The sequence below is a fragment of the Pseudomonadales bacterium genome, from assembly GCA_024234435.1.
Classification (GTDB): Bacteria; Pseudomonadota; Gammaproteobacteria; order Pseudomonadales; family Porticoccaceae; genus JACKOF01.
Genome location: JACKOF010000001.1, coordinates 1499159 through 1729844, shown reverse-complemented (window position 1 = coordinate 1729844; position 230686 = coordinate 1499159). Strand labels below are relative to the sequence as shown.

Annotated in this window: 211 protein-coding genes, 1 tRNA gene, 1 pseudogene and 1 riboswitch (1 of these 214 only partly in view); of the genes and pseudogenes, 133 read left to right on the top strand and 80 right to left on the bottom strand. The window is 48.8% G+C overall.

Going from position 1 to position 230686, the window contains the following annotated elements; genetic code table 11:
- The first annotated feature begins 26 nt into the window (after positions 1-26).
- From H7A02_08030 to speB, 5 genes are all read left to right on the top strand, one after another.
- Positions 27-1214: a saccharopine dehydrogenase family protein gene (locus H7A02_08030; protein ID MCP5172195.1), complete on the top strand. Its 1188-nt coding sequence runs from the start codon at positions 27-29 to the stop codon at positions 1212-1214.
- Positions 1215-1275: 61 nt separating this feature from the next.
- Complete coding sequence (locus H7A02_08025; protein ID MCP5172194.1) at positions 1276-1884, top strand: MarC family protein; 609 nt, start codon at positions 1276-1278, stop codon at positions 1882-1884.
- 75 nt (positions 1885-1959) lie between these two features.
- Complete coding sequence (locus tag H7A02_08020; GenBank protein MCP5172193.1) at positions 1960-2796, top strand: mechanosensitive ion channel; 837 nt, start codon at positions 1960-1962, stop codon at positions 2794-2796.
- A 224-nt stretch (positions 2797-3020) separates the two neighbouring features.
- Entirely contained in the window at positions 3021-4199 is a 1179-nt protein-coding gene (nspC, locus tag H7A02_08015; GenBank protein MCP5172192.1) for a carboxynorspermidine decarboxylase, read from the top strand.
- Between the two features lie 48 nt (positions 4200-4247).
- Positions 4248-5135, top strand: coding sequence for an agmatinase (gene speB, locus H7A02_08010; GenBank protein MCP5172191.1), 888 nt, complete (start codon positions 4248-4250; stop codon positions 5133-5135).
- Here the strand turns inward: speB and H7A02_08005 are convergent.
- The 4 genes from H7A02_08005 to H7A02_07990 all read right to left on the bottom strand — a co-directional run bounded on the left by H7A02_08005 (position 5126) and on the right by H7A02_07990 (position 12496).
- On the bottom strand, positions 5126-6310 hold the full coding sequence (locus H7A02_08005; GenBank protein ID MCP5172190.1) for a cation:proton antiporter: 1185 nt from the start codon (positions 6308-6310) through the stop codon (positions 5126-5128). The two genes, speB and H7A02_08005, sit on opposite strands and share 10 nt — an antisense overlap.
- 85 nt (positions 6311-6395) lie before the next feature.
- A complete protein-coding gene (locus H7A02_08000; protein MCP5172189.1) occupies positions 6396-9464 on the bottom strand; it encodes an efflux RND transporter permease subunit in 3069 nt (1022 codons plus the stop codon).
- Positions 9465-9496: 32 nt separating this feature from the next.
- Positions 9497-10606, bottom strand: coding sequence for an efflux RND transporter periplasmic adaptor subunit (locus tag H7A02_07995; protein MCP5172188.1), 1110 nt, complete (start codon positions 10604-10606; stop codon positions 9497-9499).
- A gap of 267 nt (positions 10607-10873) precedes the next feature.
- Positions 10874-12496, bottom strand: coding sequence for an acyl--CoA ligase (locus H7A02_07990; protein MCP5172187.1), 1623 nt, complete (start codon positions 12494-12496; stop codon positions 10874-10876).
- Between the two features lie 225 nt (positions 12497-12721).
- Between H7A02_07990 and H7A02_07985 the strand changes: the two genes are divergently transcribed.
- The 7 genes from H7A02_07985 to H7A02_07955 all read left to right on the top strand — a co-directional run bounded on the left by H7A02_07985 (position 12722) and on the right by H7A02_07955 (position 19717).
- Complete coding sequence (locus H7A02_07985; GenBank protein ID MCP5172186.1) at positions 12722-13366, top strand: TetR/AcrR family transcriptional regulator; 645 nt, start codon at positions 12722-12724, stop codon at positions 13364-13366.
- A gap of 37 nt (positions 13367-13403) precedes the next feature.
- The gene (locus H7A02_07980; protein ID MCP5172185.1) at positions 13404-14642 is read left to right on the top strand and encodes a cytochrome P450; all 1239 of its coding nucleotides are present in this window, start codon (positions 13404-13406) and stop codon (positions 14640-14642) included.
- A gap of 14 nt (positions 14643-14656) precedes the next feature.
- The gene (locus H7A02_07975) at positions 14657-15778 is read left to right on the top strand and encodes a hypothetical protein (protein ID MCP5172184.1); all 1122 of its coding nucleotides are present in this window, start codon (positions 14657-14659) and stop codon (positions 15776-15778) included.
- 20 nt (positions 15779-15798) lie between these two features.
- Positions 15799-16206 (top strand): hypothetical protein, encoded by a 408-nt coding sequence (locus H7A02_07970; protein ID MCP5172183.1) that lies wholly within the window; start codon positions 15799-15801, stop codon positions 16204-16206.
- A gap of 337 nt (positions 16207-16543) precedes the next feature.
- On the top strand, positions 16544-16870 hold the full coding sequence (locus H7A02_07965; GenBank protein ID MCP5172182.1) for a 2Fe-2S iron-sulfur cluster binding domain-containing protein: 327 nt from the start codon (positions 16544-16546) through the stop codon (positions 16868-16870).
- 85 nt (positions 16871-16955) lie between these two features.
- Positions 16956-18203 (top strand): cytochrome P450, encoded by a 1248-nt coding sequence (locus H7A02_07960; protein MCP5172181.1) that lies wholly within the window; start codon positions 16956-16958, stop codon positions 18201-18203.
- 251 nt (positions 18204-18454) lie between these two features.
- Positions 18455-19717, top strand: coding sequence for a cytochrome P450 (locus H7A02_07955; GenBank protein MCP5172180.1), 1263 nt, complete (start codon positions 18455-18457; stop codon positions 19715-19717).
- Positions 19718-19795: 78 nt separating this feature from the next.
- Here the strand turns inward: H7A02_07955 and H7A02_07950 are convergent, their stop codons facing one another.
- The 5 genes from H7A02_07950 to H7A02_07930 all read right to left on the bottom strand — a co-directional run bounded on the left by H7A02_07950 (position 19796) and on the right by H7A02_07930 (position 24505).
- A complete protein-coding gene (locus H7A02_07950; protein MCP5172179.1) occupies positions 19796-20599 on the bottom strand; it encodes a universal stress protein in 804 nt (267 codons plus the stop codon).
- Between the two features lie 71 nt (positions 20600-20670).
- Positions 20671-20934: a hypothetical protein gene (locus H7A02_07945; GenBank protein ID MCP5172178.1), complete on the bottom strand. Its 264-nt coding sequence runs from the start codon at positions 20932-20934 to the stop codon at positions 20671-20673.
- A 24-nt stretch (positions 20935-20958) separates the two neighbouring features.
- Positions 20959-21954 carry a DUF2889 domain-containing protein gene (locus H7A02_07940; protein ID MCP5172177.1) on the bottom strand — a complete coding sequence of 332 codons (996 nt, stop codon included), beginning with the start codon at positions 21952-21954 and terminating at the stop codon, positions 20959-20961.
- 148 nt (positions 21955-22102) lie between these two features.
- Positions 22103-23287, bottom strand: a complete 1185-nt coding sequence (locus tag H7A02_07935) for an acetyl-CoA C-acyltransferase (GenBank protein ID MCP5172176.1) — start codon at positions 23285-23287, stop codon at positions 22103-22105.
- Between the two features lie 48 nt (positions 23288-23335).
- Positions 23336-24505 carry an acyl-CoA/acyl-ACP dehydrogenase gene (locus tag H7A02_07930; GenBank protein MCP5172175.1) on the bottom strand — a complete coding sequence of 390 codons (1170 nt, stop codon included), beginning with the start codon at positions 24503-24505 and terminating at the stop codon, positions 23336-23338.
- Positions 24506-24842: 337 nt separating this feature from the next.
- Here H7A02_07930 and H7A02_07925 point away from each other — a divergent pair, with 337 nt between their 5' ends.
- The 4 genes from H7A02_07925 (at position 24843) to H7A02_07910 (ending at position 30709) form a co-directional block, all read left to right on the top strand.
- A complete protein-coding gene (locus H7A02_07925; GenBank protein ID MCP5172174.1) occupies positions 24843-25985 on the top strand; it encodes a CoA transferase in 1143 nt (380 codons plus the stop codon).
- A 19-nt stretch (positions 25986-26004) separates the two neighbouring features.
- Positions 26005-27972 (top strand): acetoacetate--CoA ligase, encoded by a 1968-nt coding sequence (locus tag H7A02_07920; protein ID MCP5172173.1) that lies wholly within the window; start codon positions 26005-26007, stop codon positions 27970-27972.
- Between the two features lie 3 nt (positions 27973-27975).
- Complete coding sequence (locus tag H7A02_07915) at positions 27976-29613, top strand: AMP-binding protein (GenBank protein ID MCP5172172.1); 1638 nt, start codon at positions 27976-27978, stop codon at positions 29611-29613.
- A gap of 358 nt (positions 29614-29971) precedes the next feature.
- Positions 29972-30709 carry a hypothetical protein gene (locus H7A02_07910; protein MCP5172171.1) on the top strand — a complete coding sequence of 246 codons (738 nt, stop codon included), beginning with the start codon at positions 29972-29974 and terminating at the stop codon, positions 30707-30709.
- Between the two features lie 83 nt (positions 30710-30792).
- Here the strand turns inward: H7A02_07910 and H7A02_07905 are convergent, their stop codons facing one another.
- The 3 genes from H7A02_07905 to H7A02_07895 all read right to left on the bottom strand — a co-directional run bounded on the left by H7A02_07905 (position 30793) and on the right by H7A02_07895 (position 33031).
- A complete protein-coding gene (locus H7A02_07905) occupies positions 30793-31413 on the bottom strand; it encodes a TetR/AcrR family transcriptional regulator (protein MCP5172170.1) in 621 nt (206 codons plus the stop codon).
- 56 nt (positions 31414-31469) lie between these two features.
- A complete protein-coding gene (locus tag H7A02_07900) occupies positions 31470-32723 on the bottom strand; it encodes an aromatic ring-hydroxylating dioxygenase subunit alpha (protein ID MCP5172169.1) in 1254 nt (417 codons plus the stop codon).
- 116 nt (positions 32724-32839) lie between these two features.
- Positions 32840-33031, bottom strand: coding sequence for a hypothetical protein (locus tag H7A02_07895; protein MCP5172168.1), 192 nt, complete (start codon positions 33029-33031; stop codon positions 32840-32842).
- 220 nt (positions 33032-33251) lie between these two features.
- On the opposite strand from H7A02_07895, the gene H7A02_07890 reads away from it, so the two are divergent.
- The 8 genes from H7A02_07890 to H7A02_07855 all read left to right on the top strand — a co-directional run bounded on the left by H7A02_07890 (position 33252) and on the right by H7A02_07855 (position 39994).
- Positions 33252-34787: an AMP-binding protein gene (locus H7A02_07890; GenBank protein ID MCP5172167.1), complete on the top strand. Its 1536-nt coding sequence runs from the start codon at positions 33252-33254 to the stop codon at positions 34785-34787.
- Positions 34788-34863: 76 nt separating this feature from the next.
- Entirely contained in the window at positions 34864-35733 is an 870-nt protein-coding gene (locus H7A02_07885) for a cyclase family protein (protein ID MCP5172166.1), read from the top strand.
- 100 nt (positions 35734-35833) lie between these two features.
- On the top strand, positions 35834-36589 hold the full coding sequence (locus tag H7A02_07880) for an enoyl-CoA hydratase/isomerase family protein (GenBank protein ID MCP5172165.1): 756 nt from the start codon (positions 35834-35836) through the stop codon (positions 36587-36589).
- Positions 36590-36626: 37 nt separating this feature from the next.
- Complete coding sequence (locus H7A02_07875; GenBank protein ID MCP5172164.1) at positions 36627-37793, top strand: thiolase family protein; 1167 nt, start codon at positions 36627-36629, stop codon at positions 37791-37793.
- Entirely contained in the window at positions 37793-38170 is a 378-nt protein-coding gene (locus tag H7A02_07870; GenBank protein ID MCP5172163.1) for an OB-fold domain-containing protein, read from the top strand. The genes H7A02_07875 and H7A02_07870 overlap by 1 nt, the downstream gene beginning before the upstream one ends.
- Before the next feature lie 75 nt (positions 38171-38245).
- On the top strand, positions 38246-38725 hold the full coding sequence (locus tag H7A02_07865; GenBank protein ID MCP5172162.1) for an NUDIX domain-containing protein: 480 nt from the start codon (positions 38246-38248) through the stop codon (positions 38723-38725).
- Positions 38726-38798: 73 nt separating this feature from the next.
- Positions 38799-39122 carry a 2Fe-2S iron-sulfur cluster binding domain-containing protein gene (locus H7A02_07860; protein MCP5172161.1) on the top strand — a complete coding sequence of 108 codons (324 nt, stop codon included), beginning with the start codon at positions 38799-38801 and terminating at the stop codon, positions 39120-39122.
- Between the two features lie 218 nt (positions 39123-39340).
- Positions 39341-39994, top strand: a complete 654-nt coding sequence (locus H7A02_07855) for a TetR/AcrR family transcriptional regulator (GenBank protein MCP5172160.1) — start codon at positions 39341-39343, stop codon at positions 39992-39994.
- A 27-nt stretch (positions 39995-40021) separates the two neighbouring features.
- On the opposite strand, the gene H7A02_07850 is transcribed toward H7A02_07855, so the two are convergent.
- On the bottom strand, positions 40022-41647 hold the full coding sequence (locus tag H7A02_07850; protein MCP5172159.1) for an OB-fold domain-containing protein: 1626 nt from the start codon (positions 41645-41647) through the stop codon (positions 40022-40024).
- Positions 41648-41649: 2 nt separating this feature from the next.
- A complete protein-coding gene (locus tag H7A02_07845) occupies positions 41650-42876 on the bottom strand; it encodes a cytochrome P450 (protein MCP5172158.1) in 1227 nt (408 codons plus the stop codon).
- A gap of 252 nt (positions 42877-43128) precedes the next feature.
- Between H7A02_07845 and H7A02_07840 the strand changes: the two genes are divergently transcribed.
- The 9 genes from H7A02_07840 (at position 43129) to H7A02_07800 (ending at position 52952) form a co-directional block, all read left to right on the top strand.
- Positions 43129-44646: an AMP-binding protein gene (locus tag H7A02_07840; GenBank protein ID MCP5172157.1), complete on the top strand. Its 1518-nt coding sequence runs from the start codon at positions 43129-43131 to the stop codon at positions 44644-44646.
- Positions 44647-44747: 101 nt separating this feature from the next.
- On the top strand, positions 44748-45812 hold the full coding sequence (locus H7A02_07835; protein MCP5172156.1) for an LLM class flavin-dependent oxidoreductase: 1065 nt from the start codon (positions 44748-44750) through the stop codon (positions 45810-45812).
- A gap of 115 nt (positions 45813-45927) precedes the next feature.
- Entirely contained in the window at positions 45928-47031 is a 1104-nt protein-coding gene (locus H7A02_07830; protein MCP5172155.1) for a hypothetical protein, read from the top strand.
- Positions 47028-48053 (top strand): phosphotransferase family protein, encoded by a 1026-nt coding sequence (locus tag H7A02_07825; protein MCP5172154.1) that lies wholly within the window; start codon positions 47028-47030, stop codon positions 48051-48053. Before H7A02_07830 ends, H7A02_07825 begins: the two co-directional genes overlap by 4 nt.
- Positions 48050-48517, top strand: coding sequence for a hypothetical protein (locus H7A02_07820; GenBank protein MCP5172153.1), 468 nt, complete (start codon positions 48050-48052; stop codon positions 48515-48517). Before H7A02_07825 ends, H7A02_07820 begins: the two co-directional genes overlap by 4 nt.
- Positions 48518-48597: 80 nt before the next feature.
- Positions 48598-50043: an aldehyde dehydrogenase family protein gene (locus H7A02_07815; protein ID MCP5172152.1), complete on the top strand. Its 1446-nt coding sequence runs from the start codon at positions 48598-48600 to the stop codon at positions 50041-50043.
- Between the two features lie 5 nt (positions 50044-50048).
- Entirely contained in the window at positions 50049-50945 is an 897-nt protein-coding gene (locus H7A02_07810) for an SMP-30/gluconolactonase/LRE family protein (protein MCP5172151.1), read from the top strand.
- Positions 50942-51439, top strand: a complete 498-nt coding sequence (locus tag H7A02_07805; GenBank protein ID MCP5172150.1) for a flavin reductase family protein — start codon at positions 50942-50944, stop codon at positions 51437-51439. Before H7A02_07810 ends, H7A02_07805 begins: the two co-directional genes overlap by 4 nt.
- 166 nt (positions 51440-51605) lie before the next feature.
- On the top strand, positions 51606-52952 hold the full coding sequence (locus H7A02_07800) for an MFS transporter (GenBank protein MCP5172149.1): 1347 nt from the start codon (positions 51606-51608) through the stop codon (positions 52950-52952).
- A 10-nt stretch (positions 52953-52962) separates the two neighbouring features.
- Here the strand turns inward: H7A02_07800 and H7A02_07795 are convergent, their stop codons facing one another.
- Both H7A02_07795 and H7A02_07790 read right to left on the bottom strand, forming a co-directional pair.
- Complete coding sequence (locus tag H7A02_07795) at positions 52963-53322, bottom strand: hypothetical protein (GenBank protein MCP5172148.1); 360 nt, start codon at positions 53320-53322, stop codon at positions 52963-52965.
- A gap of 425 nt (positions 53323-53747) precedes the next feature.
- Complete coding sequence (locus H7A02_07790) at positions 53748-54887, bottom strand: hypothetical protein (GenBank protein MCP5172147.1); 1140 nt, start codon at positions 54885-54887, stop codon at positions 53748-53750.
- 443 nt (positions 54888-55330) lie between these two features.
- On the opposite strand from H7A02_07790, the gene H7A02_07785 reads away from it, so the two are divergent.
- From H7A02_07785 to H7A02_07775, 3 genes and pseudogenes are all read left to right on the top strand, one after another.
- Positions 55331-57142 carry an NAD(P)/FAD-dependent oxidoreductase gene (locus tag H7A02_07785; protein MCP5172146.1) on the top strand — a complete coding sequence of 604 codons (1812 nt, stop codon included), beginning with the start codon at positions 55331-55333 and terminating at the stop codon, positions 57140-57142.
- A gap of 119 nt (positions 57143-57261) precedes the next feature.
- Positions 57262-59385: pseudogene (locus H7A02_07780) on the top strand (PQQ-dependent dehydrogenase, methanol/ethanol family).
- 102 nt (positions 59386-59487) lie between these two features.
- The gene (locus tag H7A02_07775; GenBank protein MCP5172145.1) at positions 59488-60954 is read left to right on the top strand and encodes an aldehyde dehydrogenase; all 1467 of its coding nucleotides are present in this window, start codon (positions 59488-59490) and stop codon (positions 60952-60954) included.
- 78 nt (positions 60955-61032) lie between these two features.
- Here the strand turns inward: H7A02_07775 and H7A02_07770 are convergent, their stop codons facing one another.
- On the bottom strand, positions 61033-61683 hold the full coding sequence (locus H7A02_07770) for a TetR/AcrR family transcriptional regulator (protein MCP5172144.1): 651 nt from the start codon (positions 61681-61683) through the stop codon (positions 61033-61035).
- A gap of 367 nt (positions 61684-62050) precedes the next feature.
- On the opposite strand from H7A02_07770, the gene H7A02_07765 reads away from it, so the two are divergent.
- The 17 genes from H7A02_07765 to H7A02_07685 all read left to right on the top strand — a co-directional run bounded on the left by H7A02_07765 (position 62051) and on the right by H7A02_07685 (position 79776).
- Positions 62051-62830, top strand: coding sequence for an enoyl-CoA hydratase/isomerase family protein (locus tag H7A02_07765; GenBank protein ID MCP5172143.1), 780 nt, complete (start codon positions 62051-62053; stop codon positions 62828-62830).
- Entirely contained in the window at positions 62827-63708 is an 882-nt protein-coding gene (locus tag H7A02_07760; GenBank protein ID MCP5172142.1) for a cyclase family protein, read from the top strand. Before H7A02_07765 ends, H7A02_07760 begins: the two co-directional genes overlap by 4 nt.
- A 12-nt stretch (positions 63709-63720) precedes the next feature.
- On the top strand, positions 63721-64668 hold the full coding sequence (locus tag H7A02_07755; GenBank protein ID MCP5172141.1) for a hypothetical protein: 948 nt from the start codon (positions 63721-63723) through the stop codon (positions 64666-64668).
- An 11-nt stretch (positions 64669-64679) separates the two neighbouring features.
- The gene (locus tag H7A02_07750) at positions 64680-65429 is read left to right on the top strand and encodes an enoyl-CoA hydratase/isomerase family protein (protein ID MCP5172140.1); all 750 of its coding nucleotides are present in this window, start codon (positions 64680-64682) and stop codon (positions 65427-65429) included.
- Between the two features lie 27 nt (positions 65430-65456).
- The gene (locus H7A02_07745) at positions 65457-66203 is read left to right on the top strand and encodes a glucose 1-dehydrogenase (GenBank protein ID MCP5172139.1); all 747 of its coding nucleotides are present in this window, start codon (positions 65457-65459) and stop codon (positions 66201-66203) included.
- Positions 66204-66258: 55 nt separating this feature from the next.
- Positions 66259-66852 carry a cytochrome c oxidase subunit 3 gene (locus H7A02_07740; GenBank protein ID MCP5172138.1) on the top strand — a complete coding sequence of 198 codons (594 nt, stop codon included), beginning with the start codon at positions 66259-66261 and terminating at the stop codon, positions 66850-66852.
- Between the two features lie 4 nt (positions 66853-66856).
- Complete coding sequence (locus H7A02_07735) at positions 66857-67123, top strand: cytochrome C oxidase subunit IV family protein (GenBank protein MCP5172137.1); 267 nt, start codon at positions 66857-66859, stop codon at positions 67121-67123.
- Between the two features lie 259 nt (positions 67124-67382).
- Complete coding sequence (locus tag H7A02_07730) at positions 67383-69797, top strand: TonB-dependent receptor (GenBank protein MCP5172136.1); 2415 nt, start codon at positions 67383-67385, stop codon at positions 69795-69797.
- A gap of 357 nt (positions 69798-70154) precedes the next feature.
- The gene (locus H7A02_07725; protein ID MCP5172135.1) at positions 70155-70892 is read left to right on the top strand and encodes a hypothetical protein; all 738 of its coding nucleotides are present in this window, start codon (positions 70155-70157) and stop codon (positions 70890-70892) included.
- A gap of 524 nt (positions 70893-71416) precedes the next feature.
- A complete protein-coding gene (locus H7A02_07720) occupies positions 71417-73084 on the top strand; it encodes an NAD(P)/FAD-dependent oxidoreductase (GenBank protein ID MCP5172134.1) in 1668 nt (555 codons plus the stop codon).
- Entirely contained in the window at positions 73084-73893 is an 810-nt protein-coding gene (locus H7A02_07715) for an enoyl-CoA hydratase/isomerase family protein (GenBank protein ID MCP5172133.1), read from the top strand. The genes H7A02_07720 and H7A02_07715 overlap by 1 nt, the downstream gene beginning before the upstream one ends.
- 61 nt (positions 73894-73954) lie before the next feature.
- Positions 73955-74722: an SDR family oxidoreductase gene (locus tag H7A02_07710; protein ID MCP5172132.1), complete on the top strand. Its 768-nt coding sequence runs from the start codon at positions 73955-73957 to the stop codon at positions 74720-74722.
- Positions 74723-75742 carry a phosphotransferase family protein gene (locus H7A02_07705; protein ID MCP5172131.1) on the top strand — a complete coding sequence of 340 codons (1020 nt, stop codon included), beginning with the start codon at positions 74723-74725 and terminating at the stop codon, positions 75740-75742.
- Complete coding sequence (locus tag H7A02_07700; protein ID MCP5172130.1) at positions 75729-76241, top strand: hypothetical protein; 513 nt, start codon at positions 75729-75731, stop codon at positions 76239-76241. The genes H7A02_07705 and H7A02_07700 overlap by 14 nt, the downstream gene beginning before the upstream one ends.
- 19 nt (positions 76242-76260) lie before the next feature.
- Positions 76261-77265 (top strand): oxidoreductase, encoded by a 1005-nt coding sequence (locus tag H7A02_07695; protein MCP5172129.1) that lies wholly within the window; start codon positions 76261-76263, stop codon positions 77263-77265.
- Between the two features lie 18 nt (positions 77266-77283).
- On the top strand, positions 77284-78888 hold the full coding sequence (locus tag H7A02_07690; GenBank protein MCP5172128.1) for a gluconolaconase: 1605 nt from the start codon (positions 77284-77286) through the stop codon (positions 78886-78888).
- Positions 78889-78999: 111 nt separating this feature from the next.
- On the top strand, positions 79000-79776 hold the full coding sequence (locus tag H7A02_07685; protein MCP5172127.1) for a glucose 1-dehydrogenase: 777 nt from the start codon (positions 79000-79002) through the stop codon (positions 79774-79776).
- Between the two features lie 21 nt (positions 79777-79797).
- On the opposite strand, the gene H7A02_07680 is transcribed toward H7A02_07685, so the two are convergent.
- The 3 genes from H7A02_07680 to H7A02_07670 are packed head-to-tail and all read right to left on the bottom strand — an operon-like array spanning position 79798 to position 82755.
- Positions 79798-80814: a phosphotransferase gene (locus tag H7A02_07680; GenBank protein MCP5172126.1), complete on the bottom strand. Its 1017-nt coding sequence runs from the start codon at positions 80812-80814 to the stop codon at positions 79798-79800.
- Positions 80815-80827: 13 nt separating this feature from the next.
- Positions 80828-82054: an acyl-CoA dehydrogenase family protein gene (locus tag H7A02_07675; GenBank protein ID MCP5172125.1), complete on the bottom strand. Its 1227-nt coding sequence runs from the start codon at positions 82052-82054 to the stop codon at positions 80828-80830.
- A gap of 29 nt (positions 82055-82083) precedes the next feature.
- Positions 82084-82755 carry a histidine phosphatase family protein gene (locus H7A02_07670; GenBank protein MCP5172124.1) on the bottom strand — a complete coding sequence of 224 codons (672 nt, stop codon included), beginning with the start codon at positions 82753-82755 and terminating at the stop codon, positions 82084-82086.
- Between the two features lie 120 nt (positions 82756-82875).
- Between H7A02_07670 and H7A02_07665 the strand changes: the two genes are divergently transcribed.
- Positions 82876-83778 carry a LysR family transcriptional regulator gene (locus H7A02_07665; protein ID MCP5172123.1) on the top strand — a complete coding sequence of 301 codons (903 nt, stop codon included), beginning with the start codon at positions 82876-82878 and terminating at the stop codon, positions 83776-83778.
- 152 nt (positions 83779-83930) lie between these two features.
- Here H7A02_07665 and H7A02_07660 read toward each other — a convergent pair whose 3' ends face one another.
- From H7A02_07660 to H7A02_07650, 3 genes are all read right to left on the bottom strand, one after another.
- Positions 83931-84335, bottom strand: a complete 405-nt coding sequence (locus tag H7A02_07660; GenBank protein MCP5172122.1) for a nuclear transport factor 2 family protein — start codon at positions 84333-84335, stop codon at positions 83931-83933.
- Between the two features lie 59 nt (positions 84336-84394).
- On the bottom strand, positions 84395-86587 hold the full coding sequence (locus H7A02_07655; protein ID MCP5172121.1) for a molybdopterin-dependent oxidoreductase: 2193 nt from the start codon (positions 86585-86587) through the stop codon (positions 84395-84397).
- 98 nt (positions 86588-86685) lie between these two features.
- Positions 86686-87801: a Gfo/Idh/MocA family oxidoreductase gene (locus tag H7A02_07650; GenBank protein ID MCP5172120.1), complete on the bottom strand. Its 1116-nt coding sequence runs from the start codon at positions 87799-87801 to the stop codon at positions 86686-86688.
- Between the two features lie 299 nt (positions 87802-88100).
- On the opposite strand from H7A02_07650, the gene H7A02_07645 reads away from it, so the two are divergent.
- From H7A02_07645 to H7A02_07615, 7 genes are all read left to right on the top strand, one after another.
- Positions 88101-89273 carry an acyl-CoA dehydrogenase family protein gene (locus H7A02_07645; protein MCP5172119.1) on the top strand — a complete coding sequence of 391 codons (1173 nt, stop codon included), beginning with the start codon at positions 88101-88103 and terminating at the stop codon, positions 89271-89273.
- On the top strand, positions 89270-90136 hold the full coding sequence (locus H7A02_07640) for an SDR family oxidoreductase (protein MCP5172118.1): 867 nt from the start codon (positions 89270-89272) through the stop codon (positions 90134-90136). Before H7A02_07645 ends, H7A02_07640 begins: the two co-directional genes overlap by 4 nt.
- 58 nt (positions 90137-90194) lie before the next feature.
- Positions 90195-90887, top strand: a complete 693-nt coding sequence (locus H7A02_07635; GenBank protein MCP5172117.1) for a TetR/AcrR family transcriptional regulator — start codon at positions 90195-90197, stop codon at positions 90885-90887.
- 172 nt (positions 90888-91059) lie between these two features.
- Entirely contained in the window at positions 91060-92532 is a 1473-nt protein-coding gene (locus tag H7A02_07630; protein MCP5172116.1) for an ATP-grasp domain-containing protein, read from the top strand.
- Between the two features lies 1 nt (position 92533).
- Positions 92534-93040, top strand: a complete 507-nt coding sequence (locus H7A02_07625) for a biotin/lipoyl-binding protein (GenBank protein ID MCP5172115.1) — start codon at positions 92534-92536, stop codon at positions 93038-93040.
- Positions 93037-94644, top strand: coding sequence for a methylcrotonoyl-CoA carboxylase (locus H7A02_07620; protein MCP5172114.1), 1608 nt, complete (start codon positions 93037-93039; stop codon positions 94642-94644). Before H7A02_07625 ends, H7A02_07620 begins: the two co-directional genes overlap by 4 nt.
- Positions 94645-94686: 42 nt before the next feature.
- Positions 94687-95490, top strand: coding sequence for an enoyl-CoA hydratase/isomerase family protein (locus H7A02_07615; protein ID MCP5172113.1), 804 nt, complete (start codon positions 94687-94689; stop codon positions 95488-95490).
- A 9-nt stretch (positions 95491-95499) separates the two neighbouring features.
- Here H7A02_07615 and H7A02_07610 read toward each other — a convergent pair whose 3' ends face one another.
- From H7A02_07610 to H7A02_07590, 5 genes are read right to left on the bottom strand one after another with little or no spacing between them, the layout of a single operon-like run.
- Positions 95500-95985: an MgtC/SapB family protein gene (locus tag H7A02_07610; GenBank protein ID MCP5172112.1), complete on the bottom strand. Its 486-nt coding sequence runs from the start codon at positions 95983-95985 to the stop codon at positions 95500-95502.
- A gap of 25 nt (positions 95986-96010) precedes the next feature.
- Positions 96011-97165, bottom strand: coding sequence for a flavohemoglobin expression-modulating QEGLA motif protein (locus H7A02_07605; GenBank protein ID MCP5172111.1), 1155 nt, complete (start codon positions 97163-97165; stop codon positions 96011-96013).
- Positions 97155-99401, bottom strand: coding sequence for a phosphoenolpyruvate--protein phosphotransferase (ptsP, locus tag H7A02_07600; protein MCP5172110.1), 2247 nt, complete (start codon positions 99399-99401; stop codon positions 97155-97157). The genes H7A02_07605 and ptsP overlap by 11 nt, the downstream gene beginning before the upstream one ends.
- An 11-nt stretch (positions 99402-99412) precedes the next feature.
- Positions 99413-99886, bottom strand: a complete 474-nt coding sequence (locus tag H7A02_07595) for a GNAT family N-acetyltransferase (protein ID MCP5172109.1) — start codon at positions 99884-99886, stop codon at positions 99413-99415.
- Between the two features lie 2 nt (positions 99887-99888).
- Entirely contained in the window at positions 99889-101331 is a 1443-nt protein-coding gene (locus H7A02_07590; protein ID MCP5172108.1) for a RimK family protein, read from the bottom strand.
- A 345-nt stretch (positions 101332-101676) separates the two neighbouring features.
- Here H7A02_07590 and H7A02_07585 point away from each other — a divergent pair, with 345 nt between their 5' ends.
- Positions 101677-102546: a peptidase gene (locus H7A02_07585; protein MCP5172107.1), complete on the top strand. Its 870-nt coding sequence runs from the start codon at positions 101677-101679 to the stop codon at positions 102544-102546.
- 22 nt (positions 102547-102568) lie between these two features.
- Here the strand turns inward: H7A02_07585 and H7A02_07580 are convergent, their stop codons facing one another.
- The 4 genes from H7A02_07580 to H7A02_07565 all read right to left on the bottom strand — a co-directional run bounded on the left by H7A02_07580 (position 102569) and on the right by H7A02_07565 (position 106084).
- Entirely contained in the window at positions 102569-102946 is a 378-nt protein-coding gene (locus H7A02_07580; GenBank protein MCP5172106.1) for a hypothetical protein, read from the bottom strand.
- The gene (locus H7A02_07575) at positions 102943-103368 is read right to left on the bottom strand and encodes a nuclear transport factor 2 family protein (GenBank protein ID MCP5172105.1); all 426 of its coding nucleotides are present in this window, start codon (positions 103366-103368) and stop codon (positions 102943-102945) included. The genes H7A02_07580 and H7A02_07575 overlap by 4 nt, the downstream gene beginning before the upstream one ends.
- A 68-nt stretch (positions 103369-103436) precedes the next feature.
- Positions 103437-104690 (bottom strand): cytochrome P450, encoded by a 1254-nt coding sequence (locus H7A02_07570; GenBank protein MCP5172104.1) that lies wholly within the window; start codon positions 104688-104690, stop codon positions 103437-103439.
- A complete protein-coding gene (locus tag H7A02_07565) occupies positions 104687-106084 on the bottom strand; it encodes an aldehyde dehydrogenase family protein (GenBank protein MCP5172103.1) in 1398 nt (465 codons plus the stop codon). Before H7A02_07565 ends, H7A02_07570 begins: the two co-directional genes overlap by 4 nt.
- Before the next feature lie 170 nt (positions 106085-106254).
- On the opposite strand from H7A02_07565, the gene H7A02_07560 reads away from it, so the two are divergent.
- On the top strand, positions 106255-106779 hold the full coding sequence (locus H7A02_07560; protein ID MCP5172102.1) for a winged helix DNA-binding protein: 525 nt from the start codon (positions 106255-106257) through the stop codon (positions 106777-106779).
- 58 nt (positions 106780-106837) lie between these two features.
- Here the strand turns inward: H7A02_07560 and fabF are convergent, their stop codons facing one another.
- A complete protein-coding gene (fabF, locus tag H7A02_07555) occupies positions 106838-108103 on the bottom strand; it encodes a beta-ketoacyl-ACP synthase II (protein MCP5172101.1) in 1266 nt (421 codons plus the stop codon).
- 108 nt (positions 108104-108211) lie between these two features.
- On the opposite strand from fabF, the gene H7A02_07550 reads away from it, so the two are divergent.
- Complete coding sequence (locus H7A02_07550) at positions 108212-108850, top strand: TetR/AcrR family transcriptional regulator (GenBank protein ID MCP5172100.1); 639 nt, start codon at positions 108212-108214, stop codon at positions 108848-108850.
- Between the two features lie 214 nt (positions 108851-109064).
- Here the strand turns inward: H7A02_07550 and H7A02_07545 are convergent, their stop codons facing one another.
- On the bottom strand, positions 109065-109700 hold the full coding sequence (locus H7A02_07545; GenBank protein ID MCP5172099.1) for a glutathione S-transferase family protein: 636 nt from the start codon (positions 109698-109700) through the stop codon (positions 109065-109067).
- Between the two features lie 218 nt (positions 109701-109918).
- Here H7A02_07545 and H7A02_07540 point away from each other — a divergent pair, with 218 nt between their 5' ends.
- The 7 genes from H7A02_07540 (at position 109919) to H7A02_07510 (ending at position 119749) form a co-directional block, all read left to right on the top strand.
- Positions 109919-110782, top strand: coding sequence for a helix-turn-helix transcriptional regulator (locus tag H7A02_07540; GenBank protein MCP5172098.1), 864 nt, complete (start codon positions 109919-109921; stop codon positions 110780-110782).
- A 373-nt stretch (positions 110783-111155) separates the two neighbouring features.
- Positions 111156-112034 (top strand): formyltetrahydrofolate deformylase, encoded by an 879-nt coding sequence (gene purU / locus H7A02_07535; protein MCP5172097.1) that lies wholly within the window; start codon positions 111156-111158, stop codon positions 112032-112034.
- A gap of 65 nt (positions 112035-112099) precedes the next feature.
- Positions 112100-112561, top strand: coding sequence for a hypothetical protein (locus tag H7A02_07530; GenBank protein ID MCP5172096.1), 462 nt, complete (start codon positions 112100-112102; stop codon positions 112559-112561).
- 173 nt (positions 112562-112734) lie between these two features.
- Positions 112735-114105 (top strand): TolC family protein, encoded by a 1371-nt coding sequence (locus H7A02_07525; protein ID MCP5172095.1) that lies wholly within the window; start codon positions 112735-112737, stop codon positions 114103-114105.
- A complete protein-coding gene (locus tag H7A02_07520; protein MCP5172094.1) occupies positions 114102-115394 on the top strand; it encodes an efflux RND transporter periplasmic adaptor subunit in 1293 nt (430 codons plus the stop codon). The genes H7A02_07525 and H7A02_07520 overlap by 4 nt, the downstream gene beginning before the upstream one ends.
- Positions 115394-118513 carry an efflux RND transporter permease subunit gene (locus H7A02_07515; protein MCP5172093.1) on the top strand — a complete coding sequence of 1040 codons (3120 nt, stop codon included), beginning with the start codon at positions 115394-115396 and terminating at the stop codon, positions 118511-118513. Before H7A02_07520 ends, H7A02_07515 begins: the two co-directional genes overlap by 1 nt.
- 138 nt (positions 118514-118651) lie before the next feature.
- On the top strand, positions 118652-119749 hold the full coding sequence (locus tag H7A02_07510; protein MCP5172092.1) for a TIGR03617 family F420-dependent LLM class oxidoreductase: 1098 nt from the start codon (positions 118652-118654) through the stop codon (positions 119747-119749).
- Between the two features lie 53 nt (positions 119750-119802).
- Here the strand turns inward: H7A02_07510 and H7A02_07505 are convergent, their stop codons facing one another.
- The gene (locus H7A02_07505) at positions 119803-120603 is read right to left on the bottom strand and encodes an enoyl-CoA hydratase/isomerase family protein (protein ID MCP5172091.1); all 801 of its coding nucleotides are present in this window, start codon (positions 120601-120603) and stop codon (positions 119803-119805) included.
- Between the two features lie 173 nt (positions 120604-120776).
- Here H7A02_07505 and H7A02_07500 point away from each other — a divergent pair, with 173 nt between their 5' ends.
- The 4 genes from H7A02_07500 to H7A02_07485 all read left to right on the top strand — a co-directional run bounded on the left by H7A02_07500 (position 120777) and on the right by H7A02_07485 (position 126264).
- Positions 120777-121325, top strand: coding sequence for a TetR/AcrR family transcriptional regulator (locus H7A02_07500; protein ID MCP5172090.1), 549 nt, complete (start codon positions 120777-120779; stop codon positions 121323-121325).
- Positions 121322-122386 (top strand): efflux RND transporter periplasmic adaptor subunit, encoded by a 1065-nt coding sequence (locus tag H7A02_07495; protein MCP5172089.1) that lies wholly within the window; start codon positions 121322-121324, stop codon positions 122384-122386. The genes H7A02_07500 and H7A02_07495 overlap by 4 nt, the downstream gene beginning before the upstream one ends.
- A gap of 11 nt (positions 122387-122397) precedes the next feature.
- Positions 122398-125478 (top strand): efflux RND transporter permease subunit, encoded by a 3081-nt coding sequence (locus tag H7A02_07490; GenBank protein MCP5172088.1) that lies wholly within the window; start codon positions 122398-122400, stop codon positions 125476-125478.
- 69 nt (positions 125479-125547) lie between these two features.
- The gene (locus H7A02_07485; protein ID MCP5172087.1) at positions 125548-126264 is read left to right on the top strand and encodes a sulfite exporter TauE/SafE family protein; all 717 of its coding nucleotides are present in this window, start codon (positions 125548-125550) and stop codon (positions 126262-126264) included.
- Here the strand turns inward: H7A02_07485 and H7A02_07480 are convergent.
- From H7A02_07480 to H7A02_07465, 4 genes are all read right to left on the bottom strand, one after another.
- Positions 126261-127034 (bottom strand): DUF2889 domain-containing protein, encoded by a 774-nt coding sequence (locus H7A02_07480; protein MCP5172086.1) that lies wholly within the window; start codon positions 127032-127034, stop codon positions 126261-126263. The genes H7A02_07485 and H7A02_07480 overlap by 4 nt on opposite strands.
- A gap of 241 nt (positions 127035-127275) precedes the next feature.
- Positions 127276-128049 carry a hypothetical protein gene (locus tag H7A02_07475; protein ID MCP5172085.1) on the bottom strand — a complete coding sequence of 258 codons (774 nt, stop codon included), beginning with the start codon at positions 128047-128049 and terminating at the stop codon, positions 127276-127278.
- Positions 128046-130472 carry an AAA family ATPase gene (locus H7A02_07470; GenBank protein MCP5172084.1) on the bottom strand — a complete coding sequence of 809 codons (2427 nt, stop codon included), beginning with the start codon at positions 130470-130472 and terminating at the stop codon, positions 128046-128048. Before H7A02_07470 ends, H7A02_07475 begins: the two co-directional genes overlap by 4 nt.
- 10 nt (positions 130473-130482) lie before the next feature.
- Positions 130483-130917: a host attachment protein gene (locus tag H7A02_07465; protein ID MCP5172083.1), complete on the bottom strand. Its 435-nt coding sequence runs from the start codon at positions 130915-130917 to the stop codon at positions 130483-130485.
- Positions 130918-131319: 402 nt separating this feature from the next.
- Between H7A02_07465 and hflB the strand changes: the two genes are divergently transcribed.
- From hflB to H7A02_07450, 3 genes are all read left to right on the top strand, one after another.
- Positions 131320-133191: an ATP-dependent zinc metalloprotease FtsH gene (hflB, locus tag H7A02_07460; protein MCP5172082.1), complete on the top strand. Its 1872-nt coding sequence runs from the start codon at positions 131320-131322 to the stop codon at positions 133189-133191.
- Positions 133192-133531: 340 nt separating this feature from the next.
- Positions 133532-133888, top strand: coding sequence for a VOC family protein (locus H7A02_07455; GenBank protein ID MCP5172081.1), 357 nt, complete (start codon positions 133532-133534; stop codon positions 133886-133888).
- Positions 133889-134031: 143 nt separating this feature from the next.
- Positions 134032-134637, top strand: coding sequence for a DUF4386 domain-containing protein (locus tag H7A02_07450; protein ID MCP5172080.1), 606 nt, complete (start codon positions 134032-134034; stop codon positions 134635-134637).
- Between the two features lie 375 nt (positions 134638-135012).
- Here the strand turns inward: H7A02_07450 and H7A02_07445 are convergent.
- Positions 135013-135099: transfer RNA gene (locus H7A02_07445), tRNA-Leu, on the bottom strand.
- A 106-nt stretch (positions 135100-135205) separates the two neighbouring features.
- On the opposite strand from H7A02_07445, the gene rnr reads away from it, so the two are divergent.
- The 15 genes from rnr (at position 135206) to H7A02_07370 (ending at position 149290) form a co-directional block, all read left to right on the top strand.
- Positions 135206-137722, top strand: a complete 2517-nt coding sequence (gene rnr / locus H7A02_07440; protein ID MCP5172079.1) for a ribonuclease R — start codon at positions 135206-135208, stop codon at positions 137720-137722.
- Positions 137723-137759: 37 nt separating this feature from the next.
- A complete protein-coding gene (rlmB, locus tag H7A02_07435) occupies positions 137760-138506 on the top strand; it encodes a 23S rRNA (guanosine(2251)-2'-O)-methyltransferase RlmB (GenBank protein MCP5172078.1) in 747 nt (248 codons plus the stop codon).
- Between the two features lie 57 nt (positions 138507-138563).
- The gene (locus tag H7A02_07430) at positions 138564-139175 is read left to right on the top strand and encodes a CDP-alcohol phosphatidyltransferase family protein (GenBank protein MCP5172077.1); all 612 of its coding nucleotides are present in this window, start codon (positions 138564-138566) and stop codon (positions 139173-139175) included.
- Between the two features lie 63 nt (positions 139176-139238).
- A complete protein-coding gene (locus H7A02_07425; GenBank protein MCP5172076.1) occupies positions 139239-139754 on the top strand; it encodes a prepilin-type N-terminal cleavage/methylation domain-containing protein in 516 nt (171 codons plus the stop codon).
- A gap of 207 nt (positions 139755-139961) precedes the next feature.
- Entirely contained in the window at positions 139962-140426 is a 465-nt protein-coding gene (gene rpsF / locus H7A02_07420; protein ID MCP5172075.1) for a 30S ribosomal protein S6, read from the top strand.
- Positions 140426-140653: a 30S ribosomal protein S18 gene (gene rpsR / locus H7A02_07415; GenBank protein ID MCP5172074.1), complete on the top strand. Its 228-nt coding sequence runs from the start codon at positions 140426-140428 to the stop codon at positions 140651-140653. Before rpsF ends, rpsR begins: the two co-directional genes overlap by 1 nt.
- A gap of 87 nt (positions 140654-140740) precedes the next feature.
- On the top strand, positions 140741-141604 hold the full coding sequence (locus H7A02_07410; GenBank protein MCP5172073.1) for a hypothetical protein: 864 nt from the start codon (positions 140741-140743) through the stop codon (positions 141602-141604).
- Between the two features lie 34 nt (positions 141605-141638).
- Complete coding sequence (gene rplI / locus H7A02_07405; protein MCP5172072.1) at positions 141639-142160, top strand: 50S ribosomal protein L9; 522 nt, start codon at positions 141639-141641, stop codon at positions 142158-142160.
- An 80-nt stretch (positions 142161-142240) separates the two neighbouring features.
- Positions 142241-143602, top strand: a complete 1362-nt coding sequence (dnaB, locus tag H7A02_07400) for a replicative DNA helicase (protein ID MCP5172071.1) — start codon at positions 142241-142243, stop codon at positions 143600-143602.
- Between the two features lie 40 nt (positions 143603-143642).
- Entirely contained in the window at positions 143643-144509 is an 867-nt protein-coding gene (locus H7A02_07395) for a pantoate--beta-alanine ligase (GenBank protein MCP5172070.1), read from the top strand.
- Between the two features lie 52 nt (positions 144510-144561).
- Positions 144562-144942, top strand: a complete 381-nt coding sequence (locus H7A02_07390; GenBank protein ID MCP5172069.1) for an aspartate 1-decarboxylase — start codon at positions 144562-144564, stop codon at positions 144940-144942.
- 173 nt (positions 144943-145115) lie between these two features.
- Complete coding sequence (locus tag H7A02_07385; protein MCP5172068.1) at positions 145116-146516, top strand: HAMP domain-containing histidine kinase; 1401 nt, start codon at positions 145116-145118, stop codon at positions 146514-146516.
- Entirely contained in the window at positions 146495-147082 is a 588-nt protein-coding gene (locus H7A02_07380; protein ID MCP5172067.1) for a hypothetical protein, read from the top strand. Before H7A02_07385 ends, H7A02_07380 begins: the two co-directional genes overlap by 22 nt.
- 1 nt (position 147083) lies before the next feature.
- A complete protein-coding gene (locus tag H7A02_07375) occupies positions 147084-148409 on the top strand; it encodes a sigma 54-interacting transcriptional regulator (protein ID MCP5172066.1) in 1326 nt (441 codons plus the stop codon).
- A 275-nt stretch (positions 148410-148684) separates the two neighbouring features.
- Positions 148685-149290, top strand: a complete 606-nt coding sequence (locus H7A02_07370; protein MCP5172065.1) for a hypothetical protein — start codon at positions 148685-148687, stop codon at positions 149288-149290.
- A gap of 113 nt (positions 149291-149403) precedes the next feature.
- On the opposite strand, the gene H7A02_07365 is transcribed toward H7A02_07370, so the two are convergent.
- Positions 149404-150129: a hypothetical protein gene (locus tag H7A02_07365; protein ID MCP5172064.1), complete on the bottom strand. Its 726-nt coding sequence runs from the start codon at positions 150127-150129 to the stop codon at positions 149404-149406.
- Positions 150130-150226: 97 nt separating this feature from the next.
- Positions 150227-150694, bottom strand: a complete 468-nt coding sequence (locus H7A02_07360; GenBank protein MCP5172063.1) for a hypothetical protein — start codon at positions 150692-150694, stop codon at positions 150227-150229.
- Between the two features lie 557 nt (positions 150695-151251).
- Between H7A02_07360 and acs the strand changes: the two genes are divergently transcribed.
- The 3 genes from acs (at position 151252) to H7A02_07345 (ending at position 157067) form a co-directional block, all read left to right on the top strand.
- Positions 151252-153189: an acetate--CoA ligase gene (gene acs / locus H7A02_07355; GenBank protein MCP5172062.1), complete on the top strand. Its 1938-nt coding sequence runs from the start codon at positions 151252-151254 to the stop codon at positions 153187-153189.
- Between the two features lie 192 nt (positions 153190-153381).
- Complete coding sequence (locus H7A02_07350; GenBank protein ID MCP5172061.1) at positions 153382-155967, top strand: TonB-dependent receptor; 2586 nt, start codon at positions 153382-153384, stop codon at positions 155965-155967.
- Positions 155968-156398: 431 nt separating this feature from the next.
- Positions 156399-157067 (top strand): DNA-3-methyladenine glycosylase I, encoded by a 669-nt coding sequence (locus H7A02_07345; protein ID MCP5172060.1) that lies wholly within the window; start codon positions 156399-156401, stop codon positions 157065-157067.
- 10 nt (positions 157068-157077) lie between these two features.
- Here H7A02_07345 and H7A02_07340 read toward each other — a convergent pair whose 3' ends face one another.
- The 6 genes from H7A02_07340 to H7A02_07315 all read right to left on the bottom strand — a co-directional run bounded on the left by H7A02_07340 (position 157078) and on the right by H7A02_07315 (position 167605).
- Positions 157078-157956: a transglutaminase family protein gene (locus tag H7A02_07340; GenBank protein MCP5172059.1), complete on the bottom strand. Its 879-nt coding sequence runs from the start codon at positions 157954-157956 to the stop codon at positions 157078-157080.
- Positions 157956-160517, bottom strand: a complete 2562-nt coding sequence (locus H7A02_07335) for a circularly permuted type 2 ATP-grasp protein (protein MCP5172058.1) — start codon at positions 160515-160517, stop codon at positions 157956-157958. Before H7A02_07335 ends, H7A02_07340 begins: the two co-directional genes overlap by 1 nt.
- A 106-nt stretch (positions 160518-160623) precedes the next feature.
- A complete protein-coding gene (locus H7A02_07330; protein ID MCP5172057.1) occupies positions 160624-164043 on the bottom strand; it encodes a transglutaminase family protein in 3420 nt (1139 codons plus the stop codon).
- Positions 164044-164080: 37 nt separating this feature from the next.
- Positions 164081-165025 (bottom strand): alpha-E domain-containing protein, encoded by a 945-nt coding sequence (locus tag H7A02_07325; protein MCP5172056.1) that lies wholly within the window; start codon positions 165023-165025, stop codon positions 164081-164083.
- Positions 165022-166470: a circularly permuted type 2 ATP-grasp protein gene (locus H7A02_07320; protein MCP5172055.1), complete on the bottom strand. Its 1449-nt coding sequence runs from the start codon at positions 166468-166470 to the stop codon at positions 165022-165024. Before H7A02_07320 ends, H7A02_07325 begins: the two co-directional genes overlap by 4 nt.
- A gap of 202 nt (positions 166471-166672) precedes the next feature.
- A complete protein-coding gene (locus tag H7A02_07315) occupies positions 166673-167605 on the bottom strand; it encodes a LysR family transcriptional regulator (protein ID MCP5172054.1) in 933 nt (310 codons plus the stop codon).
- 118 nt (positions 167606-167723) lie between these two features.
- Here H7A02_07315 and H7A02_07310 point away from each other — a divergent pair, with 118 nt between their 5' ends.
- Together H7A02_07310 and H7A02_07305 are read left to right on the top strand one after the other, a co-directional pair.
- Positions 167724-168155: a DoxX family protein gene (locus tag H7A02_07310; protein ID MCP5172053.1), complete on the top strand. Its 432-nt coding sequence runs from the start codon at positions 167724-167726 to the stop codon at positions 168153-168155.
- A gap of 61 nt (positions 168156-168216) precedes the next feature.
- Positions 168217-168825 (top strand): NAD(P)H-dependent oxidoreductase, encoded by a 609-nt coding sequence (locus H7A02_07305; GenBank protein ID MCP5172052.1) that lies wholly within the window; start codon positions 168217-168219, stop codon positions 168823-168825.
- A 51-nt stretch (positions 168826-168876) separates the two neighbouring features.
- Here the strand turns inward: H7A02_07305 and H7A02_07300 are convergent, their stop codons facing one another.
- From H7A02_07300 to ppa, 4 genes are all read right to left on the bottom strand, one after another.
- Complete coding sequence (locus tag H7A02_07300; protein ID MCP5172051.1) at positions 168877-169605, bottom strand: alpha/beta fold hydrolase; 729 nt, start codon at positions 169603-169605, stop codon at positions 168877-168879.
- A 177-nt stretch (positions 169606-169782) separates the two neighbouring features.
- Entirely contained in the window at positions 169783-170454 is a 672-nt protein-coding gene (locus tag H7A02_07295; GenBank protein MCP5172050.1) for a DUF1275 domain-containing protein, read from the bottom strand.
- Between the two features lie 79 nt (positions 170455-170533).
- Positions 170534-171298 (bottom strand): TerC family protein, encoded by a 765-nt coding sequence (locus tag H7A02_07290; GenBank protein MCP5172049.1) that lies wholly within the window; start codon positions 171296-171298, stop codon positions 170534-170536.
- 278 nt (positions 171299-171576) lie between these two features.
- Positions 171577-172101 (bottom strand): inorganic diphosphatase, encoded by a 525-nt coding sequence (gene ppa, locus H7A02_07285; GenBank protein MCP5172048.1) that lies wholly within the window; start codon positions 172099-172101, stop codon positions 171577-171579.
- Between the two features lie 258 nt (positions 172102-172359).
- Positions 172360-172486: riboswitch (TPP riboswitch) on the top strand.
- 53 nt (positions 172487-172539) lie between these two features.
- Here ppa and H7A02_07280 point away from each other — a divergent pair.
- The 5 genes from H7A02_07280 to H7A02_07260 are packed head-to-tail and all read left to right on the top strand — an operon-like array spanning position 172540 to position 176955.
- A complete protein-coding gene (locus H7A02_07280; protein MCP5172047.1) occupies positions 172540-174663 on the top strand; it encodes a TonB-dependent receptor in 2124 nt (707 codons plus the stop codon).
- 18 nt (positions 174664-174681) lie between these two features.
- The gene (locus tag H7A02_07275; protein ID MCP5172046.1) at positions 174682-174930 is read left to right on the top strand and encodes a hypothetical protein; all 249 of its coding nucleotides are present in this window, start codon (positions 174682-174684) and stop codon (positions 174928-174930) included.
- Positions 174931-174970: 40 nt separating this feature from the next.
- Positions 174971-175591, top strand: a complete 621-nt coding sequence (locus tag H7A02_07270; protein MCP5172045.1) for a nicotinamide mononucleotide transporter — start codon at positions 174971-174973, stop codon at positions 175589-175591.
- Positions 175582-176325, top strand: a complete 744-nt coding sequence (locus H7A02_07265) for a phosphotransferase family protein (GenBank protein ID MCP5172044.1) — start codon at positions 175582-175584, stop codon at positions 176323-176325. Before H7A02_07270 ends, H7A02_07265 begins: the two co-directional genes overlap by 10 nt.
- A 45-nt stretch (positions 176326-176370) precedes the next feature.
- A complete protein-coding gene (locus H7A02_07260; protein MCP5172043.1) occupies positions 176371-176955 on the top strand; it encodes a hypothetical protein in 585 nt (194 codons plus the stop codon).
- Positions 176956-176966: 11 nt separating this feature from the next.
- Here the strand turns inward: H7A02_07260 and tatC are convergent, their stop codons facing one another.
- The 10 genes from tatC to H7A02_07210 form a co-directional block, all read right to left on the bottom strand.
- On the bottom strand, positions 176967-177737 hold the full coding sequence (tatC, locus tag H7A02_07255) for a twin-arginine translocase subunit TatC (protein MCP5172042.1): 771 nt from the start codon (positions 177735-177737) through the stop codon (positions 176967-176969).
- Positions 177730-178122: a twin-arginine translocase subunit TatB gene (gene tatB, locus H7A02_07250; protein MCP5172041.1), complete on the bottom strand. Its 393-nt coding sequence runs from the start codon at positions 178120-178122 to the stop codon at positions 177730-177732. Before tatB ends, tatC begins: the two co-directional genes overlap by 8 nt.
- Positions 178123-178175: 53 nt before the next feature.
- Positions 178176-178442 (bottom strand): Sec-independent protein translocase subunit TatA, encoded by a 267-nt coding sequence (gene tatA, locus H7A02_07245; protein MCP5172040.1) that lies wholly within the window; start codon positions 178440-178442, stop codon positions 178176-178178.
- A gap of 24 nt (positions 178443-178466) precedes the next feature.
- Positions 178467-178796 (bottom strand): phosphoribosyl-ATP diphosphatase, encoded by a 330-nt coding sequence (locus tag H7A02_07240; protein MCP5172039.1) that lies wholly within the window; start codon positions 178794-178796, stop codon positions 178467-178469.
- Complete coding sequence (gene hisI, locus H7A02_07235; protein ID MCP5172038.1) at positions 178793-179188, bottom strand: phosphoribosyl-AMP cyclohydrolase; 396 nt, start codon at positions 179186-179188, stop codon at positions 178793-178795. The genes H7A02_07240 and hisI overlap by 4 nt, the downstream gene beginning before the upstream one ends.
- Before the next feature lie 64 nt (positions 179189-179252).
- Complete coding sequence (gene ubiB / locus H7A02_07230) at positions 179253-180869, bottom strand: ubiquinone biosynthesis regulatory protein kinase UbiB (protein MCP5172037.1); 1617 nt, start codon at positions 180867-180869, stop codon at positions 179253-179255.
- Between the two features lie 17 nt (positions 180870-180886).
- A complete protein-coding gene (locus tag H7A02_07225) occupies positions 180887-181513 on the bottom strand; it encodes an SCP2 sterol-binding domain-containing protein (GenBank protein ID MCP5172036.1) in 627 nt (208 codons plus the stop codon).
- The gene (gene ubiE, locus H7A02_07220; GenBank protein MCP5172035.1) at positions 181510-182259 is read right to left on the bottom strand and encodes a bifunctional demethylmenaquinone methyltransferase/2-methoxy-6-polyprenyl-1,4-benzoquinol methylase UbiE; all 750 of its coding nucleotides are present in this window, start codon (positions 182257-182259) and stop codon (positions 181510-181512) included. Before ubiE ends, H7A02_07225 begins: the two co-directional genes overlap by 4 nt.
- Positions 182260-182346: 87 nt before the next feature.
- Positions 182347-183474, bottom strand: a complete 1128-nt coding sequence (dinB, locus tag H7A02_07215) for a DNA polymerase IV (GenBank protein ID MCP5172034.1) — start codon at positions 183472-183474, stop codon at positions 182347-182349.
- An 80-nt stretch (positions 183475-183554) separates the two neighbouring features.
- The gene (locus H7A02_07210) at positions 183555-185264 is read right to left on the bottom strand and encodes a GNAT family N-acetyltransferase (GenBank protein ID MCP5172033.1); all 1710 of its coding nucleotides are present in this window, start codon (positions 185262-185264) and stop codon (positions 183555-183557) included.
- 213 nt (positions 185265-185477) lie between these two features.
- On the opposite strand from H7A02_07210, the gene H7A02_07205 reads away from it, so the two are divergent.
- The gene (locus H7A02_07205) at positions 185478-186338 is read left to right on the top strand and encodes a polyphosphate kinase (protein ID MCP5172032.1); all 861 of its coding nucleotides are present in this window, start codon (positions 185478-185480) and stop codon (positions 186336-186338) included.
- A gap of 16 nt (positions 186339-186354) precedes the next feature.
- The gene (locus tag H7A02_07200; protein ID MCP5172031.1) at positions 186355-186843 is read left to right on the top strand and encodes an NUDIX domain-containing protein; all 489 of its coding nucleotides are present in this window, start codon (positions 186355-186357) and stop codon (positions 186841-186843) included.
- Positions 186844-186972: 129 nt separating this feature from the next.
- Here the strand turns inward: H7A02_07200 and H7A02_07195 are convergent, their stop codons facing one another.
- The 3 genes from H7A02_07195 to H7A02_07185 all read right to left on the bottom strand — a co-directional run bounded on the left by H7A02_07195 (position 186973) and on the right by H7A02_07185 (position 189580).
- Positions 186973-188265, bottom strand: coding sequence for a cytochrome P450 (locus H7A02_07195; GenBank protein MCP5172030.1), 1293 nt, complete (start codon positions 188263-188265; stop codon positions 186973-186975).
- A gap of 227 nt (positions 188266-188492) precedes the next feature.
- Entirely contained in the window at positions 188493-188921 is a 429-nt protein-coding gene (locus H7A02_07190; protein ID MCP5172029.1) for a hypothetical protein, read from the bottom strand.
- Between the two features lie 14 nt (positions 188922-188935).
- Positions 188936-189580: a glutathione S-transferase family protein gene (locus H7A02_07185; GenBank protein ID MCP5172028.1), complete on the bottom strand. Its 645-nt coding sequence runs from the start codon at positions 189578-189580 to the stop codon at positions 188936-188938.
- A 136-nt stretch (positions 189581-189716) separates the two neighbouring features.
- Here H7A02_07185 and H7A02_07180 point away from each other — a divergent pair, with 136 nt between their 5' ends.
- Positions 189717-190124, top strand: coding sequence for a helix-turn-helix transcriptional regulator (locus H7A02_07180; GenBank protein MCP5172027.1), 408 nt, complete (start codon positions 189717-189719; stop codon positions 190122-190124).
- A 28-nt stretch (positions 190125-190152) separates the two neighbouring features.
- Here the strand turns inward: H7A02_07180 and arfB are convergent, their stop codons facing one another.
- From arfB to H7A02_07145, 7 genes are all read right to left on the bottom strand, one after another.
- Positions 190153-190569, bottom strand: coding sequence for an aminoacyl-tRNA hydrolase (gene arfB / locus H7A02_07175; protein ID MCP5172026.1), 417 nt, complete (start codon positions 190567-190569; stop codon positions 190153-190155).
- A 39-nt stretch (positions 190570-190608) separates the two neighbouring features.
- On the bottom strand, positions 190609-191019 hold the full coding sequence (locus H7A02_07170; protein MCP5172025.1) for a CBS domain-containing protein: 411 nt from the start codon (positions 191017-191019) through the stop codon (positions 190609-190611).
- Positions 191020-191070: 51 nt separating this feature from the next.
- A complete protein-coding gene (locus H7A02_07165; protein ID MCP5172024.1) occupies positions 191071-191457 on the bottom strand; it encodes a DUF971 domain-containing protein in 387 nt (128 codons plus the stop codon).
- A 51-nt stretch (positions 191458-191508) separates the two neighbouring features.
- Positions 191509-192837: an ATP-dependent protease ATPase subunit HslU gene (gene hslU / locus H7A02_07160; GenBank protein ID MCP5172023.1), complete on the bottom strand. Its 1329-nt coding sequence runs from the start codon at positions 192835-192837 to the stop codon at positions 191509-191511.
- A 107-nt stretch (positions 192838-192944) separates the two neighbouring features.
- Positions 192945-193490 (bottom strand): ATP-dependent protease subunit HslV, encoded by a 546-nt coding sequence (gene hslV / locus H7A02_07155; protein MCP5172022.1) that lies wholly within the window; start codon positions 193488-193490, stop codon positions 192945-192947.
- A gap of 83 nt (positions 193491-193573) precedes the next feature.
- Entirely contained in the window at positions 193574-194110 is a 537-nt protein-coding gene (locus H7A02_07150) for an SPOR domain-containing protein (GenBank protein ID MCP5172021.1), read from the bottom strand.
- Positions 194111-194188: 78 nt separating this feature from the next.
- Entirely contained in the window at positions 194189-196399 is a 2211-nt protein-coding gene (locus H7A02_07145; protein ID MCP5172020.1) for a primosomal protein N', read from the bottom strand.
- 143 nt (positions 196400-196542) lie between these two features.
- Here H7A02_07145 and rpmE point away from each other — a divergent pair, with 143 nt between their 5' ends.
- Positions 196543-196758, top strand: coding sequence for a 50S ribosomal protein L31 (gene rpmE / locus H7A02_07140; protein MCP5172019.1), 216 nt, complete (start codon positions 196543-196545; stop codon positions 196756-196758).
- 561 nt (positions 196759-197319) lie between these two features.
- On the opposite strand, the gene H7A02_07135 is transcribed toward rpmE, so the two are convergent.
- On the bottom strand, positions 197320-197535 hold the full coding sequence (locus H7A02_07135; GenBank protein ID MCP5172018.1) for a hypothetical protein: 216 nt from the start codon (positions 197533-197535) through the stop codon (positions 197320-197322).
- Between the two features lie 62 nt (positions 197536-197597).
- A complete protein-coding gene (gene bioA, locus H7A02_07130; protein MCP5172017.1) occupies positions 197598-198887 on the bottom strand; it encodes an adenosylmethionine--8-amino-7-oxononanoate transaminase in 1290 nt (429 codons plus the stop codon).
- 122 nt (positions 198888-199009) lie between these two features.
- Between bioA and H7A02_07125 the strand changes: the two genes are divergently transcribed.
- A complete protein-coding gene (locus H7A02_07125) occupies positions 199010-199819 on the top strand; it encodes a DUF547 domain-containing protein (GenBank protein MCP5172016.1) in 810 nt (269 codons plus the stop codon).
- A 176-nt stretch (positions 199820-199995) separates the two neighbouring features.
- Here H7A02_07125 and H7A02_07120 read toward each other — a convergent pair whose 3' ends face one another.
- Entirely contained in the window at positions 199996-200214 is a 219-nt protein-coding gene (locus H7A02_07120) for a hypothetical protein (GenBank protein MCP5172015.1), read from the bottom strand.
- A 313-nt stretch (positions 200215-200527) separates the two neighbouring features.
- Here H7A02_07120 and H7A02_07115 point away from each other — a divergent pair, with 313 nt between their 5' ends.
- The 3 genes from H7A02_07115 to ttcA all read left to right on the top strand — a co-directional run bounded on the left by H7A02_07115 (position 200528) and on the right by ttcA (position 204808).
- Positions 200528-202573 (top strand): TonB-dependent receptor, encoded by a 2046-nt coding sequence (locus H7A02_07115; GenBank protein MCP5172014.1) that lies wholly within the window; start codon positions 200528-200530, stop codon positions 202571-202573.
- A 247-nt stretch (positions 202574-202820) separates the two neighbouring features.
- Complete coding sequence (locus H7A02_07110; protein MCP5172013.1) at positions 202821-203825, top strand: LLM class flavin-dependent oxidoreductase; 1005 nt, start codon at positions 202821-202823, stop codon at positions 203823-203825.
- 110 nt (positions 203826-203935) lie between these two features.
- Entirely contained in the window at positions 203936-204808 is an 873-nt protein-coding gene (ttcA, locus tag H7A02_07105; GenBank protein MCP5172012.1) for a tRNA 2-thiocytidine(32) synthetase TtcA, read from the top strand.
- 26 nt (positions 204809-204834) lie between these two features.
- On the opposite strand, the gene H7A02_07100 is transcribed toward ttcA, so the two are convergent.
- Complete coding sequence (locus tag H7A02_07100; GenBank protein MCP5172011.1) at positions 204835-205323, bottom strand: hypothetical protein; 489 nt, start codon at positions 205321-205323, stop codon at positions 204835-204837.
- Positions 205324-205619: 296 nt separating this feature from the next.
- Between H7A02_07100 and H7A02_07095 the strand changes: the two genes are divergently transcribed.
- The gene (locus tag H7A02_07095) at positions 205620-205910 is read left to right on the top strand and encodes a DUF4124 domain-containing protein (GenBank protein ID MCP5172010.1); all 291 of its coding nucleotides are present in this window, start codon (positions 205620-205622) and stop codon (positions 205908-205910) included.
- A gap of 19 nt (positions 205911-205929) precedes the next feature.
- Here the strand turns inward: H7A02_07095 and H7A02_07090 are convergent, their stop codons facing one another.
- Positions 205930-206277 (bottom strand): DUF1232 domain-containing protein, encoded by a 348-nt coding sequence (locus tag H7A02_07090; protein ID MCP5172009.1) that lies wholly within the window; start codon positions 206275-206277, stop codon positions 205930-205932.
- 132 nt (positions 206278-206409) lie between these two features.
- On the bottom strand, positions 206410-208149 hold the full coding sequence (gene argS, locus H7A02_07085; GenBank protein ID MCP5172008.1) for an arginine--tRNA ligase: 1740 nt from the start codon (positions 208147-208149) through the stop codon (positions 206410-206412).
- A gap of 205 nt (positions 208150-208354) precedes the next feature.
- Between argS and H7A02_07080 the strand changes: the two genes are divergently transcribed.
- From H7A02_07080 to H7A02_07070, 3 genes are all read left to right on the top strand, one after another.
- Positions 208355-208669 carry a BolA/IbaG family iron-sulfur metabolism protein gene (locus tag H7A02_07080; GenBank protein ID MCP5172007.1) on the top strand — a complete coding sequence of 105 codons (315 nt, stop codon included), beginning with the start codon at positions 208355-208357 and terminating at the stop codon, positions 208667-208669.
- A gap of 258 nt (positions 208670-208927) precedes the next feature.
- Positions 208928-210205, top strand: coding sequence for a hypothetical protein (locus tag H7A02_07075; protein MCP5172006.1), 1278 nt, complete (start codon positions 208928-208930; stop codon positions 210203-210205).
- 97 nt (positions 210206-210302) lie between these two features.
- Positions 210303-210998 (top strand): outer membrane beta-barrel protein, encoded by a 696-nt coding sequence (locus H7A02_07070; GenBank protein ID MCP5172005.1) that lies wholly within the window; start codon positions 210303-210305, stop codon positions 210996-210998.
- A 69-nt stretch (positions 210999-211067) separates the two neighbouring features.
- Here the strand turns inward: H7A02_07070 and msrA are convergent, their stop codons facing one another.
- Together msrA and cobB are read right to left on the bottom strand one after the other, a co-directional pair.
- The gene (msrA, locus tag H7A02_07065; protein MCP5172004.1) at positions 211068-211664 is read right to left on the bottom strand and encodes a peptide-methionine (S)-S-oxide reductase MsrA; all 597 of its coding nucleotides are present in this window, start codon (positions 211662-211664) and stop codon (positions 211068-211070) included.
- Positions 211665-211749: 85 nt separating this feature from the next.
- Positions 211750-212463, bottom strand: coding sequence for an NAD-dependent protein deacylase (gene cobB / locus H7A02_07060; GenBank protein MCP5172003.1), 714 nt, complete (start codon positions 212461-212463; stop codon positions 211750-211752).
- A gap of 185 nt (positions 212464-212648) precedes the next feature.
- Here cobB and arsS point away from each other — a divergent pair, with 185 nt between their 5' ends.
- From arsS to H7A02_06970, 18 genes are all read left to right on the top strand, one after another.
- Positions 212649-213644, top strand: coding sequence for an arsenosugar biosynthesis radical SAM protein ArsS (gene arsS / locus H7A02_07055; protein MCP5172002.1), 996 nt, complete (start codon positions 212649-212651; stop codon positions 213642-213644).
- Between the two features lie 44 nt (positions 213645-213688).
- Entirely contained in the window at positions 213689-215116 is a 1428-nt protein-coding gene (locus H7A02_07050) for a TIGR04283 family arsenosugar biosynthesis glycosyltransferase (protein ID MCP5172001.1), read from the top strand.
- A gap of 129 nt (positions 215117-215245) precedes the next feature.
- Positions 215246-215449 carry a hypothetical protein gene (locus H7A02_07045; protein MCP5172000.1) on the top strand — a complete coding sequence of 68 codons (204 nt, stop codon included), beginning with the start codon at positions 215246-215248 and terminating at the stop codon, positions 215447-215449.
- Positions 215450-215619: 170 nt separating this feature from the next.
- Positions 215620-216258, top strand: a complete 639-nt coding sequence (gene ccmA / locus H7A02_07040; GenBank protein ID MCP5171999.1) for a cytochrome c biogenesis heme-transporting ATPase CcmA — start codon at positions 215620-215622, stop codon at positions 216256-216258.
- Entirely contained in the window at positions 216255-216923 is a 669-nt protein-coding gene (gene ccmB, locus H7A02_07035; GenBank protein ID MCP5171998.1) for a heme exporter protein CcmB, read from the top strand. The genes ccmA and ccmB overlap by 4 nt, the downstream gene beginning before the upstream one ends.
- Positions 216924-216940: 17 nt before the next feature.
- Entirely contained in the window at positions 216941-217717 is a 777-nt protein-coding gene (locus H7A02_07030; protein ID MCP5171997.1) for a heme ABC transporter permease, read from the top strand.
- A complete protein-coding gene (gene ccmD, locus H7A02_07025; GenBank protein MCP5171996.1) occupies positions 217714-217905 on the top strand; it encodes a heme exporter protein CcmD in 192 nt (63 codons plus the stop codon). Before H7A02_07030 ends, ccmD begins: the two co-directional genes overlap by 4 nt.
- 8 nt (positions 217906-217913) lie before the next feature.
- Positions 217914-218360, top strand: a complete 447-nt coding sequence (gene ccmE, locus H7A02_07020) for a cytochrome c maturation protein CcmE (GenBank protein MCP5171995.1) — start codon at positions 217914-217916, stop codon at positions 218358-218360.
- A complete protein-coding gene (locus H7A02_07015) occupies positions 218357-220339 on the top strand; it encodes a heme lyase CcmF/NrfE family subunit (GenBank protein ID MCP5171994.1) in 1983 nt (660 codons plus the stop codon). The genes ccmE and H7A02_07015 overlap by 4 nt, the downstream gene beginning before the upstream one ends.
- Positions 220340-220456: 117 nt before the next feature.
- On the top strand, positions 220457-221002 hold the full coding sequence (locus H7A02_07010) for a DsbE family thiol:disulfide interchange protein (GenBank protein ID MCP5171993.1): 546 nt from the start codon (positions 220457-220459) through the stop codon (positions 221000-221002).
- A gap of 13 nt (positions 221003-221015) precedes the next feature.
- Entirely contained in the window at positions 221016-221528 is a 513-nt protein-coding gene (locus H7A02_07005) for a cytochrome c-type biogenesis protein CcmH (GenBank protein ID MCP5171992.1), read from the top strand.
- The gene (ccmI, locus tag H7A02_07000; protein ID MCP5171991.1) at positions 221521-222768 is read left to right on the top strand and encodes a c-type cytochrome biogenesis protein CcmI; all 1248 of its coding nucleotides are present in this window, start codon (positions 221521-221523) and stop codon (positions 222766-222768) included. Before H7A02_07005 ends, ccmI begins: the two co-directional genes overlap by 8 nt.
- A 322-nt stretch (positions 222769-223090) precedes the next feature.
- Positions 223091-226606, top strand: a complete 3516-nt coding sequence (smc, locus tag H7A02_06995; GenBank protein ID MCP5171990.1) for a chromosome segregation protein SMC — start codon at positions 223091-223093, stop codon at positions 226604-226606.
- 160 nt (positions 226607-226766) lie between these two features.
- On the top strand, positions 226767-227597 hold the full coding sequence (gene zipA, locus H7A02_06990) for a cell division protein ZipA (protein MCP5171989.1): 831 nt from the start codon (positions 226767-226769) through the stop codon (positions 227595-227597).
- A gap of 3 nt (positions 227598-227600) precedes the next feature.
- Positions 227601-229676 (top strand): NAD-dependent DNA ligase LigA, encoded by a 2076-nt coding sequence (ligA, locus tag H7A02_06985; protein MCP5171988.1) that lies wholly within the window; start codon positions 227601-227603, stop codon positions 229674-229676.
- 50 nt (positions 229677-229726) lie between these two features.
- Positions 229727-230134, top strand: a complete 408-nt coding sequence (locus H7A02_06980) for a hypothetical protein (GenBank protein ID MCP5171987.1) — start codon at positions 229727-229729, stop codon at positions 230132-230134.
- Positions 230134-230349 (top strand): hypothetical protein, encoded by a 216-nt coding sequence (locus H7A02_06975; GenBank protein MCP5171986.1) that lies wholly within the window; start codon positions 230134-230136, stop codon positions 230347-230349. The genes H7A02_06980 and H7A02_06975 overlap by 1 nt, the downstream gene beginning before the upstream one ends.
- A gap of 16 nt (positions 230350-230365) precedes the next feature.
- Positions 230366-230686: the 5' end (the start) of an MFS transporter gene (locus H7A02_06970; protein ID MCP5171985.1), read on the top strand. Its footprint extends 885 nt past the window's final position; only the first 321 of its 1206 coding nucleotides appear in the window; the start codon lies at positions 230366-230368; the stop codon falls past the right edge of the window.

Sequence of the window (230686 nt, the reverse complement as noted above, 5' to 3'; positions counted from 1 at the left end):
TCGCTCGAGATTAAGGAGTAATTGTTGTGTCCAGAGTATTAATTATTGGTGCCGGTGGCGTCGGTCAGGTAGTTACGCATAAATGTGCACAGGTTGCCGAGGTGTTTTCCGATATCACCCTGGCCAGCCGCAATGAAGAAAAATGCAAAGCCATAGCTGCGCAAATTGGCGGACATATTAAAACCGCGCAGGTTGATGCCGATAATGTGCCGGAGCTGGTGACGCTGATTAACAGCATCAAACCGGAACTGGTGATTAACGTTGCTCTGCCGTATCAGGATCTCACCATTATGGACGCCTGCCTCGAGACAGGTGTTAACTATCTGGATACCGCGAATTACGAGCCTTTGGATACCGCCAAATTTGAATACAAGTGGCAGTGGGCTTATCAGGAAAAGTTTGAAAAAGCGGGCTTGATGGCGCTGCTCGGTTCCGGGTTTGATCCCGGTGCGACCAACATGTTCACTGCCTATGCCGCAAAACATTATTTTGACGAAATTCATACCCTGGATATTATCGATGTCAATGGTGGTGATCACGGTTATCCGTTTGCTACCAATTTCAATCCGGAAATTAACATTCGAGAAGTAACAGCTGAATGTCGTCACTGGGAAAATGGTGATTTTGTAACGACCCCGGCCATGTCACATCATCAGCCATTTACGTGCCCTGATGGTGTTGGTACGTACAACATTTACCGAATGTATCACGAAGAGCTGGAGTCTCTCACCAAACATTTTCCAACGCTTAGAAAAGCTCAGTTCTGGATGAGTTTTGGTGAAAGTTACCTCAAGCATCTGGAAGTGCTGGGCAACGTGGGTATGACCGGTATCGAGCCGGTTGAGTTTCAGGGGCAGCAGATTGTCCCGATTCAATTTTTGAAAGCACTGCTGCCGGACCCCGCCAGTTTAGGCCCGCGAACCAAGGGTAAAACTTGTATTGGCTGTGTGGTGACCGGACTCAAAAATGGTCAGGAAAAAACCATCTATATCTACCAGATCAAAGATCACCAGGACTGCTACCAAGAAGTCCAATCCCAGGCGATTTCCTACACCACCGGCGTGCCAGCCATGATCGGTGCCAAAATGATGCTGGAAGGTAAGTGGATGAAGCCGGGGGTGTGGAACATGGAACAGCTTGATCCGGACCCCTTTATGGATGACATGAATCGTTACGGCTTGCCCTGGCAAATAATAGAAGACTATCAACTTTAGCACCGCCAACGCATTGATGGCCGATAACGATGCTAACGCTTGAATATGAAACGAGCTGCATATGATTGATATTGTCGCAACCTTTATTATCTTCTTTGCCGTTATCGATCCGGTTGGAACTATCCCCGTATTTATTGCGGTGACAAACCAATACGACGACAAGGCCAGACGAAAAATTGCGCTGATAGCGACGCTGGTTTCTGCCGCAATTCTATTGTTCTTTGTGGTCGCGGGGGAGTTGATTCTGACCGCAATGTCGGTTCCGCTTGCGGCTTTTCAGATTGCCGGCGGCATTGTGTTATTCATTTTTGCGTTATCGATGATTTTTGGTGAGAGTAAACCTGAAGAAGAATTGCGTATTGTCGAAGATCATCATGACACGGCCATTTATCCTCTGGCTGTACCTTCAATTGCTGGCCCGGGTGCGATGCTGGCCGCAGTACTGATGACCGAGAGTGCCCACTTTAATCTCTGGCAGCAGGCCCAAACCGTAGGTGTCATGTTTTCCGTGCTGTTGGTGACTTATATTCTGATGATGGCCTCAGGGCATATCAATAAGTTGATTGGCAGCAGCGGGGCAAGCGTAGTCAGTCGGGTTATGGGACTTGTGCTGTCTTCGGTAGCCGCGGCCAATACACTTTCCGGTATCAGGCTGTATTTCAATTTGTAACGATAGCCTGCAAAAAAAGCCAGAGGATGACATGATCAAGACACTGTTGAAGCGCTGATGACGTGGAGATAAATAATGAATGAAGTTCTGAAAAAACTGAACAGTGAGGAGTTGATGAATACGTCAATGGATATATTCATGACTTACGGCATGAAGCTATTCACTGCGTTGATTGTTCTGGCGGTCGGTTGGTGGGTGATTGGCCGAATGATGGATATTATGGACAGGGGGCTGAATAAGGCGAATACAGAAGCAACACTGGCCCGTTTTCTTCACAGTATTGTGTCCATCTTTTTGAAAGCGATTTTACTGGTGATTTTTGCCTCAATGGTTGGCGTTGAAACCACTTCGCTTATTGCTTTGTTGGGCGCAGCAGGTCTGGCTGTTGGCCTGGCATTGCAAGGCAGCTTGTCGAATTTTGCTGGTGGTGTGCTGATTCTATTCTTTAAACCGTTTAAAGCGGGAGATGAAATTGAGGCTCAGGGCTATCGCGGGGTGGTGCAGGAAATACAGATATTTAACACAATTCTGCTGACTCGCGATAACGAGAAAATCATCATTCCAAATGGCACGCTATCAAATGGCTGTGTTAAAAATATCTTCTGTGAGCCTGTGCGAAGGGTGGATATGACTTTTGGTATCAGCTACGAAGACGATCTGCTCAAGGCGAAGGAGATAATTCGTGCAGAATTATCCAAGGATGAAAATATTCTGGATACCCCGAAGCCGGATATTTTTATCAGTGCTCATGCAGACAGTTCCATAAATATTCTGGTCAGACCGTGGTGCCAGTCAGCTAAATACTGGGAGGTGTACTTCGGTACTCACGAACGCCTCAAACTAGCCTTCGATAAGGCTGGCATTACAATCCCTTTCCCGCAGCGCGATGTGCATATCAGGCAGGCAAACTGAAACAGACAGTTTTCTGTCCTGAGGGAAAATCAACCGGATGCCTGTCATTGCCTTCGCTGTGACAGGTGTTAGCTGATAGCATTAATTAAAGTGCTGGTCATGCCCGCGTTAGATTGAACGTTCACTATAAAATGATACTTTTGTTTCCTTGCAGGGATGTCTGCAAGCATATTACTCTCCCATTTCGCAAAAAAATGATGATAATAAGCCCCCTTTAAATCAATATGGCTAAATCTTTGAAAGCAACCAGTTTTGAGCATTTTGATGCTGCCCGAGTGCCTTCCCCCTGTTTTGTCGTGGATGAAATGGCGGTTGAAAGTAACCTGAAAATATTGAACAGGGTTCAGCGCGAATCTGGCGCAAAAGTATTGATGGCACTAAAGGCATTTTCGATGTTTAGTCTGGCGCCGTTGATCCGTCGCTATTTGAGTGGTACTTGCGCCAGTGGTTTGCACGAAGCCCGGCTGGGAAAAGAGGAGTACGGCGGTGAAGTGCATGTGTTTTCCGCCGCATTTACCGAACCGGATCTCACGGGAGTATTACCATTTGCCGATCATGTGGTGTTTAACTCTTTTGGCCAATGGCATCGTTTTCAGTCGCTTGTAGAGCAGGCCCGGCAACAGCGACCGGGGATACAGTTTGGCTTGCGAATTAATCCGATGCACTCCGAGGGTGCTGTGCCCATTTATGACCCCTGCGCACCCTGTTCCCGGCTTGGGATACCGCGTTGCGAATTCGAAGGAGAAGATCTTTCAGGTATTAGCGGATTACATTTTCACACCCTTTGCGAGCAGGGTTTTGAACCATTGGATCGAACACTGGATGTGGTTGAACGGGATTTTGGCGATTATCTGCATCAGATGGAGTGGGTTAATTTTGGGGGTGGTCACCATATTACCCGTGAGGATTATGCGGTGGATGCCTTGATAGCGCGTATCAAGGCATTTCAGGCAAAATACCATGTGCAGGTTTATCTGGAGCCGGGTGAGGCCATTGCCATTCATACGGGTGTTTTGGTGGGTGAAGTGCTCGATATTACTCACAACCAGATGGCGCTGGCGATACTGGATTGTTCAGCCACCTGCCATATGCCTGATACGTTGGAAATGCCTTACCGGGCGGAAGTGTTTACTGCAGGAGAGGCGAACGAAAAGGCCCATACCTACCGTTTGGGTGGGCCGAGTTGCCTTGCTGGCGATGTAATGGGTGATTACAGCTTTGAGCAACCGCTACAGATAGGTCAGCGGTTGATGTTTGACGATATGGCCCACTACACCATGGTTAAAACCACCACATTTAATGGTATCAAACTGCCATCAATTGCCATCTGGAATTCGGAAACGGATCAACTGAGAATCGTGAAAGAATTTGGCTACGAAGACTTCAAAAATCGTCTATCCTGAGTTATATAGCCGATCTTGATAACTATAAAAGCTGAGTGAGAAAACAACATGCAGGAATTTGATCAACTGGCTGCGCCGGGTTTTCCGGTTTTCCTTGGTTCGGAATTTAAACAGCCGAAACCGCAAGACGCCTTTTTCCATATTCTTCCAGTGCCGTACGAAGAGTCAGTTTCCTATGGCGCGGGTACCGCACAGGGCCCGGCGGCTATTCTGGAGGCCTCCTGGCAGCTTGAGTCATGGGATGGCAAAAGTAACCCGGGCCGCAAAGGTATTTACACACACCCGCCAGTTCAGCCGGGTAATGGTGCAGAGCAAACTATTGAGAATATTGCCAGTGCTACCCGGTCAATTGTCGAGCAGGGCGGTTTTCCTATTGTTCTGGGCGGAGAACATACCGTCACCTACGGTGTTATTCAGGGGTTGCTGGCAGCGGGCATGGATGATATCGGTGTGGTTCAGATTGATGCTCATGCGGATCTCAGGGAGGCTTATGAGGGTAATCCTTATAGTCACGCTTCGGTCATGAAGCGGATTGTTGATCTTGATATTCCCCTGTTTCAGCTGGGTATTCGGGCATACTGCGAAGAAGAAAAAAATACCAGAAAAACTTACGGTGTTGAATATGTGGATGCGGAGGTTCTGGTGCCGCGAAATGTCCAGTCGGTCGACTTGCCCGATGACTTTCCGAATAATGTTTTTTTTACACTGGATATTGATGGTATGGATCCATCGATTTTTCCATCAACAGGCACGCCGGTACCCGGTGGCCTTGGTTGGTATCAGACACTGGGGTTATTTGAATCAGTTGCCAGGCAGCGTCAGATTATCGGTTTTGACTTGATGGAGTTTGCCCCTATTGAAGGCTTTCATTGTTATCAGTTTTCTGCGGCACTACTGGCTTACAAAATGATGGGTATTGTTGAGCGTCAAGGCTGATTGCTCTGTTTATGAGTACTGTTTTTGAAGGCCCATTTGGTGCAGATGGGCCCTAATAACTCGAAAATGACTGTTCCACCAATTGCCAGATTCATGATCAGATCCGCTTGCCGCTCAAAGAAATGGGACGCGATCAAGGCCATACCCATTGCAACACCGGCTTGCGGCAGCATGGCGATACCATAGTAGAAACCCTCGCGCAGGGGTAGTCCGACAGCTTGACCAACCACGGCTCCGCCCACCACTTTACCTATAGTACGGCACAACAGATAAACGGCTCCTGCTGAACCGATAGCTGACAGGGATGAGATCTCAAGAGATGCACCGGCAAAGATAAAGAACAGGGCGATAAACGGCCACTCTATACCTTCAATAGCATGGAAAGGCCGACGGTGATGACGTGCGATATTTCGAACCGTGATGCCCATAACCATGGATGCCAGTAGATAGGATGTTTCCAGCCAGATAGCCAGCCCGGAACAGAGCATAATCAGGCCAATAGCTTCAACCAGGGTGGGCTCACCGGGTTGTAGCCGACCTGTTAAAAAGGCCATGGGGATGCCCAATGCCAGACCGAGCATGCTTGCTGTGCCTATTTCGGTGAGGCCGTCAATGATGGGCGATGTTCCGTTACCATTGCCGTTGGCGGACACCGATATGGCCAGACACAGGCTGAAGATAACCAGCCCCCAGATATCATCAAGCGTTACAATGCTCAGTAGGTTCTCACTGAATCGATTACTGCTGCCTGATTCCCTGATCACGTCAACAGTGGCGGCAGGATCTGTTGCCGTTGCAATGGCTGCAATCACCAGAGCGATATGCCAGGGCAGAGCAATCAGTGTTAGGCCTAGAAAAACGGCCAGTAGTGTGGTCAGAGCCACACCTGATGACAGCGCCAGAATGAGTTTTTCCTGGCTTCTGAGAAAAAATTTGGTGAGTCGTCCGCCAAGTAGAAAACCGACCATTGACAGAGCCAGAGCAGAAAACATTTCCAGCCAGACTTGATGATTCCCCTGGAATAGATCAAACCCCGCAGGACCAATCACAAAGCCAAGCAACAACAGCGTGGTGACTCTGGGTAGCCGGGTTGCAGACCCCAACCAGTTAGCAAGAAGACTGAGTAACAGCAGAAGGCCGATTAGAATAAAAGTAATGGCGATCTCTTCGTGCATGACTTGCTCGCAGTTCGTGGGTCAGTTATCAAGAGCCATTTTGTCCGCAAACAAATTGTGAGTGCAAGGGTGTGCCATTATCGAATCAGCCATAGCTGATGCTTGATTCAACTTCGGCGTCATGTTCCGGGTCAACTTCACCCTGTCGGTGTGTTTTTGCCAGCAGCAAATACACGCAAGGCAGTACAAACAGGGTGAATACGGTGCCTATCACCATTCCAGCAACCAGAATAATACCGATGCTGTTGCGAGCTTCGGCACCGGCGCCGCTTACCAGGATCAGCGGGAAATGCCCCAGCGCAGTGGCCGCAGTTGTCATTAATACCGGGCGTAAACGAGTTTCTGCAGCGTTCTTGATCGCCTCAAGCTTGCTGAACCCTTCAGACTGTAAGTGATTGGCAAACTCTACAATGAGAATGGCATTTTTGGCTATCAGACCGACCAGCGTAATAAAGCCGATTTGCGAGTAAATGTTGATAGTAGTCCAGCCTAAAAACGGGAACAGCAAGGCGCCAGCCAGTGCCAGAGGAACCGAGCCGAGTAAAACAACTAACGGGTCACGAAAACTGTTGAACTGTATGGCTAGTACAAAATAAACAAATAACAGCGCAATAGCCAATACACCCACCAGGGTGCTGCCTTCCTGTCTGAGCTGACGGGATTCTCCGGCGTAATCAAGTGTGTAATCAGCGGGTAACAGTTCCGCCGCACTTTTTTCTAGCAATGTTAGCCCCTGCTCTTTTGTGGTGCCGGGCAGCATGCCGCCGTAAATACGAAAGGCTCGCTTTTGCTGGAATTTGCTCAGCACCCTTGGCGCAACCCGCTCCTCCAATTTGGCGATGGCTGAAAACGGGATTAACTCACCTTGGGGGGTACGTATTTGCAGGTCGAGAATGGCTTCAGGGGTCAGGCGGGATTGCCCCTTGATCATGGGAATAACCTGATAAGCTTTGCCTTCAAGGTCAAAACGGTTGATATAGTTACCGGAAAGTAAAACCCCGAGCTGACGACTGACCGAGGCCAGGTTCATGCCCTGTTCGGCGATACGCTCTCTATCCAGAATAAAGTGTGCTTCGGGTAAATCTACTCTCAGGTCGGTGTCTACAAACATGAACATGCCGCTGGCGTAGGCCGCGGCAATCATTTTCTCGGCATAAGTACGCATTTCTTCCGGTGAGGATTGAGACTGCACTACCAGTTCAACATCAAAGTTGCCTGCCGTCGGCAATGCGGGTGATAGAGTGGGGAAAACCCGCAAACCGGTTACCTGCGAGGCGAGGCCAAAAACCTGTGGTAACTTCTCCTGAACAGTCTGGTCCCGCTTTTCAAACTCTGTGAAGTTGAGGCCACCAAAGGCTGCGCCAGGGCGGATAATTTGCCACATGAAAATGGAATCCGGTGTCTGAAAAAGTGTGTCAATGACGTCGTGCATGTAGTCCGTGGTGTAGGCCAGCGAGGCGTTGGATGGGGCTTCAACAATAATACTGATATCGCCTTGGTCCTCAATAGGCGCCAACTCCTTTTGAGAGAATAAGTACAGTGGGGCAATTAACAGGGAAAGGAATACCCCGGCAAAGAGAATTTGTGTTTGCCAGCTGAAAATTCGCTCTAATAAACGACCATAAAAATCGTGAAGTTTGTCGAACTGTTTATTCACCCATAGCGTCGCCGGACTTTCGCGGCCACCCTCTGGATTAGCGTAGGCGCTCATAATAGGCGAGAGTGTGAGAGCAACCACGCCGGAGATAATCACGGCAATCGAAAGGGTAAAAGCAAACTCTTTAAATAGCACGCCGGTAAGACCGGACAAAAAACCAATTGGCGCGTAAACAGCGGCCAGTGTAATGGTCATGCCAATAATGGGGGTGAGTAATTGGCGGGAGCTGGATAGCGCTGCCTGCAATCGGGTTTTCCCCTCGCGCATATAGCGAGAGACGTTCTCGACCACCACGATAGCATCATCTACCACCAGCCCCACGGAGAGCACGATTGCCAGAATGGTTAGCAGGTTCAGCGAGAAACCCATGATCGTCATGGCCGCTGTAGCCCCCAGCAGAGAGATAGGGATAGTTATCAGTGGTACGATGGCGGTGCGGATTGAGCCCATTAAAGCCAGTACCACCAAGCCAACCAGCAATACAGTTTCGGCCAGCGTGGTAAAGATTTCGCGGATGGCATTCCTCATATAGAGTGTGCCATCAAAGCCGATACGAACCTCCAGACCGTCAGGCAGGGTAGGGTTAATCAGATCCAGCATTTTGTAGAGCTGATCACCGATTTCTATCTCATTGGCGCCGGGCAAAGGCCAAACTGAAATATAAACAGCATCCTTTTGGCTCAGTCGTCCGTTCACTTCGCCTTCTTCTTCGCCCAACTCAACGCTGGCGATATCTTTCAGCCGCACCAGAGTGTTGTCGTTTTCTACGACAATGAGGTTTTCAAAATCACTGACATTTTGCAATGTGGTGTTGGCCAGCATATTGATACGTTGCTGGTTGTTTTTGCTGTGGCCGAAAGTAGCGATAACATTGTTGGCACTCAGTGCGTTTCGGACATCTTCGGCGCTAATGTTGAACGAGTTCAGTTTAACCGGATCAATCCATACCCTCATTGCAGGGCTGCGTCGTCCTTCGATACCAATACGCTGGACTCCGTTGATCGATGACAGAACAGGGTTGACGTTGCGGATGAGGTAGTCCGTGACCGCCGCGCGGGAAAATCCCTCTGTGAGCACATCAAGATAAAATACAGCAAAAGGCCGGTCGGCACGTTGTACAGTGACGTATGGATCCTCTGCACCAGCAGGCAGTTCAAACCGTATTTCGTCGAGCCTGCTCGATAATTCAGCAAGTGCGTCAGTGCTATTTTGGTTGAGTTGCATCCAAACGGTAACGGTGCTGTGGCCCGCAGTAGTGTTGGAGTCGACATAGTCAACGCCGGGAACCGTGGATGCGACTCTTTCGATGGGGTCAGTGATAAAGCCCTGAACGACTGCGGCAGAGGCGCCGACATAGTTAGTGGTGATAATCAGTGAAGAGCTTTCCATCTGCGGGAATTGCAAGACCGGGAGCTCAAAGGCAGAGCGCAGTCCGGCGATCACCAGCACCAATGATACCACCACCGCGAGTACCGGGCGGGTGACGAAAACGTCCATGATGCTGGGACTGCCATAGGTCTTTGACACGGTTATTCTCCCTGGCCTGCGTTATCGCTTTTCGGCGACCGCTGTTTGACGTACACCAGTACATTTTCTCTTAACTTAAAGGCGCCGTGGGTGGCTATCAGTTCGCCACCGGACAAACCTGAAATCACGCTGATCATGTCGTCGTCTTTCTTGCCAATAGTCACGGACTGGCGTTTAGCGCGGAAGGTGTGCTCCTTTTCTGCGGGAACCAGAATGTAGACGAATGCGCCCATCTGATCGTTCCGGTAAGCGGTAAGTGGAACTTGTGGTAGACGTTTTGAGTATGTGCTGTTAACGCTGACATTGACAATGGTGTTAGCTGGCAATGCCAGTTCTGCCGATAGTTTTGCCCGGTATTTTTGATTGCGGGAGTTGGGTGAAAGAGCGGGATCCTTCGCGATGATCTGTCCTGAAATTTGTTTAGTTGTCAGTCCTGGCAGACTGATAGAAACGTTAGTACCTAGCTTGATGCCTGTATGTTCAACAGGCATTTGGAAATCAACCCAGATAAAGTCGTTGATGCCGATAAGTTGAGTGATCAGCGTATTGGCCTGAATCAGCTCGCCTGCCTCCAGCTGGTGAATGCCAGCTTCGGCATCAAAAGGGGCGCGCAATGTTTTTTTATCGATAACGGATTGCAATGCTTCAATCTCAGCGGTGGCAATATCATGTTTTGCTTTGGCTTGGTCGAGCTGCTCTTCGCTTACTGTTTTTTTGGCAATTAGTTTTTCGATTCTCTTAAGGTCGATCAGTGCCAGTTCTGCTCGGGCTTTGGCTGCTTTTAGCTGGGCTTGTTCTTCCCGGCTGTCTATTTCCAATAAAACCTGCCCGCGTTCCACTTTCTCGCCAGCCTCGAATTTAACAGACGAAATGCGGCCTGCCAGCTCATTACGCAACTCAATACTCTGTGGTGCTACAACTTCACCAATGGTGTTAATTTGTTCACGAACCTCAGTCACCTTCACTGTGGTAACTTCAACGGTTTCGGAGGGTTCGGGAAATGATTCACCAAACTCTATCGCTTTTTTGATTTGCAGGGTTTTGTAACCAGCCAAAGCAGCGAAAACCAGCAGGCAGGCAATAATAGTGATGATCCAGCGGCGCGAATTCATAACGGTGTTTTCCTAACGTTCCTTGAAAGGCCTGGTTGGGAGCCGAAGGCCAATTTGTCCCCGTTTTGCAATCACAACAGATTGAGAAATTTGAATCTAAGGCTATTGTGACGACAATTTAAAGCAGGGTAGACATTACATGAGGCGAAATAAGAAATAAATGCAATTGATAGAAATTATCGAAAAACTAGGCTTGTTAGCCTGGGATTGCCGAGACAGGAGCGTGATAGGGATGGCTGGATTTAGCGAACAGAAAGTTAACAGGTCTCAGGGAGCAGACAGGAAAAGCTTGCTGTGTTCACTTCTTAGCTTATCTTTTTGTACTTTGCCATAGGTTGCTCGTGGCAGTTCCTGCTGAATGAATACCTTGGATAGTCGCTGGTATTTTGCCAGCTGCTCATTAGCCCAGCTTTGAATTTCCTCCGGTGTTGCGTTTGTATCGTCTTTAGGAACAATGACCGCTATCGGTGTTTCACTCCATCGCGGATGGGGCACGCCGACAACCGCGATCTCTTTTACTGCCGGGTGGTTCATAAGGACATCTTCGATGTCGGTGGCGTAGATATTAATACCGCCGGATTTGATCATGTCTTTCTTGCGACCCGAAATATACAGAAAACCATCTTCGTCAACCCTACCTAAATCACCACTTTTTAAGTAAGTTCTTCCTGATGGCGAAGTCCACACGGTTTCTTCAGTTAGATCGGGGCGATTGTAATAACCTTTCATCATGCCGGGGCCATAGGCAACGATTTCGCCTGTTTCCCCAACCGGCAGCTCTTTGCCTTCGTCATCGATAATAAGGATCTCTTCGAGCAGCCCCGCCTTGCCAACGGTGGTTGTTTTTCCTCGCTCGTAGTCGCCGGGCAGTGCTATGGTGAAGAAACCTTCTGTCATGCCATATACTTCGTAATGCCCGGTGTTTGGAAAACGTTCTTTCAGTGCTTCGCGTGTAGCTTTTGTTAATGGCTGGCCTGCGCTTACCAGCACTTGCAGCGATGACGTTTGCTGCGAATTATTATATTCAAGAAGAGCGATGTATTGAGCGGGAACCATGAAGCTATGGGTGCCGGACTCCTGTTCAACGGCGTTATAAAATGCTTCGGGAGTAAATTTCTCCAAAAGTACGACCTTGCCTCCGTAGTAGAGGGTAGGGAACATGGTTATCCAGGTACCGGATGCGTAAATAGGCGTTGCACATATTGCCGAGGAATATCGGGTGATGCCCAGTCCGGGAGCGAATCCGTAGCAATAGTTGAGTCGGCCGAAATGAGAGTGTTCTATTCCCTTGGGGGTGCCGGTAGTTCCAGATGTGTAAATAATGGTCATGGAATCTTGAGGGTGGATTTTGATCTTGGGGTTTTCTGTACTACTTTTTGCGAAGTAGTCGTTGGCTGACCGCCACCCCGCCGGGGGCTTGTCATCAGCGCTGCTTGCTGAGCGTTTATCGGAAGAGTTGTCGTCAGAACGGTAGTAGTAAAAGTTGCCTGGTGCTATTTGGGGTAGCTCAGTCTTGATGCTGTCGATAGCGGCAACAGTTGTTTTGTCGGTAAAAATAATTTCGCCGTCGGCTGAATCGATAAGCCTGGCCAATGTTTTTGTATCCAGCATGACATTCAATGGAACAATGACACAACCCGCTTTTATTGCACCCCAAAAAGTGACAAAGGAATGAATTGAGTTGGGCATTAGCATGCATACTTTTGAACCTTTGACGAAGCCGTCATGAATCAACTGGTTCGCAACCTGATTCGTGCTTTTGTTCAGCTCCTGCCAGGACAACCTGGTGCTTCCGCAAACCACCGCTGTTTCATCACGGTACATAACGGCATTTTTGCCGATAATGTCTGAGCATAAATGATCATTCTCATAGACGGGGGTGATGGACATTGTGGCTCCTTTTTTATTATCGCTTTGTTTTGGAAGTTTATAGTTGTTTTATTGCGAGCAATTGCTCACTAATTTAATATCTATTGTGATGTGATTTCAACCCTGTTTTCCTTAAATGCTTGTAATTTAATGGTATGACAAGTATTGTTTTTGTTCTTATGATATTTTAAAGTGAAGTTTAAGTTGAAATAAAAGCGAGTTATTGCTCATTTTTTGGAGTTTTAAGTGGTTGATGCGAAAAACAAGATAGTGGATATTGCCGCCCGTAAACCTGCAGTTGGCAAGCGCCAGGAAAAGGCGATAAAGCGCCGGAAGGAGCTTTCCAGTGTGGTGATTCGCCTGGTAAAAGAAAGAGGCTTTGATTCTATATCAGTCAATGAGGTTGCCGAGGAGGCCTCTATCAGTGTTGGCGGTCTCTATCGATACATTCAGACCAAAAATGATTTGCTGGAGCTGGTTTGCGATGAAATTAATCTCGCTCTGCTAGAGCAGATGAAAGAGGCGGCTGATCAGGAAAAAGGAATTGCTAACAAGCTGAGAGCGGCTATTACATTCTACTGGAAAAAACACTGGCAAGCGTCCGCAGCCATTACGATTGCCTATCGCGAATACCAGTCTTTGTCTGAGGAAGCCAAAGAGCGTTACACCCTTCAGGAACGTCAGATTGCGGAATATCTGGCCGATCTGATTCGTGCCGGTGTGCTGGTTGAAGAATTCAGAGCGGTGGACGAAAAAATGCTCGCTCACGAAATCATATTGCTGTCGCATATGAGGGCGCTTAAAGGTTGGGCCATTAAGGACAGGTCGCCTGAATATGTGCTTGAAGAACATCTTGATCTGATTTTTTCGCGACTTAGGCCAATTATCTAAACAGAATTATTTAAACATTGTATCTGGGGTTCCTTTAATGACTATTATTACTGCTGATAGCGAGTTGTATTTCGATCCTGCTGACATGAACACCGTTCGCAACCCGCACCCGTTGTTTGCTCGTCTACGAAAAGAGGAGCCGGTGCATTGGAGTGAGCCAATGTCGGCCTGGGTGGTAACCAGTTACGACCTCTCTTCCGAAGTGCTGACGATGAATCATCTGTATTCGGCTGAACGCCTTACGCAGGTAAAGAAGCACTTGCCTTCTGCCGCGAAGAGTGCCGCTGAACAAATCCTCAGATGGTTGGGGCACTGGATGGTATTCCGCGACCCGCCCGATCACACCCGGTTGCGTCGGCATATGGCAACGGTGTTGAATCCGGAAGTGTTTGATACCTTTCACGACCGTGTTTCTGATATTGCCAATATGTTGCTGGATAAAATTCCGAAGGGTGAGTCAGTCAATTTTTTGCAAGAGTTCGCCATTATGTTGCCTGGCATGGTTGTTATGGACTTGCTGGGTGTTGATCGCAGCCGATTACTTGAAGTTAAGAAATGGTCCGATGACATGATGCTGTTTATCGGCAGCGCCCGCGGTGTGCCTGATAAGTATGAGCGTGCAAAAAGCGGTGCGATTGCCATGGGAACCCTGTTCCAAGGCATGATTGAGGAGCGCCGGAAAGCGCCCAATGGGGATGTTTTGTCACAATTAATTCACTCAGAGATCAATGGCCGGTCTATGACGGATGACGAGCTGGTAGGCAGCATGATGATGGTGCTTAACGGCGGGCACGAAACCACCGCCAACCTGATTGATAACACCATGATGGCGCTTGCCAATAACCCCGATCAATTCAAACTGTTGAAAGAGAATCCGGCGCTTATTGATACCGCGGTGGAAGAATTTCTGCGCTACGACAGTCCGATTCTTTCTATCGGTAGGGTGGTAAAAGAAAATGTAGAACTTGGTGATAAACAGCTTCAGGCTGGAGAGCGCGTGTTTTCCATGCTGCTGTCGGCTAACCGCGATGAAGAGATATTTACTAACCCGCATCAGCTTGATATCACTCGAGATCCTAATCCGCATATGGCCTTTGGCAAGGGGCCGCATTTCTGTATGGGGACACCGCTTGCGCGGATAGAAGGAAAGATTGTGTTGCAGGCCATTATGGCGCGTTATGAGTCGATAACGCTGGATGAGGACATGTCGACAGTGCCGTGGATTAACTCAATGGTAACGCGTGGGCCATCACGACTTCAGGTAACACTTCGGTGAGTGACGATAACCGTATTTACGGGGAAGATTGTTACGAAGAGCAGTTTCCCTTGTCGCCTGTTGATGACTTTCTGATACACCAGACGCCAGACCCTGTTCGAGTTGCCTACACTACTGATCCACGGTTTTTTGAAAGACACTGGAATGTTTTTCATGACCAATCGGGGGACTTGCTCGTGGCAACGGGTGGCAGTTTTTATCCGAACCTTAATACCGCTGAAGCTTACGCCATAGTGACGTATAAAGGGATTCAGCGTTCCGTACGATCATTTCGCCGACTAAATAACGACCGGACCGATATTAGTGTTGGGCCAATCAAACCAAAAATTATCGCCGGTTTAAGGCATTGGCAACATGTTCTTGAAGACAATGATTACGGTATCAGTTTTGAGCTGGACTGGTTTGATTCCTTCCGGCAGGTTTATCGGTCGTCGTATTCTTCTTTGAGTGGTGGCCCGTTGCCGGGCAGTCAAAGGCATGTTACTGCAGGCTTTGAAAGCTTTGGCGAAGTTGAGGGCTGGGTGAAGTTTGGTGATCGTAAGATTGAGCTTTCCCGGGTTGAAGCGAGAGGAACCCGTGATCGTCATTGGGGAATTGGCCGAGGTGTCGGTGGGCCAAAATACCAACCCGACGGCAAAACGCCGAAAGCGGGATGGATAGGCGGAAACTGGGTGCAGTTTGATGACTTCGCGATATGGGGGAATATTGTCTTATACCCTTACGGCGACAGCCGGAAGGGGCACGGCAAAGTGGTAAAAATTGATCGTCGCTTACGCTTTGAGGACGATACAAAAATCTTTGTAGAAGGCGAAATCGATTACACGCTGGATTCCGGCGAAATCAAAACGGTGCATTACGAAAGGCTGGGTAATCAAACAGCTTATATGACCTGTGGGTTGTACGGTGGCACGCCCGACAACACAATTTTTCAGGGGGATTATGTTGGCGACAATGTTGTGCAGGGTGACGAATACGATCTCAGTGTTGCCGAGATCAAAAAACGCCTGTCTGGTTTGAATGAACATCATTGTCGCGTAACCTGCGATGGTCGGCAAACCACGGGTATTCTCCAACCACTGGAGCCTGACGCCTACGAAGCCTGTGTGCAAAAGCAGAAAGGCTGGGCTTTGCTTTAGGTGTTGAGCGCAGGAAGATTATGGAACAAGAGCAGAAACTGAAAACCCTCGAATCAGTACTGGAAGCCGTCTCAGAAAGTGTGGGGGACATAACGCCTATCGTGCTAGATAATTTTTTTGCACAGTATCCCGATGCCCGTGAGCTGTTTAACGAAAAGCGGTTGGAGCAAATGATGGTCGATCAGGCTCTGTACTGTGCAATGGTTTGGTTCAAAAGGCCAATGGAGGTAAAAATCCTGCTGAGGGAAACCATCTGCCACCACCACGGCGTTTTTAAGGTGCCAGCGGCTTTTTTCTCGGGATTATTCAAATCACTTCTGGATGTCCTGATTGCGGAAACCGTCGTCGAAAACAACGCGGCTCGAGAGGTTCTGGCTGAACTTCAGAGCGGGTTGCTGCTCATGGTTCAGCAGGCGGAAGTGGGCTGAGCGGCAGAGAGCCAGATGGTTCCTGTCTGGCCGGTTGGTGTTTGCGTTGTATTCTTGTTTTCGACAGCATCTTTGGTTTTCGTTACCCAAATAAACCGTTTCGGTTAACAGGCCCTCGTGCGGATTGCTTCCTGGTTATTCTGTTTATTACCTGTTTGTGAGAATCGTAGCCACTGTTTCTGTTGTGAGAGAGCCTTTCCTCATAATTCAACATATGTGTTGTAATATTGAAATGGCAGTGCTATCGTTAATGGAAACAGGGTACGGCTTTCATTCAGAAATAGTCGGCCTTTATTCTCCAGATTTATGACAGAATGAGCAGAGGTTTCAGGTTTATATGATCAGAGTAACGTTCATATCGGCGGATGATCAGGAACAGATCGTCAACGTCAGGGGCGGGGTTTCCGTTCAGGAAGCGGCTATTCAGAATGATGTGATTGGTATTGATGCTGACTGTGGTGGGGGCTGCTCCTGCGCTACATGCCACGTTTTTGTTGAAGACGAATGGTGCGAGAAAGTCGGCCCGCCTGGCGATCTTGAGGCATCAATGCTTGAATTGGTTCCTGGTTCCAGTAAAAACTCCAGACTGTCCTGCCAGATCAAACTGAATGATTCTCTGGATGGTCTTGTTGTACGCACGCCGGAAACTCAGGAAGGCTGCTAGTTCTTATACAACACTATGATTTAAAAGAAAATATTTTCGCAGAGAGTGCTTTGATTTGCTGCGAAAATTGCGAGAGGTATATGCTATGACTGCCCATCAACCGTTAAATCCAATGGCCGAGAAACCGGCTCATGTGCCAGAAGAACTGGTGCTGGATTTCGATATTTATCATCCCCCGGGGCTTGAAAACGGTTTCCACGAAGCATGGAAAACATTGCATGCAGAAGGGGTGCCGGACATTGTCTGGACTCCCTACAACGGGGGCCACTGGCTTACGGCGCGCACGGAAGCGATGACTGACGTACTTGAGCAGTACGAAACGTTCTCATCAAAAATCATTATTGTCCCCAAGGAAATGGGTAAGGATTACCATATTCTTCCCACGCACCTGAGTCCTCCGGAACATCGTCCTTATCGATTGTTGTTAAATACGGGGCTGTCTCCGAAAAAGATCAATGCTCTAAAGGATGACATGGAGCGAGTGGTTAGCGAGTTAATAGAAGCCGTACGTGAAAAGGGTGAGTGCTGTTATACCACAGAAATTGCCGAGTCGTTCCCGACGACTATTATTATGATGATTCTCGGGTTGCCCATTGAAGATGGCCCGTATCTTAAAAAGTACGCCGATCATATTATGCGGCCAGACGGCACAGTGAGCATTGCAGAAGCCGACCAGACCATTCTGGACTACCTGAAACCGGTCATTGAAGATCGCCGCAAAAATCCGCGTGACGATATGATCAGCGGGCTGGTCAATGGCACCATAGACGGGAAACCTCTACCCGACCATGATGCGTTTCAGTTGTGTGTAGAAATCATTATTGCCGGTCTCGATACGGTCGTGAATTTTCTGAATTTCATTATGCTGTTTTTGGCGGAGCACCCTGAAGAGCGGAAGCGTTTAGTAGAGGATCCATCGCTGATACCGGCTGCGGCAGATGAATTTGTAAGGCGTTACGGGTTGGTCGTAGTAGGGCGTCATATTGAACATGATGTGAATTTTCATGGTGTTGAGATGAAGGAAGGGGAGATGATTATCAACGCCACTTTCCTGCCAGCGCTGGATGACCGGGTAAACCCAGATCCTATGAAAGTAGACTTTGACCGTGAGAGTGTTGCCCATACTACGTTTGGGGCTGGCCCACATCGTTGCGCAGGGGCGCCTCTTGCTCGTGTGGAAGTGATCATGGCTCTCAAAGCCTGGTTGTCACGCATCCCTGATTTTGAAGTAAAGCCAGGGTCCGAGGTTACTTTTAAAGCAGGAACAGTCGGAAGCCTTGAAAACCTTCACCTTGTTTGGGATCCGGAAAAAACCACCTCAATTCCGGTATAAGGGTCACAGTTAAAAACACCAGCTTGGGCGGCTACAAGTGCTCTTGCTGGTGTTTTTTTGTCTAAAAAATACTCTTTTTATTACCTGTTTAAAAGCTCGCTAAATTTCTCTTCTTTGTGCTCGAAAATTAACCGTGCAACTTGATTCATATCAATGGTTATTGCCTCATTTTGTGTGAATATTAAATTCAACACACGTGTTGAATTTAATATTGTTTGGCCATATAAATACAGAATGAGAGGTAAGAAAAAATGACCGCGACGGCTGCCATGAGAGAATCTTTAAACCCGATTGCAGAAAAGCCCGCTTATATCCCGGATGAGATGGTTGTCGACTTTGATATTTACAACCCGCCGAATCTCCAGCAGGGTTTCCATGATGCCTGGAAGCAATTGCACGCAGAAGGCGTACCGGACGTTGTATGGACGCCCTACAACGGTGGTCACTGGCTGACCTGCCGTTTCAAGCCTGTTGAAGAAGTATTGAGCAACTATGAAACGTTTTCCTCACGATGTATTCTGGTGCCGAAAGAACGAGGCGAGGAGTACCATATTCTTCCCACACACCTGAGCCCACCTGAGCATAGACCTTATCGTGCGCTGCTAAATGCAGGCCTGTCTCCCAAGCGTATCAGTCAGATGCGATCTGAAATTGAAACGACAGTAGCGAAATTGATTGAAGGCGTTCGGGAACAAGGAGAGTGTTGTTTTACCTCGGATATTGCGGCGCCTTTTCCAACGCGTATTATTATGCTTATTCTTGGGTTACCACCTGAAGACGGCCCTTACTTGAAGCAATATGCTGATCAGGTGATGCGTCCGGATGGAACAATGGCAGTAAAGGATGCTGAGGCCAAAATACTCGAATACCTGACACCTGCTATTGCTTCGCGCAGGCTTAATCCGCGCGATGACATGATCAGTCACATGGTGAATGCCGAAATTGACGGCCAGCCATTACCTGATGATCATGCCTACCAGTTGTGTGTGGAAGTTATTATCGCGGGTCTCGATACCATCGTGAATTTCATGAACTTTGCCATGCTGTATCTGGCAGAAAACCCGGAACAACGCAGACGCTTGATTGAGAATCCAGATCTGATTCCAGCAGCTGCAGACGAATTTGTGCGTCGTTATGGTCTGGTTGTTGTAGGGCGTTATGTTGAAAAAGATGTCAGCTTTTATGGCGCAGAAATGAAGGCAGGTGACATGGTGATTAATGCCACTTTCCTGCCAGCGCTGGATGATCGCGTTAACCCCGACCCGATGAATGTGGATTTTGACCGCAAGAATGTTGAGCATGTTACCTTTGGTGCGGGGCCGCATCGTTGTGCAGGCGCGCCATTGGCAAGGGTGGAAATCATTGCGGCTCTGACCGCGTGGCTGTCGCGAATTCCGGATTTCGACGTAAAACCTGGTGCTGTTCCGAATTTCAAGGCTGGCACAGTGGGAAGTATGGAAGATCTGTATCTGGTCTGGGATCCGGCTACAACACGGTCGATCCCGGTTGAGTAGCGGGAGCCTCATTGATGAATATTGGCCCGATACTTTGGTATCGGGCCTTTTTATATGGGTGTCAGGGCTTTTCTGATGTCAGACGACAATGATGGTATCGTTGTCGACTCCTTGAATCATTCTGGCCAGTTTCCTTCCTCTAAGCGTGGCTTTCAGTCCTCGCCGCCGGGTGGCTCCCATAATAAGCATGTCGGGGTTCAGCATTTTGCTGACCTCGATCACGACCTCATCTGGTTCACCTGCGCGAATATGCAGGTGGTCGTTTTCAATACCAGTGAGTTTTAATATGTTGCCTCGATCGGGGTAATGGGACGAATCCTTGTAGGCATTTGCCAGGTGGAGTTCTGCTCCAAAATTTTTCGCACTGGTTACGCCCGCTTCGAGGATACGTTCATTAAGCTCACTGAGCTTGTCATCCTGCAGGTCCATGGTAATCAAAATTTTGCCGCTGGAGGGCTTGTTGGATGTTTTGATGATATCCACCAGTACTGAAGAGTTTCGGATCAAATACCAGAATTCGTCTGTCAGCTTGCGGTTGCTCTCTGCTGGCGGGTGTGAAATCAGAACGGACGTAGCGTCGATACTTTCGCTGGCCTGGAGAATACTGTCAGCCCAGTCTTTGCTCCAGCTGATAATAACGGATGGTTTTGCGCCTATATCCAGAAGGGGGCTGATAACGTCCTGTATGTATTTGTCATCGCGAAAAATGTTGGCATTGCTGGCCGATGAGTCAGTATTACTATGGTCAACAATGAAAAGCAGGGTTACTTCCGTTTGGGCCTTTGAAAACCCAAGCTTGATGAGCTCAACAACTCTGTCCCGAGCTGGGTGGTTATCTGACTCGGGGTCGATAACAATGAGCAGTTTATCGTCTAGTGCCATGAGACTTCCCTCTTCTATATGGTTAACGGTATTCCCGAAGTATCGGGTTATCCTGTTTGTTGTTGTTTATTTTAGTCTTCGCCAAGTGCTTCCTGTTTGCTGACCACTGGTCGATCTTCAAGTGAGCCTTTCATCAGAGTGCCATCACCGCCCTCCCCATAGTGGCGGAGTACTATATGGTCTTGTTCTACGCTGACAATTTCACCAACAAATGGCATGTCACCAAAAGCTTCCGGCACCCGATAGCTGATTAGGTCTCCCGGCTTGAATGTGCTGGGGTCCATATTAAAAGCAAAAGGGCAATCTTCTCCCGGATTTTCTCCCATTCCTCTCATAATGATTTCCTCTTTAAGGTTGTATTAATTATGTGTTGTTAGGTTGGCAACCAAAGCCGGTGCATCTGCCAGTGACCGAAGTGCATCGTTTAAATGGGTGCAACCGTTGGTTTTATACAATGTCTGAGATACCTGATCTCTGATGTCAGGCGCTGCAGATCCGAGCAAACGGTGTATGTTTTTAACGGCACCCGGACACTCCGGAAATGGCAGAATATGGGGTGTTGCGATAACACTTTTTAATACCATGCTCTGTTTGTCAAAAATAGCCCGAACCGAGTATTCATGTACAGCTTTGCGAGGACCTTCTTCTGTTGTCGCGCTGTCCTGAAACCCGCTTTCAATATGAATGTCATCTTCGATCCATAAATCGAGCCAACGGGCTCTGCGCATTGATACGCCGGTTACGTCGGGTAAGTCATGCCAGCCTTCCGGATCATCTTCGCGAACAAAAGGCGGAACGAACGCCGCCATGTTGGCCTGATAACGGCCATCTGTGCGCAAGGCGCTGGAATCCGGGTGAAAGCCAATACAGGCGCTTTCCATTTTTGCCATCATCGCGCGCCGTTTGGCTCTGGGGCCAGGTAACAGGCTTTCTTTGCGGGAGGCCCAGGCCCAATCAGAGATGATGACAACACCGGTGATGTCGTGCATTAAAGAATAAAAGGGTGCTCCCTTCTGTTGATCCTGAGGAATAACAGAAGCAAGTTGTTGCCGTAGCTCTTTGAGCGCGCGTATGCCGACCAGCGTTTGTAATGACGGGCGGTCAGGTGTACTGCGAATTTGTGTAATACATCTGTCTGAATCGGCTGTTACAAACAGTTCGTCGTGCCCTATTGTGTGCAGGGCGTGGCCTTTTTCAGGGGTGATGCAATCTCTGGTGATTCCGTGTAGCTGTATACGGCCTTCTCTTTCTTCCGGCCAGGTCGCATCAATCGTACTGGTTCTTCTTGCGGAGCCAGGCCGTCTTATCGGCACTTCTCCTCTGGGGTTGGGTAACTTGGCGTTCTGGTTATTCACATTAACGCCTATGCCGCGAACATTGTTGATGAAAAGGGTGCGGTTCTTTCATTGGCAAAGTAGCTCGTATCAAGTTGGTGAATGTCATGTTGATACTATATCGTAAATATCAGCTCAAATTATGGGCGTTGTGCAGGGGGCGAAATTGCTAAATAACTTCGAAAAGGCCAGCGGCTCCCATTCCTCCACCAACACACATACTGACGACCACATATTTAACTCCGCGACGTTTTCCTTCAATGAGTGCATGGCCCACCATTCGAGCACCTGTCATGCCATAAGGGTGTCCAATAGAAATGCTGCCGCCATTTACGTTATAGATTTCAGGGTCAATGCCCAGGTAATCTCGGCAGTAAAGGGCCTGGCATGCGAACGCTTCATTAAGTTCCCAAAGGCCAATATCATCAATGGTCAGGCCGTGGGTTTTCAATAATTTAGGGATAGCATAAATAGGACCTATACCCATTTCTTCCGGTGGGTTTCCACATACCATCATGCCTCGGTATATACCAAGAGGTTCAACATTGCGTTGCTGAGCCAGAGTTGAGTCCATGATCACACAGGCAGAGGCGCCGTCGGAAAGTTGGCTGGCATTTCCGGCAGTAACAGCACCGCCCTCAATCACCGGGTTCAGCGCAGACAGGCTTTCCAACGTGGTTGAAGGCCTATTGCCTTCATCTTTTGTCAGGGTGATTTCTTGCTTTGTGGTTTCTCCGGTGGCCCTGTCTGTTATTAATTGTGTGGTTGTGATGGGCACAATTTCGCTATCAAAAAGCCCTGTGCTTTGTGCTGCGGCTGTTCTTTGTTGGGAACTCAGCGCGTAGAGGTCCTGAGATTCTCTATCGACGTTATACTTTTTGATGACGTACTCAGCTGTTTGCAGCATGGGCATGTAAGCGTGAAGAGTGTTTCTGATGACATTGTCATCGTGGCACTGGTTGGCCCATTCAAAATAGCGGTTCTGGATTTCAGAGATGTTTTCCTGACCACCGGCAACCACAACATCCATGCCATCGCAGATAATCTGTTTTGCGGCAGTAGCGATGGCCATCAGCCCGGATGAGCATTGGCGGTCAATTGTCTGACCGGAAACGGTTGTTGGCAATCCTGCGGCCAGTGCACTGAGTCGACCGATATTGGAGCTGGCACTGCCCGCGCAAAGCGTGGTGCCAATGACAGTGTCTTCGATTTCATCTACGCTTATACCGGCTCGGTTTACCGCGTGCTTTATGGCATGGGCCATCAATGTAGGCGATTGAGTATTATTAAAAGCGCCACGAAACGCCTTGCCGATAGGCGTTCTCGCGGTAGACACAATGACGGCTTCTCTCATACTAACTCCAGTGTAGTGTTATGATCTGTCGATTAACCCGTCAGGGGATCAGTAGGACTTGGGTAAGCCCAGAACCTTTTCGCCGATATAGTTCATGATTTGTTCTTCCGATACAGGTGTTATACGAATCATGCGTACCTCCCGGTACCAGCGCTCAACCTGATACTCGACGGCCATGCCCATGCCGCCGTGGGTCTGGAAAGCCCGGTCACAGGCAAAGTTTGCGGCTCGCGCTGCCAGGAATTTCGCCGTATTAGCCTGCTCACCACAGGGTTTTCCCTGATCGTACATACGCGCAGCAACGCGATACATGGTGTGTGCAGCAGACAACTGCATATGGGCATCTGCGAGAGGGTGTTGGATGCCTTGGTTCTGACCGATAGGGCGGCCGAACACTACGCGCTCGTTGGCGTAGCGTACACCCCGTTCAAGAGCTGCGCGGCCAATACCGACGCCTTCCGCAGCCACAAAAACACGCTCGGGATTCAGTCCATCGAGTAACTGATAGAAACCTTTACCCACTTCACCGACCAGGTTTTCTTCCGGGATAAAGGTGTTTTCGAATACAACTTCACAGCTGCCGACGCAGTTTCTGCCCATCTTGGGAATCAGGGATATGTCCGTTGTTTCCGGATCAAAATCCACTACAAACAGAGAGAGTCCATCAATCGGCCGCTTGGTTTCACCAATCGCTGAAGTGCGAGCCAAAACCAGAGCGGATTTTGAAATATGGGCTTTGGTTAACCAGACTTTTCGACCGTTTAACAACCAGCCACCATCGGTCTTTGTGGCTTTAGTAGTGATACTACCCGTGTCACTGCCTGCGTCCGGCTCGGTTACACTAAAAGACACATGCAGATCGCCCGAGGCAATGCGGGGCAGGTATTTTTGCTTCAGTACTTCAGAGCCGTGACACAAAACCGGGTGAAAGCCAAACATGGAAAGGTGAACTGCAGAGCACCCGTTAATTCCAGCGCCACTGGCTGCAATGGTTTCAAGCACCAGTGCGGTATCTTCAATTGAACATTCGCTACCGCCGTAGGCTTCCGGTGTTGCCATTCCGACAATACCCATCTCAGCCATGGCATCGAAAAACTCAAAGGGGAACTCTTTGTTTTGATCGTGTTTTGTCCAGTATTGATCATCAAATTTTTCGCAGGCCTTCTTTACATTGTCAATGAGTGCCGCCTGAGTATCGGTAAGATCGAGATCGAACATCTTTGTCTCCGTTGAAAAGTGTTATGACGGGCAAGTCAAACAGTTGTGTTTAGTATTAGTGTCGTTGCCAAACCCTTTGTTTAAGAATGAAGGGCTGAAGATGGTTGACTGTATTTTACAGATCTTTGCTATTAATACAACACAGGTGTTGACACTTAATGACCAAATTGATAGTTTTCAAATGTCTGTTGGCGGCGTAGCTGCCCGGGTTTAAAAGGCCGTTGTGACGAGCTCTTCTACTGTGTAATGATGGGCTGGAAATAAGGTGTGTTCAATATTTGAAAGTCTGACAACTTTCTGAAAAGTCGTATAAAAATATTTAATCAGGGTATGCAGAATGACAGACGTTAACAGCGGGCCTCTCGCTGGAATTAAAGTAGTGCATTTAGCTGCTTGGGGGCCGGGACCGTATGCCACCATGCTGTTAGCTGATCTTGGGTGTGAAGTTATTGTGGTAGATCGGCGTTCGCCAATGATTACTACAGTTCCTGCCAGTCAGGACCCTAGAAGGCGCGGGCAAAAAAGTATTGCGCTTGATCTTAAAAACTCTGAAGACTTAACAACGTTTAATCAGCTAATTAATCAGTCGGATATCTTTATAGAAGGTATGCGACCTGGTGCCGCTGAACGGCTGGGAATCGGCCCTGAAGATCTCAACGCTATAAATCCCGGTTTGATATACGCTCGCATGACCGGCTGGGGGCAAACCGGGCCGCTGGCAAATACCGCTGGTCATGATATTAACTACATTGCGTTGAGCGGTGTGTTGGAAACCATGGGGGAACCCGGCAAACCACCACCGCTGCCGCTCAACTTGCTTGGGGATTATGGTGGCGGTGGGCTCTTCATTATGGTTGGTATCTTGTCTGCTTTGTTTGAGCGCTCGACATCCGGTTTAGGACAAGTTGTGGACGGCGCGATTGTCGATGGTGTTGCTTCGTTGTCTGCCGCTACGCTGGGTATGTGGGGTGTTGGTCGTTGGGGGGAGCGCGGTACAAACACGTTTGACGGCAGCTGCCCCTGGTACCGCGTTTATGAAACTGCTGACGGAAAATACGTTGCGGTAGGTGCTATTGAAGAAGCGTTTTATCAACAGCTACTCCAGGGGTTGGGTATGGACCCTGCCCAGTGGCAGAGAAACGATGCAGACATTGGCCCTCGCTTAAAGGCAGAGTTGGAGCGCATTTTTAGTACCCGAACACGGGACGAATGGCAGCAGATGTTTGAGCATACAGATGCTTGTGTGACTCCGGTGCTGTCATTTGAAGAAGCGTTACAGCATCCGCATCATCAAGAGCGGGGGACTTATATTTCGTTGCGCGATATTCACCAGCCTGCGCCGGGACCAAGGCTGTCCAGAACGGTTCTAGCGGCTCCATCGGCCCCACCCGAAGTGGGAGAGAACAGCCAACAAATTATGCAGCAGCTCGAGCTTTTTTGCTCGGGGGCATCTGCTAGGAAAAATTCTGATGGGGAATGAAATGAGTGGCGATTCTGTTATGCCTCGCGGCAAGTTGCTTCGGCCAGTACCCGATGACGCTTTTGATACCTCAACTATTGGTGAATACTGCTGCTGGCTTAAGCAACATCATCAGTTGGACTTTAAAGATTATGGGAGCCTTTGGCGTTGGTCCGTAGACAATCTCGAAGCGTTTTGGCAATCAATCATTGATTTTTTTGACCTCGATGTTGGCTCCCCTGAACAAATCCTTGATGAGCAAAAGATGCCGGGTGCGAACTGGTTGCCCGGTGCTTCGCTTTCTTACCCCGAGCATGTACTCCGGCATTCAGGTAGTCAGCCAGCACTGGTGGGGATCTCCCAGAGCCGGGGTCGTGTATCAATAAGTCGGGATGAATTGCGTGAACAGGTGGCGCGTTGTGCTGCTGGGTTAAAAAAACAGGGCGTGAAACGTGGGGATCGAGTGGCGGCTTATTTGCCCAATATTCCTGAAGCAACCATTGCGTTTCTGGCAACTGCTTCAATCGGTGCCATTTGGGTAAGTTGTGCTCCGGAATTTGGTGCCAAAGCGGTAATAGACAGATTTTGTCAGGTTGAGCCGACATTACTGATTGCAGTAGCGGGCTACCAGTATGGCGATAAGCCGATGGATAGAAGAGAACATTTATCTGAAATCCGCAAGGCGGTGCCCTCTATCAAGCAAGTGATCGATGTCCCTTATGCAGCGGGTATGCAGATTGATCAATCTATGGATTGGTCTGAGCTGCTGGCTGAACTTCAGCCACTGAGTTTCGAGAAAGTATCTGCTGATTACCCGCTATATGTGCTTTTCAGCTCCGGCACTACCGGGTTGCCCAAGGCAATTGTTCACGGGCATGGCGGAATTTTACTTGAGCATTGTAAAGCGATTGCTCTGCACAACGATGTACGCGATGGAGACAGTTTTTTCTGGTTTTCTACTACCGGCTGGATGGTCTGGAATTACGGAGTCAGCGCGTTGGTTTTGGGTGCCAGTATGGTCTGTTTTGATGGCAATCCTATGTGGCCGGATGCTTCCAATTTGTGGGCGATGGCCGCCGATGAAAAAGTCGATTTTTTTGGTAACTCCGCCACTTTTTATATGGCTTGTCGGGACAAAGGGTTGGAACCATGCAAGCAGTTTGATTTAAGTGCGATCAGAACCATTACGTCAACGGGGTCAACATTGCCGGCAGAAGGCTTTGATTGGATATACAGCCAGTTTGATGAACGTGTGATTCTAAGCTCGGCGGCGGGAGGCACAGACATTTGCTCTGCTTTTGTTGCCGCTTCGCCAATTGTGCCGGTACGTGCAGGCGAGATTTCTGCACCCTTGCTGGGCTGTGATATTGCAGCGCTGGATGACTCGGGTGAAGAGGTGTTAGGGCAGCCCGGTGAGTTGGTGATAAAAACACCAATGCCCTCAATGCCGGTTGCTTTCTGGGGTGACGACGGTAGCCGTCTGAACGATGCTTATTTTGACCAGAACCCCGGTTTATGGACTCATGGCGACTGGATTATCGTATTTGATGATGGTGCTTCGGTGATTACGGGAAGGTCCGATTCGACCCTGAATAGGGGAGGTGTGCGCCTTGGCACCGCAGATTTTTATTCCGTCGTAGAAGAAATTCCGGGTGTCGAAGACAGTCTGGTTGTTCATTTGGAAGACGCCTCTGGAGGTATGGGGCGGCTAACCCTATTTGCTGTTGCAGAGTCTTCTGAAAATCAGGAGCGACTTGGGACTGAAATTAATCAGCGCTTGAAGAATGACCTGTCTCCCCGGCATGTGCCAGATGAGATTGTCTGGTTGTCCGCCATTCCCAGAACATTAACGGGTAAAAAAATAGAAGCGCCCATCAAAAAACTGCTTAAAGGCGTACCTATGGAGAAAGTGGCTAACGTGGAGAGCTTGGTAAATGGCCATGCGTTGCAGGAAATTCTTCAGTGGCATTCATCTGCCAGTGTACTCAATAGCGATAAAAAGGTTTAAAAAATGAATATGTCTGCCGTTGCAAAAAACTATTTTGATGCGCTGGAAATAGAAGAGTTTGTGTTCAGTCATTTTCTCGAAAAGCGCGCCAGCGAGTCGCCAGAAGCTGTGTTTTTTACCTTTGAAGATCAAACCCACACACTTGGTGATTTTAATAAGGCAGTGAATAGCATGGCTCGTTGTCTGATGGAGCAGGGCGTGACACATGGGTCAGTTGTTGCTGTTGTTATGGCAACATCGCCGGAGTACCTTTGTTTGTGGTTTGCCCTCGCCAAAATAGGTGCAGTGGAAGTGCCAATCAATAGCGCATACCTGGGTGACATTCTTCTGCATCAGTTGAAGACCAGTGGCGCAGAGTTTTGTGTAGTTGATGACATTTTCTATGAAAACGTTAACGGTGTGATAAAGGATTCGGCGGTCAAAACCTGTTTTGTGAGGGGAGCGGAAAGCCGCGAGTTATCCGCGCCGTATATGCCGTTTCAACAGCTTCAGCAAATGCAGGATGACAGTAACCTCGATATCACCATCTCTTACGTTGATAGCTGCGGCATTATTTTTACCTCTGGCACAACGGGTCCCTCAAAAGGTGTGTTGTTGTCTTACCGCTACCTCACAGCCTATGGCGTGATGTATGCCGACATCAACAAGTTTCAAGATGACGAGGTGTTGATGAATTTCTTGCCGTTTTTTCATCTTAGCGGCAAATTTATAACCATTGCTACATTGGTGAGTGGCGGCCGGATGAGACTGATGCCAAAGTTGAGTATCAGTGGATTCATGGAGGAGGTTCGTATTCACGGCATTACCCACTTTTTGGGGGTGGGTGGTATTTGCAATATGCTGCTGACGTTGCCGGAATCTCCAGAGGATGCAGCCAGCACAATTCGCACTATTTACGCGGTGCCGGATCCGGATGGCCCCCACCACATTATTGAAAAACGCTTTAACTGCCGCATGACCACGGTCTTCGGCTCGACAGAGGTCGGACTGCCTTTGTTTCGCTCACTTGATACCGGCTACCGCGCTGAATCCTGTGGCAAGCAGAGCCCTTATTATGAAGTCAAAATTGTTGATGAGTTCGACAATGAGGTGCCTCATGGGGAAACCGGTGAAATTGTTGTGCGACCCAAACTGCCTTATCTGACAGCCTCCGGCTATGTAGGTATGCCGGAGAAAACCGTGGAATCCTGGCGCAACCTCTGGCTGCATTCCGGGGATTCAGGGCGTCGTGATGAAGACGGTTGGTTCTATTTTGAAGACCGTGTCAGTGACTCTTTGCGCAGACGGGGAGAGAACATCTCGTCCTACGAGGTAGAGTTGCTGGTAGGTAAACACCCGGCTGTTTCCGAGGTCGCGGCTGTTGCCTTTCCCTCTGAAATCGGTGAAGACGAAGTGAGGGTGTTTGTGATTTTACTGCCGGAGCAGCAGATTACGGCGGAAGAGCTGTTTGAGCACTGTGGCAAAAACATGCCTTATTTTATGGTGCCAAAGTATATCGATATTGTGGAAGAATTCCCTCGCACACCTACCGCAAAAATCGAAAAATACAAGTTGCGGGACATGCCTAAAACCGACGCCACCTGGGATTACGCAGAGCAGGGCTGGAGCCTGAGTCGCTCGGGCATTGCCAGAGTCGATTAAACGCCCATGCCAGAGCTTTGGTTCTGGCGTTTGCTCAATTTCGCCTGATAGTTTTTTAGTAAATCCTTACCGTTCAGTGAGGTGCTGTTTTTTAGCTGCGCGGCTCATGGTGTCTGGTTGATTTTTCTATCAGCCCTCCTTTTCATCATTAAAATGCCACTCTTTAATACGTCTTGAGGCTGATTTCACTATCGATTTATGACGGAAATTTTCAGAATCCGAGTGTAACCCGAGGGCTTTTTTGTTATATCGTGATATATCTTGTTTTTTGCAAGATAATTGCTATAAGGCTGTAAAACGTACCTGCGGTTAAACAGCATGGCTCGTCAGCAGGTACCAATTTTCCAAAGAGGGGTTGATGATGAATGATACAACGAGAAGAAATATAGAACTGGGTTTGGCCTACTGTGGGCCGGCTTTCATTTTGGGGTACATTATTTTCTGGGCCATCATGGGGCATAACATTCCACCGCCCAACATGATGGGAATGACAGCTGAACAGTTGGTTTCGGAGTACTACGGCAAGTATCCGGAAATCAGGGTAGGCATGATAGTCTCGGCCGTTGTAGGTTTGATTTACCTTCCCTGGAGTTGCCTGTTGGCTTCCATGCTCAAAGACAAGCAGGGCAACTATACTGCGCTCAGCTTTATGGAGCTGACCGGCGGTACCCTTACGGCTTTTGTGTTGGCTCTTTGTCCGGCTATCTGGGCGGCTTGCGCATTTATGGTTGGTGAGGTTGATGCCGGCGTTATTAAAATGGTGCATATGTTCACCTGGTTTATTTACGACTGTACCTACATGATCACGACCATTCAGCTAACAGGATTGGGCCTCTATGTGATATTCAACCGTGACCAGCAAATTTTCCCAGCCTGGACAGGGTGGAGCGCTATTGGTACGGGTTTAGTGTTTGTGCCACTCTCGCTGTTACCTTTTGTCAGCGAAGGCCCCTTCAAGCTGCCGGGCCTGTGGAACTTCTTTGTTGTATATACCACCTGGCTGTTTGCTTTCTTCGGTGTCTTCAGCTTTTACATTCTGAAGCATTTGCACGGTACAAATACCAGAGATGCCCGCGGTACCCCCGCATTGGTTTGAGCCCAGGTTACCTGGACCCGTTGACAGCAACGGAAATAAAAAAAACCCGGTTTTGGCCGGGTTTTTTTATACCGGGGTAAAGCTCAGGGTTTGATGATATAAGCAAGAAACATATTGGACAGTTCTTGCAAAAACTCTTCTTCAGACAGCTGTGGATTTTCATCTGAAAGGTATTGCTTGATGCTCGCGGCGAAGACCTGATTGAGTAACGCGTGAGCAGTATTGAGGTTTTTTCCGGCAAAATTGTCTTCATAAATCTGGAGATAGATCAGGCTTGCCCGGTAAATCAGTTTTTCAACAGAATACAACTCCGCTGCGAGGCGTAGCTCCGGCGCGCTTTCTACCAGTGTAATAACAATATTTTTGTGCCTTTTATAGCTGCCGAACACTTTCCGTATGACTTTGGGCATGCTCTCTTCAATGGATTCCCTGCCAAATTCTATAAAGTAGGTTTTTGAATCGTTGGCAATCATTGCCGACACACTTTCCAGTAAAGCCAGCGCGATAGAAATTTTGTTGGGGAAATAGTCATAAATAGAGCCGATGCCAACGCCGGCTCGTTTGGCAATTTGCTCAACTGTTGCGGAGTCAAAGCCCTGTTTTAGAAACAACTCTTCCGCAGCTTGGAGAATGCTCTCAACAGTGTTGATAGACCGGCTTTGCTTGGGGCGGCGACGGGTGTTGTCTGGATTTTTTGTAGGCATTGAACTGTTCCCAAACGGTCTGTGTATTCTGTGAGTGCAGTTGATTATATCGTGATCTAACTAACAAGTGGAAGCTCCACATCCTCTATCCGGAGTTCGGGAGGAATGTTTTCTTTGCCAATGGTTTCATCCAGATGTTGGTGAAAGTTGCAGATAAACTGCTCTCCATAACCGAGCTTGACGGAGGGAAGGGCGTTGTTCTTTGCGGCTTTTTGTATTCCGGTAAGCGCATCAAAGTCTTCCTGTAATACTGCGTTAAATGCCTCTACAGTTTCCTGATCTACTCGTGTATCGATTGGTGCTGCCGGATCAATTTTTATGTAGTAGAGGCGTACGGTGCTTTTATCTCTGGCCTGTGGCGACATAACCATAATGGTGCTGATATTCTCGGCCACAGGAATAGTGATATTGGGGAAAATATTGTAGCTGCGTTGCCCTTTCCGGGTCACAGGGTTTAGTTGTACGGTGCTGGAGTGGCTGTCGGCCGATTGTATCGGCGCTCGATCGAGCACATTGCTTTGGGCATCGCCATTTTCTCCCGCACGGTTTTTTACCACCATGGCGTTGTGGCCATTTTTCAGCATTTGGCGTGCCGTGAACACACGGTTAAGGGCCTGATTGACCGAGTTTTTGTGAACAAACTGGATGTGGTAGGTTTCTGAAAAGGCGTCGTGAATAAACTTCCAGTTGCAATCCACTTCAAAATCAAAGGCTTTATAAAGCCGGGTTTTATCCCAGGGTATATCACTAATCATGTCTGCGATGCCACCCAGAAAATCTGTCAGAGGCTGAACGTTGTCATCCAGGCAAATGAAAATCAGGTTGCCCAGTGTTTCACAGCGAAGACTTTTTAGTGAGCGGTTGCATTTTTTCAGATTGGGAAAGTCAGCTTCATCGGGCACAAATTTCAAGGTGCCGTCCAGTGCGTAGTTCCAGGCATGATAAGGACACAGAAAAGAGCTTTTTTTGCCAGTAGCATCATGAAGTAATCTGGCTCCGCGGTGCTGGCAAGTATTGTAAAAAGCCTGAATAACTCCCTGGTTGTTACGGGCAAAAAAAATCGGTATATCAAGAATATCGACAGTTCTGTAGCTGCCAGTTTCTGGCACCTCATTGCCGTGGCCTACCAGCAGCCAGGTTTTTTGCCAGAGTGTGTTTTTTTCCAGTTCAAAAAAAGTGTTGCTGAAATAGCGTTCAGTTGGAATCTCGGGAAGCTCGGGGAAATTACGGGGATAGGTTTTTTCTTTTCTTCTCTGCTCTTCTGCTTTCCATAATGCATTAATGCGCTCAAGACTTTCTAGCACGGCCATAACAGTACCTCCACAGTAGGTGTTTTGATTAAGGCAATGCTAGGTAGTGTGATTGTCGGTTTGTACTCGGATGAAGCTCGGATTTCTGGAAAGTAATGCGATGTTCTTGTGAACGGTTATGTTTGGTCGGAAGGGTATTTCTCAGTGAGGTACCTGCCATATTTTTCCCAAAGTGCGGGTTCTTCCAGAATTTCCAGACGTTCTCTGAGGTCATCCAGATAACGCAGAAAAGAATATTCGCACTGGCGTTCACGAGCCTCAAAAAGGCGCTTGATACTTTGTTCGCAGACGTGATCCTTGATGTCCATAAGTGCTTTCAGCTCCAGAGATCATGATTCGGACGTAGCATGATGGTGTGGCTGATTTTTGTCAACATATGTGTTGTATTTTTGAGGGTGTAAACGTAATATAACGTTTCGGCCTGCGCTCGTTTTCATATGAGGGCGGCTTGCTCTGCAGATTATTGAGCGGCCAGGCTATAAAAATTACAGTTAATTCGATACGAAAATAAAGGGGTTAGAAAGCTCGATGATCAATGTGCGTGACGCAATGCGCCAGGCGGCAAACTGGCATAAGAACAGATTGGCAATTGTAAGTGGTGAAAGAGAGCTGACTTTCGCGGAAGCCTGGGACAGGGGGCTTCGCCTGGCAAATGCATTTCTTGATAAGGGATTAAAACCCCAAGATAAAATCGCTGTGCTGGAGTTAAATTGCCTTGAATCCTCGGATTTCGTGTTGGCTTGTGCTATTGGCAATTTCGTTCGAGTGCCTTTGTATAAGAAAAGTGCACCGGAAGCCCATGCTCATATGATAAGAAATACCGGCTGTAAAGCTTTGGTAGTTGATAAAGAGCACCTTTATGAGCTGGAGGGCATTCAGCAAGCTGTGCCCGCACTTGAGCACTTGATCATGCGGGATGAAAATTACGATAGCTGGCTGGCAACTCACGACAATACAGACCCAAACCCCGATATTAGTCTTGAGGATTTATTTATCATTCGTCACTCGGGTGGCACTACGGGAATTCCCAAAGGTATCGCTTTTAGTCACAGTGCCTGGATGAATATGAATCGCGATTGGACTTACCGTTGCCCTCCGATTGAAACAGGCGATTGTGCTATTCATGTTGCGCCTATTTCTCATGGCTCGGGCTTTCTGTTTGTACCCCTGTGGATACTGGGCGGCTACAACATTTTAGAGCCCGGTTTTGAAGCAGAGCGTTGTTGGAGCCTGTTGTCCGAGCATGGTGGCTACATGTTTGCCGTGCCTACCATAATCAGTGATTTATGCGCGCTGGGAGAAACCAAAGGCCGTAGTTTTGAAAAACTGAAAGCTATAGTAATCGGTGGTTCCCCCATGCTGCCGCAAACTGCACTAAAAGCCCATGAGACGTTTGGCGACACATTAAATCAGATGTATGGCGCATCTGAGGCCACTCCCGTAGTTTGGATGACATCCAAAGAGTGGTTTGGGCAGGTTGAAGGCTCTGACCCACTCATTGCAGCAGGGCGAGTGATGCCTTTTGCTCGTATCCGTATTATTGATGAAGAAGATAATGAGGTGACGCCCGGAGAGGTGGGCGAGCTGGTGCTGCAAGTCGATGGAATGATTAACGAATATTGGAATGCTCCGGAATTAACCGCAACTAAATTTGTTGATGGCTGGATGCGTACAGGGGACGTTGGCTGCATAGATGAAAACGGTTATCTTTATTTGTCTGATCGCAAAGATGATTTAATTATTTCTGGCGGTTTTAATATTTGGCCCGCTGAGCTCGAGCTGGTTATTGGTGATTTGCCCGAAGTGCGCGAAGTGGCCGTAGTCCGAGCGCCCCATGCGCGCTTTGGTGAAACGCCGGTGGCAGTTGTTGTGCTGAATCCGGGACAAACGCTCAGTGCAGAGGTGGTTATGCAAACTTGCCATGATCGTTTGGGTAAATTAAAGCGGCCTACGCAAGTGGTATTTAGAGACGAGCCATTACCTCGCACGCCTGTCGGCAAAATTCGTCGGAACGAAATACGCAATGAATTTTGGGAAGGGCAATCCTCTTTGGGCGGTAGCTAGAGAGCATTGCTGGCAAGTCGGGGTGCGTTTAAGCTCTGGTTTGTAAACAACTAAAAAAAACAGATGTGAGAAAATTTTGGATGCTGCAAAAAAAGATTTGCCGGAAACAACTTCCGGTGCACTCAGGTACATAGACAAGGCTGCTATTCAGAGGGCGATGAGTGCGGTATCGACATGCCAGGCCATTTCCATCGGCTTGCCCATTGTCCACGGCAAAGGGCCTGTCGCCCCTATGCGTCAGCCGCCTCAACATTACATGCGTCGCGATGGAGGTGATTATTCTTCCGGTCATCATATTGAGAAAGAGGGCTTCGGCCATTCTGATGATGTGATTATTCTCGGTACCCACGGCACTACTCATGTCGATGCACTTTGCCACGTGTTTTGTGATGGCAAAATGTTTGGTGATTTACCTGCGACGGATGTGGGCAGTACCGGTGCCAACAAGCTCGGTGCAGAGACGATTCCCCCTATCGTTACTCGAGCAGTGGTTATTGATGCTGTGCCTGCGGACAAACCCTGGCTCGACCCGAGCGAGCCGATTTTCGCCAGTCAACTACAAGCTCTTATTGATGATGCAGGGATTACCCCTGAACCCGGTGACGCGCTGATTGTGCGGACTGGATCAGTTGAGGCCTATCGTGCCGGTCACGACACTGGCTGGTCTTGGCCCGGTCTTGCGAAGGACTGTGTTGAGTGGGTGAGGCAACACAAGTTTTCGATTATTGGTGCCGACAATGTAGCTGTTGAAGTTGGCCCGTCTGGTATTCCGGGAGAAGCGCTGCCGCTACATGTTAATCTGATGAAGGGCGACGGTGTTTTGTTTCTGGAGTTGCTCGATCTCGAGCAAGTGAAAGGGCGGGTTTGCCTGGCGATGTTGACTCTTAACCCGTTACGTATTGTCGGTGGCACGGCCAGCCCTGTTGCACCGATGTTAATGTTTTAAATATCGGTTGCGCCAGTAAATCGATGAGATATCCCGCTGCTTCTTTAATCCTGATTGGCAACGGTGAACTTCACGACAACCTTTCCAATAGTGTGATCCGATGACAGAGCTTATTAAAGTAAAAGCGGAGGGAGCCATTGTTCGCCTCACGTTGAATAACCCTGAACAGCGAAACCCCATGAGCAATGACATGATTGAGGCGTTTATCCACTGCTTTCAATCTCCAGCGGTGCAAGATGCCGGTGTCGTTATTATCGCTGCTGAAGGTAAGGATTATTGTGCTGGCGGTAATATCAATGACTTTCGCGATATCATTGATGCCAGTGCTGCAGAGCAGTGGGAAGCCTGCGAGCGCTTTCGCTATATGTTCGAGCTGATGCATCAGCTAAAACCGGTGACTGTGGCGGCTGTACAAGGCCGAGCTCTGGGCGGTGGTTGTGGTTTGGTGGCAGGTTGTGACTTTGCGATTGCGACAGAGAACGCGCAGTTTGGAACGCCAGAGATTAAACTGGGTGCATTCCCAATGGTGATTGTGCCGCCGTTGATTCAGGCAATGGGCGAACGGCGTACGATGTATATGGCGACGACTGGCGCCCCTATTTCGGCACAAACAGCGCTGGAGTACGGTTTGGTGCAGAAAGTGGTTGCGGATGATGTACTTGAAGTTGAAGTGAATGCCTTCTGCGAAATGGTCGGCAACTTTAGCCCTACCGGTTTTCGGGTAGGCAAGTCTACCGTCCGGGCCTGTGCGGAAGCCTCCTATAGCAGTGGGCTGGAAATTGGTATGGGTATGCGTTCTATTGTATTTTCATCCGAAGCATTTAAAAGCGGAATCAGAAAATTTCTCGATAAATAACCGGGTTTTCTGAAGCTTAATTCAAAGGGCAGCCATAATGACAACAGCCGTTGTTTCCGGAATTGGGGAATTCCACCCGGTTCGAAAGTCGGGAAAAAAAGCAGAAGCATTAATTGTTCACGCCATTTCCGAGGCGTTGAATGATGCTGGTTTGGCTCCTGACCAAATTGGTGCTGTTGTCACCGAGAGCAGTCTGACGCCGCAAATGGCACCTTTTGACCGTATTGCTCCCATGGCTGGACTTGATAACGTGCAACTCACGTTACAGACATCACCGGTCGGGGCGGGCATCATGGCTTCTGTTGGTATGGCATTTGACCTCGTTGCTTCGGGGAAAGTGGACCATGCCTTGATTTACTTTGGTGTTGATTGGGGTACCACTCCCAATGGCCCAACGGGATACCATGCCGGAATGGAGGCCAAAAAAGTTGTTGAAGCGCCAGCGGGTTTTGCTGGCCCGGCTTTGTATTACGCGGTTGCAGCTAAACGCTACCAACACCTGCATGGACTAACGGATGATCAGGTTCAAGATATGTTGTGGGCTGTAGTGGAAGCTACCCGCTTTAACGCCAGCCATCATCCGCTTGCACAGCGGCAGGATGCACTGACAAAAGATCAATATCTGGCAAAACCCATGCTCGCAGAGCCGCTGCGCTCGGTGGATTGCTCATTATTAAGCGATGGTGCCGTAGCGCTGGTGGTTTCAAAGGCTGACGCATTTAACGGGAAGCAGAGTCCTGTTGAGCTGGCAAGTTGGGCCTATGACTACGAGCCCATTCCGGATATGGATTTTTATACGCAGAGCCCCTGGTTGCCCGCTTTACCTGCTACCAGGCGCTCATCTCAAAAGGCGCTCAAAGCGGCTGGGCTGGCAATTGAGGATATGGATCTTTTCGGTATTTACGATTGTTTTTCCTTTGCAGTGATTATGCAGCTCGAAGCACTGGGTTTGTGTAAGGCTGGTGAGGGCGCCCAACTGTGTCAGTTAGGCGCGCTGAGATTTAACGGCCAGTTGCCGGTAAATACCCATGGTGGACTGATGGGGCATGGTTACCTTTTGGGGGCCGGGCATATCACTGAGATTATTCATCAACTCAGGCATCAGGCCGGAGCAAGGCAAGTGCAGGGTGCACAAACAGCATTTGTTGGTGCCGGACCCGGCAGACAATTCACATCACTGATTTTCAAGCGTCAGGAGGGGTAATGCTAGAGCCACTGGATGCCGTCTGGCAAAAAAATCTTGAAGAGGGCATTCTGCGTCTTCCTCGCTGTGAAAACTGTAAGGCCTGGAATTGGTATCCGACGCCTGTCTGCAAGTGTTGCCGACACGATCAATTTATCTGGGAGCCTGTCTCCCTGAACGGGACACTGTTTGCTGCTTCTGAAATGCACCGAAATTTTACCGGGCTGGAGATCGGTGCTGTTCCTTATATCGTCGGTTTGGTCGAGGTGAGCGAGGCGCAAGGCGTGCGGTTGCCTTGCCGCTTTAGGGGCGAGAAGGCAAATTTGCCCGCAATCGGCGAATCAGTGACGATCACCTGCGAGTATGGGTTACAAGGAGTATATTTAGGGTTTCTTTAGTTTGTTTATATCTTGATATAATAATATATCTTGGTATAATTTAGGTGAGTGCAATACTGACCTTTTGAGATGGCTATGAATCAAGCATATGAAACGTCCACTTTCGCTAACTTTGAGCTGGCTACACAAGCGTATGATCATGAGATTGTCGCTTCAGTGTTAACAAACAACGGAGAAGTAGCCTTGTTTAAGCGGAGCCAGATGGTCACCGGGGATTGCGGTTTATGGCATTGCATAACCGGGTTTCTTGATCGGCATAATTGCCCGTCTACGCATGTCCGGGTTGAGATTGAAGAAGAAGCGAATATCGCGCCAGCAAACCTCAAGTTGATCAACTCCTGTCGGTTTTATTTGAATGACAGCCGTAACAAGACATGGTGTATCCATGCATTTCATTTTGAAACCACCACCAAGGAAATTGCGGTCAATTGGGAAAATGACGCAGCCCGCTGGTGCTCCCCAGGCGATATTACCCGGCTGAATACCGTTAGCTGGTTATCTTCCGTTATGTCGGCATTGAAGGTTGAGAAACACATGGGTGTTGCTGTGGCTTAAAGGCTTGCTACAGATTTTAATTCTATTGAAATGTAGCCACAGAAAAAATCAATAACAGGAATGGATAGAACGAATGGTAAAGCTGGTTTTTGTTCAGTCAGACGGCCAACAAACTGAGGTTGAGGCCCGTGTTGGCATGAGTGTGATGGAAGTCGCCGTTGAAAACTTTGTGCCAGGTATTTTGGCCGAGTGCGGTGGACAGGCTGTTTGCGGAACATGCCATGCTTATGTTGATGAAACAAGAATTCACGAATTTACTGATAAACCTTCCGAAACAGAAATGGAATTACTCGAAGGCGCGCTGAAACCCAGAGAAAATAGTCGTCTCACTTGTCAGCTTAAAGTGAGCGAATCAATGGATGGTATGTCCTTCCTGGTGCCTGAAAAACAATATTAGCAGGCACTGACAGCCTTATTCTCCCCGCTATTAAGCTTGCCCGGCTTAATGTCGCCTTTTTGTTTTACATGAATTTAATCTTCGTACTGGTTTATACTTCTGCCAGGCTGTGAAAGTTTTGCACAGCTCTGTTTCTGTATCACCGAAGCTTCCTGCGGACGCAATGGCTGCAACAGTGACAGTGTTTTTTTATTCATGTTTTGGCAAGAGGATCAACTGTGCAGTTACGGCAAAAGCAAATGCTGGAGCGAAAAATCCGAATTCTGGATGCCGCTGAAAACCTGATCAGAGAAACAGGAGAAACAGAGTTCTCCGTTAGACATCTGGCGGCGGCTGCTGAAGTCAGTCCGGCTACTCCGTTTAATTTGTTTGGTTCCAAAGAGGGATTGTTATACGAATTGTTGTTGCGCTCTTTGGATACAGTGACCAGAGAAGGGCTTGTTTTCAAGTCAGATGATACCGCGATGCACGCGCTTGAAGCTGTTGAAAACGCGGTTGACTTTTTTCTTGAGGACCCGGTTTTTTTAAGGCCGCTGTACCGGGTTTTGATGGGGGCGAATCACCCTGAACACCGTACAACATTTATGGACGGTACCTACTCATACTGGCAGCGTGCAGCCGATACTGTGATTGACTCTTCGTCGCTAAAGGATGACCGAACAAGAAATGCGGTCACCATTTCGCTGATGTCTCATTTTATTGGCCTGTTGGAAATGTGGGTGCAGGGTGATCTGGATGACAAATCCTTTATGAATTCATCCAAGCTGGGTGTCATGTTGATACTCTTTCCTTTTGTTTCGGCCAAAAACCAGAAACGGTTGATGGTGATATTCAATGAGTTGAAAGAAGACGGCGTACGTCTGACCCAGTAACGGTAGGCCGGTTTTCGATACGGTAATTTATGGTTCAGTTTTCAGCAGCATGGCACTCGCTGGAATGCCACCGCCGGTTGATACTGCCGCAATTTTTGCGTCATTCACTTGCCGGACGCCAGCTTCTCCTCTTAATTGTGTGATAGCTTCGTAAATGTGGCCGTAGCCATTGCTACGGCCAGCATTCAGGTGGCCGCCGTGGGTGTTTATCGGTAACTGTCCGTTTATCAGAATACGGCTTCCATCGCCGATAAAATCGGTAGCCCCTCCAGGATCACAAAACCCCAGTGCTTCCAGCCAGCAAATCGTATTGAACGTGAAACCATCGTACAGTTCAGCTAGGTCAATATCTTTTGGTGACAAGTCAGTGCGGCTCCATAAATGTTGACTGGCGCTGAGCACGTTGGGTTGGTATACGACAGTGCCCTGATCCCAGGATTGAGTTTCAGCAAAAGCAGTGCCGCAGGCTTCTATGTACACCGGTTTTTTCGGTAGATCCCTGGCCCGTTCAGCTTTTGATATCACAAATGCGATAGCACCATCGCAGGGTGTGTCGCAGTCCAGCAGCTTGAATGGCGTGGAAATTTTTCTTGAACCCAAATAATTCTCCATATTCAAGGGATTTCGGTATAGGGCTTCCGGGTTCAATTCGGCGTTTTGTCTTTGTGCAATAGCCAGTGTGCCGAGCAATGTTTCGGAAGCTCCGTACTGATGCAGATAGCGGTTGGCGTACATTCCAATCCAGTTGGCGGGAGAAACACAACCGTAGGGTAGGGACCATCGCGGCTCACCCACCACGCTTTCTAACAGGTCGTTAGGCAAGGGCCGGTTACTGGCTGAAAAACTGGTAAAGCACAACACATGGTTACAAAGACCGGAAGCGATGGCTAGCATCGCTGAAGGGATTGTCCCTGCCTGCCCGGGAAGTTCCTGAGCGCCGGTATGCCAATTGGTCTGCAAGTTCAGCGCATAGGCTATTTCTCGTACACCACCACTCGAGAGACCGGGCATTCCCGAGGTGCCGGGGTATGCGCACAGGCCGTCAATGTCTGCTCTGTTCAGCCCGCTGTCAGCGATCGCATTGATACAGGCTTCGGCTGTCAGCATTAAAGGGCTTTGTGGCAGCTTTCTGGCGATTGATGATTTGCCCGCGCCAGTGAAGGCTGAGGCGTTTTCATACTTTTCTGAAGTGGATGAGAAGCGAATGATTGCTGGTGCTCGGGTTTCAGATTTTTTTACAGGATTGTTCCGTGGTTTAAATACCGGCAGCCAGACATCTTTGCAACAGCGCCAGTCTGACTGTAAAGCCATACCGATGAGTAATTGCTCGTGTGAAACATCGACCAGATTGGTGGTGAGTTGAATGTCTGGAGCCTCAACGGGTGCAACAATTGCGATGATGTAGGGTGTTTCCAGCCCTTTAATCCACGGCTGGTGGTTGATCGTGTAGGTGATGAGCCTTGCCTGCCCGGAAGCTGTTTTGGGGGAGGGTGGTGTGGTGCAATCTGGACAGATTTCCCGAGCCGGGTGTAACCAGTGCTGGCACCCGGAGCACCAACCGAGAGTGAATTCACCGGTTTTTCCGGATTGCCAGTAGTAGTCGCCAGCCTCTTGCAGGTTTGGCAGAGGCCGGCAGTCAGAGCTGTTTTTCACCGTTAAATATACTCAACCCAGAGTGTTTTCAAGCCTCTGGTGAGTAAGACCGGAATCCAGTCTCCCTGTTCATTGACGAGTTTGAAGGGGGGCAGTGATCTGACGATCATGGGAATAGCAATAGAGGCTTCGAGACGAGCCAGGTGAGTGCCCATGCAAAAATGGCTGCCTTGTCCGAAAGCCATATGTCGGTGGGGCATCTCTCTGTCGAGAATAAAATCTTCCGGGTTTGCAAAGAAATTCGGATCCCTGTTGGCCGCGGCCAGAATTAGAAAGACCCGCTGACCGGCCTTGAAGGAATGCCCCTCAAATTCGATATCTTCAGCAATCAGGCGAGTGAGTGCCTTGCCTGGGCCGTCATAGCGCAGACATTCTTCAATAGCGGCCTGGTCGTCGACGAGCCCATTTTTAAGACGCTCAAGCTGGTCCGGATGCAGCAGCAGGTTTCTGATCGAATTGGCAATGAGATTGGCGGTGGTTTCGTGCCCGCCGAACAGTACCAGTGTGCAGGTAGCCAGCAGCTCCGATGTGCTCAGTCGATCACCTTCATCGCGCGCTTGTATGAGTGCCGTAATGAGATTGTCTTCCGGTGTGGTTTCGTAGCGGTTAATCAGCGTTTTGAAATAGCCGAGAAGTTCATCCATACCTTTGGCGGCGACTTCGTAGCGAGAGGGGTCTTCCAGTCCGCCGGAAACCAGCGGAGCAACCTTATAGGTCCAGGATTCGAATTTGGAGCGGTCCTCCGGGGGGACTCCCAGTAACTCGGCAATAATGATGGAAGGCAACGGAGCGGCGATATATTCCATCAAATCAAATTTGCCGGTTTTCGGTGTCTTTTCAATCAGATCGCGGGTCAATGTTTCCACCCGGTTTCTGAGAGAGTCCACTGATTTTATAGTAAATGCCTTGCTGAGTAGCCCGCGTAGTCGCATATGTTTGGGCTCATCATTAAAAACCATCCAATCGGCCAGCACATCAAACACCTGGCGTTTCAGCGGGTCTACGTCTGAGCCTGACAGTTTGGCGCGTATATAGGGTGAGATACGATCAGACGAAAACGCCGGATTTCGTAATGCCGCAGTGATCATTGGGTAGCTGGTAATCACCCAGGACTTGTGGCGTTCATCCCAGAAAACAGGTTGTTGATCCCGAAGTTTTCCAAAATACCCTGCTGGGTTGTCCAGTGCTTCTTTACCAACAATTTCTATGGCGGTGATGTTCTCACTCATTGATGTCTTTCCTGTGGGGCTCGGTTTTTTATGTTGAGCGCAATGAATTGAATTGTTCAGGTTTACAAGGCATTAGGGTATATCATAGTATATAGTTATATCAAGATATATTGAAAATAAGAAAAAGATGATCGCCTGCTTGCCGCAATAGATCGTGGGTGTTGCGGGCGTTGCTTTTTAATCTTCGGCGGCTTTTGGGCTGCCTGTTTTAGAGTAGAGATAAGGGGTGTGAGTGTGAATGTTAAAGAATTGATGGAGCAATCCGCGAAATACAATCAGTTGCGTGAAGCTGTTTCGTTCAGAGGCAATGCCTTGTCATACGGAGAAGCCTGGGTTCGCGGCATTCGCTTGGCAAATGGTTTGCTCTCGTTGGGGGTCGAGCCTGGAGACCGAGTTGGTGTTCTGGAAAGCAATTGTCTTGAGGCTGCAGATTTTTATCAGGCCGGAGCCATTGGCAACTTTGTGCGTGTGCCTTTGTATGCGCGAAATAGCCCGGATATTCACCTGCATATGCTTGAGAATACTCAATGCAAAGCCTTGCTGGTGAGCCCTGAATACTGCCATGAAATAGAAGGTATCGAGGCTTCTCTCCCTGATTTGAAAATTATCGTCCGAGACGATTCATACCACACCTGGCTTTCTGATCAAAGTGATGAGGATCCGGGCGTGGAAATTTCGTCTGATGACTATTTCATCATTCGTCATACCGGGGGCACCACCGGCAAACCCAAGGCGGTCGCCTACACCCACAGAGGCTGGATTGACGCCTGCCGCGACTGGTTCTATATCTTTCCGCAGTTGCTGCCCGGTGATGGCTGCCTGCATGTGGGGCCTATTTCACATGCGTCTGGGTACCAGTATTTACCGACCTGGCTGGGGGGTGGCTGTAACGTCATGGTAGACCATTTTGATGTGGATGAGACTCTCGAAATGATCTCGTCTGGAAAGGTTAGTTATGTGCAACTGGTTTCTACAATGGTGCGATCCATTGTGCAGCACCCAAAGGCCAAGAGCACCAATTTTTCAGGACTTAAATGTGTGCTGGTGGGTGCTGGCCCCAGTCAGGATGCAACGATTCTGGCGGCCAGAGAGTTGATGGGCGATGTGCTTTATCAGGGTTACGGTCAAACCGAGGTATTGCCGGTGGCATTTATGGGGCCGGAGCAATGGTTTGCCGATATAGAAGGCTCTGAGCCACTTCGTGCCTGCGGAACCCGGTTGCCCTATGCATTGATCGACATCTGGGGCGACGATAACAAGCCACTGCCTATCGGCGAAGTAGGTGAAATTGTGGCCAAGACCGATGGCCAAATGTTCGGGTTCTGGAATAACCCGGAGGCTACCGGCGAGCGTATTGTTAATGGCTGGGTAAAGACCGGTGATATTGGGCGGATTGACAAGAACGGCTATGTTTATCTGCTTGACCGCAGTGACGACATGATCATTTCCGGGGGGTACAACATTTGGCCGTCCGAGATTGAAAATGTGGTGGCGAGCCACCCAAAGGTTAAAGAGGTGGTGGCGTTTGGCATTCCCGATGAAAAATGGGGTGAAACCCCTTGCGTTGTCTGTGTAGTTGAACAGATGGAAGCGGTGGATGCCAGTGAAGTCAGGCACATGGTCGAAAAGGCTTTGGGCAGTTATAAAAAGCCTTCTCAGGTTCACTTTCAGTGTGAGCCGCTCCCCAAAACTCCGGCGGGAAAGCTTAAGCGTAAAGATGTACGTGAGCCCTACTGGGCAGGCGCGGGTCGGCGTATTTTCGGAAGTTAATTACATTATACCTTGATATAACATAATATCTTGATATACCATTGTGGCCGAGTTAATGATCAACAATTAAACATAAATACTAAGTACTTAAGGTGGGTGTCATGCAAGCTGGTTATATGATGTTTTTCTCCAATCTCCATGAAAATGTCTCGGATGATGAAATGGTCCGCAATGATCTTCGCCTCGCGTTGCGGGCAGAGGAGCTGGGCTACGATGTGGTGTTCTGTCCCGAACATCACTTTGAAGATTACTCAATGTCGGTCGATAACTTCGATATCCTGACGTATGTCGCGGCCAAAACCGAGAAGATAAAAGTCGGGTTGGCTGCCTGTATTTTGCCCTGGCATATACAGCCGGTGAGAATTGCCGAGCGTATATCGCTTATGGATTCCATGTTTCCGGGCCGTTTTCTGGTGGGTTTTGGCAGAGGTCTGGCGCGCAAGGAATTTGAGACTTTTGGTGTGCCTATGGATGAAAGTCGCGATCGTTTTGACGAAGCAGCCGCGATGATTGTGGACGCCATGGAAACCGGTGTCATGAAAAGCGGCGGCAAGCATTTTCCTATGCCTGATGCCGAGATTCGCCCTCGTCCCAGTCAGCCCCTAAAGGATCGTCTTTATTCGGTTGCCATGTCGCCTGATTCGGCCAAACAAATTGCCTTGCATGACACTCGCATGATGAGCTTCATTCAGTTTTCCATGGAAAAGCACCTGCCGAATATCGAAATTTATCGCGAAGAGTTTCGTAAAAATCACAATAAAGAACCCTACGATCCGTTGATGGTTGATTTTTGTTATTGCGACGAAAGTTCTGACAAAGCGGCAGAAATGGCCACAAAATATCTTTCGGCCAACTACGTCTCGCTGCTGGATCACTATGAGTTTATGGAGGACTACCATAAAGAGACAGCGGGTTATGGGGCATACAAAGACTCGGCAGCTTTTCTTAACTCAATCGGCAAGCAGGCAGCAGTGGAAGATTATGTGAAACATCAAGCCTGGGGAACACCCCAGGAGCTGCTCGACAAGCTTTGGGCGCGCCGCGATATTATTGGTAACTATGAATGGAATTCCATTACCAGCTACGGCGGTATGCCGTTTGCCGATGCCGAGAAAAGCATGGAACTGATAGGCAAAAAAGTACTGCCCGAGATCAAGAGCTGGTAAACGATCTGTTTTTCAAAATCACTTGGCAGGCGCACCTCAGCAAACAGTTTAAATGTGCTGTCGCTGCGCCTGTCATATTGCCTGTAACGATTTGTCCTGATAGGAATTCCTGAAAATGCTGAGCCCCGCAGATGATTATTTAATTCACCAGACCAGCGAACCGGTGCGTTACGCTGGAACCAGTGACCGACGTTTTTTTGACCGCTATTTTTTTACCGGACATACCTGCAGTGACCATATGTTTTTCATGATTGGTATGGGTTCTTATCCCAATCTCGGGGTCATTGATGCGTTTGGTTCGGTTGCTATTGATGGTGTGCAACACACAACCCGCGCTTCCAGAGAGCTTGGGGTAGATCGAATGGATACTGCCCATGTGGGACCTTTCAGTGTAGAAGTGATAGAAGGTCTGAAACAGTTACGCTTGCAGTGTCAGAGTCCGGATCAAATGGTTAATTTTGATCTCATGTGGCATGCCGCAGTACCAGCGTTTGACGAACCGCCAATTTTGCAACGGTCAATGGGGCGGGTGATGGAACAGGCGACCCGGTTGATTCAAACCGGTTTCTGGGAAGGGGAGATTCGCTGTGGTGATCAACGGGTTGAGCTGAACCGTGAGACTGCCTGGGGTGCCCGTGATCGCTCCTGGGGGGTGCGCTCCATCGGTCTGGAGCGGGAGCCTAAAGGCATATTGCAGGCCAAGGGTGCAAACAAAAACAGAACCACATTGTGGATCTGGTCTCCCATGCAGTTCAGCGATTGCACGGTTCACTTCAGTCTTTCTGAGTTTCCTGATGGCACACGGGAAGTTAACACCGTACGCAAAATTAAGCCCTTTGGCAGCCAGGAAGAAATATTGGGGGGCGCCGAACACAATCTCGTTTTTGACCCTGAAACCCGTGAAATGCTGGCGGGTTCATCGGTCAGCTATCTGGATTCCAATGGTGAGCGCCGCACGGTACAGCTTGAACCGCTCACCCGGGCTTACCTGCGTGCAGGCACAGGATATGGAGGGCCTGACTCCTGGCGCCATGGCAAATACATGGGGGAAAGCTGGGCTGACTCCCTGCAGTACGATATCACCGATAAAGAGGTTACCCGCCTTATAGGGCCGACCCATGTCGCCTGCCGCATGGTTCGGGATGACGGCGAAGTGGGCTACGGCACTTTTGAAACACAGGTTTATGGTGCGTACCCTCGATACGGTTTTCATGAATGAGCCCGTTGCTTGACCAGGCAGCGACTTTGCGCAGCGGGTTGGAGATATTCCTCTCGGGAGAGCGAGGTTGCCCGGTTACTGTCAGCGGGCTTAAGCGACTGACCGGCGGTACATCTCACGAAACCTGGGCGTTTGATCTTCATGAAAATAACCAATCAGACGTGATGCCGCTTGTATTGAGGCGGGACTTCAGTGCAGATGTGCTCGACCTGGAATTGGGCACAGAGTTCTCTTTGTTGCAGGCGCTTTACGATGACGGTATTCCTGTTCCCAGGCCCCTCTACTGCGTGCAGACTGAGTCGCCAATTGAGACGCCTTTTATGATCAGTGAGCGTCTTGATGGAAAGGATATTCGCAAGGAAATGGCGGCTAATCCGGAGCGAGCGGTTTCTCTGGGCGAGCGGTTGACTGACATTCAGGCATCAGTTCATGCCATTGACTGGAAGTTGTTAATAGCGAAAACAAACCTGAAGTTGCCCGAAAACCCTGCCGCCTATCAGGTGGATTTATGGACAAAAACATTAACCGATAACCTCATTGAGCCGGAGCCGATGTTGTCTTACGCGGCGAGCTGGCTGGAATGCCATTTGCCTCATGACGTGCCTCTGGCAATGATTCATGGTGATTTCAAGGCCAATAACCTGCTGTTTGACAGTAACGGCCGGATTGCCGTGATTGACTGGGAGCTCGCACATGTTGGCGATCCTTATGAAGATCTTGCATTTACGCTGCTGTGGACAACCCGGTTCGATATCGTTGGTGGCATGTTAAGTCGTGAGGCGTATCTGCACTGTTATGAAAAGACGACGGGGCAGAAGGTTGACCCGGAGCGGCTGTTTTATTGGCAGGTGTTTGCCTGGGTGAAGTTGGCAGCCATTTTTCTTAAGGGGTTTTGTGAAGATGAGGCCAACCAGTCTGCGAGACCCGCGAGAATTATGCTGGTGCGAGCTATTCCCTGGATTAGTGTACAACTCGGCAAGTTGTTTGCGGAGCATCATGAAGGGCAAGGGGTGAAGATATGAGTTTGAACCCTCTGGCTACTATAGAAAAAGTGGAGCAGTTTCTGCGCGAAGAGGTCAGCGGGGCGGTTTCTCCGGAGCTGCGTAGTGAAGTCAAAGCTGCTGCCAAATTACTTAACGAGAGCATTCGCGAGCTTGACGGATTATCGGCTGTCTTGCGCGGTGAGTGTGAGGCCATGGCAAGTCTATGTGGACAGGCCAGATTCTTGTCGTCTGATCAATGGGCTGCCGATATGAACATTCCCGCTGGGGCGTCGGCGCAGTGGGGTGATCTGAGCTTAAAAGAGCAGCTCGATATTCACCAGCAGTGGCTGGCGCACTTTTCCCGTCTGATTGGGCTGCTGGATATTGCTTCGCGTGAAGGCAGTGGTGAAAGTGAAGACGCGACGTCCTTGTTGCATCAGTGTCTTGCGTTGCAGACCCGGTTCTCGGAAAAAAAGATTCCACTGCAGTCCGTTTTTATTTGAGCCAGTTCTTTTGGCGAAGTCGCAATAGACGATCAACAAACTTTAAAGAGAGCTTTTGGAGATAACTTTTGGAGAGAGCAATGAGAGAAGATATCAGGGCGGGGGTGAGTAACCTGAAGATGCTGATCAATGGCCAGGGCGTGACATCGGCACAAAACCTGGAAGTGATTAATCCGTGTAATGAAGAGATTGTCGCGCAGGTACCTGATGCTACGGTGACTGATCTTGATCAGGCTATCACTGCTGCAAAGTCGGCATTGGTGGGCTGGTCTGATGATGAGGCGTTGAGAAAAAGCGTATTGCTCAGTATCGCCAGCGTTATTCATGAGAATCAGGAAGCTCTTGCCCGGGCTTTAAGCCTGGAGACAGGCCTGCCCCTGGCCAATACCAAAGATGAGGTGGGCATGGCCGCCTATTTTTTCAAGTACCGCTCCAAAACTGTGGTACCTGTCGACATCATTCATGACGATGAGCGCCAGCGGGTTCAGGTTGTGCGCAAGCCTGTTGGGGTTGTGGGTGCCATTATCCCCTGGAATGCCCCGATGATGATTGCCAGTGAGAAAATTTCGACGGCCTTTGCTGCGGGTAATACCGTGGTACTTAAAACATCTCCGTTGGCGCCGTTGGCGCTTCTGTTGCTCGGCCAACTGCTTGCTGACAAAGTGCCAGCAGGGGTGCTGAATATTCTTTCCGGTGGTGATGTTATTGGTAAACAAATGGTGGCGGACCCTCGAATTGGCATGATTTCTTTTACCGGCAGCACTGAGGCGGGTAAGGCAATCATGGCCAGTGGTGGGGCAACCCTCAAGCGTTTGTCGCTGGAGCTGGGGGGGAATGATCCGGCAATTGTGTTGCCAGATGCTAATCCTAAAAAAGTTGCCTCAAAACTGTTTTGGGGCGCCTTCTACCGTTCAGGACAGATTTGTGCAGCAATCAAACGTGTGTACGCGCATGAGTCGATGTATGACGAACTGGTTGCTGCAATGGCGCAATTGGCAGCAAAAACAACTCCGGCAGATGCCTTTGATGAGGGGGCGCTGATAGGTCCACTTGCAAACCGGGAGCAGTTTGAGAAGGTGAAAGCTCTTTTGGAAAGAGCTGAGGCCGAGGGCGGGCGAGTGGCTGCGGGCGGCAAGGCCCTGGATCAATCGGGCTATTACCTGCAGCCGACAATTGTCAGCCATGTGGATGCCAGTAACCCTCTGGTTCGAGAGGAACAGTTCGGGCCGTTGCTGCCGATTATTCAATACACCAATATTGACGATGCCATAGCCCAGGCAAACGACACGGATTATGGTTTGGGGGCTTCAGTCTGGAGCGATGATCTTGAACAGGCAGAGGCGGTTGCTGCTTGTCTGCAAGCGGGTTCAGTGTGGGTTAACCGTCATGGCATTGTGATGCCGGATATCCCGTTTGGTGGCTTCAAGCACAGTGGTTTGGGCCGGGCGAATGGCGATGTCGGCCTCGATGCTTATTCCGAGTTGCAAACGGTCAGTATCGCCAAACCGAAACCTGCCGAGGCTTGAGACCAATGAAAAAACTGCTCGAAGGTGGGCACTTCTACGAAGGTCCGCGCTGGCATAACGGATACTGGTACGTCTCTGACCTTTATGCCCATGAGGTATTAAAAATTTCTGTTACCGGTGACGCACAAGTGGTAGCTACTGTTCCGGGCCAGCCATCAGGGCTGGGCTGGTTGCCAGATGGCGACCTGCTGGTTGTGTCTATGAAAGACCGAAAAATCATGAAGGTAAATCCGCAGGGAGTGTTGACGGAGCACGCGGATATTTACCAGCATACCGGGTTTTATGCCAATGACATGGTGGTGAGTGGGCCGGGTTATGCTTATGTGGGAAACCTCGGTTTTAATCTGTTTGAAGGGGATGCTCCCTGCACTGCGGCAATAGTGAAGGTGAGCCCTGAAGGGGGTGTCAGCATCGCGGCAACAGATTTGCTGTTCCCAAATGGTATGGTGATTACGCCAGACGGCAAAACACTGATTGTCGCCGAGACTCTGGGGGCGCGGCTGTCGGCTTTCACCATTGGCGATAACGGCGAGTTATCCGATCATCGTATCTGGGCAGAGGTTGGCAAAGCGCCACCTATGACCTCGGCGGAAACCCTTGCCGATACAGATTTTGCGCCGGATGGCTGCACTCTGGATGCCGAAGGTTGTGTCTGGCTGGCAGATGCTTTTCATGGTCGTGTTGCCAGGGTAAAGGAGGGCATAGGGATTGTTGAAGAAATCAAAGCACCTGAAGGAATGGGGCTCTATTCCTGTGCGCTTGGTGGAGAGAACGGCAATGAGTTGCTGATTTGTACAGCCCCGGATTTTGATGACGTGAAGCGAAGCGCACGAAAAGAAGCGGTGTTGTACACCGTAAAGGTTGATGTGCCCGCGGCAGATTTTCAGAGGGCAGAGCAATGAGCATCGACAAGATTCAGCTTAGAAATGCCTTTGGTTGTTTTGGCACCGGGGTTTGCGTAGTCACGACCTCTGAAGAGGAACTTTGGGGCAGACCTCTGGGGATGACGATTAATTCGTTTTCATCGGTGTCACTTGATCCGCCGCTGCTGCTTTGGTCAATTCAAAATGATTCTGAAGTTTTTGAAATATTTTCCCAAAATAATCATTTCGTTATCAATGTGCTTTCAGCATCCCAGCAATTACATTCCAGTCAGTATGCAAAAAAAGGCGATCACGAATTGTTTCCCGAGCATTATCACTACAGTTCGCTGGGTTGCCCGATCGTGCAAGATGCTCTGGTGTCATTTGAATGTGAACAGGAATCCCTGACCAGAGCGGGTGATCATCATATTATTCTGGGCAGAATTATTCGTGTTCATTCTTCGCCTGAAGAACCGCCGTTGTTGTTTTATAAAGGGCAGTATCACTCGTTGGCTGGTATGGATAACGCCTGAAAGACAGCCCCTAGCATCGGGTTTCTGTTTGCACAGCGTTAGGGAATGTCGTAGTGTGCCCGAACATGTTTCGTCGTACAGGAAACGTGTATAACAAAGAATGCTGGCCTTGAGCCAAAGCTGAAAAAATCCGCAATATATAAAAATAATTGATGCCGGGGGTGGTATGGCTGATAACCGGAGTGCTGCCGAGCTTATCCGTGACCGTATTAATTCAAAGGGGTTTTCCGCGCGGCAAATACTGATTGTTGCGGTCTGCTTTCTGCTTAATGTAGCAGATGGGTTCGATGTGGTATCCATCTCTATGGCGGCATCACACATCGCCAGCACCTGGCAAATAGAGGCCAAAGTACTGGGTGTGGTTTTATCCGCTGAACTGGCGGGCATGATGATTGGCTCAATCCTTTTGGCTACCCTCAGTGATCGCTACGGCAGGCGCACGATTCTGGTGGGCTCCGTGAGTGCTATCGCCTTGGCCATGCTTTTAACAGCCCATGTCAGCAACATTCCTCAATTGCTTATTTTACGCTTCATTACCGGCTTGGGTATTGGCGGTGTACTATCTTCTGCCGCAGCAACGGCTTCGGAATTCTCACCTGAAAAATACCGTCATACCGCTGTTATTGTGGTGACCAGCGGTTTTGCTTTTGGTGCCCTCATTGTGGGACCAGTGGCCGCGTACTTTTTGAGTACGGGTGATTGGCCGGCACTGTTTACCACAGGTGGTGTTCTTGGTGTGATATTGCTTCTGCTGGTATTGCTGTTCGTGCCGGAGTCCCTGGAGTTTATTGCCAACCAACGCAAGCCGGGAGACAGTTCGCACACGCTAGCGCGAATTAATAAAACCTTGAGCTATATAAAGCTGGCTGAGTTCACATCGTTGCCTGAAGCTGGTGCTGAAAAAACGGTTGCCTCAGGGAGTATTCGCGCTTTATTGAGCCCTGAATTGCGCTCGCTTACTCTTCGCCTATGGCTGACGTTTTTTTTGGGTTCGTGGATTATTTTTTTGTTAATGAAGTGGACGCCCAAACTGTTCGTCAATCTGGGGTTTGAGCTGAACACGGGTATTTATGCCTTAACGATTTTTACGGTCGGTGGTTTGTTTGGCAACGTTTTTATGGCCATTTTGTCCACACGCGTGCGGCTGACAGCCTTGATATCAACCATGTGTTTTACCTGTGGTGGTTTGCTGATTGTTTATTCGGGATGGCAATCTTCCAGTATCCCGGTTTTATATGCGCTACTTTTTTTGATCAACTTTTGCGCCACAGGTGCAATGACCAGTATGTATGCCGTGGCGATTAACAGTTACCCCACACACCTGAGAGCGACGGGGCTTGGCTGGGGAATTGGTTTGGGGCGCTCGGGTGCCATTGCATCACCCGTTGTCGCCGGGTTTTTGGTGGATGGCGGCTGGACCATGTGGGGAATTTACCTGATGTTGGCGGCCCCCGCTGTATTGCTTGCAGCTTTTATCGTCAGAAGTTTGCAAAGCCGGGAGCTGGCCAGTTAAACGGGGGATGTTAATTGGCCCTGCTGATTCCTGATCGGGATAGCTTCCAACCGTGTTCCTGATAATCCCAGGTACTTTCAAGTATGGGCCTGTTGCGGAGTTTGTATTTCTCTATTTTTGCGGTCGGAGTGCGGGGGAACTCCTCAACAAGATCGATATACCTGGGAACCATAAAGTAGGGCATCGTCTCACCGCAATGTGTAAACACCTGTTCTGCAGAGAGTGTGTATCCCTCTTTGGCAATCACAAATACTCGAACTTCGTCTTCGCCGATGTTGGAAGGATAGGCAACAGCGGCAACCTCAGAAACAGCTTGGTGTTTGCCGACCATTGTTTCAACTTCAAACGAAGAAATATTCTCTCCTCTCATCAATATGGCAACGACAGAGCCTTATGATAATCCTTCTTCAAGCAACCGCCGAGCCATGCTATTGACGCTGGCGTTGAACTGGCTAAATGAATAATAGGTATGGTTGTAGCTGATAAATATTTCTTTCGATAGAGTCGACGGCTCTTTTTTCCAGCAATGCATTGACTGTGCAGTCTTGCGGCGACAGTTGGCCTAAGTAATTTGTTTTTTCTGCGGCCACCTTATGTCTCATTTGTGAGTGGCTGCCCACATTATGAACGTTCGTATGCCCATAATGCAGGAGCCATATTCAGGCCAGGCCTGTTTTAGAACTGATAGATAAATTCAATGCCATACGTGCGAGGAGGTGCGAGGATGATATTTTTGACGCCAAAAAGCGAGTTTACAAAGTTGGCGTAAACTTCATTTTTCAGGTGGTCTATATTTTATGGGCTTTGTTTAAATAGCTTTTTGAGAGCTACGGCTTTTTCCTCTAAAGATTTGTTGCGAAGATCTGCTATACCATTTTCACAAACGATATAGCTAATATGGCTGCCAGGTATGGTTGGTCTGTCAATTTTATCTACCAGAGAATTTTCCCGGTCTCCCCTCAGGGCGACAATGGCGTGTCCTCCAGGACTAAGTGCTGCTCCCTGTGCGAAGTTGGGAGAGCCACCCTTGCCGGAAATTTGACGTTCGCCGATAGATTCAGCATTTACATTGCCCTCCAGGTCAACAGACAGGGCGATATTCAGCGAATGGAAATTGGCGATCTTTGCCAGCCACTTAGGATTGTGGATTTCACGAGAAGACATTAAGCGAAGGTTTGCAGTTGTTTTTGCCCATTCGATAATATCGGCATCGCCGACAAGGGCCGTACCAAGAATATTTTCAGAGGGTGAAAGGCAGCCGAAATTATGTAGTTTTCGAATAGTTTCACCAACAGCACCGGATATAATTCGCAAATTGCGCCTGGTTTTCAATTGATCACTAAGGGCTTCAATAATACCGCCGACTCCAATTTGTATTGGAGTGTTGTCGTCAATTAGCGTGGCAATATGTTCTGCGCATGCGTAGTCTAGTTCAGTGGGAGGTCGAGACAAGGGGGCAAACGTGGCGGGTTTGTGTTGAATGACTTTAAGCGGTTTGTCTGCGGGAATAGTGGCCGCGCCGGGAAGAGAAGGGAGCTCTTCCCACTCCTCGACAATGATGAGTGGGGCATTATCAATAGCGCTTTGCAATGGGCCATTGGCTGTGCCGAGTGATCTTTCGCCTTTCGCATTTGGTGGCGTAGCTACTACCAGTAATGCGTCCGCTTGTAGCCTGCCACTATCAAGTACCCTGCTTATTCGGAAAGCAGACAGGTTGCAGTTTTGGGGAGGGGTTGTCAGCCCTTTCATTCCCCTGCCGGGGAAGTTAGCAACTACGCTGACCCCCGGTGTATTAAGCTGGTTCAGGCCTTCTGAAGAGCGTCTAACGCCAAAGAAAAACTCTACAGAATCAGGCGAAAACATCTGCCGAGCGAAATCAAAGCCCACGGTAGGTTCTGCCGAGCCTTCTCCAACGAGTATTCTTTTTGTTGCCATATTGGTTACTTATATCCCCGTTATGAGCGTTTGTTAATAGGGTTTATATCTTATTTTAATTATTCAACACTATTGTTGAATTTTATAACGCTTTGATCGTCATGGCAATGATTTGCTTTGGGTTACGTAGCTTTGCAGCTAATAAGAGGGAGTTGCCCAAGCTATAACACAGGTGTCTACAATACCTGACTATCAATACATTTTGATTTTAGTAGCCTAAATAGCGGTTTGTTGCACATAAAGTTATCTCTAGTTAATCAAAATCAATAAAATACAACACTTATGTTGACGATATTTAGTTTAGGTGGTAATTTTGCTCGTCAAGAATACTACGGTAATCAATGAAGGCTCTCGTAAGTCATTTTCTATCGAAGAATATTGAAACGGGTTTGCCAGCAATAAGCGCGCATTCGAAATGCAAGCAGAAAGACGGGAGAATAATTATGTCAGCTCAACCGCAAGCAAAGGCCATTAATGACGGGGCAGTATCTACAGAGGATACAAATGTTGATGAAATTTTTGCCACTTGGTTAAAGCAGTTTGGAGCTGCTTTGGAAGGTGGTGATGTCGATTCGTTGATCGCTCTTTCAGATGCGAATTGTCATTGGAAAGATCTGCTTTCATTTACATGGAGTTATCCGGTCTTTGTTGGACACGATGAAATTCGGTCATGTTTGAATGAACAGCTTCCCAAGGTTGGTGCTGGTGATGTCCGTTTGGCCGCAGGAAGGGCGGCTCCCCGATTACATAAGCGTGGCGGTAGGCAAGTAATCGAAGGTTATTTTGATTTTGATACCCGGTTAGGCAAAGGCTCTGGGTTTGTGCGGTTGTTATTTAACCCTGAAGACGCTCGTAACCCTAAAGCCTGGTCAATACTCACGTCTCTACAAGAATTGAAGGGATTTGAAGAGCGTATCAATGACCGCCGTCCCATAGGTGATGAGTTTTCTCAATATAAGATCACCGAAAACTGGAAAGAAGTACGAGAAGCGAAGAAGAGTTTTGCAGATCGCGACCCGGAAGTGTTGATTGTTGGTGGCGGGCATTGCGGTCTTATTTTGGCTTCACGGCTTGGGTTGATGGGCGTAGATACTCTTGTTGTAGAAAAGGAGGATAACGTTGGTGATACCTGGCGCAAGCGTTACCACTCGCTGACATTACACAATGAATCAGTGGCTAATCACTTTCCATTTATTCCCTTCCCTCCATCCTTTCCTATCTGGTTGTCTAAAGATCAGTTAGCCGACTGGCTGGAAAGTTACGCAACTTCTATGGAGTGTAATGTCTGGAATAGCACTAAAGTGGTGGGTGCCTCCTTTGATGAATCGAGCAAGAAGTGGACGGTTACACTTGAGAAGCCTGGTGGCACTTTGCGGGAGATTAATTGTAAACACGTTGTGTTCTCTACTGGTGTTAGCGGATCAATTCCCAAAATTCCACATATGGAGGGTATTGAAAACTTCAAAGGTGAAGTAATTCACTCGGCCGAGTTTACAACCGGTGCTAAATACAAAGGCAAGAAGGTGTTGGTAGTAGGAACGGGTAATAGTGGCCATGATGTCGCTCAGGACCTGGTGGTTAATGGTACTGGTGAAGTGCATATGTTGCAGCGTAGCCCCACTTGTGTGGTAAGCCTGGAGCCTACAGCGACAGCCGTGTATCGAATTTTTCATGAAGGGCTGAATGTAGAGGATATCGACCTGATGGCGGCATCTGTTCCTTACGATGTGCTTGTGGATACCTATCAGCACATGTGCAAGCGCGCCGCTGAAAACGACAAAGAAATGCTGGCAGGGCTAAATGCAGCGGGTATGGAAACCTGGTACGGGTCTGACAATACGGGCTTTCACATGATGTATCTTCGCGGAGAAGGGGGGTATTACATTGACGTTGGTTGCTCTCAGATGATCATTGATGGACGAATTAAGATGGTACACACCAATAACAGTGAGCACTTTGTTGAAAATGGACTGTTGATGAAGGATGGTTCCGTTAATGAGTATGACGCGGTCATTATGTGTACCGGATTTAAGAATATGCAGGAAAACGTGCGCGCTATCATGGGTGATGGCGTGGCTGATAAAGTTGGCTCTGTCTGGGGCTTCGACGATCAGTTTATGATGAAGAATATGTATCGGCATACGGCTCAGGAAAACTTCTGGATTATGGGTGGGGCACTGATTGATGCCCGTGTATTCTCTCGTTATCTGGCAATTTTGTTAACCGCCGAATTACGGGATATTAAGTTGCAGTAGAAGTGCTTGCAGGTAGCACTAGAACGATAATCTAAGCGTACGAACTACTCTGACAATCTTATGGTTGTCAGAGTGGTTTTTTTGCTTATAACAATAATCAATTTTATCGGGGTGATTGAATGAAACAGTTAACCGCTGTTGGGCGACTATCGGTTCTATCGTCGGCCTTTGTAATTGTTATGACGCTTTTGGCGTGCTCTCCATCAGAAGAATCGGGCAATGGTAGTGTTGAGCATGTAGAGGCTGCCGATTCGTCGGTCGACTGGCCCGGGATAGGGTTTAACTCTGATGAGCAGCGGTATGTAGAAATCGATCAGGTCAATGCTGAAAATATTGATCGACTTGGGTTGGTTTCCACGTTTGACCTTTCTAATTACCCCTATGTTGTTTCGGCTCCGGTAGCGGCTAACGGCATTATTTATCTCTCTGCCGGGCTTTCCGTTATTCATGCTGTTGAGGCTGAAACAGGAGAGCTGTTGTGGAAGTATGACCCTGAAGTCGCCAAAGTGGGTGGGTCTAAAATGCGGCTTGGCTGGGGCTCTCGTGGTATTACTTATGCTGAAGGCAAGATTTTCTGGGGGACTGTTGATGGCAGATTGCTGGCATTAGATGCCAAGACTGGAAAGTTGATCTGGAGTCAAATGACAGTTGAGCCGGATGATCACCGTTCGATTACCGGGCCACCACGTTACTTCAACGGAAAAGTGATTATTGGTCATGGTGGCGCCGATTACGGTCCGGTGCGGGGTTATGTGACTACCTATGATGCAAAAACCGGTGAGCAATTATGGCGTTTTCACACGGTTCCGGGCAACCCTGCGGAAGGTTTTGAAAACGATGCCATGAAAATGGCAGCAGAAACATGGACTGGCGAGTGGTGGAAGCACGGTGGCGGGGGCACAGTGTGGAATGCCATGACCTACGATAAAGAGTTAAACCGAATTTACCTGGGTACTGGTAACGGGGCTCCTTGGAACTGGAGAATTCGCAGCCCGGAAGGTGGCGATAATCTGTTTCTGTGTTCTATTGTTGCATTGGATGCCGATACTGGTGAATACGTCTGGCACTATCAAATTAACCCAGCAGAGATGTGGGACTATAATGCTGCCAATGAAATGGTGTTAGCAGATATAGAAATTAAGGGTGAACTGCGTAAAGTTGTTATGCAGGCTCCAAAGAACGGTTTTTTCTACGTTATTGACCGAGTGTCGGGCGAGTTAATTTCCGCAGAGCCCATCGCCAAGGTTAACTGGGCCGAGAAAATTGACCTGGTAACGGGGCGTCCTGTTGAGGTTCCAGAAGCGCGTTATGTTGATAAAGGGTTCTTCATCTGGCCTGGCGGTTTTGGTGCGCATTCTTGGCTACCCATGTCTTACAGTCCTAAGACTAAGTTGGTTTATATCCCGGTTGTTGAGCTGCCCGGTTATTACGATGATCAGGGAATTAATCGTAAGTCCTGGAAATCTACTCCTTATATTGAAATGAATACCGGAGTGAGCTCTGCCTTTGATTTGGAACCTACGGATGAATTTGGTGAAAGCCGATTAACGGCCTGGAACCCTGCTACTCAGAAGGCTGCCTGGGTAGTGAAAACTCCGTATGTAGTCAATGGTGGTGTTATTTCTACGTCCAGTAATCTGGTTTTTCAGAATCAGGTTGATGGTAAGTTCGTAGCGCGTGATGCGCTTACGGGTGAGCAGCTTTGGTCTTTCGACCTTGGTGCCCCGAGTGTCGCGCCGCCAATTACTTTTATGGCTAATGGTCGACAGTATTTCGCAGTTACTACAGGTTTGACGGGCCCCCCTGCCAATGCAAATGCGGGGCATATTCGGGTTCACCCACGACAGCAACCAAAGCGCTTAATGGTGTTCGCGCTGGACGGTGATACCACGCTTCCTCAAGGGGGTAGGCTGGAGCCTGAGGCGCCATTACCTGCTGAAGACTTTGTCGTTGACGAAACCAAAGTCGAGCGGGGCGTGAAAGTTTTCAATGGCACTTGCTTTCTCTGTCATGGCCCTGGGGCTGTTTCCGGCGGTAATGCTCCGGACCTCAGGTCGTCTGCGATTGTCTTGTCAAAAGAAGCTCTCACCAGTGTATTACGGGACGGGTTGTTGCGTGATCAGGGCATGCCTAATTTCAAAGAACTGACAGATGAAGATATTGTCGCGTTGCAACATTACATCCGCTCTAAAGCGGAAAGAGCATTGGCTGCCGAGTAGCGTGTCGTGTGAGTGATCGATTAACGACAAATTTGGGCAGAATCCAGCGTTTAAAGCGATGCAAAATCAACAAGGGGTATTAAGGTGAAGTTTGAGACAGGAATTGAAGGTGTTGAACACCTGAAAATGATAGATCTGAAAGACAAACTGTTTATTGGCGGCAAATGGGTGCCTTCGCATGGTGATGAGTGGATTGTCGGTATAAACCCCGCAACAGGGGAAGAGGTTGGTAGAGTTCCTGCGGCGGTGGAAGCCGATATGGATGATGCTGTTGCCGCTGCTCGCGAAGCTTTTGATAGAGGTCCTTGGCCTGGAATGAGTGTCGAGGCTCGCGCAGAAATTATTCTTAAAGCGATGGAAAATCTGCGAGAAATATCTGATGACATGGCTTTTACTCTGACCTGTGAAATGGGTTCCACTATTGGTCAATCACTTGCTGTGCAGGTGCCCAGGGCAGTAGACATCTGGGAATATTACGCGAAACATGCGTCTTCTTATCGGTGGTCAGAACGTCGGGATACCTACGATGCCCTGAATACAGATTTTGAAATTCTGGTGGAGCGCGAGCCGGTTGGTGTTGTGGTTGCAGTTGTTCCCTGGAATGGCCCTCAAATTGTCACTGCACTCAAACTGGCGCCAGCATTAATGGCGGGTTGTACCTCTGTGCTGAAACCTTCGGAGGATGCTGCTCTGTCTTTTTGTGGCTTGGCCGATGCTTTTATCGCTGCAGGTTTGCCCGCAGGTGTTCTCAATATTGTGCCTGCGGACAGGGGGGTGAGTGAATACCTGATCAAACATCCGGGCATCGACAAGGCCTCGTTAACAGGCAGTACTCTGGCGGGTAGAAGAGTTGGTCAGATATGTGCAGACAGTATGACTCGGTACACATTGGAGTTGGGTGGTAAGTCAGCGGCAATCCTTCTCGATGATGTGGATCTTGATTCGGCTCTGGCGGTGCTGGCTCCCACCATGGCTTTTTTAAACGGTCAGGCGTGTAGTGCGCCGACTCGTATTCTACTGCCTGAAAGCCGCTACGAAGAACTAAGTGAGGGAATCATTGCTGCGTTTGATGCCATGCCGTTGGGTGATCCAATGGATTTGGAAACTTTTGTCGGACCGTTGGCAGGAAAGCGCCACCAGGACAGGGTGTTGTCATACCTTAAGCTCGGCGTGGAAGAGGGGGCAACGGTTGCCCTTGGTGGTGGAGTTCCGGAAGGTTTTGATAAAGGCTTTTACGTCGAAAAAACAATATTCACGAACGTGAGAAACTCCATGCGAATTGCACGGGAAGAGATATTCGGCCCAGTGTTTTGTCTGATCGCTTACAAAGACGAAGAAGAAGCGTTAGCCATCGCAAATGATTCCGAGTACGGCCTTGCTGGCAGTGTGTGGACTTCAAATCCCAGGCGTGGTCTGGCTGTAGCTCAGAAAATTCGTGCCGGTTCGCTGGGCGTGAACATCCATACGCTGGATATGGCGGCACCCTTTGGTGGTATGAAAATGTCTGGTGTCGGAAGAGAGTGTGGAGATGAAGGGCTTGATGCTTATGTCGAAATTAAATCGATAATTGTGCCAAAAGGAGCGCTGGATTAACCAGCGCTTCGGCGTGTAAAACATCGATATTTTTTAGATCTGCTCGCAGTGATTACTGATCATTGTTTGGCTAATAGTTTATTTACTATTCAGACCGTGGGTAATCATTTTTGCCATTCCGGCACCAATTTCTTTGGCGGTCATAATACCGTTCGGTAAGAACCAGTTGGATGATGAATTTACCATTCCAATAATGCTGTGAGCAATAAGGGCCGGAGGGAGCGTCGATTGAATTTCGCCGTCCTCAATTCCCTTGGAAATCATCCGTTTTACAATCTCAAAGTATTCCTTTGAAAGTTGTTTGTTGGTAGCGAGCCACTTCTCATTTTTTGGATCGTTTATTTGGCTGATTTTTTTCAAGTCTTCCTGAACAAGAATGTAGAAAAACGGGTATTTTTCTTCAAAGGACGTCATTAGCAATTCAATCAATTTTGCAATTTTCTCGAGTGAAGAAATATCTTCACTTTCTACAGCTTTAGCGTCTTTGATGTTATCTGTCACGGCGGTAGAGAAGATGTTTTCAAACAAATCCTGTTTTGATCCCACGTAGTAATAGAGGCTGGCTCTATCCATGTTGGCTTCTTCTGCAATATCGCTGAGTTTGGTGGCCAGAAAACCCTTGCGGTAAAACACATTGCCAGCGGCTTTCAAGATTAGGGCTTTTCTGTCAGTGTAAAGCGTGTTAGCTGATGCTGCGCGTGCGTCGCGTCGTGATTTTAGCTTGCTCATTTATTGGCGATCCTTTTTTTGCATTTAAACATTCAGCTTTTTATGGTTCAGATAAACAGAAATGTATGGCGGTTTTGCCATATTTTGCGATGAGGCATTTTAGAGGTTTTGCCTTCCTGTGTCATATTCTGCTCGTTGTCGAGGAAAAAAGCCTGTTCGTCTCAAAGAATTTAACTTTTTAAGTCTGTAATAGTTAGACCATATAGGTACCTTGCATAAAAAACAACACGCATGTTGATAAAAATCAAGGAAAAGTTATACTGGTTGAAAATGGAAATATTGGCGATCAGTCTGATAATAAAGTTTTTCAGTGGGGTCTAACCTTGTTAATGTCCGAGTATATGTAATCGAAGTCTTGAGGAAGTTTATGAGTGTTGTTGAATACGAAGTTACCAGAGGCGCGGCAAGGATAACAATCAATCGCCCTGAGCAGCGGAATGCATTATCAGATGAAGTTTTTGATGAATTGATAAGCAGCATGAACAAGGCCAAGCAGGATGCGAGAGTTCGTGTTGTTGTTCTGGCTGGTGCTGGTGACAAAGCCTTTTGTGCGGGGGGGGATCTGAAGTGGATGAATGCCGATGCCAATGCTTATGAGGCCCATTACGGCAAAGCCAAACTGGCGATGTTATTCCGAACCATGTGGGAGCTGGGTAAGCCAACTATTGCCAGAGTTCAGGGTTATTGTTTAGCGGGCGGTATGGGGCTTGCGTTAGCATGCGATTTTGTTGTTGCCAGTGACAATGCTCAGTTTGGTATTCCGGAAGTGAAAGTCGGGCTGTGGCCTTACATGATCACCATTCCCTTGTTGCATTCGCTATCGCCGAAAACTGCATTGAGACTGATGCTGACGGGTCGCAGGATTTCAGCCGAAGAGGGCCATAAACTCGGCTTTGTGTCGGATCTGGTTGCCCCGGAAATGCTGGACCCAACAATTGACGAGCTTGTTGATGAATTAAAAGCTGCTGCCCCGCAGTCGGTTGCTTTTGGGCGATCTGCGTTTTACACCGTGCTCAACGCAGATATGGAACCAAAACTGAAAATGCTGGAAGCGGCTTTATCTGTTAACTCTTCTTTTCCTGATGCGAAGGAAGGTATGTCGGCATTTGCCGAGAAACGTAAACCTAAATGGGAATCAGAAGAATGAAGCAGGAGCAGTTAGGTGTTAATTGGGGGAAATGGGGTGAAGATGACGAACGAGGTGCGGCGAATCGGGTTACCCCTTTGGCTACAAAACGAGGCATCGCAGCATCCATTAGCGGTGAAGTTTTGTCGTTGGCTGTGCCTCTCAGCTCCTCTGGACCCGCTTTTGGTATGCGCTCGAAACCACAGCATTACATGACACGTGATGGCGGTGACTATGCTGCGGGCCACAAAGAAAAGGGATTTGGTTTTGCCGATGATGTGATCATGTTACCTACCCATGGTACGACACACATGGATGCGCTGTCTCATATATGGGCGGGCGGCAGAATGTGGAATGGCTACTCCTCCAACACCGTTACTAGCAAGGGTGCCAAAAAGTGCGGTATCGACAAAATGGGGCCTATTGTTACTCGGGGGCTATTTCTTGATTTTGCTGGCCCTGATGGTGTTAGCCAGTCGGATGATCACTCTATCAGTCTTGATGAATTAAAAGCAGAGTTTGCTCGTAGAGAGCTTCACGCGGAAGAAGGCGATGCCTTGCTGATTCGAACAGGCTGGCTTAAGCGCTGGCGTGAAGGGGAGGCTACCGTGCAGAAGTGGGCAGGTTTGAACCCCGAGTGTGCACAGTGGATAGATGAGCAAGGTTTTGCACTTATTGGTGCGGATAACATAGCGGTGGAATTCGGTCCTTCGCCTTTGAAATGCAATGCGGCCCCTATGCATGTAGAGCTCATGCGCAACCGAGGGGTGGTGTTTATGGAATTGCTCGATTTCGAGCAGTTAGCGACAACAGGCCGCTCGGAATTTATGTTTGTGGTTTCTCCTCTGCCGATTGTCGGTGGTGTTGGAAGCCCCATTAACCCGGTTGTCGTTCTGTAGTTGGGCTGTGTTATGAATCCCTCGAGGAAAATTAAATTCTGCGAGCTGCTGCTAAGAGATGGTATTCAGGGCTGGCCAACCGTGCTGTCAACCGCTGACAAGCTCGCCCTGGCAAATGCCATTGACCAGTCAGGCGCTGCTGAAATAGATCTCACCTCTTTTGTGCCGTCGCATATCGTTCCACAGTTTGCCGATGCCGAAGACCTGTTGGCCGGTTTTCAGGGCACTGCCGAAATCCGGGTGTTGACTGTGAATATTAAGGGTGCCGAGCGGGTCGTTGAAGCACATAACAACATCAGAAAAATAACAACTTGCGGCATGCCCCTGTCCGCCAGTGAAAAACATAATATTGCGAATTTACGTTGTGATCATGCGACACACAAAGAGCGGTTGAAAGCCATTGTAGAGGTGTTAGGTTCTGCTGGAATCAATCCCATGGTCTGCGTTGCAACAGCGTGGGGTTGTCCTCTTGACGGCGAAATTGCGCCGGACACAGTGCTCTCTCACGTTGCCTGGTTAAAAAGTGTCGGTGTTAATTCGATTATGTTGGGGGACACTACCGGCATGGCTGATCCGGCGAGAGTTTCGACGTTGTTTGGCCTTTTAATCAAGGAATGGCCGGACACTAATTTTATTGCCCACTTTCACGATAACCGGGGGTGTGGAATTGCCAATACTCTCGCGGCCATAGATGCCGGAGTAACAGCTGTTGATGGTTGCCTGGGAGGACTTGGGGGTGAGCCAACTTCGGTAGAGCAAGGCGACGTTGGGGCCAGTGGCAACGTTGTGAGCGAAGACTTAGTGAGTGTGCTTAACCGAATGGGTTTCGATACCGGTGTGAATTTGGAGCGTTTTTTGGACGTTGGCGAGCTAACAGAAAAGGTGATTGGTCGACACTTGTTTAGCAAAATACAACGGGCGGGATTGATTTCATCCGCTGCTAGTGCTGATGTTAATTAGTGGAATGAATTATGGGTGAAGTACATTTTAGTGTTGAAGATCATATTGCACTTATCGTTCTCGATAATCAGAAAAAACGCAATGCAGTAGACCCCCCAATGCGTGAAGGGCTTGAGAAAGCCTACGAGAAAATCATCAAAGATGATGATATCAGGGTGGCTGTTATTACTGGTGCGGGCGACAAGGCGTTCTCTTCCGGTGGCGATATTGATGCTTATGCCGATAAAGGTGTATTCGGCCCAGGTGCCGAACCCTTGCCGCCGATCCCCCGTCCGTGGCCAATCTGGAAGCCGTTTATTGCAGCCATTAATGGTTATGCGGTAGGTGGTGGATTTGCGCTTGCGTTGGCTTGCGATCTTCGAGTGGTGGGCAGAAGCTCAACGATTGGCTTGTCAGGTTTGCGGCGTGGTGCCGTACAAGGCGCCCAGCAGTCGCAACGCCTGACGCGATTGATCGGCATGAGCAAAGCTTTGGAGTTGCTGTTACTGTCTAAATATGTCGGTGGCGAAGAAGCTGCCGAAATCGGTCTGGCACAAGCGGTTGTGGATGATGACCAGGTGTTGGCTCATGCCATGGGTTGGGCTACAACCATTGCCAGCTATAGTCCCTGGGCTGTGCAAAAAACCAAAGAGCTGGCTTACCAGGGATTTAATATGCCGCTGGATGAAGCATTCGCCTGGGAATCTGAGGTCACTTTAGAAGGGTATCAGCGGGATGATGCTCTGGAAGGTTTTACCGGTTTTTTAAAGAACAAAAAATAACTTAATACTTAAATTGAGGAGACTGAAATGGGGCGTTTGTCTGGAAAGGTAGCAATTGTTACTGGAGCTTCGCAAGGCATGGGCGCTGCTCATGTGAAAATGATGGTTGAGGAAGGTGCGAAAGTCATCATGACCGATATTAATGATAAGGACGGTCAAGCGCTGGCTGACGAGCTTGGTGAAAACGCATTGTTTATTAAACACAATGTGGCATCTGCCCAAGATTGGGCAAAGGTGGTTGAGCAGGGTGAGGCGAAGTTCGGAACGATAAACGTGCTGGTAAGTAATGCCGGATTACTTGGCCCGGTTGCGGATATCCAAGGGACCTCCGAAGATGAGTTTCAGAAAGTCTGTGATGTCAACCAGCTGGGGGTTTTTCTGGGTATGCAGGCAGTGCTTCCATCCATGGAAAAGGCCGGTGGTGGTTCTATTATTAATGTTTCTTCTATTGCTGGTATCGCTGCTGTTTATGGTGCGCCTAACATTGCTTATGTGGCCAGCAAATTTGCTGTTCGTGGAATGACCAAGCAAGTGGCGATTGAGTATGGCCCCAAGAATATTCGGGTTAATTCTGTGCATCCCGGCTTTATCAAAACACCGATGATGGCGGCGGCAACCAATGACACCGGGGGCAAGGCTACTTCCATGATTCCCCTGTCGAGGCTTGCTGAACCATCTGAAGTTTCTAGCTTGGTTGTATTCCTAGCTTCTGACGAGTCCTCCTTTATTACCGGAACGGAACAGATTATTGATGGCGGCATGCTAGCCCATTGATGCTGTGATGAAGTTTAGTGGCCGCGGTTTATCCGTGAGTTGTTAGGGAATACTTATGCAACAAAACTCCACACCTGGCGCGGAGCAATATTCAGACCGACCATTAGTCTCTTTTGCTAATAAGGGGGTCTGGATATTTGTTGGTATTGATCTGGCAATATTCAGTTTGTTTTTTCTTGTGTTTCTGACAGAAAAAGTCGCGGCCCCCGACCTTTTTGGCCAGTCTCAACAGTCGCTGAATGCGACGATTGGGTTTGTAAACACCATTATTCTGATAACCAGTTCCTGGTTATTAGTTCAGAGCTTGAGGGCAATGGGGTCCTGTGCTGCGAAGGCTCGTTTGTTACTTGCGGGTTCGATGTTATTTGGATTGCTGTTTGTTGCATTTAAGTTATATGAGTACTACGAAAAGTTTTCTGCCGGTATTAGCCTCGTTGAGAACACGTTTTTTACGTTCTATTTCCTTTTAACCTTTATTCATTTCTGTCATGTGATTGGTGGGCTAATTGCATTGCTAATGGTTTTTAACTGGTTAAAAAGCGGGGCTGATAAACGAACGATTAGCACAGCTGAAAGCATTGGTATTTACTGGCACATGGTTGATTTGTTGTGGATTTACCTATTTCTTGTTTTGTATTTGTTGAGGTGAGGCTATGACTCTTCACAAGCTGATTGATAATGCGATACTGGTTTGGGCGCTGCTGGTCGTTGTTACACTGTTGACTTGGGTGTTAGTGGAGGAAAACCTCACCGACGTTGCTATCTATATCGTCATTATTTTGTCCTCTGCAAAAGTATATTTGATCGGTGTTTCCTATATGGAAATATTCCGGGCAAACCATATTTTTAGAAACTTCTATCATATCTGGATATTGTTAGTTCTCTTGATGATTGGGGCTTTTAAGTATGTCTATTTTTGAGTGCTGATTCGCCAGCCTTTGTTTATATCCCTCTCCTTCGTGCTATCTGCATAAAACATTCATGTAGAATAAGTTAGCAGCCTATTGTTTATTATGTTTTTATTTTTTTAAAAGCTATATATAACAGATAGTTATAGTGTATTTTTTTGTTTTCAATTATACAACACTTATGTTGACACAAAATATTAACGATGCTATTGTTTTTTCAGCATGACGTTCGCTTGTGCACGTGAATAATAATTAGAGGGGTAAGTTATAAATGGATACTAAGAAAACACACCAATCATTATTGAAAAGTGGTTTGTTGTTGTCTTCCCTGTCAGTCGCTATTTCGGGGATTGTCGGTGCTCAGTTGGCACACGCTGAAGAGGGTGAAGCCGGAGCAAAGCGGTCTATTGATGAGGTGGTTGTCACTGCCCGTCGCAAGGAAGAAAGTTTGCAGGATGTTCCTATTGCGGTGTCAGCTTTTGGAGCAGAGCAAATCAAGCAACGGGGTATAGATACAGAAGCTGATTTACAAGTGAGCACACCGGGTCTGCAGGTTAGAGTCACTAACTCGTCTAATCAGCTGAATTATTCTCTTCGTGGGCAGACGGTTGACTCATTTTCCAATTCACAGCCCGCAGTACTGGCTTACGTCAATGAAGTTCAAACGACCGGCGTTTCGGCCAGTTCATTCTTCGATATGGAGTCGATTCAGGTGCTGAAAGGCCCTCAGGGAACCCTGTTTGGTCGTAACGCTACTGGTGGAGCGGTGCTTTATCAGGCGAAAAGGCCTGAAAATGAGTTTGGCGGTTATGTCACTGCAGGTATTGGCAGTTTTGATGCGAGGGAGTTTGAAGGTGCGGTTAATATTCCGTTGACGGATGAGCTGGCGATGAGGGTGTCGGGGCTGCGTCGAACCCGTGATGGCTGGCAGGACAACCTCTACAACGGCGATGAGCTGGCAGAGGACGATACCGAAAACGTGCGTCTGAGTTTGTCTTTTAATGGCGATCGGTTGCAAAACCATTTTATGGGTTATTACGCAGAACATCGTGGGAAAACCGAAGGCTTGAAAGTGCGTAATGCCTATGAGTGTTTATCCATTGTGGGCGGAGTTTGTGCACAAGGTGAGCCGAACCCCAATAATCCCAGTATTGACGTAGGTGATTTGCTGTTTGCTTCTTTTTTATACCCTGAAGGTGTTCTGTTGGCACCCGGGGCGCTTGATGATAACCCCAGATTACTGGAGCTTGGTCAGCAAATGGGCTTTACCGGCTTCGGCAGTTATGTTGACGCGGCAAATGCCCAGCTTGACTATGACGAAGTGATTAATAATGAATCCAATGACAGCGTTATTAATCAAAAATTGTTTACCAATACAACGGTGTTTGAAATCAGTGATTCAATGACGTTGAAAAATATTATTGGTTATAACGTTAACGAGTCTTTTCAGTCTACGGATGTGGACGGTTCTCCTTTCATGTTGCTGAAAATGGGTAACGAAACAGATACCGGTGCTTTTGGTAATGGCTACCAGTATAACTATGATCAGTTTTCCGATGAGCTTCAGATATCTGGAGATTTGTTTGGTGGTGACCTGAGCTACATTGCTGGTGTGTATTACTACAAAGAGAAGTTTGAAAACAATATTCCTTTGAAATTTATTGCTGATTACACCACTGACCCTTTTGGTCCGGAGTTTACCTATCATGCTGAAGTGGAAGACGAATCCAAGTCGGTGTTTGCGCAGGCAACTTACGCACTGACTGAGGCGTTGAATCTGACTGTTGGTGGTCGTCACACGTGGGAAGAAGTGACTATTCAGCATAAGTCTGATAGTGCCTATTTTGGTTTGGTACCGCCAAGCTCGACGATTAAGGTTGATCGCCCCAGCTGGCTGATCTCATTGGATTATCGTATCAATGAAGAAAACATGGTTTACCTGGCGCATCGCGGTAGCTGGCGCACCGGTGGTTTTAACCTGACCAGTATCAATGTAACACCCAATGGTATCGTTCCAGATTCATTCAAACCTGAAAAAGCCCAGGATATTGAGGCAGGATGGAAGTTTTCGGGTGACCTCGCTGGTATTCCGGCACGTATTAACGTTGCAGCTTACAAGCAGGTGATTGAAGATGTGCAACGTACTGTGTACCTGCAGATCACTTCCCTGACCGGTAATGTGGAAGAAGCTGAAGTGAAAGGGGTTGAGATTGATGCTCAGTTTGACCTCACGGACTGGTTGGAAGTGGGTGGTGCTTTTGCCTACACTGATGCGGAATTTACCAAGCCCCTGGGTGATGTGGTGGGTTACAACTTCGAGTTTGGACCATATGCAGATGCTCCTGAGTACCAGTGGTCTGTCTACTTCATGACACAGACTCATCTGGATGGACTTGGTGACTTGACCTTCCGTGGTGATTACTACAGTAATGATGATACGTACTTTAGTAACTTGAATGATTCCATTGGCCCAGGCACTGAGTTGGATAGCTATGAGCTGCTTAATTTCCGTGCTTCATTGGCAGATATAGCGGGAACCGGTTTTACAGCTGTTGCTTTCCTGCGTAATGCCACGGATGAAGAGTATGAGCGTGGCGGTTTGCCATTAGCTGGTGTGACAGCAACCAACGCTACCATTATTGGTGAGCCTCGCACTTGGGGATTACAGGTTACTTATAATTTCTAAAATAGTTAAATTACTGATCAATGAATGAAGTCCTGGTAACGGAAGTGGTGTAATTTTAAGTACTTAATATTTCGCCACTTTTGGTTACCGTAAGTTGAATTGATTATATGCCCTCTGCGATTTGGAGGGCTTTTTCCTACTAGCTGGTGCTGTTTTAGCCCGGCTTTTGGAGCATAAGGGAGTTGCAACGGTTTGCGTTACCTTAATGGTGGCAGCTCCTGCTCATTTTTTTAAGCTGGTATGGTAGGGTGCCATGTTCAGTGTAGGGCACCATTTTTATGAGTTTTGCGCGTAACTCCGTGCAGAAAGTTCAAAATTTGAACAAATTTTTTTTAAAATAAATAAGAGGTATGGATTATGAATCCGTTAACTAAAAATACGTTGACTATCGGCTTTGCATGGTGCGGGCCGGTTTTTGTTATTACCTATTTGATTTTCTGGATTGGCTTTGGTCACAACGCGCCGCCACCGAATTTTGTTGATATGACCGGTGCTGAATTGATCGCAGAGTATTACGGCAAGTTCAATGACCATATCAAGATTGGTATGGCGGGCAGCACTGTTGTTGGGCTTCTTTATGTTGCCTGGTCGATGGTACTTGCCGATATTATGGTGCAGAACGGGGGCAGCTCTGTTTTTAGCAACCTCGAGCTTGCCGGCGGTATTTTAACTGGCTGGTTGTTGGCATTCTGCCCGGCAATTTGGCTGTCTTGTGCGACATTTGTTGGTGTTGTTGATCCTAACGTTATCAAAATGGTGCATTCTTTCACGTGGTATATCTACGATATGACTTACTGGATCACGGGTATGCAGCTGTTGGGCATTGGTTTTTATACAATATTTAATCACGAGCAAAAAGTCTTCCCAACATGGGCAGGTTGGGCAGCCGTAGCAGTTGGTGTGATATTCCTGCCATTAACATTGATTGCTTTTGTGCCAACAGGGCCTTTTGCGGTTGGTGGTAGCTGGAATTTCTTTATTGTTTTTGGCACTTGGGGTTTTGCATTTTTCTCGGTATACAGTTATTGCGTGCTGAAAGAATTGTACCGTCAGCGTTCAGAGTTGCGAGCACAGTACGTTACTCAGCCCGCTTGATTTCGTTCTTTTTTGCAATAAAAGGGCAAGCTGTTGTTTAACGGTTTGCCCTTTTTCTTATCCCCCCAACTCTCATCTGAGAGCTATTATTTATTTTCTTCTGGTACCGGTTCTATCGGTGTTCTTTCACGTTTATTTGGGCTGAAACAGGTTTTTGGCCAAACAAATTTCTTGGTATGCCTTTCCTTATTTTGGTTGTAAACGTCGATTTCTTTATTAATTATTTTTTATAAAAGAGAGTAATAGCTCGCTTAATTAGGTGTTTTTTTTCATTTCAGGACTAAATTTACACTTTTTTATAAATTGATATTTTAAATTACTATAAAAAACATTGGCTTACTTGGTTTTTGGTTTTTTTGCAGAAGTTGACATGCAACATAAATGTTGTTAATTTTATTTGCGAGCAACTACTCGCAAATAAAATTAGAGGTTAATGGGCGCGTTGACCAGCCAGAGTGCTAGCTACTGGTGCCTGTTGACTGCAAAGCTAAGAAGCTTGTCTTACCAAATAGAGGGGAATAACTATGTCTGCGCTTTCCAGCCAGTCAGGGGTTGATAGTTCTAAAACCGTTCAGCATTTTGACTCCATTATTATTGGTGCGGGGTTTGCCGGTATTAGAGCTGCTTACGAAATGCGTAAGCTCGGTTTAACGGCTTCCGTCTTTGAACAGGGCAGTGATGTTGGCGGCACCTGGTATTGGAATCGTTATCCTGGTGCACGCACGGATACTGAATCCTGGGGTTATTGTTTTTTCTTCTCTAAAGAGCTCAATGACGACTGGGATTGGCCGGAACGTATGCCGGGCTGGCAACAGGTTCAGGAGTATATGAGTTACGTGGTGGACCGTTTGGACTTGCGCAAAGACATCCAGTTCAATACTCGTGTGAAATCTGCGCATTACAACGAAGATAATAATCTTTGGACGGTTGTGACAGAGCAGGGAGAAGTTTACACCTGTACATACTTTATCAGTGCGATGGGATGGTTCGAGGTTCCGTGCAAACCGGATTTTAAAGGAATCGACAGTTTTGAAGGCGAATGGTATTTGCCTAGTCGCTGGCCAAAAGAGCATGTGGATTTTACCGGGAAGCGTGTTGGTATCATTGGCAGTGGTTCGACTGCTGTACAAATTTTAACAGCAGTTGCTAACACGGCTGAGCATGTAAGTATTTTTCAGCGTACACCAAATTATGTAATGCCTGGTCGTAATTATCCGGTGGATAGTTACGAGAACGAGTTCAAGAAAAATAATTTCGAAGCCATTATCGAGCAAACCCGAAAGCAGGTTTTTGCATTTCCCATGGATGATGCGACGGTAGCTTTCGATGATGTTGATGCCGAAGGTCAGGAGCGTATTTTTGAGGCGGGGTGGGAAGCGGGTGGATTTCGATTTATTTTTCAGACATTTTCAGATATCACCACGAATGAGCGTGCAAACTCCGCGGCCTGTGAATTTGTGAGAAAAAAAATTCGCAGTATTGTTAAAAACCCTGAAACGGCCGAGCTTCTGTGTCCTTATTATCCTATCGCATTGAAGCGGCCCCCGGTCTGTAATTTCTACTATGAGTGTTTTAACCGGCCAAATGTTGAGCTGGTTGATGTCAGTACAACACCTATTGAAGAAATTTTGCCGAATGGGGTTCGCGTCGGTGATTGTGAACATGATTTCGATATTCTGATTTTTGCTATGGGTTACGACGCCGTTACTGGTCCGCTTATGAATCTTGACGTGCGTGGGCGCGGTGGACAGACGGTCGCCGAGAGCTGGTTGCATGGTCCTCGTACCCATCTTGGTATGGCGATAGATGGTTTTCCTAACATGTTTATTCTTACCGGGCCACAGACGCCGTTTTCAAATGTCCCGCCTGTGACCGAAGCGGCCATGACCTGGATAGGTAAAGCGATTACATACATGAAGGAGCAGGGCTTTGATTCTATTGAAGCAAAGCCTGACGCTGTTGCTGCCTGGGGCAAGCTCATGCAGGATTTGGTGGATACAACATTAATGCGAGATGCCGCATCACTTGGTTCCTGGTTTATGGGGGCAAATATTCCGGGCAAACCCCATTCGGTGTTGTTCTATTTTGGTGGAGCTGAAGGCTATTTTAACGAGATAGACAAAGAAGCCGACGAATCCTTCCCTAATTTTTCTTTTTCATCTGCCAACCAAAAAATGGCTAGAGGTGCCTGATGACAGACGTGATTTATCCAGATTACACCAGCCTGAAACTGGACTGGCCGATTGAGCGTGTGCTCCGAATTACTATCAGCAGAGGAGCGATGAATTCAATGGATTATGAGTTGCATCATGATCTCGGTGGGATCTGGCGGTTGATTGATGCTGACCCCAATGTGAATGCCGTTATTGTTACCGGTGAGGGAAGAGCTTTCTCCGCCGGTGGTGAATTTGACATGGTTGATCGCATTATCAGTGATCATCAATTCCGTATGCAGATGTGGAAGGATGGCCGACAGCTGGTCGAGAACATGTTGAGCTGTGGTAAGCCGGTTGTTTCTGCGATTAATGGCGCAGCGGCGGGCGGTGGGCTGGCGGTTGCATTACTGGCAGATATTTCCATTGCCAGTAAAACCGCAAAACTGGTTGATGGGCATACTTCGTTAGGCGTGGCAGCGGACGACCATGCTGTCGCCATATGGCCTTTACTGGTGGGTATGGCCAAGTCGAAATATTACTTGATGCTTAACGAGCCGCTAACCGGTCAAGAGGCTGAGCGAATAGGTTTGGTCAGTATGGCGGTTGAACCCGAAGAGGTGATGGAAAAAGCATTATCGGTTGCCGGGCGACTGTCAAAAGGTGCTCCGGATGCCATTCGTTTTACAAAGCATGCACTGAATAATTGGATTCGCTCGGCGTGGCCCTCATTTGAGGCCTCCCTCGCTTTTGGCATTCTCGGTTTTACCGGCCCTGAAGCCAGAGAAGGGCTGGATGCTCTGAAAGAGAAAAGAAAATCAAACTTTGATCCGGAGTCTCATGTTTAGAGCATCCGGTTCAGGCTGTGTCAGCTAAAAGTCTTATGTTTAATTGAATCGAGTATCAAAAATGACAAGCAATAAAAGAACTTACATTGTAACCGGCGCTGCTGGTGGTATCGGTGGAGCTACTGCCGAAAGGTTATTAAAAACCGGCGCCAATGTGCTGGGAACCGATATTAGCCAGCGCCGCCTCGATAATTTAGTTGATCGAACCAGAGAGCTTCCTGGCAATCTGGCCATAATACGTGCTGATATTACCGGCGAAGCGGCAGCCAAGGGGGTTGTTGAAATGGCCCTGGATACTTTTGGTGATCTTCATGGAATTGCTAATATTGCCGGTGGAATGGTCAATATTCACGGTGCTTCAATGGATATTCCTCTGTCCGCCGCCGACCTGGATTATTTCCATCAGACATTCGCTTTGAATGTTGATACCGCTTTACTGATGTCCAAACATGCGGAGCCTTATTTTGAGAAGCAAGGCTACGGAAAAATAGTTAATACCGCGTCAATGGCCGCGTTTGCCAATCATCATGAGTTGGGTGATCTGGCTTATAACCCGGCCAAGGCCGCTGTTGTTGCATTGACTCAAACGTTGAGCTTGTTACTGGGCCCGAAGGGTATTCGTGTCAACTGTATTGCTCCCGGGTTGGTCAAGAGCGACAAAGTGAAAGAAACCTTCGGTCAGGGCTTTGAAGATCGACATATTGCGATCACAGCTCTAGGGCATCTCGCGACAAAACAGGATTTAGCCGAGGGGTTTGCTTTTTTTCTGGAGCCTCAATCGGATGCTATTTCCGGCGAGGTACTGCGGGTTTCTGCCGGGTTTAGATAAGTGGATATGAAAGCAATTGAGCCGGAATTTGTAAACCGAGTTGAACTGGTTATCAAGGCTGCTAATCCGGCGTATGAAAATCTGGTGGTAACGAATTTGCAGCGCGCCTTTGGTGGCAATTCGCGTCTGGCTTGGTCGTTGGATATTGCCTTTGAGCATGGTGGCCAGCTTACGCAAATACCCTGTATTTTATTGAGTCAGGTTCCGGGTCGGCATGTAGATTCTGATACCTGTGCTGAGTTTTCTGTTTTGCAAGCGTTGACCGGGCGGGGGATAAGTACGCCCGGCGCCATCGCATTGGACGCAGATGGTTTTATCAATGGAGCACCTGCAATTGTCATGGAGCGGGCAGAAGGGGAAGCCGATGCGGTCAAGTTTTTAAGGGATATAGATGGCTCGTCTCAGGCGTTAACAACTCAACTGGCAGAAAAAACAGCAGACCTGCATAATTTTGATTGGCGATCGGCAGGTTTGGTCGCAGAAGAGAATAGTGTTTTAGGGCAGATCTTGCAGTGGGAAAACACGTTCAGGGAAAACCGCCAGGAGCCTCACCCGGCCATCGTTTTTCTTTTTTCATGGTTAAAGGGAAACCTGCCGGAACCTGCCCGGTTGAGCCTGGTACATGGAGACCTGAGGCCTGGAAACTTTCTTTATCAAGGAGACCAAATTACCGCTATTCTCGATTGGGAAATGGCGCACATTGGTGATCCGGCAGAAGATATCGCCTGGATATACAGGGAGTTATGGAGCCCTTCCCGGTTCCTGTTATTGGGAGACTTTCTCAGTATTTACAGCGCTCGACACGGATTTGACCCCGGGCAGAAAAACGTCATTTTTTATCGAATTTTCAGTGAAATTAAATTTGCTGTTATCTCATTGACGGCGTCCAACTCTGTAGCACAGGGGAAGTCGTCCAATATGCGTCATGCCGATCGTGCGGCAAAAGTTCCTCAATGTCTTGAACTCTGTTTTGAGTTTATTGACTGTTTTAGCAAGGCGGCAAATCATGCTGTTACCTAACCCAGGACTATTAATAAAAAGCCTTCGTTCGAGCTTGAAGAGCGAAGTTTTACCAGCGCTTGAGAAAGGGGCCGCTTTTCGGCAGCTGAAAGCCTCGCTGCATTTACTTGAAAGGCTTGAAAGAAGCTGGGATCTGTTTCCTCAGCATGTTCAGCAAGATAACACTGATCTGGAAAAAACATTGATTGATGTGTTGGAGAAGCTGGTTGCCTCAACGGATAAGACAAGCTTTGACGATTTATTACAGCAGCTGAAAGCCATACCTGAGGTGAACAAAGTTGTTAAAGGTATTAATGACCCTGTACTTAATCTTGCTGCACAGAGAAATTTTGCTTTGCAAAATCTTCTTGAAGAGGTTCAAGGGGAGCTGGACAAGTTTGAATCAGACAAAAAATTAAAAAACGCCTGTGAGCGATCTCTGAATGAGCTATATCGCCGGATGGTTGCGCGGGATGCTATCTATGTCGGTGATAAACCGCTGATTACTGAGAAAGATTAAAGACGTTCGGAGTATTGCCATGACCTTAAATCAAGCCGATAAAGCGGTTGAACAACAGCAGTTGTCTCAAGGGCGTATCTACGGGATTCCTGTGAGGGTTGCCGAAATAAATGAAGAGTCTGAGGGGGTGATCTCAATCACAATGTGCTCCGAAGATGGTAATGACTTGCCATCGTGGCAAGCAGGTGCACATATTGATTTGGTTATTGACGACCAGTTGGAGTTGGTAAGACAGTATTCACTTTGTGGGAACCCTGCAGACAAAAAGTCGCTAAAAATAGCTGTGCTCAGGGAGCCTCAAAGTCGAGGTGGTTCCGAAGCATTGCACACCAAACTTAATGTCGGTGACAAACTGACAGTTAAGGGGCCGCGCAATCATTTCCCTCTTAACGACGCAGATAATTATCTCATGATCGCCGGAGGCATAGGTATTACGCCAATGTTGCCCATGCTGAGAGAATTAGAAAAAACCGGTAAGAACTGGACAATGATGTACGGTGGTCGTACCCGGTCTTCAATGGCATTCCTTAGCGAGCTCTCGCAGTACGGGGATAAGGTAAAAGTCTGTCCGGAAGATGAAGTTGGCTTGCTTGATTTGAATAATTATATCGGTTCTCCGAAAGAGGACACTGTTGTATACGTTTGCGGCCCTGAAAAGCTGATCAGTGCAGTGGAAAAGCAATGTGAGGATTGGCCGGAAGGGGCGCTGAATCTTGAGCGTTTTAAACCGGTTGAAATTGCCCCTGTGGGTGGCGATGTCGCTTTTGAGGTGGTTCTTCAGCAATCGGGTGTCAGTATTCAGGTAGAAAAAGATGAATCTATTGCTGACGCGGTAGAGAGAGCAGGATTTTATATTCCCAGGTCTTGTGATGAGGGTACTTGTGGCACCTGCATGACCAGAATTATTGAGGGAGTGCCAGAACACAGGGACTCTTTTTTAAGAGGCAAAATGCGGGAAGAGAACAAATACATCATGGTTTGTTGTTCTCGTGCCAGCTCCCCAAAACTAGTGTTGGATGCATAAGAATAAGAGGATGACGCAGTGTCATTAGGCAGATTCGGCGAGTTACTCAATGGCCCTCATATAGCAGAAGGGTGGCAGTTAAAAACACTGGTGCAGCCGTCACGACTGGTGGGCGCTAACGGTATGCGTTTCGGCCCTGATGGACGGCTGTATGTGGCCCAGGCATTTGGTGGCCAGATTTCTGCGTACAACCTGGACACGAGCGAGACTCAAATTGTATCGGGTGCAGATGGCCAGATTATTGCGCCGGATGATTTAGCTTTCGACTCCAAGGGTAACCTGTTTGCTACAGAAGTGATGAGTGCGCGGGTAAGCGCGAGGCGAGCTAACGGCGATGTTCAGGTCATTGCCGACAATGTACCGGTAGCTAACGGTATCGTGGTACACAATGATCGTATTTTTATGAGTGAGTTTAATCCGGAAGGGCGGATTCTCGAGCTGTTTGCCGATGGCTCTGCACCACGGATTATTGCCAACAATCTAATGATGCCGAATGCGCTTTCTATGGGACCAGACAACCACCTTTATTTTCCTCTGGTGCCTTTGGGAGAAGTGTGGCGAGTGCATGTTGATGGGGGGCAGCCGGAACGGGTTGCCGGTGAATTTAATATTCCCACTGCCGTTAAGTTCTCGCCCGATGGCAATCTGGTTATTGTTGAATCGGGTACTGGTGATGTTACGTCTCTGGATGTTTTTGGCGGTGGGCGCTCGCGATTGGGCCGCACCGCTTTTGGTATTGATAATCTTGTTTTCTCGGCGGATGGCCGGCTATTTGTTTCTCACTTTACCGATGGTGGGGTGGTTGAGATCACCACCGAAGGTAGCGAGAAGCAGTTAATTCCCGGCGGTATGCTTGGGCCTTTTGGTCTTGGCATGAATGCGGATGGAAAACTGGTAATCGCGGATGGTATGAGTATTGCCACTGTGTCATCCGCGGGCCTGGTGAGGCGGCCTGCAATGTTACTCGAGCATGGATTTCCCGGTTATGTTCGTGGTATCGCAGTCGAGGGTAGTGGCTCCTATATTTGTAGTAATAGCGCGGGTGTGATTGCTCGTTACCAGCCGGGAGCTGAAGCTGAAATTATTGCCTCTGAACTAGATGAGCTTATGGGCGTCAGTATTTTACCTAACGGTAATATTGTGGTGGCCGAAGCCGGAGCGGGCTCCGTGTTGGAAATTGACGGAGATAATACCATCAGTCATCTGGTGCAAAGCCTTCAGAGGCCAACAGGAGTGCATGCTTGTGACGATGGCTCAATCCTTATCACTGATGCCGCCGATGGTAGGGTTATCAGGCTCAAGGATGGTGTGACAGACGTATTGCTGGAGGGGCTTAGTGAGCCGCATGGCATTACGGAGATCAAGGGTAATATCTTCGTCGTAGATCGTGGCAGTCATCGCCTTATCAGGTTTGACTCCCACGGGGGTGACATAGAGATTGTTGCCCATCAACTGCCGGTTGGTATTAGTGGTGAGATGAGGGTGAATACCTTGCCGGGTATTAAAGACCTGATGCCTGGACCTCTATTGCCGTTCTCTGATTTGGTTGCGATGGACAATGGCGCTATTTGCCTCGGCGGAGATGAAGATGGCAGTATTCTGATGATCCAGCATTCCCTTTAGGTGTTGTTCTCCTGTAAATACATTCTACTTTCAACACGTTTGTTGTCACAATTTGGAGCAAATACGATTAAAATACCTTCATGCCGTTAATGATCATTGAAGGAGAAAGTCGTGCCCCGGAATTATTTTAACCTTGAAGGTAAAGTTGCGCTGATAACCGGTGCCTCCAGTGGTTTGGGTGTTCACTTTGCCAATGTGCTTGCGGCTGAGGGCGCTACCGTTATTCTTGCCGCCCGTCGAGCAGAAAAGCTGGCCGAGGAGGTATCTTCGATTAAAAGTGGGGGCGGTAAAGCCTGTTCTGTTGAGATGGATGTTGCAAAACCGGATTCCGTGCGCTCGGCATTTGAATGGATTAGCCATGAATTCGGGGCTATCGATATTCTGATCAATAACGCAGGTGTTGCCAGCGAACCAAAGAAGTTCCTTGATACCGATGAGGAAGATTGGAAGTGGGTTATGGATACCAACCTTGACGGTGCCTGGCGTGTGGCCAAGGCGGCTGCTGAAAATATGATTGCGGCGGGTAGGGAAGGTGCAATTGTGAATATTGGCTCTATTTATGGTTTGAAAACCGGCGCCTTAAAAGTGGCTTACAACGTATCCAAGGCCGGAGTGGTGCAACTGACCAAATCGATGGCCGTGGAGTTATGCAGAAAGAAAATACGGGTTAACGCACTGTGTCCGGGTTGGTTTAAAACCGACATGAATAATGAATATTTTGAAACTGAAAATGGCAAACGCTATGTTCAGGGCATTCCCGCAAGGCGGCTGGGCGAGTTGGATGATCTCACGGTGCCGCTACTGATGTTGGCAAGCGACTCGGCTGCGGCCTATGTGACGGGCAGCTGTATTACGGTTGATGGAGGTATTGCCGAGTCACCAATCTAGGCGTTGAAAACTGTTTTGCGGTTAAATTAATCCAACGCCGATACGCGCCAGCGGCGCTACCAGTTCTCCCATTTTATGGGCTTTGTCACTCGAAGCGTTGCCATCAATAGCTCGTTTTTTCACGCCTTGTAAAATAGCGGCAAAACGGAAGGCGCTGAAAGCAACGTAGAAGTTCCAGTGTGGGATATTGTCCAGCCCCATTCGCTGACAATAACCTGCCACGTACTCCTCTTCAGAAGGAATACCGGTAGCGCTGCGATCTATTCCCCCCAGCCCCTGAATTTCTGCATCGTTATTCATGCGCCACTGCATGCACTGATAAGCGAGGTCAGCAAAGGGGTGGCCAAGTGTTGATAACTCCCAGTCTACAAGCGCTAGTACCCGATTTTCGGTTTTTGAGAACATCATATTGTCGAGACGGAAGTCGCCGTGAACCAGGCTGACACGGCCATCATCTGCCGGGGTATTCGCGGGCAGCCAGTCTATCAGGCGGTTCATATCATCAATTTTATGGGTTTCACTGGCTTGATATTGTTTGATCCAGCGGCTGATCTGACGCTCGTAATAGTTGCCGGGCCTGCCGTAGTCACTCAGCCCCGCAGAATTGATATCAACACTATGCAGGGCGGCTAAAACCCGATTCATTTCGTTGTATATTTCGGTTCGGTCTGTGTTATTCAAACCCGGAAGCGCCGGGTCCCATAAAACACGGCCATCGATGTATTCCATCACATAAAACATGCTGCCGATAATGGTGTCGTCATCGCATAGCAGGTAGGTTTTGGCAACGGGCACATCGGTAGCCTGAAGTGCGCTCATCACTTTAAACTCGCGATCCACCGCATGGGCAGATTTCAGCAGCTCACCGGGCGGCTTTCGCCTGAGTACGTATCGGCCGCTGGCGGCTTCGATCAGGAAGGTTGGATTAGACTGCCCTCCAGAGAACTTGGTGGCAGTCAGCGGGCCTGCAAATCCTGACAGGTTTTCTGACAGGTATTCGGCGAGTCTGTGTTCGTCAAAGCTGGCGGATAATGTCATGGCTGTTTCCGGATTATTGATTGGCAGAATAACGGTCGATAATTTGTTTGCCCAGGGCCATTTGGTGGACCTGATCAGGGCCATCAGCCTGACGGCACCAACGTGCGTAGTTGTAGCCTTCCGCCATCATGTAGTCCTCGGTCAGTCCCCCTGCGCCGTGCATCTGCATGCAGCGGTCTATGATGGTTTGTACCAATAGCGGAACAGTGGTTTTGGTTGCTGCAATCATATCCACGGAAGCGGGCACGCCTTCGCTATCAATTTTGGCGCTGGTTTTCAGCACCAGCAGACGGGCCATTTCAATTTCTGAAAAACAGCGGGAAATTTCCTCTCGAACAGATTGGTGCTTGCTTAACAGCTTGCCGAACGTTGTGCGGGAACTGGCACGCTGGCAGGCCAGTTCCAGAGACCTCTGAGCAGTACCGATAAGGCGCATGCAATGGTGCATGCGGCCTGGCCCCAATCTACCCTGGGCGATTTCAAAGCCGCGTCCTTCACCTAATAATACGTTTTCCAGCGGCACGCGGACATTGTTGAAAATAATTTCAGCGTGGCCGATAGGCGCGTCGTCATAACCCAGAGTGGTCAGTGGGCGTACCAGCGTAATTCCCGGTGTATCCTTCGGTACCAGAACCTGGGTTTGTTGCAGATGGCGGCTGGGGTTTTCCGGGTCGGATTTGCCCATCACAATAAAGATTTTTGTGCGCTCGTACATGGCGCCGGTAATAAACCACTTGCGGCCATTGAGTACCCACTCGTTACCTTCTTTTTTAATTTCGAGCTGCACATTGGTGGCGTCGCTACATGCCACCTGGGGTTCGGTCATGGCGTAGGAAGAGCGGATTTCACCTGCCAGTAGTGGTTTCAACCACTTGTCCTGTTGCTCTTTTGTTGCATAGTTCATGAACACTTCCATGTTGCCGGTATCGGGTGCGTTGCAGTTGAACACTTCTGGTGACCAGATGACACGCCCCATCATCTCTGCCAGTGGTGCGTAGTCAAAAAAAGACAGACCGCCGTGATCGCAGTATTCTGCATGGTCTTCCGGTACAAACAGGTTCCACAGGCCAGCCGCCTTGGCTTTATTCTTTAACTCATCCATAAGGGGCAGCGGTGCGAAACGATTTTCGGCATTGTGCAATTGTTCTGCATAGGCCTTTTCGTTGGGGTAAATATTCTCATCCATAAATGCTTGAAGACGGCTTTGCAGTTGCTTCGATTTTTCGCTGAACTGATACATGGGGTTCTCCTTGGTCTGAGAAATGTGAGCTAAGAAAAGGTAATGTGTGATTGACGGCCACTCGCTAACAGATGGCTAATGTCGTTAAAGCTGTCCAGAGTAAATGATTCTCTGTTATATAAAATATTGCTGATACTACAGTTCTTGATTTGTAGGCTAATATCACGTGTACGGTCTGCGCCAAGCTCAAGTACGTTAGCGAGCATGACGGCAATTGGGCCTCCGGAACTGACCACCAGTGTTTTTTTCGCCGGTGTGTCATAAGCGAAGTTAAAGCCTGCGATGACTCTTTCACAAAAGCTTTCCCAGCTGTCCTGGCCATCTGTTGCTATCAAACCTTTCATCCAATAGGTTAGTGCCAATTTCATATTGTGGAAATAATCTCGCCGCGCATGATCAGTTTCAATCCACAGTTCGGGGTGCTGGTCCCGCAACGGATTTAGCAGGCCATCAAAACGGTATTCATTTAATCCGGCATGAAGCTCAAAGTTGGCTTCTGCTTTCAGGCCTGCCATGACACCTTCAGCGGTTTCACGGTGTCGTACCATAGTGCCCAGTACAACACGGTCGAATTGTTTGTTTATTTCACGTAGGTGCTTTCCCAGCCACAAACTCTGTTGGCGACCAATATCACTTAATTGATCGTAATTTTTGGAACCAAATGACGCCTGGCCATGACGCAGTAACGTGATTTCTGCCATAAGAACAGCGACGTAGTTGTGTATGAGTGTGGATGATTATAGAGTTGTATTTAAAATCATTCTAATTAATTATTGTGATAGGTTATCATTTATTTAATCAATGTTTAAGGCCGGTGAAAAATGCGACTTGAAAAGGTAGACCTCAATCTTTTTGTGGTACTTGATGCGATTTATCGGGAGGGCAGTGTGACAAAGGTGGCCGGGCTGCTGAACCTTACACAACCCGCGGTAAGCAACGCATTAAACCGATTGCGGCAGGTGTTTGATGATCAGTTATTTGTTCGGACGCCAGCAGGCATGGTGCCAACACCCGTCGCAGACAGTGTGATTGCGGATGTGCGTAAAGCTCTGCAGCTGTTGGGCGATAGTGTTGGGGCATCAGCCCGCTTTGACCCTGAAGCCTCTGCCAAAAACTTTCGTTTGGGTATGAATGATATGGCCGAAGCGCTGGTCTTGCCGTCGTTGCAAAAAAGGTTAAAGGAAATAGCACCGGGGGTATCAATAACCAGTTATTACACCGATAGAAAACTGGCGATTGAAGAGCTTAAATCTGGCAGTCTGGATTTATTGCTGGATGCTCCTCTGGTCAACGCCAGAGAGTTTGGTACCCAGTTAGTAGGGCAGTTAGCGTATGTTGTTGTCATGAGCCGCTCGCATCCACTGGCCGGGAAAAAACTAACTGTGCAAGATTACTTGTCAGTTGATCATCTACATGTATCCAGCCGGAGGCGAGGAAGAGGGCAAGTGGATATAGCGCTTCAGACGTTGGGTGAAAAGCGAAGAGTAGCTATGCGTGTACAAAACTACTTGGTGGCAGAAAGGGTTACTCAGCAAACAGAGTTATTGTGGACGGTGCCGAAGGCTTTGGCTGTGACTACAAATTTGTCCATCTCAGAGGTTCCCTTTGATGTGGAGCCTCTTACCTGGAATTTGTTTTGGCACAAAAGTGCAGATGATGATCCCGCTACCCAATGGTTGCGGGATCAACTTTCTGGTATTGCGAAACAGGTGTTAGCGGTTTAGGGAGCCTTTGATTTATTCCAACCGGTAGTCATTGCGAGCCAAGCGACGCAATCCAATTAGCAGAAAGATAGGATATTTTTAGATTGCCACGTCATTTCGTTCCTCGCAATGACTCATTAATCAGCGGTTCCTTAACTTCAGAATTGGATGCTTTAGGAGCAGAGCACGTCCGATGCATGGGCGGTATCAAGGAACTCTTTCACCGCACAGATCTTGCCATTGCGAACAATATGCAGGAAGTGATAGAAGTTGTTATACACTTTGCCGTTGGTCATTTTGGCATAGGATTCAGCTTCCATCGCTACTCGTTCCCCTTCGGCGGTCCAGCCTGAAGGGGTCATGGTAAGGCCGTCAACCGTATTGCCGGAAACGCCATTTAATAGTTGTTCAAATTCTGCCTTGTTCATAGTTCCTGCGAGAGGGAACTGTTCTTTGTCGCCAAGTATCCACCAGCTGAATTCGTTGTCGTCCAGTAGTGATAAAGCTGTTTCGTATTCTCCTGTGGAAAATGCCTGCCAAAACCTGGCAACTACTTGTTTGTTTTCTTCAATGCCCATGAAATGTGCTCCTTGTTTTTTTATAAAGGGGTTGATGTCAATTGAACGTCTGCGTGCGGCTAAACAGCAATGGCTTCAACAACCGGGGTAATGCTGATTGCCGTGCCATTTAGCTTGGGGACACCTGAGAGTGGGTCTGTCTCGTTACTCTCGTTCGAGATCAACACGTTTCTATTGGTGCCTCCCTGGTTATCAATTTTTCCGGGGTTTTTCGGGTCGAAGGTGTGGCCGCCCCAGCCGTGGCCCATGACGGCGACACCCTGACGAACGGAGTCAGTGATGCGTACGGTAGCGTTGATACGGCCAACTGAAGAAGCAACCAGAACCTGTCCATTATTATCACAACCCAGTTTTTTTGCGTCATCGGGGTTTATTTCAATAATATCGCCATCCGGGTTTTTCATTTTCTGCGCCGAGCCGTGAGTCAGCCAGGAGTTCATCATGTGCTTTCGACGTTTATTAATCAGCAATAATGGGAACTGTCCGATATTGTCGCGCTGTTCGGGCATGGCAATAATTTCTTCCAGTCGCGCTCTGAAAGGCTTCGGAACCAGATTGACTTTGCCATCTTCAGTCGGCAGGTTGTCAAGAAAGTAGTTGAAGTCCGGCTGTTCGTCGAGCAGTAAACCATGTGGTGCGCTTTCTACGGCTTTGTAGGTGGTAACGCCGCCTTTTTTCAAGAGCTCTGTCATCAGTGTTTTTGGGCTGAAACCGTTGTAGGGGTTGCCAGTCAACTTACCCCAGGCATTCATCGCCTTTACCAGTAAATTGAGATGCTTTTTACCCATCAGCAATGGTTTGTTCATTTTCAATGTTAAGTCACGAAAGAACTGCCACTCGTAAGGAACCGTCGCAGGTTTTTCCACCGCTTTGCGCATTACCTGTGCATTGGGTTGAGCATTCAGGTCCCGGACCAGAATAGCCATATCGTCAGTTTCGAGAAAGTGCGTAGCAGGAATTAACCAATCGGCATGACGATGGCTGTCGCGCTGAAAGCTGTCTACGCAAATAAGCAAGTCGAGTTTTTCCAGAGCCTTATCCAGCTCTTCACCCTGAGGGCCGGAGATCACTGGATTACCGCCAACGATAACGAAGGCCTTTATCTGGCCGTCCCCGGGAGTATTAATTTCATCCGGAATTTCGGTTACTGAGAAAAAACCGGCTACGGATGGTGTTTTGCGTACCCGGCTGGTCAGGTGTTGGGTGGGAAACAGTTCACCACCATTTTTAAGCAAATTCATGGCTCCGCGGGTGTGAAACATTCCTCCTTTGCGGCGCATATTGCCGGTAATCAGGGTGAGAGCCTGGGCGAGCCATATTGTGATTGAGCCGGTACTGCTTTGTCCCGCCCCGGTATTTGCCATACAGGTGGCAGAGCTGGCGTGGGCAAACTCGTCAGCTAGCCTGGTGATAGTTTCCACGGGGATGTCGCAGCGGCGACTGAGAGACTGAAGGTCTGCAGAAGTGGCCAGCTGCCGCAGCTCATCAAAGCCATTGCAATCTTTCTCTGCTTCTTTACTGTGCCAGTTGTTGTTGAAGATCACATGCATCATACCGAGCACTAGCGCCCAGTCGGTATCAGGCAGAGGGGCAATGTGTTCCGAGGCTTTTTTGGCAGACTCAGTTTCTCTCGGATCAACAATAATCAGTTTGCCGCCTGCTTCTTTGGTTTTCAGCGCTCGCTTCCAGCCTTGATTAACAGCATAGAGCCAGCCAAATTCACTGATTGCAGGGTTGGCGCCTATCATCATCAGGTATTGGCAGTTATCGACATCCGTTTGCAGCATAGCCCAGGGATGGTTATACATGTGCTCCGATACAATATGCAGTGCATTTTGGTCCAGTGAACCGACAAAGTAGCGACTTTTGGTTTGTATGGCATCAAGAAAGAGGTTAAGAAAGGCGTAAGTACTGGTGTTGGATGTGGTCGGGTTGCCGACATATGATCCCACTGCATCGGGGCCGTATTGATCGATAATGTCGTTTAACTGTGCAGATAACTCGGTCAGCATTTGCTGATAGCTGACCTCAACATATTTGTCACCAACCCGTTTCATCGGGGCTTTGATTCGTAAAGGGTGATCAACTAAATGATGACACTCAGCCGCTTTGATACAGAAATCACGCCAGAAAAAATTATCTTTATCCGGTTCGACTTTGGTAATTTTGTTTTCTTTTGATGTTACTTTCAGGCCACATGATGCGACACACAGCATGCAGTGGGTGTAGGTGGTTTGGGTAGCTTCAGTCATTGTCTGGTTACTCCGCCGTTATGTCACTGTTGGTTCAGCTTTATGGTTCAGCAAGGCTGTAACGGCTGGCCATGCTGTGAAATTAGTGTTCACAGGCTCTAGTACGTGGTTTTGTAGCTTTGTCTTGTGCCTGTTTTTGCCGATAGCTCAATAGCTTCGAGCAGACGGTGTCTGACCACAGCATCGTCAAAACCGGGCAGCGTTTGTTGACCGCTGTTGAGATCTTCCATCAGATGCCGGTATGCGCGAGCGACGCTTGCGGGAGGCCCGTCGGGCAGGTCTGTATCGGCAATATTGTTGTATTTCTCAGGTACAGGCATCGATTGCAGTTCGGTTTCTGAACCCTGGGCACCTTTTAGGCTGAGGGGTAGCATTTGAATATGGCCGCCGTCGGCGCTGATCACAAGATCACCTTTGGTGCCGGTGATTTCCCAGAGGAAATGTGTGCCGCGAGAATAACCACCGCGGAAGTGAACAGAGGCAACTGCGCCGTTTTCCAGTACGCCGTTGATGGCAATCTGATCGGCAACATCGCAATCCAGTTGTTCTCCTGTTTCCACCAGAGTGACTTTGGGGCGCCGGGTGGCAGTTGTTGCTGACAATTCGTTAAACTCGCCCAGACACCAGCAGAACGCATCTATGGTGTGGCCAAAAGGAATGGTTAACATCGATGCGCCATTTTTATGGTCCAGCAGGTACGTATAGCATTGCTGAACGTCCGCTCCCCAATTAATGGCATCGGCAACGATGGTAGATGAGAGGACTTCGCCAATATAACCATCGGCAATCAAGTCTTTTACATAGCGGATGACGGGGGCTGACCGGGCTTGCAGGCCGACTGCGGCAAACACCCCTTTGTCTTGGGCCATGCGCGCCAGCGCTTCTGCTTCTTCGAGACCATTGCCGAGAGGCCACTCACAATATACTGCTTTGCCCGCGTTGATGGCGGCGGTTGCCAGTTCCAGGTGGTGGGGTACCTTTACTGTGACTGCGACAAGGTCAACTTCCGGACACGAGACCAATGATTCATGGTTATCAAAAGCCAGAGCAACACCAAATTGTTTGCTGGCCAGCTCGGCAGACTCTTTGCGGCTGGTAGAAAGGGCTATGAATTCAAGTTCTTTCAGAGCGGTTAATGCCGGGATATGTGCGTCCGATGCCCAGCCTCGATCCGGGCTGGCACCGATAATGCCAACACCAAGTTTTTTATCCATGAAAGGGTTTTTCCTCGTTTCTTATTTTATTCGTTGTGCTTTTTCACCTGATTCTAAATCGCTATCAGAGGGTTACTATGGCTTGATGAGCAGCACTCATTAAATCATCGTCTTTGTAGCGAGTCTATAGTGATAGATTTGTTAATACTGCCATTTTTAACTTTTACGGCAGCTATAAAAATATTTAGCTAAGCTTTATTTAATCGTTGTTTGTTGCAACGAACACCCCAAAGGAACTCTAATAAGCGGCTTTGCATAATCGCTGTTTTTATTTTTTCTAATCAAAAGAGGAGGGTGTGATGCCGGTAGACACCACATTAATTAATGACGAGCAGCAAGCCTTATTGGATCATGCTGACAAGTTTGCCCGGGAACAGTTATACCCTCTGGCTGCAAAAATGGATCGGGAAGAGTACTGGCCTCAAGGTGTTATGAAAACCCTGGGCGATTTGGGTTTTATGGGCATGACCATTCCGGAGGAATACGGCGGAGTTGGTTGTTCGTTGTTAGAAGCAGGTTTGGTTCTGCAGGCGTTTTCTCGCTGGAACCACGCATTTGCCTTGAGCTGGGTTGCCCATGACAACCTGTGTGCGAACAATATTTATAACAATGGTTCGGAGTTTGTGCGTCGCAAATATTTACCCAGGCTTTGCAGTGGTGAGCATACGGGTTGTCTGGGGCTTACCGAACCCGGTGCTGGCTCGGATGCTTTGGGATCGATGCGAACTCATGCGGTTGCCGATGGCGATGAGTTTGTTATCAATGGCAGCAAACTCTATATCACGAATGGCCCCGTGGCCGATATCTGCCTGCTGTATGCTAAAACGGAACTGAACAAAGGCTCAAAAGGTATTACTGCATTTGTTGTGGAAACAAATTCACCAGGATTCAATGTGGCCCAGAAATTGGAGAAAATGGGGTTTCGTGGCAGCCAAACGGCGGAGTTGGTGTTTGAAGATTTACGTGTTCCAAAAGAAAATATTATTGGCGAGCTTCATCAGGGGCACAAAGTGGTAATGAGCGGGCTTGATTTTGAGCGCGCTCTGATAGCACCGATTAGCTTGGGGATAGCCGAGCGGGCGCTGCAACTGAGTGTGGCGTATGCGAAAGATCGTGAACAATTTGGTCAGTCAATTAGCAGCTTCCAGATGGTTCAGTCCCACCTCGCGGATATGTATGTGTGGGTTGAGAGCATGCGAGCACTGTGCACTGATGTGCTGGTTGAAGTCAGTGGTGTTAGCGAAGCCGAGGCTGGCAGGGGGCGTATTCATGCGCGGACAGCAGCTTCGGTCATGTATTGTGCCAATACCTGTGCCCAGGTTTTGAATAGTGCTGTTCAGGTTCACGGTGGCAGTGGTTATATCTGGGAGACGGAAATTAATCGACTGTTTCGTTCTATTAAACTGCTGGAAATTGGAGCGGGCACAACGGAAGTCAGAAAAATGATAATAGCCGGGGAGTTGTTGCGTTGATCAACGAAAACAAAGCTGAGACTGAATTTGGAATCAGTGACGACGCACTAAAGTCTTTACAAAATATCTACCGATCAGACCTATTCAAGGGTAAAACAGTATTGATCTCGGGCGGTAGCAGTGGTATCGGTAAGGCCATGGCCTGGTTGTTTGCCCGGCTGGGCGCCAGCGTCGCAATCGCCGCGAGAGATCAGGAAAAACTGGCAGAGGTTCAAGCAAAGATGCGCGAGCAGGGCTTGAATGTTCATGCTTATGGGCTGAATATCAAAGAAGCTGATGATGTTCGCCGCATGCAGTCCGAGGTCATTCACCAGCTTGGTGGTTTCGATGTGCTGATTAACAGCGCGGGCGGACAGTTTCCGTTGCCGGCAATGGATATATCCGACAATGGTTGGCGGGCAGTGATTGATACTAACCTGAATGGCACCTGGTACATGATGCAGGCAGCTGCGAGATATTGGCGGGATCAGAAGATGCCAGGCAATATTATTAACATTGCTACAGTCATTGATCGTGGCATGGTCAATATGGCACATACTTGTGCTGCCAGGGCAGGGGTTATTTATTTGGCAAAAACGGTTGCTGTTGAGTGGTCTGAATACAACATTCGGGTCAATAATATTGCCCCGGGTGTTATTGCTTCTGAGGGGATGAGGGTTTACTCGGATGAAGCTCGGGCGAAATTCCCCAATTCTAATCCAATGAAGCGATTTGGCTCTGCTTGGGAGGTCGCGCAAGCAGCGGTGTATCTGGCGAGTGAGGCTTCGGCCTTTACAACCGGCGACACTCTTACCGTGGATGGTGGTGGACGACTTTGGGGTGAGCTGTGGACCCACAGCAAACCGGATTACTTCAACGTTTAAAGGATATGATCGGCGTCAGCCTGCATTAAGCTGATTCAGTATCAGGACGAATATAAAGATGGTAGTAAAAGCGGCAAGTAAAGCGAAGCGTCCTTCGAAAGAACAACGCAGTCAGGACATATTGCATTCCGCTCGGGAAGTCTTTGAGACTCGCGGTTACGAGAAGGCTACTGTGGCTGAGATAGCGGCTAAATGCGGTGTGGTTGAGGGTACTGTATTTTCACATTTTGGCAGTAAGCGCCAGTTGGTGTTGAAAGTGATGGAAGCTTTTTATGAGCAAATCACACATCAGATTGAAACCGGTATTCGTGATATCGAAGGTGCGCGAAATAAACTGTTCTATGTGATTTGGAGTCACTTGAATGTGGTTTCCGAGAATTCGGCGATTTGTTCGGTAATGTTACGTGAGTCGCGAGGTGTCGAACATACTTTCATGAATGAGCTGAACACCTTCAACCGCCGTTATAGCCGTATCGTGGGTGATATCGTCGAAGAGGGCATTAAGGACGGTATTATCTACAGTGATATCTCGATTGTTCTGGTGCGAAACACCGTGTTTGGTTCGATCGAGCATTACATGTGGAGCATGCTGCATTCCAATGATGAGATGAATGTCGATGCCATAGCCGAACAGCTGACAGATCTTGTGTTCTATGGGATCAGCTCAGAATCAAAAACAAAAGTAGCGAAACAGGCAAAGGATGATGCCGAAGTACGCCAGCTGATTGCTCGTCTAAATAAGCTACTCTAGAAACACGCGGCTCCGTATTTTTTATGACGGGATAATTTTGAGTCTAACTTTGTTTGAAATCTAGTTTGGTTTATTTTTCACATATAATTTGAGTCTGACTCAAAATTTAAATACTATACCGCTTGTTGCTTGATTGGTCGTCCGAGAAGACGGTTAGTTGGAGGGGTAAATAATGAGCCAGTTGTTTAAGAAAGTTCTTGTCGCCAACCGTGGCGAAATTGCACTCCGGGTGTTGCACAGTTTACGTTCTTTGGGAGTCGCCTCTGTGGCAATTTATCATCATAGTGATCGTCACTCACCCGTGGTGACGGGTGCTGACGAGGCGGTGGAAATTGTCGGTGATACACCAAGTGCTGCACATTTGGATATCGAGCAGATTATCCGTATTTGTCAGAAGTTGGGGGTCGATGCAGTGCACCCCTGCTACGGTTTTTTATCTGAAAACACGCCGTTCGCCAAGTCTTTGGCTGAAGCAGGGATAACCTTTATTGGCCCTTCAGCCTCGGTAATTGAATTGATGGGAGACAAAATTGCCTCGCGCAATTTTGTTGAGTCGCTAGGGTTTCCGGTACCGCCATCCGTCAGCCTCGATATCGATGACCCCGAGTTTATGGTTGCCCTGAAAGGCATGGAATTTCCTGTGGTAGTAAAAGCTTCTGCGGGTGGTGGTGGCAAGGGAATGAGCATTGTTAATTCCCCGGAAGAATTTCAGGATGCAGCCAGGGTGGCAGCATCGGAAGCTGCCAAATATTTTGGTGATGGTCGAATTTATGTTGAACGGTATTTCGCCAGTGCCCGGCATATAGAAGTTCAGGTTTTGGGTGACGGCGCTCATGTGATTCACTGCGGTGAAAGGGAGTGCTCTATTCAGCGCCGCTTCCAAAAGGTGATTGAAGAAGCGCCATCTGCGGCACTTAGTGCCGAAAAGCGCCGGGAAATTTGCGACGTGGCGGTGAGTATTACAAAAGCTGCGAAATACAGCAGTGCGGGTACGGTTGAGTTTCTGTATACCGATTCCGGCGAGTTTTTCTTTCTGGAGATGAATACACGTATTCAGGTAGAGCACCCGGTTACTGAAATGGTGTACGGGTTGGATCTGGTGGCACAGCAAATTCTTATTGCTGCTGGAGAGCCGTTAACCCTCACTCAGGAGTCAATCATAGCCAATGGGCATTCAATTGAATGCCGGATTTGTGCTGAAGATGCTTTCAATAATTTTATGCCTGAAACGGGTAAAGTTTTGTTGATAGAAGCGCCGGTTGGTGAGGGTATCCGATTCGACAGCGGTATTTACGCCGGGCAACGCGTAACCACAGCTTTTGATCCTATGCTGGCTAAACTTGTGGTGCAGGCTGAAGACCGCGAATCTGCGCGATTGAAAATGATACAGGCTCTTGGCAATCTCGTGATTCTCGGGGTGAAAACCAACATTGATTATTTAATTGAAGTGTTGCAGTACCCATCATTCATTTCGGGTGATTTTGATACCAGTTTTGTACACAAGCACCCCCTTAGTGCTCCGGGAGTGAGTGATCAAGAGCGAGATGCCATTCTGGCGCTAGCGTTGCTTACTGATCGCGAATCACGCCTTATCGCAGAAGCGACGCCCGAACTTTATCGTTCCATTGGCGAGTGGAGAAATTGATATGAAACCGGTGTATCGATTCAATTCAGAACAATACTCTGTGCACCCCGTGCGTTGTCTCAATGGTCTTACCCTCAACATCGATGGGCGCCAGGTACATGCTCATGTGGACTGGCAGGATAACAGTCAATGCTTGCTGACAATTGCCGGTAACAGCTATCAGGCCTATGCAGTGCAGGATGACCAGCAGCTTTATATTCATTTGGCGAATCGCACTTGGGTTCTGGATATTGTGGCCGACGAAAGTGATCTCGTTGCCGCGGGTGCTGCCGGCAGTCGCGAAGACGCGCCAATGCCCGGTGTGGTGATCGAATTACGGGTGTGCGAAGGGGACACTGTTGCCAACGGCGACACACTACTGCTGATTGAAAGTATGAAGTTGCAGATAGAAATAAAAGCGCAGGCGGCTGGAGTTGTTACCCAGTTGCCGTTTACCGCTGGTGCCAGTTTTAACAAAGGTGACCTGCTGGCAGCAATTGATGTTGCCTCGGAGGAATCAGATCAATGAAACGTATTCAGTCAAGGCTCAACATCCAATCGTCGGAATTTAAACAGTATCAGGCACACAATCAACGAATCGTTGGTCAATTCCATGAGAAGCAAAGGCAGGCCCGTTACGAACGGCCGCAACGCGATATTGACCGTTTGACAAAGCAAAACAAAATGATGCCGCGCGAACGATTTGAGTTGCTGCTCGATCCCGGCACGCCATTTCTGGAGTTTTCTTCGCTGGCTGCCAATATGGCCTACGACGGGGGTGCTCCTTCGGCTAGTTGTATCAGTGGCATTGGGGTAGTGGGTGGTCGTGAAGTTATGATTCTGGCCAGTGACAGCTCGGTAAAGGGTGGCGCCTGGTACCCGTTAACCGTGAAAAAAATGGTGCGGGCGCTGGATATCGCTATTGAAAACCGTTTGCCGGTGATTCACATGTGCGACAGTGCCGGGGGCTTTTTGCCGCTGCAGTCAGAGTTGTTTGCCGACAAATACATGGCTGGTCGGATTTTCCGCAACCAGACCCAGCTTTCAAAACTTGGCTGCAAGCAATTATCGCTGGTATTTGGCCACTGTACCGCCGGTGGTGCTTATATCCCGGCGTTGTCGGATTACAGTGTGATTGTCGAAGGTACTGGAGCGGTTTTTCTTGGTGGCCCGGCGTTAGTCAAAGCGGCGACAGGCGAAGAGGTTACTGTGGATGAACTGGGTGGTGCACGGATGCATACTTCCGTTTCCGGTACTTGCGATTACTACGCTCGCACCGAACAGGATGCCATCCGTATTGGTCGTGAAATCGTGATGCAGTGGGAACAAAAACCAAAATTTCAGCTGCAACGTGAACAACCGGAAGATCCCTATTACGACCCGACAGAGCTCTACGGCATTATTCCTGATGATATAAAAAAGCAATTTGATATGCGCGAAGTCATCGCCCGAATCGTGGATGGTAGTCGTTTCTCGGAATATCAGCCGAATTATGGTGAAACGATTATCTGTGGTTTTGCCAATATTCAGGGCTATAAGGTCGGTATTCTGGGTAATAACGGCGTCCTGTTCAGTGACAGCTCACTGAAAGCCGCTCATTTTATGGAGCTTTGTAACCAGAACCACACCCCTCTGGTTTTTTTACAAAATATCACCGGGTTTATGGTCGGTAAGGAGTATGAACGTACCGGAATCACTAAAGACGGCGCTAAAATGCTGATGGTTCAGGCTTGTTCGGAAGTGCCCAAATTTACGGTGATGACTAATGGATCATTCGGCGCGGGGAACTACGGCATGTGTGGTCGGGCATTCGATTCTCGCACGCTGTTCAGCTGGCCCAACAGCGAGATTTCGGTGATGGGTGCAGAGCAGGCTGCTGGCGTTTTACTCACCGTTAAGCTCGCCCAGTTGAAGAAGCAGGGAATTGAACCCGACCAGAAGCAATTGGAAGACATTCAGGCTGAAGTAATGAGTAATTTCGAAAGCCAAACGAACGCCTATTTTGCCACTTCCGAAATTTGGGATGATGGTATTATCGACCCGTTGGCAACCCGCAATGCACTGGCTATTTCTATTGAAGCTTCGCTCAATGTGCCTTTTGGCGATCCCAATTACGGTGTATTACGGCTTTAGGCATTCCCTATATTTCAACGATACCAACTTGAAGAACTGACTATGAAAACAATAGAACTGAGTGACCCGCGTGTAAAAGTGCAACTGAAAGAGGGTGTTGGCACAGTGTTGTTTGATGACCCTAAAAATTTTAACGCGCTTGATGCCGGTAGTTGTGGTGCTTTTGCACAGGCGGTCGGTTGGCTCGACTCGCAGCCGGAACTGCGAGTGGTGTTATTGCGCGCCAGTGGTAAAGCCTTTTCAGTGGGCGGCAGTATTGCCATGTTTTCCGATGCCGGTGATCAGGTAGACGAGCTGCTTCGGGAAATGACCAAGCAATTTCATGATGCAGTGGCCTGCCTGATGCGTATGGACGCTCCGGTGATTGCCGTCGTCAATGGGGTTTGCGGTGGTGGCGGTGCGAGTTTGACTTGCATTGCTGATATGACAATTGCCGCAGAGTCCGCAAAAATCACCTTTGCCTACACGCTATCCGCTATCTCACCTGATGGCGGCTCCACATTTGCTCTGCCTCGCATTGTCGGTATTCGCAAAGCTTATGAGTTGATGGTGATGAACCCCACATTGAGCGCCGAAGAAGCCAAAGAGCTGGGCATTGTCACCCGCGTAGTGCCTGATCAGGATCTCGATTCCGAGGCAGAGAAACTTGCTCAGTATTTGGCAGCAGGGCCAACCCGCGCATTTGGTGCAGTAAAGCAGTTACTACTGAAGACCCTCGACCAGAGTCCGGAAGTTCAAATGGGCGATGAAGGCGAATCAATTGCTACATTAGCAGTTGGCAAGGATGGCCAGGAAGGTATTCAGGCCTTCTTACAAAAACGCAAACCTCATTACGAGGGGCGTTAGTTTGCGGGGTTAGTTTTTTCTGCGGGTGAGTGATGATCTCACAGATTTGTGAACTCCGCGCCCCATAATTTTGATGCGGTCTTCCATAAAGTCGACACCGTAGAGAATCATCACTACCAGCAGGGCGAGTTTTATGGCGGGAATGATATGTTCCGAAGCGATCATGACGCCCAGTGCGGCCAGCACCCAAATAGTGGCTGCCGAGGTGACGCCAACCACTGCACCGTCCTTAGCCAGCATAACGCCTGCACCTAAAAAGCCGATGCCGGTAATAACCTGGCCAACCACCCTGGAGGGGTCAATCACATCTCCTTTCAGGAGGAAAGCGGTCGACAGAAAAAGGTAAGTGCCGAGTGTGATTAGCGACGATGTTCGAATGCCTACCGGTTTACCTCTTAGTTGCCGTTCAAGACCAACAATAGAGCCGCAAAAAATGGCGGCACCTATTGCATGCCAGTCATAGGGAGCGATGTCTAAAAGCTGGCCTGGTGCCATATCCGGTTACCTTGTTATTTGAAAGTTATTTGATTGCATGGACGATAAAGCTGTCAATAATATGATTGGTCGCTGGTTGCATAAATGACGGCGTTATTTTTTCCGGAGCGAGTAAAAAGCCTTTATCTATCAGTCGCGAGATATAGGGCAGGTGGGTCAAGGATGTTTTGCCCGCGAGTAGGTGTGTAAAGTCAGGCACGGTCTCGAATGCGTTTAACATGAGATGGAATCCCCGCAAATAGAGGTAGTCTTTGGTCAGGCCTCCACCACGATAAATTCTGGCAGTAATCGTAAAAGCTGTGTCATCGTCGAGCAGGAAGTCTTCTTTTAACAGCATGAATGTTTTGCGAAAACTCTTCTCCTTAATCATTGATTGAACAGCCAGTACTCTCAGGGCGAGAATTTTCAGACGTTTAACCGTCATGTAACCGGCCCGGTATTCACTGAGAATCGCCAGTCCTTCCTGTGTCATGGTGTTTATGGGGCTGCCCAGAGACAGGATATGTAACGGCTGGCTGCGCGCATTGAGTGTTGTCGCCAGATGTACCCCCAGCTCATGGTGTGCCAGTGCCATGGTGTCCTGTCGGCTGATTCTGGCGGTACTGTTGATTTTTACGGTCGTGCCAGAAACCAGTGCCTTGGCCATCATGTTGTCATCTATTTTTATTTGATACTGGTAACCTTCGCGGTCGGCGAAGTCGGTCAGTATCGATTTGATCTCGCCAGTTTTCAGCAGCACTTCCGTGTCTGGTTTCTGGTGTCCCTCATATTGTTCCGGCAAGTGCAGAATGAAGTTCGCATTGCGTATATCTTTCTCTGAAGGTTCACCGTAATAGCGCAGGGAGTCATAGAGAAATTCATCGTTACCGATGGATTTATATTGATCTATTTTGTCGACATAGGAATTGATGACGTCCATATAAAGTTGACGTAAATCGGCGTCTTCAATTTTTTCCAGAGGTAGCTCAAACAGGCTTCGTTTCAGCGTAAAGGCATCGATACCATGACTGCGATAAACAAAAGTGGGCTCTCTGGAGTAGTGGTGTTCCAGGAACTGTTGTTTTTGCTCACGGTAGTTGAGAGGGTTAACGGCATTCAGAATGTCGACCGGGCTCACCAGCTCATGTAGCCTGTTGTCTATATCAACAACGGTTGCTGGTATGTGTTGCTCAGGCTTCATAATCAATGCCCGCTTTTTTTATCAGGGCTTCGGAAAGCTTTCGTATTTTTGCAGCATCATCTGCGGTCAGCGAATCTGCCAGAAAACTTTCCGCTTCCGCAATACTGATCGAACGCACCAGCCATTTGATGAGCGGTAGCTTTGAGGCGCTCATACTCAGCTGACGCACGCCCATTCCCAGTAACAGCAAAACGGCAACCGGATCCGAAGCCATTTCTCCGCAAAGGCTGACAGGTAATTGATATTGTTTGGCTGTACGGACAATACGCAATAACTCGTGAATCACCGCCGGGTGCAAGGGGTCGTAAAGTTTACCCACCAATGGACTGTTCCTGTCGAGGGCCAACAGGTATTGGCTCAGGTCATTGCTGCCAATGGAAATAAAGTCCAGTTTCTTTTGCCAGAAAGGTAATAAAGAGATGCTGCTGGGTACCTCTATCATAACCCCCAATTTCGGACGACAAATGGTTTCGCCTTCTTTCAGCAGCTGATCGAGAGCTTCATCAAGCAACTCAATACAGCGGTCGAGTTCACCAGTAGAGCCCACCATAGGCAATAATAAGTGAACGTCTTCCCGGCCAGCAGCGGCTTTCATGATTGCCCGGAACTGGGTCATCAGCAGTTGCAGGTTATCAAGGGTAAAGCGAATGCCACGCCACCCGAGTGCCGGGTTTTCCTCTTCTACTGTAGGCAGGTAGGGCAATGGTTTATCGGCACCAATATCCAGGGTTCGGATATAAACCGGCTTTCCGGCGTAAGTGTCGATGACTTCCCGGTATACCTCATATTGTTCGGTTTCGGACGGCAGGTTTTGCCGGATCATAAAGGGAATTTCGGTGCGGTACAGCCCGATACCTTCGGCTCCACTGCGAAGACCTGGTTGCAGATCTGCCTGCAGGCCGGAATTGGCAAGCAGTGTGACCCGCACGCCGTCAGTTGTGATAGCCGGAAGGTCGTGACCGACGCGCAGGCGACGCTCAAAAACCTTGCGATTCCTGATAATTTCTTCATATTCATCGCTGACCGCAGCTTCCGGTGATGCAATCACTTCGCCACTGTCACCGTCCACTATCAGCGTTTCGCCATCCCGAACGGCAAGCTCGCCAACACCCATGACGGCGGGAATGCCCAGGGCGTTGGCGAATACTGCAATATGAGATAGCGCGGCGCCCGCCAGGCAGACAATGCCAGCCAGCTGTTTGGATGGTAGGCCAACAATTTCAGAAATGCTGAGTTGGCGGCCTACCAGAATAATCGGAGAGTGGCTGTCATTTGCCAGTGTATCAGTTGCGCTGCCGGCTTCCCTTAGCCAGGCCATATAAAGTTTTTCACCTAACTGTTCAATATCTTCATGCCTGGCTCGAAGATAGGGGTCATCCATTGACTGAAATTGTTCGGAAAAATAGTCGACGGCCTGTTTTAATGCCCAGGTCAGGGATTTTCCAGCCCTGATTTCACCGGTTACCCGGTCGTCAAAATAGGGGTCTTCCAGCAGCATCTGATAGGCGTCGATTACCGCCGCCAAGCTTTCTCCCAGTGCCTGTTCAACAACTTTGCGCTCACGTTTCAGTTCATCGGTTACCAGCGCTTTAAGCGATGACCATTGGGCCAGAGCGGTGGGAATATCTTTACAGGGAGACTCTGAAACAGAGGCCAGCTCATCCAGACGGCGGACGCTGGCAATGCCGATGGCGATGCCAGGTGCGCCACTAATCCCCTGTCGGTGTTTGCTTTGTGCAGGTTCAGGCGAAAACTGAATTGGCAGGGACGTCACGAGAGACGCCAGGTGTGTTCCCAGCGTTGACAGAAAGGCTTCCTGTTCCATCGCCAGTGTTTCTGCGTGTTGGCTCTGCACTACTAATACGCCAATAACACTGCCTTTGTGTACAAGCGGAACACCGCAGAAACTGTGGTATCGCTCTTCATTTGATCCTGGAACATAGTAGTAATCGGGGTGCTCCTCAGGATTCGAGAGATTGATACTGTGCCGTGATTGCACCACACGACCCACCAGGCCATGATTGGCTGGAATCACAATAGGGTGTCCTCTGGTGAGACCATGACTGGCAATGAGCACCATATCCCCATCTGGTGTTTGTCGATAAAGGCTACAAACGTCTGTAGCGATCACATCGCTGATAGCATCCACAATCAGCTGTACCTGCTCTTCAGTGCTGCCAGCGTGAGCGGCACGCTGAATGATGCGGGTCAATTCTATTAATGTGGGGGATGTCATAGGGCCGTCGCTTATACGTCGAAGGTGGCTGTTTGCCTGAGTATACATTCCATTCGCAAGGCATTCTCGCCATCTTCATAATAAGCTGGCAGCGTGGAAATCATACTAAATCCCATTGAGCGATAGAAAGTCTGTGCACCGTGATCGCTGCAGCGGACTTCGAGCCTGCAGCGGGAATAGTTGAGTGATATCAGTTCGCTCAGTAGCGTTCCCATTAACTGGTGAGCGATACCCTGGCGGCGATATTCCGGCAATACGGCAAGAGAGTAGAGTCGGGCCGGCCTTGGCTGTTCGGGAATCAGACATTGGCCGTATCCGGCAACCTGGTCGGCAGCGACAGCTACCCAGGTGATGGCTTTGGCCTTTGTCAGTAAATAGGTCATTTGCCGGGCATTGATTCTGTCGGTTATAAAGCACTTCTCTTCAACGTGGAGAAGCGCACTTTTATCCCGGATCTTTGCCTTGCGTACGATAATGGGGTTCAAACCTATCGACCCCGAAGTTCCAGGCGCCGCAGAAATTCTGACATCACTTGCATGTACAATTCTTCACCGAGATAGGCATCCTCGACTTTATGGTCGATACTGGGGTTGTCATTGACCTCCAGTACATAGGCGCGATTGTCGCTAACCTTTATATCCACACCATACAGACCGCTGCCGATAATCTTGCAGGCCTTTAGCGCCGCATCCAACACCGTTTTGGGTACCTCGAAAGTTGGCAGGGTATCGTAATTTCCGGAAGAAAATCGTTTTGAGCCGTGGTTGTAGATCTGCCAGTGATTGCGTGCCATATAATATCTGCACGCATATATGGCTCGGCCATTGAGTACGCCAACGCGCCAGTCATGGTCGGTATACAGATATTCCTGTGCCAGTACCAGTGCCGAATCCTGAAATAGCTCGGCCAGCTTTTCCTTAAGCATCTGGCGTTGTTCTATTTTGTACACCCCTTTGGAAAATGATCCCTCCGGCATTTTCAGTACCAGTGGATAGCCAAATTGTTGTTCTATTTCGTCAAGGGATGTTTCAGAGAGGGAATTGATCACCCGCGTACTGAGGCTGGGTACTTTCTGGTAATTGAAGGCGTCGTGCAGATACACTTTGTTGCAGCAGCGCAAAATTGAATCGGGGTCATCGAGCACCACCAAGCCGTTCTCTTCCGCTTTGCGAGCCAGACGATAAGTGTAGTGGTCAATAGCCGTTGTTTCCCGGATAAACAGGGCATCGTATTGTTCGATACTGAGCAGGTCATCAACAGAGACAGGTTGAGCGTTAATGCCCAGCTTGGCTGCCGCTTTGACAAAACGGGTGATTGCTCCCTTGTTGCTGGGAGGAACGGTTTCATTATGATTAACCAGAATGGCCATATCCCAACGGTAGCGTTTACCTGTGTCATGCTTGCGCCAGGTTGATTTTGTATAGTCCTCCAAAGCCTCCAATAAAAGGTTATGCTCATCGCTGCTCAATTCGTTGAACGAGCAACGCTGAAGGTTTAAATGCCGCTGATCTTCTACCCGGTGCACTTTCAGTTTAAGCAAGGGGGTGGGATGGCGCTGAAAAATCCGTGTTGCCAGTTTTTGCCAATGAGGGGCAGCTACTTTTCCCAAGCAGATCAGTACACTTTCAGTGTCGTCTTTTGGTACCAGATGAGAAAGGCGGGAATCTATGGACCAGAGGTTGTCATCACCGCGCAGCTTGTTGATAGTCTTTACGCTCGGCAGCACGCTGTGCCCGCGTGCCTCGGCCAGCAGGGAGCAGTAGTAACCCTTACTGAGATAGCGCGTGGTATCGCACAAGTTGATAATCCGTGTTTTGGGCTCATTTAGCTTTGGGTAGTCGCGAAGGTATTCTTCGAAACTGATAGCCCCTGGTAGGCTTTCTAGCAGAGTGGGCAGGTTGTCATCAACCACCACAAGTGTTTTAAACACGCAGTATGTTCTCCTGCAGGCGTTGGCCTGGATAGTTTTGTTGCCGCGATAATATGTAAAAAAATCGATACATTGGCGTCAGTTTATAGCAGGTTGAAGCTATACTTGATGCATCATTGCGGGCGATGAGGCACCAATTTAACCAAAGATGTTATTTATACCTGTTTTGAGTTGCTGGCAAGTATATTCCGTGCACTATAACAAATAATCTGTTATTTCCTGCAGGGGCAGTTTTTGATAGCCAGATAAATGGTTGCATTGAGGCATACTTTTTTGAAAAACTTTCCCCGCGACCTTTAATTAGAGTAGAGTCGAATCAAAAGCTATGAGTGAAGAGACACTATAATGACTTATTGTCTTTCAATGGTGGTCAATGATGGCCTGGTCTTCTGTTCTGATTCTCGCACCAATGCCGGTTCAGACATGCTGTCTTCATACAGCAAAATGCATGTGTTCCGGCCAGACAATAATCGGGTTTTCTGTATATTGAGTGCAGGCAATCTTGCCACCACTCAGGCTGTGATCAGTCAGCTTGAGCAAGATTTAGAAGATCCCGGTAAAACCAGCTTGTTAACCTGTAACAAAATGTTTGAGGCTGCCCGTTATGTTTCTGCGGTTAATCGCAATGAGCAGGTATTAGCGGAGAAAGCGGCGAGTGGCAGCGGGGTTGATATGTCGGCATCTCTGATTCTTGGTGGTCAAATTCGTGGTGGCGGGCACGCCATTTATCTGATCTATCCGGCGGGTAATTTTATTGCTGCTTCCGAGGAAACGCCTTATCTGCAGATTGGCGAAAGCAAATACGGGAAGCCTATTCTGGATCGTATTATTTCCGCAGATACTTCACTTGAAGATGCTGCCCGTTGCGCCATTGTTTCGATGGATTCAACCATTAAATCGAATGCGACGGTGGGGCCGCCCATTGAAGTATTGGTGTATGAAAAGGATAGTTTTGATACTGACCATTACATAAAAATGGAAGTGGAAGATGAATACCTGAGAGAAATTAAACGCTCCTGGGATGAAACACTAAAAGCGGGATTTTCATCTCTGCCGCGCTTTGAATGGGAGACTCGGGCTGTTATGCCCATTCAAGGTTCACTGCCGCAATCATCCGAGCAAGGTACAAATCAGCCCTTTTCTGAAACTCATCATTCACCCGATGATATATTGCCGTCAGGTTCTTTGCCATCAGATGACTCGCAACAAACCTGATGTTCGGCTTACTTGGTAAGGGTTATCGAGACCTTATCAAGCAGGCAATCAATATCAGCGCAGCGCTAAAATCGGCGGCCGCAAGCACTAAAAAAGCAACAGACACACTTTTGTAAAACAGCATAAATAACCATATTGAAGACGCAATTTTTACCAGTGCGCTGATGCTGACGACGTCCCGACTATCGGCAATACGCAAGCGCAAGGCAGCAAAACCAAGGCCGAGTACTCCGGCCACGCCCATAAAAGTGTTTAAACTGGCGCGTGTAGCGCCAACGTAAAAGCTGCTGTCACCAAAGCTCAGTAAGATATCCATAACAGCTTCGTTCAGCCACGGCGTTGCCAGTACCAAAAACAGCCCGATGTCGGAAAAGTAAATGCTTCTGTGGTTAGGCATCATTGGGGTGCAAAAGCCTTCTGTGCAACGGAAGTATTCATAAAGTCTCTGAAGCGAAACCAACGGCCGTCTTTACAAGTGATGACATGTACAAAGGGTGATTTGATTTCGTTGCCGTTGATTTTTGTAGTCAGGCGCAGCTTGCCAACCACAATGACTTTGTCGTTTTCACATATAAAGTCTTCGGCATCAAATACATGAATATCGACAGATGAAAGCACAGTAGAAAAGAAGCCGCGACACTCATCCTTGCCATGATATTCGCCAGCATAAGGTATTTCGGAAGGGCCGTAGAATTCGATCGTGGCGTCATCGTGAAGCAGCTCTACAATTCCGTCGATATCGTGGGCACCAAAACGGACAAATATCTCCTGTGTGAGTGCCAGGTTGTTTTCTTCTAACACTTTCATTTCATTATTGTTCATAACGTATCCTTATTCTCAAGAGTTGTTTCGGCTCTATTCCCCTAACCAGATTGGGCAATAGTTGCTGTTCAATGCATTAATCGTAAAGGCAGTGTGTCAAACCCGTAGGCCAGTAAGCCTCCGGACTGTCGGCGCGAATCCTTAATGTCGCCAATGATCGCTGAACATTGATCCAGAATGACATTCAGCATAATTTCAGCTTCTACTCGTGCCAGAGGTGCTCCCATGCAGTGGTGAATACCTTTGCCAAAGGTCAGGTGCTTGGAAATATTTTTGCGACTCGGAGTAAAGCATTCCGGATTTTCAAAAACACTTGGGTCGTGGTTTCCTGCAGCCATAAAAAAGGCCACCCAATCGCCAGCTTTTAGTTTTTGGCCGTCAAGGTCACAGTCTTGGGTGACGATACGAAACAATCGCTGTGGGGGACCGTCCCGGCGCAGGCACTCCTCCATAAAAGGCCTGATCAGGGAGCGATCATTTTTTAGTTTCGAAAACCATTGCCTGTCTTCAAGTAAAACACCCAATAAATTACCCAGAAAATAGGTGGTTGTTTCTGCTCCGGCCACAACCAGTGTGATGCAGAACAGTATCACTTCATCATTAGTTAGCCCTTTACCCTCATATTCGGCATTGATGAAGGCGGTCATCAGGTCATCTGTTACCGGTTTGCCCGCAAGAATGTCGGCCGTACGCTGCTCCACCTTGTTAACAAAGTAGTCAAAAACCTCCCGGTTACAGGTTTGACGCTCTTCAGGGGTAAAACTTGAAGACACCATAAAGGCATTTGCCCAGCGCACCAGTTTGTGGTGATCTTCGCGGGGTAAACCCATCAGGTAGGTCATGACCAGGGGAGGAATGACACCGGCGACATCGACCATAAAATCAATGTCTCGGCCTTTTGATTGTTCAACGATATCGATAACATCGGCTCGCAACCGGTCGACAATATCATCGTGGATACGCTTTGGTGTGAATGCGACCCGTGCGAGATTGCGCAGTTCGGCATGTCTTGGGTTATCGTGGTTTACCAGCATCAGGCTCGGGGCGCTGGAATTCGCTTGCATTGGATCTTGAGATGAAAATAACTCGGGGTGCTGTAATACATAATCTACATCGTCATACCGGGTAACTACCCATGAAGGGAAGGGTGTATCCACGCCTGGTACGTTGCCTGGCGGGTAATCCAGCAAGCCTTTCACCGGGGGGAGAGAGCGCAATACTTTATACAGAGGGTAAGGGTTGCTGATATTCTCCGGTAGCAGCATATCGTTAACCAATGACTTGATGTCTTGCGTGCTATATGTGGATGTTGAACTGTTCATAGTTTTCTCATTATGTTGTTAACGACTTTGAACCAGCTTGGGTAGGGCGGTGTTACCAGCCCTGAAACATCGATAAACCCGCTTTTGAAAATGGCGCGGTTATGTGAGAATTCTTTAAAGCCGTCAATACCGCGATATTTGCCCATGCCACTGCTGCCGACTCCTCCGAAAGGCAGGTCATCATTGGCATATTGGAAAATTATGTCGTTTTTCACGAGCGAGCCTGATCGGGTTTGTGTTGATAGTTGCTCGAACTCGTCTTTGTTGTTGCCAAAGTAATAAATAACGAGTGGATTTGGCTGTTTACGAATATACGTGATTTGGTCTTCAAAGCAGTTGACAGTTTTTACTGTGAGGACCGGGCCGAATATTTCCTGCTGGTTGATAAGGCTACCTTCCGGCGGATCGATAACGACGAACAGCTGGTAGGGGCTATTCTTAAGGCCCATGTGAATAATACGCGCACCCAGTTCTTCTGCCTGGTTGACCATATTCTGTAATCGCTGCCGATGGTGCTCATTGATTATTGCCACAGAATCCCTGGTATTTGAGCCAGTATTAGCATCGGCTTTGTGTACTGCATTCATGAGAAGCAAGAGAAATTCTTCCAGTTTGTCACTTCCAATCATTAGGTAATCCGGGGCTATACAAATCTGTCCGGCATTGAAATATTTGCCAAAGGCAACACGTTTAGCAACCACATTAAGATTAGCTGAATCACTCACAACAACGGGCGATTTGCCACCTAACTCCAGTGTTAATGGCACCAGGTTGTCTGCAGCAGCGCGCATGATTTCACGTGCGATAGCTGCTCCTCCCGTATAGATCAAGTGATCAAAAGGGAGTCTGATAAATGTTTGCGCCAATTCAACTCCGCCGCAAACCACAGCGACTTCGGTGGGTTGAAAATACTGCGCTATTAATTCAGCGATTAAAGAGGAGGTTGCGGGTGTGATCTCTGAGGGTTTGATCAGAGCGCGATTGCCTGCCGCCAAAACAGACACTAATGGCGACAACGTGAGATTAATCGGAAAATTCCAGGGGCTGATAATGCCGACGACACCTTTCGGAATTGCCTGAGTAAAGCTTCTGGCGCCGGACATACGTAAGCTCAAATCGGTGTTGCGTCGCTCCGGTTGCATCCAGAACTTCAGGTTTTTGATGGCGTGATTTGCCGACTTTACCGTTGTGGTAATTTCGGCAAAACTGCTTTGATGCGCAGAGCGATAACCGTAGTCGTCAGACAGTGCTTCACAAAGAGCAGGTTCATTTTCCAGCAACAGTGATCTGACCCGCTGTAGCGCATTCAGACGACGCGGCAGCTCGGGGTAAGGTTCGTCTGCGTAGCCTAGACGCAATTCAGTGAAACTCTGCTCAAGTCCGGTGTCATTCAAAGTTCGGTTACCCGTATGTACATGATTGTCGTTATCTTGAGAATATATTCCAATAGAAATAGTGTCAAATGGAAACTATTTGAGGTTGGGTATAATATGTGAGGTATATTATGAGAAACCCGACGTATCGCTTCTGTATTGGAAAGTAAATCAATAGGTTGAGGACTGTTTTGAAAAAGAATTTAAGCAAAGGCTGGAACAACTTTACCGAAATACCGGCAACACGGGACTCGGCCCCACAGATGTTTCTGGATTATTTCTACCCCATCCACTTTTCGATCGGAATGAAAATTGAAAAGGGATTGATGGAATGTGGCCGTCTTGATCGCCACCAGACCGTGGTGATGTGGATTCTGCGCTCGGAAGCGCTGCGTACCGGTGAAACGGTGTTCAGCCGCAAAGATCTGGTTCGGTTAATGACAAACTGGTACGACATCACCAGCAGTACCGTTTCCAAAGCTCTTCGGGCATTGGCACGAGAGCCGCTGAACTACATTACGATTGTTGAAGACCCGAATTCGGGCCGTGAAAAATTGATAGAAATGACTCCTCAGGGCAAACAGCACTGCGAGCAAATGGTAGTCAGTGCCTGCAAGGTCATTGCGCGAATTACCGAGCACTTTTCTGATGATGAAAACAAAATGGGTATTTACATGTTCAAGCGCATGGACGAAGAATTTTCCAGCAGTCCATAGTTTTACCTTCGGTAATGCTCGCATGCCAGTGAAACCCGTTGCCCGGTGGGGCAGCGGGCTAGATCTTGCTAACAATCAGGGCCGCGTTCACGCCACCGAAACCAAATGCATTACACAGCGCATGATTCACGGTATGGGAACGGGTAACGTTCGGTACAAAATCCAGATCCCGCATGGCTTCGTCGGTATTGTCCAGATTCAGCGTCGGCGGCAACTGGTTGTGAATCACTGTCAATGCCGTAAAAATGGCTTCGACGCCGCCAGCTGCACCCAGCAGGTGGCCGATAGCTGATTTGGTTGAGGATACGGGTATGCCTGCCAGACTCTTGCCAAAAACACGGCGTAGTGATGCTACTTCGGCAAGATCGCCTACCGGCGTGGACGTGGCGTGAGCGTTAACATATTGAATGTCGTTCCCCTCGAGACTTGCCATGTTTAATGCGGTTTTCACTGCTGTGGCTGCACCTGAGCCGTCTTCCCGGCCCGAGGTAATATGGTAGGCATCGGAGCTGGTGCCGTATCCACTGAGTATCGCAATGGGAATTGCGCCTCGGGCCTGAGCGTGTTCCAGTGTCTCAATTACCATCAGTCCGGCACCTTCACCCATCACAAATCCGGAGCGTGCCTGATCAAATGGACGTGAGGCTGCTGCAGGCTCTTCGTTCTCAGTTGAGAGTGCTTTCAAGGCATTAAAGCTGGCGAGTGACAGTTGGTTGATACAGGCTTCCGTACCCCCAACCAACGCAATGTTTGCCTCGCCGCTTCGAATGAGCCGCATGCCGTCTCCTATGGCCTGCAAACTGGCGGCACAGGCAGTTACAGGGCAGCCAAGAGGACCTTGAAATCCGTATTTTATGGAGAGATTCCCGGCAGCCATATTTGCGAGGAAAGCCGGAGCGGTAAAAGGTGACAGACGTTTGTAACCGCGGGTATCGAGGGTTTGCTGCGCTTGCGATATGGTTGGCAGGCCACCAATGCCAGTTGCAATTATGGTTGCTGTGGCCTGTTTGTCAGCGTCTGTTTCAGGAAACCAGTTCGCCTGTTTTAGGGCTTCGTCTGCTGCTGCCATGGCATAGAGGGTAAAAAGATCAAGTTTTTTGCGCTCTTTTCTTTCTACGATAAGGTCAGCGTCGAATCCGGCGGAATGATCAGCAGTAATATCGGGTACCTGACCTGCTATCTTGACAGGGAATTCCCCGGTATCGAAACGGTCAATTTTGCCAATGCCCGACTGTCCGGCTATCAGGCGCTGCCAGACCTGCTTGACGCCGCAGCCCAGAGGGCTGATGATTCCCATGCCGGTGATGACAATTGGTGAGTTCATAGTATTGTTACAACCTGTCGGATACTGCAGATAATGATCAATCACCGTAGCAGCAGGCAATATATGATCAAGATAATATTCTGGCCGAAGCTGTGAGGAGGATGAACCATGCCCTATACAAAGGAGCATAAAGCACAAAGCAAACACAAGATTCTTGATGCTGCGATCGAGCTTTTTTCCCGTTATGGGTTTGATAAGGTCTCTATTGGCCAGGTGATGGAGGCCGCGCAGATGACGCATGGTGCTTTTTATTCCCATTTTGAGTCCAAAGAGGCGTTGTATCGGGAGTCTTTCTTGGAAACGCTCAAGAACAGTCGCGCAGCCCGCCTGGTGAAGGGTCCTTTGTCGATTGCCCATCTCACATCTCTGGTAACTAACTACTGGAATCTCCGGCAGCTGGCCGAGAAGAGCAAGCCAGGCCCTGAAGTGGTCTTATTTAACGAAATCGGCAATGACAATAGTAATGTCAAAAGCTTATTTGAAGCGTCCTATCACAACCTGAAAAAAATGATTGAGACCCGCATCGCGGCGCTGAACAAGTTGAAACGATTACCTCTTGAAGAGAGTCGGGAGGAAATTGCGGATAAAGCCAGGGTTATACTGGCATCCTTGGTTGGGGCAGTGGTTGTCGCAAAGAGTATTTCGCAGGAAGATGAACGACGCAAAATTCTGCAAGCTACCCAGAAGCAGATACTGGCGCTAATTGGTGCCAAGGAAGATACCCTGAGAACCAATACTGCATTATAAAATTGGGAGGCACCCTTCTTCACAGAATCGGCATTTACATGTCTATCCGCGTGGATGAGGGGTTTTCCAGGATCTTGCAGCCTTAACTCGTAATCAAACTCTTTCAGAGTAAAGAGTAATAAGGAGTTTGTTTCAGGCGTGCGGCAGCTAATATCGGGTATTCACCAAAATCTGCCGTCGGCCCTCAGTTGAACAGACGATTTGCCCTCAAGAATTATGCCGAGGGTTTGCTTGCCTGCGGCCCGGCAATTGCCATTGCGCGAATATAGGCAGGGCGCTGGGTTATCCTTTCAACGTATGCCTGCACATTTGGCAGGCCATCCAGTGATCGTCCTCCGAACATTGGCAAAGTTGTCAGGTTAAACAGAGCCATAATATCTGCACAGCTAAATTCATCTCCCGCCAGATATTTTGATGTTGCCAGATGATCATTCAGGTAGGTGTAGTAGCTATTTTCACGGCGGCTAATAGCTGTCTGGATCTGCCCGCCTTGATTTCCCGCACTTTGCTCCACTGCCAGTTTGACAAAAAAGCTGGAAAGGGCATTGTTGTTGAATTGCATCCAATAAAGGTAGTCAGGGAAATTGGGCTGGTCCGAGGCGACGCTGAGTTTGCCTTCACCGTAGCGTTGACTGATATATTCGACAATTGCTGCGGATTCGCATAGGACCAGGTCGCCATCCCGAATGACCGGAGCGGTAGCGGCGGGGTGAAGTGCCAGGTATTCGGCCGGGGCCAAACCATTTTCGCCTCGGTCATACCACTCAAGTTGATAGGGAAGAGCCAGTTCTTCCATAAGCCAGACGATACGATCAGACTGTGACACACCTAAATGGTAAATTGTAATCATGATTTATCTCCTTGAAAGCCCATTGTAATTAGCGGGTTGTTTGCTCAATATTGTCAATTAACATATCAAATTATGCTATTGGGTCGCTTGCCTGTTTGATAATATCGAATAATAACGAGGTTAATTCTGATATTGGGTTTTTATAATACGTTATTGGGGTAATGCTCATGCTGTTTTTTATTTGCTGCCCGTATTCATAGTCTGTTGATGGAGGGAAGATGATCGCGACTTTTTCCACGATGCTGGAGCACGATTGTGCCACCCATGTTCACGATTTTCATGAGCTGGTACTGGGTGAAACTGGCGGAGCCTTTTTATGCGTTGATGACGAGGCTGCAGTAAAACAACGTTACCCTATTAATAATCGGCAGTCCCTATTGGTCAGTGCAGGACTTTCTCACCGGTACGTTGCTGCGGGTGATCATCGGAAAGCGAAAATACATTTTATTTGTTTTGATGACAGCCTTATCGACCAATATGTTCACGCTTCCATAAAGCCTTTAGTGAAACGAATGTTGGGCAAAGGAACAACAGCCGCCGTTCTGGGTAGTGCGAATGTCAACGCGAATATGGTAATAGCGCTACGATTAATAGCCGTTTTAGAGGAGCGGAGGGGCTATTATCAGGATGTTGCGGGGAGTCTGCTCAACCTGCTCTTGGTGAATCATGTCAATGCGCATGATCATCCACCAAACACTGAATTAACCCGGAAAAATCAGCAGATAGAGCTGGTGATGACGTGGGTTCAGAATAATTTGGCGAGTGATATTAATGTCGATAATGCCGCGGCACAGGCAGCGATGTCCAGAACGGTGTTTACCAAAAGTTTCAGGCAACATACCAATAAGAGTTTTGCGGAATATGTGTCGCAGATTCGAATTGAAACCGCTGCAGACTTATTGTTGCAAGGGAATATGGCGGTAACTGATGTCCCTTACCAGTGCGGCTTTCGAAACCTCGGGCATTTCTACAAGCAATTCAAACAACAATACGGTATGACGCCAGGGAAATTCCAGCGAATGTCCGCAGATATGGGGCTTCTTTCCGGAATGTCCGGTGATACCGGGAATCATGCCTTGTGAGCGGAGGTTCGTTAGTTAGGCTGTATTATTTATCAGGTCAGTTAATAGGAGAAGCTTTAGATAAAGGAACCACTGGTTAAACGGTCCTTTAATACATGTGGCGCTTTCAATAGATAAAGGCAATAGATAAAGGTTGATCGAATTTTCGGGCAACTGCGACGCGTATGTAATAGTGATGTGTGGCGTCAAGCGTGTCTGGGTGGTTTTTCGTTGTTCTATCTATCATTAACGTATCTGCATTTTAATTGGCTTTTGTAGGAATATAATGCGTCCGAACATAAATTAGCCTTAAGACTTCCGAGGCGATAAAGTACGCGCTTTAGAATTGAATCGCTATCGTCACCGGGTTTGCTTCTGAGCCAGAGATTTTTATATGACCAATAATGTAAACGAAGAACAAACTTATATCTTGAACGTCAGCTGTAAAGCCGGTACCGGTATCCTGGCCGCAATTTCTACGTTTCTGGCCGAGCGGGATTGCTATATCTGTGCTGTTGAGCAGTTTGATGACGACGAAACCTACAAGTTCTTTATGCGGGCTGTGTTTCGGCTTCAATCGGGCTCGCCTGCGATTGCGGTGATTCGAGACGAGTTTCAATCAATCGCCGAAAAATTTGGTATGAACTGGCAGGTTTACGATCCGAAGGAGCCGGTTAAAACCATTATCATGGTATCCAAATTTGATCACTGTCTTGATGACTTGCTTTACCGTTATGGTACGGGTGAGCTAAACCTCGATATCGTTGCTGTGGTGTCTAATCACCAGTCTCTTCGAGCGATGGTCGAGCGTGAAGGAATACGTTTTATACATCTGCCTGTTACCAGAGAAAACAAGTCTGATCAGGAAACCCGGCTGCTGGAAATTTATGAAGAGACGGGTGCTGAACTGGTTATTCTTGCCCGGTACATGCAGATATTGTCTGATAACCTAACCGGGCAGTTGACGGGTAAGTGCATCAATATTCATCACTCATTTTTGCCTGGCTTCAAGGGGGCCAAACCCTACCACCAGGCGTTTGACCGTGGGGTGAAATTGATCGGCGCTACAGCGCACTATGTGACCTCTGATCTGGATGAAGGACCCATTATTGAGCAAGCGGTTACCCGGGTAGATCATAATTACCGGCCTGAACAACTGGCCAGAGTCGGGCGCGACAATGAGTGTAAAGCGCTGGCCTCTGCCGTTAAATATCATATTGAAAGGCGGGTGTTTCTGGACGAGAACAAGACGGTTGTTTTTCTGGGAAGCTAACCTTAATAAGGCTTTGTTTACGATATCCAGTAATTTTCTACTGCCTCATTCACTGAGGTTTATGGTTGCACTTACAGAAAAGTAAGGTATCTTTACTCGAAAGCCTGTTAATTTTTAATGCCGCGATGCTAAAGCTGAAAGAGAAACTCAAATTCATAGTCATTATGTGCGCAATGCTGACATTTGTTGTTCAGCCCCTTGCCGCTGTGAGTATGTCCTGTTCGACAACGCATATTCAATCAGGTGACAATGAAGCTGGCAGTATGGCAGCTATGATGCATGCCAGCGGTATGAATCATGAGATTAACGCCGCGCCAGATACTATCGCGGAACGCAGTGTTACTTCGAAGTCGTGCTGTTCTCATGGTGTCTGCGCGATGGCCAATTGCCTGTATTCGCCTGTTGCTTTTGCCAGTATTAGCCCTAAGTTTCAACCTCTTTTCCACAGTGTTGTGCGTGTATTCTACAGCGATACCTATCAGACGCTGGCTTTTCCACCTCTCTTTCGACCCCCTATTTCCCGTTAACACGGGATTGGTGCGCCTGAAATTCAGGGCTTCCATTGTTTCAGAGAGGTTGGTTCACACCTCCCGAAGTAAAGTCCTTGATTAAAAGCCCTTTCCCAACGGTTCAATAACGGGAGTTGCTAACTCCTTTTGATTTGTCTCTTGGATAAATAAAAATATTCCTGGGAGTTTACATGAAGATATTTTTTCGTTGCTTGCTGGCAGTTGCCATAACCGTATCTGCTGCGGATGCACTCTCATCGACTATACCGGCATCCACTGCACAGGCACCGTCTATACCGGGTCAGAAGCAGCTCTCTCTGGATCAGGCGGTAGAAATTGCCCGTAGTAATGATCCTTGGATAGCAGGCAGTCGCTTTCGTCAACAGGCTACTGAGGCAGAAAGTATTGCTGCTGCACAATTACCCGATCCGGTACTGTCTTTTGGAGCTGCCAATTTACCCGTGGATAACTTCGACTTTAATCAGGAGCCGATGACCCAGTTTAAAGTGGGTGTCAGTCAGGTTTTTCCTCGTGGTGATTCACGGGAACTAAAAAAACAACAATTAGATGAGCTGGGGGATCAACACCCTTACATGAGGCAAAACCGTCGGGCAATGGTGGCTGTAACGGTGTCAAAGCACTGGCTGGACATATACCGCTATCAGGAGTCTATTCGGCTGATTGAGCGCGACAGGGCGCTGTTCGAACATCTGGTCGACGTTGCCGAATCCAGCTATACCAGTGCAGCAGGAAAAACCCGGCAGCAGGATTTTGTGCGAGCGCAACTTGAGTTAACCCGGCTGGAAGACCGGTTGGCAACATTGCGGCAACAAGAAGAAATGGCCCAGGCGAAATTAAGTGAGTGGTTATCCCCCGCCGTTAATGGCGGATTTGATATTGAGCATTCATTACCTGAGCTTGAATTGCTGGATCCCGATGCAGCTAAGACGAAAGTTGGCGGTGTGGATGATGGTTATCTGGTGGCCTTGCTATTGGCCCACCCCAGCATTAAAAGTCTTGACCAGAAAATTGTTGCCACCACTACCGGCGTGCAACTGGCAGAGCAAAAATATAAGCCACAGTGGAACATTAATGCCAGTTATGGTTACAGGGATGATGATCCCATGGGGCAGGAGCGAAGTGACTTTTTCTCTCTGGGGGTGAGTTTTGATTTACCCTTGTTTACTGCCGATCGCCAAGATAAGGAAGTTCAGGCAGCGATAGCAATGCAAGGTGCTATTAGAACAGAGAAGGCACTTGCGTTGCGATTAATGCGGGCACGTTTCCAATCTTCACAGCGGCGGCTGCATTATCTGGAGCAGCGCAGGCGCTTGTATCAGGAGCGGCTGTTGTTGGAAACCCATGATCAGGCCGAAGCTTCCCTGGCAGCTTATACCAGTGATGATGGAGACTTTGCAGAAGTTGTACGCGCCCGAATTGCCGAGTTGAATGCCAATATCGATTTTTTGAATATCAATGTTGATCGCCTTCAAACCATTGCCGAGCTAAATTATTTCTTTATCCCGGCCAGCCAACATAACGTGGTGGGAGTTTACCCATGAACAAATCCATTCCGGCGACAATTCTGGCTCTCGTTATCACAGCGACAGTTGCTCATTACGTAACAAAATCAACCCTAACGGTAAGCGAAGTTAATGGAAGTGGCGCGGACGTTCAGCGTGCTGAAGACAAACAACCACTTTACTGGGTAGCGCCGATGGATTCCGGTTTTCGTCGTGATGCACCGGGCAAGTCTCCGATGGGAATGGATCTGGTTCCGGTATACGAGCAAGACGATGAAGGCAGCCCCTCCGGTTACGGCACAGTTTCCATTTCTCCGGATGTTGTTAACAATCTTGGTGTGCGTACGACATTGGCGTTATTGCGTCCATTGCAAACTGAAATTACCACTGTTGGCTACGTGAAATACGATGAAGATCAACTGGTTCATATTCATCCTCGTGTTGAGGGGTGGATAGAGAAGCTCCACGTAAAAGCAGCAGGAGACCCGATCAAAAAAGGCGAGCCCTTGTATTCGCTCTACTCGCCGCAGCTTGTCAATGCCCAGGAAGAACTGGTTCTGGCATTCAACCGAAATAATGAGAGACTGCTCAAGGCTGCTGAAGACCGCCTGAAGGCGTTGCAAGTTGACGATACCGTGATCGGGCAACTCAAGCGTGACCGCAAAGTTCATCAGACGGTGACATTTTATGCGCCTCAAAGCGGTGTAGTAGACAACTTGAATGTAAGGGAGGGCTTCTTTGTCAAGCCGGGCACTACGCTGATGTCAGTCGGTACATTGAAAGATGTCTGGGTTGAGGCTGAAGTTTTTGAACGCCAGGCTGCACTGGTTGCCGTTGATCTGCCGGTAACGATGAATCTGGATTATTTGCCGGGGAAAACCTGGCAGGGAACCGTTGATTATGTTTATCCCACGCTGGACCCCAAAACACGTACAGCCCGGGTCAGGCTGCGCTTCAGCAACCCGGAGAGCCTGTTAAAACCCAACATGTTCGCTCAGGTAACCATACACGCTGAAGTCGGCAGGCGCGGCTTGACGGTACCCAATGAGGCTGTGATCCGAACAGGTAAGCAGGACCGGGTTGTACTGGCTCTGGGAGAAGGGCGCTACCGGTCTGTGGATGTCGCGCTCGGACATTTGGGAAATTCCTACACAGAAATTACCCAAGGCATCGAAGAGGGGTCGCGTGTTGTGGTCTCTGCACAGTTTTTACTGGACTCGGAATCCAGCAAAAACGCTGATTTCAAGCGAATGAATCACAGTGAGGAATCACCGGAGTCCGGCGCTGTGATGTCGGAACATCATCAGCATACAGCGGAGATGCAATGATGATTGAAGCTATTATTCGCTGGTCGGTAGGCAACCGTTTCTTTGTGTTACTGGCTACAGCCATTCTGGTGGGGGCCGGTTTGTTTGCGGTAAAAAATACGCCGATAGATGCCATTCCGGATCTATCCGATGTGCAGGTGATTATCAAAACCAGCTACCCCGGGCAGGCGCCACAAGTGGTTGAGGATCAGGTGACCTACCCGCTGACTACGGCGATGTTATCGGTGCCGGGGGCAGTCACGGTAAGGGGGTATTCATTTTTTGGTGACTCCTATGTCTATGTGATTTTTAATGAAAACACAGACCTGTATTGGGCGCGCTCCAGAGTGCTGGAATATCTGAGTCAGGTTGCGCCCTCGCTGCCGGACAATGCCCGCCCGCAACTAGGTCCAGATGCAACCGGTGTAGGTTGGATTTATTTATATGCTTTAGTGGACCGTACGGGCCAGCATGATATCAGCCAGTTGCGGTCGTTACAGGACTGGTTTTTAAAGTACGAGCTGCAAACAGTGCCTGGAGTATCCGAAGTGGCGGCTGTAGGCGGCATGGTTAAACAGTATCAGGTCACCGTTAATCCGGAAAAGCTACGGGCCTTTGGCATACCGCTTTCCCATATACAAACAGCCATTAAACGGGCCAATCAGGAGGTGGGTGCATCAGTGGTGGAAATGGCGGAAGCAGAATACATGGTGAGGGCTTCTGGCTATATCCGGAATGGAAAGGACCTTGCCAATGTACCGCTCGGTGTTAGCAGAAACGGTACTCCCTTGCGGCTAAAGGATGTGGCTGATATCAACCTGGGCCCACAGATGCGACGAGGTATCGCTGAACTGAATGGTGAAGGTGAAACCGTGGGTGGTGTGGTAGTCATGCGCTTTGGCGAAAACGCGCAAAAAACCATAGAGGGCGTTAAAGCCAAATTGCTGGAACTGAAACAGGGTTTGCCAGAGGGTGTTGAAGTCGTTACCGTTTATGATCGCTCTGGCTTGATTGAGCGGGCAGTAGATAACCTCTGGCACAAGCTGTTTGAAGAGCTGGTCATGGTTGGCCTGGTCTGCCTGGTTTTTCTGTTGCACCTGCGTTCATCACTGGTGGCGATTATCAGTTTGCCAGTGGGCATTCTGGTGGCATTTTTGGTGATGCATCAGCAGGGTTTAAACGCCAATATCATGTCGCTGGGTGGCATTGCCATCGCTATTGGGGCAATGATTGACGGAGCCATTGTCCTGATTGAAAACCTGCACAGCCATATGTCGAAGCAACAGGTGACGGCTCAAAACCGCTGGCAGATAGTAGCGGAATCTGCCGTTGAAGTGGGGCCTGCGCTGTTTTTCAGTTTGCTGATTATTACGGTCAGCTTTTTACCGGTATTTGCTCTGGAGGCCCAGGAGGGGCGTATGTTCTCGCCATTGGCATTTACCAAAACCTATGCCATGGGCGCGTCCGCAGCACTGGCCATTACATTGGTGCCTGTGCTGATGGGCTACTTTGTGCGAGGGCGATTAAAACCGGCAGATGCGAACCCGGTTAACAAGGCCCTGATTGCCGGTTATATGCCGGTGCTAAAAACAGTTTTAACCTACCCGAAAAGAACACTGGCGGTCGCATTACTGATAGCGGCTACTTCCTGGTGGCCGTTGCATCATATCGGCAGCGAGTTTATTCCGCCGCTCGATGAAGGTGGTTTGATGTATATGCCGACCACTTATCCCGGCATCTCCATTGGCAAGGCACGTGAGCTCTTGCAGCAAACTGACAAGTTGATCCGCACCGTACCGGAAGTCAAAACGGTGTTCGGCAAAATTGGCCGGGCTGAAACCGCAACCGACCCCGCACCGCTAACCATGATTGAAACGTTCATTCAGTTTAAAGATCGCAGTGAGTGGCGACCGGGGGTAACAACCGATTCGTTGAAGAAAGAGCTGGATACACTGGTGAAACTGCCCGGTGTGACCAATGCCTGGGTGATGCCAATTAAAACGCGCATAGACATGTTGGCGACAGGTATTAAAACACCGGTAGGTATCAAGGTCTCCGGCGCAGACCTGAATGTGATACAGAGTATCGGTCAGCAGCTGGAATCAATTTTGTCGAAAGTGCCTGGAACCGCCTCGGTCTATTCTGAACGAGTAGCAGGAGGGCGATATATCAAAGTGGATATCGACAGGGAAAAAGCCTCGCGTTTTGGGCTGAATATTGGTGATGTGCAGCAGGTTATTGCCTCAGCAATTGGTGGTATGAATGTCACCCAAACCGTGGAGGGGCGAGAGCGCTATCCGGTTAATATTCGCTATCCGCAGTCGTATCGCAACTCGCCGGAGCAACTGGCACTGCTGCCTGTTGTAACAGACAACGGCCAACGCATAGCGCTGGGTGATGTTGCCCGGGTCTTTGTTGAAGATGGTCCGCCCGGAATCAAAAGCGAGAATTCACGACTCAATGGTTGGACTTTTGTCGATATTGAAGGTGTGGACGTGGGTCGTTATGTTGACCGGGCAATGGAGGAAGTAAGCGAACAGCTGGTATTGCCTGCGGGTTATTCCATCAGTTGGTCAGGGCAGTATGAATATATGCAAAGAGCCAAGGCCAGACTTGCTTATGTTGTGCCTTTAACCCTCGCCACCATTGTGATCCTCTTGTATTTTAACTTCAGGCGATTTTCTCCGGTGATGATGTTGATGTGCACCGTACCTTTTTCGCTGGTAGGCAGTTTCTGGCTGATGTATTGGTTGGAATTCAATTTTTCTATTGCGGTCGGGGTTGGCATGATTGCACTGGCAGGTGTTGCTGTAGAAACCGGGGTGATTATGTTGGTGTACCTGAATCATGCCTGGCAAAAAGCAACAGAAGAAGCCGGTTCTGGTGGTTCGGAGATAACGGGTGAAACGTTGTTTGAAGCAGTCTTGTCAGGTGCCGGAAGGCGTGTGCGTCCGGTACTGATGACAGCGAGCGCAACCATTATCGGATTGGTGCCCATCATGATTGGTTCCGGTACCGGTTCGGAAGTGATGAGTCGTCTGGCTGCGCCGATGGTGGGAGGTATGGTGACGGCCGTGCTGTTAACCCTGTTGGTATTGCCGGTAGTCTTTTTTCTGTGGAAGAAGTCGGGCTGGGATTGATGCCGGGTGGTCAAAAAAATGAGGGCGAGAATACGCGGTTGCCGCGCTATTTGATTTTAAAGGCCTGCCATAGCCTGCATTTTTGCCTTTAAAGATAAGGCAGCTTATCCTTGAGAAGATTAATTGCGGGAGATGATCATGAAAGTATCGGCACGCTTGGAGGTTGGGCTTTTCGATGTGGCTCAACGAGGTGAAATTCTAGAAACTATTCACGATCATCCTCTACCCGGAAGTTCCCCTCTTCATAATCCCAGTGTTGCGAATGTTGGTTCAATCGCCGCCCAGCTGGAAGCCGCGGGTTTTGATGGCGCGTATACGGTGGAAACGGCACATGATGTGTTTTTTCCACTGGTAATGGCGTCGCAAACCAGCAACCTGGAGTTGTCTACCAGCGCGGCAATTGCGTTTCCGCGCAGCCCAATGCATGTTGCACATCAGGCCTATGACTTGATGACTCTGAGTAAAGGCAAATTTTCTCTTGGACTTGGTTCTCAGGTAAAGCAGGTTAACGAACGCTACTACAGCGTACCCTGGGGGCAGCCTGTCGGGAGAATGCGTGATTATGTGCTGGCACTCAAAGCTATTTGGCGTTGTTGGCAGGAGGGCGGCCCGTTGCGACATGAGGGGCCGTTTTTTCAAATCAGCTTTATGAACCCGCTCTTTAATCCGGGGCCAAACCCTTATGGCGTGCCCCCGGTATTAGTTGGCGCTCTTGGCCCTAAGATGACACAGATGGCTGCTGAAGTTGCTGATGGCATTCTTATACACCCTTTGAGTACCGAGCGTTTCGTACGGGAGAAAATGGTCCCTGCCATTGACAGAGGGTTGGAAATCAGTGGTCGGGCGCGAGATGAGTTTGAATTTGTCCCGATGATTCTTATTGCTGCCGGTCGCAATGAAGCAGAGCAGGCGGTAGCGGATGCCGGTGTGGCGGCCATTATTGCTTTTTATGCATCAACACCGGCGTATCAGCCAATTATGGAGCTTGAGGGGCTGGAGTGGTTGCAAGCCGAACTGAATATTCTCGCTAAACAGGGGCGCTGGAAAGATATGGCGGGTTTGATTGATGTGGATATTCTCAATCGTTTTGCTGTGCGAGGTAAGCCTTCGGAAATTGGCAATATGGTTGATCATCGTTTCGGGGATCTGGCGCACCGGGTTAACAGCTATCTGCCCTATGCAGCCAGTATGGATTTACTGGAAGAGATAGCCACTTCATTTCACGGTGTGAGCTAAATGATTGCGAGGTGTTTACTCTTCTTGAGCTTTTTAATTGTTGGTTGGGGTAATCAGCTTCCCTTAAAGCTTGGTTTACGTTTTTCTGTAAAGGCTGTTATTGCTTCCATAAAATCATCAGATGAAGCACAGCGCTTCAAGGCATCTGCTTCTATGGCATATTGCTGGTAGAGGTTGTTGTCTCCAGACTGTAATAACAGGGATTTGATTTCCCGAATAGCCAGCGGTGCAGCATTAGCCAGTTTCTTTGTCACCTCTTCTGTTTTTTGCTCTAAATTTTTGTCCTCAACACACCAGTTAACCAGCCCGATACCCGCAGCTTCTTCACCGCTTAATGTTTCGGCTAACAAAGTTAACTGCATGGCTTTGGTGAGGCCTACTTTGCGGGGCAGATAATAGGATTCACCGTGATCCACCGGGTGCGCCAGATTCGCTTGGGGCAATAAAAATCTCGTGGTTGTTGATGCAATGCAGAGATCTGACGAGAGCATCATCTGGGCTCCAGCACCAATGGCGTGGCCGCGAACACAGGTAATGATGGGTTGTGGTAATTCGTGCAAACCCTGGAAGATGGGCCACGCAACGTTTTTGACCTTGCCCTGCATAATTTCGCCTCGTTCGACCGGGTCTTCAGGCAGCCCGTTCGATAGCTCTTTAAGGTCTGCTCCTACACAAAAATCGTTGCCGATGGCCGCCAGTATAACTACTCGCACAGATGTATCGTCTTTCAGTGCCTTGATGATTTTGGCCAGCTCTGCACACATGGGTTCTGTTAGTGCATTTTTCACTTCGGGACGATTCAGCGTGATAGTGGCGATGTGGTTTTGAACTTCAAGCAGTATTTTCTGTGACATGATTTTTCCGTGGATAAATTGTCTGGAACAAGGATCGGTTAGCCCGCCGGTGATTAAGGCTATAGTAGCGATAATTCAGGGGTATGGGGTAATAACTCAATAATACAGCCGGGTTGATAACCCGTTGTTATTTTGATTTACTGTACCGTCTGGACGGTTTAGTAGAGTTTTTCATGTCTTCAATTAAAACAACACAAATCAAAATTCTTGATGCGGCGGCGGCTATCGTCGAGTTATCTGGCGCTAGCCATCTAACCATCGATGCGGTAGCAAAAAAATCGGGGCTTTCAAAAGGCGGAGTTCTTTATCATTACCCTTCGAAGCAAGCTTTGCTTGAAGGCATGCTTAACCGCTTGGTTACAGCTCGTGAAAGTAGAAGCGCATTGACTGTTTCGGGAAGAAATAACGAGAACGGTATAAATCTTGAGTCGTTTGTCGCTTTTGAATTTGAGCAAAAACCCAGTGAAAAAGCGCAGGCGCAGGCCATTCTCGCGGCAGCTTCGGAAAATCCCAGCTTGCTGGAACCTGCACGTAATTATCTTCGTTCGCTGATAGACCGCGTTGCTTCGTCCGGAGTTAAAAGTGATCTTGCAAAAGTGGTTTTTCTGGCCACAGAAGGTTTGCAACTACTTGAACTGGTGGACCTGATTCGCCTTGAACCCGCCGAGCGACAAAGAATACAGTCCTGTTTGACGCAGTTGGCTCAGGAGATTCAATCGTGAGAATTACCCTATTGGCGTCTTTGGTTGGTCTGTTGTTGCTATCCGGTTGTGAGCGAGAAGCTTCGCAAGTGGAAGATCAGGCTATTCGGCCTGCCAAACTTTACCGTGTAAACCCCGTACAGAATGACGCACATCACAGCTTTGTCGGTCGTGTGACGGCCCCGCAGACTATTGATATTGCGTTTGAAGTGAAAGGCAAACTCAAGGAGTTGCCTGTACTGGAAAGCCAGGTTGTGAGCGAAGGCGAGCTCTTGGCCGAGTTAGATCCAACAGACTATCGTCTTGCGGTGGAGCGTTCCGAAGTAGAACTTCGTCTTGCCCGTCAGAATCTGGAGCGGAAAAAGTCACTGCGTGATAAAGGCATGATCGCAGAATCCATTCTGGATGAGGCAAGGGGCGAATATGACCTTGTGCAGCTACAGCTTCAACAAGCGCGCGAAGACTTGCTTGAAACCCGCATTGTGGCGCCATTTGATGCCATGGTTACTCGCCGTTTTGTCGACAACCAAACGGCGGTCAAAGAGAACACCAATATCCTCAGAATAATTAACATCAGTGAGATTTTTGTGGTTGCCAATATACCCGAAAGCATGGTCGCCACAGTGACCGGTGACCGAATAAGTGCGATGTGGGCAGAGTTCAGTTTTATCGATGGTAAGAAATTCCCACTGACTTATCGGGAACATGCGGCGGAAGCTGACCCGGTGGCCCAAACTTACTCGGTCAGCTTTGCGATGGACAGGCCGGATGTAGGGAACATTCTTCCCGGCATGACGGCTGAATTGCATCTTCAAATTAATATGAGTGACAACGCTGACCTTTTTAAGGTGCCTGTCAATGCGCTGCTCAGTGATGCCGAAGGCAGCTTTTTTGTGTGGGTTGTGGATACCGACAGCTATGCCATCAACAAGCGGAAGGTCTCCGTTGGCCTGCCAGATGAGGATAAGGTGATCGTGACTTCCGGCTTACAAGACGGTGAATTGATAGTTGCCGCCGGAGCCTTGAACCTTCAGGCTGGCATGAAAGTCAGGCCGCTGAACAACCCTGAAACTTCATTGTAAGAGATTGTGTTATGACGCTATTGACGCAATTTTCTATCGATCGACCTTTGTATACCTGGCTGATTATGCTCGCTTGTATTTTAGGCGGAGTGATAGGCGTGAACACTATTGGCCAACTTGAAGACCCTCCCTATCCTGTAAAGCAGGCCTATATATTCACCAGTTACCCGGGAGCCTCGGCAGAGGAAGTCGAGCAGGAAGTTACTGAAGTTGTCGAGTCATCACTTCAGGAGCTGCCTTACGTGCGGTTTATTACCTCGAAATCTGTTGCGGGTCTTTCCGAAGTAATGATTGAACTGCATCAATCTGTTTCTAAAGCGGATACGCCTCAGATATGGGACGAGATGCGCAGGCGGGTTGCCGAAGCGGGAAGCCGGCTCCCCGTAGGTACCAGTGAGCCTCATGTTGAGGATGATTTTGCTGATGTCTACGGAATTATGTATGCCGTAACGACGCCGCCTGGCTATACACCTGATGAAATAAGTGACGTTGCCAGAACAATTGAAACGCGCCTGAAACTGGTGCCGCATGTTGCCAAGGTACGTACCGACGGTGTGCCACAAGAAGCTATTTTTATTGAAATTGATAAACCCAGAATGCGGCGGCTTGGTTTGCCTCTTGAAGCACTTTTGCAAGGTATTGGTGCGGAAAACCAAATTCATCCTGCTGGCTTTATGGAAATTGGTGAGCGTCGTTTGCGTATTGCGCCACCAATGGCGTTTGATAGCGTTGAGGCTGTGGCGCAAATGCGCATTGGTCGCCCGGGTTCTGTTGAAATTGTTCCCCTCTCGGACTTTGCCACAGTCACGCGAGGTGAAGTTGAGCAGCCCCCCTTGATTATTCGCCATCAAGGGCAACGCGCCTTTACAGTGGGTGTGTCCGTTGTCGAAACTGAAAATGTGGTTGAGGTTGGTCGCGAAGTTGATGCGCGTATGAATCAGCTGAAAGCGCTCCTGCCGATTGGCGTGGAAGTGGTGCCCATTTATCGCCAACACGCAGTGGTAGCAAAGTCGGTCGATGAGTTTATGGTTAACCTGATTGCATCAGTGTTTACTGTAATCGCCACGCTCTGCCTGTTTATGGGGTGGCGTGCCGGTGCGGTCGTTGGTGCAGTTTTACTGTTAACGGTGTTGGGTACGCTTGGCATTATGGCGTACGGCAATATCGCTTTGCAGCGAATATCGCTTGGAGCACTGATGATTGCAATGGGCATGTTGGTGGATAACGCCATCGTGGTCGCGGAGGGAATGATTACGGATGTGCAGCGAGGTAAATCAAGTCGCGATGCTGCCATCAGAGCGGTAGAGCGCACCCGGTTTCCATTACTGGGGGCAACGGTTATTGGTATTGCCGCATTCGCGCCGATTGGTTTGTCGAGTGATTCTACCGGGCAGTTTCTCGGTTCGTTATTTCAGGTAGTTGGCATCTCGTTGTTGTTGAGCTGGTTTTTGGCTATTACGGTGGCGCCAATGTTAGGGGCTTATTTTTTAAGGGTCTCAACCGTACCCGTTAGCGAACAGGAGCTTTACGCCAGTGGCGGGTATCGGTTTTATCAGAAATTGCTAGGCACTAGCTTGCGTCATCGCTGGTGGGTAACTTTGTTGATGGTTGTTATCACCCTGGTCAGCCTGTGGGGTTTCGGGTTTGTGAAACAGGGGTTTTTCCCGAGCAACAGTACGCCGCTGTTTTACGTTGACATGTTTTTACCTCAAGGTACCGATATTAAAACCACGGAGTCGGAAGTTGAACACATTGAAGACCTGATCCGTGAAGAAGCGGGTGTTAGCGCGATCACTTCTTTTGTCGGGGGTGGTCCCCCGCGTTTTGTCATGATCATGATTCCCGAGCGTCCGGATCCGGCGTATGCGCACTTTGTTGTCAGAGTGAATGATATCAGCACCATAAACGAGGTTATGGAAAGGGTGGGGGTGCGGATCAGAGAGGCGCAACTTGATACGGGCTTTATGCTGCGTCGCAGCGAGTTTTCACCCAGTGGTTCGTCAAAAATAGAGGCGCGTTTTTCGGGGCCGGATGCCAATGAGTTAAGGCGTCTTGCTGAAGACGCGCTGGCTATTTACCTTAAGTATGACCTGATAGACCGAAAAACAGATTGGCGAAGTCGGGAGCTGGCGTTACAGCCGGAGTTCGATGAGGCCCGCGCTCGTCAGGCAGGAGTATCTCGTAATGATCTTGCGCAGGCATTAACTTACATTAGTAATGGTCTTCAGATCGGTTTGTTCCGGGATGAAAACAAATTATTGCCTATGATTGTTCGAGCACCGAAAAGTGAGCGGGGGGATCTCGGGAAGGTGGTTGATCGCGAGATATGGAGCAGCTCTCAGCAGGCCTACGTTCCTGCCAGGCAAATTATTTCCGAGCTTCACCTGACGGCTCAGGACAGCATGATTCATCGTCGTAATCGGATTCGAACTATCATTGCGCAGGGAAATCCGCCGAAGGGATACTCCGCGAATCAGACCTTTGATCTGGTGCAGAAAGAAATCGAAAATTTGCCCTTACCTGCAGGTTATAGCCTGGAGTGGGGTGGGGAGTACGAGGCTAATCAGATAGCCAGGGAATCTTTGGGGGACAAAATTCCGTTGGCTTTTGGTGTCATGATGCTGATTACGCTGCTCATGTTTGGCAAAGTTAAACAGACGCTGGTGATTTGGGTTGTTGTCCCCATGGTTGTTTCCGGTGTTGTGGTCAGTTTACTCGCCACCAATCTGTCGTTTACGTTTCCTTCTTTATTGGGTTTGTTGAGTTTGGCAGGTATGCTGCTAAAAAACTGTATTGTCCTCATTGATGAAATTGACAAGCGGTTGGAGCAGGGGCCGCAGAGTCTTGATACCATACTGGCAGCCAGTGTTAGTAGAATGCGCCCGGTGCTGTTGGCAGCCGTTACGACTATCGCGGGTATGGCTCCGCTACTGAGGGATGACTTCTTCCGTGAAATGGCCGTTTGCATCATGGGGGGATTGGCTTTTGCATCGTTGCTTACGCTGATAGCGGTACCTGTTTTTTATGCCGTAGCCATGCGTAAGCAGCTTGTCTCAGGCAGTGGCAAGGTTCCCCAAGAAACATTGACCTGAAAATCGCTGGCAATTTATCAAAGCAGCAAAAGCCCATTGAAGCAATGAACGCCTAAAAGGAGCACGTTGTTGGAAGACATTATTCTGGTTAACCTGATAATGGTCGTGGGCGCTTGCGTGCAAAGTGTTATCGGTTATGGTCTGGGGCTGATTTGTGCACCGCTGGTGTTTCTTATTAACCCAGAGTATGTGCCCATTCCGATGATTATGAATTCGTTTATTCTATGTGTTCTTCAGGTGATCAAAGCCCACAAAACCTTGCGGATTAATGAAGTTGGCTGGGCTGTGGTGGGGAATATGTCAGGTATATTGTTAGCCGTAATTGTCATGTTGTTTATTTCATCAACCGACTTTTCCTTGATCTTCGGCCTGTTGATTCTCACTGCGGTGCTGATCAGTTTTAACGGTTATCACCCGGTCATCAATCGTTCGAGCAGTTTGATTGCCGGTTTTGCCTCTGGTGTGATGGGGGTTTTTACTTCCGTTGGGGGGCCGCCAATCGCGCTTTTGTATCAGTCTGCAAGCAATGAAAAGATATTGGCAAATTTGCCAGCATTTTTTTTAATAACAACCACATTTGCTTTGGTTGCATTATATGTTGCTGGCCATTTTCAACGTCATCATGTTGATTTGTTTCTGCACTGTTTACCGGGTGTAGCACTCGGTTTTTTTGTCTCGCCATTAGTAAGAAAGTGGCTTGCAGAAAGGTCATTGAGGCCGTTTATTCTCGCCGTTGCCGGTATATCGGGTTTATATTCGGTGATCAAAGGGCTGATCAGCTATTAAAAACTCGGCTTAATGGTAATCGGCTGAAACGCTACTCCGTCGGAGAAATTACGTTCATTGACACCGATATATCGACCACTTTTAACACGTTCAGGCTGGTAGGCAAAGCACGAGCCGAGAAGTGATTTATGTTCGTTCAGCGTATCGCCATGCCCGGACTTTACTTCGTATCTGCGGCCGCGAGCGATAAATATGGTTCTCGATAAAATTATGGCGGCTTCAAGTTCATCGCTATTTTTATAATAGCGACTTGCCCAACCGATAAACCCCTGAATAAGCGGCTTGCCGTTCAGTTCATCGGATGAAACCATTTGTTGATTAAGTATTTGCCATTGATGCACTAACGAGCCATTACAGGATATCGACACGTCAACTATGCCATCCATATCGGGTACCACAGCCTCATAAATACGCTCGTCTGAGCGATGGCTGTGCCGAATGGCTAATGCGGCTAAATCAAACAGATGCGTACATTGGCGTTTTGCACGTTGGTTTGCATATAAATCTTTAAATTCGGTGTTAATAGAGGTTCCTTCCAGCTCTTGAATAAACTTCTCGGCTCCGGGGCACAGGTTGGTCGGAAAACGTATGATTTCTCCTTTAAGGCTGGTTATCTTTTCGCCGTCGTGATGAAGAATACAGGCCATCTCGTGATAAATGTCGGCAAACTGGGCTGTGACCATGCCAGGCTCGCTTTTTAAGCTGACTTTACGACGAGATATACGGGTGCCAAAAGTCGGGTTTATAGGTAGAGGTAACAGGTTATTCATCAGTCAGTTTCAGTTTGCTGTAGAACCATCGAGGTAGTGTTCAGATTGATTTTCTGTCCCGAGTGTTTCCAGTCCAGATAGAAAGTTAAGGGCGCTACTATACAACGGTTTTGTCTAAGTCATTAGTAGATATTGAAACCCTGTGATAAAGGGTAACTAAGAAGCGGTGGACTATATCGACTACATAAAGCGTGCAGAAGCGGGTTGTGATGTTTTTTGAAATCTCTGAAATGCTTTTGGATCAGGAAACGGTGATAACAGGGCAGAGTGTATTGTTCAGAATTGCGCGAAGGCTATCAGTGGGCTCATGGCGAGATACGATGGCGTAATCAAATGTATTTCCGGCTCCTGCCAGGAACGCTGCCAATTGATTTTTTTCCAGTTCTATAACCGAAAACCTCACCAGTTTTTGCCGGGCATCCTGCAATAGAGAGGCCGTGGGTACTTTCGGCGATTTCTGTTCACTTACCAGCATAACCTCCACTTCTTCTCCTTCAAATTTGCGCAACAGCGTCTGAAGCGTGTTGTTTAAATGAAGCGAATCATTGTCGATAATCAGTACTTTAAAAATACGTCGATATCGCCTTGATATTGACTGGCGGAAAACAGTTTTTCCCACAATCGTGCAGATTGCATCCTGCCCATAGTCTGCGCCGATTTTATCAACAGACCCGCAGATGTAATGGTAACTCCAGTGAACCTGGGATGCCTGGGCCGTTTGTGCCAGGTACTCTTTGAACTGGTTTGCCATAGCGCGCATGGATCGTTGTATCACCGCCACATTAAGGGGGCGATCACCGGAGGTTGAGGTTATTTCGCGTGAGAAGGGCAGTTCTGCAACGCGCAACAAATTTTCATTTTCAATAAATAATCCGCGCAACCCGGTCTGCAGGGAGGCGGCAATTTCAACGGCTAATTGTATGGTTGCCGGCGAATAGTTTTCTGTGTCAACTACAATCAGCACCGGTGCTTTGTCATGCTCTGAGTTAGCCGGTTCCGGATTAGCTGGTTTCATGGATTCACCTTTTCACCGCTATCTGCGGCATCATCTTTCATTTGGTGCGCATAATGTGCTTTTAATTGTTGCAGTGCTTCAATTCGATTCTGAATTTTGCGATTAAAACTACCCTCCGAAAACTGACCTCCTGATTCAAACTCACCGCGGGGATAGCCTGACAATATTTCCATCACATCATCAACATGCTTTGCGGTATAAATACTAAAACGTTTTTCGGCTACGGCTTTGCGAACATCTGCGCGCAGCATGAGATTAACCTGGTTGGCTGCGGGAATAATAACACCCTGTTCGCCACTTAGTCCGCGGGTTTGGCAAACATCGAAAAAGCCTTCTATCTTTTCATTTACGCCACCAATAGGCTGTATCTCGCCCAGCTGGTTCATCGAGCCGGTTACAGCGTAGCGCTGTTGCAAGGGAATCTCGCCCAGCGCGGATAGAAGTACACACAGCTCTGCTGCAGTGGCGCTGTCGCCATCTACCATCCCATAAGATTGCTCAAATACCAGTGTTGCCGACAACGGGAATGGCTGATTAATCGCATAGCGATTGGCGAGGTAGGAGGAGAGAATCATGACGCCTTTTGAATGGATGTGGCCCCCAAGTTTTACCTCCCTTTCTATATCAATAACGTTACCCTGACCGAGTCGTGCGGTTGCTGTAATACGCGAGGGTTGGCCAAAAGCGTAGTCGCCAACCTGTAAAACAGAGAGCCCGTTTACCTGGGCGACTTTTTCGCCTTCCGTGTCAATCAGTTTAAAACCACGCGTAATTTGCTCCTGCATTTGCTCGCGGTATTTATCCTGACGGTAACGGCGTTTCTCGATGGCACCCTCTATATCTTGAACACGAATTATCTGGCTGTTTTCTTTGCCTGCCCAGTAGTCTGCTTCATGTAATAGCTCGCTAATATTTTCAATGGACAGTGACAGTTTTTGACTGTCGCCAGACTCTCTGGAAGCATTTTCTATCACGCGTTCTACAGCACCCTTGTTCAAGGGCCTGGTACCATTATTGCCCTGAACAGCGGCAACCAGGCGGGCATAACCTTCAGTGTTGACGGTATCTCGTGCGGTATCCTGTGAAAAGTCGGCGGCGACTTTAAATAGTTCGCCAAATTCAGGATCGTATGCCTTCAGTAAGTAGTAGAGGTAGGGTTCGCCAGTCAGAATCACTTTTACGTTAAAAGGAATTGATTCAGGTTCCAGAGATAGTGTGCTGGCCAGGCTTAACATTTCTTCGAGCGATTCAATTTTGACCTCGCGGGACTTAAGTGCCCGCTTCAGTCCTTCCCAGGCAAAGGCATGTGTTAATACTTTTTGGGCATCCAGCACCAGATACCCGCCATTGGCGCGAAGCAGGGAGCCAGACTTGATCAGCGTGAAATCAGTTAGTAATGCACCCATCTGGGAAATATATTCCACACGCCCAATCAGGTTTTGGTAAGTTGGATTGTCCTCAAATAAAATTGGTTGCCCTTTCGTTTCTCTATTATCAACGATGACATTAACCGTATATTCATGGAATGCGGCAATGCGACTGCCAAGGTTTGTTTCTTTGAAAGAACCATTACCGGAGAGGAAGTCTTCAGCATTTTCAATGGCGTTTTTCTTGACTGCGGCGAGATAGCTTATGACTTCGGGTAGATCACGATAGGTATTCTCAATCCAGGCAATAAGCTGTTCAACATTGTGATGGGTGACCTCCTGATTCAAGGCTTTCACTCGTTGGTAATGTTCTCTTTCCAGCAAAGGTATATTGCGAATAATACTCTGTAGCTCCAGCTGGCTATCCGCGATCAGTTTTTCTATTCGCTTTTTTTCATCTTCAGATAATTTTTCAAACTCTTCAGCCCCTGCCAGTTTGCCGTTAATCATCGGGCCAATGGTGTAACCCGCCGGTGTGCGCAACACGGCCACACCTCGTTCGTTCGCATCGCTACTGAGTTTTTTGAAAGCCTGCTCCTGACGCTCCTGAAACTCATCATCAATTTCCTGTCTGCGCGTTCGATAATCTTCACTTTGAAAAACGGAAGGCAGAGACGTCAATAAATCCTCTACCAGTGATTCCATATCCTTACGCAGTTTATGGCCAATTCCTGCGGGTACCTGGAGCACTTTTGGCTTTTGTGGCATTTCAAAATTATTGACGTAACACCAGTCCGACAGGGGCCTTTCTGCTACCACTCGCTGCGACAATACATGTTCTACCGACTTTCGTTTGCCTAGTCCTGTGGCTCCGAGCACAAACAGATTAAATCCGGTCTGCTCAATATCCACACCGAACTCAATCGCTTCCAGAGCGCGTTTTTGTCCCAGAGGGATATCCAGTGGTGTCAGGTCTGCAGTCGTTTCAAAGTCCAGAAGGGAGAGGTCGCAAGCATGGTAAAGTGATTCTGGCTGAAGTGGGCTAATAGTCTTCATTGTATTGAGGTCACAGTTTTTGGGGTAAATGGGATCGAATATCTTCAATGTTGTGACGCACCAGATTTTTTGAGATTTCTCCGGCGACCCGCTCTAACGCAGTCTTGCTTATAATCGAACGCAAGGTGCCGAGAAATTTAGGCGGTGCAATGATGTAGAGTCTGTGAAAATCCCCTTTTTGGGCTTTACTATCGATTTCAGCGCACAATTCACGGGCAAAGTCTTTGGCCTCTTGAATGTTGGCGGTTTTCTCATGGCCCATGGTATGCCTTCCATGCCCCCCGAAATCTTTTCTCTGGCTCGTTCTGTCAGTAACGAGTGCCTGTGCTGGTAAACGGCTTTCATTGTGAACAAAATCCTCCAGCTCGATTAAAGGGGCGGTTACACTTGCTGCTGACAGTATTCGCGCCCGGCTTGAATCTGCCACAATCACCCAAATAGCCATTGCTGCTCCTTAAGACACCGGATATCAAAACCACCCGTATAACATATGCCAGTAACGATCTTCTTTTACTAATGTAGATCAAATTTTCTATGAAAACCTCTTCAATTGGCTCCGGTTGCTATTGCTTGTTACCTTCACTTATTGAGGTATAGCGATGTGGCTCTTTTGAGTCGGTTTGGCATTGCCTGGATGCCTGTATATTGATGTCTGTCAATCTCGATAACATTATTTCCTGTAACTTAATAGAACAGGTCCGTTGTTGCAGGCTACGATTGGTGACAGAATAAATTTCATGCTGGGGTCGGGCAAACCCCTTTGAAGTCAAGGCTTGTGATGGTCGTGGATGCATGACTTGTTTTGGTATTACTGCTCAGTGCAGTACCTTAAATTAAAGGAATACTAATGAAGCTAACGCCTTTGGACAGAAGCACGCATATCAATTTTTGGTATGCGGTATCCGTCATTTTTCTGGTACTGCTGGCGCAACTTTGGTTGGCAGAATCCCGCCGTGTTGAAACAGTTCCTTACAGCGAATTCCAGTTGTTATTACAGGGCGGTGAGCTTGCGGAAATCAGTGTTTCTGCAACGCACATTCGTGGCAAGCTTAAACAGCCCGCCAGCGACGGTCACGAGTATATTAATACGGTTCGCATTGAGCCTGAGTTTGCCAAGGATCTTGCCAATCACAATGTGAAGTTTTCAGGTGTCATCAAGAGTAACTGGGTAGCAGAAGTACTTTCCTGGATATTGCCTGCCATAGTTTTTGTTGGCATCTGGCTCTATTTTATCCGCAAGTTGGGTGAGCGGCAGGGAATGGGCGGCATGATGTCGGTTGGCAAAAGTAAGGCCAAAATCTACGTTGAGAAAGACACTCAAGTCACTTTCGACGATGTTGCCGGTGTTGATGAAGCAAAAGTTGAACTCCAGGAAATTGTGGCCTTCCTTAAGAACCCCGCAAGCTATGGGCGACTCGGTGCACACATTCCCAAAGGGGTGCTGCTGGTTGGCCCACCTGGTACCGGTAAAACATTGTTGGCCCGGGCTGTAGCTGGCGAGGCTGGTGTTCCTTTCTTCTCAATCAGCGGTTCCGAATTTGTCGAAATGTTTGTTGGTGTAGGTGCTGCGCGAGTTCGCGACTTGTTCGAGCAGGCTCAACAGAGTGCGCCTTGCATCATTTTTATTGACGAATTGGACGCGTTGGGCCGCGCGCGAGGTGCCGGCCCCATGACGGGTGGACACGATGAAAAAGAGCAGACGCTCAACCAACTGCTAAGTGAGCTTGACGGTTTCGACCCCCGGCAGGGAATTGTATTGTTGTCAGCAACGAACCGACCGGAAATTCTGGACCCTGCACTATTGCGCGCCGGCCGTTTTGATCGTCAGGTTTTGGTAGATCGGCCGGATAAACTCGGTCGAATTGATATCCTTAAAGTGCATATCAAAAAGATCAAACTTGATCCACAAGCCTCGCTGGATGAAGTTGCTGCGCTTACCCCAGGGTTCAGCGGTGCTGATTTGGCAAATCTGGTTAATGAAGCGGCAATTTTGGCGACACGGCGCAACGGTGATCTGGTTACGCTTGATGACTTTACCCGTGCGATAGAACGTATTGTCGCCGGGCTGGAAAAGAAAAACCGCTTGCTTAACCCTCATGAGAGGGAAGTCGTCGCGTTTCATGAGACGGGGCATGCCTTAGTCAGGCTCGCCCTGCCCGGTGTCGAGACAGTGCACAAGATATCGATTATCCCCAGAGGTATCGGCGCGCTTGGCTATAATATTCAGCGGCCAACGGAAGATCGCTATTTGATGACCGAGGGTGAGTTACTGAACAAAATGGCAGTGTTGATGGGTGGGAGAGCAGCGGAACTACTGGTGTTTGGAAAGCTATCTACGGGTGCCGTTGACGACCTTGGCCAGGCAACAAATATTGCGCGAACAATGGTCACACGGTATGGCATGGATAAAGGGCTTGGACAGGTAACATACGATACCGAGCGCCAGATGTTTATGCCCCAAACAGAAGGGTACCTGCCTGCCATAAGAAACTACAGCGAAAAGACAGCCGGGCAGATAGATGAAGCCGTACGCGAGCTGATTAAAAAGTCTTTTAATAAGGCTACGCGTGTTCTTGAAAAGAACCGTCACTTGCTGGACGAAACCGCCGCCGCATTGCTGCTTAAAGAAGTGCTGACCTCTGAAGAGTTTCCTGCCGTTGATCCGTTTGAAGAGGAGGATGAGGGCAATCTGGTAGCACCGGATACAGAGGCTAAGTGATACGGGTAGGCGGCAAAGAGTATCCCTGAACCCTATGGCATCCCACCTATGCGGAGAACGAATAGCTCTTTGCGAGATAAAAAACGCGATAGAAATAAAAGAATTAGTAGCATAATGGCGCAGGCGGTGAGCCTTGCTAATTAGTAGAGTCATTATCTGTATTGAATAGAGTTGAGCCGCTTTACCGGCCAACGTTCCTCCTGAGTGATGCTGCCAGTTTTATTACAGGCAGTGTGCATTCAATCGATGGCGGATATACTGCACAATAAATCGGTGGATTTTAACAGGCAGTCACTTGAAGCAGTCTATGGTGCCCTGCCTTAGAGCCTTAAGGAAAGAAATGAAAATACACCGAGTCATTGCAAATATCCAATCGCCGGACGTGTCTAGGGCCGACTCATTTTACCGCGACATTCTTGGCCTTGAATTGGCGATGGATCATGGCTGGATTCGAACCTACACATCGGATCAACGTATGACGGTGCAGATCAGTGTCGCTTCTGAAGGCGGTTCAGGAACAACCGTGCCGGATTTATCCATTGAGGTGGATGATCTGGATGTAGCCCTGTTACGAGTTAAAAAGGCAGGTATCGCTATTGAGTACGGGCCACAGTCCGAGCCTTGGGGTGTTAGACGATTTTATGTTCGCGACCCGTTTGGAAAACTGATTAATATACTGCAGCATGAAGAGCGTTGAGTTGATTAGACAACCCAATATTGCTCTGACAATGGATGGCTGTTCGATTTAAACCGCAGAACCGAGAAGGCCTGGCTTGAATGGGCAGGCTGTTGGGCAACCAGCCGTTTTCACCGTAAGCCAACGAAATGGAATGTCGTTAAATGAAACAAATATCTGATCATCCACCCAAGCAACTACTCAAGAACCAGCCTCGTGTTATCGGTGGATTGATTCTCTCGGCTTTTATTTGTTATGGCGGTGGCAGTGCTCTGATATCCGGTGGTGAATCATTATTAGGGATAACTTTACTGCTGTTAAATTCGGTTGTTGTTATAACAATAGGCGTTTTATTCAGTGGCCTAATGGTGAATAGTGCTCCGGTTTCTGCCCATGTCTATCTGGCGACCCGAATTACCGAAGGGGTGTTACTTGGCAGTGGTGGGCTTATGTGGGTGTTTGGCAGCCATTTCGTTACAGACTCTGAAGCCTGGAACACAACGCTGTATCAGTTGGGCATGATTATTTTGGGCATCGGCAGTATTAGCCTGTGCAAGTGGCTTCTTGATAACCGTGCAGTACCCGCACTACTGGCCCGACTGGGGCTAATCGGTTATCCCTTGCTAGCCATAGGGATGGTTATGGGGTTGATAGGCAGTGAAGACTGGGCTGCTATCTTGCTGCTACCCGGCGCAATGTTTGAAGTGATATTGGGTCTTTGGTTGATCATTAAAGGGTTGTTAATTCCTTCGCGAACCACAGTGGCGTAGTCCGGTAGGATGGCGTTCATAAAGTGAAAACAGGGAACGTTTTCTCATGCAGACTAATTTGACCGAATCAGTCTGCACACTGATCAATCAACGACTGAGTTATATGGAAGATGTGGCCTTATGCCGAAAGATAAGGCATGTCTGTGGCGAGAAGCCATTTTGCTTGATCCTGGCGACAACAGGTTAATAGGGGCAACAGGCTAGGTTTGTACTATGAGGGGGGGAAGGGGGAGTATCAAAAATACCCACCTTGGCGTCTGGAAGAGTAAATACAGCCCTAAGTGCTGATTAAGCAAAAAATAAATAGTCCGGTAAGGACGCAGTGACGGAACATTCTTCAGAATAGCTAGAAAAATGAGAAGGTTAAGAAAGTTGTGGTGCCCAGGAGAGGACTTGAACCTCCACCCCCTTGCGAGGACCAGCACCTGAAGCTGGCGTGTCTACCAATTTCACCACCTGGGCATAGGTGAGGCAAAAATATGTCTGTTTCGTTGAGGGTGCGCACTTTACTGTTACAATCTCTTTATGTCAATTACAGCAATGATAAATTGCTCTCTTGTTTTATAGGATTCCTTTGAAGAAAAAACACCTGAATAAAGACCCCAATGCAGAGCGTGAAGCTTCCCGCTATGAAAACCCGATCCCCAGTCGCGAATACCTCATTCAGCTGATTGATGGCAGTGTCGGACCGTTAACACATAAAGAGTTATATCGTGAGCTTGGCTTGCAGGATGACGAGGCCATAGAAGCCCTGCGTCGCCGTTTGGTGGCAATGGAGCGCGATGGTCAGCTGGTTCGCAACCGCCGTAATGCATACGGAACCCTGAGCAGGATGAATTTGATTAAGGGGCGGGTCATTGGCCATCCTCAGGGTTTTGGTTTTGTGGTTCCGGCTGAAGGTGGTGAAGATTTATATTTATCCAGTCGTCAGATGCGCCGGGTGATGGATGGTGATGAGGTACTGGTTCGGGTTGCCGGAGTTGATTCCCGTGGCCGGGTGGAAGGCTCCATTGTTGAAGTGGTTGAACGCCGCACAAAAACATTGGTTGGCCGCTATTTTATTGAGAGCAATGTGCATTTTGTGCGTCCGGAAAACCCTCGGATTGTACAGGATATTGTGATTCCTGCAGAGGGTACTGGTGGCGCTCGTAGCGGTCAGATCGTGGTGGTTGAGATTATTGTTCAGCCGGACCGCAATGCCATGCCTGCCGGGAGAATTGTAGACGTTCTGGGCGAACATCTGGATCCGGGGATGGAAATCGATATCGCTATCCATAACCACAATATTCCCAATGAATGGCCGGAACAGGTTGAATTCGAAGCTGCCCAGATAGCCGATGAAGTGCTGGACAAGGACAAGGCTCACCGAATTGATGTTACCCACTTGCCGTTTGTCACGATAGATGGGGAAGATTCTCGCGACTTTGACGATGCTGTTTATTGCGAGCCCCGCGGTAGAAATGGAGGCTGGAAACTGTTTGTCGCGATTGCTGATGTTTCCCACTATGTTCAGGTTGACAGTGCTCTGGATAAAGAGGCCTGGCAACGGGGGAACTCAGTGTATTTCCCTCAGCATGTGGTGCCGATGTTGCCGGAGAAGCTGTCCAATGGCTTGTGCTCGTTGAACCCGCATATTGACCGTCTGTGCATGGTGTGCGAGATGGATCTGGATAAACAGGGCAAAGTGGTGCGGTTTCAGTTCTATGAGGGTGTTATGCACTCTCATGCGCGGCTAACGTACACCCAGGTAGCGGCAATGCTGGCCCAGCGAAGTGACAGAAACAGTGGTGTCCGCAAGCAGTTTCACGCAGTTGTGAAACATATTGATCATCTTCACGACGTCTTTCAGTTGCTGTTGGCGCGCCGTGAAAGCCGTGGTGCGATTGATTTTGAGACGATTGAAACGCGCATATTGTTTGATGCCAACCGAAAAATTGATCAGATCATTCCGGTACAGCGCACGGATGCCCATCGTTTAATTGAAGAGTGTATGCTGTGCGCCAATGTCTGTGCCGCCGAATTTCTGGAACGCAGTAAGTTGCCGGGGCTTTATCGTGTGCATGAGCCTCCGGTTGATACCAGATTGGCCAGCCTGAGGGAATACCTCGGTGAATTGGGTCTGGGGCTGCCAGGTGGTGATGAGCCTACGCCAAAGGATTTTCAGAAGTTACTGGCCCATGTTGCAGACCGGCCGGATGCGACGGTTATTCAAACAGTGCTGCTCAGGTCGATGATGCGGGCAGAGTATCAGCCTGATAATAATGGGCACTTCGGACTGAATTATCCGGCCTATACGCACTTCACATCGCCTATTCGCCGCTACCCTGATTTACTGGTGCATCGCGCTATTCGGCGGGTGATACGCAGTAAAATGCGTACCCGGCTGGTGAAACGGGCCGATGGCGCCACACTGCTGAACCCGGAGCAGATTTACCCTTACTCTCTGGAGTGGATGGCCGCAGCTGGAGAACAGTGTTCAATGGCAGAGCGGCGTGCCGACGAGGCAACCCGCGAGGTCGAGAGTTGGCTCAAATGTGAGTATCTGCAATCGCGAGTAGGGGAGGAGTTCGACGGTGTGGTTGCTGCTGTGACAGGCTTTGGTCTGTTTGTTCAGCTGACGGATATCTTCATTGAAGGGCTGGTGCATATCACCGGGTTGCCGAAAGATTATTACTACCATGAACCGGATCATCATCGATTGGTGGGTGAGCGGACCCGTAAAGTATTCGGGCTTGGTGACCGGTTGCGGGTCAGGGTCAGCAGGGTGGATCTGGACGAGCGAAAAATTGATCTGGATATGGCTGATCAGGAGAGGCGTGCTCGTAAAGAAGATACGGGCAAACGTGTAAAAGTTTCCGCCAAGGCTCGGCAAATGGCGGAAGAGCACGAGAAGAAGCAGCGATCGAGAAAAAAGGCTAAACCCGGGCGAGAGCAGGTTACTACAGCGGACAAGTCTAAAAAAACTGATAAAAAAAGTGTCAACAGCGTTGGCAATAGGGCTGTTAAGAAAAAGTCTGGCAAGTCAAAATCTGGTGCACGGCGAAGTAAGGTCTCTTCTTCTGCCAGCAGACGAACAAAGCGCTAATTGTTGTCATAACCACAGAAACTCGAGACGTATCCGTATGAAGCAATCTCTGCAATGGGTGTTTGGTGTGCATGCTGTGCAGGCAATGCTGAAAACCAGCGCCGGAAAAATCCAGGAGCTACGGCTCCAGAAAGGACGCGATGACCAGCGTTTTAAAAAGATTCAGTCAATGGCTGAACAACAAGGCGTACCCACAAGCTGGGTGCTGAGATCTGACTTGGATACACTTGCTGATGGTCAGCATCAGGGTGTAGCCGCTCTTTGTGAGGGAGCTGATGTTCAGGACGAAAACTTTCTCAGCGACTTGCTCGTCTCACTCGATCATCCGCCCCTTATCCTGGTATTGGATGGTGTTACAGACCCTCACAATTTGGGAGCCTGTCTGCGTTCCTGTGACGCGGCCGGTGTCGATGTGGTTGTGGCGCCGAAAGACCGTTCCGTAGGTATTACACCGGTAGTGAAAAAAGTGGCCTGTGGTGCCGCTGAATCGGTGCCTTTGGTGGTGGTGACCAACCTTGCCCGGACGCTCAAATTTTTACAACAGCAGGGTGTCTGGGTAGTGGGTACTGCCGGAGAGGCGCAGCAGCTGATTTATGAAGCTGACCTTTCAGGACCTTTAGCGCTGGTGATGGGCGCTGAAGAAAAGGGATTGCGCCGATTGACCCGTGAAAATTGTGATCTTCTGGTCAAGTTGCCCATGGCCGGTGCGGTGAGCAGCCTGAATGTGTCAGTTGCCAGCGGTGTCTGTCTGTTTGAAGCGGTCAGGCAGAGAGCTCGCGTTTGATCTGCATCGGTTTTAAGTGACTGACAGCATTAGGCGGTTAAGGGTAAAATTTTCTGCATGAAAGTGACTAAAAAAAATAATGAGGCTGCCAAGGAGAATCTGGTATTAAACCTGCCGAACCTGATCAGCGCCTTGCGCCTGGGTATGGTGCCATTGCTGGCTTCCCTTGCGCTTGAGCACAAAGCCGAGTTGTTTTTAACGATACTTGCCCTATCCTTGTTCACAGATGCTCTGGATGGTTTTCTGGCCCGGCGCCTTGACCAGGTAACCAAGCTCGGAACGCAGATGGACAGTTGGGCGGATATGGCAACCTATGCCGTCATGCTGCTGGGGCTGTATGTGATATGGCCGGATATTTACCAGAGTGAATCAACTTACCTTGTTATTGCGTTCAGCTCCTGGCTGGTTCCCCTGTTGGTTTGTTTTGCCCGGTTTCAAAAATTCCCCAGTTACCATACCTGGGCTGCGAAACTGGCGGCTGTTTCACTGGTGCCAGGGTATTTTGTGGCCACACTCTGGGGCGAAGTGCTGCTTTTCCGGATAGTGCTGCTTTTTTATTTATGGGTGGCGCTGGAGCAGGTCATGATCACCAGTATTTTGCCACGCTGGCAAGGGGATATTGATGGCCTCTGGCATGCTCTGTCCATTGCGCGCAGTAATGGAAGCTGAAGGGTGTATCAAAGGGGCAACCGGGAAAGGGGAAATCATGTGATGGTGATACGATCATCAGCCATGCAGCAACGTGGCTTTACGTTAATTGAGCTAATGGCTGTTGTGCTGCTGGTGGCGATTCTGGTTGCTGTTGCGTTACCCACGTATCAGAACCTGAGTCGTGCAGCGCTGGAAGCATCCCTATCCGGCGTGGCCGGGACCTTATCTTCGGCGTCGAGCCTGGTGAAAGCGCGCGCTATTATCGATGGAGTTGATGATGGTGCCGTTAACTATAATGGCCAGCGTGTGGATGTGCGGTCGCAGTACCCCAGGGGGCACTGGAATCGCACCTTTCGCTATATTATTGATGCCTCTATGCAGAACAGAAACACGGGGTTTAATCAGGTTTGCAGTGATTACAAGCTTTGTGGTGTTGGTAACCGGCCAACAATACCGGGAGTGGCTGGCACCAGCGGGGGCAGGGGAGTGATTGTGTGGCCGGAAGGCTACCGGATTAGCCAGGGCTGCTTTGCCTATTTTTATAATCCAGAAAATGGTAATGCTCCCATGATTGGTACGGTAGTGACCGGATGTTAAAAACCGCTGCTGGCTGTTGGTTGCGCCTGACTCTTCGGTTCGTAAGGGGCCGGTTTTGTTACTTTATTTGCTGTATTGCTGCTTGAAATAGCCGGTACATAGCCGTAGAATGCGCGGCCTTGGTTTGCATGGGGTAAATCCATCGACCAGGGGACTCCTTGCCACACCGCATTGGGTGGGTGGCTATTTAACCCGTAAGGAGACGATATGCGTCATTACGAAATTGTATTTATGGTTCACCCGGACCAGAGTGAGCAGGTTCCGGGCATGGTTGAGCGTTACACCGCCGCTATTGAAGCTGGTGAAGGTAAGGTAAACCGTCTTGAAGATTGGGGACGCCGCCAGCTGGCCTATCCAATTAACAAAATCCACAAGGCACACTACGTGCTGATGAATGTTGAGTGCGGCCAGGACGTGCTCGACGAATTGAATTCCACATTCCGTTATAACGATGCTGTGATTCGCAGCATGGTTCTGCAGCGCGACGAGGCGATCACTGAAGAATCTCTGATCATGAAAGCGGAAAAGTCCGACCGGGGCGAACGCCGTCCTGAAAGATCCGCAGCGCCAGCGGCAGAGCAAACCAAAGCCGCCGCTGAAGAAACTTCAGAGGAAGATGAAGCCGAGGTTCAGGACGAACAGGAAGAAACTGCGAAAGAGGAGACTAACTGATGGCTCGTTTTAATCGTCGACGCAAATTTTGCCGTTTCACCGCTGATGGTGTAACCGAGATTGATTACAAGGATCTGGACACGCTGAAGCAGTATGTTTCCGAGACCGGAAAAATTGTACCAAGCCGTATTACCGGTACCAAAGCCAAATACCAGCGCCAGCTTTCAACGGCTATCAAACGTGCTCGTTACCTGGCTCTGCTACCTTATACGGATAGCCACAAGTAACAGGCTGCACCAGACAAACGGGTATTGTTCGCCTGTTAGATTGGTCAGAAACCGAAGACCACAGTTAAAGGACGGTTGATTGGGCGTATGCGTGCCATAGCAGAGTTTATTATGCGCGGACGCATGCAGGCAGCATTAGTCGCTTTCTGCGGCAATCTGGTGCCATTAATCAGCCCCGCAGCAGTTGCTCTGGTCGGTCTGAGAAAAGGCTGGAAGGATAGCCTGCTGATCGCTCTCTGGGCACTACTGCCATCGCTGATAATGTTTTATGTCAGTGATCTTAACCCCTTGGTTGTGATGGCATCCATTACCGGGGTGGTGATGGTGGTGGTGGCAGCAGAAGTGCTGAAAGCAAGTATTTCCTGGCGCCATACGTTGATGGTGGTCAGTGCGGGCAGCGGAACGTTGGCTATTCTGCTGAGTGTGTTGTTTGGTGCCGAGCTGACAAGTCTTCAGCAATCCCTGGCAAAAGTGTTTGCAGAAATGCAAAGTGGTCAGGGGGCTCAGAAGAGTGTCGGTTTTGTGCCGGGTGAAACATTTATCGTCGGGCTGATTGGCTATATCGTGGCGCTGAATGTGGTACTGGGTCTGATTCTGGCCCGCTGGTGGCAAGCGCTGTTGTATAACCCGGGTGGTTTTCGAACAGAGTTCCATCAGTTGCGACTAGGCAGTAAGGAAGCGCTGATATTGCTGGCAGTGGTGGTGTTCTGCCAGTTTGGTTCGGCCGAGTATTTTAGCTGGGCAGAACTGTTTGGTTTGCCGCTGCTGCTGAGTGGCATTGCGCTGGTGCACTATACCGTTGCCACCCGCAAAATGGGTGGGCATTGGCTGGTTATTTTTTATGTGGGGCTGGTTACTATTGCCCCGTTGAGCTTAGGGCTGGTCGTGATAGGTTTTGTCGACAGCTTTATGAATTTTCGCCCTCGCCTGGCTGGTAATTCCAGTCGCTAGGGACAAACAAGTTAGATAACAGAGGATATCCGAGATGGAAATTATTCTGCTGGAAAAAGTGGGTAAACTGGGCAACATTGGCGATAAAGTGAATGTGAAGTCTGGCTATGGTCGCAACTACCTGATTCCTCAGGGCAAGGCAGTATTTGCCACCGCAGCAAACGTAGTGGAATTTGAAGCTCGCCGTGCCGAGCTGGAAGCTGCTGCTGCTGAACAGAAGGGGCAAGCAGAGGCTCGCGCTGCAAAACTGGCCGGGTTAGCTGCGCTGACGATCGAAGCCAATGCCGGTGCAGAAGGCAAACTGTTTGGATCGGTCGGTGTGCGCGATATTGCCGATGCGATTACTGCGGCTGGTGTTGAAGTTGAAAAGAGTGAAGTGAAGCTGCCGGAAGGTCCGATTCATGATCTTGGTGAGTATGAAGTCGATATTCAGCTTCACTCTGAAGTCACCCAGGCTGTGAAAATTCTGGTCGTTTCGGACGTGAATGCCGAAGCGCCTATTGAGGTTGTTGACACACAAGACGCGTCGGCTGAATCGGAAGAGCAGGCCGAATAGCACTCGGTCAGTCGCTAAATGATGCACCAAAGGTAGAATTTGATTTCTATTTTTGGTGCCCGTTACCGGCGGTAAAATAAATGCTTGACGAAAGAAGCAGCGAAAGCCATCAACTGCCTCATTCTCTGGAGGCGGAGCAGGCCGTACTTGGCGGCTTGATGCTGACGAATGATTCTTTTGACACGGTCGCTTCGGTTATTAGCGAAGACGATTTCTTTGGGCTGGATCATCAGCTTATCTTTAAAACAATGCGGCGCCTGTCTTCTGAGGACAAGCCGCTTGACGTTATTACCCTTTCCGAAACACTGCAAAGTGCCAACGAGTTAACCCGGGTTGGTGGTGCACACTATCTGGTAGAGCTGGCTGATAATACGCCAAGTTCTGCCAACATCTCCGCTTATGCCCAGATTGTTCTGGAACGTTCCATTGTTCGCCAGTTAATCACTGCTGCCAGCGATATTGCCCGGAACGGTTATAACCCGCTGGGCAAGGATAGCGGGGATTTACTGGCAGAAGCAGAAAGGAAGCTCATTGATATTATGGAGAACCGCCCCAAGCATGGCGGTTTTAAAGATGTCAATGCACTGCTCAAAGAAGCGGTTGATCGCATTGATCAGCTGTTTAACAGCGATGAGGATATCACTGGCCTGAGCACGGGGTTTTCCGATCTTGATGAAATGACTTCCGGCTGGCAGCAGTCTGACCTGGTCATTGTGGCCGGTCGTCCCTCTATGGGTAAAACCTCCTTTGCCATGAACATGGTTGAACATGCGGTACTGAAGCAGGAAAAGCCGGTTTTGGTGTTTAGTCTGGAGATGCCTGCCAGTCAGCTGATCATCCGCATGATGTCGTCGCTGGGGAAAATTGACCAGACCCGTATGCGCAGTGGCAACTTAACTGAGGATGACTGGCCGAGGTTGTCGAACGCTGCCCAGCGTTTGAAAGACCGGCCACTGTTCATTGATGATACGTCCGGGTTAACGCCCATGGAAATGCGCAACAGAATTCGCCAGCTTTATCGTGAGCACGGTACTCCGGGGCTGATTATGGTGGATTACCTGCAGTTGATGAGCGGCAGCACCCCGTCGGATGGTCGCACCCAAGAAATTTCCCAGATATCGAGAGAGCTGAAAACCATTGCCCGGGAATACAGCTGCCCGGTTATTGCTTTGTCACAGTTAAGCCGGAATGTAGAACAGCGCCCCAACAAACGCCCGGTCAATTCTGACTTGAGGGAATCCGGTGCCATCGAGCAGGATGCTGATGTGATTGTGTTTATCTACAGGGATGAAGTCTACAACGAAGACAGTCAGGACAAGGGTATTGCCGAGATTATTATTGGCAAGCAGAGAAACGGCCCTATCGGTACTTGCCGTTTGACGTTCCTCGGTAAATACACACGTTTTGAAAACCTGGCCAGAGATTACTTCTCCGAAGAATGATTCGGGAAGTCATGTCATCCACCAACAGCAGAATATCCTTATGAAAATATTTCACGGCATAGACGGATTTCGTGAAGAGCTTAACCGGGAGCGTCGTGCGGGAAAGCGGGTTGGTTTTGTTCCGACCATGGGTAATCTGCACGATGCCCATATTGAGCTGATCAAACTCGCGCGACAAACCAATGATGTTGTGGTTTGCTCAATTTTTGTTAATGGCTTGCAATTTGGTCTTAATGAAGACTGGGATAAGTATCCGCGAACGTTTGAAGCCGATTGCGCCAGATTGCGAGAAGCAGGCTGTGATTACCTCTTTCATCCGGACGATAACGAGATGTATCCCAATGGTCTGGATACACAAACCCGGGTGATTTCTCCAGCCATGACTGATGTTCTCTGTGGTGCCACTCGACCGGGCCATTTTGAGGGTGTCACAACTGTTGTGACCAAACTCTTTAATATCGTGCAGCCCGATGAAGCGGTTTTTGGCACCAAGGATTATCAGCAGCTGGCTGTGGTTCGACGCATGGTTGAAGATCTCTGTATCCCCGTTGTCATTACCTCTGCGCCTATTCACCGTGATCCCGACGGGCTTGCGATGAGTTCTCGCAACGGCTATCTTAGTGCCGCCGAACGGCCCCGGGCCAATCAGCTGTACAAAAGCCTCTGTTGGGTCATCGAGCAGATAGAAGCGGGCAATAGAGATTATCCAGTGCTCGAGGCGGAAGCAAAATCCCAGATTGAAAAAGCCGGATTTAAAACCGATTATTTTTCCATATGCAGCAGTAAAACCTTGCAGCTGGCTGCTGTGGATGATTTAGAGATTACTGTGTTGGGGGCCATGTATACCAGTGGTGCCCGACTGATTGATAACCTGTCGTTAACACTAAGTGCTCCCGTGAGCCATTGATAGACGATGCAAACAGTTACCGATAGAGGCGATAGAAAAGAGGATATTAGCAATGCTGAGTAATATGCTGAAAGGCAAGCTGCATATGGCGGCTGTCACCCACGCAGAACTCTGGTATGACGGCTCTTGTGCCATCGACGGAAAATTGATCGACCTGGCCGGGTTGCGCGAATTCGAACAAATTGATATTTACAATGTCGATAATGGCGAACGCTTTACCACCTATGTCATCAGGGGCGAAGAGGGATCCGGGATTATTTCTGTCAACGGTGCAGCAGCCCGCAAATGCCAGGTGGGTGACCGAATTATTATTGCTGCCTACGGCCAGTACTCGGAAGAGGAGCTGGCGAACCATAATCCAAAACTGGTTTATCTGAACGCAGATAACAGTGTTGAGCGCACGGCTAATACCATTCCTGTTCAAGCGGCATAGACTCTTTTCAAACGTATCAGAGCCTGTATGTTACGCTGTGATGCTTGTTTCCCGCTCTGCATTCATCAAATGTCAGGGCGGGAAAGCAGGCTATCAACCTGATTTAATTGCTGGGTCGCGCTGATATGAGTTAAATCAGGCTGCCTTTGTTTTCGTTCGGCTTGGGTCTCTTCATGTCCTTTTGGCAACCGAAATCTGTTCTCCAGTTGTTGTTGCTCGGTTTTCTGATCGTGGTGGCGCCTCTGGGGTTGGCTATCATGCACACGGTGCAGACACTGGGAGACTTGTCTGAAAAGAACCGTGCCGTTACAGCAAAAGTGATCAGCCTTAACAGGCAGGGGCAGGGTTTGCAGCGGGACTTGCTGGATCTTGAGCGTCGGGGCAGGCAGTACCAGGCGTTGAAAAATGATGAATTGCTGGATCTGTTTCAACGCGAACGTGAGATGATTCTTGTCAAACTGAATGAGCTGGAGTTGCTGGTAGAGAAATCGCCTTCTGTTCTTGCACAACTTCGTCAGCAACTTGTTTCTCTGGAACCTGGTCGGCAAAATCCTGATGTCCTGATCGAACAATTTTCGCAAGTTGCTGATGCGCGCTTCGCCGCAAGTGAGTGGTTAAAGGATGAGGTGGACTTCCGGATTACGGCGCATGCTCAGGAGTCGGATCGCATCAAAGATTCGCTGCTGCTAATGGTGTTGCTAATGGTGTTGGCAACATTATCGTTGATGTTGTTTTTTGGTTACTGGATTAATCGGCCAATTCAGAATATCGTCGAGAAAATAGAACGGTTGGGGCACGGTGATTTGGGTAAGGCCATTACCGTATCCGGTCCGCAGGAAATAAGAGATGTTGGTTTGCAGCTGGAATGGTTGCGCAGTCGGCTGGATAAAATTGACCAGCAGAAATTGCAGTTTCTGCGGCATATGTCTCACGAGTTAAAGACGCCTCTGGCCAATTTGCGGGAGGGGTCCGATTTGCTGGCTGAGGAAGTTCTGGGCGGCTTAACCCGGCAGCAGCAAGAAGTGGTGACTATCGTGCAGAGGAATTCAATTGAATTGCAGCGATTGATAGAAAACTTGTTGGACTATACGCATTTATCGGATCAGGTGCTGAACCCTGAGCCGGTGATCATAACCGAACTGGCCTCCGCTCTGCTGCAGAACTATCGTATGAGTATCGAAAGTAAAGGTCTGCGGATGACGACCCAGCTTGATGATTCAGAAATTATGGTCGACAAACAGAAACTGAAAGTAGCGCTGGATAATCTCATTTCAAATGCGGTTAACTACACCCCTGAGAATGGTGAAATAGAGATTACGGGTGGTATTGACAGGGGGCTGCTGGATTTGTCGGTTGCCAATTCAGGTTCTGCTATTCCCGAACAGGAGAGAGAGCACCTGTTTAAACCATTTTACCAGGGGAGTTCTGTCAGAAGGGGGCCAATCAAGGGGTCGGGAATTGGCTTAAGTGTTGCTCAAGAAAGTATTGAAGCCCAAGGCGGCAGTCTGCAATTAGTGGATCATGCCTCTCTGGCCGTTTGTTTCAGGTTGATATGTCCATTACAAGAGCAGTAAAAACCGTTGTCTTGCTCCTGTCGTTTCCGGTTCTGTCTGGTTGCGACCTGTTGCCAATGAACAATCTGCCAGATAGCCGTCAGCCACTGAGATTAACCTCCGTGCTGAGTTTTAACGAGTGGCTGACAATGAGCCGACAGGCGGCAGTGCTCGATGAACATCAGGCAGCGCAGCAGCTAGCGAGTCTGGATAAGCCGGGAACGCAATCGGCAACCTTTCGGTACGGCCTGCTAAATCAGCAGCTGAATCGCATCGATGGCTGGATTCTGGCCAGAGATGCGTTTCGAAAACTTGCTGATGACGATACTCTGGAATCCGGCTTTCGCGAGCTGGCACGTATCTATCAGATACACAATCAGTCGCAGATTAACTGGCATGAACGGCACCGCAACTTGCAGAAAGAAATCGTTTCAACAGTACTTGAGCGCGAAGCACTGCAACTGAAAATAGATGCGTTGACCAAACTTGAAACCGCAATTAGTGAACGCAAACAGCAGCCCGCAACAGGTGACGCTGGGCAAGGCTCGTCTTCTGATACGGGTCCGGGAGACGGCGCCATTGAGTGAAATCAAAAGACATATTCTTCTGGTCGATGATGATCCAGGACTGTTGCGTTTACTGTCTATTCGTCTGGAGGCTGAAGGCTTTGCGGTGCTTGCTGCGGAATCTGGTGAAGAGGCATTACCTGCATTGCGCAATCATGCTGTCGACCTGGTGATTACTGATTTGCGCATGGGTGGAATGGATGGAATGGAATTGTTTGAGCAGATTCGCCACTATTTCCCCGGGTTGCCGGTGATCATACTCTCTGCCCAGGGCACCATTCCCGAAGCGGTATCAGCAGCCCAGCGGGGTGTTTTCGAATTTCTCACCAAACCGGTCGACAAAGTACGATTACTGAATACTGTGCGGTCGGCACTGCAACACAGCGGCGGCACTGTACAGCGTGATGAATCCTGGCGTGCCCACATTATAAGTCGCAGTGAAGCAATGGAGCAGCTGCTGACTCAGGTTCGGCAAATTAGTGGTATTGATGTCAATGTACTGATTACCGGTGCCAGTGGCACTGGAAAGGAACTTCTCGCAAAAGCAATTCATTGGGCTGGTGAAAACCGCAGTGGTGAATTTGTACCAATCAACTGTGGTGCTCTGCCGGAGCAGTTGCTCGAATCGGAACTGTTTGGTCATGTAAAAGGTGCATTCACAGGTGCCATAAAAGATCACCCCGGCCTGTTTGTTGCCGCAGAAAACGGCACATTATTCCTCGACGAAGTTGCTGAAATGCCTGTTTCACTGCAAGTAAAACTGTTACGGGCGTTACAGGAACGTCAAATTCGGCCAGTGGGCAGCACCCGGCATATACCGGTTAATGCGCGCATTATTGCAGCGACCAATCGATCCCTTGAACAGGCCATGGTGGATGGCGACTTCAGGGAAGATCTGTTTTACCGGCTAAATGTGGTTAATTTACATTTGCCTGATCTTGCCGAGCGCGTGGAAGATATCCCGCCGTTGGCGCATCACTTTTTGCAGAAAGCGGATGTGGGGCTCGGTAGAGTTAACAGCTTTTCACCCGCAGCAATGGAGTTGCTGATTACGGCACCTTGGCCAGGTAATGTAAGACAGCTTGAAAACGTTGTTCAGAAAACGGTTGCGTTATCCACCTCGCAGGTGATTTCTGCTGACCAGGTTCAGCGAGCACTGGATGTAGAAAAAACCTATTTACCCACACTGAGTCAGGCCAAACAACAGTTTGAGCATGACTATCTGTTAAAACTGTTGCGAATTGCCAACGGCTCGGTGACAGAAGCATCGCGGCTGGCCCAGCGCAACAGAACTGATTTTTACAAACTTCTGAAGCGGCACAAGATCCAGCCGGGCCAGTTTAAATAGCCTTGGATTATTTGTGTGTCTCCAAATGGAGACACGATAACTATCTGATTTTTATAAAAATACAGAATATCTTGCATTGTTGTGTCGCAAAATGACGACAAAAACAGGCCGCTACCGACTGATTACGGCAAGACTTTCGCGGACTTCTCTCTAACTCTTTGATCTGTCAGTTAATAGTTTAATTGGCATAATTCTTGAGTGTTCCTGGCAATACAGCGCTACGCCTGTTAGCGCGATAAACAATCAGCCAGATACTGCGAGATACCGAAAGATATATGTCTATTAAATTCGAAATTACGCGCGCCCCTGAACTGTTGGAACAATATTTTCAGTTGCGGGAAAACTGTTATCGCAAAGAATTGAATCTGCCGGATTTTGATGGTTCCGAAGAGCCTTCAGACAAGGTAGGCCATATTTTAATCGCCAGCCGCAAAGGTCGATGCCTCGGTGGTGCTCGTATCGTAGCGGCAAATCAGGCCGATATCGATCTTGTCTCTTGTACCAGTTCCATAGGAAAAGTCAGCTTTAGGGCAGGGAAGCCTTGTTTATGGGAGAGACTTTCAGTTGCGCCTGATGCACGTTGTGATGATTTACTGCAGTTTTTTTGTGGTCACCTTGTTAATACCAGCTGGGAGTTGGGTTATGACTGCGCATTGATGGTCAGCTCTTCAAAAAATGCCCGATACTACCGCCGGTTTCATTCTCGCTGGGGTGTACCGTTTGAAACCCTAAGCGGCACATCTTTTCAACCGAAAGGAACCTTTGCAGAATTGGAGCATGTTGTGTCTGCTGCGAGGTTACAACCCTTGGCATTGTCTGAGCAGGTTGTTACCCAGGCACCGCCGCTGGCTGTTAACTATCAAAACCGGCTGGCTGCTTGAGAACCTCTCCGGGTGATATTTCGGTTAATTCCTGCTGAGTTACGGGGGATCATAAGAGAGTTTGTTGTCGTGCTGAAGGTCGTCAAAAATGATAGCGACGCTGTTTTGACTTGTTAGTACTCATTGGCACGCGCCTGAATTTGCGAATAAATTTCTATCTTTGATGCAGCAATTGTTGGTGATAGAGGAATTAAATACGTTGATTTTTTTGCGGCGTCTTTGATTGAGTTGCCTATGATCCAGCATTCCGACTGATCGATAATTACTAAGCGATCATGAATCTCCTTAGATTTTCGAAGCTCAATTGATGTACCAAACTGTGCCGCATGTTTTTCCGCATAGCTCTTTAAATCATCTGTATATCGCTCAGAGAGGATGTTTATTGATACACCTTGAGAGCATGTTGATAAATAAGCATCGAAAGCTTCACCAGTAAAATATGGGTCAACGATGGTAATAGTTTGCTGGGCATTAGCAATGATAGCTTTTAGATCTGAAAAAAAGCTATAAACATCACCTGGTTGATAGACACTACCAATCTCGCTTTTCCCGTCGAGCTCTAAATCTAGCCTAAGTTCTTCAATAACATCGCCAATTTGGCTAACAATATTATTTAAAGCAAAATCCCTGTGCTGAGACAAGATGCTCATGTTAGTACGATGAGTTACGGTGTGTGTTGCGCCTAGGGCGTTGAAAATCGCTCCTAGTTTAGAGAGCCACTCTCTTTGGGGTGTCATGGCTTGAACTGGTCCATTGCCAAAATCTGGGACATTTTCATAAGCATCAACCAGCTTAAGCAAGATTATATGTTTTTGTGTTGAATCGGTGGTTAATCTCATTGCGATCTCTTTCTTTGCCTCGATGTCTTTGGAGTACTAACGCCCAAAGCACCGGGCAGCTTTAGCTGTCCGGTGCCTTTGCTGGTTATATGCCGTGCTACCTAATTTTTTGAGTCCAATCATTGCGCACCATTAATTCCATGTGGTCAAAGTATACAGGAGCATCTGAGTAGCTACTTGTTGAAGTGATTTTGATGATGGCGGCAGTATCATTGGAATCACAGGCTTCACAGCGGACAAATTTTTTAATGGAAAATGTTGTACCTGCTGGTAGTGTTTCATTTAATAGGAAATCACTGCCTTCAATGCGGTTCTCCATGACGGAATAAATTAACTGCTTGCCATTAAAAGCGCCTTTGTCTTGTTCGATTTTTATGATGGAGGAGTCTTTTGTGGTTTTGAATATTTGGCCAATGTAGGCTGAGTAAGCCGATTCATGACTTACATCTTGGAACTCAAAATCCACTTCATTTTTGAGCCAAAAATAGAACCCTATTGAGGCTATTACATATAACCCCACAAGTGCGGCAACGATTTTTCCAATTATGATTAAAATCTTCTTCATAACTCACCTAGGCATATAACAGTCTGTTAATAAGGCCTTTGGCCTCTTAATAATTATTAGCGGGCGGCCACCGTAAGCTATTAGAGTGGCCGTGCTGATAACATTTAACGCTTCGATAAATAAAACTCTTAATGTGGTTCCCGGTTTCTTTCTGGTGTTATCCCGGTCATCTATGAGGGGGTTACCGTTACTGTTGGCGTAAAACAATGGCAAGTGGTGGCTTGGTGCCATAGTTTTAAAAAAGAGTTTTAATGATAAGAGGTTCACCTTTCCTTGGCTCCAATAATGCATCTGTACTGGTGCGATAGCACGATCAACGCTGATGTGGCTTTTAACTTTATTGGATTAAACGCCAGATCTTTTTTGATGGCAAGGTTTAGCCTGCTGAGTTGTGTTAGGTAGCACGAGTATATCTGTGATGTATTAGTGCCTGCGGGTCTTTGAATTGGGTTATCATTTTGCTGTTATACCAAAGTGAAATAGATGCTACGCTTGTGCGTATTCCATTCATGTTTGAATAATATAGAAAACAAAAACGAGTGTTGTGAGGGTTTCTAATGTCTGAGTTTCAGGTCCATCCTGTACCCGTTGATTTTGCACGTGATGCGATTATTGATAAGCCGACTTACGAAGAAATGTATCGTCGTTCGATTGAAAATACCGATAGTTTCTGGTCTGAGCAGGCGCAGCAGTTTTTGAGCTGGGAGCGGCCCTGGAATAACGTGTGTGAGTTTGATTTTCGCAAGGGCGAGGCGCGCTGGTTTGAAGGCGGCAAGCTGAATGTCACGGTTAATTGTATTGACCGTCATTTGCCCGGCAGGGCTGATCAAACCGCTATTATTTGGGAGGGCGATGAACCTTCTGATCAGCAGCACATTACGTATCGTGAATTGAGCCAGCAGGTGAACAAGCTGGCAAATGTGCTACGGCATAGAGGCGTGCAAAAAGGTGATCGCGTGTGCATTTATATGCCGATGATTCCTGAAGCCGCTTATGCGATGTTGGCTTGTGCTCGCATTGGTGCAGTACATTCTGTCGTGTTTGGCGGGTTCTCGCCAGAGGCGCTTAAAGACCGGATTCTGGACTCGGATTGTCGCACGGTAATTACCGCTGATGAGGGTGTGCGCGGCGGTAAAGCTATTCCGTTAAAAACTAATACCGATACGGCGTTGCAAAGTTGCCCGAGTGTAACGACTTGCCTGGTTGTTAAACGCACCGGCGGCGACATTCATTGGCATGCAGGTCGTGATATTTGGTATCACCAGGCGGTGGCCGACATTTCAGATGTATGTGAGCCTGAATTGATGGATTCAGAAGACCCGTTGTTTATTCTTTACACCTCCGGGTCAACCGGAAAACCGAAAGGTGTGATGCACACAACGGCGGGTTATTTACTGCAATGCGCGATGAGCCATAAATACACGTTCGATTACAAAGAGGGCGAAGTTTTCTGGTGCACCGCAGATGTGGGCTGGGTGACAGGCCACAGTTATATTATTTATGGTCCGCTGTGTAATGGAGCCATCACGTTGATGTTTGAAGGTGTGCCGACGTACCCGGATGCCTCTCGATTTTGGCAAGTAATAGACAAACATAAGGTTAATATTTTTTACACGGCACCTACGGCTATTCGGGCGTTGATGGGGGCAGGCGATGAGCTGGTCAGGGATACTAGTCGTAGTTCGTTGCGTGTGCTTGGCTCGGTGGGTGAACCCATTAACCCTGAGGCCTGGGAATGGTATTACCGTGTTGTCGGTAACAGCCGTTGCCCTATTGTTGATACCTGGTGGCAAACTGAAACGGGCGGTCATATGCTGACGCCGCTGCCGGGCGCAACTGATCTGAAACCGGGCTCGGCAACCTTGCCATTTTTTGGTGTTCAGCCTGCATTGCTGGATGAAAACGGGCAAGAAATCGAAGGGGCGGGGCAGGGTAGTCTGGTCATTAAAGCTTCCTGGCCGGGTCAGATCAGAACGGTTTATGGTGATCACCAGCGTTTGATTGACACTTATTTCTCGACCTACCCCGGCTACTATTTTACCGGTGATGGTGCTCGGCGGGATGAAGACGGTTACTACTGGATTACCGGTCGTATGGACGATGTATTGAATATTTCTGGTCACCGGATGGGTACGGCGGAAATTGAAAGTGCTTTGGTGCTGCATCCACAAGTGGCTGAAGCTGCTGTTGTGGGTTACCCCCATGACATAAAAGGGCAAGGTATTTATGCCTATGTAACACTCATGAATGGTGTTGAGCCTTCAGAGCAATTGCGTCAGGAGTTGGTGTCTCTTTGTGTCAAAGAGATTGGCGCAATTGCCAAGCCCGATTTGATTCAGTGGGCACCCGGATTGCCAAAAACCCGTTCGGGAAAAATTATGCGCCGCATTTTGCGAAAAGTGGCTGAAAACGAGCTGGATACCCTCGGCGATACTTCTACACTGGCTGACCCTTCGGTAGTTAATCAGATTATTGATAATAGAATGAATCTATAAAAGCTATGTAAGTATTTGTTTTCGTTTTAAGAAAGCCGGTTTATCCGGCTTTTTTTATGGCTTGTTGTTATTGGTTCTTGCCACAACCTTATTTGTTTAAAACACCTCGTCTGGACAGCTTGATACTTTGGGTCTACTTTTGATTTAAGGGGTAAAAAACAATAAAAAATAACATATTCAGGGGGAAATCTCATGAATAGTATTAAAGGCGGTTTTGTATCTTTTAGAAAAATATCACTAGTAACGGCTGTCACGCTGGTTATGACTCCCGGGGTCACACATGCTCAAATAGAAGAGATTATTGTGACGGCTCAAAAGCGGGAGCAGTATATTCAGGATGTGCCGATTTCAATTACCGCGTTAAGTAGTGAGCAACTAACTGAGCGCGCAATCACAGATGTTTTTGATCTTCAGCAAAGTGCACCGGGTTTGACCGTGCAGCAGAACCAGAACACAACCACTTCAAATTTTGCTATTCGCGGTGTGGGCACCAGCGGCTCGAACTTTGGCTTGGAGTCATCGGTGGGGCTTTATGTTGACGGCGTTTATCGTGCGCGCCAGAGCTCAATGGTTAACGAAATGGTTGATATGGAGAGGGTTGAGGTGTTGCGTGGCCCTCAGGGGACGTTGTTTGGCCGCAATAGCCCTTCCGGCGCAGTGCTGATGCATACCAAAGCGCCTGAGCAAGAGTTCGGCGGTTATATCAAAGCCGACATGGGTAATTTTGATTTGCGCAGTTTTAATGGTGCTGTTGGTGGAGCCCTGATTGAAAATACATTGGCCTACCGAGTTACCGGTTTTACTACAGATAGGGACGGTTATGTCGATGATGTAAATCTTGGTAATAATGAAATTAATGACCGCAACCGTTACGGTATAAGAGCGCAGTTATTTTATACCCCAACCGATGATTTTACCGCTCGCCTCATTGTTGATCGCTCGGAAATTGATGAAGTTTGCTGTGCGGCAGTTACCGTGAAAAACAACTATCTGGTATTTCCCCGAAGTGATTTTACCGGTCAATTTGCAACCATGCCTTCTGCTGGTACAGACAGTATTTTGTCGATACCTGACTCGGTACTGATTCCCGGATTACCTGTTCCGGTATTTGGCTTTGGCGGCACAATCATTGACGAACGTGCAGTGCATGATGATGTCGTGGCGTTTAATCAGCTACCCAGTTCGGAGAACACCGATCATGGGGTCTCTTTGCAAATGGATTGGGATCTTGACGAAGGCACATTGACATCCATTACTGCGTGGCGAGGGTTTGATTCCGATGATTTGGTCGATGCAGATTTTAGTGACATTGCTATCGCCAATCGGGATGAACACGCGGAACAGGAGTCTTTTTCACAAGAGCTACGCTTTTCCAGAAGTTTTGAAGGCGGTAACTTTTTGGTGGGCGCCTATTACTTTCAGCAGAAGCTGGACTCAGAAAGTAACACCGTGATGGGGGCAGATTTTAATAACTTTGTAGCGTTGAGTGTGTTTTCACAGGCTTCAGGACTGGGGGATCAAGCTACGGCAGCGGCAGATGCTGGAGATTTTGCCACTGCTGCGGCGCTGGCAGCGCAGGCAACCTATGCCGCTGAAACGGCCAGTGCGATGGTTGTTGGCCTCGAGAATGTAGCGTTGACAGCAGGTAATCCGTTGATACCCCTGCAAATGGCTGGTTTTACCGGAATTGGGTTGCCGGCCGGAGGTAATGGCAGAAATGTGATGGAACAGGACCACAAAGCCTGGGCTATATTCGGTCAAGTGGATTATCGCTTTGTGGAAAACTGGGAAGTGACCGTTGGTGCCCGGTATACCAAAGAGAATAAAAAAATTGATGGAACCTTCACCGAGCCGGGTGCTTCATGGGGGCTGCTGTTAGGGTTGAGTGATCTAACAGTGTTTAATCCCCGCCCTGACTTGGACGATGAACTCGACGACGAGCAAATTACAGCAAACCTCAAACTTTCCTGGTTTCCGTCTGAAGACACTATGTTTTACGCTTCCTATGCAACCGGCTATAAATCTGGCGGCACCAATACCGATCGTATTAACCCAACATTTGATCCTATCTTTGATGCCGAGAACTCTGAAACCTATGAGTTGGGTATGAAAAAGGATTTTCCCGATCAAAATGTTCGTGCAAATCTGACGTTTCACCACACAACAACCAAAGATTTTCAAACCAACGCTTTTCAGGGGGCGGGCTTTAACCTCTCTAATGCCGGTAAAGTGATTACCAAGGGTGCAGAGCTAGAACTCTGGTGGAACCCTACGGATAGCCTGGAGATATCTGGTGCATATATTTATAACGAAGGGGAGTTCGAAGGTTTCGATAGAGCCAACTGTTGGATTTCTTATTCCTGGTTAACGGGTGAGCCTGACCCTGGTCGTGCAAGCCCGCTCGATGAGTTCTGTGACCGCTCGGGTGATCCGCTCGACAGCAATGCAGAAAACACGTTCATTATTGCTGCTACGCAGAGCTTTGATATTACCGACACCATCAACGGTTATGTTCATGCCAATTACAATTGGCGGGACGAGCAGTTTAAGGACGATAATATTGATCCCCTAAAAGAAGAAGACGGTTACGATCTGCTCAATATGCAAGTAGGCATTCGGTTTGTTGATATGGGTATCGAGGTGACAACCTGGGCCCGTAACTTGTTGGATCAGGATTATCTGGCAACCTATTTCGATACGCCGCTGCAATCGGGTAAATTGAATGCTTACCCTACCGAGCCAAGAACCTACGGATTAAGTATCACCAAAAATTTCTGATTTGTTCTTTGTTTTCGGGTCTCACTAGCCCCGCGGTTAACATAAGGTTAACCGCGGGGTTTTTACTTGAGCTTAAGTTGGAATCTGGTTATAAACGCCAACGAGCAGGCAAAAAAAAGGGCGCTAAAAGCGCCCGAAATTATCTAGAGGAGGGGAATCAATCACTTGATCTGGTAAGTATGACCAGAGTGAAATCAGTTTGTTCCCTCAAATGTGAAAAAATGTTAACTAATTCTTAATTTGTTTTCATGGAGTGGTTGGGTGAGGCAAAAAAAAGGCGCTTAAAGCGCCTGAAATTATCTAGAGGAGGGGAATCAATTACTTGATCTGGTATGTATGACTAGAGTGGAATCAGTTTGTTCCTCAAATTCATAAAAAAATGTTAACTAATCCTCAATTAGTTTTGGTTGAGTGGTCGGGTGGGGTGAAAAATGGAGAGTTTTGAGAGGCTGTTAACACTTGCAGTGAGAAATAAAGGCAGTTTGGCTGATGTTGAAGCGGTATTACCGGAAGTGAAAACGGTACAGCAGTTGCAGGGTGCAGATGACAGCCGCTATCTCTCGGCGATGACCCGTTGTGTCTTCAGGGCGGGTTTTTCATGGAAGGTGATTGATAGTAAGTGGCCCCAATTTGAAGAGGTGTTTTCAGGGTTTAATCCGCTTGCAGTCGCGCACTTCTCTGATGAAAAGCTGGAAGAGCTCTGCCAGGACAAGCGAATTGTTCGCAATGCCACTAAAATTCGCTCTGTGCGTGATAATGCTGTTTTTGTGCTGGATATGCAGCGGGAGTTCGGCAGCATGGCGAAAATGGTGGCGGAGTGGTCAGAGCAGGATATTGTGGGGCTTTGGGCTTTTTTGAAAAAGCGCGCTTCCCGGTTGGGTGGTAATTCAGGGCCCTCTTTTTTGCGCCTAATGGGTAAAGACACCTTTATTCTGACTGATGACGTTAAAGCTGCGCTAACTCATCACGGGTTAACAGATAAGTTCAGCACCAACTCTAAAAAAGATTTATCGCGGGTTCAGGGGGTGTTTAATCAGCTTCAACAGGAGTCTGGACGTCCGTTGTCTCACATTAGTCGTATTTTGGCACTGACGGTTTGAATCAAAGTGATTAAACCCGGCGCACGTCCACAGAAACATCGAGTGTATGCTGCTCGCCTCCTCCAAAGATAACACCCCTTAGTGGGGCGACATCAGTGTAATCCCGACCCCAGGCCGTCACAATGTGCTGTTCATTAGTGGCTGTATTGTTGGTGGGGTCAAGGTCAAACCAGCCTTCACTGGGAGAAAATACCGAGAACCAGGCGTGGGTCGCATCTGTGCCTACCAGTTTTTCCTGTCCCGGAGGTGGCAACGTTTCGATATACCCTGACACATAGCGGGCAGGATATCCCAGTGAGCGGAGACATCCGATAGCGAGGTGGGCAAAGTCCTGGCATACGCCCTTTCGGTGCTCGAAGACTTCGCTTAGTGGTGTGCTGACGTCAGAGAAGTGCGGATCGTAGGTGAAATCTGTATGGATCTGTTGATTGAGGTCGCGAACGGCAGATAAAAAAGGCCGGGAGCTGGAAAATAAGGGTGCGGCGTAGTCCCTCAGTTGTTCGGTGCGGCTGATAGTTGGCGAGTCCAGTAGGAATTCTCTGGCCAGTAGTATCTTGGGATCGCTGGAGGTTTTCAGCATGTCTGTTACCTGGGCGCAGGTGCTGCCAAAATCGAGGCCGGACCAGTCATTTGATGGGGTTACCTCCACCAGGTTAGTGGAGGTGACGGTCATGGCGCTGTGCCCTTGCTCAATAGTGAAATAGCAGCAACGGTTGCCAAAATAATCCAGTCGTTCATCTGTTGAGACCGGCACAGGGTTAATAATCAGTTCACTGTGAATGCAACTCTGTGACAAGGTATTACGTGGCAGTATATAGGCGGTATTGAGGCACTGGCTGACAGGCTCGGCGTAACTGTAATTAGTCGTGTGAGTGACCTTGTAACGCATTATTCGAAGTTCCAGTTCTGGTCGACCAACTGTCTTGGTCCCTGACTTTTTTCAAAGAAGCGTTCACTGAGCAAGCTTGAAGACTCAGTGAGCAGGTAGTGCAGTCGACTAAGCAACTGATCCAGGTTGGCCCGTTTGTGGCCAGGAGTATCACAAGAACCATCACTCTGAGTCAGATCTCCAAGCCGGGTCAGGCGAATGATACTGAGTGCCTCTGCAACGCAGCGACGCTCTCCTTGCAGTTCTTTGTTGTGAGGCGCCAGTGGAAGATTGTTCAAGTGTTGTTCAAGAGCGTTTAGTTGATAAAGCACAGACCTGGGATTGGAGACATCCAGCAAGATCAGTTCCAGCGAATTCCGGGTATTCAATGCCCCCTGATAGCGGTGGCGGTAGGCTATCAGGCCTTCCATCATCATTAACAGTGATTCGAGCACCACTGCTTCATCTTGTTCCTGTAGCTGTATTTGCATGGTTGAGCGGAGTAAATTACTGGTAAACAAAGTGCTTTCGATGCGTTGACCCATGTCGAGAAAACGCCAGCCAATATCGCGAATCATGCTGCCTTGAATAATGCCAGAAAGGGCCAACATACTGGATACCAGCGGGTTCAGTGCTTCGGCGGGGGCCGATAAGACGTTGCTCTCCAGCTCAATTTTTATGGCTGAAAGCTGGTCGCGAATATCATTAATCACCCGTTGACTGTCGGTTGACATCAAGCCCTTGGCTTCTTCTGCACAAGTCAGCATGGACTGAATACAGTAACTGACACTGCCGGTTCGTTCTTGATCCAGAATAATTGATAGTAGTTCTTCTTCCGGGTGACTCTGGAGTTTGTCACTGTTGACAAAACCGGGATAGGTCGCGGTAACCTGAGTGACGGCCTGCAGCAATATATCACGCGCAGTTGTGGAAATAGTTGTATTGTTCAGTTGTAGCAGGGCCATACGGATAAGACGCAACGAGCTCTCGGCCCGTTCTGCGTATCGACCCATCCAGAACAGGTTTTCCACAACTCTTCGAGGTAATACATTGTCTTCCGGCAGAAAGGCTTCAGTTGAGCCCTGCGGGCGGAGAGAGGTCTGTTTCTCGGGTTCGGAAGCCAACACCCAAGTGTCTTTACTCATTGAACCAAGCTGGTTGGAGATCAGGGAACTATTTTCACTGTTTGCTGCGCGAGTAAGCCCGCCGGGCATCACCTGGTAGGATGAACTGGAAGCAACGGAATAAGTGCGCAGCAAAGCCGGGCGAGAAACCAGCTGATTGCCGTTAAATACCGGGGTATTGGAGGGAATCAGCTTTCTTTGGGCGACGTACAGGGAGGGTTGTCTGGCAATTGATTCCAGCAGCTTGCTGCGTTCTTTCTCTTGCAGTTCCGAAACGACAATACTGCGAACACTGGGTGAACGAAAAACACTTTTGACCACCATGTGTTCGAAATTCTCAAGTACATGGTTGTAGTCTTCCTGCAAACCGCACCACCAGGTCTCCACTGACTTGAGTCTCAATTCGCGACCGAGAAAGTGGCGGGCGATTTGTGGCAGAAATCTTAGCAACGCAGGGTTTTCCAGAATACCGGAGCCCAAGGGGTTTGCGATGGCGACATTACCCCGGCGAGCGACTTCAACGAGCCCTGGAATTCCCAGTTGTGAATCACCCTTTAGCTCAACCGGATCGCAAAAATAGTCATCTACCCGGCGCAGTATGACATCCACTCGACTCAGGCCATCCAGTGATTTTAGCCAGACATAACCATTTTTTACCATCAAATCGCCGCTCTGTACCAGATTAAAGCCCAGGTAGTCGGCGAGATACGAGTGCTCAAAGTAAGTTTCGTTATATGAGCCAGGAGTCAATATAACAATCCGAGGGATAGCGACGGAGGGCGCGAGATTAATCAGCTTTTGTCGAAGCAGCTGAAAATAGTTGGCCAGGCGATGGACATGGGAGTCTCGAAACAAACTTGGCAGAACCCGGCTCATCACCGTGCGATTTTCAAGGGCGTAGCCAGCGCCACTGGGCGCCTGGGTGCGGTCAGCGAGCAGACACATATTGCCATCAGGTTGGCGAATCATGTCAGCCGCATGAACAATGAGCTGATGTTCTCCCGGGAGTTTGATGTTCTGGCAATTGCGTAAAAAGCTTTTGTGACCGAAAACCAGTTCCGGGGGAATAATACCCCGGGTAATCAGTTCCCGTTCGCTGTAAAGGTCTTTCAGTATCAGGTTGAACAGCTCTGACCGTTCCTGTAAGCCGGCTTCGATTTGGAGCCACTCTGTGGAATCAATCAGAAAGGGAATAAGGTCCAGCAGCCAGGTGCTGTCTTTGCTGGATTGGTCATAAACGTTGTAGCTTGCCCCGTCGTCTCGAAGTATACGCAGTGCTTTTTTCTGACGATGGGATAACTCCTCCGCCCCTAACCCCGACAAGCTGGTTAGCAGATACTGCCAGGACGCATGCACTTGACCATTTTTGTCAATGGCTTCATCAATGCGATCAGCACGGGGAGAATAGTCGAGAAAACTATCGGTGGGCGTGCGTGAAGAGGAAGTGGTTTCAGACAAATTTGATAACTCTAATCAATGCGTAGCGTATATTATGGCTGGTGCCGCCTCGCATTATGTCCACTTGATTCCTGTTTGTCACTTGCCAGGAATCAAGTGGTGGTGGCTACCCCTGGAGAAAGGATGGTTGTCTGCGCAGGTCCAGCGTATGGGGGTATTCTCCCGGGGATTCTTCAGCGGGTAAACTTGCAGGTCTGGGCGGATACTTATTCGGCAGGAAATTTCTGACCATACTGGCGAGTTCTGGTGTGCTTTCCAGTGGTCCCGGTGTATGCCCATGTTGCCAGAATCGGTTGACTCTCCGCGACTCTGCTTCAAAAGCGTTGATCGGGAGTGTCTCGTAGCTTCTGCCACCCGCATGGGCAACGTGGTAGGTGCAGCCACCAATAGCGCGACCACTCCAGGTATCGATGACGTCGAACACCAGTGGCGCATGAATGCCAATGGTTGGATGCAGGGCTGAAGGTGGCTGCCAGGCTCTGTAACGTACTGCAGCAACAGCTTCGCCTTTCCGCCCGGTGTGGCGCAGTGGTACCCGGCGACCATTACAGGCAATCTGGTAGCGGCCCTCGGTAATCCCTTGTACCTTGATTTGTAATCGCTCAACAGACGAGTCCACGTAACGCGCAGTGCCAAAACTGCTCACCTCTTCCCCCAGTACATGCCAGGGCTCAATCGCCCAACGCAGTTCCAGCTGGATATCATCCAGCTCGAGGCGACCATAATGAGGGAAACGGAACTCCTCAAATGGTGCCAGCCAGTTAATATCAAAGGGGTAGCCGCGCTCGTTGAGGTCCTGAACTACGTCCTGTATATCGCTCCAGACATAATGAGGCATCATGAAACGATCATGTAGCAGGGTTCCCCAGCGTACCAGAGGTTTTGTGTAGGGCTCATTCCAGAATCGGGCAACCAGTGCTCGCAGTAATAAGGCTTGCACCAGTGCCATTTGCGAGTGTGGCGGCATTTCAAAACCGCGAAATTCAAGAATTCCCTGGCGGCCGCTGGCCGTACCGGGAGAATAGAGCTTGTCGATACAGAATTCGGCGCGATGAGTGTTGCCGGTGATATCAATCAATAAGTTGCGTAATAACCGGTCAACCAGCCAGGGCTGATCGACAATGCCGTCCGGCATTTGTTGAAAAGCGACTTCGAGCTCGTAAAGCATTTCATCGCGGCCTTCATCGACACGCGGTGCCTGGCTGGTTGGCCCTATAAACATACCGGAGAACAGGTACGAGAGGCCCGGGTGGTGCTGCCAGTAAGTCACCAGGCTGCGGATTAAATCAGGGCGGCGCAATAGAGGGCTGTCTGCCGGGGAATTGCCGCCTATGGTGATGTGATTGCCTCCACCCGTGCCGGTGTGGCGGCCGTCGAGCATAAATTTTTCAGTGCCCAGCCGACTGAGACGTGCCTGTTCGTAAAGGACGGTCGTGTTGTGTTGCAGCTCGTCCCAGTTATTGGCCGGGTGAATGTTGACTTCGATCACGCCGGGGTCCGGGGTGACCAGCAGCTTTTGCAGTCGGTTATCACGAGGTGGTTCGTAGCCCTCAATGACAACCGGAAGCTTCAGTTCATCAGCAGTCCGCTCGATCAGATTGATCAAGTCAAGATAGTGCTCAAGGTGTTCCAGCGGCGGAATAAAGACATAGATCTTGCCTTTGCGTGGTTCGATGCAGAGGGAGGTTCTGATAAAGCGTGCCGGTTCTTTTTGAGCGTGCTTGCCGGTTTTCGATGTCTTCTGTTCGGTATCATGCCTGGCATCGGCAAAGGGTTGCTGTATAACGCTTCCCCAGCTGCTTGAGCTATTTCTCTGGTCTCCCTGTGCGACAGGTGGGTACGAAGGTTTGAGTAATTCGCGGTATTCAAACGGATCGCGCTGAGGTTCTGCTTCCTCTGGTGTTGCGGGTTGCAGTGAATTGAGGGGTAGCCGCAGGCCCATTGGCGAGTCCCCGGGAATTAGCACCACACGCTCCGAGCGCAGCTGCCATCGGCAGCTGAGCCAGTTGTTACTTTTGTTATCCCAGGAAATAGGCAACACGTAGCCTGATGGATTGTTAAGTCCATGCCGCAATACACGGGCAAGCCGCATGCGATCAAGACCATCCTTCAGATCTGCCTTCATCGGATCAATTCCGACGGGCAGACTTTCTTCCTTCCAGACGTAGTAGAGCGTATCTTCATATGCCGGGTTTACGTAATCGTCATCAATACCGGCTAGTTTTGCCAGGCGATTGGCGAAGGATTCCGCCTCGGTTACGCCAAAGCCGTAGTCTTTATCGATACGTGCCAGCAGTTCCGGTTTGTGCCAAAGGGGTTGCTGATCGGTACGCCAGAAGCAGCCCAGAGCCCAGCGGGGCAGTTCTTCGCCCGGATACCACTTACCCTGACCGTAGTGCAGCAATCCTTTGGGGGCGAACTGATCGCGCAGACGAAGTAATAAGTTTTTGGCCAACTTTAACTTGTCTTCACCCAGTGCGTCGGTATTCCACTGTGCTGAATCCATATCGTCAATGGAGACAAAAGTAGGTTCGCCACCCATCGTGAGACGCACGTCATTTTCAAGAAATGCCTGATCAATCTTTTTGCCAAGCGCCTGTATGCAATCCCATTGAGCATCGTCATAAGGTTTGGTAACACGCGGATCTTCATGAATACGGGTGACTTCATTCAGATAGCTGAACGTGACCTCGCACTTATCCGTTGCGCCCGTGATGGGCGCTGCGGAAATCGGTTCGGGAGTGCATGCCAAGGGAATATGACTTTCTGCCGCAAACAGCCCTGACGTGGGGTCCAGGCCAACCCAGCCAGCACCGGGCAGATAGACCTCGCACCAGGCGTGCAAGTCCGTGAAGTCCTGTTTTGGACCTGAAGGTCCATCCAGTGATTCGACATCCGGCGTTAGCTGCACTAGATAGCCTGAAACAAACCGCGCAGCCAGTCCCATATGACGAAGAATTTGTACCAGTAACCAGCCAGTATCGCGGCAGGAGCCTTTTCTCAGTTTCAGCGTTTGATGGGGGGTTTGTACGCCGGGCTCAAAGCGCAGCGAATATTCTATGTCTTTCTCCAAACGTTGATTGAGCATGACTAAAAAATCATTGGTAGGCATTTTCTTTTTGGGAATTTCCGCCAGCCATTTAGTCAGTAGTCGGCTTTTATGGCCTTTTTTCAGGTAGGGTGACAGCTCTTTTTTTAATTGGCTGTCGTATTCGAAAGGGTAGTTTTCCGCATATTTTTCAACAAAAAAATCAAATGGGTTATACACCGTCATATCGGCGACAACTTCCACTTCGAAAAACAGTTCGCGGGTTTTTTCAGGAAACACCAATCGCGCCTGATAGTTGCCGAACGGGTCCTGTTGCCAGTTGATGAAATGTTTTTCTGGCAACACTTTCAGGGAATAGCTGACCGTTGGTGTACGCGAATGTGGTGCCGGGCGCAGTCGCAAGGTGTGCGGTGCTACGGAAACCAGTCGATCAAACTGGTAATGAGTTCTGTGGTGAATGGCGACACGTATAGTCATAGACGTTTATTGCCTGATAAAGTGAATTGCCAGAAAGCTAATTGCTCTGTTCCGTAGGAATGAACCAGGTTTTTTCAATGACGCTATTGAGGCGGTAGAGCTGTTTTTGAAAACGATCAATATATGCATGCAACACTTCGTAATCCAGATTTTTGGTTGGCACGTTGTCTACGGATTTTTTCAGTTCTGATACCACTTTTTCTACTGCGCTACTGTTGTTCACCCTGGCAGAATAGCTTTCGATATCAGCCAGACAGTAAGCTACAGACCTGGGGAATGTGGGGCTGGTGAAAACGAAATCAATGGCTTCGTCAGCGTAAATCAATGGACCTATTTCGCGGCGATAAGCACTGTTTGCCGACAGCGACAAGAGCAGGTTGGCCCAAAGGAAAGGCATAAAATTGGTGGTTGAACGCTGTTTTCTGAGAATTGTACCAATCGCCACATCGACCACCCGGCTGGTCATGTCGGCTCGTTCCAGCATGCTGCCGATCTTCAAAAAGGTAAAGCTGTGATCTCTGCTGAGAATAGTGTACAGAAGTCCTTGGATTTGTTGTGTCTGGGCAATAAGTGTTTCCAGGAATTCAAAGCGGTTGCGGCGCCCGACAGATTTTTCAGCCCAGTCCTCAACATACAGATACATTTCATTGACTTGTTCCCATGTATCCTCGGGCAACACATCTCTGCTGGTTCGCACATTCTCGCGAGCAGCCTTCACAGCAAACCGTAACGAGCAGTAGTTGTCCGTGTCGGATATCATGAATTTCAGCACATTGTGCTCATTTATATTTCGGTAACGTTTTCCGAAAGCCTCTTCCGCATCTATGGTGCCAATTAAGGTTTCCCACCCGATTTCGGAACCCTTGGGAACATCGAGCACAAGTTGTGAATAGGCGTTGATAATTCGAGCCGTGCCTTCCGTTCGCTCGAGATAACGCGCCAGCCAGAATAGTCGACTGGCAACACTTGATAGCATGCTCATTTCTTGTCCTCAACAATCCAGGTGTCTTTGCTACCACCACCCTGAGATGAGTTCACCACCAGCGAACCCTCTACCAGTGCTACCCGGGTCAGTCCTCCTGGTGTGACCCAGGTTTCCCTGCCCTGCAAAATAAAAGGGCGCAGGTCAAGGTGCCGTGGTGCAACCTTACCATCACAGAACGTGGGTGCTGTTGAAAGTGCCAATGTTGGTTGGGCAATATAATTGCGCGGGTTTTTTTCGATCAGCCGGGCAAACTCCTTATGTTTCGCCTTGCTGGCATGGGGGCCTACCATAATGCCATAACCACCAGATTCGTTGGCAGGCTTGACCACCAATTTGTGAATATTCTTGAGTACATACTCACGATCTTTTTCGATCATGCACAGATAAGTTTTTACGCTGTTGACCAGTGGTTCTTGCTTGAGGTAGTAACGAATCATTTCCGGTACAAAGGCATAAACGACCTTGTCATCTGCCACACCGCTACCGGGAGCATTGGCAATCGCAACTTTACCAGCTTTCCATGCCCGCATCAGGCCGGGCACACCCAGGGTGGAGTCTTTACGAAATGCCTCGGGGTCGATGAATTCATCATCGATTCTGCGGTAGATAACGTCGACTCTTTCAGGACCATCGACGGTATGCATGTAGACACACTCATCGTCATCCACAAACAAGTCACTGCCTTCAACCAGCTGTGAACCCATTCCCTGAGCCAGAAAAGCATGTTCGAAATAGGCGGAGTTATAAATGCCCGGTGTAAGGACAACCACACAGGGGCGTTTGATTGAGCGTGGCGATAACGATGACAACATGCTGTAAAGTCGTGAGGGATAATCATCGACCGGCAAAATACTGTAATTCTGAAATAATTCCGGGAGTACCCGTTTGGTAATTTCCCGATTCTCCAGCATATAGGATACGCCGGATGGTACGCGCAGGTTATCTTCCAGGACGTAGAATTTGCCGTCAGAGTTTCGCACCAAATCAGTGCCGCATATATTTGCCCAAGTGCCAAAACGGGGCTTGACTCCGCGGCACTGAGGTTTGTAATTACCTGATTCCAGAACTGTCTCTGCCGGAACTATGCCGTCGGCGAGTATTTTCTGTTCGTTGTAGACATCGTTGATAAAGCAGTTCAGAGCCCTGGTGCGCTGGGCAAGGCCTGTACTGACTGCTTTCCAGTCCTTGGCCCGAATGGGGCGGGGGATGATATCGAAGGGCCATGCGCGATCTATATTGCTGCCTTCGGTATAAACGGTAAAAGAAATACCCATCTCTTTAATAGTGAGCTCCGCAGCATCACAACGGTCTGCCATCTCTTCGTTGCTCAGAGACTGTAAATGGTTAACCAGTCGCCGGGAAACAGTGCGAGGAGAACCCTTGTCAGAGATAAGCTCATCAAAAAAGGGCGCAGAGCGGTAGGACTTCCAGTTATCCTTCATAAATTTTGGTTTAACTCCGGATGGTTAACAACAGATTAGCTTTTAACACACAAGTTTTGTGCCAAGAAGGAAAATTATTAAATAGCCCTTTATTCAAGGCACTTTATTCTGACTATTTTGGCGCAGTGGGTATTCCCCTGAAACGGCCGCCAGGCGGCTGAATAAAAATGTGGAATTCACCCATTTCCTGCCCTGTATTGCGTTAGTCTGCATTGATACCGGATTGCCAGTTTACTGCTGCGAGCAGTTTTGTCAGTGCCGCCATGCCTTTGCCCTTGTTGCTGATTTTCCATGCCAGATAATTTTCATGATTGTTCACTTCGCGTATCGATAACTCTACCAGACTTCCGCTGTTAATGTACTGTTGCGCCAGTTGTCGGGGCAGGTGTCCAATACCAATGCCTGCAATAATGGCTTCTGCTTTCTGGTGAATGTTTTGCACATAGAATCTTTTGCCACTGTTGCCCCAGCCTTCACTGCGGGCGATATTCATGGTCGAGGTATCGTGTGTCACCACTCTGCGAAATAATGGGAATACGCTAGAGAGTGCTTGGTGATCATGTGCCAGGTGTGCCTGTTCATGGTGTGCAGCAATAACGGGCACCAGATCGGCGTGCCCCAGAGATATTGACCGATAACCCTTTTGCGCTGGTACCGGTCCGGGAGCACCAACAACCAGTTCTACCCGGCCATGTTCAAGCGCTTCCCAGCCGCCATTAAGCACACTTTCGCATACGTCAACTTCCACATTTCTGTGTTCTTTGAGAAAGCTCGCAAGGGTTTCAAAAAAAGCCGGGTAGGATTGCATGGAGTCTACTGCTATCCGTATTTGTGGTTCCCAGCCGGTAGCAATCTCTTTGGCGGCATTGGCCAGTTTTACTGAAGCATTGAGTATTTTTCTGCCTTCCTCAAGCACTAATTGCCCTGCGGGGGTTAATACTGATCTTCGCCCTTGACGCTGAAATAACGCTATGTCGAGCTGCTCTTCCAGTTTTTGTACGATGTACGAGATTGCCGAGGTCGCCTTGTTAAGCTCCTCTGCGGCTTTCGCGTAACTCCCACGTCGATCGATAGCGTCCAGCGTTTCAAGCACTTCGATGGTGATAGGGCTTTTGTTGCTCACTTGTTTGCTCATTTAGGTCATTTTTATTGTTCTATTATTTAGAACATTCTAGACAAAAAATGTCTCTTATTCCAAAAAAACGAATCTCTAAAATGGCTTTATCTCAATTAAACAAATCGGAGCATTAATAATGAAATCACGCCTTTCCCGAATTAGCACTACAACTTCTGGCTTGGATACAGTTCCGCTTCGGATCGGTGGAGGGATTATCTTTACTGCACATGGCTCGCAAAAACTGTTTGGCTGGTTTGGTGGGTATGGTTTAGAGGGAACAGCGGGCTGGATGGACTCCATTGGCTTGTCGCCGGGCATTTTTATGGCAACGCTGGCAGGTAGTGCGGAATTCTTCGGTGGTTTATTACTGATTATTGGATTACTGGTTCGCCCCGCAGCGTTGCTGCTGGCAATAACCATGCTGGTAGCTATTTTCGCTGTTCACAGTGGTAACGGTCTTTTTCTGACCAATAATGGTTCTGAATTTGGTTTGGCATTGCTGGCAATCAGCTTGGCGCTAGTGGTGCGAGGAGCGGGGAGTGTTAGTGTTGATCGTTTTATCCGATAGTTTTTCATGGAATCCGGTTTAAGCGGAGAAGTTGATTATTTAACGCACAGGAGATTTTCACATGGCAATTTTACACATTAACAGCAGCGCCCGTATTGAAGGTTCAATTACCCGCGTTGTGAGTGAGTACTTGGTGGAGTTGTTGGATAAACCGGTTATAAGCCGGGATTTGGGTCAGCAGCCTTTACCGCCGATTAGTGCGGAGGATTTGGTTGATGTGCATGGTTCTAATCTGTCTTCTCGCCCAAGTTTTTCCCGAGCGCTAGCGTTATCTAATCAGCTCATTGATGAGCTGAAAGCGGTAGATACGCTTGTGATTGCTGCGCCAATTTACAATTTTGGTATTCCCGCCACACTAAAACATTGGGTGGATGCCATTTGTCGGGCCGGGATTAGTTTTAGATATACCGACCGAGGTCCGGAAGGTTTATTAAGCCTTAAAGATGCGTATATTGTGACGGGCTCAGGTGGTACGCCAGTAGGCAGTGATATGGATTTTGCCAGTCGCTATCTTGAGCATATATGCCAGTTCATTGGTGTTGAGAAAGTTCATCATATTGATGCCAGTGGCTCGAAAGGGTCACCAGAGCAGATCATCAGCAGTGCTAGGCAGCAGATAGATGCGTTGTTGTCCGAGGCTCAACCAGCGCCTGTTTTTGATTTGGTGTAAGAATAAAGCCGTTGGTGCGGTAGTGTTCTCACGAGAAAGCCAGTGAAGACGCTATTCGTGACAGGCGCTCCAGGAAAGCAGGTATTTTACGACCTGCTCCGGTGCTGAGAAAAAAGGTGAATGGCTGGTAGAAAGTTGCATAACTTTTTCGCAGGGTAGCTTTTTGTGCATGGCCCGCTGCAGAGCAGGGCTGATGGCTTGATCATTACTGCATTCGATGTAGGCACGCGGAATACGTCCCCATCGTTCTTGTGTGGTTTGTACAGGCGTCATCATAGGGGCTAGTGCTTGCGGTACCAGTAGGCTTTGCGCCAGAGCCAGGTCTTCGCCAGAGCAATCGGCGAAAAATAGGTTGCGTGCTGTATCAAAATCGATGGTCACACTCAGGTTGTCGCTTGAAGGGGTGAGGGCCGATGCTGTTTTTGAATCAGTGTCAGATTGCACGTGGTCGAGTACGGTCTCTCCGTTCGGCAACAGAAAAGCAGTCAAATACGTCAGGGTTTTTATTTTCTGCGGTATGGCTTCAGCAGTCTGGGTAATAGCAATTCCGCCCATGCTATGGCCAACGAGGTGAACGTTTTCTTCTGTTTGAGCAATGACGTCACTGAGGTGGTCCGTGTATAGCTGTAACGAGACTGAGCTTGTTGCTGTGCGATTAACCCCTAGCCCAGGAAGGTCTGGTGTAAAAACAGTGTGTCCTTGTGCGCGCAAAGCGGCGGCAACTTTGTACCAGCACCAGCCTCCGTGCAGTGCGCCGTGAACGAGAACGAAAGTGCTCATGGTTTTGTCCTTTATGACAGCTTAGTGTCGAATTTTTAGTACGCATTTCATGAAGATATATCGGCACAGAATCGACGTTCTGCTGACTATCGTCAAGTGCTTCTCAATTCTTGTTCCATTCGGCGGGTCACTTCATTACTGTATCAGGCAGGGTGCGGTAGAACCGGAAGGCGGTTGTTAATGGATGTGTTGACTGTGTTTTCTTGAGTACAGGCGATAACAAGCTGCCAATACCAGACAAATGCAACCAGGGGCCACTAATGCCTTGAAGTTGAAAAGGCCAAACAGGTAGGCACCGAAGGTACCGCCCAAAATAAAGCCAATAATAATCAGCATGAAAAGCATCGCTTTTCTTTTGTCAAAGGTTTCACCTCTCAATACTGAACCCAGCATGATACCTAAATCGGTAAATATGCCAGTAAGATGGGTTGTGCGTATTACAGCGCCACTGTAAGTAGTCGCTAAAGCGTTTTGAATGCCGCATGCTGCTGATGCAGCGAAATGGCCATAAAAGGAACCTTTTGACAGTAGATAAAGTGCCGTGAATATCAAGGCAGACTCCATTATTAAGGCTGTATCGTAGTGGCGCCCCAACCTTAATGTGGCGCTATGCAATAGAAATCCTGAAAAGGCGGCCCCGATAAAGAAAGCGGATAACACGCCTCCCAGGTGCAGGGATGTTTCAAATGACGCATCAAGAATACTGGTACCAAGTAGTGTGGCAGTTCCTGAAAGGTGGGATACAGACTGGTGTTCAAAGCCCAGCAAGCCAATGGCATTTATGCCGCCAGCAACAAATGCTAGAACAAATGCACCGTATTCAATCCACTTTGGTAATCTGGAGATCATAGTTGTCACTTTGCGCTGCTAAATCTGTGCTCTCACGTAGAATCGGAGCAGGGTGCAGGGTTGCCCTGGCAATATCTTCTCAGACATCTGAGTCATCAGAGATTTTCTTTGAGAGGTGAATCGTTTTGACTGTAATTGCCTTGCGGGATCTCAGTCTGATGTTTAGCATCTCAACGAAAAAAGAAAAGGCCATTGCAAAATAGATGTAACCTTTTGGAATGTGGACATCAAATCCTTCGGCGAGCAGGGTAAAACCGACAAGTATGAGGAAGGAGAGTGCCAGCATTTTAACTGTTGGATTATTATCGACGAAATCGCCTATGGGCTTTGCTGCGACCAGCATAACACCAACCGAAGCAACGATGGCTATAACCATAATGCTGAGATGTTCGACCAGGCCGACAGCGGTAATGACTGAGTCTAAAGAGAACACAATATCCAGAACGGCGATTTGAACGAGTATGGATGCAAAACCGGACACCACGGGCTCTGTCTTGGTGTCACCTTCGACTTCGAAGCTGCTGTGGATTTCATGTGTGGATTTTGCTAGCAGAAACAGACCACCCAGAACCAAAATTATGTCCTTGCCGGATATAACGTGACCAAATGCTGAAAAAAGCGGGTCAACCAGACCCATTACCCAAGCCAGACTGAACAACAATATCAATCGACTGACCATCGCGAGAGCTAAACCCAGCTTCCTGGCCTTGTTCCGTTGCTGGTCTGGCAGTCTGCCAACCAGTATGGATATGAAAATGATATTGTCGATGCCAAGCACGATTTCCAAAGCCATTAAGGTGGTCAATGCTATCCACGCTTCGGGGCTAAATAACCATTCAAACATCTTTTATTACTCGATTTGGGGGGCCGGTTTAAGGGTATGTTAGCAGGGGAAACGATGGCTGTTTTGACTTTTCGAACCGATGATAAAGGAACGTATTAAAAAATAAAGTTAAATCACTTTTGTGGCAGTAAGGCGAGCAGGCACAAGAAAGCATGGATCTGATAGCGAACAGTTTAGTGTGCGGGGCCGGTTGCAGACATGAAAAACCGGCATCTTCCTAAAAGAATATGCCGGTTTTTTTATATCGCCAACCCCGTTTTGGGGCCAATGTTCAGGTATTACTTGAACGCAGCAATAGATTTAACAATTTCTGCGCGGGCCTCGTCTGCATTGCCCCAGCCTTCAACCTTAACCCACTTGCCAGGTTCAAGATCCTTGTAGTGCTCAAAGAAATGGGTAATTTGCTGGATCAGCAACGGGCTGAGATCTTCAACTTCTTTGACATCTTTGTAGATTGGCGTCAGTTTGTCGACGGGCACGGCCAGTAGTTTGAAATCTTCGCCTGCTTCGTCAGACATTTTCAATACACCAATCGGGCGGCAGCGGATCACGGTGCCGCTGATTACACGATGAGGCGTTTGAACCAGAACGTCGAGGGGATCGCCATCATCAGACAATGTGTTTGGGATATAGCCGTAGTTGCATGGATAAAACATGGTGGTGGACATAAAGCGGTCCACGCATACGGCGCCGCTGTCTTTGTCTACTTCATATTTTACCGGGTCAGAGTGGGCTGGAATCTCAATGATGACGTTAATGTCGTCCGGGGCATTTTTTCCCGCAGGTACAGCGTTCAGGCTCATTTATAAATCCTCTATGACTTTGCTTTGTCAGCAGTTTCTGGCTGGTTAACTTGTTAAAAGGGAGAAGCCATGCAGGATGGCTGTATTGTTAAGGCGGGGGATTGTAGCAGTGTTTGCGGGTCACTTCTATCTGTGGAATTGAACAAATGGTCATTTTCTTATCGTAATGTGTACGGCTGTTTGTAGTGTCAATTATTTTCGAACGGTTTGCTTTGTACGCTTGCGAGAGTAGAATGGCGCCGCTGCTGGATAACGGCGGCAAGACCTAAGGGGGGGCTTCGGCCTGAGATGTACTATCGTACGTAAGTGGTTTATGCGTAGGAAGTGCGGACCCTTTGAACCTGATCCGGATCGTACCGGCGTAGGGATAGGGCAAAATTCTCTATTTTTCTTCGCAACCAATCCGGGTCTCTTTAGCAATTGTTAATGAGGCTCATCATGACTTTCAAATCAAATAAATCACTTTTTTTACCCAACTTGCTGGCGATATCTGTTGGCTTTACGTGTTCGGCTATTGCATCGGATGATATCCACGAGATAGTTGTGACATCGGATTTTCGTGAAACTTCTATTTTGTCGGCAGCAGCAAGCTTGACGGTGATACCAGGTGAAAAGCTACAACAGCGTGCAGCGTTACACTTGGAGAATGTGCTCAATTCTGCACCGAATGTGAATACTTCTTCGGGAGCCTCTCGTGGCCGCTTTTTTCAGATTCGGGGAATCGGTGAAAGGAGCCAGTTCAAAGAGCCTCTCGATTCTTCTGTGGGGCTGGCTGTTGATGGTGTCGATTTTAGCAACATCGGCCTGGCCGGTGGTGTGTTTGACGCTTCACAGGTAGAAGTATTACGAGGCCCGCAGGGCACCCGGTTTGGTTCCAGCGCTATGGCGGGGTTGATTAATATTCAAACGGCTGAGCCGACAGAGGATTTTGGGGGTAGTGTTAGCGGTGATATTGGCAACTACAATTCCCGGACACTTGGAATTGTATTAAGTGGCCCACTATCGGAGCAGTTGCTCGGCCGCATTGCTGTGCAAAAGCACAAAGGTGATGGCTATGTTGAAAATGATTTTCTCGGTCGTGAAGATACCAATGGTTTTGATGAATTATTGGTGAGAGCAAAATTACGCTGGTTGGCTTCTGATGACATGACAGTTGATTTTACTGTCATGCATTTGGACGTCGATAATGGCTATGATGCCTTTTCGCTTGATCATAACCGTCATACACGGTCGGATGAACCGGGGCATGACCGTCAGGAATCAACTGCATTTTCAGTTAAGTCTACCTGGAGCGGATATCAGGCGTTTGCGGTTGAGACACAGCTTAGTTACGAAAATACCGATTTGGAATATGGTCTCGACTGGGATTGGTCCGACTGGGCTACCGTCGGTGTTCGAGGATTTGAAAACAATGCCCGGGATCGCGATGCTGCGAGCTTTGATCTTCGGTTACTGTCTCACCCGGGACAACAGTTTCTCGGTGCTGACTGGGTAACTGGCTTATATATTTATGATCGTAGTGTTGACCTTGCTTACTCAGAGGACGCGGATTATTACGGTGCCTGGACGGATGGCTTTGAAAGCACCTTTGATACTCGCCGTTACGCGGTTTACGGGCAGATGGATTGGATGCTGAGTGATAGCTTGAACCTGTCGCTGGGGTCTCGGTTGGAACGATTTGAGAACGAGTATGGCGATAGTTATGGTGTTGTTGGAGATAATGCAGATAACCTTTGGGGCGGCAAGCTGGCTCTCGAATATAAGGTTAGTGATGACAGCATGCTGTATGTCAGCGTGAGCCGAGGTTATAAAACGGGGGGCATCAATACTGACGCCATGGGTAAAGCGTTGGTGGGTGGTGATCCGGCCCTGATTAGTTTGCTAACGAGTCATTTTATTTACCAGTCTGAAACCACGATTAATTATGAACTGGGACTAAAAGGCTTATATCTGGATGGGCAACTGATGTTTAACGCTACTGCTTTTTATATGGATCGGTTGGATATGCAGGCAAAAGTGGCTTTGGAAATTTCCACAGCGAACTGGACATCTTACCGGGACAATATTGATGGTGGAGAGAATTATGGTATTGAAGTTGAAGCAAGCTGGCAGTTGACTGACGATTTTGTTATTTTCGCTTCAGTAGGGCTGCTGGAGTCGGAGCTGGGTGATTTAACCATTATTGATGTGGATACAAGTTTGCCGGTTAACCAATCGGGCAGGGATCAAGCTCATGCACCGAGTTATCAATACAATGTTGGTGCGACTTATACCTTCCTTGAAGGTTTTGCTCTAACATTTCAGGTCGATGGCAAAGATGAGTTTTATTTCTCAAATAGTCACGACCAGCGCTCGGATGCCATTGAGCTGTTTCATTTAAACTTCAGTTACACCGTGCGTGATCTGAAAGTATCACTTTGGGGCAGAAACCTTACTGATGAAGATTATCAGGTGAGAGGTTTCTACTGGGCAAACAACCCCAACAATGGCTGGATCAATGAGTCATATACTCAGTTAGGTGAGCCTCGCGTTTTTGGTATCAGCGCCGCGTACAACTTTTAACGACTGGGTAGGGTAATCATGCAAATCACCATTGATGTCAGTATGTATCCAAATCGGGAGGATTTTATTCCTCCCATCGATGGATTTATTAACAAAATTAATCAGTATGACAACTTGAAGGTTACGACCTTTCCTACCAGTACGGTTGTGCAGGGAGAGTTCCAACATGCGAACAAAGCGGTGCAAGAAACCATTGCCGCGTGCTACGAGGAGTTCGGTATGGCGGTTTATGTCGTGAAATACATTCCCGGTTACGAGGCCCTATAAGCGAGGAAGATATTGGCGACGGTATTAACGTGTGGGAAATATGGATATTTTTAATACTCTTGGTACATGGGAAAACCTGGCGGTGGTGCTTGCCATCGCCTATTTACTGCTCGCCATTCGCGAAAATAGCTATTGCTGGTACGCCGCATTTATCAGTACCGCTATTTATACCCTGCTATTTTGGAATGTCAGCCTGTTGATGGAGTCGGCCTTGAATGTCTATTACATGGGGATGGCTGTTTACGGTTGGTGGCAATGGCAGAAGGGAGGGGCTGGTCATAAGGGCGTCAATATTTGCCGCTGGCCGGTAACAAACCATATTCTTTTGATTATGGGCATTGTGCTGGTTAGCGCCATTTCGGGACTTTTGCTTGATGTAACAACCTCTGCCGCCTGGCCTTATCTCGATTCATTCACAACCTGGGCTAGTGTGGCTACTACCTGGATGGTTGCCCGAAAAATTCTTGAAAACTGGTTGTACTGGATTGTGATCGATGCCTTATCAATCGTGCTTTATCTCGATCGGGGCATGGAAGCAACGGCGCTGTTATTTGCCGGTTATGTGGTGATTGCGGGTATCGCTTACCTGCAGTGGAGAAAGCATTACAATCAATCAGACAAAACCCTCAACGACACACAGGATGCGGCAGCGTGCCCCTGAACGAACCGCTGCAACGGGCAATTTCACATTGGCCTCATTGGGGGGATGTTTTTACATCGAAGCCTGAAATCATTTGCCGGTTACAAGGCGGCCTTACCAACGAGAGCTATCTTCTTGAGGCTGACGGCAAGAAAGTGGTGCTCCGCCTTAATAGCGGAAACAGTGAGCAGTTGGGTATCAACAGGCATCATGAGGCGGTGATATTGGCTGTGGTTGCCAACGCAGGAATAGCACCGATGGTGCATTATTGTTCTCCTGAAGAAGGGGTATTGGTGACGGCGTATATTGATGGTCAGCCATTGGATATCACCCGGCCAGAAACTATTTCTCGTGTACGATGCCTGCTTGAGAAGGTTCACCGGTTGAGACCTGATATTCCGGTTTTTGATTACATTCGGCACGTTACCGATTATCAGAAAATCACTGGCTGGCAAGGTGCCTGCCAGCAGATAACCCCTTTGCTGGAAAAACTGCAGTCTGCCAGCGGTCGTGGGCTTTGCCACCATGATCCGGTTCCGGCCAACTTCATTGATGCTGATGGACGCCTTTATTTACTGGATTGGGAATATGCAGGGCTTGGTGCGCCGGAGTTTGATTTGGCTGCAGCAAGAGCAGAGTTTTCGACGTTTTGTGTCACTTCCCGTTACGCTGATGAGCTGATTTTTGCTGCGGACAGGGTTTATCAACATAGTTGCCAGCTTTGGAAAAGACTAAACAGTTCACATTCCTCATAACAAAATACCGGTATTTTGTTCGTATTCAATGATGATTTTGCTTACATGAATATGAAATTGACACCGATTTTGTTCTCAATGCTGTTGGCGCTTCCTCTTGGGTTTGTGCGTGTTGCACATGCGGGTCCGGCCAGTGATGTGTCTTCAGTCGTGGCTGAAAATCCGGCAAATGGCCGCTTGCTACTACTGGATGAAGCGTTGCGAAACCAGCTTTTTGAAATAGTCCTGATTAAAAAAAGCGTTGCCTGTAGTCGTGTTAGCAGTAGCGTCTTTCAACGCCTTGATGATCAATTGGTTGGGTACTGGACGGTGGTTTGTGAAGACACAACGCGTTACTCCGTTCAAATAGTTAATGATGATCAGGGCAGTATGAGCGCGAAGGACTGCCATTTGATGACTGATGCAGCCGTACCCTGTGACAGCGCGGGAAAGGGTGATGAGCAGTCACTGGTTTTGCTGGATGAGATGAAATCGACGGATCGCGAATTCGTGTCGGAACGTGTGGAGGGTGCTTTTGATCCGACAGCAATCGAAGGCGTCTCCGGAGTGGAAAGCATATCTGAAGAATTCGGTAAAAGTGAGAGTAAAGTTTCGGAGGAAAAGGGCTGGTTTTCTCGGGTTTTTAAATAGCCGCTTTGGAGTCAGTCGGTTGGAGATTCACTTCGGGAAGAACGCTTTAGCAACTTGCCGAGAAGCACGCCGGCTTCAAACAGAATCCACATGGGGATGGCCAGCATTGCCTGGGAAATAACATCCGGTGGTGTCATGAGCATGCCGATAACAAAACAGCCCAAAATGACATAAGGGCGTTTTTCGGCCAGTTTCTGCGGGGTGGTAATACCGGTCAGGATTAATACCAGCGTAGCGATGGGGATTTCAAATGCCAGCCCAAAAGCAAAAAACAGTTTGAGAACGAAATCCAGGTAGCTGTTGATGTCGGTCATCATGGCGACGCCTTCCGGTCCGACACTGGTAAAAAAACCGAATACCAGAGGGAAGACCACGTAGTAGGCGAATGCCATCCCTGCGTAAAACAGCACGACGCTGGAAAGAAAAATGGGTACAACCAGAAGTCGCTCTTTCTTGTACAGTCCTGGTGCTATGAAGCCCCAAACCTGATACAGCAGAAATGGCATGGCCAGTAATATGGCAACCACCATTGTCAGTTTAAAGGGTGCGAAGAAGGGAGATGCCACCTCTGTCGCGATCATGGTGGTATTCTCGGGCAACAGTGCTTGCAATGGCTCCGATACAAATGTGTAGATATCATTACTGAAATAGAATAATGCCAGGAATACTAACAGTATGCAGGCGACACTGCGCAGCAGACGATCGCGAAGCTCGACGAGGTGAGTGACCAGTGGCTTTTCCGCATCATCCACGGTGTTGTCGGCCGCAGGCTGTTCAGACATTGTGTTTTCCGTCTGATGACGGGTCTGCATTGGCGCTTTTACCGACATCCGTGCTTGAGGTAGCGCTGGGCCCGGCTTCGCCGCTGCCTTGTGAATTGACAGAGTCCTGATTGGTATTATGGCCGACAAAAGGTTTATTTAAATCGGTAATAGCCTGCTTTGATTCCCCGAACTGTCGCATGATATCTTCGTTATGGAGTTGTCGGCGTACTTCGTCTACACCAAACTCCTTTTCGAACTCCTGACGGGCTGCGCCGAGAGTCCTTTTCAAACGACCAACCAGCAAGCCAACGGTGCGAATTGCTTCAGGCAGGCGTTTGGGGCCTATTACCAGAAGACCCACCACAGCGATCAGCAGCAATTCAAAAAAACCGATATCAAACATAAAGTCACAACATAATGGTTAAAAGCATGGTTGCAGAGTGATCTCTGCTTTCTTTAGCCGACTTTGGTTTCGTCTTTTGTTTTCGATTCGTCTTTCGCTTCGCTGCTATTCTGAAGGCTGTCTTCAGCTGAAGTCTTTTGTTGGTCGGCTGCTTTTTCTTCGTCGGTTCTTTCAGAATCGTCGGTCACCGCATCCTTGAAACCTTTCACGGCGCCGCCCAGGTCTTTACCCATGCCCTTTAGTCGCTTGGTGCCGAAAATGAGTACCACAATGAGCAGTACAATCAACAGTTGCCAGATACTAATTCCACCTAACCCCATAATTTTTCTCCTGATAGATCGTGTTTATTCAGTTCGTCGGGCTTTTTCTTCCAGCCCGGATAAATCAAATCGTTGCGCCAGCTCTGCAAGTACGTCATCTGTATTGCTGCCCAGATGTGACAGCATTACCATGCTATGAAACCACAGGTCTGCTGTCTCACCAATCAGTGCCTTGTTGTCACCGGAGAGTACAGCATCTTTGGCAGCCAGTAACGTTTCTGTGCATTCCTCGCCGACTTTTTCGAGAATCTTGTTAAGCCCTTTGTTGTGTAAGCTGGCAACGTAAGATGTTGCTGGATCAGCATGCTTGCGTTCTTCAAGCACCCGGGACAGTTCGGCTAGTATCTCGTTCATTGATAAATGCTCTTTGGATCTTTTAATACCGGGTCAACGGTTTGCCATTGGCCACTTTCCAGTACCCGATAGAAACAGGACTCACGCCCGGTGTGACAGGCGATCCCTCCAAGTTGTTCAACCTGTAGCACGATAACATCGTTGTCACAATCAAGGCGAATCTCTTTTACCCGCTGAATATGGCCTGACTCCTCGCCCTTGCGCCATAACTTCTGCCTTGAGCGCGACCAGTAAACGGCGCGATTCTCTGCTGCGGTCAGTGCCAGCGACTCGCGATTCATCCAGGCTACCATCAACACTTTACCGGTTTTATAGTCCTGCGCGACAGCGGGTAACAGGCCGGAATCGTTCCAGCTGATCTCATCTAGAAAGGTTGTATCAGTATTTTCCATAGGGTGGATTATGAGTGAGAATCTGGCAGATGTCAGTTATTCCATCGTCTGGCAGAGATTAATATTAGCGTAATAGCAGGAAAAGAGCGCCTGTCGCTGCCAGAATCAGGCTGCCGGTCGGGATTTGCTGAAAGCTCTGTTCCCACTGAGGGAAGGCGCTCCCCAGTCCGGCGCCAATCAATGCGGCGCCTGCCCACGCTTGGTAACGCTTGCCTGTTTTGGCACTGTGGGCGTTGTGGGGCTGTTTCGGGCTGGTGGCAGGAGCTGGCGTCTGAGGCCTTTCCAGAAAATCCAGCAGCATTTGTGGCACCTGAGGAAACTGCTCTAGCCATTCCGGACCGTGACGCTTAATTTGTTCGACCAGGGCGTTGGGTTGAAAACGTTCTCTCATCCAGCGTTCAAGAAAAGGGTGCGCTGTGGCCCAGAGATCCAGTTCGGGGTAGAGCTGCCGCCCCAGCCCTTCAATATTGAGTAGTGTTTTTTGTAACAGAACCAGGGAAGGCTGTACTTCCATATCGAACCGGCGTGCGGTCCGAAACAGGCTGACCAGTAATTGTCCGAAGGAAATTTCGTCAAGGGGCCGCTCAAATATAGGTTCGCATACAGTCCGAATGGCGGCGGTGAAATCGCCGATTGAAGTATTGTGCGGAACCCAGCCGGACATCACATGTAATTCGGCTACTTGACGGTAGTCCCGGCGAAAGATAGCGAGCAGGTTACGGGCCAGATAGTACTGGTCAGCCTGCGTGAGAGTGCCCATGATGGCACAGTCCACAGCCAGGTACTTGGGATTTGAAGGTTTACTGGCATCGACAAAAATATTGCCTGGATGCATGTCTGCATGAAAGAAGTTGTGTTCGAACACTTGTGTGAAAAAGATTTCGACGCCTCTTTCTGCGAGCACCTTGAAATCGGTGCCTTGGGATTGCAGTGCTCCTACGTCTGTCACCGGTGTGGCATAGATCCGCTCGGCTACCATTACTTTCTCATTGGTATAGTCCCAGTGAACTTCGGGCACATATAACAGCGGAGAGTGTTCGAAATTGCGCCGTAACATGGAGGCGTTGGCTGCTTCCCGCTGCAAATTCAGCTCGTCATGGATGGTATGCTGGTATTCATCAACGATTTCTACGGGGTGTAACCGCTTACCGTCTATGGTGTGTGCTTCTACCCAACGAGCCAAGGTAAAAAGCAGCTTTATATCCTGATCGATAACTTTTTCAATGCCGGGGCGGATTGCCTTCACGACAACTTCTCTGCCATCCTGCAAAACAGCGGCGTGCACTTGAGCAACGGACGCAGATGCCAAGGGCTCACGGTCAAATTTGAGGAACAGTTCGTCAACCGGTTTGCCGAGAGCGGTTTCAACAATGCTGATAAACTGATCGTTGCTGAACGGTGCGACATTGTCCTGTAAATGGTCGAGTTCTTCGCATATATCGGCGGGAATCAGGTCAGGGCGAGTGGAAAGTAGTTGACCAAATTTGATAAAAATCGGGCCAAGGCTTTCCAAAGCCTTGCGCAGCCGGTAACCACGGGAATCTTTGGGTTCAGGAAGCACTTTGGAGATTTTCAGCAGTACCCTTAAGACTGGAGGCAGTTTTTCCGGATCAAAAAAACAGTCCAGGCGATAGCGGGTAACAACCTTGATGATAGTGCCCAGACGCTTTATTCGAGACATGATGACCGGTTTTCCTGCTACTTGTTATCGAGTTGTATTGTCAGCCTGTTTAAGCGTGCACCGATCCGGTCCACATCTTTACTCAGTGTCTTAATTTCTGAAAAAAACTGTTCGCTCTCATTGCGTGAAGGTGTGAGTTGAGCCTCTTCCTGGTGAAATCCGGTGATGACATCGCCAACACGACGCGTTGCATCTGACTGCCAGCCACCAAACGAACGCAGACTTTTGCCTATCAGGTGTGCCGGAACGTCACCAATCAGTTTTGCCAGCGCGGCTTCCCAGTCCACATCCAGGTTTTTCAGAATATTCTGTATTCGACGCAACAAATCACTGTCACCGCGCATTTCTACGCCGGTACCAAAAAAGGAACTGCGTTCCTCACGACCCAGCGCCAGTGCTATAAGAGCCAGAGCAGTGCCTTTCAAGTGGGTGTCAGGTTCGCCCTCATAGTGATTGAACAAGCAAAGTTTATCGCCGCTGTGAAGGATAAACAGTGTCAGTGGTGGAACGGTGCTTTCCACAGCAAGTACTTTGCCATCCAGTTTTTCAATGGCTTTGCGGGCAGCTGGATCATACTGTAATGCCTGGTTAATAACCTTCTCAATGCCTTCCAGAGCGGCGGCGTGCAGTTCGTTTTCTATCAAGCTTTAAAACCTCTGTGGAGCGCCACCACGCCGCTGGTCATATTGTAATATTTGGTGTTGACGAATCCGGCATTGTCCATCATGTCCTTGAGGGTTTCCTGATTCGGGTGCATGCGAATGGATTCGGCAAGATACTGATAACTGTCGGCATCATTGGCGACAACCTGCCCCATTTTTGGCAACACATTAAAAGAGTAGAAGTCGTAAATTTTTTCCACGACCGGGTTGGTGGGCTTTGAAAATTCGAGAACCAGAAGTCGACCGCCGGGCTTAAGAACCCGGTGCATGGATCTCAAGGCCATATCCTTGTCGGTGACGTTGCGCAGACCAAAAGCAATAGTGATGCAGTCGAAAGTGTTGTCGGGGAAGGGCAGGTGTTGTGCGTCTGCCTGGGCAAATCGGACATTGCCGCAAATTCCGCTATCGAGTAGCTTGTCTCGACCAACTTTTAACATCGAGTCGTTGATGTCGGCCAGGACGACCTCGCCATTTACGCCAACCAGCCTGGAAAATTTGGCTGTGAGATCACCAGTGCCTCCAGCGATATCCAGCACTTTCTGGCCGGCACGAACACCGGACAGTTCTATTGTGAAGCGCTTCCATAATCGGTGTATGCCGCCAGACATCAGGTCATTCATCAGGTCGTATTTGGCTGCTACAGAATGGAATACGTCGGCAACTTTGCCGGCTTTTTCCCCTACAGGAACTTTTTTGTAACCGAAGTCAGTGGTTTTTTCATCAGTCATGTTTTAATGCTGCGCAAATGATTGGATTTAGCCGATTATTGTACACTGGCAAAGGCCGGGTGTCCTTGCTCTGTATGGATGGCTGACTCATTCTGTAAACAGTGACATTTGCTGGTTGTCCGCCTGAGTTTGCTGATCCCGGTCCTGAAAGTTTGAGAGGCTGATCCCCAGCAGTCGGACCGGGCGAACGCCTATGTCGGTTTTTTCTATGAGATCGTGTAGTTGGTTCAAAATGCTTTCGCTGCTATTCATAACCTGAGTCCCTGCCACAGTATGGCTACGGGTTATTTGCTGGAAATTGTTGTACTTTACTTTCAAGGTTATGGTTAAGGCGCAGAAATTGCGCTTTTCGAGCATCTCGCTGACTTTGGCTGCGAGCTTTCTAAGAACGGCCCACATCTCGTCTTTATCCAGCAAATCTTTTGCAAAAGTGGTTTCTTTGCCAATGGATTTTCTGACTCGTGAGGTTTTTACCGGGCGGTTGTCGATTCCTCTGACGATATCGTAGTAAAAGTGGCCGGACTTGCCGAAGTGTTGTTGCAGTTGTGGCAGGTGCCACTGTTTAAGGTCGCTGCCATGGTATATCCCCAGCTGGTGCATTCTGGCTTCTGTGGATTTACCAATGCCAAAAAACTTTCGTACAGGCAGTGAAGCCAGGAAGTCTTCGGCCTGTTCGGGTTTGATTACAGCCAGACCATCGGGCTTGTCCAGATCTGAGGCAATTTTTGCCAGGAATTTACAGTAGGAAACACCCGCAGATGCAACCAGTTGCAGCTCTTCACTGATCTGGCGTTTGATCTCTTTTGCGAGCAGGGTAGCCGACCCCTGAAATAACGCTGAATTAGAGACATCCAGAAATGCTTCGTCCAGAGAGAGTGGTTCAATTACATCGGTAAAGCGCTGGAATATCTGATGAATATGTTTTGAACACTCTCTGTAGGCGTCAAAGCGAGGGGATACAAAAATGGCATCCGGGCACAGTTTTCTGGCCTGAGATGAAGGCATTGCTGAGTGAATACCGAATTGCCGTGCTTCATAACTGGCTGCGGCAACCACTCCTCGCTTTTCCGGTGGTGCACCGACGATGACCGGTCTGCCGCGGTATTCCGGGAAATCACGCTGTTCAACGGATGCAAAAAATGCATCCATATCAATATGTATGATTTTTCGAGCGGGTGTTGGGGTATCGTCTGTCACGGTATTGGTATTGAGCATTGCCTGAAATAAGCCATGGTAAGACTTTTGGTTTCAGGCAATCATACCGCTTACGCTGCTATCTGGGTATTGTCTGGTGATTAACCAATGTAACGCTGGTGCTTTGATGGTTTCAGCTTGGTCAGATCGACAATGATTAACCCGTCAACGCAATTTGAAAAATGAGGGTCTACGTTGAAACCTGCGAACTGCACTCCGCCTGGTTCGCAGATCTCGGTGTACTGTTTGTATAGTGTTGGCACATTGAGATTCATGTGGGCCAACTCACTCTTTAGTTCAACAAATTCGGTTTTCGGGTCCTTGCCGGGAAACTTGGTCATAAGCTCTGTAGCGCGTTCATCACGGATAGTGTAGGGCAATATTGGGCTTGCCAGTTTTTCGCCGCAGGGATAGTGGATATTGTAATAGTGAACCAGCATCTCCATCGCCCATTGGGAGTAGCTGTCACTGAGCGTGACGGGTCCAAAAAGATAGCGATATTGAGGATTCTTTCGCAGAAACGCGCCAATACCGTACCACAAATAGTCCAGGCTACGGCGCCCCCAGTACTTGGGTTGAACAAAGCTGCGTCCCAATTCCAGCCCTTGTTCAAAGTAAGGTTTCATGGCCTCTGTGTAGCGAAACAACTCATTTGAATAGAGGTGGTTATCGCCAGTATCATCAGCGCACCGGGTTGCATCACAGAAGCGATAGGCGCCGACAATTTCCAGCTCGTTTTCGTCCCACAGAAGCAGGTGAAAATAGTACTGGTCATAGCGGTCGATATCGCGCCGGAAGCCAGTGCCTTCACCTGCTGCGCGAAAGGAAATCTCCCTCAGTCGGCCAATTTCCCGCATGATCAGGGAATTGGCTTGGTAGCGATACAAGTAGATCAACTTGCCGTCGCCTGTTTTGCCCAGCGGTTCGCAGCGTTTGATTTCATCGCGTAACAGGGCCCGGTTTTCCGGGTAGGCAATGGCGGTTTCGGTGTTGAATACCAGTGATTTGTCTTGCCCCATGCGGTAGAGGTGGCGCTTGAACAGTTTAGTTTTCAGTTTTATTGGCACGTTAATGCGCTGGTAGTTGTTGTAGCTAATTAATTCGCCAATACGGATGTCGACACAATTTTTGGCTTGCTTAAACATTTCCCGGACTAACAGCAGAGTGGATAACGGTTTTGCTATCAGTGAGACACTGTAAAACAAGGCGGAGTTTCTGCCATCAACAAAGATGGGCAGAATGGGCGCCTTGGCATCGATTGCCATGCGCAGAAAGCCACTGTGCCATTTACTGTCCTGCACGCCTTTTGGTGATAGCCTGGAGACTTCGCCTGCGGGAAAGATAATCAGTGCGCCTTCTCTATCCAAGTGCTCGCGAATGGCGGTAAAGTTCTGGCGAGGGGTATTGCCGCCCATATTGTTGACCGGCAGGAGCACATTGTGGAGGGGCACAAGGGTGTGCAGTAGTTCGTTGGCGACTACCTTGGCATCATGGCGGGTTTCCCGGACAAGTTTCAGTAGCGCCAGGCCATCCAGTGATCCAATGGGATGGTTGGCGATGATAACTACCCGGCCAGAGGCGGGAATTCTCGGACGTTGATCATCGCGCACGGTATAGCGGAAATCGAAGTAGTCGAGCACTTGCTCTACAAACTCAAAGCCGGTCAGGTGGGGGTAGTCGTGCTGGAATTGCTGAAAGGCTTTCTCCTTAAACAGCATCCTCAGGACTCGAATTATCGGTCTGGACAGCTTTGGGTAGCGCTGGATAAAGTCCGGGTATCTATCCTGAATGAAGTTTTCTACGTTTAGCATTGACTCTTCTTCCACAAGTTTTTTTCATTAAGCGAATGCTAGTAGCTGTCTGTGACAAAAAAGTGTATGAATGATGACATATTTGTGTCATCAAATGATTGAAGACCCAGTTTTGTCATAAAACATTCATACGTGATCGGTAGTCTGAGCAAGTTAATGTTTTTTATTGTTTTTTCTTCATGACTAGAGCTGTTTGGGAGCTGTTCAGAAGATATGAAACTCAAAAAAATCAATGCGATCGAAACACCGTACCAGGATATTTCTGAAGAAGACTACCAGGTAGAGAAACGGCGTTTGCAGGTTGAGCTGCTTAAAATCCAGCAGTGGTTAATCAAAAATGAAAAGCGACTGGCGATAGTCTTTGAAGGGCGAGACGCTGCGGGCAAGGGCTCTACCATCAAGCGTTTCGCCGAAAACCTGATGCCGACTCATTTTAGTATCGTTGCTCTGGGGATACCGACCCAGACAGAGTCAAAATACTGGTTTCGGCGCTACGAGAAACATTTTCCCAAGCCTGGACGCATCACTTTTTTTGACCGGTCATGGTACAGCCGTGCGCTTATTGAGCCAACGATGGGCTACTGTTCAGAGAAACAGTATAAGTACTTTATGCGCAAGGTCCTAAGCTGGGAGCACAAGCATATGGATAACGGCTTGATGCTGGTAAAGTTTTATCTTTCGATTAGTCAGGATACCCAGTTATACCGCTTTGAGGATCGCCTCAATAATCCGCTGACTTTCTGGAAGTTTTCAGAAAATGATTTAAAGGCGAGAAAAAACTGGGAAACGTTCACGAAGTACAAGGAACAAATGTTTCATCGGACGTCTTCGCAGCGCTCTCCCTGGGTCGTGGTCCATGGCAATAAAAAAAGGGAGGCGCGTTTAACATGCATGCTCTATCTGGTACGCTTGTTTGGCAATAAAGAGTTTACGCCTTTAACCGGCGAAGATGTGACCAAAACTCACAGTATCAAGGTGGGAGGAGTACAGTTTCGGGGGTTAACCATGCGCCAGCTCGCTGTTTTGGAAGAGCTGGTTGAGAACGAAAAGATTTTCGTAGATATTGACGGATAGTCCGATTGGGAGACGTATGATTAATCAGGATAATAATAACGACAAAATCACCTTGAGAAATACAGTCAAATTGCCAGTGATTGAGTCTGCTGGCGGCCTGGTTTGCAATCATTATCATCATGTACTGCTAATGTTTAAACGAGGCAAGTGGGATATGCCCAAGGGACGTATCGAAGAAGGGCAGGAGCGAGAAATTTCGGCGTTGCGAGAAGTTAACGAAGAAACGGGACTGGATATTAACAAACTCACTATCACCGGCAAGTTGGTCTCAACCTGGCATACCACCCGCCACGGCAACGTGGATTATCTGAAAAAGACCCATTGGTATTTAATGAAATACGACGGTGATGATGATGATACCCGGCCGCAGGTTGAGGAGGGTATCATCGAATGCCGGTGGATACACATGAGTGATCTGCCTGCATACCGTGAGCTGCTCAACGCCAGAATTGAGTATGTTGTCGATTTTTGGCACCGAAACCTCGCTTACGTTCCCAGAACATAGTCTTGATATAAAAACGGATAGCGCGGGTTTGAACGTATGGTGAAGCGGCCACTTAGTGGCCGCACGATGTTGTTTCAGCCTGTCATGCCCTGAGTTAGCAGATTGCCGATAACTTGCAAAAGTGGCGGGTCAAGACGCTTTTTTGTTCATACTAAAGCGGATGGGCACCGATTTTGGTCCACATACCAGATCGGCGACAGCCATCTGGGGCGTACCTGTCAGCTCAACACTCTCCAGGCGTTTCAGCAATTCCTCCCAGAAGATTGTTAACTCCAGGTTGGCAAGGTGCTTGCCCAGGCACATGTGTGGCCCGAAAGCAAAACCCACATGACGGTTGAATTTGCGATCAAGTTTGAATTCGAACGGATCTTCAAAAATTTCCTCATCGCGATTGCCCGATACATAAGACAGATAGAGCAGGTCGCCCTTTTTAATTTTTTGCCCCCGAAGCTCATAGTCAGCAACCGCATGACGCAAGAAGTGTTTGACGGGAGAAGCCCATCGAACGGCTTCTTCAACAAAGGCGGGCATAAGCGATGGGTCTGCCTTCAGCTGTGCCATTAGATCGGGCCGCTCTGCAAACAACTGCATAACGGAGGCGGTGGTAGCACCTGTTGAGTCATGACCTGCGGTTGAAGCAATCACAAAATAGGATATCTGTGCTTTGTGACTCATTGGGCAGCCGTCGATTTGGCCATTGGCAATAACGGATGCCAGGTCATCACGGGGGCATTTCACGCGGTCTTCAATCACAGGATCAAAGTAGTCGGCAAAATGGTGGTAGACCTGATTCCATGTTTCCGTTTGCTCCGCTGGGTTTTCCGGGTTTGCACCGGGGCGACGAAGATCGGGATCGGCATAATTGAACATCCATTGCGTTAACTTGAGTAGCAGGGGATGGTCTTCCTTGGGTACGCCCATCAGGGTGCCGATTACGGTCAGGGGGTAGTGAAGGGCGATTTCGTCGGCGAAATCAATTTCAGGAGCGCTGGCTTCCAGTTTGTCAATAAATGACAGCGCAATTTCTCGAATAATTGGCTCAAGTTCTTTCACACTGCCGGGCAGTAAGTTAGGCTGCATAACCCGGCGGTGCTTAAGGTGTTCTTCGCCATCCATGTGTACCAGCGTTTTAAGAATGTTGTAATCGCCGCCTGTGTACTCAAGAATCAGTTTTTCGGCATCCTTTGAGACCAGCATTTTGGAGCGTTCGCCGCTGTGAAAAATATTGGACTTCTGACAGATTTCCTTGATGTCGTCGTACTTGGTGACGATCCAGTGAGGGTCAAACCCTGGCACTTCGGCAATTGCCAATGGGTATTCTTTGCGCAGCTTTGTAAAAATTGCATCAATCTTATCAGGCTGCGTAAAGGTTTCTGGGTTAAAAATCGGGGAAATCAGCTCCGTAGGAATACGCGCGTTCATCTAGTAATACCTCATTTAATAAGCTGCATTAGCTTTAAGTTCTATGACCGTGATTCCGTCTAAAATTCTCGGTCAGAGATTGTTGTTTTTTTATATTTGTTGTGTGGAGTATGGACTGCTTGCGAGGGCAGATTCGTCTTTAATGTCAGCCGTACATAGTAGTCTAATCTTCCCCATAAATTAAAGGGGAAAATTAGACTACTTAGGTGTTGATGGATAAAGGTGCGTTAGGACTGCCTGTGGATATAACCGAGAAAAATGCCGTATATACCAAACTGTAAAAACAGATAGAAGCTTTCCATTGCGGCAAACAGAACTGGTTGAGAAATCGATTGTTTGGCGATAAAGGCCAGCACATGGCTGGTCCAGAAGAATATTCCCATCGCCAGTCCGTACTTTAGTCCACGGGCGAGGGGACTGCCCTGAAAGCTGATATGGGGGTAAATCGAAGACAGTATCAGTCCTTGCAGCAGGATAGTGATAAAACCCAGCGCCAGACTTGGTTGCTCTTCAATGTAGCCGAATGTCCAGTAGAGCTGGCCAAACAGGATCATGTGCCAGACTGCCGCCAGCGGGAAAGTAATCAGCGTATACGCAGCGGCCCCTTTCAGTATCGACAACCTGGGAGGTGTCGATAATATCGATCGTGTCGCCATGGTAGTACCCCTGATTATGACCGGGGCTGAACCAGTGCGCCGCCTGGTAAACGGGTCATGGCTCTTGCAATTGACGGACGGCTATCAATTGACTGGTACCAATTCATGATGTGTGGGTATTCATCAAGAACAACACTGGTGTACTGGTGAGTCTGGCAGTAGGCAAACGCGATAGTATCGGCAATCGTGATATCCTCACCGGTCAGGAACGGATTTTCTGCCAGGGTCCGATCCATAAAGGGTAATTGTTCTGCCAGAAACCCGGCCGCTTCGTCCATTTGGGCCTGGTTTCTGACACTGTTCGGTATATAGGGTTTGATCACTTCCTCGAAAAAGAAAACACCCATCCAGCGGCCAATATGAAAGCCCATCAGGTCAATCCAGCTATTGACGGCGGCGTGTTTTAGGGGGGTGTCACCGTATAGTCGGTTGCCGTTTTCTTCTGCCAGAAAGCGGCAGATAGCGGCACTCTCAATCAGGTACTGGCCGTTAATCTCCAATACGGGCACTTTTCCCAGCGGATGGCGAGCCAGATGTTCGGGTGATCGCTGCTCGCCCTCCATCAGGTTGAGAAGTTGGAATTCATAATCGAGGTTGAGTTCTTCTGCGGTAAAAAGAACTTTAGTGACATTAAAAGTCGGAAAGCCGAAAATTTTCATTAGATGGTCCCTTTTCTGTTCAGCATTATTGATTAATCAGCAGCTTGTGCTTGCAAAAAGCAAGTACAATGTAAGCAGGTTTCTTGCAAAATGCAAGCTAATATCTTAGCCTGCCAGCATGACGAAGATATGTAACATGCGTTCACAATGTGCCCTTGCCAATGGCCTGGAAATATTGGGCGACAGGTGGACACTGTTGATTGTCAGGGATCTGATGTTTACCAATCGCTGTGAGTTCAGTCACTTTATGCAGTCTGGGGAGGGCATATCCAGTAATATTCTGGCTGACCGGCTCGAACGCCTGGTTGAGCACGGGGTCATCAGCAAACAGCCACACCCTGGCCACGGTAAAAAGTATATCTATAGGCTGACTGATGTCGGTTTGAAACTGGCACCCACTGTTATCGAGTTTTCGTTGTGGGCAGCGGAGAATATTGAAGGTGCCTTTGTTCCTCCCTCCCTGGTTGAGCTGATGCAAGGGGGGCGGGAGAAGCTGCTGGGGCTAATCTATCAAAGACAGACACTGATTCATCTGGATCTGTAATTTTTAAATTTTCTGAAAGCGGGTTCTTTTAAAGCTCGGTCACTTTTTTGCGAAGAGCTTTTGTGGTTGCGCGGAGTGATTTGCTCTCCAGCCGTTTTGTCTTGGAGGCTTTCGTGGCTTTGGTTGGTATTCGTGTTTTAGTGAATCTTGATGAATCAATAATGAACTGCTGCAATCGGGCAAGAGCATCAAGGCGATTCTTTTCCTGTGTGCGGAATTTTTGAGCCTTGATAATAATAACGCCACCCTTACTGATTCTGCGGTCTTTTGTGGCTAACAGGCGCTCTTTATATGAGTCGGGCAAAGAGGAATTGTTGATATCAAAACGCAGATGAATGGCTGAGGAGACTTTGTTGACATTTTGTCCGCCGGCACCTTGCGCCCGGATAGCGGCTAGCTCTATTTCACTGACAGGAATCGACACAGAGGATGAAATTTTTAACATGGGCGGGGACGCTATTGGTTGAATAGCGTTGGTAACAAGCTATCCGTGATTCTTTTCAAGGCTTTTCATTATATCGCGCCATGAAACGATGCCAACAGGTTTGCCTTGATCGTTCACCACTGGAATGCAGGAAATATGCTGATGGCAGAACAGGCTAATAGCGTCGTCCAGGGTTGATTCAGGAAAGAGTGCATGGGGTTTTCGACGCATGATCTGATGCACCCGTTTGTTGAGCGTCGCCAGATCCTGCTCGGATTCGCTATTTGTGCCGATTCGAGGGCTGATGGATTTTAGCAAATCCCGGTCAGATATGACGCCCACCAGTTTCCCTCCTTCAATAACCAGCAGGTGGTGGAAGCTAAGACGATCGAAGAGTGCCTTTACGACCCGCAATGAATCATCCATTTCAACGCTGACCACAGGCCGGGTCATGAGCTCGCTTAGATTCATGGTAATAACTGCTCCGTGTCTGCGATCAGAGTGTGACTGACCAGCATACTATTATTGGCGGGGATCCATCAGTTGCACAACCTGTACACTGGCATCGCGGTGTTTTCCTGCAGTCTGCAGTTTTTGCAGGTAATCTTCCCAGTATTGTTCCTGATTTTCACCCAGTTCCTGAAGATATTCCCAGGAATAAATACCTGTATCGTGCTCATCGTTAAAGATAAGCCGGATTGCATAGTTTCCGGTAGGCTCCAGGTGAATAACTTTAACGTCCTTTTTGCCGTGCTGAAGGACCTCCTGTCCTTTGCCGTGACCACGCACTTCGGCACTTGGCGAGTGCACTCTCAGGAATTCCCCGCTAAACGTAAACTGGCGGCCATCAGTGTACGCCAGTGACAGACTGCCATTTTCTTTATTTAGCTTAATCTTTGTGGGGATCATATGCCCGCTTTTCCTCCTGGCAGGGGTACCCTTTTGTGCCTCATGAGCGTTTTACAGAATAAAACGGGAAAGGTCTTCATTCTGGGAAACTTCTTCCAGATGCCGATTGACAAATTCGGCGTCAATTACCACTTTTTTCCCGCTCGTAGCGAGATCTGCGGCTTCAAATGAAGTCTCTTCCAGTAGCCGCTCCATGATAGTGTGCAAACGCCTTGCGCCAATATTTTCGGTACGTTCATTGACTTCGGAAGAGATCTCTGCGATGCGTCGCACGGCATCTTCGGTGAATTCTACTTCGAGCCCTTCTGTTCCCAACAGTTCGCGGTATTGATCGGTGAGAGAGGCATTGGGTTCGGTTAGTATGCGGGCAAAATCATCCGCGTTGAGTGAGTTCAGTTCTACTCGAATTGGCAGCCGTCCCTGTAACTCTGGAATAAGGTCTGAAGGCTTCGAGAAATGAAAGGCTCCTGAGGCAATAAATAAAATGTGATCTGTTTTCAGCATGCCATATTTGGTGGAAACGGTACTGCCTTCAATCAGCGGCAGCAGGTCGCGCTGAACGCCTTCGCGAGACACATCTGTTCCGGCGGTTTCACTTCTTTTGGCAACCTTGTCAATTTCATCGATAAAAACAATGCCATTTTGCTCGGCTGACTCAATCGCACGAATCTTGATTTCTTCATCATTGATCAGTTTGGCGGCTTCTTCATCTACGATTTGTTTCATGGCTTGAGCTACAGTCATTTTTCGACGATTGGTTTTGCCGCCGCCCATATTGGAAAACATACTTTGCAGTTGACTTGTCATTTCCTCCATTCCGGGAGGTGCCATAATTTCCACGCCCACAGAAGCAGCGCTGATATCGATTTCGATTTCCTTTTCATCCAGATCGCCTTCCAGCAGTTTCTTGCGGAATATCTGCCGGGTGGATGAGGCTTCTCTGTCAGCTCCATCAACACCTCTTGCTGGAGGTAAGAGTGCGTCGAGCACACGTTCTTCGGCGGCGTCCATGGCGCGTTGCTGAACTTTGGCCATCTCCTGTTCGCGAAGCTGTTTCACGGAATGTTCTACCAGATCGCGAATAATCGATTCCACATCCTTGCCAACATACCCCACTTCGGTAAATTTGGTGGCTTCCACTTTGACAAAAGGTGCATTGGCCAGGCGTGCGAGTCGACGGGCTATTTCGGTTTTGCCAACACCAGTAGGTCCGATCATCAGGATATTCTTGGGGGTGACTTCGTTGCGCAACTCTTCATTTAATTGCATCCGGCGCCAGCGGTTGCGCAGGGCAATGGCGACTGCTCGTTTGGCTTGGTTTTGACCGATAATATGTCTGTCCAGTTCATGGACGATTTCGCGAGGGGTCATATTGGACATGAATAATAATTCCTGACTTGGACTGTGCTGTTGCAATTCCGGCGCAATGAAGCGGTACGTATCAGAGGCTGTTCGGTTTGCTATTGCCTATAATAGTTAACTTGCCGTTAATTCGTGGAATCGAGTTCTTCGATCGTGCGATTGTGGTTGGTGTAGATGCAGATATCTGCTGCTATTTCCAGGCCTTTCTCCACAATTTCCCTAGCGCTCAGTTCTGTACTGTCCAGCAAGGCGCGAGCCGCAGATTGTGCAAAAGGACCACCTGAACCAATGGCAATAAGATCATCTTCTGGCTGAATAACATCGCCGTTTCCGGTAATAATTAAAGATGCCTCCTTGTCGGCTACGGCTAACAGGGCTTCCAGCTTTCTAAGCATTCTGTCGGTTCGCCAATCTTTGGCGAGCTCGACAGCCGCACGTGTCAGGTTGCCGCGATGTTGTTCCAGCTTGGCTTCAAACCGTTCAAAAAGTGTAAAAGCGTCCGCAGTCCCTCCGGCAAAACCGGCAATAACCTGATCGTTGTACAATCGACGGACTTTGCGCGCGTTGCCTTTCATGATGGTGTTGCCCAGCGATACCTGGCCATCACCGCCGATAACGACTTTTCCGTTGCGGCGCACAGAAAGAATGGTTGTGCCACGGTATTGTTCCACTGCGAATTCTCCAGCTAGAAGTGAATAGCCTCTAAAAATGGGGTTGGTTAAATAAAATTCAATGGTTGAGAGGGTAAAAATGGCTATTTTTTACGCTTTAACAACAGTGAATCGATCCTGTTTGAAGCGAGCTTGGCACGGGCTGATGCTACCTGGGTATTTTTATCAAATGGTCCAACTAGCACCCGGTGCCATGTTTCTCCGCTACGAGGACTGAACGTTTCTATACTGGCTTTGAGATTAAGCAGTATCAGTCGGGCGCGCAAGCTATCGGCATCCCTGGGGTTTTTAAAAGATCCGGCCTGCAGTAAAAACACCGTGTCTTGCTGAACCTCACGAAGAGCTTCTTCGCCTTCAGGCCCGTCTGGAACAATCACTTCGCTTTCCGAGAGCAGAGTGTAGAACTCAAAGCGGGGTTTCGGGCTTGAATCGTGAGACTCTTGTTGCGCCGTTGCGGCTTCCTTAACTGCTTTATCAGGAACGTTGGCCAGTTGTCCCAATGTCATGACCAGAATCCCGAGCAAGGTACCTGCCAAAAACCACAGCCAGCCGGGAGTGTCTTTTGGTTGCCGGGGTTTGTGGCGTTTTTTTTGCGGTTTCTTGGCGTAGTCTCTGGTCATTGAATTCGCACGGTTTGGCTGTCAGCAGGCATTGTATTAACTCCGGGGTAAGGCTGCTAGCCTGGAAACAGAAAAATGTTAACTCATATCGACCGGGTCTACATCAACGGACCAGCGCACCTTTTTCCCCAGTGGTGTCTGCTCCAGCTGCTGACAAAGTAGTGTCAGCAGCTGCTGTAACCGAGGGCGCGAACTGGCATGGATTGAGAGTTGGCGTCGATAGCGGCCACTTCTTTTTTCCATAGCAGGTGGTAATGGCCCCAAATAACCGAACTGTGGTGAAGGGGGAGCCAGCCGTTCGGCATGTTGGCGCGCCAGCCGCAAGAATTGATCAGCATCTCTGACATCCGGGGCTTCGGAACGAAGCACGCATAAGTACTGGAAAGGCGGCAGCTGTGCCAGCTTTCGCTCGTTGAGTAGTTGATCGGAGAATGCGACATACCCTCGCTGGCTTAATGTTGTTAGCATCGGGTGGTCGCAATAATGGCTTTGCAGGATGACTTTTCCAGGTTTTTCTCCTCTGCCTGCGCGACCAGCTACCTGTGTAATCAGTTGCCCCATTTTTTCCGGCGCTCTGAAGTCCGGACTGAACAGGCCGCCATCGGCATCCAGAATGACGACCAGTGTCACGTTGGGGAAATGGTGCCCCTTGGCCAGCATCTGAGTGCCGACCAAAATACAGGGTTTACCACTATTCATTTTCTCCACCATGGACTGCATGGCCGATTTTCGTCGAGTAGTATCGCGATCCACTCTTAATATCGGCGTTTCGGGGAATAATGCTTCAAGAAGAGACTCGCTGCGTTCCGTGCCTTGCCCCAGAAACTGCAATTGGCTGCTCATGCAAGCTGGGCATGCTAGGGGCACCGGTTCCTGATGTTCGCAATGGTGGCATAACAATCGATTACTGCTTTTATGTACGGTTAATCGGGCACTGCAGCGATGACAATCGGCTATCCAGCCGCAGTTATGGCAGTTGAGTGTGGGCGCAAAACCTCTGCGATTGAGAAATACCAGAACCTGGTTACCCTGGGCTAGCTCATCTTCCATGGCGTTGATGAGTGTGGCCGAGAAGCCGGTTTTCAGTTGGCTTTGTCGCAGATCAACCAGTTGCCATTGTGGTTGGCGTGCGTTGCCTGGTCTGCCAGTGAGGGTGAGTTTGTGATATTTGCCCTGATGGCAGTTGTGCAGGCTTTCCAGTGACGGTGTTGCGGAGCCGAGTAAAAGCGGTGTTTTTTCCCGTTGAGCACGGATTACAGCGATATCGCGAGCTGAGTATCGAAATCCCTCCTGCTGTTTGAAAGAGCTGTCGTGTTCTTCATCGACAATAATCAGACCGGGATTTGCCAAAGGGGTGAATATAGCGGAGCGTGTGCCCAGGACGATCGGAACCCGGCCGGTTCTGGCAGCATTCCATGCCAGTGCCCGCTCTTTATCGGTCAGTCCTGAGTGCATGACAGCGATGGAGCAGTTGAAGCGTTGTTGAAATCGTTGCAGCGTCTGGGGCGTCAGACTGATCTCAGGGATCAGAACAAGAGCCTGTTTGCCGGTTTCAACTACGGTTTGTATCAGCTGGAGATATACCTCGGTTTTTCCGCTGCCAGTTTCCCCTTGTAACAAGTATGTATTGAAAGTGTTAGTGTTTATGCTGTTAAGTGCCGCAGACTGCTGTCGGGTCAGCTTGTGTGGTGCTTCAGCGAGGATGTTGCTTTTATTCCAATCGGTTACCTCTGTTTCAACCTCAATCGATTCAATCAATTTTTTGTCAGCTACCTGCTTGATAATCTGGCGGGAGATTCCGAGGTTTTTCAGGCCAGCTGTACTGAGTCGTGCGTGTTTTTGCAGGGCATTCAGCAGTTGTTGCTGACGGGGAGCTGTTCTCAATGCAGACTCTGGCAGTCCAAGTCCGATTGTTGTGAGTTGCCAGTGAGTAACCGTTTCTACCGGGACTGGCTCGCCTTTGCGGATCAGTGCGGGCAAACTGGCAGCAAGGGCATCACCAACGGGGTGCTGGTAATATTGGGCAGCCCATAAATGTAAGTTGAACTGCGGTTCGGACAGCAGCGGCTGAAGATCCAGTATTGCCGATATGGGTTTGAGCTTACCCAGCGGTAGTGAACTTTTCTGAACGGTTTTTATGATAATGCCTATAACCTGTCGACGACCAAAAGGGACTTTTACCCTGGTTCCTGGTTTTAGTGCTTGCCTGGCTTCCCCGGGGGGGAGGTAATCAAATAATCGCCGCAGTGGAGAAGGTACGGCAACCTGATAAACAACGGGGCTCGGCATCGGTGCTTTTTATCCTGAAGTATTGAATTGCCTTCGGTTTCTGGTAGTATGCGCGCTCTGTTGAAAGCCCGCATATGGTACCCGGCAAAATACCGACGTTAAATGACCGGGTGGCGGTATGCAAGACTACGAGGCAAAATCCAATGAAAGCTGATATCCACCCTAACTATGGCACTCTGAAAGCTACTTGTAGCTGCGGTAATGTTGTTGAAGTCGGGTCCACCCTGAGTGGTACCATTCACGTCGACGTGTGCTCCAATTGTCACCCTTTTTATACCGGCAAGCAAAAAGTTGTTGATTCGGGTGGTCGTATTGATCGCTTTAACAAGCGTTTTGCTGGTCGATCAGTCAAGAAGTAAGTCGCAAGAAATAATAAGAGGTTACGCCTGACCCAGGGTGTTTTCGCTCTTATATTAAAGGCAATAAAAAATGCGCCAGAGTAAAAGCTTTGAGCGCATTTTTTTGTTCGAACTATTTTTGTTCAATAAGGGTAAAGTTAGCTTTTTTTGCAGTGCAGGCTAACGAATTTTTTGGCTGCGAATTGGTATGTAAAGCAGAGTAGGGTCCGCATATTTTTCCAGATCTTTTAAGTAATGTTTTGCTTCCCTAACTGTTCGGTCATAAGAATCAAAAGGCCCTAACGGATCCCCAGACTCTCTTGTCATAAAATACCATTGATTATTAATCTGTACGATCCGGTCGGTACGAAAGTGCGTTCGGTCGTCCTCGCCCTTTCTTTGGCTCATTGTGCTGTCCTCTACAAACTTTTGCATCCCGCAAAGCCCTAGTTGTCACTCGGTGCTTTTACGCCTGTTCATCTAGGTTAATTTTAGCCTGATTTCAAAGAAAGCCAAGCGAGTTGAGACCACTGATGTCCATAAATTCACCATTAGTCCATATATGGGCTATATTCAGGTGTTCTATTTGCTATAGCGGGTTTGTACCCCGAAAGGATTGTCGCCTTCTTCCATTTTGCGGACGGCCATCTCCGCTTCGAATTTTGCTTCTTCTTTGGTTTCGAAGGGGCCAACGGGCTCAAATGATTCTCGAATCGAGAAGTACCATTTGCCATTGATCAGCTGAAAACGTTCGGTGCGAAAGCGGGTTTTCTGTTCTTCGTTTTGTCTGCAATCCATGCCTTGTCCTTATTGTTTTATTTTTTCCCAGAGTAATGGATTAGGCACACTTAGTCTAATTATCAATGTTTTTTGACAATCTCAACTAAGGTTCTGGTAAGTACCGTTAAATCTTCGTTGCTTGTGATATAGGGTGGCATCACGTATACCAGCTTCCCAAACGGACGTACCCAGATTCCCTTGTCGACACATTGCTTCTGGAACTTGGGCAGGTCGACAGGTTGCGTCATTTCTATTATGCCGATTGCACCGAGTACCCGTATGTCGGCAACATTCGGTAATGATTTTGCTGAAGATAGTTCGTTCTTGAGCAAGGCTGAAATCCGCTGCACCTGTGAATGCCAGTCGTTCTGCAACAGCAACTCTATATTACAGTTGGCAACGGCACAGGCCAGCGGGTTGCCCATAAAGGTTGGGCCGTGCATAAAAACACCAGCCTCGCCATGACAGATCCCGTTACTGATTTTGTCTGTGCACAGTGTTCCGGCCAGGGTCATATAACCGGCGGTCAGAGCCTTGCCAAGGCATAAAATATCCGGTGTAATTTCAGCCCATTCGCAAGCGAAAAACTTACCTGTACGACCAAAGCCAGTGGCAATTTCATCGGCAATCAATAACACGTCGTATTGGTCGCAAAGTGTGCGCACCCGTTTGAGATAGTGAGGGGAATAGAAGCGCATGCCGCCTGTACCCTGTACGATGGGTTCAAGTGTGACTGCCGCAAGTTCGCGATGGTGTCTTTCAATCAGTTGCTTGAAATCAGCAATGCAAGAGTCATCCCAGGTGTCCTCAAACTTGCATGACGGTGCTTCTGCAAACAGGTTTTCTTGTATCACTCCTTTAAACAGGTGGTGCATGCCTGTTATCGGGTCGCAGATGGACATGGCACCAAAAGTGTCTCCGTGATAGCCGTTACGCAGGCTGAGAAAACGGGTTTTTCCCGGTTGTTGCAGAGATTGCCAATACTGAATGGCCATTTTCATGGCCACTTCAACACTGACAGAACCGGAATCACTTAAAAATACCTTGTTTAAGCCTTCAGGGGTAACGTCTACAAGTGTTTTACAAAGTCTTGCTGCCGGTTCGTGAGTGAGGCCACCGAACATAATGTGGCTGAAGTTGTCTATTTGTTGCCGGGCAGCCTGATTCAGTGCCGGGTGATTGTAGCCATGAAGAACCGACCACCAGGAAGCCATGCCATCGATTAACTCACGGCCATCTGCCAGTTGTATGCGAACGCCCTTGGCGCCCACTACCGGATACGCAGGAATTGGCCGGGTAAGAGATGAATAGGGGTGCCATATATGCTCGCGGTCAATGTCGAGAATTTGAGACGTACTCAAGGGTTCCATAGCGCGTTGATTCACAAGTTGAGAAGTTGGCATTGTATGTTAGCCTTCCGGGTGATAACAAAGAAGGCTGACGAACAAATTTATTGTTAGAGTGTGCCAATAAAGCTCTGAGGGGGCGGAAAGTGAAAAAAATATTCGGATTATCGTATGTGTTGATATTGCTTTTCAGTGCGCAGATTCAGGCTGCGCCAAAGTCTGAGTACTGGGCTTTTTGGGATCACAGTGATGAGCAAAGCCACAAACAAATTAATCACTCTGATTGGAATGATATTCTCAAGCGATACTTGGTAACGAACGACCCTTCGGGTATTAATCGTTTTCGCTATGGCGAAGTGAGCAATGCCGATAGTAAAAAACTTGATCGATATATCAAAAAACTCAGCAAGACTGATCCCCGTCAATATAACCGCCGCGAACAAAAAGCTTACTGGTTGAATCTTTATAATGCCTTAACGGTACAGCTGGTTGTTAAACATTACCCGATTGACAGTATTACCGAAATTGGCGGCCTGTTGAGCCGCGGTCCCTGGGACAAAACTCTGGTGAAAGTTGAAGGGAAGGAATTGTCGCTTAACGATATTGAACACCGTATTCTGAGACCCATATGGAAAGATCACAAGATTCACTTTGGTCTGAATTGCGCCAGTGTCAGCTGTCCCAATCTGCAGCCTGTTGCTTTTAGCGGGGCTAACGTACGCAGTCTGTTGAAGAGTGCTGGCAAGGAATACATTAATCACCCTAGAGGCGTTCACCTGAAAAAGGGTGAAATGAAAGTTTCCAGCCTTTTTAATTGGTACAGTAAAGATTTCGCCAAGGATAAAAAGGCCATGATGAAAATGTTTGCCCACTATGCCGATGATCGTCTGGCGCTATATTTGCTCGGTTTCAATGGCAAGATAAAGTATGACTATGACTGGTCATTAAACGATTAGCAGTCAAGCATTTCTGTTGTTAGGGTTAGCCCGTCTAACCCTAACCGGTTGTAAAACCGGATTTAATAATTTACTGATACCTGTGTTATCGATCGGAGTTGTTGCCGTTGAGCAGCCGAGCACCTTGAAGCAAGGTGTTGTCTTCTTCTAGACACTGAGTGTTAGATACATCAGGTCTATTTCTGTACCGGTGCGGGAGCCAGCGCGTCAATCATCAGTCCCTGCCCATCCCGTCGGATTATTGTTTTTATTACCGGTCCCTGATGCACTTCAGCCAGCACCTTGGCTACCATCCCGCAATTCCGATAGGCCTTAACAGCGCTATCCATTTGCGCCGGTGTTACCACCATCCGGCTCATCATATCCTGGCTTGCACGTGTATAGATCCGTTTCATGAAAATAGCTATTTTTTCAACAAGCTCTGTGCGGTATCAGCATGAGCGCTATTCACGTATTATCGCCTCAAGTAATTTGGATTGTGTGAAAAGTTTTCTTGATGGCGGGAAGGAGGCCTGAGGTTTTTAGAACATGGATGTCGATAAATTGGCTGTTGGGCTAATCATTCTGATAAATATTACGCAGGGTTTTGATGATATGGCGTATGAGGTATTTCATACAAGCAGTACTGAAGTTGTTTCCGCCACGGTCAGTTGGCAGGTTTGAATCGTTTAATTAATAGGTCAGAACAGTGATCATGAGGGATATGTGTTGTCATTTTTACGTAAGGTAATAGCTGTATTGTGCTTTGTTTCTGTTGCACACGGGCAGGGGGTAAACGGCTCGGGGGTGGAAGAGGTTCTGGTGTCGGCTCTTCGTATACCGATTGATCAGCAAGTTTTTACTGGCAGTCATTCCTCCCTCAATAGTGAAGAGATAGCATTACTTGGAGCAACCCATATACAGGAAGCCCTGGCACGGATACCTGGTGTTAATCTCCACCACAACAGCGGTCAGGAATATTTGCCTGCAATCCGCTCACCTGTGCTGACGGGTGCCGGAGCCTGTGGCAGTTTTCTGATGGCTGAAGAGGGTATCCCGCTGCGCCCGGCCGGGTTCTGCAACGTTAATGAGTTGTTTGAATCGCACTCTGATGTCGCGGACCGCATTGATGTTATACGCGGTCCGAGTGAAGTGTTGTACGGTTCCAATGCCTTGCACGGGGTGGTGAACGTGATAACGCCAGAGCCAGGATCTTTTGCCAATTCAGCATCTGTAGAGATGAGCAGCGAAGATTATTACCGCACACAATTGCAGGCTGGTAATGAACAATGGGCAGTTTTTTTTACCGGTATTGAAGATCAGGGCTTTCGTGATGACTACAGTGTAGATCAGCAAAAATTAACACTTAAATATCAAGGCCGCACAGACGAATACCGGATCACGGCAGGCATGACCGTGATCAACCTCAATCAGGAGACAGCGGGTTATATCACGGGGGCAAACAGCTACCGGGACAAATCCGTGACCGAGAGCAACCCTAACCCCGAGGCTTACCGTGATGCACAAGCGGTGCGATTATGGACGCGAATCGAAAATGAAGATCCGGGTAATCACTGGGTAGTGACACCCTATGTCCGCTATAGTGACATGGCATTCTTGCAGCACTTTTTGCCGGGCACGCCACTCGAAGAAAATGGCCAGCACAGCGTTGGCTGGCAATCGGCCTATTTTATAGCGGCGAAAAAAAGCCGGTTTGTTATCGGGTTTGACGGCGAGTATGTCGATGGCTGGCTAAAGCAAAGCCAGGATCAGCCGACTGGCGGCTCGGCTTTTCTGCAGGCAACAATTCCGGTGGGTGATCATTATGACTACACCGTTAAAGCGGTCCAGCTGGCGCCGTTTATTCACTGGAATTATCAGCTTACAGAAGATTTATCGCTGTCTTTATCGGCTCGCTATGAGTGGATGCAATACGATTACGATAACCGCATGCTGGACGGACGAACACGAGATGATGGCACCCCCTGCGGTTTTGGTGGTTGCCGGTACAGTCGGCCAGCTGACGGCAAGGATACATTTAATAATTTCAGCCCCAAACTGGGCTTGAACTACCGGATTTCCGACAATCAACGGTTTTTCTTTTCTCTGGCAAGCGGTTTTCGGGCCCCTCAAGCAGTGGAACTTTATCGTTTGCAACGGGATCAGCAGCTAACAGACATTGACTCCGAAAAATTGAACAGTATTGAACTGGGTTATCAGTCTGATAGTGGCAGGCTGAAATACGAAATAGTTGCCTACGCCATGAAGAAGCGTAACCTGATCTATCGTAACAGTGATTTTTTCACGATTGACTCCGGCCGCTCTCGTCATCTTGGGCTGGAATTGTCATTGGCTTATGACTTTTCTGACCAGCTGACCGTGAGTTTGGCGGCTACCCAGGCCAGGCATACCTATGATCACCATGATCCCGATTCAGGTATCGAGAAGGGCGACAATATTGATTCAGCCCCGCATCACTTTGGCAATATGGCGGTGAACTGGACCCCGACCGATGCGCTGAGTTTTGAGATAGAGTGGCAACACGTGGGCTCCTATTACACCGACCCTGAAAATAAACATCGCTACCCAGGTCATGACCTGCTTAATCTTCGGGGGCAGTATCAGTTATCTCCAAATGTTGAACTGAGTGCGCGACTGATTAACGCGACTGATCGCCGCTACGCTGATCGTGCTGATTACACGGCTTTTTCGGGAGAGCGCTATTTCCCCGGTGCGCCCAGGACAGCTTTTTTCGCTATTTCCTATCAATGGTGATGGTGACTTGTTAGCGCCTGCCGCACCGGGACCAGATAGTCAGGGTTGAGCCTATGTTCTTTCTTTGTTGATACTGAAGAAGTCGTGCTTGGTGATAAGCCCAGAGGGTAGATTCGCCTATCTCATACCCGATTCAATCGCTGCGTTATGGGCAGGGTTTTATCAGGTATATTCAAGGTTTTGAGCTGTTGGTCAGAATTGATATCCGTTATGCTCTGCTTTTAGCAAACGGCACCGAAACAACACTATGGCAATGAAATCCGGCACCCTACCTCTGTCGATACTTGATTTAGCGTACGTTCGCAGAGGCTTCACCCCGGCAGAGGCGTTACAAAGCTCTCTCGAATTAGCTCGCCATGCGGAGATTTGCGGATATCACCGTTTTTGGTTGGCTGAACATCATAATATGGTGGGCATTGCCAGTGCGGCAACATCGGTTTTTATCGGTTATATCGCAGGCGGAACGAGCAGTATTCGGGTAGGGGCGGGAGGGGTGATGCTCCCCAACCATTCACCACTGGTGATCGCGGAGCAGTTTGGTACGCTGGAATCCCTTTATCCGGGACGGATTGATCTCGGCCTTGGACGCGCTCCCGGGACGGATGGCATTACCTTGCGGGCGCTGCGGCGCAACGTCAACAGTGCCGATACTTTCCCTCAGGATGTTGTTGAGTTGCAATCCTACTTTAAGCCTGCGCAGCCGGGGCAGCCTGTGCAGGCGGTTCCCGGAGCAGGGCTCCCTGTTCCGCTGTGGATACTGGGTTCAAGTCTGTTTGGTGCCCGGTTAGCAGCTCAGTTGGGTTTGCCTTATGCTTTTGCAGCACATTTTGCCCCAGCAGATTTAATGGCTGCGGTAAAATTGTATCGAGAGAATTTCCAGCCGTCTGAACAGCTCAAAGAACCATACCTCATGGTTGCAGCCAACATAACGGTTGCAGAGACTGAGGAGCGGGCTGCTTATTTGTTTACCTCTACGCAGCAAGCCTATATTGGTATTCTAACGAATCAGCGATCATTGCTGGCCCCGCCAGTAGCGGATATTAATGCGTTGTTGTCACCTCAGATTGAAGCGCATCTCGATCATATGTTGGGCTGTTCCATGGTGGGTACGCCTGAAACTGTAGGGGCACAATTAAGCGATTTTGTGGACAAAACCGGTGCGGATGAAATTATGGCAGTCGCCTCTGTCTATGATCAGAAAGAACGGTTGCGTTCCTTTGAATTGCTGGCCGAAATCGGGCGCGACCTGTAACCGCGACAGGGCGGATCAACATTTTTTGTCGTTACGCACTTGGGTGCACTGTTTAAAAACCGTACAATGCTGCGCCTTTAAAGTTGGCTCATACGCCCTGAAGATTCTCCATGACTGATTTTGATAACAGAAAGCAACGACTGGAATTTAACAAGCTGCAGAAGCGACTGCGTCGTAACGTTGGCAATGCCATTGCTGATTACAATATGATCGAAGACGGTGACAAGGTGATGATTTGTCTGTCTGGCGGCAAGGATTCCTTTTGCATGCTCGATATTTTGCGCAACCTGCAAAAAACGGCGCCAATTTCGTTTCAGATCGTGGCCGTTAATCTTGATCAGAAGCAGCCAGGCTTTCCTGAACATATTCTGCCGGGTTATCTGGAGCAGGAAGGGGTGCCGTTTCATATTCTGGAGAAAGACACTTATAGCGTAGTGACTGAGATTATTCCGGAGGGGAAAACCTATTGCAGCCTCTGTTCGCGGTTGCGCCGTGGAACCTTGTATGGTTTTGCGCAGCAGATTGGCGCAACCAAGATTGCACTGGGCCACCATCGCGACGATATGATTGAAACACTGTTTCTGAATATGTTTTATAACGGCAAACTCAAATCCATGCCGCCCAAATTATTGAGTGATGACCGGCGAAATGTGGTGATTCGACCACTGGCTTATTGCAAAGAAGATGATCTGGCCGATTATGCGCAGCACAAGCAGTTTCCGGTGATTCCCTGTAATCTTTGCGGTTCCCAGGACAACCTGCAAAGGCAGGTAGTGAAAGAAATGTTGTCGGGCTGGGAGCGGCAGAATCCGGGCCGGTTGGAAACCATTTTTGCGGCAATCAAAAATGTGGCACCCTCACAGCTAGCCGATACCGATTTATTTGATTTTTCCAGCCTGTCTATAGAACGCTCTGCCGAGCGCATTGGTATGGTTAACCTGTTTCATGAGGTGCAGGTGCCACAGCATAAAGTGGTTGAGTAGCAGGCAGGTACCGATAGATAGAATACTCAGGCAACCAGCGCTTTTTCGGGTTCTACCAATTCCCGGTAATTGCGAATGAACTGCTTTTCGGTGCCAATAGGCTTGGGATGAAAGTGTCGATACCAGTACCGGGCTATTGCTGTTGTATCGTCTGCTTCAGGCAGCGGCTGTTCACACCGCCGATATACCATCCAGGCGATAGCAGTAGCGTATTTGAGGTTGGTTACCAACTCTGAGTGTGGATCCTTTAAAAAACTGTGTTGCCCGGCAATGCCTCTGACACGGCTGGCAAGTTCAGGGTACTGAATCAGGTACTTGTCCCAAATTGCGCGATGTGTGGTGGCGGTGAGGTGGTAAATACCCCAGCGTTTTCCTTCGTGTAGCGAGATTCCCAGCCCCGATTCCTGCGCAGCCGTTCCCAGCAGCAGGTTCTCAGCTGCTGGGGAATATTCATCTAGATATTTCAGTGTGTCTCTAATGGCCCAGTGACGAAGGTCGTCTGCGGTAAAAAGCATGTCTGGCTCCTGTGTTCCAATATTGTTGGTCAAGTGCGCTTTATTGTTATTTTTTACCCGTATGATGCTGTGGTGACGGCTTTTTTAATATTCTTTTCTTTTTTAACAGGTTACGACTATAAATTCAATAAAACTTTAACAAAAATACTTAACTTGCAATAGCGATTGGTCAGGGCTGGATGTTTTCTGTACAGTTTGCGGTGTTACTTTGCCTTTCGGCGTCTTGCCGGTTACATTATTTGGAGCGTAATGACATAGGCTATGGAAAGGGGATCCGTGGGGTTCAGGAGTGGTGAATGGTAAAAATGGTTTTGCGGCCGCTTATGCTGTTGGCGATTGTTTATTGTCTGGGCGGTTATGTGTACTATCTGGGAACAGGCAAGTTACCGGTACCGGATTTTTCATTTTCGTTGCCCTTTGGTAACGAGAGCCAGAGTCGGCCAGATTTGAGGCGTCTATCGGAAATGCCACCACTAAACAGTGTTGAGCAGGAATATCACCAACAGGAAATATACCAATGGCAGGATGAAAGTGGGGTCTGGCATATTTCCAATCTACCACCTGGCGATACGGGCCCAGAAGAATAAGCGGAAAAGCCGATAGAAGTCAGGCTTCACGAAACCATCGTTTCAGTTTTTCCTCGGTTTTCTTTTTAACATCGCTATCGATATAGGCGGCTAATGTTGTCACGGCGGCGGTAATGGCGGCGATGTCATCTGCATAGCCGCTGACAGGAATGAAATCAGGGATAGCATCGGTAGGCAGGATGAAGTAGGCGAGGGCGCTGAAGACCACTGTTTTTGCCCACTTAGGGGTCTCCTGGCGTTGGCTGGCGTAATAGAGCCAGAGTATTTTTTCTACGGTTTCATGCCCCAGGCGCGTTGCCACGCTTGATAACTTGGCCCATAGCGCATTCGGGGAAAAGGGTTTTGGGTTGTAGGGGGAAAGCTTCATCATCATGCATGCCTGTAGCGTTGTGTAAAAACACTAGACAGTATAGTGATGTTTTTCGGGATGTATGGCAACTTGATCCAGAGTAATAAAGGTTGAGGGCTGTGCTCGTTCTGGCTAATACGGGATTAGACATTACATGCGCGGCATCACTTCAATGCCCAACAGTTCCAGCCCTTTTTCCATAGTATCTGCAGTGAGTTTGCAGATAGCCAGACGGCTATCACGGGTGGTTTCATTAATGCCGCTTTTTAATATCGGGCAATGTTCGTAAAAACTCATGTAAGCGCTGGCCAGTTCATAAAGGTAATGGCAGAGCACGTGAGGGTAGGCGTCGTTAGCAACCTGGTGCAGAATTTCAGGAAACTGTAATAGCGTTATTGCCAGACTCCTTTCCTGCGGTTCGGTAATGGCTGCTATTGTTGTGATTTGCCGGGGGTCAATTCCACTTTTCCTGAAAATACTGGTTACCCGGCTGAATGCATATTGCAGGTAGGGCGCGGTATTGCCCTCGAAACTAAGCATGGCATCCCAGTCAAATACGTAGTCGTTGGTGCGGGTTTTGCTCAAATCGGCGTACTTGACGGCACCAATACCCACTTTTCTGCCAATTTCTGTGATTTCCTCAGCATTGAGGTCCGGATTTTTACTTCGGACCAGTTCGGTGGCACGCTGTGTGGCTTCGTCAAGCAGGTCTGCCAGCTTAACCGTGCCGCCGGTACGCGTTTTAAACGGTTTGCCATCTTTGCCCATCATGGTGCCAAAAGGGTGATGCTCAAGGCTGATATTATCTGTAACGAAATTTGCCTTGCGGGCCAAGGTAAACACCTGTTTCATATGCAATGATTGGCGGGCGTCGATAAAGTAGAGCACCCGGTCGGCATGCAGCTCTGCACTGCGGTAGCGCAAAGCGGCTAAATCTGTGGTGGCGTATAAATACCCGCCACCGGATTTTTGCACGATTACCGGGCTCGGGTGTCCCTTCTTGTCGGCCAGCTCTTCCAGAAAAACCACCTGCGCACCTTCGTCCTCAACTGCCAGATTTTTGGTTTTCAGTGAGCTGACGATGTCTGCCAACTCGTGGTTGTAGGCACTTTCGGCACGGATATCACTGTGGCGTAATGTGACATTCAGATTGGCGTAAATTTCCTCGCTGTGAGCGATCGAAATGTCGATAAATTGTTGCCATAAATTTCGGCAATACTGATCACCTGACTGTAGTTTTACGACGTAATTTCGAGCCTTGTTGGCGAAGTCTTCGTCGTTATCAAAATGTGCTTTGGATTGCTGGTAAAACCTTTCCAGATCGCTAAGTGCCAGGGCTACCTGTTCCCCTTCACTCATTTGCTCTTCCAGTTCAGCGATCAGCATACCGAACTGTGTGCCCCAATCACCCATATGATTTTGACGAATAACCTTGTGCCCCAGTGCTTCCAGTACACGCACTACCGAGTCGCCGATAATGGTGCTGCGAAGGTGTCCAACGTGCATTTCTTTTGCCAGGTTTGGTCCGGAGTAGTCCACGACAACTGTCTGAGTGGGGCAGGCAGGTGTCACGCCCAAGGCTTTACTGGCAACTGTTGAATTTAATTGCTGTGCCAGAAAGCTGTCAGCCAGGTGGATGTTGATAAATCCGGGACCGGCAACTTCCAGTTTTGAGGCAATGCCATCCAGATTCAGATTGTCGAGAATTTTCTGAGCGAGTTCTCTGGGGTTGACTTTCAACTGCTTTGCGGCAGCCATTGCTCCATTGGCCTGAAAATCTCCGAAGCCCTGTCGGGTGCTGATGGTTACGTGTGCCTCACAGCTTTCAGGGATATCAGCCGCTGCCATTGCTGTCAGTAACTTCTCATTTAACAGGGTTTTAATGCTCATGGGGTACCGTATGGGCTTTAATCAAAATAGTCAGGTTGGTTTTTAAACTAAGTGGTCGTGTTGGCAGGTCGAGAAGCGATTGTAATGGCCCTGTTTTTGAATGCAATGTTTGCCTTCAGGTGAATGATGAAAAAGTCACTGGTGAAAGTGATGAATAACATCTTAGAATGATGCCTTAACTCATCAGACGAATACTGAATTGAAAATGAAAACTCAGCAAAAAATTATCGACAAACTCACGACGCAGTTACGTCCGGTACACCTTGAGGTTGTCAATGAAAGCTATATGCATAGCGTGCCACCCGGCTCGGAAAGTCATTTCAAGGTTGTTATTGTCACTGAAGCATTTGCCGGTCAGCGCCAGGTTAAACGGCACCAGCTTGTTTATGGTGTGTTGTCGGAAGAATTGGCTGATGACGTACATGCATTGGCGTTGCATACCTACGCACCTTCTGAATGGAATCAAACAATGTCTGCACCGCAATCACCGCAGTGCATGGGTGGTAGTAAGCAAGACTAGTTCACTGGAAAAGCGCCCCGGATGCAGCGAGTAAAGAGTGTAAGTAACAGAAGCAGTTGGCATTCAAATACAAGTATGATTGGTTGTACGCTGATTTTTCTGCTCAGTACCGGTTGCGTTGCTCCCATTTATTTGCCATCGAACTCAGAATTAGATCAGTTATCTCCTTGCTTGTGGTTTTACGGAGACATAAATGCCGAGCTGCGGGATGCTGGTATTTTCAACGCAGGTAACCCTCTGGTTAAAGGAGTACCTTTTTTGCGAAGCTCACGTTTTTTAGCCAGTTTCGCTGAAAAAGCTGCTGCCAGCGATGAACTTTACAAGGACTGGTTGCTGGCGCTGAATCAAAATGCGATAGCCCAGGCCGGATTGCTGCAAGGGAGACTCGATCAGAAAAATCAAAGACATAGCAGGCTGCTGGATTGTGGCTCTAAACTGGTTGCTGATTTGGCATCAAAGAGAAAATGGCGTCCGCTACTGGTAAAGCGAACCCGGATTCCCACAAACTATCGAAACTGGAGGCGTTTTGTCGGGTTGTACCCTTTGGCTGTGATTCCTTTCAAGTGGGGGGTGGTGCGAGATCAGAGTAGGTTTAGGCAGCAGGAAGAGCGTTATTTGACGCAGCTGCCGGATGCCAGTTTCCAATACTTTGGTGCAGTCAGCTACAGTCTGCAGGTTAATGAACAACCGGCGGAAGAGGCATTCACGATTACTTTTCCTGCTTTACGTGAAAAAATATCGGCTTTTCCATATCTGACTGAGTCGGATCGGATGGCTCTGCTGAGGGCTTACTCCCCTATTTTTGCTTTACCAAAGCTAGAGGATGGCATTGTTGCAGATTATGACTCACCAGGTACGCCATCTGCCGAAACGTTTGATAGCCGGAAGCCTGGCATTTACAGCTATATCGATTTTGGTCGCTTTCAGAACCAGATAACAATTCGGTTAAATTACGTCGTCTGGTTTTCTGAGCGCCCACGGAAAAAGGGGCTGGACTTACTGTCTGGTGATTTGGATAGCTTAGTCTGGCGTGTACATCTTTTACCGAATGGTGGTGTACTGGCCTGGGATACTGTGCACAGTTGTGGGTGCTGGTACCGTATTTACCCCGCTGAAGGAATGCTGATACGACCTTCAGGGAAGTTTTTCACAGAGCCTGTGTATGTGGGGAAAACTCTGTTACCCAATAGTCCTCGCAAGCTGTTATACCTTGCCTCCGGCACCCACCATATTGATGCTGTCAGGGATGTTGATAGATTCATCAAAACGACCAGCACTGTCAGGTTTGCACCTCTTAAGTCTTACAGTGAACTGCTTGCCCAGCAACCGCCAATGTTTGATTCAGAGGGTATCGTTAAACGCTCAAAAAGAGTTGAGCGATGGCTGTTCTGGCCAATGGGTATTATCAGCGCTGGTGCTATGCGAGCCTCCGGGAGCCAGGCCATCGCTTTCATCGGTAAACGTCATTTTGATGACCCATTTTTGCTGGAGGAAGTGGGCCTGGAATCCGAGAGTAGAATAACCCTAAAAAAATAATGGTTTTATGCGCCTGTTTAATTCAGATCAAATGGGGCCTTCAATTTTTTTGCTCTAATAACCTCAGTTTAGAAATACTATCTATGAGGAGAGAGCAATGTTTAATAAAAAACCGGTTTCTGCAGCACTGAGTGCTGTTTTGGCTTCTGGCCTGTTATTCGGTGCCGCAAGCACGATGGCTCATGAAGAAGGAACCTTTATTCTGCGAGTAGGTGCGGCGACAGTTGCACCCAATGATGACAGCGATGCGTTGTCGTTGAACGGTGGCGATATTGCTGGCTCTGGAGCTGAGGTAAACAATAATACTCAGTTGGGTATTACAGCGACTTATATGCTGTCAGACAATCTTGGTATTGGCGTGTTGGCGGCGACGCCGTTTGAACATGATGTTGATGCCGATACTGGCGCGCTGGGTTTGGGAACCGTTGATGCGGCTTCTCTAAAGCACTTGCCGCCTACGGTGACGTTACAATATTTCCCTCTTGATAATAGCTCTGCTTTTCAGCCATATGTTGGTGCAGGCTTGAATTACACGGCTTTCTTCTCAGAAGATGTTGATAGCGAGCTGGAAGGTGTTCTCGGTAGTGGTGACGTGTCAATGGATAGCTCTTGGGGGCTTGCACTGGAAGCAGGTTTTGATTATTCAATTAATGAAAAATGGGTTGTCAGTGCACAGGTGTGGTATCTGGATATTGATACTGAAGCGGAGTTTCGTTTCACTGGAGCCACTATTGAAACTGATGTGGAAATTGACCCTTGGGTTTATAACATCGCAATTGGTTATAAATTCTAATTCGATGTATTAGTCGACCAGAATAAAAAAACCGGGTTACTTTTAACCCGGTTTTTTTACGCTCAATTTTTAAAAAGGGAGCTCTTTGTCTTTCCATAATGAGTCCAGGCGTGCATCGCGACCACAGCCATAGCGATAATATCGATACCGCAATGGATTCTTTTGATAATAGTCCTGATGATAGTTTTCGGCAGGGTAAAACTCATTGGCATTTGTCAGGAAAGTTGCGATTTTTTTGCCTTCAAATAAAGAGGCTTCCAGTTGTTTTATGGTTTGTTCGGCCAGTTCCCGCTCTTCTTCAGAGCTCACAAAAATGCCCGCGCGATAATGTGGGCCGCGATCGCAAAACTGCCCACCGCCATCCAGAGGATCTATATTAACCCAGAAGGTTCGCAGCAGCTGAAGGTAACTGATTTTTTCAGGGTTGTAGGTTATTTGTATGGATTCAATATGCCTGGTCTTACCAGATGATACGGCTTTGTAAGTCGGATTTTTTTGTTCTCCTCCTGTATAGCCTGAAGTGGTTGCTATAACCCCTTCGAGCTGATCAAAAGGTTTTTCCATACACCAGAAGCAGCCTCCCGCAAAAATGGCGGTAGCCGGTTCGGCAATTGCCGTAACCGGAGTTGTTAGTACAGTCGCAAGTAATAGAATAAAACGAATCATCAACAAAACTCCCAAGTCGCCGCTGTTTGACAGGTTTGTCAGCGGCAGGTTCATCGGTGACTCTGAAAAATCGTAAGAAAAGTTATCACGAGGGAATATTGTTCAGAAAGCGTGGCACAATCTCTGTTGCCGGACCGTAAATCTGCTCGCAGAAACGAGAGCCGAAAACAGAAGGTTCAAGGTTGAGTTCGACGGTTTTTGCGCCTGCCGAGCGGGCAACTTCAAAAAAACCGGCTGCTGGGTAAACATTCCCGGAGGTACCGATGGCGACGAACAAGTCACAGTTATCAAGCGCTTTGTAAATCTCGTCCATAAAAAAAGGTATTTCACCAAACCAGACAACATCCGGCCTCAACAGCCCCGGGGATTGACAGCACGGACAAATACTTTGAGATGTGGAATTTGTATTCCAGGGATAGCTGATACCGGACTGGGTGCAGCGCATTTTCAGTAACTCGCCGTGCATATGCAGCAGGCGCTGGCTGCCTGCCCTTTCATGCAGGTTATCTATATTCTGGGTGATCAGTACAAAATTTCCTTTAAAACGCTGTTCAAATTCGGCCAGTGCCTGATGAGCAGCATTAGGCTCTATTCCCTCATGCAACAGCTGGTGGCGCCGCTCGTTATAAAATTGATGAACTCGCTCGGGGTTGCGGTGGAAACCTGCTGGTGAGGCAACGTCTTCTATGCGGTGCTCTTCCCAAAGGCCGTCAGCCGCTCTGAAGGTTCGAATTCCGGATTCTGCTGATACACCTGCGCCTGCTAGGATAACAATGGACTGGTAGGTTGGTTTGGCCATGTATGTCTCTCTGTAATATGTCGGGCATGACAGCGGGAAAGCCTGTTTTCAGGCGGCAGTAAAACTTTATCAAAAAAAGTGGTCTTATCCTTGTCTGCGGTGAGCTGATGTTTATTTTTACACGTTCAGCGGTAGAATGACTTTCAACTTAACCCACCCGTTTGCAGTCATACTGCCTGGAGCTCATGCAAGATACTCGCCCGCTGTTAATGAATACCGATTTTCCCGGCCTGCGAAGAAAGCAGTTCGACGTGTTGCAGGTTAATCTCGGTTACCTCTGCAATCTCAGCTGCACCCATTGCCATGTTAATGCCGGCCCCCACCGCACTGAGCTGATGAGTAGGGAAAATATCGATGTTGTTATTGACGTGCTGCAGCGGAGCTCAATTAAAACGCTTGACCTGACTGGCGGTGCGCCGGAGATGAACCCCGATTTCAAATACTTGGTGGAACAGGCACGTATATTGGGTGTTGATGTGATTGATCGCTGCAATCTCACCATTCTGCTTGAGCCGGGTTACGAAGACATGATCGGATTTTTAGCGGCTAATCAGGTGCAGGTTGTTGCATCATTACCTTGTTATTCAGAACAAAACGTATCCCAGCAGAGGGGGAAAGGCGTATTTGAAAGCAGTATCACTGCATTGAAAAAACTCAATCTAGCGGGTTACGGCGTCAATTCTGAACTGCCATTGAATCTGGTTTATAACCCCAACGGGGCTTTTCTACCGCCGCCGCAGGATACGCTAGAGCAGGAGTATAAACAGCGCCTCGGTGAGGATTTCGGCATTGTGTTTAATGACTTGTATACCATCACCAATATGCCTATCAGTCGCTTTGGTGCAGTGCTTCTGGCAAAAGGTGAGTATTCAAACTACCTCGATTTATTAAAGTCCAACTATTCGACGGACAATCTCCATACATTAATGTGCCTCTCAACAGTGAGTGTTGACTGGCAGGGGAATCTCTATGATTGTGATTTTAATCAGATGCTTGCATTGCCGATGCTTGCGCCAGTTCTTTCCAGGTCTACGTCGCTGATTGCCAGTGATAGCCGCCCCCAATTACGGGATTTACTTGATACGGATTTCTGTGGTCAGTCAATTACTGTGGGCGATCATTGTTACGGTTGCACAGCGGGTCAGGGCAGTAGCTGTGGTGGCGCTCTTGACAAGAGTTGAATGCTTCCGACAAGCGTTGCTGTAAATGTCCGGGGTTGACTGAAGTGATCGCTTTTAGTGTGATTATTCCCGTGTTAAACGAGGGTGACCAAATTGCGTTCTGCCTGCAAAGAATTAAACGGGTATGCCCCGGTAATACTGAATTGATAGTGGTTGACGGCGGCAGTAGCGATGAAACCGTCAGCATTGCAGAATCATTGGCCGATATGTTAATCACTGCGCCAAGAGGACGGGCCAGTCAGATGAATGCCGGGGCCAAAGTTGCTTCAGGTGACGTGCTGTTATTTCTTCACGCTGATACATTGCTGCCGGAGGGCTTTTTTCAGCAGCTCAGCCAATTGGACTCTCAGTCGTGGGGCTGGGGATTTTGCGCCGTGCAGTTGAGTGGTCGGCACTGGCTGTTGCGTTGTATTGAGCGCGCTATGAACTTGAGATCCCGACTGAGAAGAATTGGTACAGGAGACCAGTGCCTGTTTGTTAAGCAAGGTTTGTTCTATAGCGTCGGTGGTTTTCCATCTCAGCAACTAATGGAGGATGTAGAGTTGTGCAAGCGGCTTAAAAAAACAGGCCGTTACACCTTTTTGAAAAATCCGGTTACAACATCGAGCCGACGCTGGGAGGAAAACGGTATTACCAGAACAGTTTTGCAAATGTGGGCCTTGCGGTTCGCCTATTTTCTGGGTGTATCGGCCAACAGGCTTGCCGATATCTATTATCCGGGTAGCAATATTGCCAGCAGCGGACAGACTGTGTACCGATACCCGGACAGTTGTATTATCCAGTTTGCCAAAGCACCGGTCGTCGGTAAGGTTAAAACACGACTGCAGCCGGTGCTTGGTGAGCGGGGTAGCCTTGCATTGCATCAAGCCTTGCTGGAGCACCAGCTCAGGCAACAGCAGTCTGCACGGATTGCTCCTCTTGAGCTTTGGTTCAACGAATTTGAGCCGGATAGGGATGGACAAGGTGCGTGTTCTAGGAAGCCGTCTGTTGAAAATCGGTCTGATATGTATTTCCACAAACTGGTATTGGGCTCAGAAACCAGACTGGGATTGCAAAAGGGCGATTCGCTGGGTGATCGTATGCGGAATTGCTTTTTTAACCGACTTGCAGTCTGCAAGAACGTGATTCTGATTGGCAGTGATTGCCCGGCAATAAATGGTGAATATATTGCTCAGGCGATTGATGCCCTGGATGCGGGTTCCGACGCAGTACTTGGTCCAGCGTTGGATGGTGGCTATGTACTGATAGGTCTTGGGAAGCTATCAGCAGAGCAAATCGCCTCTGTTTTCGCAGAGGTAGATTGGGGTACAGACAGCGTGATGGAGAAAACGCGTCAGAATTTGCGCGATGCAGGTTTGCGCTGGCATGAGCTAAAAACTCTGCAAGATATTGATAGAAAAGAAGATTTATTCGAACTCGAGCCATATTTTAATCTGCAGGACTTACTTCACTCTAAGGTTGCTGTTTCGTAGTTGCCACCTGTATCAAAAATTATTCAATTTTTTCTTGACCACTTGACGATTTCGGCATATTTTTCACGAAAATGCAGCTCTGTCGGCTGCGTCGCCAAGTGTGATATCGGGGTTGAGCGAGGTTTCGGTATGAGCGACAGGAAACAGGATGACGATGACATCGATGATATTGATGACGCCCTTGATGATGATTCTGATGGGGATGACTCTGAGCATGTGATCGTGCGAGCTACACCCAGCCTTGATTCAGAGGCGCGCCGCAAGCTGGAAGATGCTCTTGAAGAGCGCCGTTTGCGAAAACAGATACAGGATTATGACTTTGATTTCGATTAGGTCAGGTATGGCTGCCTGTGCTAATCGAAATCTGGTCTGTGGCCGAACCGGGTCAGTATTTGGGATAATCTCTCAGCGTGGCTGATCCATCTATCTGAATCGTTCAAAATTCCCCCTTTAATAATCGTTTTTGGCATAATAACGTCCAAATTTATAGTTGGTAACGTTGTTTGTCTGATTCACCTTCTCCCTGTCTTGCGTTTACCTCGCTGTCGTATGAGCGGGACGATACCCCTTTGTTTCAGCCTGTTAGCGGGGAGTTAAGGGCTGGTGAGATCATGCAGATTGAAGGCCCGAATGGTTGTGGGAAAACCACCTTGCTTCGAATGTTGGCAACTTCCCTGAAGGCCTCTCAGGGTGATATTTACTGGCGGCAACAATCGTTGTCCTTTGTACGGCAGTCCTACTTGGCTGATATGTTATTCATTGGGCATCAACCAGGTGTCAAACAGGAGCTCACTCCCCTGGAAAATTTACATTACTGGGGTAGAGTGGCTGCGTGCGAAAACCGCCTGTCGGATGAAGCAGCGCTGAACCGAATAGGTCTGGCTGGTTATGAGGATGTTCCCTGCTACAGCCTGTCTGCCGGTCAGTTGAGGCGAGTGGCCCTGGCGAGGCTATTAACCAGTCAGGCGACAATCTGGTTGCTTGATGAGCCGTTTACGGCTATTGACCGGCAGGGTGTGGCGGACCTTCTGACGTTACTGACGGATCACACTGGTCGGGGTGGTATTGTTATACTGTCGACGCATCAGGATCTTGATCTCCCCGATGTTCGCCGCCTGAGCCTTGCCAGGGTGGTTGCATGAGTAGCTTTGTTGCTGTTCTGCGACGGGATTTATTGCTGGCGTACCGTCACCGTGGCGAGATGGCCAATCCGCTCGTGTTTTTTTTGATTGTGGTTACTTTGATTCCATTAGCGGTTTCTCCGGAATCCAGTCGTCTTGCGGAACTGGCACCGGGAATTCTTTGGGTCATGGCGTTACTGGCGACGCTGTTATCTCTGGATGGCCTGTTTCTTGGCGATTTTCGTGATGGCTCACTGGAACAATTGGTTATTACACCTCAACCGCTTTATTTAATGGTTTTGGCCAAAGTGTTTGCGCATTGGCTGGTTACCGGATTGCCATTGACATTATTGGCGCCACTACTGGGTTTGATGCTGTCATTGCCGGAAGCGGGGTTTATGCCGTTGATACTGAGCCTGTTGCTCGGTACAGCAACATTAAGTCTGATTGGGGCTATCGGTGCGGGATTGACCGTTGCACTTCGGAAAGGCGGGTTATTACTTTCGCTGATTGTAATGCCGCTGTATATGCCGGTGCTGATTTTTGGAGCCGGCACGGTGCAACGGGCTGTTGACGGTTTTCCAGTTGGCGGCTCTTTGGCTTTATTGGGCGCGTTACTGGCGTTTTCCCTGATGGTTGCGCCGTTTGCAGCAGCCGGGGCATTGCGTGTCAGTATGCACGGCTAATTGAATTGGGAAAAAATATGTGGCAATGGTTTCATAAACTGGGTTCTCCCCGCTGGTTTTATCAAAAAACCGAACGCTGGATACCGTGGCTGGCTCTGGCCGCTTTTTGTCTGATAGTCACCGGTTTTGCCTGGGGGCTGGGATTTGCGCCTCAGGATGCCAAACAGGGCAATAGTTTCCGCATTATCTACCTGCATGTACCTGCCTCGTTTTTGGCTCTGGCGGGTTATTACATTATGGCAGGTGCTGGTGCGGTTGGTTTGATCTGGAAAATGAAGCTGGCCGATATGGTGATGAAGTCTGCGGCCCCCATTGGTGCTGCACTCACCTTTATCGCGCTGTTTACTGGCGCTATATGGGGGAAACCAACCTGGGGTACCTACTGGGTGTGGGATGCGCGGGTTACCTCAATGCTGATTCTGTTGTTTCTGTATCTCGGAGTGGTGGCGTTACAATACTCCTACAGCAATCAGGAAGCGGCCAATAAGGCCAGTGCTATTCTGGCCTTAGTTGGGACTGTTAATATCCCTATCATCTATAAGTCGGTTGATTGGTGGTACACCTTGCACCAGCCTGCAACTATTAAACTCACGTCGGCACCCTCGATGCACCCGGAAATGTTTAAACCGTTATTATTGATGATTGTCGGCTTCTATTGTTTCTATGCACTGGCGTTAATTCTCCATACCCGAGTTGAAATATTGCGGCGTGAGCGCCGCACCCGTTGGGTCGCGGAACTCGTGCAGGGGAACCTTGCGTCCGAGAAAAGAGTGGTCAGGGGGCGTGAATCATGAAATTTCAGTTTGAATCGCTGTCCGATTTTTTGCAGATGTCCGGCCATGGGCCTTATGTCTGGATGGCGTATGGCGTTGGGGCCGCAGTGATGATCTGGCTGATTGTTCGGCCGGTTGTCAGGCGGCGAGAAGTGCTGCGGAACATCGCCCGTGATTATAAACGTCAGCAATTGTCTCCAGAGGAGTAGATTTCAGAATGCATCCATTACGTCGGCAGCGACTGGTTACTGTATTGTTTTTGGTGATAGCCGCGTCAGTTGCGGTAGGCCTGTTAAGCTATGCACTGCGCGAAAACATTAACTTGTTTTACCCACCCTCAAAAATTCTGGCTGGTGAGGCGCCGACAGGTGTTCGTATTCGTGCTGGCGGGATGGTAGTTAAGGACAGTGTGGAACGGGCGGCTGATTCCTTGTTTGTCAGTTTTCAGATCACCGATGGTCCTGCCACTGTTACTGTGCATTACACGGGTATATTGCCGGACCTGTTTGCCGAAGGTGAAGCCGCTGTTGTGACCGGAGAACTGAATCAGGATGGTGTGTTTCAGGCCGGAGAAGTGTTGGCCAAGCACGATGAAAACTATACGCCGCCTGAAGTGGCTGATGCCATGAATGAGGCTATGGAAGAGGCGCATAGTAAGCAATGACAGCTGAATATGGGCACTTTGCATTAATACTGGCTTTTTGCCTTTCTCTGCTGCTGGCTGTTCTGCCACAACTTGGAGCGGCGCTGAATAACCGTCTGTGGATGGCGTCGGCCCGGCCTTTGGCTCTGGGACAAACCCTGTTAACGGCAGTCAGCTTTGGTTGCCTGGTATCCTTGTTTTTGAACGACGATTTTTCCGTTAACTATGTGGCAGCCAACTCCAACCGATTGTTGCCGGATCATTACAAGGTCAGTGCAGTCTGGGGTGCCCATGAAGGCTCGCTGTTACTGTGGGTGCTGATTCTGTCGTTGTGGACATCTGCTGTAGCCGTATTCAGCCAGTCGCTGCCAATTCGCCTGGTGTCCAGGGTTCTGGCTGTCATGGGGTTGGTCAGTGTTGGTTTTTATCTTTTTGTGCTGTTTACGTCCAACCCTTTTGAGCGCAGCTTGCCATTTTTTCCTCCCGAAGGAGCAGACCTGAACCCATTGTTACAGGATATCGGTCTGATTTTGCATCCCCCTATGCTGTACATGGGGTATGTCGGTTTCTCGGTTGCCTTTGCCTTTGCCATTGCGGCTTTGATTGGCGGGCGTATGGATACAGCCTGGGCTCGTTGGACCCGGCCATGGACGAATATTGCCTGGGTGTTTCTGACGCTAGGCATTGCGTTGGGAAGCTGGTGGGCCTATTACGAGCTGGGCTGGGGCGGATGGTGGTTCTGGGATCCCGTGGAAAACGCATCTTTTATGCCTTGGCTGGTCGGTACGGCCCTGGTCCATTCGCTGGCGGTGACAGAAAAGCGCGGCGTATTTCGCAGCTGGACGTTGCTGCTGGCAATTTTTGCATTTTCTCTGAGTCTTCTCGGAACGTTCCTGGTACGCTCCGGCGTGTTGACCTCAGTGCATGCCTTTGCAGCCGATCCCGAACGCGGAGTGTTCATTCTCGCATTTCTTGCCATTGTTGTGGGTGGTTCACTGCTGCTCTATGCTCTGCGCGGGCCAACAGTGAAGGGAGTTGCCAGTTTTACGGGGTTTTCCCGGGAGATGTTCCTGCTGGTGAATAACGTGATTCTGATAGCAGCCACGGCTATTATTCTGCTGGGTACCCTCTATCCGCTTATTGCTGATGTGCTGGATTGGGGGAAAATATCGGTAGGCCCGCCGTACTTCAACTTTTTCTTTGTTCCCCTGATGCTGATACTGGCGATTGCGCTGGGTGTAGGGCAGGTGTTGCGATGGAAACGCACTGATCTGACAAACCTGAAATGGTGGTTGTTGTCACCAGCGCTGGCAGCGGTTGCGGCAGGTTTGTTATTGCCACTGATATTTCAGTCGCCTGAGGGATACTCTCTGGCGGCGGCTATGGCTTTGGTGGTGTCGGTCTGGGTCGTGCTGGTTACGCTAAAAGACATCTGGCAAAAAACCAGTCATGCCAGTTCACGGCTGGCTGGATTAGCCCGTTTGAAACCCGCTTATTACGGTATGGTGATGGCTCACGTCGGGGTTGCGGTTTGCATCACCGGTGTTGCCATTACCAGCAACTACAGTGTGCAGAAAGATCTCCGGCTGGAGCCGGGTCAAAGCCTCACCGTAGCCGGTTACGATTTTGTATTTGACGGTGTTCAGCGCATCAAAGGTGCGAATTATGTGGCCGATCAGGGCTTAATACAGGTGATAGAGAACGGGGCTGTATCCGATATATTGAAGCCGGAAAAACGCCGCTATCTTGTCAGTGGCCAGACCATGACAGAGGCGGATATTGATGCCGGTTTCTGGCGTGATATCTATGTTGCTTTGGGAGAGCCGCTGGCAGGAGAAGCGTGGGCTGTCAGGGTGTATGTAAAACCACTGGTCCGCTGGATATGGCTTGGAGGGCTGATGATCTGTGGCGGCGGGTTTATTGCTGTGCTCGACCGACGCTATCGCAGAGTCAGAGTGGTTCAAACTTCAATCAGCGCGACAATGCCTGGCGAGGCATGAGAGTGGGAGCCAAAGTGGAATCATGGATTGAAATGGCAACAGTAGTGAATACAACGGTTTTCTAAGCAAGACAGGCGTAAGGTATAAAGAAAAATTTGCAGAGAGAAAGGCTGGTACATGAAACGATTAAAACTTTTTCTGCCATTGGCTGTATTCATCGGTCTGGGTATATTTCTTCTGCAGGGGCTCGAAAAAGACCCCAATGCCATGCCGTCAGCATTATTGAATCAGCCGGTGCCAGTTTTTGAGCTGGCGGTTCTGGGTGGAAATTCAACAGTTGATCAGACGATTTTTACCGGGCAACCGTCATTGATCAATATCTGGGCAACCTGGTGTGGCGCCTGCCGGATTGAGCATCCTTATCTGAATCAGCTGGCAGCTCAGGGCGTCAGAATTGTGGGTGTTAACTATAAAGATGATCCTTCTGCAGCTCTGCGCTGGCTCTCGGGAATGGGTGACCCCTATACCCTGAGCGTGATGGATCTGGATGGGACCCTGGGAGTGGATCTCGGTGTATTTGGCGCTCCGGAAACCTATCTGGTTGATGGCAGTGGTGTGATCAGAGCCAAACATGTGGGTGTCCTCAACGACGCAGTCTGGCAAACAAAAATAGGCCCATTGTGGAAGCAGCTGGCTGAAAATACTGATTCGAACATGAAGTAAACTGAGCGAATGAATGATTAAACAATTTTTGCACTTTTATTGCCCTGCGCTACTGATTTTTCTGTGTTTAGGTTCTGCCGCCACAGCCAATGTGGTGGAAGCAGAACAGTTCGCTAATGAGACTTTGCGGTTGCGTTATCTCGATTTAATTGAGGAGTTGCGCTGTCCCAAGTGTCAGAATCAGAATCTGGCGGACTCTAATTCGGCAATCGCCGTTGATCTGCGCAGAGAAGTTCGACGGTTGCTGGATGAAGGAAAGAGCGATCAGGAAATTACCGATTATCTGGTTGCGCGCTATGGTGATTTTGTTCGCTATCGACCACCCTTGAAGTCGACTACCTGGATTCTGTGGGGCGCGCCGGGCTTGTTGCTGTTGTTGGGAATCATCGGAGTATTAATGGTGCGGCGTCAGCGGCGTCCCCAACAGAATGTGCAACAGAACCTGAACCCTCAAGAGCAGCAGCAGTTGGATCAGATACTGTTGCAGTCAAAAGTTAGCAGCGAACGGGACCAGAAGAATGATTGATAACCTGACGTTATGGCTGGCTGGCTCATGGGGTTGGCTGTTAATGGCCCTGGCAATGGTGTTTGTGGGAGCGCCGTTATTGCGTCGGCACTACAGGTCGGAGTCAGACCTTCATAAAGCCGGTGATGGCCTTGCTGTAAATACGGAGCTTTATCAGCAGCAGTTGGTGCAGTTTCAGCAACAACTGTCCGATGGTGATATTGATCAGCAACAATATGAAGAACTCGTTGCCGAGCAGCAACGAATATTACTGGCAGATGCTAACAGTCAGCCTGGCAGTTCCCGGCACAGCTCGCTACCTTCCGCTTTGAGAGGCGGGTGGTTGTTGATTGCTGCGATGCTGTTGTTGCCCATACTAGCATTATTCTTGTATCAGCAACTGGGAGCATCAGAAGATCTGGCAATTACGCAGTTACTTGAGCAGCGCATAACGGTAGATAAACCGGAAGACAACGCAGTACTGCGCGCAGAGCTGATTGAAAAGATTGCCAAACGCCTGACTCAACAGCCTGAGCATGTGGGTTATCTGGTTATCCAGGCCCGGTTATTAACCGAAGTTGCGCAATTTCAACAGGCTATCATCCATTATCGTCAGGCGCTGGAGTTGTTGCCGGAGGATGCAAGCCTACTTGCAGAGTATGCGCAGGCTTTGTATTTTGCTGAAGATAATCGCTTTACTCCTGGCGTTGAATTGGCAATGGAGAGAGCGCTGGCAATAGATCCGGCCAATGTTACGGTGCTGGGCTTACAGGGTATTCAGTCTTTTTCTGCCGGGGATTATCGTCAGGCGCTGGTCAGCTGGCAGCAGGCCCTGACGGGTACTGCACCTGGCAGCGGGCAGGCTCGGGCGTTGCAATCCGGTATTGCTCAGGCAAAGGAACGACTTGGTGAGTCTTTGCCCGGGGTGAGTCTCAGCGTTCGATTGTCCTCTGATATACAGGTGCCGCCGGAAAAAACCGTATTTATCTATGCGGTTGAAGCCAATGCATCACCTATGCCGCTGGCTATTACTCGTGTGACAGCAGCAGATCTGCCGGTGAACCTGAGGCTGGATGACAGCATGGCCATGCCTGGGGGGCGTCAGTTATCTTCGGCTGAAACGGTTCAGATGATTGCCCGAGTGTCACAATCGGGAAATGCTGCTCCCAGTCAGGGAGACATTGAGGGCCGATCTGGACCTGTGACGCTTGCCGAGGCTGTGGAAAGCATTGAGCTGGTAATTGACACAGTGATTCCCTGAGCGGAATTTTGCGACAGGGTTTGTTAGCGACGGATGTGCGTGTAGAATCCGCCAATTAGTCAGTGTTTACCCTTACGGAGCTGGGTCTGGAAACATTCTTCCAGATGGCCGGGATGTGATAGATACATGACTGGTATCTTGCCCGGTTCGTTCGTTGATTGAGGTTCACAGGCAGAAAATGGATAAGCAATGTGGCTGAATGCAGGCATAGTGGGTCTGCGTCAAGTTCAGCCAATGAAGCCAGTTGTTTTACGGCGAAGAAATTAATAAATGAACTAGCCGGACAGAATGCTAGCTCAATCATGATTAAAACGAGAGTTACATGCGCCTTAAATGTATTAAATTGGCAGGATTTAAATCCTTTGTAGACCCGACAACGGTGAACTTCCCGAGTAATCTGGGAGCAGTAGTCGGTCCCAATGGTTGTGGTAAATCCAATATTATTGATGCTGTTCGCTGGGTGATGGGGGAAAGCTCCGCCAAAAACCTGCGCGGTGAATCCATGACGGATGTTATTTTTAATGGCTCTGGCGGTCGCAAGCCAGTAGGTCAGGCATCGATCGAGTTGGTTTTCGACAATTCTGATGGCTCTCTTGGCGGCGAATATGCCAGCTATGCAGAAATTTCCGTTAAACGCAAAGTAACCCGTGATGGCCAGTCCAATTATTACCTGAATGGTAACAAGTGCCGCCGCCGGGATATCACGGATATCTTCCTTGGCACTGGCCTTGGGCCTCGCAGTTACGCCATTATCGAACAGGGCATGATATCGAATCTGATCGAGGCCAAGCCGGATGAACTCAGGGTGTTCATTGAAGAAGCTGCCGGTATTTCCAAGTACAAGGAACGTCGCAAGGATACCGAAAGTCGCATGCGCCGCACCATGGAAAACCTTGAACGACTGACAGATATACGCGATGAGCTTGGTCGTCAGCTCGGCCGTTTGCAGCGCCAGTCCCAGGCTGCAGAAAAATACGCGGAATACAAGAAGGAAGAGCGGCGCACCAAAGCGGAACTGCAGGCATTGCGCTGGCAGGCATTTTCCGAGCAGCTTGGTCAGCGACAGAAACAGATTGCTGAGACTGAACTGAAAGTCGAATCCCTCGTGGTGGAGCGCAGTGCCTGTGAGACGGCGCTGGAGAAAAACCGTAGTGAATACAGTGAACGGAGCGACCATTTTAATGAGGTACAGGGGCATTATTACGGCGTTGGTGGTGAAGTTGCGCGGCTGGAACAGGCAATTCAGCACGTACGCGATCGAGCCCGCGAGCTGCAACAGGACTTGGAACAGACGGAGAAAAACTATGCTGAATCGGCGGAGCATCTTCGCAACGATCGTCATAAAGCCGAGAGTCTAAGTGCCGAGCTGGAACAGATTATTCCCCAGCTAGGTGCTGCTGAAGATCAGGCGCAAACGTCAGGAGCGACGTTGCAACAGGCGGAGACCGCCATGCAGAATTGGCAACAGGCCTGGGATGATTTCAACCACTCTGCTGCCGAGCCTCGCCAGCAGGCCGAAGTACAGCAATCCCGTATCCAGCACTTGGAACAGTTGTTGCGGCGTCTGGCCGAGCGTATTGACAAGGTTGAACAGGAGCAAAAATCCTTCAGTGTCAGTCCTGTACAGGAAGAAATTGAGCAGTTGCAATCGCAACTGTCGGCAGCGGAAGGAGATACCGGGCGCCAGCAGAATCAAATTAATGAGGTATCAGCACGAATAGATCAGGGCAGGCAAGTCGTACAGCAGACTACACAGCAACTGGATAGTGCCCGCACAGAACTGCAGACAATGTTGGGCAGGCAGGCTTCTTTGGAAGCGCTGCAACAGGCCGCGTTGGGCAGTGATAATGAACAGCAGGGCTGGCTGGTTAGCCATGATCTGGATAAGCATCCTCGACTGGCGGAACAGCTGCAGGTTGACAATGGCTGGGAAGTTGCCGTTGAAGCGGTATTGGGTAATTACCTCCAGGCAGTTTGTGTCGATGACCTGGGCAAGCTCGCCAATCAGCTTGGCAGCTTTGAAAAGGGTGAGCTGCTTTTAGTTGACAGTGCGGACAACCGAAACACAGAAGCGAAAAAGCCGGGAAACGGAGATGCAGACATGCTGGTCAGCAAGGTTTCCGGCAGCTTCAGTGCCGGATTGCTGGCGGGTGTCTACACAGCAAGTGATCTCGTTTCAGCGTTGGCTTTGCGTTCAGAACTGGCAAATGGCGAATCGGTTATCACGCCGGATGGCATCTGGTTGGGCAGTAATTGGTTGCGTGTGGTTAGGGAGAAAGATGCCAGTGCAGGTGTATTGAAGCGGAAACAGGCGCTGGAGAAGCTCTCTGAAGATGTGGCGCGCAATAAAGCCAGGGTTGCCGAATTGTCTGAGCAGCAGCAGGAGCATGAAGAAGCGTTGCGCGCGGCAGAAATACAGCGGGATGAACTGGCGGCAGAGCTGGCGCAATACCAGAAAACCCATGCGGATATTCGCTCTCGGCTAAGTGCAAGCAAGGTTCAGATGGAGCAATTTGCCGCGCGTCGGGAGCGGGGAGAAGCAGAACTGCTTGAAACCCAGCAGCAACAGCAGCAGGAACAGGAAAATCTTGCCCAGGCGCGGGAACTGCTGCAACAGGCTATTGATAATATGGAAAAGGACTCTTGCCAGCGGGAGGAGTTGCTGAAACAACGGGATGATGCTCGCACTGCTCTGGATAAAGCCCGGCAGAGTGCTCGCCATGACCGCGATCACCACCATGAGCTGCAGATGCGGGAGCGATCTGTCAGCACGCAATTACAATCGCTGCAATCCAGTGTGGAGCGGCTGATCGTACAAGTAAACCGTCTGGAGGAGCGCCGCGAGCAATTGCGCGCCAATTCCGATCAGGATGATAATCCTCTGGTTGAACTGAATGAACAACTTGAAGTTCAACTTGAGGTGCGCGTTAAAGCCGAGGCCGAGCTAGCTGAAGTTCGGCGCAGTGTTGAAGCGGTTGAGCACCAGATGCGTGAGCAGGAGAAGCAGCGCAGTGCTCTTGAACAGAAGATTCAGGAGCAACGTGGCCACCTTGAACAGCAACGCTTGCAAACACAGGAAGTGGCGACACGCAGTAAAACCATTGCCGAACAGATTGCCGAACACCAGTTTGACGTCAAAGAGCTTCTGGCGGAATTGCCGGATGACGCAACAGAATCTGCCTGGGAAGAAGAGCTAGAACGAATTGGCAACCGAATTAATCGCCTGGGCCCCATTAATCTTGCCGCTATTGAAGAGTATAAAGTCGAGCAGGAACGTAAAACCTACCTGGATGCCCAGAACGACGAACTGGTTGAGGCTCTGAAAACGCTGGAAGAAGCTATTCGGAAAATTGATCGTGAAACCCGTACACGCTTCAAGGAAACTTTTGAGAAAATCAATAACTCGCTGCAGGAGCTGTTTCCCAAATTGTTTGGCGGCGGGCATGCGTACCTTGAATTGACAGGCGATGACTTGCTCGATACGGGGGTGGCAATTATGGCGCGCCCGCCGGGCAAAAAAAATTCGACCATACATCTGCTTTCGGGTGGAGAGAAAGCGATGACCGCTATTGCACTGGTATTTTCGATCTTTCGGCTTAACCCGGCACCGTTCTGTATGCTCGACGAGGTGGATGCACCCCTTGATGATGCTAATGTGGGGCGCTATGCGCGGATGGTTAAGGAAATGTCTGATACCGTGCAGTTTATTTATATTACCCACAACAAAATCGCGATGGAAATGGCCCATCAATTACTGGGCGTTACCATGCACGAGCCCGGCGTTTCACGGCTGGTGACAGTGGATGTGAATGAAGCGGCGGAGTTGGCTGAAGCCTGATATTCTGTTCTGACCCGCTTGATATTGAGACTTGATGTTGAAAGGTACAAAAGTGGAAAATATCACTACAATAGCCGTGATCGCAGTGCACTGCAGATACAATTGAACTAAACACAAACGTTAGAGAAAACAGTTTATGGAGTTTGGCGGGCGAGAAATAATGCTGGCGCTTGGTCTTCTGGTGTTGGTAGCCATTGTACTGGATGCTATCCGCCGGGTGCGTCGGTCTCGCTATGAGAAAATCCGCATGCCTCGACGCAAACAGCCGATCTTCGATGACGATACCCCATTGGATGAGTACGGCAGTGAACTACCCAGTGGTGGTGCCAGAGTTGTCGCGCAGCGGGATCAGGCTGATTTGGAAGAAATGACCCGATCGCTGAAGGATATTGCGGAAGCGAGTAAACCGAAACTGACGATTCCTGTGAGAAAGCCCGAGCAATCGGCGCTGGATCTGGGAGAGCAGCCGGAACAGGTTGTCGGCCAGCCTCAGGAAAAGGAAGATGCTCAACAGAAGCCTGATCATTCAACAACACAGGCAGAGACAGCGGGCAAAGTATCGGGTCAGGTGCTGGTCTTGCACCTAATGGCAACGGAGAGAACGCCGTTTAAAGGGGATTTGTTGCTAAATGCATTTCTGGCCTGTGGTTTGCGTTATGGCGATATGAAAATTTTTCATTACCATGCAGGCGATAATGGCGCCGGCGAAGTTCTTTTCAGTATAGCCAGCTCAGTGAATCCTGGTGTTTTCAACCTTAAAACCATTGCCGAATTTAAAACACCGGGTATCAGCCTGTTTTTTGCTACGGATGATGTTACAAACCCTTCTCGTGCCTTTGAGAAGATGCTCTCTACCGCGGAAGCGCTTGCCAAACGTTTGGGGGGGCAACTGCGCGATGAAAATCGTCAACCACTAACACCTCAGAAGATTGAGCAGTGTCGACAGTTAGTTGCGGAGGCCGCGCCATCTCATTCTTCCGGAAATAGCTGATCCATGACCGGGTCCGTTGCCGACAGCGGCTCAATACCGGCGGCTGTGCAGCAGGAAGCATGGCAACTCAAAACAGACTTGTCCGAGCACAACCACCGTTACTATGTGCTGGATGACCCTTCAATACCTGATGTCGAGTATGATCGGTTAATGCGCCGATTGGTGGAATTGGAGCAACAGTATCCAGCTTTGTGCGCTGAAGATTCACCTACCCAACGGGTTGGTGCGCCGCCGCTCGATGCCTTTACTTCTGTTGTTCACGAAATTCCCATGTTGTCGCTTGATAATGCGTTCAGTGATGATGAAATGATCAACTTTGAGCGCCGCATAGTGGAGCGTCTGAATTATCGTGAAAAGCTGGAGTATGTCGCCGAACCCAAACTTGATGGGGTAGCGGTAAGCCTGCTTTATCTGCAGGGTGTACTTGTGCGCGGAGCAACCCGGGGCGATGGCCGCAACGGGGAGGACATTACGCAAAATGTCAGAACCATTGCATCCATACCACTGCGACTGAGAAGTAACCGGATACCCGACTTGCTGGAAGTGCGAGGTGAAATCTATCTTCCGAAAGCCGGATTTGAAAAGCTGAACCAGCAGGCGCGCGCTGAAGGTAAAAAAACGTTTGTTAATCCTCGCAATGCAGCGGCGGGCAGCTTGCGACAGCTCGACTCAAGAATTACGGCTACAAGGCCGCTGCAAATGGCGGCTTACAGCTTGGGGCGAGCTGAAAGCTGGCCTACAGGTATCGTTGAGCCGAGCACGCATTTTGACATGCTGCAACAGCTGAAAGACTGGGGTTTTCTGGTCAGTGATAAAGTGGCTCGTGTTGAAGGTGTTGAAGGTTGTCTTGAGTATTATCGCCAGCTTTCCGGGTTGAGAGATGAACTGGATTACGATATTGATGGCATTGTTTATAAAGTCAATGATCTGTCTTTACAGCAGAGGTTAGGGTTTGTTGCTCGCGCCCCCCGCTGGGCCATTGCTCGTAAATTCCCCGCTCAGGAGGTGATGACCAAATTGCTGGATGTCGAGTTTCAGGTTGGTCGTACCGGAGCGATAACGCCTGTTGCCCGGTTGGAACCTGTTTTCGTGGGTGGCGTCACGATAAGTAATGCCACACTGCATAATCAGGATGAAATTGAACGGCTGGGGCTGAAAATTGGCGATACAGTGGTCGTTCGTAGAGCCGGTGATGTGATTCCTCAGGTGGCAAATGTCGTCACAGAAAGGCGGCCTGAAGATACCAGAGATATTGTGTTTCCCTGCACTTGCCCGGTTTGCCAATCACCATTGGAAAAAGGTGAGGGTGAAGCTGTGTTGCGCTGTTCTGGTGGCTTGATTTGCGCGGCTCAACGAAAGGAAGCGATTAAGCATTTTGTTTCTCGCAAGGCGATGGATGTGGATGGTGTTGGCGACAAGCTGATCGAACAGCTCGTTGACCAGCAGTTGCTTAATTCTGTAGATGATCTCTATCGGCTAGAGCTGGATCAGCTGGCCGGGATGGAGAGGATGGCGGAAAAATCGGCTCAAAATGTGCTGGATGCATTACAGGCATCAAAGACAACCACCTTGCCGAGATTCCTCTATGCACTGGGTATTCGGGAAGTGGGTGAGGCCACGGCACGTGCTCTGGCTGAACACTTTGGCAGTCTGGAGAATATTCGACAGGCCAGCCAGGAGCAGCTGCAGGAAGTGGCAGATGTGGGGCCTGTGGTGGCGCATTTTGTTGAAGAGTTTTTTCAGCAGCCGCATAATTTGGCGGTGATCGATAGCTTGCAGGCGGCGGGGATACACTGGCCAGATATCGAGCCTGCAGATGATCATCTTTTACCGCTGATCGGCCAGACTTGGGTATTAACAGGCACCCTTGAATCGATGAGTCGCACTGAGGGTAAGGAGAAACTTCAGCAACTGGGTGCTAAAGTCGCTGGCAGTGTCTCGGCCAAAACGTATTCAGTAGTTGCTGGCCCTGGAGCGGGTTCAAAACTGGCTAAAGCGGAGAGTCTAAAATTGCCCGTGCTGGATGAAGCCGAGTTTCTGCAATTGCTTAAACAATACGGATTGCATCAGGATGGTTAAATGAACGATAGCGTCAATTCAACAATCGGGAACGAGTCAGGTAAATGGAAATGAATCAGGAGTCTGTGGTTTACGGTTGTATTAAAGACTCTGCGGATAACGGGGTTGCGGAACGTCGCCAGGTGAATAAAGCAGCGTTGTCTTCTTTACCGGCCGCAGAGTCGTGGCCGATTATCAGCCGTGAAATGTTCTCTACCCCTGAAACACAGGATGAAATATCCCTGCATACCCATGTGACGCATTTTGGTGCTTCCTATCAGGGAATTGAATATGAATGGAAACACTGGTTGGAGCAGTTTGAGAACCTGTTGCGCAAGATGTACTGGGTGTCGGCTACGGTACACCTGGAGACAGAAATGTCTGGTACTCACTCCTTTATCTGGCACACCGATAAGGGTGAGCATCAGCCAGGAGTTAATGACATTAAAATCCGCTGTGAATGGATTCATGACGCCTGATGGCTAGGGGGCGGATTAAACACAGAGCTGCGATAACGGTTGCGCTGCTGGCTTCCGTTGCATTTGTTTTTGCTGCGGTATACGTCTATCAGGTTCCCGGCGAGACAGTTATCCAATATTTATTGATGATTCTGATTCTTCTGTTGGGTGTCATGGCCGTTGCGGCTGTACTGGTAGCCATGAGTGTGATTGCCCGCAAATATTTTAAATCCTGATAATGGGGTTTGGTAGTTGAATAGCCCGGTTTCTTCAGCGCAAAACAGTTTCCGTCCCTATTTGAATGCTATCGGTAGTGCTCATACTTCCGAGGGCATCAGGCAGGTAGTTTTCCCGTGGCTGGTTGTCGGGGTGTTGGGGCTGTCGGCGGACAAGCTGGGTCTGGCGCAGATGGTGATGATGCTGCCCAACCTTTTGCTGTTGCTGTGGGGCGGCGCTATTTCCGACAATCGACACCTGGGCAGCTATCTGTTCAGGCTTTATCTGCTCTACAGTGTTCCGTTTATTGTTTTGATCGGCTGGTCTTTGTTATTCGGTTTTTCCTTTGTCTTGATC

Excerpts from the sequence above, each read along its gene's own strand:
- H7A02_08025 (MCP5172194.1), top strand. The coding sequence starts at position 1,276 with ATGATTGATATTGTCGCAACCTTTATTATCTTCTTTGCCGTTATCGAT.
- H7A02_08020 (MCP5172193.1), top strand. The coding sequence starts at position 1,960 with ATGAATGAAGTTCTGAAAAAACTGAACAGTGAGGAGTTGATGAATACG.
- nspC (MCP5172192.1), top strand. The coding sequence starts at position 3,021 with ATGGCTAAATCTTTGAAAGCAACCAGTTTTGAGCATTTTGATGCTGCC.
- speB (MCP5172191.1), top strand. The coding sequence starts at position 4,248 with ATGCAGGAATTTGATCAACTGGCTGCGCCGGGTTTTCCGGTTTTCCTT.
- H7A02_08005 (MCP5172190.1), bottom strand. The coding sequence starts at position 6,310 with ATGCACGAAGAGATCGCCATTACTTTTATTCTAATCGGCCTTCTGCTG.
- H7A02_08000 (MCP5172189.1), bottom strand. The coding sequence starts at position 9,464 with ATGGACGTTTTCGTCACCCGCCCGGTACTCGCGGTGGTGGTATCATTG.
- H7A02_07995 (MCP5172188.1), bottom strand. The coding sequence starts at position 10,606 with ATGAATTCGCGCCGCTGGATCATCACTATTATTGCCTGCCTGCTGGTT.
- H7A02_07990 (MCP5172187.1), bottom strand. The coding sequence starts at position 12,496 with ATGTCCATCACCCCCGTCTATGAGAATGATCATTTATGCTCAGACATT.
- H7A02_07980 (MCP5172185.1), top strand. The coding sequence starts at position 13,404 with ATGACTATTATTACTGCTGATAGCGAGTTGTATTTCGATCCTGCTGAC.
- H7A02_07970 (MCP5172183.1), top strand. The coding sequence starts at position 15,799 with ATGGAACAAGAGCAGAAACTGAAAACCCTCGAATCAGTACTGGAAGCC.
- H7A02_07965 (MCP5172182.1), top strand. The coding sequence starts at position 16,544 with ATGATCAGAGTAACGTTCATATCGGCGGATGATCAGGAACAGATCGTC.
- H7A02_07960 (MCP5172181.1), top strand. The coding sequence starts at position 16,956 with ATGACTGCCCATCAACCGTTAAATCCAATGGCCGAGAAACCGGCTCAT.
- H7A02_07955 (MCP5172180.1), top strand. The coding sequence starts at position 18,455 with ATGACCGCGACGGCTGCCATGAGAGAATCTTTAAACCCGATTGCAGAA.
- H7A02_07950 (MCP5172179.1), bottom strand. The coding sequence starts at position 20,599 with ATGGCACTAGACGATAAACTGCTCATTGTTATCGACCCCGAGTCAGAT.
- H7A02_07945 (MCP5172178.1), bottom strand. The coding sequence starts at position 20,934 with ATGAGAGGAATGGGAGAAAATCCGGGAGAAGATTGCCCTTTTGCTTTT.
- H7A02_07935 (MCP5172176.1), bottom strand. The coding sequence starts at position 23,287 with ATGAGAGAAGCCGTCATTGTGTCTACCGCGAGAACGCCTATCGGCAAG.
- H7A02_07930 (MCP5172175.1), bottom strand. The coding sequence starts at position 24,505 with ATGTTCGATCTCGATCTTACCGATACTCAGGCGGCACTCATTGACAAT.
- H7A02_07925 (MCP5172174.1), top strand. The coding sequence starts at position 24,843 with ATGACAGACGTTAACAGCGGGCCTCTCGCTGGAATTAAAGTAGTGCAT.
- H7A02_07920 (MCP5172173.1), top strand. The coding sequence starts at position 26,005 with ATGCCTCGCGGCAAGTTGCTTCGGCCAGTACCCGATGACGCTTTTGAT.
- H7A02_07915 (MCP5172172.1), top strand. The coding sequence starts at position 27,976 with ATGAATATGTCTGCCGTTGCAAAAAACTATTTTGATGCGCTGGAAATA.
- H7A02_07910 (MCP5172171.1), top strand. The coding sequence starts at position 29,972 with ATGATGAATGATACAACGAGAAGAAATATAGAACTGGGTTTGGCCTAC.
- H7A02_07905 (MCP5172170.1), bottom strand. The coding sequence starts at position 31,413 with ATGCCTACAAAAAATCCAGACAACACCCGTCGCCGCCCCAAGCAAAGC.
- H7A02_07900 (MCP5172169.1), bottom strand. The coding sequence starts at position 32,723 with ATGGCCGTGCTAGAAAGTCTTGAGCGCATTAATGCATTATGGAAAGCA.
- H7A02_07895 (MCP5172168.1), bottom strand. The coding sequence starts at position 33,031 with ATGGACATCAAGGATCACGTCTGCGAACAAAGTATCAAGCGCCTTTTT.
- H7A02_07890 (MCP5172167.1), top strand. The coding sequence starts at position 33,252 with ATGATCAATGTGCGTGACGCAATGCGCCAGGCGGCAAACTGGCATAAG.
- H7A02_07880 (MCP5172165.1), top strand. The coding sequence starts at position 35,834 with ATGACAGAGCTTATTAAAGTAAAAGCGGAGGGAGCCATTGTTCGCCTC.
- H7A02_07875 (MCP5172164.1), top strand. The coding sequence starts at position 36,627 with ATGACAACAGCCGTTGTTTCCGGAATTGGGGAATTCCACCCGGTTCGA.
- H7A02_07870 (MCP5172163.1), top strand. The coding sequence starts at position 37,793 with ATGCTAGAGCCACTGGATGCCGTCTGGCAAAAAAATCTTGAAGAGGGC.
- H7A02_07865 (MCP5172162.1), top strand. The coding sequence starts at position 38,246 with ATGAATCAAGCATATGAAACGTCCACTTTCGCTAACTTTGAGCTGGCT.
- H7A02_07860 (MCP5172161.1), top strand. The coding sequence starts at position 38,799 with ATGGTAAAGCTGGTTTTTGTTCAGTCAGACGGCCAACAAACTGAGGTT.
- H7A02_07845 (MCP5172158.1), bottom strand. The coding sequence starts at position 42,876 with ATGAGTGAGAACATCACCGCCATAGAAATTGTTGGTAAAGAAGCACTG.
- H7A02_07840 (MCP5172157.1), top strand. The coding sequence starts at position 43,129 with ATGGAGCAATCCGCGAAATACAATCAGTTGCGTGAAGCTGTTTCGTTC.
- H7A02_07835 (MCP5172156.1), top strand. The coding sequence starts at position 44,748 with ATGCAAGCTGGTTATATGATGTTTTTCTCCAATCTCCATGAAAATGTC.
- H7A02_07830 (MCP5172155.1), top strand. The coding sequence starts at position 45,928 with ATGCTGAGCCCCGCAGATGATTATTTAATTCACCAGACCAGCGAACCG.
- H7A02_07825 (MCP5172154.1), top strand. The coding sequence starts at position 47,028 with ATGAGCCCGTTGCTTGACCAGGCAGCGACTTTGCGCAGCGGGTTGGAG.
- H7A02_07820 (MCP5172153.1), top strand. The coding sequence starts at position 48,050 with ATGAGTTTGAACCCTCTGGCTACTATAGAAAAAGTGGAGCAGTTTCTG.
- H7A02_07815 (MCP5172152.1), top strand. The coding sequence starts at position 48,598 with ATGAGAGAAGATATCAGGGCGGGGGTGAGTAACCTGAAGATGCTGATC.
- H7A02_07810 (MCP5172151.1), top strand. The coding sequence starts at position 50,049 with ATGAAAAAACTGCTCGAAGGTGGGCACTTCTACGAAGGTCCGCGCTGG.
- H7A02_07805 (MCP5172150.1), top strand. The coding sequence starts at position 50,942 with ATGAGCATCGACAAGATTCAGCTTAGAAATGCCTTTGGTTGTTTTGGC.
- H7A02_07800 (MCP5172149.1), top strand. The coding sequence starts at position 51,606 with ATGGCTGATAACCGGAGTGCTGCCGAGCTTATCCGTGACCGTATTAAT.
- H7A02_07795 (MCP5172148.1), bottom strand. The coding sequence starts at position 53,322 with ATGAGAGGAGAGAATATTTCTTCGTTTGAAGTTGAAACAATGGTCGGC.
- H7A02_07790 (MCP5172147.1), bottom strand. The coding sequence starts at position 54,887 with ATGGCAACAAAAAGAATACTCGTTGGAGAAGGCTCGGCAGAACCTACC.
- H7A02_07785 (MCP5172146.1), top strand. The coding sequence starts at position 55,331 with ATGTCAGCTCAACCGCAAGCAAAGGCCATTAATGACGGGGCAGTATCT.
- H7A02_07775 (MCP5172145.1), top strand. The coding sequence starts at position 59,488 with ATGATAGATCTGAAAGACAAACTGTTTATTGGCGGCAAATGGGTGCCT.
- H7A02_07770 (MCP5172144.1), bottom strand. The coding sequence starts at position 61,683 with ATGAGCAAGCTAAAATCACGACGCGACGCACGCGCAGCATCAGCTAAC.
- H7A02_07765 (MCP5172143.1), top strand. The coding sequence starts at position 62,051 with ATGAGTGTTGTTGAATACGAAGTTACCAGAGGCGCGGCAAGGATAACA.
- H7A02_07760 (MCP5172142.1), top strand. The coding sequence starts at position 62,827 with ATGAAGCAGGAGCAGTTAGGTGTTAATTGGGGGAAATGGGGTGAAGAT.
- H7A02_07755 (MCP5172141.1), top strand. The coding sequence starts at position 63,721 with ATGAATCCCTCGAGGAAAATTAAATTCTGCGAGCTGCTGCTAAGAGAT.
- H7A02_07750 (MCP5172140.1), top strand. The coding sequence starts at position 64,680 with ATGGGTGAAGTACATTTTAGTGTTGAAGATCATATTGCACTTATCGTT.
- H7A02_07745 (MCP5172139.1), top strand. The coding sequence starts at position 65,457 with ATGGGGCGTTTGTCTGGAAAGGTAGCAATTGTTACTGGAGCTTCGCAA.
- H7A02_07740 (MCP5172138.1), top strand. The coding sequence starts at position 66,259 with ATGCAACAAAACTCCACACCTGGCGCGGAGCAATATTCAGACCGACCA.
- H7A02_07735 (MCP5172137.1), top strand. The coding sequence starts at position 66,857 with ATGACTCTTCACAAGCTGATTGATAATGCGATACTGGTTTGGGCGCTG.
- H7A02_07730 (MCP5172136.1), top strand. The coding sequence starts at position 67,383 with ATGGATACTAAGAAAACACACCAATCATTATTGAAAAGTGGTTTGTTG.
- H7A02_07725 (MCP5172135.1), top strand. The coding sequence starts at position 70,155 with ATGAATCCGTTAACTAAAAATACGTTGACTATCGGCTTTGCATGGTGC.
- H7A02_07720 (MCP5172134.1), top strand. The coding sequence starts at position 71,417 with ATGTCTGCGCTTTCCAGCCAGTCAGGGGTTGATAGTTCTAAAACCGTT.
- H7A02_07715 (MCP5172133.1), top strand. The coding sequence starts at position 73,084 with ATGACAGACGTGATTTATCCAGATTACACCAGCCTGAAACTGGACTGG.
- H7A02_07710 (MCP5172132.1), top strand. The coding sequence starts at position 73,955 with ATGACAAGCAATAAAAGAACTTACATTGTAACCGGCGCTGCTGGTGGT.
- H7A02_07700 (MCP5172130.1), top strand. The coding sequence starts at position 75,729 with ATGCTGTTACCTAACCCAGGACTATTAATAAAAAGCCTTCGTTCGAGC.
- H7A02_07695 (MCP5172129.1), top strand. The coding sequence starts at position 76,261 with ATGACCTTAAATCAAGCCGATAAAGCGGTTGAACAACAGCAGTTGTCT.
- H7A02_07680 (MCP5172126.1), bottom strand. The coding sequence starts at position 80,814 with ATGACATTATCCGCCAGCTTTGACGAACACAGACTCGCCGAATACCTG.
- H7A02_07675 (MCP5172125.1), bottom strand. The coding sequence starts at position 82,054 with ATGTATCAGTTCAGCGAAAAATCGAAGCAACTGCAAAGCCGTCTTCAA.
- H7A02_07670 (MCP5172124.1), bottom strand. The coding sequence starts at position 82,755 with ATGGCAGAAATCACGTTACTGCGTCATGGCCAGGCGTCATTTGGTTCC.
- H7A02_07665 (MCP5172123.1), top strand. The coding sequence starts at position 82,876 with ATGCGACTTGAAAAGGTAGACCTCAATCTTTTTGTGGTACTTGATGCG.
- H7A02_07660 (MCP5172122.1), bottom strand. The coding sequence starts at position 84,335 with ATGGGCATTGAAGAAAACAAACAAGTAGTTGCCAGGTTTTGGCAGGCA.
- H7A02_07655 (MCP5172121.1), bottom strand. The coding sequence starts at position 86,587 with ATGACTGAAGCTACCCAAACCACCTACACCCACTGCATGCTGTGTGTC.
- H7A02_07650 (MCP5172120.1), bottom strand. The coding sequence starts at position 87,801 with ATGGATAAAAAACTTGGTGTTGGCATTATCGGTGCCAGCCCGGATCGA.
- H7A02_07645 (MCP5172119.1), top strand. The coding sequence starts at position 88,101 with ATGCCGGTAGACACCACATTAATTAATGACGAGCAGCAAGCCTTATTG.
- H7A02_07635 (MCP5172117.1), top strand. The coding sequence starts at position 90,195 with ATGGTAGTAAAAGCGGCAAGTAAAGCGAAGCGTCCTTCGAAAGAACAA.
- H7A02_07630 (MCP5172116.1), top strand. The coding sequence starts at position 91,060 with ATGAGCCAGTTGTTTAAGAAAGTTCTTGTCGCCAACCGTGGCGAAATT.
- H7A02_07625 (MCP5172115.1), top strand. The coding sequence starts at position 92,534 with ATGAAACCGGTGTATCGATTCAATTCAGAACAATACTCTGTGCACCCC.
- H7A02_07620 (MCP5172114.1), top strand. The coding sequence starts at position 93,037 with ATGAAACGTATTCAGTCAAGGCTCAACATCCAATCGTCGGAATTTAAA.
- H7A02_07615 (MCP5172113.1), top strand. The coding sequence starts at position 94,687 with ATGAAAACAATAGAACTGAGTGACCCGCGTGTAAAAGTGCAACTGAAA.
- H7A02_07610 (MCP5172112.1), bottom strand. The coding sequence starts at position 95,985 with ATGGCACCAGGCCAGCTTTTAGACATCGCTCCCTATGACTGGCATGCA.
- H7A02_07605 (MCP5172111.1), bottom strand. The coding sequence starts at position 97,165 with ATGAAGCCTGAGCAACACATACCAGCAACCGTTGTTGATATAGACAAC.
- ptsP (MCP5172110.1), bottom strand. The coding sequence starts at position 99,401 with ATGACATCCCCCACATTAATAGAATTGACCCGCATCATTCAGCGTGCC.
- H7A02_07585 (MCP5172107.1), top strand. The coding sequence starts at position 101,677 with ATGACTTATTGTCTTTCAATGGTGGTCAATGATGGCCTGGTCTTCTGT.
- H7A02_07580 (MCP5172106.1), bottom strand. The coding sequence starts at position 102,946 with ATGATGCCTAACCACAGAAGCATTTACTTTTCCGACATCGGGCTGTTT.
- H7A02_07575 (MCP5172105.1), bottom strand. The coding sequence starts at position 103,368 with ATGAACAATAATGAAATGAAAGTGTTAGAAGAAAACAACCTGGCACTC.
- H7A02_07570 (MCP5172104.1), bottom strand. The coding sequence starts at position 104,690 with ATGAACAGTTCAACATCCACATATAGCACGCAAGACATCAAGTCATTG.
- fabF (MCP5172101.1), bottom strand. The coding sequence starts at position 108,103 with ATGAACTCACCAATTGTCATCACCGGCATGGGAATCATCAGCCCTCTG.
- H7A02_07550 (MCP5172100.1), top strand. The coding sequence starts at position 108,212 with ATGCCCTATACAAAGGAGCATAAAGCACAAAGCAAACACAAGATTCTT.
- H7A02_07545 (MCP5172099.1), bottom strand. The coding sequence starts at position 109,700 with ATGATTACAATTTACCATTTAGGTGTGTCACAGTCTGATCGTATCGTC.
- H7A02_07540 (MCP5172098.1), top strand. The coding sequence starts at position 109,919 with ATGATCGCGACTTTTTCCACGATGCTGGAGCACGATTGTGCCACCCAT.
- purU (MCP5172097.1), top strand. The coding sequence starts at position 111,156 with ATGACCAATAATGTAAACGAAGAACAAACTTATATCTTGAACGTCAGC.
- H7A02_07525 (MCP5172095.1), top strand. The coding sequence starts at position 112,735 with ATGAAGATATTTTTTCGTTGCTTGCTGGCAGTTGCCATAACCGTATCT.
- H7A02_07520 (MCP5172094.1), top strand. The coding sequence starts at position 114,102 with ATGAACAAATCCATTCCGGCGACAATTCTGGCTCTCGTTATCACAGCG.
- H7A02_07515 (MCP5172093.1), top strand. The coding sequence starts at position 115,394 with ATGATTGAAGCTATTATTCGCTGGTCGGTAGGCAACCGTTTCTTTGTG.
- H7A02_07510 (MCP5172092.1), top strand. The coding sequence starts at position 118,652 with ATGAAAGTATCGGCACGCTTGGAGGTTGGGCTTTTCGATGTGGCTCAA.
- H7A02_07505 (MCP5172091.1), bottom strand. The coding sequence starts at position 120,603 with ATGTCACAGAAAATACTGCTTGAAGTTCAAAACCACATCGCCACTATC.
- H7A02_07500 (MCP5172090.1), top strand. The coding sequence starts at position 120,777 with ATGTCTTCAATTAAAACAACACAAATCAAAATTCTTGATGCGGCGGCG.
- H7A02_07490 (MCP5172088.1), top strand. The coding sequence starts at position 122,398 with ATGACGCTATTGACGCAATTTTCTATCGATCGACCTTTGTATACCTGG.
- H7A02_07480 (MCP5172086.1), bottom strand. The coding sequence starts at position 127,034 with ATGAATAACCTGTTACCTCTACCTATAAACCCGACTTTTGGCACCCGT.
- H7A02_07475 (MCP5172085.1), bottom strand. The coding sequence starts at position 128,049 with ATGAAACCAGCTAATCCGGAACCGGCTAACTCAGAGCATGACAAAGCA.
- H7A02_07470 (MCP5172084.1), bottom strand. The coding sequence starts at position 130,472 with ATGAAGACTATTAGCCCACTTCAGCCAGAATCACTTTACCATGCTTGC.
- H7A02_07465 (MCP5172083.1), bottom strand. The coding sequence starts at position 130,917 with ATGGCTATTTGGGTGATTGTGGCAGATTCAAGCCGGGCGCGAATACTG.
- hflB (MCP5172082.1), top strand. The coding sequence starts at position 131,320 with ATGAAGCTAACGCCTTTGGACAGAAGCACGCATATCAATTTTTGGTAT.
- H7A02_07455 (MCP5172081.1), top strand. The coding sequence starts at position 133,532 with ATGAAAATACACCGAGTCATTGCAAATATCCAATCGCCGGACGTGTCT.
- H7A02_07450 (MCP5172080.1), top strand. The coding sequence starts at position 134,032 with ATGAAACAAATATCTGATCATCCACCCAAGCAACTACTCAAGAACCAG.
- rlmB (MCP5172078.1), top strand. The coding sequence starts at position 137,760 with ATGAAGCAATCTCTGCAATGGGTGTTTGGTGTGCATGCTGTGCAGGCA.
- H7A02_07430 (MCP5172077.1), top strand. The coding sequence starts at position 138,564 with ATGAAAGTGACTAAAAAAAATAATGAGGCTGCCAAGGAGAATCTGGTA.
- H7A02_07425 (MCP5172076.1), top strand. The coding sequence starts at position 139,239 with ATGCAGCAACGTGGCTTTACGTTAATTGAGCTAATGGCTGTTGTGCTG.
- rpsF (MCP5172075.1), top strand. The coding sequence starts at position 139,962 with ATGCGTCATTACGAAATTGTATTTATGGTTCACCCGGACCAGAGTGAG.
- rpsR (MCP5172074.1), top strand. The coding sequence starts at position 140,426 with ATGGCTCGTTTTAATCGTCGACGCAAATTTTGCCGTTTCACCGCTGAT.
- H7A02_07410 (MCP5172073.1), top strand. The coding sequence starts at position 140,741 with ATGCGTGCCATAGCAGAGTTTATTATGCGCGGACGCATGCAGGCAGCA.
- rplI (MCP5172072.1), top strand. The coding sequence starts at position 141,639 with ATGGAAATTATTCTGCTGGAAAAAGTGGGTAAACTGGGCAACATTGGC.
- dnaB (MCP5172071.1), top strand. The coding sequence starts at position 142,241 with ATGCTTGACGAAAGAAGCAGCGAAAGCCATCAACTGCCTCATTCTCTG.
- H7A02_07395 (MCP5172070.1), top strand. The coding sequence starts at position 143,643 with ATGAAAATATTTCACGGCATAGACGGATTTCGTGAAGAGCTTAACCGG.
- H7A02_07390 (MCP5172069.1), top strand. The coding sequence starts at position 144,562 with ATGCTGAGTAATATGCTGAAAGGCAAGCTGCATATGGCGGCTGTCACC.
- H7A02_07385 (MCP5172068.1), top strand. The coding sequence starts at position 145,116 with ATGTCCTTTTGGCAACCGAAATCTGTTCTCCAGTTGTTGTTGCTCGGT.
- H7A02_07380 (MCP5172067.1), top strand. The coding sequence starts at position 146,495 with ATGTCCATTACAAGAGCAGTAAAAACCGTTGTCTTGCTCCTGTCGTTT.
- H7A02_07370 (MCP5172065.1), top strand. The coding sequence starts at position 148,685 with ATGTCTATTAAATTCGAAATTACGCGCGCCCCTGAACTGTTGGAACAA.
- H7A02_07365 (MCP5172064.1), bottom strand. The coding sequence starts at position 150,129 with ATGAGATTAACCACCGATTCAACACAAAAACATATAATCTTGCTTAAG.
- H7A02_07360 (MCP5172063.1), bottom strand. The coding sequence starts at position 150,694 with ATGAAGAAGATTTTAATCATAATTGGAAAAATCGTTGCCGCACTTGTG.
- acs (MCP5172062.1), top strand. The coding sequence starts at position 151,252 with ATGTCTGAGTTTCAGGTCCATCCTGTACCCGTTGATTTTGCACGTGAT.
- H7A02_07350 (MCP5172061.1), top strand. The coding sequence starts at position 153,382 with ATGAATAGTATTAAAGGCGGTTTTGTATCTTTTAGAAAAATATCACTA.
- H7A02_07345 (MCP5172060.1), top strand. The coding sequence starts at position 156,399 with ATGGAGAGTTTTGAGAGGCTGTTAACACTTGCAGTGAGAAATAAAGGC.
- H7A02_07340 (MCP5172059.1), bottom strand. The coding sequence starts at position 157,956 with ATGCGTTACAAGGTCACTCACACGACTAATTACAGTTACGCCGAGCCT.
- H7A02_07330 (MCP5172057.1), bottom strand. The coding sequence starts at position 164,043 with ATGACTATACGTGTCGCCATTCACCACAGAACTCATTACCAGTTTGAT.
- H7A02_07325 (MCP5172056.1), bottom strand. The coding sequence starts at position 165,025 with ATGAGCATGCTATCAAGTGTTGCCAGTCGACTATTCTGGCTGGCGCGT.
- H7A02_07320 (MCP5172055.1), bottom strand. The coding sequence starts at position 166,470 with ATGAAGGATAACTGGAAGTCCTACCGCTCTGCGCCCTTTTTTGATGAG.
- H7A02_07315 (MCP5172054.1), bottom strand. The coding sequence starts at position 167,605 with ATGAGCAAACAAGTGAGCAACAAAAGCCCTATCACCATCGAAGTGCTT.
- H7A02_07310 (MCP5172053.1), top strand. The coding sequence starts at position 167,724 with ATGAAATCACGCCTTTCCCGAATTAGCACTACAACTTCTGGCTTGGAT.
- H7A02_07305 (MCP5172052.1), top strand. The coding sequence starts at position 168,217 with ATGGCAATTTTACACATTAACAGCAGCGCCCGTATTGAAGGTTCAATT.
- H7A02_07300 (MCP5172051.1), bottom strand. The coding sequence starts at position 169,605 with ATGAGCACTTTCGTTCTCGTTCACGGCGCACTGCACGGAGGCTGGTGC.
- H7A02_07295 (MCP5172050.1), bottom strand. The coding sequence starts at position 170,454 with ATGATCTCCAGATTACCAAAGTGGATTGAATACGGTGCATTTGTTCTA.
- H7A02_07290 (MCP5172049.1), bottom strand. The coding sequence starts at position 171,298 with ATGTTTGAATGGTTATTTAGCCCCGAAGCGTGGATAGCATTGACCACC.
- ppa (MCP5172048.1), bottom strand. The coding sequence starts at position 172,101 with ATGAGCCTGAACGCTGTACCTGCGGGAAAAAATGCCCCGGACGACATT.
- H7A02_07280 (MCP5172047.1), top strand. The coding sequence starts at position 172,540 with ATGACTTTCAAATCAAATAAATCACTTTTTTTACCCAACTTGCTGGCG.
- H7A02_07275 (MCP5172046.1), top strand. The coding sequence starts at position 174,682 with ATGCAAATCACCATTGATGTCAGTATGTATCCAAATCGGGAGGATTTT.
- H7A02_07270 (MCP5172045.1), top strand. The coding sequence starts at position 174,971 with ATGGATATTTTTAATACTCTTGGTACATGGGAAAACCTGGCGGTGGTG.
- H7A02_07260 (MCP5172043.1), top strand. The coding sequence starts at position 176,371 with ATGAATATGAAATTGACACCGATTTTGTTCTCAATGCTGTTGGCGCTT.
- tatC (MCP5172042.1), bottom strand. The coding sequence starts at position 177,737 with ATGTCTGAACAGCCTGCGGCCGACAACACCGTGGATGATGCGGAAAAG.
- tatB (MCP5172041.1), bottom strand. The coding sequence starts at position 178,122 with ATGTTTGATATCGGTTTTTTTGAATTGCTGCTGATCGCTGTGGTGGGT.
- tatA (MCP5172040.1), bottom strand. The coding sequence starts at position 178,442 with ATGGGGTTAGGTGGAATTAGTATCTGGCAACTGTTGATTGTACTGCTC.
- H7A02_07240 (MCP5172039.1), bottom strand. The coding sequence starts at position 178,796 with ATGAACGAGATACTAGCCGAACTGTCCCGGGTGCTTGAAGAACGCAAG.
- hisI (MCP5172038.1), bottom strand. The coding sequence starts at position 179,188 with ATGGAAAATACTGATACAACCTTTCTAGATGAGATCAGCTGGAACGAT.
- ubiB (MCP5172037.1), bottom strand. The coding sequence starts at position 180,869 with ATGTCTCGAATAAAGCGTCTGGGCACTATCATCAAGGTTGTTACCCGC.
- ubiE (MCP5172035.1), bottom strand. The coding sequence starts at position 182,259 with ATGACTGATGAAAAAACCACTGACTTCGGTTACAAAAAAGTTCCTGTA.
- dinB (MCP5172034.1), bottom strand. The coding sequence starts at position 183,474 with ATGCTCAATACCAATACCGTGACAGACGATACCCCAACACCCGCTCGA.
- H7A02_07210 (MCP5172033.1), bottom strand. The coding sequence starts at position 185,264 with ATGCTAAACGTAGAAAACTTCATTCAGGATAGATACCCGGACTTTATC.
- H7A02_07205 (MCP5172032.1), top strand. The coding sequence starts at position 185,478 with ATGAAACTCAAAAAAATCAATGCGATCGAAACACCGTACCAGGATATT.
- H7A02_07200 (MCP5172031.1), top strand. The coding sequence starts at position 186,355 with ATGATTAATCAGGATAATAATAACGACAAAATCACCTTGAGAAATACA.
- H7A02_07195 (MCP5172030.1), bottom strand. The coding sequence starts at position 188,265 with ATGAACGCGCGTATTCCTACGGAGCTGATTTCCCCGATTTTTAACCCA.
- H7A02_07190 (MCP5172029.1), bottom strand. The coding sequence starts at position 188,921 with ATGGCGACACGATCGATATTATCGACACCTCCCAGGTTGTCGATACTG.
- H7A02_07185 (MCP5172028.1), bottom strand. The coding sequence starts at position 189,580 with ATGAAAATTTTCGGCTTTCCGACTTTTAATGTCACTAAAGTTCTTTTT.
- H7A02_07180 (MCP5172027.1), top strand. The coding sequence starts at position 189,717 with ATGCGTTCACAATGTGCCCTTGCCAATGGCCTGGAAATATTGGGCGAC.
- arfB (MCP5172026.1), bottom strand. The coding sequence starts at position 190,569 with ATGTTAAAAATTTCATCCTCTGTGTCGATTCCTGTCAGTGAAATAGAG.
- H7A02_07170 (MCP5172025.1), bottom strand. The coding sequence starts at position 191,019 with ATGAATCTAAGCGAGCTCATGACCCGGCCTGTGGTCAGCGTTGAAATG.
- H7A02_07165 (MCP5172024.1), bottom strand. The coding sequence starts at position 191,457 with ATGATCCCCACAAAGATTAAGCTAAATAAAGAAAATGGCAGTCTGTCA.
- hslU (MCP5172023.1), bottom strand. The coding sequence starts at position 192,837 with ATGTCCAATATGACCCCTCGCGAAATCGTCCATGAACTGGACAGACAT.
- H7A02_07150 (MCP5172021.1), bottom strand. The coding sequence starts at position 194,110 with ATGACCAGAGACTACGCCAAGAAACCGCAAAAAAAACGCCACAAACCC.
- H7A02_07145 (MCP5172020.1), bottom strand. The coding sequence starts at position 196,399 with ATGCCGAGCCCCGTTGTTTATCAGGTTGCCGTACCTTCTCCACTGCGG.
- rpmE (MCP5172019.1), top strand. The coding sequence starts at position 196,543 with ATGAAAGCTGATATCCACCCTAACTATGGCACTCTGAAAGCTACTTGT.
- H7A02_07135 (MCP5172018.1), bottom strand. The coding sequence starts at position 197,535 with ATGGATTGCAGACAAAACGAAGAACAGAAAACCCGCTTTCGCACCGAA.
- bioA (MCP5172017.1), bottom strand. The coding sequence starts at position 198,887 with ATGGAACCCTTGAGTACGTCTCAAATTCTCGACATTGACCGCGAGCAT.
- H7A02_07120 (MCP5172015.1), bottom strand. The coding sequence starts at position 200,214 with ATGAAACGGATCTATACACGTGCAAGCCAGGATATGATGAGCCGGATG.
- H7A02_07110 (MCP5172013.1), top strand. The coding sequence starts at position 202,821 with ATGGCAATGAAATCCGGCACCCTACCTCTGTCGATACTTGATTTAGCG.
- ttcA (MCP5172012.1), top strand. The coding sequence starts at position 203,936 with ATGACTGATTTTGATAACAGAAAGCAACGACTGGAATTTAACAAGCTG.
- H7A02_07100 (MCP5172011.1), bottom strand. The coding sequence starts at position 205,323 with ATGCTTTTTACCGCAGACGACCTTCGTCACTGGGCCATTAGAGACACA.
- H7A02_07095 (MCP5172010.1), top strand. The coding sequence starts at position 205,620 with ATGGTAAAAATGGTTTTGCGGCCGCTTATGCTGTTGGCGATTGTTTAT.
- H7A02_07090 (MCP5172009.1), bottom strand. The coding sequence starts at position 206,277 with ATGAAGCTTTCCCCCTACAACCCAAAACCCTTTTCCCCGAATGCGCTA.
- argS (MCP5172008.1), bottom strand. The coding sequence starts at position 208,149 with ATGAGCATTAAAACCCTGTTAAATGAGAAGTTACTGACAGCAATGGCA.
- H7A02_07080 (MCP5172007.1), top strand. The coding sequence starts at position 208,355 with ATGAAAACTCAGCAAAAAATTATCGACAAACTCACGACGCAGTTACGT.
- H7A02_07070 (MCP5172005.1), top strand. The coding sequence starts at position 210,303 with ATGTTTAATAAAAAACCGGTTTCTGCAGCACTGAGTGCTGTTTTGGCT.
- msrA (MCP5172004.1), bottom strand. The coding sequence starts at position 211,664 with ATGATTCGTTTTATTCTATTACTTGCGACTGTACTAACAACTCCGGTT.
- cobB (MCP5172003.1), bottom strand. The coding sequence starts at position 212,463 with ATGGCCAAACCAACCTACCAGTCCATTGTTATCCTAGCAGGCGCAGGT.
- arsS (MCP5172002.1), top strand. The coding sequence starts at position 212,649 with ATGCAAGATACTCGCCCGCTGTTAATGAATACCGATTTTCCCGGCCTG.
- H7A02_07045 (MCP5172000.1), top strand. The coding sequence starts at position 215,246 with ATGAGCGACAGGAAACAGGATGACGATGACATCGATGATATTGATGAC.
- ccmB (MCP5171998.1), top strand. The coding sequence starts at position 216,255 with ATGAGTAGCTTTGTTGCTGTTCTGCGACGGGATTTATTGCTGGCGTAC.
- H7A02_07030 (MCP5171997.1), top strand. The coding sequence starts at position 216,941 with ATGTGGCAATGGTTTCATAAACTGGGTTCTCCCCGCTGGTTTTATCAA.
- ccmD (MCP5171996.1), top strand. The coding sequence starts at position 217,714 with ATGAAATTTCAGTTTGAATCGCTGTCCGATTTTTTGCAGATGTCCGGC.
- ccmE (MCP5171995.1), top strand. The coding sequence starts at position 217,914 with ATGCATCCATTACGTCGGCAGCGACTGGTTACTGTATTGTTTTTGGTG.
- H7A02_07015 (MCP5171994.1), top strand. The coding sequence starts at position 218,357 with ATGACAGCTGAATATGGGCACTTTGCATTAATACTGGCTTTTTGCCTT.
- H7A02_07010 (MCP5171993.1), top strand. The coding sequence starts at position 220,457 with ATGAAACGATTAAAACTTTTTCTGCCATTGGCTGTATTCATCGGTCTG.
- H7A02_07005 (MCP5171992.1), top strand. The coding sequence starts at position 221,016 with ATGATTAAACAATTTTTGCACTTTTATTGCCCTGCGCTACTGATTTTT.
- ccmI (MCP5171991.1), top strand. The coding sequence starts at position 221,521 with ATGATTGATAACCTGACGTTATGGCTGGCTGGCTCATGGGGTTGGCTG.
- smc (MCP5171990.1), top strand. The coding sequence starts at position 223,091 with ATGCGCCTTAAATGTATTAAATTGGCAGGATTTAAATCCTTTGTAGAC.
- zipA (MCP5171989.1), top strand. The coding sequence starts at position 226,767 with ATGCTGGCGCTTGGTCTTCTGGTGTTGGTAGCCATTGTACTGGATGCT.
- ligA (MCP5171988.1), top strand. The coding sequence starts at position 227,601 with ATGACCGGGTCCGTTGCCGACAGCGGCTCAATACCGGCGGCTGTGCAG.
- H7A02_06980 (MCP5171987.1), top strand. The coding sequence starts at position 229,727 with ATGAATCAGGAGTCTGTGGTTTACGGTTGTATTAAAGACTCTGCGGAT.
- H7A02_06975 (MCP5171986.1), top strand. The coding sequence starts at position 230,134 with ATGGCTAGGGGGCGGATTAAACACAGAGCTGCGATAACGGTTGCGCTG.